Source organism: Cellulophaga algicola DSM 14237 (genome assembly GCF_000186265.1).
Taxonomy (GTDB): Bacteria; Bacteroidota; Bacteroidia; order Flavobacteriales; family Flavobacteriaceae; genus Cellulophaga; species Cellulophaga algicola.
The window spans coordinates 2,363,181-2,593,866 of the sequence record NC_014934.1; the positions used below are offsets into that span (position 1 = coordinate 2,363,181).

Below are 230,686 nucleotides of genomic sequence, written 5' to 3' on the forward strand. Positions count from 1 at the left end.
CTGCTCTTGCAACACAAATTCTACCTCCAACCAAAGTTCCGAGCATGGTAAAAAAACGTTTATTCGGATTCTCTATATTGGAATAGTAAGTGCCATCTTCCTTAATATCACCATACTTATTTAATAAATTTTTTCTAGGAACACTAACCTGATTAAACCATATTTTTCCATTATCAACACCATTTAGCCCAAGTTTATACCCATTATCTTCAATTCTTACTCCTGGAAGTAGTTCGTGGTTTTTGTCCCGAATAGGAACCAAAATTGCATGCACGCCTTCATTTTTACCATTTACAATGAGTTGAGCAAATACAGAAGCCATAGTAGCATCTAAGGCATTACCTATATATTCTTTATTATCATTTTCTCCGGGAGTATGAAGTATGATCAGATCGGTTTCTTTTTGGTAGGTTGCTGTAGTTTTTATACCACGTACATTAGAACCATGTCCTGTTTCGGTCATTGCAAAACACCCTAGTAATTCTGCTTTACCTGCGTTGGCTAAATAGAGATCGTGATGGTATTTGGTCCCTAATTTCTGAATGCTACCGCCAAATAACCCAAATTGGACGCCAAATTTTATCGCTAAGCTACCATCTACATACATGATGTTTTCAAAAATAAAAGCGTAAGCAGGCATATCTTCAATTCCGCCATACGCATTAGGGTAAGCCATTGCGCCATAATTTTCTGCGGCTAGGTGTTTTACTTGGTTTAAAACTGTAGCTCTAAATTTTTCTTTATTTCGTTCTATACTCCAAGTGTAAATGGGATCTTTTAATACCTCATGAAATTTTGTAACAGTAGCTGCAAATTCACCTTTAAGTATAGCATCAAGCTCTTTTGCATTGTAATAATCTGATGTTGCTTCATGCTGTACTTCAACATCAAATAAATGATGGTAATGGTTTGGTTGAATACCTAAGTTTAATTCAATGTGTTGTAATTGTTTATTTTCTGGTGTATCGGAAAAATAATGAGCAACCAATCTTTTAGCTAAACTAGCTAATGGGTATGCATCGTGTTCGACTAATTTTATGGCTGCATTAGAAATTATAGTCCTCCATGATTTTAATTCTTGACTAGAAGGTTTGTTATTTTTATCTAACCAACCCGCTAAAGTTTTTTTATCTGCTGTTGTCAATGATGCATCCTTCTCAAATGCAGTTTTAGTAATGTTAATTTCTGAAGCAGAAAGTAATCCATCAGACCATATCACATAGAAGAAAGGAATATATTGTAAAACGCCGAGAGTGTAAATGTTCTTTTTCATAGTATGAAAATACAATATTCTATCCATAAATAATAAGAATTACAAGCATTAGAAGTATCTTAATTTTGCGCTATCTTTGTTATCTATGAATGAGCATTTAGATCCTACAAATGAAAATTTCACTCCAGAAGAAGTAGATTTTGATAAAGCACTCAGGCCCATAAGTTTTTCTGACTTTACAGGGCAAGAGCAAATTTTGGAAAATTTAAAGGTTTTTGTAGAAGCGGCTAACCTACGTGGCGAGGCGTTAGATCATACACTATTTCATGGTCCTCCAGGTTTAGGGAAAACAACGTTAGCCCATATTTTAGCGAATGAACTTGGTGTAGGTATAAAAATTACGTCTGGTCCTGTATTAGATAAACCTGGAGATTTAGCAGGTTTATTAACCAACCTAGATGAGCGTGATGTGCTTTTTATTGATGAAATTCATCGCTTAAGTCCTATTGTAGAAGAGTATTTATATTCTGCGATGGAAGATTATAAAATAGATATTATGATAGAAACAGGGCCAAATGCGCGTTCTGTTCAGATAAATTTAAATCCGTTTACATTAATTGGGGCTACGACACGTTCGGGGTTATTAACGTCTCCTATGCGTGCACGTTTCGGAATCCAAAGTAGATTACAATATTATTCTTCAGAACTTCTTGCTACAATTGTAACCAGAAGCTCAGAAATTTTAAAAATGCCTATTACTGCAGATGCTGCAATAGAAATTGCAGGAAGAAGTAGAGGAACACCTCGTATTTGTAATGCCTTATTGCGAAGAGTTCGAGATTTTGCTCAGATTAAAGGAAATGGTAAAATTGATTTGGAAATTTCTCGTTTTGCACTAAAAGCATTGAATGTAGATGCCCATGGTTTAGATGAAATGGATAATAAAATTCTCTTAACCTTAATTGATAAGTTTAAAGGTGGTCCTGTGGGGATTACTACTTTGGCAACCGCTGTTTCTGAAAGTGCAGAAACTATTGAAGAAGTTTATGAGCCATTTTTAATTCAAGAAGGGTTTATTATGCGCACGCCTCGGGGGCGTGAGGTTACAGAATTAGCCTATAAACATTTAGGCCGTATAAAAGGGAGTGTTCAAGGAGGCTTATTTTAATGAAACAAACACCTATAATTTCACAGTTTGAAGTGCTTATGAATAGTAAAAGGATTCTTAAGAATCCATTGCCATTTCATCGTGAAAATTTTGAAAAACACGGAGATTTATTTCGGGTGCCAGTTGGTATTAGGAATGAACTTGCATTTACACGTGATCCAAAATTAATAAAACATATTCTTCAAAAACAACATCGAAAATACCAAAAATCAACCTTACAGACTAAAGATTTAGCCAAGTATATAGGGCACGGTATTTTAACTTCCAATGGAGAACATTGGCGCACTCATAGGCGCATGGTGCAGCCTGCTTTTCATAAAAAGAAGTTGCGTAATTTAATGGGAACTATTCGTGAAGCAATTTTATTAGAAATAGACGGCTTATCTACATCCAATACAATAGATGTGTATCCTATCATGAGTAATTTGGCATTTCAAGTGGTGGCTAAATCATTATTTAGTAGTGATGATATTCAGAAAGAAATGTCTGAATTACAATACATCACAGAGACCAATCAAAGAATGCTGATTAAAGAGATGCGGCAACCGTATCTAAATTGGTGGTTTCAATTAAGTGGGAAAATAAAAAAACATTTAAATTTAGCGAAAGACGGGCAAGCTATTCTACATCAATTAATAGAAGAAAGGCGAAATTCAGAAATAGAGAAAGACGATTTATTAGATATGCTTCTTCAAGCTAGATATGAAGATGGCACCGCTATGGCTAAAGAGCAATTGATAGATGAAGTACTTATCTTATTTACGGCTGGGCACGAAACAACTGCAAATGCATTAAGTTTTTTAGTGTTCTTACTTGCAAAACATCCAGATATTCAAGAAAAAGCGTACCAAGAGGTGAAGAATATTTCATTAGAAGGAGATGATGTTTTAACCCAAATATTAGAGTTAAAATATATTCAGCAATGTGTAGAAGAAGCAATGCGTTTGTATCCACCTGCGTATATTATAGATCGTGTCTCTATAGAAGATGATGAGTTTGAGGGGTTACAGATCCCAAAAGATTCCTTGGTTTTAATGAGTATTTATGAATTGCATAGAAATGAAGATTTCTGGGAGAAGCCTAATGAATTTAATCCTGAGCGTTTTGATGCTTCAAGGAAGAAAGAATACCAAGAGTACTATTATCCATTTGGGGCAGGTCCTAGAATGTGTGTAGGGAATAATTTTGCTATGTATGAAATGGTGATTGCCGTAACAGAACTGCTACAAAAATATAAAATGACCACACCATTGAAAGCGGTAACGGTTAATCCATTAATTTCACTTAAGCCCGTAGACGTGCTAATTAATTTTAGGAATAGAAATTAAAAAAGCCACAGTTTCTGTGGCTTTTAAACGAATCTAAATACTAAATTATTTTAAAATTGCATTCTCGTCTGAGAATTTTTTATAGCTGAAGTAAACAGCTGCTACCGCAAAAGCTATAAGGGAAACTAGAATTACAACATATTGTACCATATCAATAGTTCCTGCCATTATTTCTTTGACTCCTAAGCCAATATTTAATACAGGGATTAATACGGTGGTCCAGTTTAATTCTATACCTGGCATCATAGCTAAGACCAAAGGGATTATGATTAACATGATTAAAGGTGATGCCTTACTTTGTGCTTCTTTAAATGAGGTTGCACTAGCGACTAAGGCAATAATGAAACCTGATAAAAACAAGGCAAAGGGGATTAATAATAATAAAATTAAGGATATCGATTGAAAATTGAGCATCTCACTAATCACAGATTTAAAAGAATCTGGAATGCCATTAAAGAGTTTAAGTCCTATAATAAGCCCTATTAGATTTAATAATGCAGGGATAAAACCAAGTAAGGAAGCTACAATAGCTTTTCCGAAAAGCACTTTAAATTTTGAAATAGGTAAGGATAAGGTTGTTTCTATTGTTTTACGTTCTTTTTCTCCAGTAACTAAATCTACAGCAGCTAGTAAACATCCGCCCCACATGGTAAGAATAAATAAATAAGGAATAAAACCCCCTATTTTTTTTCCAATAACCTCTTTCTGTTCGCCAACCTCAATATAGTTCTCTGTAAAAGGTTTCATTTTTTGCGTAGGAATGTTGAGAATAGCAATCCGTTCTTCTTTTAATTTAGCATTGTAGGTTTCAATTAATTTAGACGCTCTTTTGTTTACATTTTCTTTAGATCCATTTCTGAAAATTTGCACTTCACCTGTATTTAAGCTTTCCATTTGTGAATCCCAATCAGCAGGAAAAACAATAGCGGTTGCTATGCTTTCGTCTTCAATTAATGCTTTAAAATCTTCAACCTTATCATAGGTGGTTACCTTATTTAAAGTATCTGCGGCAATTAAGGCAGAAAACTCTGAAGGTGCATTTACAAGGCCTATTTTTACTGTTTTTTCTTGTTGCTGTTTCTCAATGAGTTCCGTCACTTTCATGGCGCCAAAAATTAGAATTGGAACTAATACGGTGGGTAGAACAATAGAATTAATAATTGTTTTCTTATCCCTAAGAAGCTCAGTTAGCTCTTTCTTTATAATTATAAATAAGTCGTTCATCTTAAGCTTCTTTTACGCGATTAATAAATTCTTGAGTTAAGTTGGCTGCTTTCATTTCTCCTTTGAAATTATCAAAAGTATCATTGTAGATAATAGATCCTTTATTAATAATAGCAAGATCATCACACAGTAAGTCTACTTCACTCATAATATGTGAAGAAAAAATTACCGTTTTATTATTTTCTTTTGATTCTCGAATTAGATCAATAATGCTTTCAGCAGTAATTACATCAAGACCGGAGGTAGGTTCATCAAAAATTAAAACTTCAGGATCATGAATTAGGGTACGCGCAATAGAAACTTTTTGTTTCATACCCGTACTCATTTGTCCGATTCTTTTTTTTCTAAATTCGTTGATTCCTAGTTTTTCAAACAAGTATTCTTTGCGTTCCGAAAGTTGTGCCTCTGGGATTTTATAGAGCTTTCCGAAAAATTCAATAGTCTCATCAGGATTTAAACGTTCATACAAACCTGTAGAGCCTGTTAGAAACCCAATTCTCTTTTTTACTTCATCATTTCCTTTAGAGATATCAACACCATCTACTATGGCAGTTCCTGAAGTAGGATTAATAATTCCTGCAATCATACGAAGTGTCGTCGTCTTTCCAGCGCCATTTGCGCCAAGCAGTGAAAATATTCTTCCAGGTTTACAATCCAAAGAAATAGAATTTACCGCATTTACAGTGGTGGACTCTTTTTTAAACCCTTTTTTCGTAGTTACGACAAAAGATTTGGTCAGATTTTCAATATGTATCATCTTAGTTGTTTAATTTGGTACGTTTAGTTAGTAGCTAAAAAGATTATTTGTTACAATAAATCTATAATTTTTAGAAATAAATCGTCAAAGCCAAACTTAAGGGTTTTTTAACAGCTGAATTAGATAGACTTACACTATTTTAAAATAAATGAATACAAAGGAAAAACATAGCGATTTAATAAAAGCCGAAGCCATACGCCTCGGGTTTCTTTCGTGTGGTATTTCTAAAGCTAATTTTTTAGAGGAAGAGGCCCCTCGTTTAGAGAAATGGCTGAAAAATAATATGAATGGCGAAATGCAGTACATGGAAAATCATTTTGACAAGCGTCTAGATCCACGTTTGCTAGTAGATGATGCTAAATCTGTTATTTCCTTAACGTTAAATTATTATCCAGAAGAACAGCAGGCAGATGGTACTTATAAAATATCTAAGTATGCCTATGGCCATGATTATCATCATGTAATCAAAGGAAAACTTAAGCAGTTGCAAGAGTTTATATCAGAAGAAATAGGCGAAGTAGGTGGTAGAGCCTTTGTAGATTCTGCACCTGTTCTCGATAAAGCTTGGGCGGCAAAAAGTGGACTTGGCTGGATAGGGAAACACAGTAATTTACTGACCCAAAAAACAGGCTCTTTTTATTTTATTGCAGAATTGATTGTTGATTTAGATTTGACCTATGATCATCCTGTAACAGATCATTGTGGTACATGTACGGCGTGTATAGATGCATGCCCAACACAAGCAATAGTACAACCTTATGTAGTAGATGGTAGTAAGTGTATCTCTTATTTTACGATTGAATTGAAGAATGAAATTCCGCAAGAATTTCAAGGTAAGTTTGATGATTGGGCATTTGGTTGCGATGTGTGCCAAGATGTATGCCCATGGAATCGGTTTTCAAAACCACATAGTGAACCTTTATTTAATCCGCATCCCGATTTGTTGTCGTTAACAAAAAAAGATTGGGAAGAAATTACTGATGATGTATTCAAGAAAGTCTTCCAGAAATCAGCAGTAAAAAGAACAAAGTACGCTGGTTTAAAGAGGAATATAGATTTTCTAAAATAGTTTGAAGAACACTAAGGCCATTTCGTTTTCAAATTTTTTATTTTTTTGTTACAAAATTTATAATTTAAGGAGTATCGTAATAGACAGTGGTTTTTAGAATTGTTTCAGAAGATTGTCTCGGTATAACGATGGTTGTTTTAAGTAGGATACTTATAATTTAAAGGAAGTTTAAGGCCTATTTTTTAGACCAATTTTCAAATATATTTTAGTGATAGTACTTTAAAATCAATACTTTTGAGTGTATTTTGTTTCTTTTGGTGGCCGTATTTGTGCTCTGGTTAAAAGTCTCAAAAAGCAACAATAGAAAGCTATTAACAAAATATTTTTTTTTAAACGAGCCTATAAGGGCTTTAGTAAATATTGATGCCTTTTTTTATTAAAAATACATGGGTGCTTAAAAAGAATACGTGTAAATTTGTTTTTCAATTAATAGAATATGAGCAAAGAATCTAAACGTAGAGAGGCATTAGTATATCATGCAAAACCTCAACCAGGAAAAATAAAAATTGTTCCAACAAAACCTTATGCTACCCAAAGAGATTTGGCTTTAGCATATTCTCCAGGAGTTGCAGAACCATGTTTAGAGATAGCAAAAGACAAAGAAAATGTTTATAAATATACTTCTAAAGGTAATTTAGTAGCGATAATTTCTAATGGTACGGCTGTATTAGGTTTGGGGAATATTGGTCCAGAAGCTTCTAAGCCCGTAATGGAAGGGAAAGGATTGCTTTTTAAAATATTCGCAGATATCGATGGCATGGATATCGAGATAGATACCGAGGATGTAGAGAAATTTATAGAAACCGTAAAAATGATCGCTCCAACTTTTGGAGGGATTAATTTAGAAGATATTAAAGCTCCTGAAGCTTTTGAAATTGAGCGTAGGTTAAAAGAGGAGTTAGATATTCCAGTGATGCATGATGATCAGCATGGAACTGCAATTATTTCTGCAGCAGCCTTATTAAATGCATTAGAAATTACCGGAAAAAAGATAGACGAAGTGCGTATCGTGATTAGTGGTGCGGGTGCAGCAGCAGTTTCATGTACAAGACTTTATAAAGCCTTTGGTGCTAAAGATGAGAATATCGTCATGTTAGATAGCAAAGGGGTGATCCGAAAAGATCGCGAAAACTTAACTGCTGAAAAACTAGAATTTGCTACCGATAGGAAGATAGATACTTTAGTTGATGCCATGCAAGATGCTAATGTATTTGTTGGTTTGTCTATTGCAAATGTGGTGACTCCTGAAATGTTACTTTCTATGGCTAATGATCCTATTGTATTTGCAATGGCGAATCCTGATCCTGAGATTGAATATGATCTAGCTATCAAAACTAGAAAAGATATTATCATGGCAACAGGTCGTTCTGACCATCCTAATCAAGTAAATAACGTACTTGGTTTTCCATTTATTTTTAGAGGAGCACTAGACGTTAGAGCGACTAAAATTAACGAAGCTATGAAAATGGCAGCGGTAAAAGCTATTGCAGATCTAGCTAAAGAACCTGTGCCAGAGCAAGTGAATATTGCATATGGAGAAACAAAACTTACTTTTGGTAGAGAGTATATTATTCCGAAACCTGTAGATCCACGTTTAATAGGAGAGATTCCTCCTGCGGTTGCTAAAGCGGCAATGGATAGCGGTGTAGCTAAAAACCCTATTGAGGATTGGGATAAGTACAAGGAAGAGTTATTGCAACGATTAGGGAACGATAATAAAGTTGTTCGCTTATTGCACAACAGGGCAAAAATTAACAGTAAAAAAATTGTGTTTGCAGAAGCAGAACATTTAGATGTACTAAAAGCAGCTCAAATAGCTTTAGAAGAAGGGATCGCAACACCAATTTTATTAGGAAATAGAGAGGTTATTCTAGAGCTTAAAAAAGAAATTGAGTTTGATGCAGATGTTCTTATTTTAGATCCTAAGGATAAAGAATCTAATGAAAAAAGAGATCATTATGCAGCACGTTATTTTGAGACTAGAAGAAGAAGCGGAGTAACCCTTTATGGAGCAAAATCTAAGATGCGCGAGCGTAACTATTTTGGTGCAATGATGGTTTTAGAAGGAGATGCAGATGGTATGATTTCTGGATATTCAAGAGCATACCCTACAGTGGTAAAACCAATTTTTGAAGTAATTGGTCGTGCAGCTAATGTTAAAAAAGTAGCAACGGTTAATATTATGATCACAGATCGTGGTCCTTTGTTCTTGGCAGATACCTCTATAAATATAGATCCTTCTGCAGAAGAGATAGCTGAAATAGCAAAAATGACTGCTAACGTAGCCACTACTTTTGGTTTTGAACCTGTAATGGCATTGTTATCATATGCGAACTTTGGTTCGTCAAACCACCCACATGCAACTAAGGTTAGAGAGGCAGCAAGAATATTGCACGAATCTAACCCTGAGTTGGTAGTAGATGGTGAAATTCAAATGGATTTTGCTTTAAATAAAGAATTGAATCAAGGAAAATTCCCATTTTCTAAATTAGCAGGAAAAAAAGTGAACACGCTTATTTTTCCAAATTTAGAATCAGCGAACATCACCTATAAATTGTTGAAAGAATTAAACAAAGCAGATAGTATTGGACCAATCATGTTGGGGCTTAAAAAATCTGTTCATATTCTTCAATTAGGTGCAAGTGTTGATGAAATTGTAAATATGGCGGCTATTGCAGTTATAGATGCACAACAACGTGAGAAACGTAAAAAAGCTAAATAATACACAATAAATCATACTAAAGTCAAAGCGTAATTCTTTGACTTTAGTTTTTTGCTATCAGAATACTATAAACCAATAACCATTAAAAACACCCACTATGATACATCACTTGAAAGGAAAGCTAGTTGAAAAAAATCCTACTCATGTGGTGATAGAATGTGGTGGAGTAGGTTATTTTGTAAATATATCTCTTCATACGTTTTCGAAAATAACAGATGCAGAAAACATTCAGTTATTTACCCATCTTCAAGTAAAAGAAGACAGTCATACTTTATTTGGTTTTTCGGAAAAATCTGAGCGGGAAATTTTCCGTTTATTAGTCTCTGTTTCTGGTATAGGCGCAAGTATTGCACGTACTATGTTGTCTTCTATGTCGCCTATGCAAATTAGAGATGCAATTGCTACGGCTAACGTTTCTGCTATCCAATCGATAAAAGGTATTGGTGCTAAAACGGCACAAAGAGTTATTCTGGATCTTAAAGATAAAATATTAAAAATCTACGATATTGATGAAGTTTCGTCAATTTCAAACAATACAAATAAAGATGAAGCGTTATCTGCTTTAGAAGTTCTTGGTTTTATACGTAAACAATCAGAAAAGATTGTAGACAAAGTTTTAGCTCAAGATGCTTCACTAAGTGTGGAAGACATTATAAAGCTTTCGCTTAAAAATTTGTAAAGAGTTTGAAAAATAGGGCAAAACCAACTCTTAAATCATATAGATTTAAGCTACTAATCGTATTCATTATTTTCTTCGGAGTATCACAGCTAACCAATGCGCAAGATACTAACGAACAAGAGGTAGATTCTGTAAAAACAGGATATGCACTTGGGCGTATTAAAATGGAGAATCCTAAAAGTATTATCTCCAAATACACATACGATCCAAATTTAGATCGTTATATTTATTCTGAAACTGTAGGGGAGTTTGATATTAGTTACCCTATCATCCTTACGCCAAAAGAATTTCAAGAACTTGTTAGAAAAGAGACCATGAAATCTTATTTTAAAGATAAGATGGATGCTTACTCAGGTAAAAAAGAAGGTAGTGAAGAGGCTAGAAAAAACCTCTTACCCAATTTTTATGTAAACAATAGTTTTTTTCAATCTGTTTTTGGAGGAAATACTATTGAAGTAATACCGCAAGGTTCTGTAGCGATGGATTTAGGTGTTATTTGGCAGAAAAATGACAATCCATCTCTTTCACCTAGGAATAGAACAAATTTATCTTTTGATTTTGACCAACGCATCAGTTTAAGTATGCTAGGTAAAATAGGGGAAAGGTTAACTGTAAATGCAAATTACGATACAGAAGCTACATTTGATTTTCAGAACATTGTAAAATTAGATTATACGCCAACAGAGGATGATATTATTCAGAAAATAGAAATTGGTAATGTTAGTATGCCACTGAATAGCTCTTTAATACAAGGAGCTCAAAGTCTATTTGGGGTTAAGACCCAATTACAATTTGGTAAAACTACAGTTACTGCTGTTTTCTCAGATCAACAATCTCAAAACAATACCGTCGTTGCACAAGGTGGTGGTGCTATTAATGATTTTGCTATAACAGCTTTAGATTATGAAGAAGATAAGCACTTTTTCCTTTCTCAATATTTTAGAGATACCTATGATAGATCTTTAGAGAATTATCCTTATAAAAATACATCCGTACAAATTACACGATTAGAAGTTTGGGTTACCAATAGAAGCCAACAAACATTAAATGTTAGAAACGTAGTTGGTATTCAGGATTTAGGAGAAGCAGAATCTGAAAAAACTAGAATTGGTGGTATGAACGGAGCTCCATCGGGCTTTTTTAATACGTCTAGTGCGGGTAGTTTGCCAAGAAACGGCGCTAATGATTTTGATCCTGCACTGATAGGTAATGGAGGGGCTTTGACAGCCTCAGTTAGAGATATTGCAACCGTAGAAGCAGGTTTTAATGTTTCTGGTGGGTATCAAATAAATCAAGGGTTTGATTATGCAATTTTAGAAAATGCTAGAAAATTAACGGAGAGTACGGATTATCAATTTGATCAGCAATTAGGGTATATTTCTTTAAATCAGCGTTTGAGTAATGATGAAGTTTTAGCCGTTGCTTTTCAATACACCTATAAAGGGCAAGTATATCAGGTTGGAGAATTTGCTACGAGTAGTGATGCTACCACGACAACAACTACAGGGGTTACTACAGAAGTGAATAACAATACCTTAGTACTAAAACTTTTAAAGAGTAATATCACAACAGTTAGTGATCCTATTTGGGATTTAATGATGAAGAACATCTATGCTACAGGTGCATACAGTTTAAGTCAGGATGATTTTAAAATGAATATTCTGTATACGGATCCTACGTCACGTAATTATATTACTAAAGTGAATGATATTGGTTGGCCTGCTAATTTAGAAGGTCGTATTCTGTTAGATGTCTTTAATTTTGACCGACTAAACGTATATAACGATGTGCAGTCTGGTGGAGATGGTTTTTTTGATTTTTATGAAGGAATAACTATAAACTCACAAAATGGAAGTATAATTTTTACAAAAGTTGAACCTTTTGGGGAGTATATTTTTGAAACCTTAGGGGGTGGTGTTTATGACGTTGCTAATGATCAAGGGTATACTGATAATCAGAAAAAATATGTATACAGAAATATGTATGCATTAACTAAGGCTGCGGCATTAGAAGATTCAGATAAAAATAAATTCCTATTAAAAGGAGAGTATAAATCTACAGGTAGTAATGGTATTTCTATTGGTGCATTTAATGTGCCTCAAGGATCTGTTACGGTTACGGCTGGTGGGCGTCAACTGCAAGAAGGAATAGATTATACTGTAAATTACCAAGCGGGTACAGTTCAAATTATTGATCCGTCATTACAAGCATCTAATACACCTATAAATATTTCTGTGGAAAATACGGCTGTATTTGGTCAGCAATCAAGAAGGTATACAGGTCTTAATGTAGAGCACCAGGTAAACAAGAATTTTTTAATAGGAGGTACCTTGATAAACCTGAATGAACGTCCGCAAACGCAGAAAGCAAATTACGGATCAGAATCAGTAAACAATACTATCTTCGGTTTAAATACTAATTTCTCAACAGAAGTTCCTTTCTTAACACGTTTGGTAAATAAATTGCCTAACATTGATACAGATGTTCCGTCAAATTTATCGGTACGTGCAGAAGTTGCTATGCTTAAGCCTAGTACGCCTAAAAATGATGATTTTGATGGTGAGTCTACAACATATATTGATGATTTTGAAGGTGCACAATCTTCTATAGATATTAGATCTTCTTTGAGTTGGTCACTAGCGAGCGCTCCTTTGGAGTTTGCAGATGGTGGTCAATTATCAGGAAGTTCGCCTAATGACCCTTTAAATTTAGAGAATGGTTATGGTAGGGCTAAAGTAGCCTGGTACTCTATTGATCCAATTTTTTATACGACTCAAAGACCTGCAGGAGTTTCAGATAGCGATGTGTCTAAAAATTCTACCCGACGTGTTTTTATAGATGAGGTTTTTCCAGAAACAGATCAGGCAGTAGGGCAAACTAGAGTACAGACTACTTTAGATTTGGCGTATTATCCAAATGCAAAAGGACCTTATAATAACAATTCTAATTTTACAACAGATCAGCCTACAGAAAAGTGGGGTGGTATTATGCGAGCTTTGAGTAGTACTAACTTTGAGCAAGCAAATGTAGAATATGTACAGTTTTGGGTGTTAGATCCTTATGTAGATGGCGATGCTACTACCTCGGGTGAATTGGTGTTTAATTTGGGTAATATTTCAGAAGATATACTTAAAGATGGTAGAAAACAGTATGAAAATGGTTTGCCAGGAGTAGGTAGTAATGATTTAGTTGCAGAAACGTCTTGGGGGCAAGTTCCTTCAACACAGTCTCTAGTATATGCTTTTGATGTAAGTGAGGTCAATAGAGGTTTACAAGATGTTGGTTTTGATGGTTTGTCGGATACCGAAGAGGCGTCAGTTTTTACTAATAATACAGGAAATGATCCTGCTTTAGATAATTATCAATATTATTTAAATAGAGATGGTAATGTGTTAGAGCGTTATTTGGATTACAACAATCCAGAAGGAAACTCACCAGTTCAAGTTACAGATACAAATCGTGGTTCTACCACCTTACCAGATGTGGAAGATATAGATCGTGATTTAACAATGAATACGATTAATAGTTACTATGAATATCGTATTCAGATAAAACCAAACACAACAGTTAATGATAAGTATGTAACGGATATTCGTGTTAACGAACTTTCGGGAACTGAAATTCCTGATGGTACTACCGTGAATAGCCGTTGGATTCAGTATAAAATTCCTTTGGCAGATTTTACCGGAGCTGTTGGTGGAATATCAGATTTCAGATCAATCAGTTTCATGAGAATGTATTTAACAGGATTCTCTAGTGATGTGTCTTTACGTTTTGCAACCTTAGATTTGGTACGCGGTGATTGGCGTTCGTATTCAAAATCGTTACAACCAGATGTAGATGATGATCCTACAGATGATAATACAATTGTAGATGTAAATACGGTAAACATACAAGAAAACGAAAATAGAGCTCCTATTCCTTATGTATTGCCACCGGGTGTAATTCGTGAACAATTAAATAATAACAATACGATTATAAATCAGAATGAGCAATCGCTTTCTTTTTATGTCGAAAATTTAGAAGCTGAAGATGCTAGAGGGGTTTATAAAAATATTAATATAGATATCCGTCAGTACGAGCAATTAAAAATGTTCATGCATGCTGAAGAAATATTTGATGCAGATTATTTAGATGGAGAAACTCCATTAGTAGGTTTCTTGAGGTTTGGAACAGATTTTACACAGAATTTTTATCAGATAGAAATTCCATTAGAATTTACGCCACATAATGCTACTTCTGCAGATGAAATTTGGCCAGAAAATAATGAACTAAGTATCGCCTTAAGTGATTTAGGGAAAGTAAAATCATTTGGAATAGCGAATCAGAGTTTAGCAGATGTAAATTATTATGAGGTTGTTAATGGTACTGTTTTTCGAGTAGAAGAATTTGCTGCAAGAACACCAGGAGTAACACGTATTGGTATTAAAGGTAATCCGTCTTTAGGAAGTCTTCGTAGTATGATGGTTGGGGTAAAAAACCAAGATAATCAACCTGCGAGAGGTGAAGTTTGGTTTAATGAATTACGCTTAGCGGGTATAAATAGTGAAGGTGGATGGGCAGCTGTAGGTGCTGTAGATTTAAATATGGCAGATTTTGCTAATGTTTCTGCAACAGGAAGTAAAAGTACTACTGGTTTTGGATCTGTTGATCAAACCACTATAGAAAGATCTTTAGAAGATATAGTTTCTTATGATGTTGTTACTAATGTTAATTTAGGGCAATTGCTTCCAAATAAATGGGGAGTACAATTACCTTTTAATTATGGTATTTCTGAAGAAATAGTTACTCCAGAATATGATCCTGTTTATGACGATTTAAAATTAGATGATCGTATTGATGCGGCAACTACTGCAGAAGAGAAAGATGGTATTCTAGCGCAAGCTGAAGAATATACAAAAAGAACGAGCATTAATTTTATTGGTGTTCGTAAGAATAGAAGTGATGAGGCAGCAGAAAATTTTTATGATATTGAAAATTTCACCTTTAATTATTCTTATAATGAAACAGATCATAGAGATTTTGAAGTTGCAAGTTTAAGAGAGCAAACGGTAAACACTGGTTTTGTATATAATCATAATTTTAAGCCTTTAACGGTTGCGCCTCTTGCGAACAAGGATTCAATTTTTACGGGTGCTTATTGGAAATGGTTAAAAGAATTAAATCTAAATTTATTGCCTACGTCTGTTTCTATAAATTCTAATATTAATAGAGCCTTTAATCAACAACGTTTTAGAGATGTATTAGAGCCTGGAGTAGATGCTTTAGAGTTGCCATTATTGCAACAACGTAATTATTTATTTAACTGGCAATATGCTTTAAATTATACATTAACTAAATCGTTGAGAGTAAATTTACAAGCATCAAATAATAATATTGTTCGTAATTACTTTAATCAGGACGAAAATTCTGCATCGCAAATAAATCAAGATTTAGAATTGTGGGATGGTTTCTGGGACATTGGTGAGCCAAATAGGCATGCGCAGCAAATGACCTTAAATTATGAATTGCCATTCAAGCTAATTCCTGCGTTAGATTTTATTTCTTCTCAATATACGTACACTAGTAATTTTGATTGGCAACGAGGCGGAGATGCGCTTAATGAAGTGGCTGGCGAAAATATTAATACGGTACAGAACTCAGGAACACATTCATTATCTGCAAATATGAACATGCAGAAGCTTTATGATGTAATAGGACTTAAAAAAGTTATCGGTAGTGCAAGAGCAAAAGCTGCTAGCAGTAGAAATGTAAAAACAGGTAAGGAAGAAGATTCGAATAAAACGAGTCCATTATTTAATACGTTTGTAGATGTAGTAACTATGGTAAAACGTTTGAATATTAACTATAGTCAGAACAGTGGTACTTCTCTTCCAGGGTATACCCAATCTATTGGTTTTATTGGTACTACTAGACCATCTCTAGGGTATGTATTTGGTAGCCAACAATCAGATATTCGTTACGAAGCAGCTAGAAATGGTTGGTTAACAACATTCGATGAGTTTAATGATCAATTTGTTCAGAATGTCAATAAGAGATTAAATATTACAGCTACCGCTCAGCCTATAAAAGATTTGACGATTGATCTTTCTGCAGATAGACAATATCAGAATAGATATGAAGAAAATTTTACGGTAAGTAATCTCGGAGATGACCAATATGAATATCAAAATTTATTGGGTAATGATTATGGTAACTTCAGTGTTTCTACAGTAATGATTGGGACTATTTTTGGTAAAACGGATGAATTTACATCAGAAGCATTTGAAACCTTTAAGCTCAATAGAATTACTATTGCCAACAGACTTATTGAAGATAGAGGGCAGACGCCTGGGCCTTTAGATGAAGATGGTTTCCCTGAGCAATATGGAAAATCTAACCAAGAAGTGTTGCTTCCTGCGTTCTTTGCTGCCTATACGGGTCAAGGAGTAGATAGAGTAAATTTAGATGCCTTCAGGGATATTCCAATTCCAAATTGGAACTTAAAATATACTGGGTTAATGAACAGTAAGTGGTTTAAGAAGAAGTTTAAGCGTTTTTCTGTGAGCCATGGGTATAGAGCTTCCTATAGTATCAACTCTTTTCAGACGAATTTGGAGAAGGTACAATTGCAAAATGAAGGCTTACCGGCAGTTAATGCAGAGACGTTAGATATCTTGCCAGACAATATTATTAGTAATGTGGTACTAACTGATGAATTTAATCCTTTAGTTAAGGTAGATTTTGAAATGAGAAATTCTATGAGCGTACTTGCAGAAATTAGAACAAGTCGGGTGTTGTCCTTGAGTTTTGATAATAGCTTGCTTACAGAAATTAATGGAAAAGATTATACCGTAGGTTTGGGGTATCGTTTTAAAGATGTGCAAATGGTTACGAATATAGGTGGTCAGAAAACAAGATTAAAAGGCGATTTAAATATTAAGCTTGATGCTACCATGCGTGATAACATTACTTATATACGGAATTTAGATTTAGATAATAACCAGATCACATCAGGTCAAAACTTATTTTCAATCAAGTTGGGTATCGATTATGCGTTAAGTAAAAATTTGAATGCTTTATTTTTCTACGATCATTCTTTTACAAAATTTGCCGTGTCTACTGCTTTCCCGCAAACAACAATTAATACTGGGTTTACCATTCGTTATAATTTTGGAAATTAAACGTAGTCATCTTTTTCTTGAATACCTTATATTAATATTTTACATTTGTTTTATAGAATTTTATAAATAAATGTTATGAATATACCGTCAGAATTAAAATATACCAAAGATCACGAGTGGATTAAGATCGAAGGTGATGTTGCAACAGTGGGTATTACCGATTTTGCACAAGGAGAATTAGGTGATATTGTTTATGTTGAGGTAGAGACGCTAGATGAAACACTTGATAAAGATGAAATTTTTGGAACAGTAGAAGCTGTGAAAACGGTTTCAGATTTGTTTTTACCTTTAACGGGGGAGATAATTGAGTTTAATGAGGCATTAGAGGATGCGCCAGAGAACGTAAATAGCGATCCTTATGGAAAAGGTTGGATGATTAAAATTAAAATAAGTGACGCCTCTGAGGTAGCATCATTATTAAGTGATGCAGACTATAAGGAGTTGATTGGTGCTTAAAAAGTATAAATTTACAATAGCTTTCGTAGGCTGGGTGATGTGTGTTACATTTCTCAGCTTATTTTCTTTTAAAGAGGTATCAACAGAAGGTCTTAATATTCCACACCTAGATAAAGTAGTACATTTTACATTTTATTTTATGTTCACGGTTTTAGGGAGTTTATCTTATCTAGAGCATAAGGCCATAACTGAAAGTTTTAAAAAAGTTGCTTTGCTTTTTTTTCTTCTAGCAATTGGGTATGGTACAGTTATTGAGGTATTACAATATGTTGCAACAACAACACGGAATGGAGATTTTTTAGACTTTTTAGCGAATTCTTTTGGTGCTTTTTGTGGCTTTATAGCTGTTAAAGCCTACTTTTTTAAAAGAGTTGTTCAAAAATAGAAGAAATATTACCATTTTTATAAATAAATAATTAAATTAGCTCACGATAAATTTTTGAATTATGGAATTAAAGAAGAATCCAAAGGCGGATATTGGTAGAAATAGTGGTCTTTTTTTCGTAGCAGGACTTGCGCTAGTGATGCTTATCACTTGGCAGGCCTTGGAGTACAAAAAATACGATGACGTTACAAATTATGACCTTTCTCAGAATATAGATGATATGTTAGATGAGGAAGTTCCAATGACAGAACAAATTAAAACACCACCACCTCCACCACCACCAGCTGCACCAGAAATTATTCAAGTTGTAGAAGATGAAGCTGATGTTCCAGAAACAGTTATGAAAGATACAGAAGCAAACGAAGAAACTGAAGTTGCTGAAGTTGCTGAAATTGAAGTTGCTGAAGTTGAAGAAGATTTAGATATACCTTTCTCTGTTATTGAAGATGTTCCAATTTTTCCAGGATGTGAAAGTGAAAAAAGTAAAGGAGCAAATGCTTTAAGAGATTGTTTCCAAAAGATGATGTTTAAGCATATCAATAAAAACTTTAGATACCCTGAAATTTCTCAAGAAATGGGTGTTCAAGGAAAAGTGAACGTTATGTTCGTGATTCAAAAAGATGGTAGTATTGGTAGTGTTAGAATGCGTGGTCCAGATAAAAATTTAGAAGCAGAAGCTGCAAGAATTATCGCAAAATTACCAAAAATGACTCCTGGTAAGCAAAGGGGTAGAGCTGTGAGAGTACCTTTTAGTATTCCAATTACATTTAAATTACAGTAAAAAAAATATTTTTTATAAGTAAAAATCCAGAACCTAGGTTCTGGATTTTTTTTTGGTACGTTTCTTGTTTTAACATAATAGTAACAACATAAATATGTACTATTATGAAAAAAAGTAACACAAGTGCTGCAGGTTCTCACGCCAATGAGAATAGCAGTGAAACGTACAAGTCTGCAAACTCCAAAGGCAGTAAGCAAGAAGCAAATCTACGCAAAAACAGTTTTATCTATTTCCAAATTGGATTAATAGGGGCGATGTTTCTCGTTTATTTTGGGTTAGAAACTGCTTTTGATAAGTTTCAGCCGCAAGAAGTGGTACAAGCAGGAGAGATTGTAGAAACCATTGAAATGTATCCAGAATTGAAAGATTTTGAGGTAGAGAAAACAGAAGCAAAGCCAGAATTGGTACACAAGGTAGTAGCACCTCAAACCCTTCAAGTAGTTCCTGACGAATTTAAAGTTCCAGATAGTAAGGAGTTTAAAAGTGAGCCTGTAGCGCAACCTAATCTTAAGCCGAGTGATATTATTGTAGTAAAGCCTATTGTAGAGGAGGTTTTTACATTTGTAACTCTAGAGGATGTTCCGGTGTTTCCTGGGTGTGAGTCGGTTGCTAAATCAGAAAGAAAAACGTGTTTTGAAGAAAGTATGCAAAAGCACATCTTAAAGAATTTTAGATACCCAGAAGTTGCTGTAGAGACGCATACCCAGGGTAAGGTGTATGTAATGTTCACTATTGGTAAAGATGGCAACATAGAAGATGTAAGGTTAAAAGGGCCAGCTAAGATTCTAGAAAAAGAAGCAGCTCGGATTATAGATAAGCTACCGCAAATGAAGCCTGGAATGCAGCGTTTACAACCTGTAAAGGTTTCTTTTAGTATTCCTATTAACTTTCAGCTACAATAATTTAGTTTTGAAACGAAAAAAAAGTGCTTGTGGTGTGTGTAAACACCACAAGCACTTTTTTAATTTTAAGCCGGTGTAGAAGGTAGCTCCTATGCTTTTTGGATTGATGAATCCGCCGCCATAGCTCTTGCATATTTACTTGAAATTGTTATGTCAGCTATATAACGCCTTCAAGAGTTTTCTCATCTTTAATAGCCTTTAAAACACTGTTTTGGGTGTTTTCGAGCATCAATACATTAGTCTCGAGTTCTTTTTTGTTTGAAGAGGTGCCGTGACCAGGGATAATTTTAGTGTGTTCATCAATTAAAAGCAATGCTCTTTTATGAGCTTCTATGTAACCGTGAACGCTAGCGCCGCTTTTTAAATCTATGTAAGGGTAGCGCATCGAAAAATACGTATCGCCCATGTGTAGTACATTGTTTTTCGTGAAATATAGTATCACTATCTGTATCTGCATTGTGTATGTGAAAGGCCAATACGGTTTGTTCTCCGATATGGGGGGGTGATATTTTCAGAGAACGTTATTTCGGGTAACATTTTATTATAAAGTTCGCGATCTATTTCGTTAGCTTCTAGTTTCTTTGAATTAGTTTTACGTAGGCCCTTTCTAACATTGTCTTGAGAGCTAAAGTAATTTCTTTTGAATTGAAATTTGCATTTCCCCTTGTGTGGTCTCCGTGCATAGGTGGGTTGTATACGATTGAAATTGGATTAGGGCTAAGATCGCGAAAGTCTCTTTTAATGGTTTGCTCAAAGGCTTAAACGGATTATCAATCATAAATATGTGATCTTCCCTACTGAAAATACTGATATTACCACCTTGTCCGGTGAGCATAAATAAATTGTCGCTTAGTTTTTCTGGAATAATCTGAACTTCAGTTTCTTGGGCTTTAGTGATTAAAATAGCGGAAAATAAAAGAATTTTAAGTGCGAAAAATTTAAGACATTGCACGTACGGCTATTTTTAATTTAATTATTTGTGAATTAGTCGTATATCATTTATAAATATAACATAAACATATCATTTTCGTTGCACAAATAGCATTCTGGACTTATCTTTGCACTCCAATAAAAATTCCGAATGAAAACGGCAGTAAGCTCGGTAAAAGAAGGGACTCAATCCCATATTTTTGCTGATTTTAAAGAAATTACTAAAGCAAGACTTTCTATAAGTGTTGTTTTTTCTGCTATTGCGGGCTATTTATTAGGTGCTCCAGAAATCCAGTTATATCCAATACTGCTGCTTGCCTTTGGTGGGTATTGTATGGTTGGTGCTTCAAATACATTCAATCAGATTATAGAAAAAGATCTTGATGCACTCATGAATAGGACTAAGGATAGGCCTATTGCAGCAGGAAGATTATCCGTACGCACGGCCTCAGTAATTGCAGTGATATTAACGATTATAGGTATTGCTACATTGTATATATTGAATCCTAAAACTGCGATGTTTGGGGCTATCTCTATCTTTTTATATACAAGTGCCTACACTCCTTTAAAAACAAAAACACCTTTAGCTGTTTTTGTCGGTGCAATTCCAGGTGCAATTCCTTTTATGTTAGGTTGGGTAGCGGCAACAGATGAGTTTGGTATTGAGCCAGGGACATTATTTATGATTCAATTCTTTTGGCAGTTCCCGCATTTTTGGGCCTTGGGGTGGATGCTTGATGAAGATTACAAAAGAGGAGGCTTTAAAATGTTGCCTACTGGGAAAAAAGATAGGAAAACTGTTTTGCAAATTATCATGTATACTATTTGGATGATTGTTGTATCTATTATTCCAGTTTTTGGAATAACAGGTGCTTTGACGCTTTCAATACCTGCCGCAATTATAATTTTTATACTAGGAATGGTGATGTTAGTATATGCTTTTAGATTGTATGAAAGACAAGACAATGCTTCTGCAAAAAAATTAATGCTAGCGAGTGTTAGTTATATTACGCTCATGCAAATAGTGTATGTGGTAGATAAATTTTTATAAGAATTAAATGGATTTAACAGAAGGAACAATAGAACAGAAAACTGGAAGGGCAAAGAAAATGATGCTCTGGTTTGGTATTGTTAGTTTACTAATGACCTTTGCGGGTTGGACCAGTGCTTACATTGTTAGTAGTACTCGTGAAGATTGGTTAACTGATTTTCAATTACCAGGTATTTTCTTTATAAGTACAGGGGTGTTAATCTTAAGTAGTCTAACATTTATCCTGGCAAAGATGGCTATGCGGGGAAATAAATCTTCTTTATGTACCAGTTTTTTGATAACGACTTTGGTTTTAGGGGTGATTTTTATACTCTTACAATTTCGTGGTTTTTCTGAAATTGTAGCGCAGGGATTTTATTTTACAGGAGAATCTAGTAGTGTAACTACTTCTTATATTTTCCTAATTGCAATGGTGCATATCTTACATGTTGTTGCAGGATTAATTTCCTTATTAGTGGTTATTACGAACCAACTTAAGGGTAAATATTCGCCTGAAAATCTGTTAGGTATAGAGTTAGGGGCAACGTTTTGGCACTTCTTAGATTTACTTTGGGTGTATTTAATGCTATTTTTTTACTTTTTTAAGTAATAAAAACACGTATAAACGGTTTAATATTTGGCAATTAGCTAAAAGAATATAAAGAAATATAGATTTTTTGAATTTTTTAAAACCAAAAATTTTGTTTGGTTAAAAAAAATGTAAATTTGTGAAAATTTTATTAACGCGATAATATATTTATGGATACTACGGTAACAACGGGTGAGGAACAAAATGTATGGAGTGGTGGTGGTAATAAACCACTAGGTGCGAGTTATGGAAAAATGATGATGTGGTTTTTCATCATGTCAGATGCTTTAACATTCTCTGGTTTTCTTGCAGCATATGGCTTCTCAAGATTTAAATTTATAGAAACTTGGCCAATTGCTGATGAAGTTTTTACACACGTACCGTTTTTTCATGGGAATTTTCCGATGATTTATGTTGCTTTTATGACCTTTGTATTAATTATGTCTTCTGTAACAATGGTGCTAGCTGTTGATGCAGGTCATAAAATGCAAAAAAATAGAGTTACCTGGTATATGTTCTTAACCATAATAGGAGGTATTATATTCGTTGGTTCCCAAGGTTGGGAATGGGCTACTTTTATTAAAGGAGACCACGGAGCAATCGAAACAAAAGGGGGTAGAATATTACAATTCGTAGATGCTAAAACGGGTGACCGTGTTGGTATTGCAGATTTCTCTAAAGAAATAGCAGGAGAACGAACACAACACGAAAATAAAAGTGGTATTTGGTTTATGAACGAAGGTTCTTTACCATCCTATACTGTTAATGAAGTAGTGGAAGGTTTTAAAGCAAATCCTAATTTATTAGTTCGTACAGAATTAAAAAATGAAGAAGGGCATAAAACAGTATTGTCTAGAGAAGATTCTTTAAAGAATTTATTAGGAGCTTCACAAGTGGTAGAAGGTGCTAATTTAATTCATAATGAATATGGAAGTAGACTGTTCGCAGATTTCTTCTTCTTTATTACTGGTTTTCATGGTTTTCACGTATTCTCGGGAATAGTAATAAATATTATTATTTTCTTTAATGTGATATTAGGTACGTATGAAAAAAGACGTAGTTATGAAATGGTAGAAAAAGTTGGTTTATACTGGCACTTTGTAGATTTAGTTTGGGTATTTGTATTCACATTCTTCTACTTGGTTTAATTTAAATTAATTTTTCATCACCTAAAGGATTTAAAAGAAAAAAATTACAAAATGGCACACGAACATAAATTAGAAATATTCAGAGGATTAGTTAAGTTTAAATCTAATATTAGTAAAATCTGGGGAGTACTTATTTTTTTATCTATAATTACGACCATTGAAGTTGTCTTAGGAATTATCAGGCCTGCTTTTTTAGTAGAGACTTCCTTTTTAGGAATGCACCTATTAAACTGGTTATTTATTATTCTTACTTTAGTAAAAGCCTATTATATTGCTTGGGACTTTATGCACCTTCGAGATGAAAAGGTAGCATTGAGAAGAACAATAGTTTGGACCCCGATATTTTTGGTTTGCTATTTAATTTTTATTTTACTATTTGAAGCAGATTATATTCATGAAGTATATAAAGAGGGATTCATTAAATGGAACTTCTAATTCTTAATACTATTTAACACACAAAAAGACGGTTTAACGACCGTCTTTTTTTATTTTTGCAGAATATTCTACGTTATGAAAAAAGCATTTGTACTTATCGTTCTTTTTGTACTTCCTATCGTTGCTTATTTATTTTTTGCATCAGGAGTTCATAACTTTGGAAAGCTTCCTGTACTTACGGAAACAGTTTTTGATGTTAGTACAGTAGATAGTACGACTACCTTCAAAAATAAAATTACTATTCTAGGTTTTTTAGGGAATGATGTAGATTTTAAAAAGGGGAATGCTTTAAATCTGAATCAAAAAATTTATAAAGATTTTCATAAGTTCAGCGACTTTCAGTTTGTTATGATCATGCCAGAAGGCACGGAAGAAAGTGTGAAAATACTTCAAAAAGAACTTTCAGGACTTGCTGAAATAGATAAGTGGAAATTTGTTTTCGCTAGCCCAGAACAAATTCAATTAATTTTCAATAGCCTTGATACAGATTTAAGTTTGGATGAAAGCTATAGCACACCATATGTTTTTATTGTAGATAAAGATGCTGCACTCCGTGGTCGTAATCAAGATGAAGAACATAAAACTATATATGGTTTTGATGCTACTTCTGTAGCTGAGCTCACCAATAAAATGATAGACGATGTTCGTATTATATTAGCAGAATATAGAATGGCATTGAAAAAGAATAACGCAAATAGAGAAATCTAATGGGAAAAAGTAAATACACATACATTTGGGTTTCATTTATTATCCTAGTTTTCGGTATAATCTTTATTCCTAAAATAATAGATAGAGTATATAAGGGTACTGTTGTTGAAAGCGATCGCATGAGTATTGATATGAATAATGGTAATTTAGCATTTATCGTTATAAACGGAGAGAAGAGAAAAGTTCCAGATTTTGCCTTTGTCAATCAGGACAGTCTGTTAATTACTAATAATGATTATAAAGGCAAAGTTTATGTGGTAGAGTTTTTCTTTACAACCTGTCCATCAATTTGTCCTATTATGAATCAAAACTTGGTTCAAATTCAAAGTGAGTTTAAAGAATTTGATGATTTTGGAGTAGCTTCTTTTACGATTAATCCAACCTATGATACACCCACGGTGTTAAAAGAATATGCAGAGAAGTACGGAGTTACCAACTTAAACTGGAATTTAATGACAGGAGATGCGCAAGGTATTTATGATTTAGCAAATTCAGGTTTTAATATTTTTGCCAGTGAAGTTCCAAGTGCTCCAGGCGGTTTTGAGCATGCGGGTATGTTTGCCTTAGTGGATAGAAACGGGTATATAAGATCAAGAGTAGATGATTTTGGAAATCCAATGATCTATTATCGAGGTACAATCACGGAAGAAGATGGCGTAAATGATCAAGGTGAGCAAGAACAAATAGGAATACTTAAAGAAGATATACAAAAATTACTGGAAGAGAAATGATGAATGAGCTTGAGCAAAAAGAAAAGAAGTTTAATAGGCTAATAACAATTGTATCTATTGTTATTCCTTTGGTAGTGGTTATTTTGTTTGGTGTTAAATTACCTAATGTAGCGCCATTAAGTTTCTTGCCTCCAATTTATGCTTCGGTTAATGGGCTTACCGCAATTTTATTGATAGTAGCTGTAGTTGCTATTAAAAATGGGAATAAAAAACTACATCAGCAAATCATGATGACTTGTATTGGTTTGTCATTGGCATTTTTAGTAATGTATGTAGCTTATCATATGACCTCAGATTCTACTAGTTTTGGAGGAGAAGGTCTTATAAAATATGTATACTTATTTATTCTAATCACCCATATAATTCTTTCGGTGGTAATTATTCCTTTAGTACTCATCACGTTTTCAAAAGCATACTTACAAAAATTTGAAGCTCATAGAAAGTTTGCTAAAATTACATTTCCGATATGGCTTTATGTAGCTATTACCGGAGTGGTGGTATACTTAATGATTTCTCCTTATTATGCGCACTAATATCCAAGGACTTATGAACTATAAAAAATTTGTATTCTTAGTATTACTTTTATTTTTGGCACCTAATTTGGCTGATGCCCAATGTGCAATGTGCCGCGCCGTTTTAGAAAGTGAAGAAGGAATGACTACCGCCAAAGGGATTAACGATGGTATTGTATATCTTATGGCTATTCCATATATCTTAGTGGGAGTGCTTTTTTTCTTCGTTTATAGAAAGATGAAAAGTCCTAAAGTGTAATTTTAACATTACTTTAAGTTTTTTGGTGTAACAAAAGTCATTCATAAGTAGTCTATTGTATTGAGCGGGTAGTTTTGCCAAAGCTCGAACCAACCAAAAGCTACTAAATGTTTGATTTAGAAAGATGGCAAGAGATTTTTGACACCATTCGTAAAAACAAATTACGCACATTTCTTACAGGGCTATCTGTGGCCTCAGGTATTTTTATTCTTGTTATTTTATTGGGTTTTGGACAAGGCATGCAAAATGGTATTGCTAAAGAGTTTGAAAGTGATGCAGCCACTAGCATTTGGATATGGACAGAGACTACACAAAATGCATACAAAGGACTTAATCCTGGTAGAGAAATTCAATTTAGAAATGAAGATTACACTACGCTAGTAGATAAAATGGATTTAAACTTGGAACATAAAACCATGTTCTATTTACCAAGAGATGTCACCACTACGTATAAAAATGACGCGCTAATTTATCAAGTAATGGGCACTACAAAGGATGCTCAATTTTTAGAGAACCAGAATATGGTGCAAGGCCGTTTTCTAAATTGGCAAGACGAATCTCAGGTAACCAAAGTAGCCGTAATAAGTGCTAAAATTAAGAGAGAGGCTTTTGATGCCATAGATAGCCCAATAGGGGAGTATATAAAAATTTCTAACATCCTATTTAAGATTATAGGGGTATATAAGGATAAAGCAGGTGATCGGGAGGAGAACCGTATTTTTATTCCAATCTCAACTTCTCAAAAAGTATTTAACGGTTCAGATAAATTAGACAATCTTGTTTTTTCATCACCACCAGTCGCCAATTTTGAACAGGCGGTACAACAATCTGTGCACTTAAAAGCTGAAATTGACACCTATTTAAGGCAAGCACATTCTATAGCTCCCGATGATGAAGGGGGTATAGGAATAAACAACCAAATGGAGAATGCAAAAAGATTCTATTCATTAACAGGTAATATTAAACTTTTCTTTTGGTTTGTTGGTCTTTGTACCATTATTGCGGGTGTTGTTGGAGTCAGTAATATTATGCTAATTGTAGTAAAAGAAAGAACAAAAGAAATAGGAATTCGTAAAGCTTTGGGGGCAAAACCTTGGTCCATTATTGGGATGATCCTGCACGAGTCTGTTTTTGTTACTGCAATTTCGGGTTTTACAGGTCTTATTTTTAGCATGGGGTTGTTAGAAATTATTGGCCCCAATATAGAGGTAGATTATATTGTAAATCCTTCTGTAGATTTTAATGTGGCTATGGCTACTGTTTTGCTTCTTGTTGTTGCTGGTGCAGTAGCAGGCTTTTTTCCTGCATGGCGCGCAGCAAGTATACATACCATTGATGCATTACGAGACGAATAAATAAAAACTAGATGTTTAATAGAGATCGTTGGAGAGAGATTATAGAAGTGCTGACAAGTAATATGTTCAGGACTATTCTTACCGCATTTGGTGTTTTTTGGGGAATTCTTATTCTAATTATTCTCTTAGCGGCAGGAAAGGGCTTAGAAAACGGTATTAAGAGTGGTTTTGGTGATATTGCTACGAATACTATGTTTATGTGGTCTCAAGCTACTTCAAAAGAATATAAAGGCTTGCCAAAAGGAAGACGTTTTGAATTTAAAATTGAAGATGTTTCTTCATTAAAGGAAAACATTAAAGAGCTTCGTTTTGTTTCTCCACGCAATAGATTAGATGGGTTTCAAGGAGGTAATAATGTTATTCGCGGAATAAAAGTGGGTGCATTTAATGTGTATGGTGATTATCCGGAAATTATCAAGCAAGACCCTATGACCATTACTTCTGGTCGTTTTATAAATCATTCTGATATTATTGAAAAACGTAAAATTGCGATTATAGGACAAGGTGTAAAATCTACCTTATTTGAAAAGGAAGAAGCCGTATTAGGTTCCTTTATAAAAATTCAAGGAGTCAATTTTATGGTGGTTGGTACCTACAAGAAAAAAAATAATGATGGCGATGGAGAAGAAGGACAAAAAGAAATTTATGTACCCTTCTCATCATTCTCACAAGCATTTAATAAAGGTAATGATGTAGGTTGGATGGCAATTACCGCTAAAGACGGAGCGTCAATTACAAGCTTAAAAGACGGAATCATCACCTTAATGAAAAAGAATCGAAAGATACATCCAGACGATAATAGAGCTATTGGTAATTTTGATTTGTATGAACAATACAATCGAGTAGAAAGCTTATTTATTGCGATGCGCTTAATCGCCTATTTTGTAGGGATATTAGTGTTAATTTCTGGAATTATAGGGGTGAGCAATATCATGTTAATTGTGGTTAAAGAACGGACAAAAGAAATTGGAATCCGGCGTGCACTTGGTGAAGATCCTTGGTCTATAAAAGTGCAGATTCTTATGGAATCTATCTTTTTAACCATCATATCCGGAATGGCAGGTATCATTTTTGGAGCCTTATTTATTTTCGGAATAAATTCATTGTTAGATGCGGTAGGGCCTGTAGATATGTTTGTAAACCCTAGCGTTAGTATAGGTGTGGTGCTTATCGCCTTGTTAATATTAATCATATCAGGCTTGTTAGCCGGTTTCATTCCTGCACAAAGTGCAATAAAAGTAAAACCAATCGATGCTCTTAGAGCAGAATAAAACAATAAATCATCAATCAAAAAACGAACACATGAAAAAACGAGTAACCATTATTATTTTAGGTTTAATAGTCGTTTGCTTAGGAGGCGCTATGTATTATTTATATCAAAAAAATGCAGAAAACCCTATCACCTATGAAACGGAAACCCCTACGAAGCAAACCATAATTAAAAAAACGGTGGCTACAGGGAGTATTCTGCCTTTAGAAGAAGTGCTTATAAAACCTAATATTTCAGGAGTTATTGAGGAGATCTATGTAGAAGGAGGAGACTATGTGAAATCTGGAGATTTGTTAGCTAAAATTAAAATAGTTCCTAATTTAAATGCTTTAAATGATGCGCGCAATTCTATTGATGGTGCTAGAATTGGATTAGATGATCAAAAAAGAAATTTAGATCGCCAAAAAACATTATTTGAAAAAGGGGTGATTTCTAAAGTAGATTTAGAACGGGCAGAGGTTTCTTTTGATCAAGCCAGGCAATCTTATGGCGCTGCTAATAAAAGATACGATATTGCAAAAACGGGTACTACCAAAGGTTTTGGTAATGCTGCCAATACGCTTATTAGGGCAACAGTTAGCGGAATGGTGTTAGAAGTTCCTGTAGAAGTTGGTAACCAAGTGATTGAAAGTAATAATTTTAATGAAGGTACTACTATAGCGGCAATTGCAGATGTAGATAAAATGATTTTTGAAGGTAAGATAGATGAGTCAGAAGTAGGCAAGGTAAAAGAGAATTTACCATTAGAAATTACAGTAGGAGCTATTGAAAATACAATTTTTCCAGCAGTATTAGATTATATAGCACCTAAAGGAAAGGCAGAAAATGGTGCTATACAATTTGAAATTAAAGGAACTTTAAAAAAGCAAGATTCTATTTTTATACGTGCAGGACTAAGTGCAAACGCGTCTATTATTTTAGCGAAAGTAGACAGTGTAATTTCTATTAAAGAGGCCTTGGTGCAATATGATGATGCTACCAAAAAGCCTTTTGTAGAAATTAGTACAGGAGAACAAGAATTTGAACGCAAGGATATTGTGCTAGGAATTAGTGATGGTATTAATGTAGAGGTAAAATCAGGTCTAAGTTTAACTGATAAAATAAAAGTGTGGAATAAGATTGAAGAAGAAGAAAATGAGGACTAAATTTATAATATGACCTATTTGAGTTTAATAGTGCGTACTATGATTTTTATACTAAGTAAATTTTAACATAATATTTAGACTTCATTCTGTAACACAAACTAATCAATGATGTCTAACTGACGGAGTAAAAACCCAAACAACTAACAAAACTACCATGATTGAAATTAAAAATCTTCACAAATCATATAAAATGGGAAGTAATTCCTTGCATGTATTAAAGGGAATAAATTTTTCAGTAGAAGAAGGAGAACTAGTTGCTATTATGGGTTCTTCAGGTTCTGGTAAATCTACTTTATTAAATATTTTAGGAATGTTAGATGAGCTAGATGAAGGTTCATATACCTTAGATGGTGTTCCTATTAAAAATCTTAATGAAACAAAAGCGGCACAATACCGTAATAAGTTTTTAGGATTTATTTTTCAATCTTTTAATCTTATCAATTACAAAACTGCAGCAGAGAATGTTGCTTTACCCTTATACTATCAAAAAGTAGGTAGAAAAGAGCGTCACGAAAAAGCTTTAAAGTATTTAGAACGTGTAGGTCTTAAAGAATGGGCTACACATTTACCAAGTGAACTTTCTGGTGGTCAAAAACAGCGTGTGGCAATTGCAAGGGCCATGGCAGCAGAACCAAAAGTATTATTAGCAGATGAACCTACGGGAGCACTAGATAGTAAAACCTCGTATGAGGTGATGGATCTAATTCAGAAAATAAACGACGCAGGAAATACCATTCTTATTGTAACTCATGAACCAGACATTGCAGATATGTGTAAGCGTATTGTGCATTTAAAAGATGGAGTTATTGTAGAAGATAAAAAAATTGAGCAAGTAAGAGCATCGCAATATGTTTAATAGAGACAATTGGCAAGAAATATTTGAAACCATTCAGAAAAATAAACTCCGAACTTTTTTATCTGGGTTTACTGTGGCTATCGGTATATTTATTTTTGTAGTTCTGTTTGGGTTTGGAAATGGACTTACAAATACCTTTAATAAATTTTTTGGTGATGATGCTACCAATGTTTTTTTTGTATTTCCGGGGAGAACTACAGTTCCGTATCAAGGGTACAAAGCCAATAGAAGTATAGAATTTGATAATGGCGATTTAAAAGATATCAAAAAAAATTTCCCAATGTTTTTGGAGTATATAACCCCAAGAATATCTCGGGGAGGTTTGGTTAAATACAATAATGAATCTAATAATTACACAACGCAAGCGGTAGGGCCATCACATCAATTAAACGAAAAAACAATTATAATGTTTGGTCGTTATATCAACGAAAATGATATAGAGAAAAAAACAAAAATTGCTATTATAGGGCGTCTTGTAGCTAAAGATTTATTTAAAAGTAAAAATCCGATAGGAGAGTTTATTGATATTACAGGTAGTTCTTTTAAAGTTGTTGGTGTATTTCAGGATGATGGCGGCGATAATGAAGAAAGAAAAATTTATATACCCTATACAACAAGGCAACTTATTGAAAAGAATACAGATAAAATAGATCAGATTGTTATTGGGTTTAAACCACAGATAGGGTATGCAGGAGCTATGGCTTTTCAAGTAAGTTTGGAAAAATATTTAAGAAGTAAAAAGTTTATAAGTCCTAAAGACCAAAATGGAATATTTGTTCGTAATGTGGCAGATCAACTAAAGCAAAATCAACAGCTAGCAGTGGTCTTACAATGGATTGTTTCCTTGGTTGCTTTTGGGACTATAATTGCAGGTATAATAGGGATAAGTAATATAATGGTTTTTGTGGTAAAGGAAAGAACTAAGGAGCTAGGTATCCGTAAAGCACTGGGAGCCACACCAAAATCTGTCATAGGAACCATTCTTTTAGAATCCGTATTTATTACAACGATCTCTGGTTTTATCGGAATGATGATAGGGATAGGAGTGCTCACTTCTTTAGGGAAATCATTAGATGCATATTTTATAACGGATCCTTATATAGATATGGGAGTTGCCATTTTTGCGACGATTATATTAATTGTATGTGGTGCTATAGCAGGATATGTGCCCGCAAGAAAAGCAGCAAGAATTAAACCAATTGTAGCATTAAGAGACGAGTAATATGAAATTTATTTTTGATAGTAATACTTGGCAAGAGATTTTTGGTTCTATTGGGAAAAATAAAACTAGAACAGCCATTACCATAGTTGGTGTGCTTTGGGGGATATTTATATACATCGCTTTGGCTGGTGCGGCAAAAGGCTTAGACAATGGTTTTGAAAGAGCCTTTGAGAGTGTGGCGATGAACAGCATGTTTGTTTGGGCACAAAGTACAAGTATGCCTTATGAAGGCTACAAAACAGATCGTCAGTTGCAGTTAAAGCTGTCTGATGTGGCAACCTTAAAAAATAGACTTCCGGAAATAGAATATATAGCACCCCGTAATGCTAAAGGTGTTTTTGATGGCGAACCAGCCATTGTAGTCCGTGGAATGAAATCTAGCTCTTCTCCGGTGTATGGCGATTATCCTGTTTATACTAAAATTGCTACTAAAAAGATTTATGATGGCGGTAGATTTATTAATGATAGAGATATAGATCAAGCTCGAAAAGTAGCAGTAATCGGTGAAAGAACCCAACAAGAATTGTTTGAAGAAGAAGAAAATCCGATAGGTTCTTATATACGAGTAGATAATATTTATTTTCAAATAATTGGGGTGCATAAGTTTGTTCCTGGTGGCGGATTTGAGAGTGATACAGATATTTACATTCCTTATACTACATTTAGGAAATTATACAATACTGGCGAAGATGTGAGCTGGTTAACTATTGCTGCGTATGATGATGCAGATGTGGTTAAGGCAGAGGAAGATGTTAAAAGTGTTTTGAAAAGTATTCATAATGTAAACCCTAAGGATGATAGAGCCTTTGGAGCATTTAACTTAGGTGAGATATTTAATAGAATTACAGGTTTTGCAAAGGGGTTAACCTTCTTGTCTCTGATTGTAGGAATAGCGACAATCTTAGCAGGTGTTATTAGTATTGGTAATATATTACTGATCTCCGTTAAAGAGCGAACCAAAGAGCTAGGAGTAAGAAGAGCTCTAGGAGCTACTCCAGCCGAGGTAAGAAATCAGATCATATTAGAGTCTGTTTTCTTAACAGTGGTAGCGGGCGTTTTAGGAATAATATTGGGAGCGGGTGTTTTAAAGATAGTCGATATTTTTACAAAGGATACAGATTTACCGTATACCAACCCTACACTGCCCATACCTTATGTTTTAGGTGCCTTGGCAATAATGATAATTTTAGGAACTTTAATAGGGTTAATACCAGCACAAAGAGCAGTGAGTATTAAACCGATTGATGCATTAAGAGAAGAATAAAGTAAAACCAACATAAAAAGTAAATATATCATCAAATGAAAAAAGTAATAAAATACGTAGTATTAGGTCTATTAGTGTTAGCTGCTTTGTGGGCTGCAATGTTTTTTATTCGAACCAATAAAAAATCATCCATTACCTATGATACCCAAAAACCATTTATTTCTAACGTAGAGAAAAAAACGGTGGCTACTGGTAAAGTAATTCCTGAAGATGAAATCGAAATAAAGCCTCAAATTTCTGGAATTATAGAAGAGGTTTATTTAAAAGAAGGCGCTAAAGTAAAAGCTGGTGATCTTATTGCGAAAATAAAAGTTGTTCCCAATGAGCAATCCATGAATCAAGCAGGAGGAAGAGTTAAAAATGCACAATTAGCCTTAAATAATACTAAAATTGAGTTTGATCGTAATAAAGTGCTTTTTGATAAAGGCGTTATTTCTAGTCAAGATTTTAATACGTTGCAATTACAATACAATCAAGCACAGCAGGAGTTGGGTAATGCCCAGGCAGATTATCAAATTATCAGAAAAGGTTCTGCGGGTGGCTCTTCTACGGCAAATACAAATATTAGGGCTACGGTTTCAGGTACAATTTTAGAAATACCGGTAAAAGAGGGAGATCAAGTCATACAAAGTAATAATTTTAATGATGGTACCACCATTGCAACTATTGCAGATTTGAGTAAAATGATTTTTGAGGGTAAGGTTGATGAAGGAGAGGTAGCAAAATTAAAAGTAGGTTCTCCATTAGAAATAAGCTTGGGAGCTTTAGAGGGTAAAACGTTTAATGCAAAACTTCGCTTTATTGCACCAAAGGGAGTGGAAGAATCTGGGGCTGTTCAGTTTAAAATAGAAGGAGATGTTGCTGTTGAAGATGATATCTTAATTAGAGCCGGGTATAGTGCAAATGCATCCTTAGTTTTGGAGAGTAAGAAGGATGTGTTGGTTATCCCTGAGGCATTATTGCAGTTTGATAAGGATACGGATAAACCTTATGTAGAGGTTTCAGTTGGAGATCAAAAGTTTGAAAGAAAAGATATTGAAATAGGAATATCAGACGGTGTTAATGTAGAAATACTTTCTGGAATTACGGAAGAGGATCAAGTGAAAATTTGGAATAAAACGGAGCCTATAAAAAAGAATGTTGAAGAAGAGGAGTCGAAAGAATAAACCATCATCAATCACGTAACAATCAAAAAATAAATCGCATGAAATTTAATAGTATACTAATAGTATTCTTGTGCACAGTAGGAATCGCGACAGGACAATCTAAAAAATGGACACTTCAAGAATGTGTGGAATATGCTGTAGAGAATAACTTGACTATAGAACAATTTGAGTTGGACTTGCAAAATGTTCAGCTAGAAAAATCGGATGCCTTAGGAGATTTTTTACCTAATTTAAACGCATCAAGTTCTGTTTCCGGGAATACAGGTCTTTCTTTTGATCCTACCACAAACCAAGCAGTAACCACGACTATTTTTACAGCTAGTGGAGGGTTCTCTTCTAACGTAACCTTGTTTGACGGACTCAGGAACTTACACCGGTACAATAGAGCTAAGTTGAATGCTATTTCTAGTCAGTACCGTTTAGATAATTTAAAAGATGATATTCGTTTAAATGTAGCCAATGCTTATTTGCAAGTATTGTCTAACAAAGAATCTTTACATGTATTTAATGCACAGTATGCAGTGACGCAACAAGATTTAAAGCGTACGAAAGAGTTAGTAGATGCTGGTGTTGTAGCTCGTGGAGATTTATTAGAAGTTGAAGCAACAGCAGCAACACAAGAGCAACAAATAGTAAATGCAGAAAATTCAATCATAATCTCTAAAATTAATTTAGCACAGTTGCTACAAATTACCGCATATGAGAATTTTGATATTGTCGATGAATCTTTTGAAATTCCGCCATCAGAAGTATTGACTAATTCTCCAAAAACGATATATGACAAGGCATTGATCTTTAGAAATGATATTAAATTATCAGAGATGAATGTAGCTATAGCAGAAAAAGATTTAAAAATAAGCAAAGGAGCTTTGTTACCTACTTTGGGAGCTTTCTTTAATTATAATACTAGATACTCTAGCCAACAGCAGTTTGATGCCGGTTCTGGTCAGTTTTTTAGAGATAGTTTTAAAGACCAATTATGGATCAATGATGGTATTTCTTATGGAGCACAATTAAATATTCCTATTTTTAATGGCTTTACAGTAAAGAATAATATCAAACGATCAAAAATTGGTATTGACAGAGCAAAGAATCAGTTAGAGCAAGATAAGTTAGCTCTAGAAACCACAATTAATCAAGCATATGTGGATGTAAAAAGTTTTGCTAAGGCCTTTGAAGCGGCAGAAAAAACCGTTGAAGCAAGACGTTTAGCCTTTGAATATTCTAAGGAACGTTTTGATGTAGGTTTAATGAACTCGTTTGATTATAGCCAAGCACAATCTAGGGTAGATGACGCAGAAGCACAATTGATACGAACAAAATATGATTATATTTTTAGACTTAAAGTATTAGAATTTTATTTTGGAATGCCAATTACATTAGATTAGAAGGTAAACGAAACACGATACTATAAGATTCATAATTCATTATGGATCTTTTTTTTTGTTTTAAATTTGGTTGTTGCATGTATCTTTGCAAGTATTATGGCAATATTATTAAACTTAGAAACGGCTACGACAAATTGTTCTGTGAGCATAGCTGAAAATGGAGCGCTTTTAGCAATTAAAGAGTTTGACAGCGCGGCTTATTCTCATGCAGAGCAACTACATATATTTATAGAAGAAGTTTTGCAAATAGCGTCGCTGAATCTAAAAGATTTAGATGCTATAGCGGTAAGTAAGGGTCCTGGTTCTTATACAGGCTTGCGTATAGGTGTTTCTGCAGCAAAAGGATTATGTTTTGCACTTGACCTTCCTTTAATTTCTATACCAACATTGGAAAGTATGGCTTATCAGGCCCATGTTAATGATGTAAGTTTTGTAATACCTGTTTTAGATGCCCGCCGTATGGAAGTGTATTCTTCCGTTTTCAATCATGATTTAGAAGAAATTAGAGAAACCAAAGCAGAGGTAATTGATGAAAATTCATTCCGTGATTACGCGGAAAAAGGTAAGGTGCTAATTTTAGGGAGTGGAGCTCAAAAATGTAAAGAGACTTTAACGCACGCTAATTTTAGTTTTGAAACTACGGTTGTGCCTTCAGCAAAAGAAATGGCAATGCTCTCTAATAAAAAGTTCAAAGAAAACAACCTTGAAAATGTTGCCTACTTTGAACCTTATTATTTAAAAGACTTTATCGTATTAAAGAAGAAAAAGGCTTAGCGTTATTTATTGTATTGTACTACTTGTGGGAATGGAATTTCAATTCCTTCCGCATCAAATCTAAGTTTAGTTTCCTCCATTACATAGAAGTGTGCTTCCCAGAAATCTGAGTTGTTGGCCCAAAAACGCAACGTAAGATTTACAGAGCTTTCTGCCAATTCATCCACATAAACTACTGGAGCTGGATCTTTGAAGATAGTTTCATAATCTGCACAAATTTTTAAAAGGATTTCTTTTGCCTTTTTTAAATCTGAACCATATCCTATTCCAATAGAAATTTTATCTCTACGAGTATCTTGCGCATTGTAATTGGTAATGTTGTTATTAGATAATTGACCGTTAGGAACAATAACAATTTGATTCCCGAATGTGCTTAATTTTGTCGTAAATATTGATATTTCTTTCACGGTACCATCTACTCCTTGAGCAGCGATAAAATCGCCAACCTTAAAAGGTTTAAAAATTAAGATAAGTACGCCTCCAGCAAAATTAGCTAGTGATCCTTGTAATGCTAAACCAATAGCAAGACCAGCAGCACCAATTATAGCCACCAAAGAAGAAGATTGTACGCCTAATTGGGTAATAACAAGTACAAATAAGGTTATTTTTAACCCTATGCTTATAAGGCTTTGTAAGAAGCTTTCTAAGGATGGGTCGTAATCTTGCTTTATAAAGAATTTACGAACCATTTTATTAACCACTTTAATAAGCCATAAACCAACTATAAAGATTAACACAGCAAGAATTAAATTAGGAAGTGCTCCCCAAATCCATTTTATTGCATTGTCAACATGTTCTTGATAATCTGTAAGTTTCTCCATGTAATTTTTTAATTCTATTCTACATTCTTTTCACCGCAAAGGAACTTCATCTAAAACTAATATCCTATCGTATTATTGGATTACGGCAAAAGTTGTATTATTAGCGTCACTTATACGGTTATTCTAATTTTAAAGCATAAAAAAAGCGCATACAATGCGCTTTTAGTACTTTATAGAATAAAACAAATTACTTTATTTCAAAAGTGATTTTTACATTTACTCTAAACTCTTTTACGTCACCGTCTTCCACAGAAGCACTTTGTTCGTTAACATAAACAGAGCGTATGTTTTTAACGCTTTTTGATGCTTGAGATACTGCTTTTCTTGTTGCGTCTTCCCAGCTTTTTTCTGAATTTGCTAATACTTCAATTACTTTTAAAATTGCCATAATGATTTTTAATTTTGTGTTTCTTTAAAAGTAAGAAATTTCAAATCGAATGACGAATATATGTAGGAAAAATATTTAACAGCGTAAGTTTTAGCCGTTAATAGCTACAACATTCTCAACGTGATCTGCCATCATATTTTTAAGCATGCTTTCTATTCCGTTTTTTAAAGTATACGTAGACGAAGGGCAACCGCTACAAGCACCTTGCAAAATAACATTTACAGTTTTAGTCTCTTTATCGTATGATTTAAACATGATGTTACCACCATCACTAGCAACAGCGGGCTTCACATACTCTTCTAAAATATCAATTATTTTTTTAGAAGTATCATCAAGGTTTGCATCTTGAAGTTGTGTTTTTGGGGCTTCAGCTTTTTTCTTTACCACACTTTCGGCAGAAACCACTTCAAGTCCATCGGCTATGAAATTTCTAATTAATTCTCTAATATCAAAGGTCACTTCATTCCAGTCTGCAACTTCATATTTAGTAACAGATGCATAATTCTCATCAAAGAAAACTTCTTTTACAAAAGGAAAATGAAATAATTTCTTTGCTAATTCTGAATCTTTAGCTTCGTCAATATTTTTAAATTCAAAAGCCGTAGGTACAATTGTTTTATTAGAAACAAACTTCATCACAGCAGGATTAGGAGTGCTTTCTGCGTATACTGTTGCAGGTACTTTTTTAGGGTCTTTATCTTCGAAAATAACGGGTTCTCCGCTATTTAAATATTCTACTAATTGCTGAGCAACTTCATCTTTAACATCATCCCATTCTACAATGCTAAAACGCTCTAAGGCAATAAAGTTAGCAGAGATATAAACAGTTTTTACAAAGGGCAAATAAAATAATTGTTGTGCTAGTGGTGAGTTTTTAGCTTCATCAATATCTTTATATTCGTAGTTATTGCTTTTGGTGATAAAGTGGTTCGTATCGAACTTAAGTATGGCCGGATTATTAGTTTCTACAATAGTTATCGTAAACTCTTTCATCTTAATTTTATTTTAGGAGCAAAAATACAAAGTAATTGCCACTATAGCTATATATAATAATGTTGTATTTATATCGTTATACTTTATATTTAGAAAAACTAGAACACACCACTCTTTAAACATTTAAATGAAAAGGATTTATTTTTCAGTACTACTCCTGCTAATTTTTGTAGCCCCAACTAAGGCTCAAGAAGGCATCCCTGTTTATTTTGATTACTTATCGGATAATTATTATTTAGTTCATCCTTCTATGGCCGGTATAGGAGAAGGTGGTAAAGTTAGACTTACAGCTAGAAAACAATGGTTTAGTGTTGATGATGCCCCTAATTTGCAAACTTTAAATGCACATTTTAGAGTAAGTGAAAAAAGTGGCGTAGGCGCTATAATTTTTAATGATGCAAATGGTTATCACTCACAGACGGGTGTTAAATTTACCTACGCGCACCACTTAAAATTTGGTGGTGATGGACGTACTTTAAATCAGCTTTCTTTTGGACTAAGTGGTACTATGTTACAGAGTAGTTTAGATGAAACGGAGTTTAGGTCAGTAACGCCAGATCCTGCAATTGTAGGGTCTAGAATAAGTGCTACTTACTTTAATGCAGATTTAGGAATGTCTTATAATTATTTAGAATTCTATGCACATGCATCCATTTTAAACGTGATGAGTAGTAAGCGTAATTTATATTATAAAGATAGAACGGATAACCCTCAAGTGCCAGAAGTAGATAACCTAAGACGATATTTGTTTTCTGTAGGGTATCTTTTTGGTCGTAGTGATTGGCAACTAGAGCCTTCTGTAATGTTTCAAATGACAGATTTTACCCAAGAAAAATCAATGGATTTTAATGCTAAGGTGTATAAAGACGTAGATTTTGGTAAAGTATGGGGCGGTATTTCTTACCGAAGAAGTTTTGATGGAGCGCAGTATGCTACTACAGACGATTTTGGTGAACAACGTTTACAGTTAATTACACCAATAGTTGGCGTAAACTATAAGAATTTTATGGTGTCTTATAATTATTCTTATCAAATGGGAGATATTCGTTTTGATAATGGTGGTTTTCATCAGATTACCTTAGGGTATGACTTTTTGCAAACAGAAAAAAGATTTGATTGTAAATGTCCTGCAGTTAATTATTAAAATATAATAACAAATAATTTATAGAAAATCCTGTAGTTTTGGCTACAGGATTTTTGCTTTTTACGGGAGCTCTGTTTAGTTATCCCATTTGTAATTTTTCAGTTCAGCTTGTTTTTTTATTGCAGATAACATTGCATTTTCAAGTCCTCCTTGATTTTCACCTATTTGATTTTTTGTAATAAACAACTCACGTTTTTTATTTAATTCTTGAATTTGCAATTGTATAGCAGTACGTTCTTCTTTTTTAATACCAATGTAATTTTCAATTTCTTTATCTGATTTATTTTTTAATTCTACAGGTAACTGTTCTTTTTCTAATTTAGAGGTGTCAAACTCTTCGTCATCTGCTGCATCAACCAAATCCCAAGTGGCATTGTTATATAATCTAGAACTTTTACTCACGGCTCTTTTTACCGCTACAGCTTCTTCTACTTCCATAGCATTATTATCTTGTGCATATTGCTTTTGCAGTTTAGCTTTTCCTAAACTACCATAAGCAATATAGGTATGGTTTAATTTAGAATTTAGCTTTACAATATCTGCATCATATGGGGTATCTATATGTACAATATGTTTGTTATGATCAATAGCCATATAATCGCCACCGGTTAAAATTGCACCGTTTTTCCATTGGCTAGATACGCCTTGTTGGTACTCGCCACAAAAAATAGTATTGATGACTACATCTTTTTCTTTTGCGTTAGTTACCGCATCTTTATAATTTAATTTACCTTGGGTAAAAGGTTCGTTCCCTGCAATGAATATCATTTTTAGGTTATCAGCATTTTTACCCCAATCTAATTGATTTAAGGAGGTTTGTATTACTTGCCCGCAGTATTCTTCGCCACCATTAGTGCTTAAAGAAAATAGTTTTTCTGAAATTTCATCCAAATCTCCGCTAAACCCTAGTACTTGTTGAATGTACCCTTCTTGTGACGCTAAGTAATCATTTCCGTATTGGTAAAGGGCAATCTCTAAATTTGGTCTTATGTAATCGTGGTTTGTATCATTACCGCAACGTGCCTTTACATACGCAAATTTGTTTACGATGTCCCATAATTGTGCTTTAGCTTGGTCAATAAGTCCGTCCATACTATTGCTAGTATCTAATAGTAACGCAATTTTAACCGTATTGTTTATGTGTTTGTGTTCGTTCGTAGTTGCTTGCGCCATAACGGGCGCTGTAACGTCTTTTTTTTCGATCATTTCACAGGCACTCATTGCTGTAACGCTGAGCGCTAGAAAGCTTATCCCGATAATTTTTTTAATATTTTTCATGTTTGCTTAAGTTTATATTGTTTTATTCCGTTCGTAAAACTAGCCGCAAACTTTTTTAGATAAAACAAACAATGAGTAAAGTGGTTGTTTCAATGAGGGAAGTTAGTTGCCAAATTTGTAAAGCCTACTTATCAGGGTTAATTTTATGGGAATCAATAATTTTAGCATTTTTTAATACCATGAAAAACAACTAAGTTTATCCTCTATTTAATGCATAATGAATAAAAGACTGCACCTATTTTTTACGTTTCTCTTGTTTTGTTTTGTAGCTTTTTCTCAAGCGCAAAGCCAAAGGTCTAGTTTTGAGATAAAGGGTTCTGTAAAAGGTGAAGAAAATAGAGAGCCAATATCTGGTGTTACAGTAACTACTAGTAGTGGGAGTTATACGGTGACCAATGGTTTGGGAGAATTTAAAATTAAAGCAATTATTGGAGATGAGTTGATGTTTGAGAGTTTTGCCTTTGAAACGGTAACACATATCGTAAAAAGCTCAGAGGATGTAGATGTTCGCGTAAGAGATTACACCCCTGAAAGTAAAGCGTCTAAGGTAGCATCAAAAAGTAGAAGCTCCACATCTATTCAGCAATTATTAGATTCAGCAAACTATTATAAAAAAACAGATATTGAAAATAGTATTGATTTCGTTACAAAAGCAATCGTACAAATAGGTAGAGAAGGCGACAAGGATTTACTGTCAAAATCATACACTACTTTAGGGGAGATATATCACTATCACAAACAATATGATTTAGCGGTAAATAGCTTTAAAGAAGCCCTATTAGCTTCAGATACTGTTAAGACGGAGTTGTTGCTGGCACAAAGTTATTTGGCTAATAATGAGTATGTAAGTGCGCAATCTATATTTCTAGCCCTAGCTAAAAAATCTTCGCTTACAAGTTATCAAAAAGCACAAGTATATGAGGGCTTGGGAGATGCTAATAAAGGTTTAGGTGCTACAGATAAAGCTATTGAAAATTATTCTTTAGGACTAAACTTGGCCAAAAAGAAATCTATAACGCCTAAAATAACAGATTTAAACTCTAAAATTGCCGATGCCTATGCTGATGATAATCAACTAGAAGAAGCAGAAGTTTATTATGATAATTCACTAGAATTGTCTAAGAATGAAGCGCCACAAAGAGCGGTTCAGGAAAAAGAGAAAGTGGCCGATTTTTACAATAAGAGAAATGAATATGATAAAGAAGTTAGCCTCCGAAAAAAGAGTTTAGAAGATTTAAAAGTGCTGAACTCACCTCAGAAAAAAGTAGCAAAAACCTCAGGGGTAAATACAGGTTCTGATTCTATTTCATCGCAACGTATTAAATATAAAATAGGAAATGCATTATTATCTCAGCAGAAATACGATCAAGCAATACCCTATTTAATAGAGAGTATTGATGAAGCTAGCGTTGATGATGATTTAGTGGTTCAAAAAGACGCTACAAGAAAGCTTTCTGAAGTGTATAAGTATCAAGGAGATTTTAATAAAGCGTTAGAAACGTATCAAGAGTATGTAAGTATTGTAGATACGTTATATGTGCGAAAGGAACAAGAGATTTCTAGGGCAACCCGCTTAAATAGAGAGATAGCAACAAAACAGAATAGAATTTCGGGATTAGAAAAAGAAAGGGAATTGTACCAAAGTAAATATGATTTGGTGTTGACGAGTGAGCAATTAGTAGAACGTCAAAAATGGTTAATCTATTCGCTTGTTTTTGGAATGCTATTATTAGGCTTAACCACATACTTTTTCTACCGCAGTAATAAGCAGCAAAAATTAGCAAACAATTTATTGGCTCTAAAATCTTTGCGATCACAAATGAATCCGCATTTTATTTTTAATGCGCTAAACTCTGTAAATAATTATATTGCTAAAAGCGATGAGAGAAGTGCGAATAGGTATTTAAGTGATTTTTCTACCCTGATGCGTGCTGTTTTAGAAAATTCAGAAGAAGATTTTATTCCATTAACTAAAGAAATAGAATTACTGGAACTTTATACAAAACTAGAACATTCTCGGTTTGCAGATAAATTTGATTATGAAATAAAAATTGATGAAGAGATCGATATTGCTGCTTATCAAATTCCTCCTATGCTATTGCAACCTTATATTGAAAATGCCATTTGGCATGGCCTTCGGTATAAAGATGAAAAAGGTTTTTTAAAGATATCGGTTAAAAATATAACTAAGAATAGCATCGAAATAACAATTATAGATAATGGTATTGGACGTAAAAAATCTACCGAATTAAAAACAAATAATCAGAAAAAACAAAAGTCCAAAGGTATGGGCAATATTAAAAAGAGAATCGATATTCTTAATGATATGTATAAGGATAAAGTAGATGTAGTCATTTCTGATTATAAGGAGGACGGGACAGGCACACAAGTCTCTTTTTCGTTGAATAAAGAACAATAGCAAGAATCAATTTATAAAATAGGAGTATGAAATTGAAAGCAATTCTGGTAGAAGATGAAGCCAATAGTAGAGAAATTTTACGTAATTATTTAGCTAAATATTGCCCAAATGTAACTCTTGTTGGAGAAGCGTCAACGATAAAAGAAGGTTTAGATTTAATCGAAAAAAACCAATTAGATCTGGTTTTTTTAGACGTAGAAATGCCCTTTGGTAATGCCTTTGATTTATTAGAGCAAGTGCCAGAGAGAACATTTGAAACTGTATTTGTTACGGCGTATAATAATTATGCTTTAGATGCGCTAAATAACCATGCGGCATATTATTTAATGAAGCCTATTAGTATCGATGAATTGATTAAAGCGGTAGATTATGTCATGGAAATCCGTCAAAAAGAAAATGCATTAGAAGATAAGATTTTAAAGCCAAAGTTGAATGCGGTGGAGGGCAAAATAACAATTCCGCAACAAGATGGTTTTCAAATTTTAAATGTCTCAGATATTATGTATTGCAAAGCAGATGATAATTATACGGAGATTTATGTAAAGGACAAAAGAATAGTCGTGAGTAAAACTTTAAAATATTTTGAAGAAGCACTGTCAGATTTCTCTTTTGCTAGAATTCATAAATCTTATGTGGTAAATGTAAATGAAATTGTAAAATATGTCAAAGGAAAAGGAGGTAGCGTTGTGCTTTCTAATGGTAAGGAGTTGTTAGTTTCGGCTTCTAAAAAGAAAGATTTATTAGCCTATTTTGAATAGGTATTTATATTTTAATCAGTAATAAATAATTAGTATGATAATAAAAACAATAAACGGAAATACTCCAGTGATAGGCGAAGATTGCTTTATAGCTGAAAATGCTGTAATTGTTGGAGAAGTTTCCATGGGTAGTCAATGTAGTGTTTGGTATAATGCAGTGCTTAGAGGAGATGTACACTATATAAAAATAGGGAATAAGGTTAATATTCAAGATGGTGCAGTAATTCATGCAACCTACAAGAAATCGCCAACTACCATTGGTAATAATGTATCCATTGGTCATAATGCTCTTGTTCACGGATGTACCATACATGATAATGTTCTTATAGGAATGGGGAGTATTGTTATGGATGATTGCATCGTGGAAAGCAATAGTATTATTGCAGCAGGAGCAGTGCTGACCAAAGGAACCCATGTGCCTAGTGGTACTATATTTGCAGGAGTGCCAGCAAAAAAAATAAAAGATATTAGCCCTGAATTAAGTTCAGGAGAAATAGATAGAATAGCAGAAAGTTATGTGATGTACTCTGGTTGGTTTAAAGAATAGAGGCTAGGACATCAAAATAAATATTATCACTATTTTTGTCACATAATTAAAAGAATTAAAACGATGAATGCATATATTTTTCCAGGACAAGGAGCGCAATTTGTAGGAATGGGTTTAGACCTTTATGAAAATTATCCTATTGCTCAACAGCTTTTTGAAAAAGCGAATGACATTTTAGGTTTTAATATTACGGATATTATGTTTGAGGGTACTGCGGAAGCTTTAAAGGAAACTAAGGTAACTCAACCTGCTATTTTTCTTCACTCTGTAATATTGAGTAAAGTAATGGGAGCTACGTTTAAGCCAGATATGGTAGCGGGTCATTCCTTAGGAGAGTTTTCTGCTTTAGTAGCCAATGGCACTTTAAATTTTGAAGACGGTCTTAAGTTAGTGTCTCAAAGAGCATTGGCCATGCAGAAAGCCTGTGAGTTAAAACCGAGCACCATGGCTGCGGTTTTGGCCTTAGCAGACGATGTTGTAGAAAAAATATGTGCAGAAGTTCCTGGAATTGTGGTTGCTGCAAATTATAATTGTCCAGGACAATTAGTTATTTCTGGAGAAGTAGAGGCTGTAACTATTGCTTGCGAAAAAATGAAAGAGGCTGGAGCACGTAGAGCGCTTATGTTACCTGTGGGTGGGGCTTTTCATTCTCCACTAATGGAGCCTGCAAGAGAGGAACTAGCCGCCGCTATTGAAAATACGGTATTTAAAACACCTACTTGCCCTATATATCAAAATGTAAGTACAACAGCAATTAGGGATGCAAATGAAATTAAGAAAAATCTTATTTCTCAATTGACTGCTCCTGTAAAGTGGACACAGAGTGTACAGCATATGATAGAAGATGGGGCTACTCAATTTATTGAAGTAGGACCAGGGAAAGTTTTACAAGGTTTAGTGAAGAAGATTCATCCAGGGGCTGAAGCTAAGTCTGCTGAAATTGTTTAAACTATTTTAGAGTGAATGGTTATACCGATGAAAGTGGTATTTCACCCCTTTTATCGGTTCAATAATCGATATTTTGAGTAATATTGGGGTCTATTTTAAATGCCGCAAAATTTGTATGTAATTTTGTTTTTTAAGAAATAAAATACGATAACCATGAATACCCTATACCAACCAATTTATAAACTTTCTTGTGCGAATTATTTTGCACAAATTTTGCTTGTAGTCGGATTTCTATTTTTGCCAATTTTTATGTCTGGGCAGTCTACTGTTGTAGTTACAGCTACAGATGCGATAGCTACGGAAGGAACACCAGCAGATGATACCGGCGTTTTTTTAATAGATTTAGGTTCTGTAAACACTACAGGAGGAAATGTAGTTGTTAATTTTGTTTTCAGCGGTACAGCAACTTCAGGTACAGATTATGTAGATCTTGGATCCAATATTAGTATCCCTGATGGAGATAGAACTGCTCAATTAATAGTAGTTCCTGTAGATGATACATCATTTGAAGGAAATGAAAGTGTACAAATTAGATTAACAGGAACGGATGACGGAGGCTTTACTGTAGCAGGGAATTCAAGCAGTAATGCTATTATAACTTTAGTAGATAATGATGGCTGTAGTGCTGGAGGTATTGCTCCGCCTTTAGTTAGTAGTATACCAGAAAGATATTGTTCTGGGGTAGAGGTAGATTTATCTAGCTTCGTTACTAGAGCAGCACCATCAGGAACAACCTTACGTTGGAGTACGGATGCAACCCCTGACCCAAACGATGAAGCTTCATTTCTTGATTCGTCTGTTATAATGGATGGAGGAGATTTCTACGGATTTTACTACGGATCAGAAAATGGTAATGCTTGTATTTCACCTGTAGTAAGTTTACCAAGTATTAGTTTTGATACATCACCTTCTTTAGGGGCATTAAGTAATAATAATCAAGTATGTAATCAAGGTTTTTTTGGTATTGGTACTTCTTTAGATTTAGATGATGCACTTAATGGGCAAACCCTTGGTGGAATATGGAATTTAATTGATTCGCCTGCGGGTCAGACAACATCAATTAACTCGGGGAATTCAGTAAGTTATAACGGGCAGCCTACAGGGTCATATATTTATACTTATACGCCTAATTATGCCGGTGCACCTTCTTGTCCTCCAGAAAGCATTGAGGTAAGTATTTTTGTTACAGAATGTACCCCTTGTGGTGCAGGGAATACACCTCCACAATTAAACACAGAAGTGAATACAGATTTTTGTGTTGTAGCAGGCCAATCTATTAGTCAAGATTTGGCAGCATATACGAGCAGCTCGGCTCCTAGTGGTACAAACTTAATTTGGAGTAGAAGTAACGATTATACGCGATCAGATGTATTTTTGACCAATACATTAGTTTCCCAGGAAGGAACTTATTATGCATTCTTTTTAGATGAAGCCGACGATTGTGCGAGTCCGGTATTATCAGTTTCTATAATTATTAATCAAGAACCTGAAATAACAGCAACAGAAAATGCCTTATGTTCTGAAGGGATCATGACGCTAGAAGCAACGGCAACAGATGGGAGTACTATTAATTGGTATGCTACTGAAACGAGTACAACGCCTTTAGAGGAAAATTCACCGAGCTTTACCACACCCAACTTAACGCAAACTACGACATATTATGCGCAAGCTGTTATCGGTAGTTGTCTATCTGATCGTATACCAGTAGTTGCAACAATTAGCAACGAACCTGTCGTGCAGGCAGTAACAACGCCTTTAAATGCGTGTAATGTTTTAGATTCTGACTTTGCGACGGTGATTGATTTAAATACAGGGCTTACCCAAAGTGTTTCTGGTACTTGGGAAGTCACTTCAGATCCCTCCAATGCATTGTCAGTTTCAGGTACTGATACGGTAGATTTTATAAACGCACCAGTAGGTACTTATACCTTTACATTTACAACAGATACCGCAGTAGCACCTTGTTCAGATGTTTTAGTAACCATTACGGTAACAGTGGTAGAATGTGTCTTAGATACAGATATGGATGGATTAACGAATGCTGAGGAAAATACACTTGGTACAAATCCAGATAATGAAGACTCTGATGATGACGGTATACTAGATGGTGTAGAAGTTGGTGATGATGTGGAGAACCCTTTAGATGAAGATAATGACGGAATTATAGATGCTTTAGATTCTAATATTTTAGATAGTGATCTGGATGGTGTCGTAGATCAATTGGATCCCGCTAATTTTAATCCTTGCGTGCCAAATGCTTTTGCGGGTGCTTGTGATAGCGAATGCGGAGTGTTATTCAACCAGTTCTCACCAAATAGTGATGGTATTAATGATTTTTTAACGATTAGTTGTTTAGAGAATTACCCCAACAATAGTATAGAAATTTTTGATAGGTACGGAAATCAAGTATATAAAGCAGTACGTTATCAGAATAATTGGAATGGTACAGGTAAAAACGGAGATCTTCCGAAGGGAACATATTATTATGTTTTGAATTTAGGTGATGGTTCGCCAATAACTAAAGGTTGGATTCAAATTATTAGGTAATATGCAAAGCACTTTTAAAATGAAAAATTTGAATATAAATATATTTAGTATACTACTTTTTCTGATAGGAATAATGCAATTTTCCTATGGGCAGCGAGAGCCTCAGTATACACAGTACATGTATAATATAGGTAGCTTTAACCCTGCATATGTTGGTACTGTAGAAAATACAGAAATAACAGGTTCCTATAGAGCGCAATGGATTTCTGTAGATGGTGCCCCTAAAACAATGCGTTTAGGAGTTAATTTGCCTTTTTCGAATGATAAAAACGGATTAGGATTAAATATCGTTAATGATGAGCTAGGGCCCTCTACACAAACCTATATTGATGTTGCTTATTCTTTTCAAGTTAAAGTTTCCGATAACACAAAGCTATCGTTTGGGGTAGATGCCGGAGGAGCTTTGTTGAATGTAGATTATACGAAAGGTAATTTTGAGGTAATGGGAGAACCTCTCCTTAATTCAGAAACCTCGTTGAATAAGTTTTATCCTACTGTTGGTGCTGGAGTGTTTCTTTATGGAGAAAATTGGTATACTGGTGTCTCCATTCCAAATTTTTTGACAGATATTGTATATAATGATGAGGTCTCTGTGTTTATTGAGGATAAACCTCAATTTAACTTCATTGGAGGTTACGTTTTTAATTTATCAGATGAGCTAAAATTTAAGCCAGCTTTTCTTTTAAACTATTTAGAAGGCTTGCCTTTAAATGCTAATATTTCTACTAATTTTTTACTTAGTGATGTGGTTACTTTAGGAGCTTCGTATAGATTTGATAATGCGGTTAGTGGTATGGCCGGAGTACAGGTTTCTAACAGTATGTTCGTAGGGTATTCTTATGATTATTCAGTCAATGGCTTCTCTAGTTATAATGATGGGTCTCACGAAGTTGTTCTTAAATTTTTCTTTGGTAGAGGTGGAGATAGTAAGAATAAAAAGAACGGAAATAGCAAAGGGAAACCAAAACAGATAGATACACCAAGATTCTTTTAACTATAAAGCATGAAAATGAAACTAAAAGCCATCCTATTATTTTTACTGATGTTTAGTGCATTAAGCTTTGCGCAAAATAAATCTAAAGGAGATAATTTCTTTTTTGAGTATGCGTATAAAGAGGCTATAAAAGAATACAATAAAGAACAAGTTAAAAAGAGTTTAACTAGTCAGCAATTTCTAAACCTTGCAGATTCATATTTAAAGACGGGTAACTATACTAAAGCTGCAGAGCTTTACGAGAAACAATATGAAAAAGATACTACTTTAGGGACTCCTTATATTAACAAGTTACTTTTGTCTGTAAGTAAAACTAAAGATAGAGCAGAGTTTCAGAATTATACTTCAAAATTCTCTAGCTTCTTTTCTAAAGAATTGATAGATAATTCAGAATTCAACTTTGAGATTTTAGAGAATAATACTGCTAAAAATCAAGATTTTCTTATTTTCAACTGTTATTTGAATAGTCCTCAAGCCGATTTTTCTCCTGCATTTTATAAGGATGAATTATTATTTACAAGTGGTCGAACCAAAGTAAAAGGGAAGATTTATGCGCCATCAGGGGAGTCTTATTTAGATATTTATGCTGGAAAAATTCAGGCAGACGGAGATGTTACTGTTCCTAAAGTGTTTAAAAAGGTAGCAAATTCTAACTATCATAAAGCAACGCCTTATTTTTCTGAAGCATTAAATGGCATTATATATATGCTCTCTAATGCAGATGGAGATGATTTGCTGTTTGATAAAAATGGAAAGAATACTTTGGCTATTGGTTTGGTAACCGAAAAAGGGAGTTTTGAATATCTATTGAGAGATTTGAGTACATCATTTTACTATCCGTATTACGATGCTGCAACAAGTAAACTCTATTTCGCTGCAAATTTTGAAGGCGGATTTGGAGGAACAGATATTTATTATGTGCACACCAATAATGGACAAATCATGTCTGCTCCTATAAATTTAGGGCCAAAAATAAATTCTTCAGGAAATGAAATAGCTCCTTATATTTTAGAGGGTAGTTTGTTTTTCTCATCTGATATTTTTTATGGTTTAGGAGGAATGGATATGTATACCTCTAATATGTCTGAAGACGGTTTTAGTACCCCTGTGAATCTAGGTAAGGGTATTAATAGTTCTTATGATGATTTTGGATTTATCATTAAAAAAGATGCTGCTGATGGTAGTTATCTTGGTTACTTTTCATCTAATAGAGAAGGCGGTAAGGGTAATGATGATATTTATGGTTTTAAAGTGGCAGAAAAACCAGGTTTAAAAACAATTGTAATTAAAGGTATAGTAGTTAATCCAGCAAATGATAAAGGTATTGAAGAAGCTAGTATTACTCTTTTTGATGAAAATGGAAATATACTGAAGCAGTCTATAAGTGGTGTTGATGGCGATTATCAATTTGAAATTCCATTTCGTAAAGAATATGCTGTGAAAGCTTTTAAAAAGGGACATGGAAGATTTTATCAAGAATTTCTGCAAGAACAAGGAGCTAAAGCGGTTACCCAGAATTTAAAAATTGGTTTGCCTTTTATTCAAGATGTAGTTGAGGAGAAGGAAAGTAAAACAGTAATTAAGCTTCAGAAATTTTATTTTAGTAAAGGAAAAAGTACGATTACGCCTGCCATTGCTGCAGAACTAGATAAGGTAGCTGCCGTCGTGGTTAATTTTCCAGAGATACAACTCAAAGTAGAATCTCATACCAATAGCCGTGGCAGTGGTGCGTCTAACTTATCACTTTCTCAGGACAGGGCAAGTGCCGTTAGAAAATACTTATTGAGTAAAGGTGTTTCTAGCGAAAATGTAGTTGAATATATTGGGTATGGTGAAAATCTAGTCATCAACCAGTGTAAAAATGGAGTTTATTGTTTGGAGTTTTTGCATAATCAAAATGATAGAACTCTAATAACGGTGCTTAACTATGATGAATTAAATTAGTGTTTATGTACTAGTATTCTGCTGTATTTTAATCCGTGAATGCTTTTTGTGGAGCGTATAAAATGTTTCTAATTATTTTATCTCAATTTTTTCTCCATAAAACTTAGGTTGTTTATTGGTGAGTAAATCTATAAAAACTTTTACGCGAGCAAAATATTCTCTTAGTTGTACTTTAAATCCATTTGTTCCAGTGATGTCTTTTGCGTTAAACCCTATGGCCTTTAAGCCTTTTTTATGTGCTAGGTAGATGGCTCTATCATTGTGAAATTCTTGAGAAATTACCGTAACACTAGTTAGTCCAAAAACATGTTTAGCACGCATCATGGAATCTAGTGTTCTGAATCCGGCATAGTCTAAAAATATTTTATCCTCAGGAATTCCGCCTTTTACCAAATCTTTTTTTATGGCTTTAGGTTCATTGTAATAAATACTTCCGTTATCGCCGCTTACAAGGACAAATTCTATCTTACTTGCCTTATACAAGGCAACAGTAGCTATAATTCTATTCGTGTAGTAGGGATTGGGATGCCCAGATGTAAGTCTCTTTGCCGTTCCTAATATTAGGCCAACTCTATTTGCAGGTATTTTTTCTACTGATGTGTATGTTTGTTCTTCTGTAGACGCATCAATAATGTAATTACAAATAAATAGTAACGCAAAAAATAGCACGGTACATGCGGCAATTACTTTTAGAATTTTTTTAAGCATATTTTATAAACTTAGGAATAAAGATAATTAAAACCTTATTCTGTTAGTCTTTTTCAAGTAAAATAGTAATTTCAAAGTTTAATACTTTATTTGTAAAAGCTTTAGATTTAATAAAATAGATTAGTACAATTATGAAAGAGAAATTATTAGTTTTTTTGTTGTTTTTGTTTATCACATCATGTGTAAGTGTAAAAAAGTATAACAACCAAATTAAGGAGTTACATACGGTACTAGAACTTCGGCAAGACATAGATTTTGCGTATAGTAGATTAACAAGGCTTCATCCTAGGTTATATCAATTTATAACAAAAGAAAAGCTAGACCATAAGTTTGATAGTTTGAAGTTGGCTATAAAAAACCCAATGTCTAGTACCGATTTTTATAGAATGCTGGCTCCGGTAGTATCAGAAATTAGGCAGGGTCATATTACGATTAGCCCTCCATTTTCTAGATTCAAAAAAAAAGAATGGAAACTAAGGAGAAAGAATAAATTTGAGTTTTATGATCTAGCTTTTGAACAGGTTAATGATGCCTTTCTAATTCAAGATAATTATGGGCTAGATAGCACTATCGTTGGTTCGGAAGTTTTAGAAGTTAACGGAGAGCCTATAAAGCAGTTAGTAGCTAATTATCAAAAAGTATTTTCTTCAGATGGGTATAATACTACTTTTAAAGATAGGTTTGTTGCCTTGCGGTTTTCAAATTTTTATTTACGAGATAAGGGTAGATTAGATAGTTTAGAGTTAAAACTAAGGCATAAGGATTCTATTTTTACTAAAATGCTAAGGACTATTCCAAAAGACTCTTCTTCTGTAAAGAAAATAGCTAAAGATTCTACTTCAGAAATGAATGAGGTAAGATTAACAAGGCTTGAGAAAAAAAATAAAAAGAATTTAGAAAAAATTAAAAGGAAAAATAATTATAAGTACGGCTACCAAGAAAGTAAAAAACAATTTACACGTAATTTTAGTTTTCTTAAACAAGATAGTACTATTGCTTACATGAAAATTAGAGGGTTTTCTAATGGAAAGTATTCAGATTTTTATAAAGAATCTTTTGAAAAATTAGATTCGGCTAAAGCAAAAACACTGGTTTTAGATCTCCGTGATAATACGGGAGGTAGATTAGATGAAATAGCCTTATTATATTCTTATTTAACGGATAAGGAATATCAATTTATAAAAAAAGGAGAAAGTATGACGCGCATTCCTTTTCATAAAGCGATACTATCAGGTAAAAATCCTTTTATGCTTAATGTCTTGGGTGTTCTTGTGGCTCCAATTACTATTCCTTTAGAGTATAGTAGAACAAAAAGAAAAGAAGGCATTTTGTATTACAAATTTAGAAGTTCTAAAGAAAACAGAAAACCAAAAGACCTTAATTTTAAGGGAGCTATTTACGTGCTAATTAATGGGAATTCTTTTTCGGCATCATCAATTCTATCAACAGCATTGAAGGGGTCTAAGAGGGCTACTTTTGTCGGTGAAGAAACTGGAGGGCATTTCAATGGAACAGTTGCTGGGATGAGTAAGTCTATTCAATTACCAAATTCTAAAGTAACACTTAGTTTTGGGTTATTACACATACAATCACCTTATGAAAATCTGGAAAAAGGCTATGGTGTTAAGCCAGACGTGGTTATCATTCCAAATAAAGAAAATAGATTACATCATGAGGATCCAGAATTAGAATGGATAATAGAAAAAGTTAAGCAATAATTTTTTTGTTTTTAAGTTTCTTAAATGAGGTAAGATTGATAAGAACTTCTTATATTTAAATAGGGTTAAAGTATTACTAATTGCAAAAATTAGCGGTTACTATAATTTGGTATTTTGTAGATTTGTTCATAATATTTTATTTTTTTTAGCTTATTTATTTGCATTAATTGATGAACTAAAATATGTTTGAATTTTAAAAGAAAGGGTCTAATAGTTGGTATTGCATTTGAAACAATAGGGCTATATAGACAAGGTAGATTTAAAAAATGTAGCTATGGATGTATTAGAAAAAGCATTAGAATTTGAAGGGCGAAAGATGTCAGGGATGACAACTAGCGATAGAGTAGAGGCTTCAAGAGAAGTTAAAAGCTTGATATTGGCACTTAATGAAATATACAAGGAAAGTAAGGATGCTGAGCTAATGGACGTTATGAAGCGTTTAACGGTTATTAAGCGTAAAATTGATAAGCGTCTTAATGGAAAGCTTGTTGTTTAATAAGGTTTAGTATTTTAAATATAAAGGCTCAAGAATTATTTCTTGAGCCTTTATTGTATTTAGGAGTTTTTTTAACTGGAAAAAGTTAATCTAACTTAACTTCGCTTTTAGTGATATGAACAATAGCGTCTCCTTGGTTTACAATAGGAGATTGATTAACACATATTACATGACCAGCAAAGGTTGCTTTTTGTTTTTTCTCAAAATACCCAAAAGGATCAGACAAGCTTCCTAAATTATCACCTATGTTAACATATTGACCCAATTGAACTGTTGGATGGAAAAGCCCTGAAAACTTGGCTCTAATCCATGCAGAGTCTTCTACTAAATAGGTAGTTTCTTTCGTTGACTTCAATGAAGCTATTTCTTTTTGAAAATTACGAATTCCTAATTGTTGCATGACTCTAAGTGCACCCGTTAAGCCAACTTTGGATACTTCGTTGTTTATATTCAATGATTTTCCACCTTCAAATAAAAGTACTTTCTTGTTCAGCTTATTTAAGGTCTCTCTAAATGATTTTTCTCTTTTGGCTGAGGTGATAATAAATCTTGTGCCAAATGTTTTGGCTAACGCTAGGCTTTCTGCATCATTTTTTCCAATTCGGATTTGCGGTGCATTAAAACGACTATCGCCACCTGTATGAAAATCTATACAATAATCAATATTAGGAATAATTTCTTTTACAATGTGATAGGCAAATCTACTGGCTAATGAGCCTCGTAAACTTCCTGGAAATACACGGTTTAAGTCTCTGCCGTCAGGGAATTCTCTAGTCTGACTTAAAAACCCAAATACATTAACTACTGGTATGCATATAACCATACCAGCAACGGGAATGTGATATTGTTCAGATATAATTTTCCGAACTATTTCAACGCCATTAATCTCATTACCATGAATTCCTCCTGTTAGTAACAATGTGGGACCAGCTTCTTTACCTCTAGATACAATAACTGGAACTTCAATGGTAGAGCCTGTATGTAATTTGGCTATATTTAAGGATAATTGATGTGTTTCACCAGGGAGAATAACCTGACCTAATATTTTTATTTTCTTATTCGGCATTTCTTTCAACGTATTTAATAATATGCCCTGCGATATTTTTTCCTGTAGCAGTTTCAATTCCTTCTAATCCAGGAGAAGAATTTACTTCTAAGATTAAAGGGCCACGTGCAGATTGTAACATGTCTACTCCTGCAATTCCTAAACCTAATGATTTGGCAGCTTTAATTGCTGCATTTTCCTCTTCATCGGTAAGTTCAATAATATTCGCCGTACCACCACGGTGTAAGTTAGATCTAAATTCGCCTTCTTTGCCTTGTCTTTTCATTGCGCCTACTACAACCCCATCTACTACAAAAGCTCTAATGTCTGCACCTTTTGCTTCCTTAATAAATTCTTGAACGATAACTCTTGCCTGCAGGCCATTAAATGCCTCTAAAATAGATTCAGCAGAATTGCGGTTGTCGGCTAAAACTACTCCTAATCCTTGTGTGCCTTCTAATAGCTTAATGACTAATGGAGCGCCACCTACTTTATCAATAACGCCACTCACATCTTTAGAGTAATTACTAAAAACTGTTTTGGGTAAACCTAATCCTGCTCTAGAGAGAATTTGTAAACTTCTAAGTTTATCCCTTGATCTTACCAGGGCCTGAGATTCTGTTGCAGAGAAGACTTTCATCATTTCAAACTGTCTAACGACTGCAGTTCCATAAAAAGTAACAGAGGCTCCAATTCTAGGGATTACACCATCTACGTTTGTGATTTCTTCTCCTTTATAAACAATACAAGGTTTCTTTTTCTCAATGACTAAGTCGCATTTAGTATGGTTAACGACAACCATTTCATGCCCCTTTTTTTCACCTGCTTCAATTAGTCTTTTGGTAGAATACAGATTTTGATTTGCGGATAGGATTACAATTTTCATGTTTAATTTGTTAGGTATAGCGTTTAAAATGTACAGGATAGAATCCTCTTTAAACTATTTGTTATTTAGAGTGATTAGATATTTTGATAAGTGGTAATGGGAGCAATTTGATACGGAAAAGTATTTGTTGCTTTTTCTTTATTAACTGATGTTGGTGCTCAATATTTAGTGTTTATGAAGTTTATGAAAGCTATTGTATTCGAGTTAAAAATAACTATCCAGATAAGGTAGCCAAAATAAACTTAAAATAAAATTCTAAGTAGTTTTTTTAGAATTATTTGTCAAACGTAAAATTCACGTATTTTTCTCATGAAGTGACATCACATTCTTTAATGTATTGCGAGGAGGTAATGCCTTAAATAAGATGAGAGCTCTTGAAAACTGGTAGTTTTTTGAGTAGAAAAATGTATAAGCAACTTAATGTAATACCAACAGTTAATCCGGTAATGATATCTAAAGGGTAGTGTACTCCCAAATAAATGCGACTGTAGCTCACCAGGAGTGTCCAAGCTGCTAGTGCGAATAGGAATAGTTTATTTTTTTTGTAAAAAAGTAAACTAAAGAATACTGCTAAGGCAGATGAATTGGCGGCATGCGCAGAAAAGTACCCAAATTTGCCGCCACAATGATTTTTTACATTTCGCATAAGAAGGTTAATTTCATCATCATGACAAGGTCTTAGTCTGGCAACGCTATTTTTTACAATAATGGATAACTGTTCTGTGGTTAAAAGTAATGCTGCTACTGCAATTAGAATATAGATAGTTTTTTTAACTCCAAAACTTCTGTAGGTGTAATATAACAGGAATACATAAATAGGAATAGTAACAAGGCTTAATGTTCTAGAAAGGTACATCCAAAATCCATCCCAAGCAGGAGTTCCAAGTCCGTTTAAGTATAAAAAAATATCTTGATCAATTTTAATAAGCTCTTCTAACATAAAATAGTATAACTAGTAATTGTTAGGATAAACAATTTTATAATTCAATACTATTAAAAGCGACCAACAATTCCAATTTTTCCGGGTCCAAAGTCTAGATTCCAACTAACTTTTTTAGACTGGTCGTTATACTTCTCATCGTATCGACCATCAAGATAACGATCTATAGATTCCACCGTAAAAATGCTAATAGCTACTCCTAGTGCTACATCCGTTAACCAGTGTTGACCTTCCCACATTCTAGAAACACCAGGGATAAGTCCTACGGTGTAAATACCCGCTTTGGTCCATGGATTTTTAAACTGCTTAGCAATAGCATAGGCATTGGTGAAAGCTAACATGGTATGACCAGACGGAAAAGAATGAAAGTTTCTACTTGGATTAAAAGGATCAAAAGTATCTTCTGTTTTTCCGCTCACAGGCCGTGCTCTACCCACAAGAGATTTGGTCAGTTGTTGTAATAGTCCGGCAGAAGTAGCAGATGCGATCAAAAGAACTCCAGTACGTCTTAGTTTTTCGTTTTTTGAGACTAACCCTGTTAAATAGACACCTCCAGTAAACATGTAGTTGTATTGCGGACTTCCAAATTCGCTACCGTAGTCTCTTATAAATTTAGGGATTCCTTCTTTTTGACGTATTGAAAAATTAGAAGTTTCTTCATCAAAAATGTAAAGTACTCCCGTGCCGGCAGTAATGGCTCCAAAAGTAGCCCATTGTTTACCCTGCCAATGCAGTGGTCTTGTATAGGAATAGCCTACACCTCCAAAAACACTACCTAAATCATATTTGAAAGATTGCCATGTAGTTTCTGTAGAATCGGAAAAGGGCTGCGCTTCTAAAGATTGTTGTCCTTGTGAGTAGCTTAAACCAATGAGAAAGAAAACTACGATAGGAAGTATTTTTATTTTCTGATTTGTTTTATGATTTTGCATAGAATTTAATGAGTGCGTTGTATAGCTATAAATTACAAAAATAAAAGTTATGCGCTATTCTTAAAGATTTTTTACTTGAAGTAGATAGCTAAAATTGTTTAAGTGTGGTAAACAATCCGCTTTTTATTACTGTATGTTTTCTAATCTAAAGGTCGTGTAAAATAAAAAACCCTTGAAAATCATAAGATTAACAAGGGTTCTTGTACTCGAGGCGGGACTTGAACCCGCACGGACTAATGTCCATTGGATTTTAAGTCCAACGTGTCTACCAATTCCACCACTCGAGCCTATTTGCCTCTACGGCTAGGATCATTGTTTAAACGTATACAAATATACGATTTAATACAGAGCGAAAAAAGGGATTCGAACCCTCGACCTCCACCTTGGCAAGGTGATGCTCTACCCCTGAGCTACTTTCGCAGTTGATGTTTTATTTTAAAGAACTTCACATTCGTTCCAAATGCGGATGCAAATTTAAGATAATTCTATAAAAACCAAAGAAAAAAAGCAGAAAAGAATTAAAAAAATTAATTAACTGCTTTTGTTCGTTTGCTATGTATTAAAATACAGCTATTTAGCTTTTTTAAATTTTAGTTTAAGCTTTCTCTTTTTTGGTTATTAGGCGCTTAATTTCATTTAATTTCATCAAAGCTTCTACAGGAGTGAGTGTATTTATGTCTAAATGGGTAATTTCTTCTTTGATCTGCTGAAGTAAAGGATCGTCTAAATTAAAGAAGCTTAACTGCATTTCCTCATGGGCGTCTTTTAATTTTCCTGTTAGTTCTTCACTAGAATGTGATTTTTCTAATTTTTTTAGAATCTTATTCGCTTTTGCAATGACTTGTTGTGGCATTCCGGCCATCTTTGCTACATGTATTCCAAAACTATGCTCACTACCTCCTGGTGTAAGCTTACGTAGAAAAAGAACATTGTCCTTGAGTTCCTTTACAGAAACATTGTAATTCTTAATACGCTCAAATGTTGTCGCCATTTCATTAATTTCATGATAATGGGTGGCAAACAGCGTTTTTGCTCGCGCAGGATGTTCGTGCAGGTACTCAGAAATAGCCCAAGCGATGGAAATACCATCATAGGTGCTTGTTCCTCTACCAATTTCATCTAATAAAACTAAACTACGCTCAGAGAGGTTGTTTAGAATAGATGCCGTTTCATTCATTTCTACCATGAATGTAGATTCGCCCATAGAAATATTATCGCTTGCGCCTACCCGCGTAAATATTTTGTCTACAAAACCAATTTTAGCACTTTCTGCGGGTACAAAACTTCCCATTTGTGCCAGTAAAACAATAAGGGCTGTTTGTCTTAATATGGCAGATTTACCACTCATGTTTGGACCCGTAATCATGATGATTTGTTGTTCTTCTCTGTTTAAGACAACATCATTTGCAATATAAATTTCTCCTAAAGGAAGTTGTTTTTCAATGACAGGGTGTCTACCATTTTTAATTTCAATCTCGGTAGTATCATTGATACTTGGTAATACGTAGTTGTTTTCTTTGGCTAATTGTGTAAATCCGCAGAGACAATCTAATTGTGCAATTTGATATGCATTGTTCTGTACAGGGGCTATGTATTCTTGCATCCACATGATAAGTTGCGAGAATAATTCTTGTTCTAAGCTTAGAATTCTTTCTTCTGCTCCTAATATTTTGCCTTCATACTCTTTTAATTCTTCGGTAATATAACGTTCTGCATTTACTAAGGTTTGCTTGCGAATCCATTCTTCAGGAACTTTATCTTTATGTGTATTGCGTACTTCTATATAGTACCCAAAAACATTATTTGAAGCTATTTTTAAAGAGCTGATGCCTGTGCGTTCCGTTTCTCGGGCTAGCATTTTATTAAGGTAATCTTTACCAGAGAAAGCCAATCCTCTTAGTTCGTCTAATTCTTCTGAATACCCCTTAGCAATAGTACTGCCCTTGAGCATATTTACAGGAGCTTCTTCATGAATCATCTCCTTTATTTTAGAGCGCAATAAATCGCAAGCATGCAATTGGTCTCCAATAAATTTAACAGCTTCATTCTTACTCTGTATGCAAAGCTGCTTGATGGGAACAATAGCTTCAAGAGAATTTTTTAATTGAATAACTTCTTTTGGGTTTATCTTTCCTGTAGCAACTTTAGAAATTAACCGCTCTAGATCTCCAATTTGTTTAATGTGATTTTGAAATTTAGCATGTGTAGGTTCGTTAGCTTTTAAATAGGAAACTACTTCATGTCTTCGTTTAATCTTCTCAACATTTTTTAAAGGTAATGCAAGCCAACGCTTTAACATTCTGCCGCCCATCGGAGATATTGTCTTGTCTATAATGTCAAGTAGGGTAATGGCATTGCTGTTATTTGCGTGATATAATTCAAGATTTCGGATCGTAAAACGATCCATCCAAATATGTTCTTCTTCAGCTATACGTTCTAGTTTGCTAATGTGTTGTAATTTTCGATGCTGAGTTTCTGTAAGATAATGCAGGGTTACACCAGCGGCCGTGATTCCAAGGCTTAAGTGGTCTACTCCAAAGCCTTTTAAGCTCTTGGTTTTAAAATGATTGGTAAGTGTCTCTAGCGCATAATCATCTTGAAAAACCCAATCTTCCATAAAAAATGTATGGAATTGTTTACCAAAAGTTTCTTGAAATTCTTTTTTATGGGATTTGGAGACTAATATTTCATTAGGGGCAAAGTTCTGGAGTAATTTATCTACTTGATCATCGGTACCTTCAGAAGTTAAAAATTCTCCAGTAGAGATGTCTAAAAAAGCAACGCCAATACCTTTTCGTCCAAAATGAACAGCCGCAAGAAAGTTATTGCTTTTAGCACTTAAAATATCATCATTAAAGGCAACACCCGGAGTTACTAATTCTGTAACGCCACGTTTAACAATAGTTTTGGTTTGTTTAGGGTCTTCTAGTTGATCGCAAATGGCAACCCGAAGTCCTGCTTTAACTAGTTTAGGTAAATAGGTGTTTACGGAATGGTGCGGAAAGCCAGCCAATTCTGTTTTTTCCCCGCCATTATTCCTGTGGGTTAATGTAATTCCTAATATTTGCGAGGCCCTTATCGCATCATCACCAAATGTTTCGTAAAAATCTCCAACGCGAAACAATAGTAATGCATCAGGATATTTCTTCTTGATCGTATTGTACTGATTCATTAAAGGAGTTACCTTCTTTTTTTCTGTCTTTGCCAAAAGCTATATAATTAACCTATTTTTGCATCAAAATAATGAAAAACGAATGTACTATTTTCTTTAAGGAATATACATGATTGTTGATATTTTGAAATAAGTTTTTGATTTAAGAAACATGCGAAAATTAAAGAATAGCGAACTAGATCGTTTAGATGTTAATGGGTTTAAAGAAGCCAGTAAATCTCCATTGATTATTGTTCTAGATAATATTAGAAGTTTAAATAATATTGGTTCTGTTTTTAGAACGGCAGATGCTTTTTTAATAGAAAAAATATATTTGTGCGGTATAACAGCACAGCCTCCGCATAAAGATATACACAAAACTGCATTAGGAGCAACGGACAGTGTGGTTTGGGAATATGTAGAGAATACGATGGATGTTATTCAATCTTTAAAAGAAAATAAGGTAACCACGATTGCCATTGAACAAGCTGAAAATGCTGTTTTTTTAAATGATTTTAAGGTTTCTAAAGATGAAAAATATGCTTTAATCTTCGGGAATGAAGTAAAAGGTGTTGCTCAAGAAGTTGTTTCTAGTTGTGATACTGTGGTAGAAATTCCGCAATACGGCACAAAACATTCTTTAAATATTTCGGTAAGTGCAGGAGTAGTTGTCTGGGATTTGTGGGCCAAATTGAATGCTTAATGATTGTTCTGATTCATTTACAAGTATAAAAAAAACCCTAGCTTTTCAGTTAGGGTTTTTTTGTATAGTTTGAGTTAGTTAGTTCTAAAACCAGCCATTAAATAAGTTCTAATAGTTGCTTTTATTACATGCAATTAAGGGAAATCATTCTAAGTATGCAAGTATAATGTGAATATTATCTTAATTTTTTATTCCTACACTGTATTCTATAATTTGGTCCACTATGAAATTGTAGTCCTTTTCTTTCTCTACGAAATCTAATTCGCTAATATCAACGATTAACGTATTATGGTCGGGTGCACTTTTAATAAAATCTAAATACCCACGATTAATTTTTTCTAAATAATCTGGAGGAATGTTTTGTTCGTAATCACGATCTCTTTTCTTTATGTTTTCTAAAAGACGCTCTGTATTTTGATATAGATACACATATAGACCTGGTTTTTTAACTTCTTTATGCATGAAGTTAAAAACTTTGCGATACAATTTAAACTCTTCTTCCTGTAAGGTTACTTTAGCAAAAATTAGCGATTTAAAGATGTCATAATCACTGACCATAAAACTCTTAAAAAGATCAAATTGAGAAGTGTCATCTGTAAATTGTTGGTAACGTTCTGCTAGGAAAGACATCTCTAGCGGAAAGGCATAACGCGCTTGGTCTTCGTAAAATTTAGGAAGGAAAGGGTTGTCTGCAAAACGTTCTAAAATTAATTTCGCATTAAAATCATCAGATATTCTGCTGGCTAAGGTAGTTTTTCCTGCTCCAATGTTTCCTTCTATGGCTATGAAATTTAATTTAGATAAGAGTAACTCTCTAGTTTTATAGAGCTTTAAGGTGGTTTTTGTTACCGTGCTTTTATCGCGACACATCTGTATCATATTACGGGTGTCTTTATTAAATATTGGGTGATAAAATTGCGGTGCGATATCACTTAAAGGCTTTAAAACAAACTTCCTGTCCTGTAATGAAGGGTGCGGAAGTGTTAGTGTGCTGGTATTGATAATATCATAATCGTAATAAAGAATATCAATATCAATACTTCTTGCGGCGTAACCGTCGGAAACTTCTCTAACTCGCCCTAATTTTTTTTCAATAGCATGTATTTTCTGAAGTACAAGTTCAGGTTCCATATTTGATTGTATGGTGAGACAGCAATTGAAAAAGTCTTCGGACTCAAAACCCCATGAAGGACTTTCGTACACATGAGATATAGCGGTAACCGCGCTTATATTTTCGGAAATTTTGAAAATTGCGCTTTGTAGATTGTAGAGCTTGTTGCCAAGATTACTGCCTAGCGATAAATATATTATTTTGGGGTTGTTCATAATAGCGGAACAAAATAAATAAAACAATTTAACATTAGTTATCTTTGTGAGGAATTTATAACGAAATTTTAATGAAATTTTTAAGGAATCTATTGGCAGCCATTATTGGTTGCTTAATTGCGTTTGGGGTATTATTTGGAATGTTTCTAATATTTGTAGCGCTTTTGAGTGGCGAAGATGATGAAAAAACAATTAAAAGTGACTCCATTTTAGAAATTCAAATTCAAAATCCTGTACAAGATTACGTAGGTCGTGATGAATCTGACCCTTTTGCAGGTCTGTTTCAACAAGCCCAAGGTTTAGATGAAATTATTCATGCTATTAAAGTAGCAAAAAACGATAATAAAATAAAAGGGATTAGTATAAATAATAATTTTATACTAGCAGGGTTGTCTCAAACGCAAGCTATTCGTAGGGAGTTAGAAGATTTTAAAACCTCTGGTAAATTTGTGTACGCCTATGCAGATTTGTATGTACAAAAAGATTACTACTTAGCATCTGTTGCAGATAGTTTGTTTTTAAACGAAGTGGGATCTTTAGATTTTAAAGGACTTTCTTCTGAAGTACTTTTCTATAAAGATTTACAAGAAAAGGCTGGAGTAAAAATGGAAGTAATTCGTCACGGTAAATATAAAAGTGCGGTTGAGCCTTATTTAGCGAATGAAATGAGTGAGGCAAATAGAACTCAAATAAAAGAACTATTAAGTTCTCTTTGGGGTTCAATGGTCGATGAGATTGCAATAAGTAGGAATATGACTCCTGAAAATTTAAATAGTATAGCAGATACTTTAGGAGGTAGAATGCCGCAATTGGCTAGACAATCTGGTTTGGTTGATGGTGTTTTGTTTTTTGATGAATATGAAAATAAACTTAAGAATGCCCTTAAATTAGCGGTGGATAAAGACCTTAATTATGTTTCTTTAGAAGACTATATCACCACGGCTAATAAAACAAAATTGTATAAAGGCGATGATAAGATTGCTGTAATTTATGCGCAAGGAGAAATTTTGTACGGAGAAGGTGGTCCAGATGTTATAGGTCAAGGAATAATTAATAAATCGCTTAAGGAAGCAAGGGAGGATGATGCTGTAAAAGCAATCGTACTTCGTGTTAATTCTCCAGGCGGTAGTGCGTTAACCTCAGACATTATTTGGCGCGAAATAGAATTAACGAAAGCAATTAAGCCCGTGGTAGTATCTATGGGAGATGTAGCGGCTTCAGGGGGTTATTATATTGCTGTAGGTGCAGATAAAATATTTGCAGAACCAACAACAATTACAGGATCTATTGGTGTTTTTGGGACTATACCCAATGCAACAGAGTTGGCTAAAAATATAGGTATAAATGCCGAACAAGTTGGTACTAATAAAAATTCTGTAGACTATTCGTTATTCGAACCTATGTCAGACGGCTTTAGAAATATGGTTCAAGAAGGAGTAGAGAGTACTTATACTACATTTTTAGAGCGCGTAGCTCAAGGAAGAAAAATTACCGTTGCAGAAGCAGATAGTATGGCGCAAGGTAGGGTTTGGAGTGGTCTTGATGCTAAAAATTTAGGATTAGTTGATGAGTTAGGTAATTTAGATGATGCTATCAAAGGAGCTGCGGAATTAGCTGAAATTAGTGAATTTGGAGTAAAAATATTTCCTAAATATAAATCTGGGTTCGAACGTTTTATGGAAGATTACGGTGGGGCTAGTACTAAAATTAAACAAGATTTTATTCGTGAAGAAATTGGTGTAGAAGCATATACGATCTTGAGAGAAGTGAAAGCAGCAATGAACCAAGAAGGTATACAGGCTAGAATGCCTTTTGTCTTGAGTATTAAATAATTTTTTATTGTTTAAATGACCACAGAAGATAAAAAATTCGCTTTTAAATTATATTTATTTCTAGCTGCATTATTTATCACTTCATTAGTGGTATCTAATTTAATCTTTCAAAAGTTTTTTTATTGGAAACCTTTTGGAGATGTTACTGTTTTTGGAGCGAGTTTATTCGAAGTTTCCGTAGGTATTTTGCCTTATCCTATCACCTTTTTAATTACAGATCTTATATCAGAAATGTATGGTAGGAAAAAAGCGAACCAAGTAGTTACTGCGGGAATTTTTGCTTCTTTCTTTTCTATGGGAATTATTTTGTTAGCTAATTATGTTCCGGCTATTGAAGGTTCTCCTGTTCAAGATGAAACTTTTAGTCATGTCTTCGCATTGTCGCCCATTGCAGTCTTGGCTTCTATGATGGCCTACCTGTTGGCGCAATATATAGATGTAGCTATTTATCATTTCTGGAAAAACTTAACTAAAGGAAAGCATTTGTGGCTCCGTAATAATTTTTCAACTTTCTTATCTCAGTTTATAGACACCTTTGTGGTTGTAGGTCTGCTTTGTATTTTCAAAGTTTTGCCGTGGAGCCTCTTTAAAGGTCTTGTGGTTAGTGGTTTTATTTTTAAGATAATTATAGCATTTCTAGATACTCCTTTCTTATATTTTTGCGTCTATCTATGTAGAAAACGATTCAAGTTGAAGCTTGGTGAAGAAATAGTTTTTGAATATTGAAATAATCTGAGAGGGATTGAGTTATAACAATTAGTAATTCAATTAATTAAGAGGGTAAATTGCCCTTAATTTTGTCCTTCGTTTTTAATGCGTAGGAATTATATAAGAATAAGAATCATAAGATGTTAACTAGATGAAAAAGAAGATATTAAAGATTGTCGGTATTATTTTACTACTATTTGTAATTACTTTAATTGCAGCGCCATTTTTTCTAAAAGGCAAAATAGCAGATATTATTAAAAATAAGGTGAATAATAGTATTACGGCAACTTTCGATTTTGAGGATGCAGATTTAACCTTGTTTTCTTCATTTCCTAATGCAAAGCTTACTATGAATGCTATTTCATTGGTAAATAAAGCACCATTTGTTGGCGATACTTTATTTTCTTCAAATGAGGTGGCTCTAGAAATGTCTATTAAAGAATTATTCAAAGGAGCAGATGAGCCTATTGCAATATCTAGCCTCACAATAGACAATGCTTTAATAAATATAATCGCAAACGAGGATGGTGCTGCGAATTATGATATTGCCGTGCCTTCAACAGAAACTGCTGCTGAAGAAACGGATGCCTCTAGTAATTTTACCTTATCCATGAAATCTTATGCTATTACGAATACAAGAATAAAGTATTTAGACAAAGCTACAGGAATGCGTTTTGAGCTTATAGATATGAACCATTCTGGAACGGGAGATTTATCATTAGAAAAATCTGAATTGGATACTAAAACAAGCGGATTGGTCTCTTTTGAAATGGATAGCACTAATTATCTGAATAAAAATCCTATAAAGCTAGATGCACTTATAGGTGTAGATTTGGCTACAAGTACCTATAGTTTCTTAAAGAACGAAGCTATGGTAAATCAATTACCATTAGTTTTTGATGGTTTTATAAAGTTAAATGATGATAGTCAGGAGATAGATATTAGTTTTAAAACGCCTTCTTCAGACTTTAAAAACTTTCTGGCGGTTATTCCTGAAGAGTATTCTAAGAATATTGAGAATGTAACAACAACAGGAAACTTTAGTATTGCAGGAAGATTCAATGGTATTGTTGATGATACACATATACCAAAGTTTAAAATTGATATTAATTCTGATAATGCTTCATTTAAATATCCTGATTTACCAAAATCTGTACGCAATGTATTTATAGATACAGAAATTACCAATGAAACGGGGATTGTAGCTGATACCTATGTAGATATTAGAAAATTATCTTTTATGATTGATGAAGATAAATTCAACATGGTTGCAAATATTAAAGACTTAATGGGGAATACTAAAGTGGAATCCCATATAAATGGTAGAATGAATTTAGCGAATATAGCTAAAGCTTATCCTATTCCTGTTGATTTGAATCTTGAAGGAATATTAACTGCAGATATTAATGCTGCTTTTGATATGGCATCCATAGAAAGTGAAAAATATGAGAATACCAATATAAATGGGAATCTTACTTTAAAGAATTTTGTGTACAATTCAGATGAGCTTAAGAATCCAGTAAAAATTAATTCTACAGCGGTAACTTTTAATCCTAAGACTGTTTCTTTAAATGAGTTAAGTGGTGTTACGGGTAAGACAGATTTTAGTGCTACGGGAACTATTAATAATCTTTTGGGTTTCATGTTTAATGACGAAAATGTCGAAGGAGATTTTAATTTAAAATCCAACACTTTTGCGGTAGATGACTTTATGGTAGAGGAAACTGTTGCAGAAACTACAGGAGGCGATAAGCCCGTTACAACAGGTTCTGCTGCAGAGGAGCAAATAAAAATTCCATCTTTCTTAGACGCAACAATCAATGCTTCTGCAGGAACGGTACTTTATGATAACCTTAGTCTAAAAGACGTGTCGGGTACTTTAGTTATTAAGGATGAAAAGGCAACTTTAAAAAATATGACGTCTGCAATTTTCGGAGGAAAGTTGGCGTTTAATGGTGATGTTTCTACTAAAAATGATACGCCTACTTTCGATATGAAGTTGGGGATGAATGATTTTGATATCAACGAAACGTTTAAATCACTGGAATTGTTTAAGGTACTTGCTCCTGTAGCAAATGCAATTCAAGGTAAATTAAATTCAGATATTTCCATTTCAGGAATGCTTAATAATGATTTTACGCCAGATTTAGCAACCATATCAGGAAATCTATTGGCTGAAATATTTGGCACAAAAGTAGATCCAAATCAAACTAAAGTATTGTCTGCATTAACAAGTAAGCTTAACTTCTTGTCTTTAGATAAGTTAGATTTAAAAGGATTAAAAACTGCTTTGTCGTTCGATAATGGAACGGTAACGGTAAAACCTTTCACGGTTAATTATCAGGATATTGCTGTTACGGTAAATGGGAGCCATACGTTTGATCAAAAAATGAATTATGCTGCTGTATTAAATGTTCCTTCAAAATATCTAGGGAAAGATATTACAAACTTAATTTCTAAAATAGATGATACCTCTTTAGATAACCTTACGGTTCCAGTTACAGCTTCAATTGGGGGTAATTATACGAGCCCAACAATAACTACGGATTTAACTTCAGGAATTAAAGATCTAACCTCTAAACTTATTGAAATAGAGAAGCAAAAACTAATAGCTAAAGGAAAAGATAAAGCTACAGATTTAATAGGAGGCTTATTGTCGGGTAATAAAGCTAAAAAAGATTCAGCTTCTACTGCCGTGGATACAAAGACACAAGTTAAAGATGTTTTAGGCGGAATTTTATCCAATAAAAAAGAAACAACTACGACAACAAAAACAGATTCTACCGCAGCTGCTACAAAAAACACAGCAGTTAAAGATGCAGCAAAATCAGTTTTAGGAGGATTTTTAAATAAAAAGAAAAAAGATACTACGAATTAATACGCATGGAAATGTAAAGTCCTTCGTTACTGCGAACGTTAAAAACAGTATCGTCTGAAAATAGTAAGTATTGGCCTTTAATCCCAATCAAAGTTCCAGTGTAACTTGGAGTTTTGCTAAGATTGAGGCTTTTTACTTTTTTAGGATAGCGTAATACAGGAAAGTCTAAGTGGGTTTCAGTATTAGCATCTATAAAATAAGGCAATGCTTCTTCTGGAATATATTGTTTTAATTTAGTTCTCCAATCTACAAGATTTTCATCAACTATTTCATTTTTAAGCATGGTTCTCCAATTGGTTTTATCGCCTACATGGTTTTTTAGGGCTACCTCTGTAATTCCTGCTAAATAGCGATTTGGCACCTCTAGAATTTCAATGGCTTCATGTGCTCCCTGATCAATCCAACGGGTAGGAACTTGAGATTTCCTAGTAACGCCAACTTTAACGTTGCTAGAGTTTGCTAAGTAAACTATGTGCGGTTGTAGTTGTACTTTCTTCTCGTAGGCTAAATCACGGTCTTCCTTATCTAAATGAGCGGTGCTTAATTCTGGACGCATAATCCAATCTCCAGCAGATGGAATATCGAAAAAACAACTCTTACAAAATCCTTGGCGATAAATAGGTTTATCGAGTCCGCAATTTAAACATTGGTACTTTATGAAGTTAATGCTTATCTCCTTATTCAAGATTTGATTTACATTTAGAAAATCATTCTCAAAAACCATATAATACTGAATAGGTTGTCCTATTTCAGTCTGCATTTTTCGTAAAACACCTTCGTACTGCATAAAATATTTCTATGTAAATTTTTAATCGAAAACCTTAAAGTATAAAACGATTTCTTAAATTGTTAAACTTAAATAACCGAAACTAAATAAAGCTTAAAGATACCTAAAATGTCAATACCATTATTTAATTCTATTGCTTCTTGGCTGCTAAAAAAGCGGTATCACCAGATAGAACTTTTTTTAAAATACCCAGAAGAAGTTCAGCAAGAGGTGTTAATGCAATTGCTAGCATTTGCAAAAGATACTGAAATAGGTAGAATGCATGAATTTGGTTCCATACTAAGTTATAGAACATTTGCTAGCCGGGTACCTGTTACTTCGTATGAAGAAATGGAGCCTAATATTGAACGTACCAGAAGGGGAGAGCAGAATATTTTCTGGCCTACCAGTATTAAGTGGTTTGCAAAAAGTAGTGGTACTACAAATGCGAAAAGTAAATTTATTCCGGTGAGTACAGAGGCTTTAGAAGATTGTCATTATAAATCTGGTAAAGATTTACTTTGTTTGTATCTAAATAATAATGAAAACTCTCAATTGTTTACAGGTAAAAGTTTGCGTCTAGGTGGGAGTAAAGAGTTGTATGAAGATAATGGGACGTTTTTCGGAGATTTATCTGCTATTTTAATAGATAATATGCCATTCTGGGCAGAGCTTAGTAGTACGCCTAGTAATAAAGTTTCTTTGATGAGCGAGTGGGAGTCTAAATTAAAAGCTATTATTAAGGAAAGCACACAAGAGAATGTGACCTCTCTGGCTGGTGTTCCTTCTTGGATGCTAGTTTTAATGAATAATGTAATTGAGGAAACGGGGAAGGATCACCTTTTTCAAGTTTGGGAAAATTTGGAAGTCTACTTTCATGGGGGTGTTAGTTTTAACCCTTATAAAGAGCAATACAAAAAGTTATTACCACGAAAAAGTTTCAATTATTATGAAATTTATAATGCTTCTGAAGGCTTTTTTGCAATTCAGGATCGGAATAATTCAGATGAACTTCTATTAATGTTAGATTATGGTATTTTCTATGAGTTTATAGCAATGGATACCTATTATGATGAGGTACAAAAAATAGTACCTCTTTGGGAGGTAGAAAAAAATAAAAATTACGCTATAATTATTACTACTAATGCCGGACTTTGGCGTTACAAAATTGGAGATACTATAAAATTCACTTCGATTAGTCCTTATCGAATTAAGGTTACAGGAAGAACTAAACATCATATTAATGTTTTTGGAGAGGAGTTAATTATTGAAAATGCAGAAGAGGCATTGCAAAATACGTGCTTAAAGACGGGTGCAGAAATAAAGGATTATACTGCGGGACCCATTTTTATGGCAGGAACCGAAAAGGGGGGGCATGAATGGATTATTGAGTTTAGAAAGCCGCCTAAAGAACTAGCCTATTTTACTGAGATTTTAGACAACGCTTTAAAATCTCTAAATTCTGATTACGAAGCAAAACGCTATAATAATATTACCTTAAAAATGCCTAAAGTTCATATAGCACGTCATAATTTGTTCTATGATTGGTTAAAGTTGAAGGATAAACTTGGTGGGCAACATAAGATTCCTAGGCTATCTAATAAAAGAGACTATGTTGAAGAATTATTAGGAATGAACCAATAAAATTGTATTTATTCCGTTTAGATTGGTATTTATTAAGAATAGGAATAAAGAATTATAAATAGCGAAACGTATGGTAGAAAGGCTAGTAATTGTATCTGATATGTGGGGAACCAAAAAGGGGCAATGGATAACCTCTTATTTAGGGTATCTACAGCAATATTTTGAAATTGTTTTTTACGATAGTCAAGAATTAGCCAATATCAATTTAACCGTAGAAACGGAAGAAACCTTACATCAGGAATTTGTAAATAGTGGTATAGAGACTGCTGTTGCGCATGTATTAAAAAGAGAATCGATTCCTAGTCATTATTTAGCTTTTAGTACAGGAGGTACTATTATTTATAAAGCGGGATTGCAAGGTTTACCTGTAAAATCACTTTATGCAATCTCACCAACTAGAGTACGTATGGAAAAAGAGAAGCCTATTTTTCCTTTTAAATTATTATTTGGATCTAATGATGCATTTAAGCCTTCAAAAGAATGGAGTGATCGGTTAGGGATTTCGTGGTCTGAAGCATCAGGTTATGGGCATGATTTGTATTCAGATGAAAAAATTATCAAGCAAGTCTGTTCAGAATTGCTTGATAAAGTAATAAAAAAGCAGTTTCAGAATTAAGAAACTGCTTTTAATTTTTTAATGGTATCAAACGATAATTTTTTCTCTGCATAAGCTCTAGATACCTTTAGTTGCTTTTCATCACTACTAGGTAATTCAAACATCGCATCAGTAAAAATAGCTTCGCATAAAGAACGTAAACCACGTGCTCCAAGTTTGTATTCTATAGCTTTTTCAACAATATAATTTAAAGCTTCATCTGTAACAGTAAGTGTAACGTCATCCATTTTAAACAATTTTTCGTATTGTTTGATGATAGCATTCTTAGGTTCTGTTAAGATGGCTCTTAGTGCTTCTGTATCTAAAGGGTTCATATGTGTTAATACCGGAAGTCTACCAATGATTTCAGGGATTAAACCAAATTCTTTTAAATCTCTAGGAATAATATATTGTAGAATATTATTTTCATCTGGTCTGTCTTCATTTTTTGAAGCACTATACCCAATAGATTGCATGTTTAAGCGCTTATTGATAGCGCGTTCAATGCCATCAAAAGCACCACCAGCAATGAAAAGAATATTTTCAGTATTTACTTCAATAAATTTTTGATCTGGGTGTTTACGGCCTCCTTTTGGTGGCACGTTAACTACAGTTCCTTCTAATAATTTAAGTAAACCTTGTTGAACACCTTCTCCAGAAACATCTCTTGTTATGGAAGGGTTATCGCTTTTACGTGCAATTTTATCTATCTCATCAATAAATACTATTCCGCGCTCTGCTTTTTCTAAATTATAATCTGCCGCTTGTAGAAGTCTCGTTAAGATGCTTTCTACATCTTCACCAACATAACCTGCCTCTGTAAGAACCGTAGCATCTACAATAGCTAAGGGAACATTAAGCATTTTAGCTATAGTTTTAGCCATCAATGTTTTACCAGTTCCTGTTTGGCCAACCATGATTATATTACTTTTTTGAATTTCTACTTCGTCTTCTAGTGAAGAGGGTTGTAGAAGGCGCTTATAGTGATTGTAAACTGCTACAGACATTACTTTCTTTGTCCGCTCTTGTCCAATAATATAAGTATCTAAAAAGTCTTTTATTTCAAGAGGCTTTTTTAATACTAATTCTGAAGATAAGTCTTCATTCTTAGTTTGTTTTGACTCTTCTGCAACGATGCCGTGAGCTTGCTCAATGCATCGATCACAAATGTGAGCATCCAAACCAGCAATTAAGAGGTTCGTCTCTGGTTTTTTTCGTCCACAAAAAGAGCATTCTAAACTTTCTTTTGCCATAATTTTAATACCATTAGTAAACTAAAACGCTCAAATAGGTCGTTTTAGTTTACTTATTTTATTTTACTACTGTTTTAAGTAGCTTATTGTTTTGTCGAAATTACTTTGTTTCTCTTACAAGAATCTCATCAATCATTCCGTAAACCTTAGCCTCGTCAGCTTTCATCCAGTAGTCACGATCACTATCGTCACGTACTTTCTCAATGTCATGATTAGAGTGTAAAGCAATGATTTCGTATAATTCATCTTTAAGCTTTAAAATCTCTCTCGCAGTAATTTCTATATCACTTGCTTGTCCTTGAGCTCCGCCCATTGGTTGGTGAATCATAACGCGAGAATGTGTTAATCCACTACGTTTTCCTTTTTCACCAGCACATAAAAGTACAGCACCCATTGATGCTGCCATTCCGGTACAGATTGTTGCTACATCAGGCTTTATATACTGCATAGTGTCATAGATGCCTAAGCCAGCATATACACTTCCTCCAGGAGAGTTAATGTATATTTGAATGTCTTTTGAAGCGTCAGCACTCTCTAAGAATAGTAATTGTGCTTGAACAATATTTGCTACTTGATCATTTATGCCAGTTCCTAAAAAGATGATTCTGTCCATCATTAATCTAGAAAATACGTCCATTGCAATTGCATTTAACTGGCGTTCTTCTATAATGTTGGGAGTCATGTTTGTAGGATACATGCTACTCATGATTTTATCGTAATACATGCTACTAATACCTTGGTCTTTTATAGCATAGTTCTTGAATTCTTTTCCGTAATCCATAGATATTTAGATATGTTTTTAAATAAAAAAAAAGGTGTTGAAAACAAATTTTCAACACCGTAAAGATACTTATTTTATCTTTCAAAAACTACCCGTAAACTTCCTTCACGAAGTTTTCGTAAGTAACTTCTTTAGTTTTTAGATTTGCTTTTTCTTTGTACAGTGTCAATAGCTTTTGACTCATTAACTGCTCTGACAGGCGCTTCACTTCATCTTGGTTAGATAAAACTCTAGCGGCAATGTTGTCTAATTCTTCTTCAGCAGGATTTAATTGGCCAAATTGAGCCATTTGTGTTTTGATGAATCCTTTTGAAAATTCTTTTAATTCATCAAACTGAACTTGAAGATTGTTTTCTGTAATGATCTTACCTTCAATTAATTGATAACGTAAGCCTTTTTCAGATTTTTCGTATTCTGTAGTTGCTTCGTCATCAGTTAAGACTTTTTCGCCAGTTACTTGAATCCATTTTTTTAAGAAATCTGCAGGCAATTCAAATTTAGTTGTATCAATGAAGTTTTCAGTGATATCATTTAATAATTTTTGATCTGCTTGCTGCGTAAATTGTTGCTCAGAATCTTCTTTTATTTTCGTTTTTAACCCGTCTTCTGATGTTACTACATCTTTTCCGAAAAGTTTATCAAATAATTCTTGATCTAATTTTGCAGGCTCTCTTTCGTTGATTTCTTCAATAGTAAAACTTACATCAACAGCAAGTTTTTCCGCTTTATCAGCTTGTATTCCTAATGCAGCTGCTAATTCTTGATCTTCACCAAACAATCCTTTAGTTGAAATAGTGATAACATCACCAACTTTAGCACCTACTAAGGCATCTGTAGCTTTTTTGCTTTTTAACGTGCTTATTTCTAAAGTAGCTTTGTTTTCAATTTCTTCTTCTTCGTTTTTGAAAACGCCAACAACTTCGTCTTTCTTAGTTACTTCAGTTTTATTGGTAAGAGTGCCATATTGCTTCTGGATACGTTCAACTTGTTCGTTGATCATTTTATCATCAGCAACTATCTTGTACTGTGTAATAGCCTTTTTAGATTTTAAATCTACTTCAAAGCTAGGAGCTAGTCCCAATTCGAATTCGAATTCAAAATCTTCAGCATCCCAATTAAAATTATCACGTTGTTTTGGTAAAGGATTACCAAGTACATCTAATTTTTCCTCAGTAAGATACTTATTAAGGTTGTCTTGTATTAATTTATTTACTTCTTCAACTAATACGGCTTTACCGTATTGTTTTTTGATAAGACCCATTGGTACTTGTCCTTTTCTGAATCCAGGAATATCTGCTTTTTTCCTGTAGTCTTTAAGGATAGTTTCTACCTTGTCTTGATAATCATCTTTTGTAACGGCAACCTTTACAACAGCGTTTAATTCGTTAATCTGTTCTTTAGTGATATTCATCTCTATATCTAATTTTACATCAATAAAATGGGCTGCAAAAGTACTACATTTTGTGAATCTTGGCAACTTTTTAAGTGGCTGAATTTCAAAAGTGTAACTTCTTATTGTTTGTCGTCATTTAATAACGAGAAAAATATAGATTGCAAAAAAGATAAGCAAAGACTGAATAGTATTGCCCATAAAACGCCATCAACTCTAAAGCCATCAATTAAATTGCTGGCTAATAATATGATGATTGCATTTATGATTAATAAAAATAAACCTAATGTTAGAATAGTTACTGGCAAGGTTAAAATTACTAAAATTGGCTTTACTATAAAATTAAGTAAACTCAATACGATGGCAACAATTATTGCGGTAAAGTAGGTATCTACATATACATTTGGTAATATCTTGGATAAAATAACGACAGCTATAGCGCTTAAAAGTATTCTTAATAGTAGTTTCATAAGTTTTTTTTTTAGTTAAGATTCTTTGCTTAAAAAGCAAATTAAAGATACGCAAAAGGTTCTGAGTTGCTACGAATTCATGAATTCAAATGAATAGTCAAAAAACTGCTTGGGGTTTTCGGCATGTAACCAGTGACCTGCATTCTCAATATTTTTTATTTGTGCATTTGGGAAATGTCTTTTTATTTCAGCAAAATCTTCTAGAACGATGTATTCTGATTTGTCTCCTCTTAAGAATAGAGTAGGGCCAGAGTAGCTTGCTGTGTTGTTTATATTTTCTCCAACTTCTTCCATTTTTTCACTTAAAACTTTTAAGTTGAACCTGAAGTCTAACACGCCTTTTTCTTTCCAATATAAATTTTTTAATAAAAATTGACGTGTTCCAGAATCTCGGATATACTTTTTCAATGCAATGTCAGCTTCTGTTCTTGAGGTTAATGTGCTCAATTGTATTGCGTTTAAAGCATTTATGATTTCTTGGTGGTGTGGAGGGTAGTATTTAGGAGCAATGTCTGCTATAATTAATTTCTCAACTTTTTCTGGATACGTACATGCAAAAAGCATAGCAGTTTTTCCACCCATAGAGTGGCCTAAAATGAACGCACTTTTAATTTGATGATGATCCATATAAAAATGTAAATCTTCAACCAATAAATCGTAGTTAAAGGCATCACTTTGAAAACTTTTACCATGATTTCTTTGGTCTAAAAGATGTACTTCGAATCCATTTTCTGAATATTGATTACCTAGGCTTTTCCAGTTATCAGACATCCCTAAAAAGCCATGAAGAATAAGTAAAGGCTTGCCACTACCGAGTATTTGAGAGTGTAAAATTTGCATTATTTTAATTTGTGTAAATACATGTTAACTACATTGTCTAATCCAAAATATAAGGCTTCACAGATTAAAGCGTGGCCAATAGATACTTCTAATAAATTTGGGATATTTTCTTTAAAAAATTTAATGTTATCTAAGCTTAAATCGTGTCCGGCATTAATCCCTAAGCCTAATTTTGTTGCAGTTTTTGCTGCATCAATAAAAGGTTGTATTGCTGCATTTTTGTCTTCTAGATTTTTTGCTATTCCATAATTATGGGCAAAGCTTTCTGTATATAATTCAATTCTGTCTGCACCAACTTTTGCAGCGCCTTCTACCATTGCAGTGTCAGGATCTACAAATATTGAGGTTCTTATACCGTTTTCTTTAAAAGTCTTGATGACATCTTTTAAGAAATCATGGTGTTTTATCGTATTCCAGCCTGCGTTAGAGGTAATAGCATCTTCTGCGTCAGGTACAAGTGTTACTTGTGTTGGCTTTACGTCTAAAACTAAGGCTATAAAGTTCTTATTCGGGTTGCCTTCTATGTTGTATTCTGTCATGACAGTGTCCTTTAGTTCACGTGCGTCAGCATACCTAATATGTCGTTCGTCTGGCCTTGGGTGTATCGTAATACCTTGAGCTCCGAAATCTTCTATGTCTTTTGCGACAACTAATAAATTGGGCACATTGCCTCCTCTAGCGTTTCTTAGCGTCGCAATTTTATTTATATTAACACTTAACTTTGTCATATTTCATTTTTCTTGAAAACAAAAATACAAATAAGGCATGCTTTTTGCCATATATAATTAGTAATTTGCAGTAATAAGAAGGATTATGAATATACAATCACATATAATAACTACGCTTCCAGTGTTTAAATTGGAAGGCGCTATGAAAGACGTTGTGAAATTTTTTAAGGAGACCACGTATTCACATATTGCCATCGTGGAGGATGAAAAATTTCTAGGGGTTATTTCTGAGAATGATATGGAGGTTTTTGATGTTTCAAGTAAAATTGAGGAGTATAGGTTTAATCTGGAGTCAGTTTTTGTGACGGTAGATACTTCATGGCTAGATGTATTAGAGTCTTTTGCAAGGAATGATGCTAATATAGTTCCTGTTTTAGATGGAAACTCTCTAGTGGTTGGGTATTATTTATTAACGGATATAGTTACTGTTTTTATAGATACGCCATTCTTTACAGAGCCGGGAGGTATTCTTGTTATTGCAAAAGGGGTAAAAGATTATTCGTTTAGTGAAATTGCTCAGATAGTAGAAAGTAATAATACCAAGTTGATTGGAGGGTTTATAACGGATTCAAGAAATGATGTTATTCAAGTTACTCTTAAAATTGGAGCGTCTAATTTGAATGAAATTATACAGACTTTTAGACGGTATAATTACACCATTTTGTTTGGAAACAATGATGATCAATTTTTAGAAGATTTAAAAGAAAGATCTGATTATTTAAATAAATACTTAAACGTTTAGTGCTTATGAAAGTTGCCATTTATGGACAAACCTATTCTGATAATGCGCTTGATTATGTTGTTGAGTTATTAGATGAGTTGCGTACTATCCCCGCCGAAGTTTATTTTGAAGAAGACTTTTATCAATTACTTAAAAGCTCAAGGACAGTAGAAGAATTTAATGTCTTTACGGCAGAAAGTGGGTTAGATGATTCCTTTAATATGTTTGTGAGTTTTGGAGGAGACGGAACTATACTCCGTGCAATTACCTATGTTCGTGATTTAAATATTCCTATAGTAGGAGTAAATACAGGGCGTCTGGGTTTTTTGTCAACCTTTAAAAAAGAAGATGTTCGTAAAGTGGTTAAAGAATTTATTTCTGGGGCTTATACTATTGTAGAACGTAGTTTGGTAGAAGTGTATACAGATCCTCAGTTGCCAGAGTTTGAGAATTTAAACTTTGCGCTTAATGAAGTTACGGTAAGTAGAAAGGATACAACTTCGATGATTACAGTAGAAACGCATTTAAATAATGAGTATTTAACGTCGTATTGGGCAGATGGTCTTATTGTTGCTACGCCTACAGGTTCAACAGGGTATTCTTTAAGTTGTGGAGGGCCAGTAATAGCTCCTTCTGCGAAATCATTAATATTAACACCAATTGCACCACATAATTTAAATGCTAGACCCTTAGTTATTTCTGATGATACAGAGATTCGACTCAAGGTTTCGGGAAGAGAAGAGAATCATTTAGTTTCATTAGATTCTAGAATAGCTACCGTTGAAAATGGTAGAGAAATAATAATCAAGAAATCTTCTATCACGATTAAAATGATAGAATATACTTCCGAAAGTTTTTTAAAAACACTCCGTAATAAATTATTATGGGGTGAGGATAAGCGTAATTGATTGGTTTTAAAACAATAAATGTTCTGAAATGTTGTTTATCTCTTAGAGAACATCAATCTAATAATTTCAGTTTTATAAACTGGTGAAATTGTTATATTTGCAAACTTTTAAAATACATGAGGACATTTTTGGTGCTAATAATTGTCTTTTCTTTTTTAGAAATGAAAGGACAGACGTTCGAGGTTGGAGTAATGGCTGGTGGAGTAAATAATATAGGAGATGTAGGGCGTACAAATTATATATTGCCATCTGGACCCGCTTTTGGAGGTATTTTTAAATGGAACAAAAGTAAGCGTTATGCGTGGCGTGCAAGTATATTGTATGGTGAGTTTACAGCAGACGACACAAAATCTAATATGACCTCTAGGCAACAAAGAGGTTATGTGGTAGATAATAGTATATTGGAGTTTTCGGCAGGTTTGGAGCTTAATTTTGTAGAGTACAATTTACATCGATTAGGGCCAGCATTTACTCCTTATTTATATACAGGTATAACTTACTTTAGGTATGATTATAATTATATAGACGCTAATCAGGTAATAAACTATGATGATCAAAGGGATGGGTCTTTTGCAATTCCTATGACGATTGGATTTAAATATAGGATTAGTCAGGTTTTAATCTTAGGAGGCGAAATTGGAGCGAGATATACGTTCACAGACAACTTAGATTTTAGTAATCCTGAAGATGAAAATCTTGAATCTCTGGATGTAGAATTTGGAAATATTTTTAGTAACGATTGGTATGTTTTCTCAGGGTTAACGTTAACTTATACCTTTAAGAGAAAACCTTGCTCTGATTGTTTTGATTAAAACATTATGAACAGTATAGAGAATATTGATAAGACAAAACTGCCTAAACATCTCGCTATTATCATGGATGGTAATGGTAGATGGGCAAAACAACACGGTAAATTAAGAGTTTTTGGTCATGAAAATGGTGTAAAAACAGTGCGTGATGTTGTCGAGTCTTGTGTTAAAATGAAAATTCCTTACCTAACTCTTTATACTTTTTCTACGGAAAATTGGAAAAGACCAAAATTTGAAATAGATACCTTAATGAGACTTCTAGTTTCCTCGTTACGTAAAGAGCTGCCTAGCTTTATGGATAATGGTATTAAGCTTAATACTATAGGAAACATAGCCTCTTTGCCTAAAAGAGCGCATAAAGAATTGCTAGATGTAATTCAGAAAACAAGCAGTAATACAGGGATGACTTTAACTTTAGCGCTTAGTTATGGGGCTAGAGAGGAGCTTCAAAACGCTATACGAGAGATAAGTATCAAAGTTAAAAATAATATAATTTCCTCAGAAAATATTGACGAAACCATTATTAATACCCATCTTTACACGCATGATTTACCTGATGTAGACCTGCTTATACGTACAAGTGGAGAGCATAGGATTAGTAATTTTTTACTTTGGCAAATTGCATATGCTGAACTATATTTTACAAATGTCTTATGGCCCGACTTTACAGAGCAACATTTGGTTGAAGCAATTTTAAATTACCAAAATAGAGAACGAAGATTTGGAAAAACTAGCGAACAACTTATCTAGAGGTGTAAAAAAAATCACCTCTCCCCAATTAGCATTTACTTTTATTTTATTTTTAACCGCACTATTTTCTTCCGCACAAGAAGCTTCTTCTTATGAGGAAGGTAAAAAATATATACTAGGTGGTTTAGAAGTAACGGGACTTCAAAGTTACAATGAGCAAACAGTAAAAACCTATACAGGTTTACGGGACGGACAGCCTATTACAATTCCAGGAGAAGAGATTAGTGCCATAATTAATAAGTTGTGGAACTTAGAACTTTTTAGTGATATAAGTTTTTACATTACAAAAGTAGAAGGAGAAAGTATATTTTTAGAATTGAATATTCTAGAAAGACCTACACTTTCTAATGTTACTATATATGGAGTAAAGAAAGGTAAGATAGATGATATTTTAAAAGATACCGATCTTAAAAAAGGTAAAAAAATTACTGAAAACCTTATAGCGAATACTAAAAATTACCTTCAAAATAAATATAAAAAGAAGGGGTTTTTAAATACTAAGGTGGCTATTGCTACTGCTATTGATACTTCTGAAGCCAATGCGCAGAGCATGGTAATTAATATTAAGAAAGGTAAGAAGGTAAAAATTAGCGCTATTAATTTTGAAGGAAACGAGAAATTATCAGATAAGAGACTTAAGAAAGCCTTTAAAAAGACAAAAGAAAAATCCCTTAAAAACATTTTAACACTTAAAAGATCTAAATATATCCCTGAGGATTACGATGCAGATTTGGTTAAATTAGTAGAGACTTACGCTGAAAAGGGGTATAGAGATGCACGTATTATTTCTGATTCTATCTCTAACAATGGGGATGATCTTATAGATATAACTATTAAGGTAGAAGAAGGTGATAAATATTATTTCGGAGAAATAAATTTTGTTGGGAATACGGTTTATACGGATAGACAATTAAGTTCTGTTTTAGGGATTAGAAAAGGAGATACCTATAATGGGGTATTACTTAAGGAAAGAATTGCAGATAATACAAAGCCAGATCCAAATGATATAACTAGTTTATATCAGAATAATGGCTACATGTTTTCTAGTATTAACCCTGTAGAAATGTCTGCAGCGAATGATACTATTAATTTTGAAATACGTATTATAGAAGGTAAAGAAACTTTTCTTAACCATGTTACCATAGATGGTAATGATAAAACAAATGATCATGTAGTGTATCGTGAATTACGTACAAGACCAGGTCAGAAATACAATAAAGCAGATATTATTAGAAGTATCCGTGAACTTGGTGCTTTAGGTTATTTTGATGCTGAGAATGTAAAACCAGATGTTTTAAATCCAGATCCTAACTCGGGTACTGTAGATTTAAATTATAGTTTAGTAGAATCTGGTTCAAGTCAGATAGAACTACAAGGTGGTTATGGTGGTGGTGGTTTCATCGGAACATTAGGTTTGTCTTTTAGTAATTTCTCTATTAAAAACATATTGAATGGAGAATCTTATAAGCCAGTCCCAATGGGAGATGGTCAGACCTTTGCTTTGCGTTTACAAGCGAGCCAGACCTATAGAGTGTATAGCTTAAACTTTTCAGAACCTTGGCTAGGGGGAAGAAAACCAGTTGGTTTTAATATGTCTTTATCTAGAACGCAGCAGTTTAGAGCATCTTATGGTAATAACGGAAGATTTGAGGTTAATAAAGATCAGCAATTTTCTATTACGGGTATTACTTTAGGGATCGCTAAGCGTGTGCAATGGCCAGATGATTTCTTTACCATATCACATTCTGTAGGGTATCAATTGTATGATTTTAAAGATTATAACTTAGGGCTTTTTAATTTTGGAGATGGTAAAGTTAATTCTCTTGCGTATACCTTAGGTATTTCTAGGAGATCTGCAGGAACAAACCCAATTTTCCCTACATCAGGATCTAATTTTGAAATTAAAGCAAAATTCACACCGCCATGGTCTTTATTGAATGGTAAAGATTATAAGCAATTAAATGAAGATGAAGCTGCGGTTTATGCCAGTACTGAGTCTAATGCTGCGAAAACAGAAGAGATAGAGCGTATAGAACGTGAGCGTTTTAAGTGGTTAGAATTCTATAAAGTAAATTTCAAGGGAGATTGGTATACGACCTTAATTGGTAATGTGAGTAATAAATCTTTAGTATTAAGAACAAACGCAGAGTTTGGTTTCTTGGGTAATTATAATAGTAGTGTTGGTGATGTACCTTTCGAACGTTTCTTTGTTGGTGGAGATGGTATGGGTAATTTTACTTTAGATGGGCGTGAAAATGTAGCGCTTAGAGGGTATGAGAATCAATCAATAACCCCTTATGTGACAGACAAGTTTTCGGATGCAACTGAGCAAGCTGGTGGACTTATCTATAATAAGTTCTCTATGGAACTTAGGTATCCTTTAACGCTTAAACCATCTGCTTCTATTTATGGTCTTGTATTTGCTGAAGGTGGAAATGCATTTTCTAGCTTTAAAGAATTTAACCCTTTTGAGATAAAAAGATCAGTAGGTGCTGGTTTGCGTATATTTATGCCTGCCTTTGGTTTATTAGGTATTGATTTTGGATATGGTTTTGATAGCGATTTAAACCCAGGTTCTGTAGGACCAAGCGGTTGGCAGACACACTTTATTATTGGTCAACAATTTTAAACAATGTAAAAATATTAAACACGTATTACTATCAAATTAATTAATAATAGTATTAATTTTGATAGTAATACGTGTTTTCTTTGTTATTGGTTAGATAAAAACTGTTTTTTGCAGTTAAATTGTAGAATTTAATAACATTCTTAAATAATTTAATTATTTTGGCACGGTATTTTCTATTATAGTAAATGTATACGAAATGAAAACAAAAGTTCTTTTAGTTATCAGTGCAATTTTGTGGTCCATAAATGGCTTCTCTCAAACACGTGGTGTGAGAATAGCATATATTGATATGGAGTACATTTTAGAAAATGTAGAAGAGTATAGAGAGGCAAACGAGCAATTGGATAGTAAAGTTCAGAAATGGAAGCTTGAAATAGAACAAGAAAAAAGTGCTGTTGATCAAATGAAAAAGGATTTGATGGCGGAAAAAGTTTTATTAACGGCAGAACTTATTGAAGAGCGCGAAGAAGAAATTAGCCTTCTTGAAAAGGAAATGTTCGATTACCAACAAGATAGATTTGGGCCAGGAGGAGATTTGTTTTTGTCAAAGCAGCGTTTAATACAGCCCATACAAGACCAGGTTTTTACGGAAGTACAGAAAATTGGTCAGAGTAAGAACTATGATATGATTTTTGATAAATCTGCAGATGTGGTTATGTTATATGCAGAGAAAAGATTAGATATTAGTGATTTGGTTTTGAAAGCTATCTCTAGAACACGTAAAGTTAGTGCTGCAAGAGAGAAGATCAATCAGCGCGATTTAGAGCCAGTAGAAAGAGAAATGACTGATGCTTATAAGGAAAGGCTAGAACAATCTAAAGATGCAGAGGAAACAAGAGAGAAACTTGCAACGGACAAGCGAGAAGAGCAGTTGAAATTACGTGAAGACCGTAAAAAAGCGTATGAAGCTAGACGCAAAAAGTTGCTAGAAGAACGTGAGGCAAAGAAAAAAGCGACTCAAGAAGAAGAAAAAGAAAATAATTAAAAATTTTAAACTCAAAAAGCTCCCAGGCGGGAATAAACCATTAATTTAACACTCAAAACAAGTAATTTGAAAATCATGAAACATTTAAAAGGAATAGTAGTAGCAGTAGTATTATTTGTAGGAGCTACAAGTTTTGTTAACGCGCAAAATAAAATGGCTCATATTAACGTAACAGAACTTATGTCTGCAATGCCAGAGATGAAATCTGCTGAAGCTGAACTTAAAAAGTTAGAGCAAACGTATGGTGCAGATATTCAAAGTTCAATGACTTCTTTACAAGGGAAATTTAAGCAGTACGAGAGTGAAGCTCCTAGTAAGTCAGATGAAGAAAATCAGAAAAGAACTGTAGAGCTACAAGAAGCTCAAAAAAATATTCAAAGTGCTCAACAAAAAGCGAGTCAAGAATTACAAACTAAGCAAGTTGCTTTGTTAGGCCCTATTTCTGATAAAGCTAAAGCAGCTATCGAGAAAGTAGCAGCTGCTCAAGGTGTAAACTATGTTTTAGATTCTTCTCAAGGTAGCGGTGTAATCGTAGCTAAAGGAACAGATTTATTACCATTAGTGAAAAAGGAATTAGGATTCTAATTCAATCTTGTATAAATTTAAAAGCCCACTTTATGTGGGCTTTTTTTATTTAAAATTATACATGTTTTTTTTTGAACGTGGTTTTTAATGTAACTTTAAACTATAATTATTCTTTGTTAGTCTTATGAATTTACAACCTATAGGTATTTTTGATTCTGGTGTTGGAGGAACGTCTATTTGGAAAGAAATACATAAATTATTACCTAATGAGGATACTATTTATTTAGCAGATAGTAAGAATGCACCTTATGGTGAAAAATCTGCTGATGAGATTTTAAACCTGAGCATAAAAAACACCGAATTTCTATTAAATCTAGGATGTAAAATTATCGTGATAGCTTGTAATACAGCTACGACAAACGCAATAGCTTACCTTAGAAAAACCTATGATATTCCGTTTATAGGGATTGAGCCTGCTATTAAACCAGCGGCACTTAATTCAAAATCTAAAACTATTGGGGTGTTGGCCACCAAAGGTACTTTGACCAGTGCCCTTTTTAATACAACATCAAAAAATTATTCAGAAGGTATTACTGTTATTGATCAAGATGGTGAAGGCTTAGTTCCGTTAATAGAGTCCGGTAAGGTTAATGGTGTTGAGGTAAGAAATCTTTTACTTAAATACTTAAACCCAATGATACACCAAGGAATAGATTATCTAGTTTTAGGCTGTACACATTACCCTTATTTAATTCCAGTAATTCAAGAAATAGTATCAGACAAGGTTACGATAATAGATTCTGGAGAAGCGGTTGCAAAACACACTAAAAGTATTCTAGAGAAATTTAAGCTTTCTGCAAGTGATCAGCTATCAAAGCATCAGTTTTATAGCAATAAGAATGCTGATGAGTTAAAATATTTTTTAACAGATTATGAGGTTTCTGTAGATTTTTTAGATTTTTAACTGATAGGTTAAATAGGTAAAAGCATACTTATGCTTGTCATCTTTTGGGTGATGCTCTTCTTTTATTAATTCCCATTTATTTTCATCAAATTCAGGAAAAAAAGCATCTGCTTCAAAATTTCCGTGGACTCTAGTGAGTTCTATACATGTTGCTTTTTCAAGACCTAAAGCATATATTTCACCTCCGCCAATAATAAATACTGCGTTGTTTAGTTGATTGCCTACAATAAGGGCTTCTTCTAAAGAATGTACCACCTTGCAATTTTCAAAGACAGTCTTGTAATTTTTGTCTCTAGTGATAATGATATGCGTTCTATTGGGTAGTGGTTTAGGAAAGCTTTCAAAGGTCTTTCTTCCCATGACTATGGGATAACCGGTAGTTAGCGCTTTAAAGCGCTTAAAGTCGTCAGGGAGATGCCAAAGCAGGTCATTATCCTTGCCCAGTGCATTGTTATCAGCTGCAGCTGCTATTAGAGTAACTGTTTTCAATCTTCTTTTTTTTTATTTATTTGAGAAATAGGGAATTCTGTTTCTATTTCTTTTTGAAGCGCTGCTATGCGTGTTTTTTGTTTTTTAACCAACTTCTCTCTCTGACTACGTTCCCAGGCTAGACCCATAAATTTTTGGGTAACAAATACATTTATAAGGTGCATTACAAATAGAAACGACCAGAACGTTATCACCCAAATAAACCAGTCATAGGCTTCGCCATATTTGAGTATTTTATTAATTAAAACTAAAAAGACACTACCTACTAAAAAAATGATGAAATGGGCATAAAGGCGCTTCTTTTGCTTAATACGTATTTGAGCATGTTCTAATAACTCATGCTGCTCTAAATTTATATCCGATTCTTTTTTAGCTTTTAAAAACATCTCAATTAGTATCTTTACTAACAAAGATAGTATAATCCTATTTTAACATATCATCATGCAAAAGATAATTAAAGAGTTTCCAATTTTAGATCAAACCATCTATGCAAATACAGCAGCCTACGGAATTATGTATGACGGCCTTTTAGATTGGCGTCAAGAACATGATTTAGATTATTTAATTGGAGGTAGTGATTTTAAACTTAAGGCGGCAAAGTTAATAACACAGGTGAGAGCCACTGTAGGGGCTTTTTTTAATTGTAAAAATGAGAATGTAGCCTTGGTTCAGAACTTTTCATTAGGAATGAATATGCTGTTAGAGGGCTTAGATGCTTCAAATAAGGTATTGTTATTAGATGATGATTACCCTTCTCTAAAATGGCCGTTTATGAGCCGTGGTTTTGATGTGCACTATGTAGCTATACTTCAAGGAAATTTAGAAGAAAACATTGTAGAAAAAATCAAATCAGAGAAAATTACCATTTTGGCAATTAGTATTGTACAATGGGTAAATGGGATTAAGATCGATTTGGATTTTCTTGCTAAACTTAAAGCGGAATTTCCAGAATTATTAATTATAGCCGATGGAACTCAGTTCTGTGGTACAGAAGATTTTGATTTTGATAATTCGGCAATAGATGTTTTAGGGGCTAGTGGTTATAAGTGGTTGCTTGCGGGCAGTGGTAACGGTTTCATGCTTTTTAAGGAAGAGATTAAGAATCGCTTTACGTTGAAAACCGCCGGTTTTAATTCTGCTAATGGTGTCGTTGATGGATTTGATACGATTAAATTTGTCAAACATTTTGAGCCAGGCCATTTAGATACCTTAAGTTTTGGTAGCTTAAAATGTTCTCTTGATTTTTTATCGGGTATTGGGATGAAGGTTATTGGTGACGCAAATGCCGCTTTGAGTGCTTATGCTTTTCAAGAGTTCTCGAAATTAGAAGTACTGGAAGCTACCGTCTTGGCAAGAGATAAGCATAGTACCATTTTTAATATTACGGGAAATCAAAAAATGTTTGATGCGCTCCTTAATAATGATATTATGTGTTCACAGCGTGGAGAGGGTATTAGACTAAGTTTTCATTTCTATAATACGATTAAAAATGTTGCTAAAGTTATAAATGTCATAAAAAAAACGAAGTAAAGACTTTGTAAATACAAAAAATTCTTACATTTAATTGAGAATTCTGATTTTTTGTAAATGTAAATTTACTAATTTGATAAATCGATGTTAACTAATTGTTTATCAATTATATATTGATTTGATTTGTACTGAATTTAAACGACAACGCTATGGCTATCACAAAACAGTATTTAAAAAGTAAGCCGGTATGTAAAGTGACTTTTACAGTGCCAGCAGAAGAAGCTTCTAAAGTTTATGTAGTAGGAGATTTCAATAATTGGAATCCTAAAAAAGGAACTTTAAGGAAATTAAAGAATGGTACTTTTAAAGGCACTATGGACTTACCTAAGGAGGCATCTTATGAATTTAGATACCTTATAGATGATACTTATGTTAATGAAGCTGAGGCAGATCGTTATCAATGGAATGAATTTGCAGGCACAGAGAATGCAGTTTTAGAGTTATAATTATCATATTAAATTTCATAAAAAAAAGCCGAAACAATTTGTTTCGGCTTTTTTGTGTTTTATTGAAGTCTAAATGTTATTGGGAGAGAGAAGGGGACCTTAACAGGTTTTCCGTCTTCTTCTCCTGGCTCCATTTGAGGTAGTTTAGCGATAATTCTTCTTGCTTCTAATTCCAATACAGGATGAGATCCTCTGGTTTTTATAGCTGTTATATTGCCTTCTTTATCTATCATAAATATAACGTTCACTCTTCCTTGTATTCCCTTTTCTTGTGCAAATTCTGGATAGCGAAAGTTCTTCATGATGTGTTTCATCATTTTTCCTTGAAAGCACTGTTTTCGCTGCTGCTCACTTTCTATTTCACATCCGGGAAATACAGGTACTTTGTCTATGATGTTAAATTCAATAACTTCTGAATTTTCATTTTTCTTGGTTTTAGGTTTTTCAAATCTAGTTTTAATATCAATAATTTTAAATAGTGTCTTTTCTTCGGGAGTAATTTTTAGCTCTAAAATAAAAGTGGTGTTACCTTTAATATTATCTTCTGTAGAAGGTGTCATTTTTGGTAATTGCGCTATGGAACCATCTAGTGGCTCTCTGATTATTTCGTCATCAGAATCATAGAAATCAACCTTGTGTATTTCACCAATAGAATCTACTTTAAAACTAAAATAAACAGATCGTCCGTTGGTATTTGTTTCTGTCTTTTCTTCTTGGTAGTCAAATGAAGCCTCAAAGTTTGTGATCAAAATTTTTCTAAAGCATTCTTCTGCAGCACTACTTGTCGTCGTGTTACAATCTTTAAAAGTTGCAAAATTGTTTTCTAGAAATGGGTTGTAATTTGTGGTTTGTGATAGCGCATTACAAGAGATAAGTACTATGGCTATGCGTATTAAAATGGTTTTCATATTAAAGCTTAAAGGTCAATACAATGAATTTTTACGAACAAAGAATGCTGTTTTAGAGTTGTAATTATCTTATTTGATTTTTTAAAAAAGCCGATACAATTTGTTTTGGCTTTTCTTATTGTAATTTAAATGAGATTGGAATTGTAAAAGCGATAGTTGTTGGTTGGCCATTTAATGTTCCAGGCCTAAATGTTGGTAGCTTAGAAATAATTGATTGAGCTTCTTCAAGTAAACTTGCAGGTCCTTTTGCTCTCATTTTTTCTACCTTACCTTCTTCATTAATTTTAAAATTCACATAAACAACACCTTGTACACCAATTTCTTGCGCTATTTCAGGGTATCTAAAGTGTTTTCGGATATGATTGACTATTTGTGATTGAAAATTTCGTTGATCAGTTTGCTGATCTGTGTATACCTGACCTTCAAATAAGGGTATTCTTGTAATTTCTCCACCTTTATAAATTTCATTTTCGGGAGTGCTAATTGATGTGAATTTATGATTTACTTCTTGGGTGAAATAAAAGTTAAATGAGTGTGAAGAAATATATTTATCTGTTTTTCTATTTTCTACTTTGAATGCAGGGATTTTTGTAATTGACTTTTTAAGTGAATCTCCAATTTTCCGTTTAATAATAGAATCATTGGCAAAAGTACTTATGTTAGCTTCAATAATTTCACCTAGCTTGTTTGTATTAAAATTTACATAAATATTCAAGGTGTCTTTATAGCTTTTGGTAGATTTTTCTATGTTATTTAATGCTAATTCCACTTTCTTTAAAAGAATAGATTCTAAGCATTGATTGGTGTCTTTAGATTTTTTACAGTTTTCATGTATTAATTGTTCTACAGGGAAAAAAGTTATTGCGGTATCTTCCTGACTATAAAGTTGTATAGTACCAGAAATGAGCGCTAATAAGTATATTAAAATGGTTTTCATATTAAAGTTTAAAGGTCAATGGAATGGAGTATAGCGTTCTAACAATTTCACCGCCATGTTGTCCGGGTTCTAGCATATTAGGGATTAACGCTGTAATTCTTTTAGCCTCATTTTCCAATAACTCGTGAGGCCCTCTAACAGTTATGTTGGTTATTTTTCCTGTTCCATCAATTATGAATCTAGAAAAAACTCTCCCTTGTATGTTATTTTTTTTAGCTTCCTCTGGGTAGATAAAATTTGCGCTAATATGGTCGAAAATTTTTTGTTGAAAACAGTCTTTTTTATCTTCAGAGGAATCATTCTCACAACCTGGGAATAGTGGTGCGATATCTAAAACAGAAAATGGAATTTCTGTCATTTCTTCAACGTCTTCAACCTCTCTAATTTCAATTTCTTCAATAATTGTTTCTTGTTGTGCTGTTGCTACATTTTGGAACGCTAGGAATAACAGCGCGAGTACATATATTTTTTTCATGGTATGGTTATATAGCAACCACGCCTTTTATGTGTGGATGCGGATTATAGTCTACTAAGGTAAAGTCTTCAAATTTAAAATCAAAAATATTCTTCACTTCTGGGTTTAAAACCATTTTAGGTAATGGTCTAGGATCTCTGCTTAACTGAAGTTCTACTTGGTCCATATGGTTGTTATAGATGTGAGCATCACCAAAAGTATGTATAAAATCTCCTGCTTCGTAGCCACAAGCTTGCGCCATCATCATAGTAAACAAAGCATAAGATGCAATGTTAAAAGGTACGCCTAAAAAAATATCTGCACTGCGTTGGTATAATTGACACGATAATTTACCATCTGCAACATAGAATTGGAAGAAAGCATGACAAGGCGGTAAAGCAGCTTTTCCGTTGGCAACGTTTTCAGAGAAAGATTTAGAGGTGTCTGGCAACACACTAGGGTTCCATGCAGAAATTAGCATTCTTCTGCTGTTAGGGTTATTCTTTAAAGTCTCTACTGCGTCTTTTATTTGATCTATTTCTTCGCTATTCCAATTACGCCACTGATGACCATAAACAGGACCTAAATCTCCATTTTCATCTGCCCAATCATTCCAGATGCGCACCCCGTTTTCTTTTAGGTAATCAATATTTGTATCTCCTTTTAAAAACCAAAGTAATTCATAGATAATGGACTTCAAATGTAATTTTTTGGTCGTAACCATCGGAAACCCTTTGCTTAAATCAAAGCGCATTTGATATCCAAAAACACTTTTAGTTCCCGTACCCGTACGATCGCCTTTTTGGTTTCCTGTTTCTAATACATGCTGTAATAAATCGTGATATTGTTTCATAATTTTGAAGTAGCTTGTGTTAATGGTATGTGAGTGTAATAGAGAGCAAAAATAAGAAATCAAAATGTATTGAAGTTCTCTTTTTAGTCTCAAAGGCTGGTAAATACATAAAGTACAGCCTTACTAATTGGTGTAGTTAACTACTACCCAAGTATCATTCCTGCAATGGTAGCAGAAAGTAATGAAGCTAAAGAGCCACCTAGTACAGCTTTTAAACCAAATTCAGATAATGTCTTACGTTGTCCTGGCGCTAAAGATCCAATACCTCCAATTTGAATTCCAATAGAAGCAAAATTTGCAAATCCGCAAAGCATATAAGTAGCCATAATTACAGATTTGTTATAGGTGAAATGAATACCATTAGCAGCATCTTTTAAATCTGCTAATTGTATATACCCTATAAATTCACTGGCTGCTAACTTTATGCCTAACAATTGCCCCATAAGCATAACGTCTTCTTTTCCAATACCAATAAGCCACATAAGTGGTGCAAAAATGGTTCCTAATATAGATTCAAGAGATAGTTTTCCGTATGAAGAGTTTTCTGCTATCCATCCATTTAAATGGGTAAAATCTCCAATCTCACTAAAAACAGAGTTGATCATAGCAATAAATGCTACGAATACTAAAAGCATAGCGCCAACATTTACGGCTAATTTTAACCCTTCAGTAGTACCGTTCGCAATAGCGTCTAAAAAGTTAGATCCTATTTTTTCTGTGGATACATGAACGTCTGTATTAATTGGTTCTGTTTGTGGGTATAATATTTTTGATATAACAATAGCTCCAGGAGCGGCCATTACAGATGCTGCTAAAAGGTGTTTTGCGAATTGCAATCTAAGAATTTCGTCATCTCCTCCTAGAAAACCTATGTATGCTGCTAAAACTGCACCAGCAACAGTTGCCATACCGCCTATCATTACTAATAGAATTTCAGACTTATTCATTTTTTCTAAATACGCTTTTATCAAAAGCGGAGCTTCTGTTTGGCCTAAAAAGATATTACCAGCTACACTTAAGCTTTCTGCTCCAGAAATTCCTAATGTTTTAGTGAGTAACCAGGCTAAAACTTTTACTATTTTTTGGATTATTCCTAAATAAAATAGAACAGAGGTTAAAGCAGAAAAGAATATAATGGTAGGAAGTACTTGGAATGCAAATATGAACCCAAAAGTATCCATATCTACCACTAAGCCTTCAAATAAAAACTTACTACCTGCAGTGGTAAATTCTAAAACTTTTACAAAAAGTTTACCGATTTTGTCAAATATGTATTGAATAAAAGGCACTTTTAAAACACCTATAGCTATGATTAATTGTAAGCCTAAACCAACAAATACTGTTCTCCAATTAATAGCTTTTCTGTTAGCACTGAATAAAAAAGACACTAAAATTAAAGAAAACATTCCTAAAATTCCTCTTAGAAAGCTATTAAGCGTAAAACCTTCATTTGGAAGTATTTTGGGTGAAACAAGTTCAAAAGAAGAAAGATCATTTACAGTGCTTGTATCCGCAGAAGATGTAATTGTGTCTAACGGTATAACGTCTTGAGCAAAAACAGGGAGGGCTAGTACAACGAAGATTAGCGTTAACCAAAGGCTTTTTTTCATCAAAATAAAATTAAAATAAAGTAATTATTGGCGTTTGGAAATTTCATCCCTTAATTTGGCAGCTTTCTCGTAATTTTCACTGGTCACTGCAGTGTCTAATTCTTTGTAAAGCTCCTCTATGGAAAGCTCAGAATAGCCGTCAGAGGCAGATCCTGTAATTTCTACAGTCTCTCCTTCTTGTAAAATTTCATTCACCATAATACTATCGTCAGCCGTTTCATTTTCTTTGTCTTTATTTGAAAATTTCAAGAAAATTCCTGCTTTATCTAGAATGGTTTTATAGGTAAAAATCGGAGCATTGAAACGAAGCGCTAAAGCAATAGCATCACTAGTCCTTGCATCAATAATTTCTTCGATTTTGTCGCGTTCACAGATAATACTAGAATAGAAAACTCCATCTACAAGTTTGTGGATAATCACTTGTTTAACCACAATATCAAACCGATCAGCAAAATTCTTAAAAAGATCGTGCGTTAATGGTCTTGGAGGCTTTATTTCTTTTTCTAAGGCAATAGCTATAGACTGGGCTTCAAAAGCGCCAATTACTATAGGTAGCTTTCTGTCACCTTCAACTTCATTCAATATTAGAGCATACGCGCCATTTTGCGTCTGACTATATGATATCCCTTTTATTTTTAATCTAACTAAGCTCATAAATATATGTAAAACACTAAGGGCTGTTTAAATAAAAGGCTGGACCTATGTACTTAAACAGCCCTTTTAAGAGGCACAATTTAACAAAAATTAAGCGTTTTGAGCTTTAAATTCTTTTAATTTTTCGATTAACTGAGGAACGACTTCAAAAGCATCGCCTACAATGCCATAATCTGCTGCCTTAAAAAATGGTGCTTCTGGATCAGAATTGATGACTACTTTTACTTTTGAAGAACTTACTCCTGCTAAATGCTGAATTGCACCAGAGATACCAATTGCAATATATAAGTTACTCGCTACAGGTTTGCCTGTTTGACCAACGTGTTCTCCGTGAGGCCTCCATCCTAAATCTGATACAGGCTTAGAGCATGCTGTTGCCGCACCAAGTACATCTGCTAACTCTTCTATCATTCCCCAGTTCTCAGGGCCTTTCATTCCTCTACCTGCTGATACAACAATATCTGCATCTGCAATAGTAGCTTTACCAACTACTTTATCTATTTCTACAGATTTTGTAGAGAAATCTGCATCACTAACAGTGGCATCAAAATTTTCTACTGTCGCTGTTGTGTTATTTTCGTGTAAGCCAAAAGAGTTATTAGAAACACCTACTATTTTAATTTCAGTGCTTATTTCAGAAAAAGCAAAACCTTTATTACTAAAGGCGGTTCTTTTAACAGTGAATGGTGCAGTACTTTCTGGAGCTGCAACAACATTTGGTACATAACCTGCTTTTAAATGGCCTGCTAATAAAGGCGCTAAGAATTTGGTGTCTGTACTAGAACTTAATATCATAACTTTAGCGCCTTCTTTTTCTGCTGCTTGGCGAATGCTACTGGCGAAAGCCTTAGCATTAAAGGTGGTTAATTTATCATTGCTAATGTTTAGCACTTTAGAAATACCATAGTTTCCTAGGCTTTCATTGTCGTTGGCATTGAAAGAAACAGCTGTGGCTGTAGTTCCCATTTGTTTTGCTACTTCGGCAGCATAAGAAGCAACCTCAAAAGCATTTTTCTTAAACTTTCCGTTTTCAGATTCTGTATAGACTAATACTGACATAATAATTATATTTTTTTATTCCCAATTCAGGGAGACTAGTTAAGACTTGATAAAAAGTTTCGATTAAATTACTTTTGCTTCGTTATGCAATAAGGTAATTAATTCGTCAACAGAAGAAGCTAATTTTACGGCTCCTTTTGCTGCAGGCTTCGTAAATTTAGTGTCTTTAGTAGCATTTATTCCGTCAACAGGCTCTATAACGGTTAATTTTTTCTGACGCGCCATCATGATGCCTCTCATGTTCGGGATTCTTAAATCACTTTCTTCAACAAGTCCTTTTTGACCTCCTATTATTAAAGGTAGGCTGGTTGCTATTTTTTCTTTTCCTCCGTCAATTTCACGAAATGCAGTAGCGTTTGTTCCATCAACATCTAAACTAATACATGTATTTACAAAGTTCATATCTAAAAGACTAGCCATGATTCCTGGAACCATACCTCCGTTGTAATCAATAGATTCTCTTCCTGCAATGACTAAATCATATGCACCTTCTTTCACGATGTTTGCAAGTTGTTGCGCTACGAAAAAACCATCTGTAGGTACTGCATTTACCCGTATTGCTTCGTCAGCACCTATAGCAAGAGCTTTTCTCATTGTAGCTTCAACAGTGGCGTCACCAACAGAAGCTATATGCACCGTAGCACTTTGTTTTTCTTTAAACCACATGGCTCTGGTTAATCCAAATTCATCATTAGGATTAATTACAAATTGAACACCATTCGTGTCAAATTTTGTATCGTTATCCGTAAAGTTTATTTTAGACGTAGTGTCAGGAACGTTACTTATACAAACTAATATTTTCATTATTTATGGAGTTTTATGTTTCTAAAGACTGCTAAGATAACCAATATTTTTCAAATTTACTATGCGTGCATAGTAAATTTTATAACTTTTTTTGCGAATTTCACCGTTTATTATGACAGATAATTTCCTATTTTTGCTATCCTTTTGGGAATAGAATATAAAGAAACGCCGTTTTAATGAAAACAATACAATTTAGAGAAGCTATTTGTGAGGCAATGTCCGAAGAAATGAGAAGAGATGAATCTATCTATTTGATGGGTGAAGAAGTTGCTGAGTATAACGGCGCTTATAAAGCCTCAAAAGGAATGCTTGATGAATTTGGAGCAGACCGAGTGATAGATACTCCTATTTCCGAACTTGGTTTTGCAGGTATCGGAGTTGGTTCTGCTATGAATGGTAACAGGCCTATCATAGAATTTATGACTTTTAATTTCGCATTAGTAGGAATTGATCAGATTATAAATAATGCAGCAAAGATTCGTCAAATGTCTGGTGGGCAATTTAATTGTCCTATTGTTTTTAGAGGTCCTACAGGTTCTGCAGGTCAATTAGGAGCAACACACTCACAGGCTTTTGAAAGTTGGTTTGCAAACTGCCCTGGTTTAAAAGTTGTGGTTCCTTCTAATCCAGCTGACGCTAAAGGGTTACTAAAAGCAGCAATACGTGACAATGATCCAGTTATTTTTATGGAATCGGAACAAATGTATGGCGATAAAGCTGAGGTGCCTGAAGGAGAATATTTAATTCCATTAGGTGTTGCAGATATTAAAAGGGAAGGTACAGATGTTACTATTATCTCTTTTGGTAAAATTATCAAAGAAGCTTATAAAGCTGCGGATGAGTTGCAAAAAGAAGGTATTAGTTGTGAGATTATTGACTTACGGACTGTTAAGCCTTTAGATTATGAAGCAATTCTTAAATCTGTAAAGAAAACAAATAGAGTTGTAATTCTTGAAGAAGCATGGCCTTATGGTAATGTTGCTTCAGAAATTATCTACCATATTCAATCCAACGCATTTGACTTTTTGGATGCTCCAATTGAAAAAATTAATACAGCTGATACTCCAGCACCTTATTCTCCAGTTTTATTAGCAGAATGGTTGCCAAACTATACAGATGTAATTAAATCAGTAAAGAAAGTATTGTATAAATAAAATACATTTTGTAAGATTGAAGTAGCTTTACTGACTAACCTGGTCGGTAAAGCTTTTTTGGTTTTTTTTAGTGTACCATAATGTAATTGTAGCACCCCATCCTTTAATGAAAAAATTACTTCTATTTTTCTTCTCGCTATATTCATTTGCACTTCTAGCTCAAACAAAAGTTAGTGGTGTTGTAATAGATGAAGCAGGCATTCCTGTTGCTTTCGCAAATATAATATTTAAAGGATCTTCCGAAGGAACAATCACCAACGATGATGGTGTTTTTTATATGGAATCTGATAATACTTACGAAACGCTTCAAGTGTCTTTCGTTGGGTATGAAACCAAGGATATATTTTTAGATAAGAAAGTAAACTACGAAATGAAAGTGGTCCTTGCCGAAGGCGGCGAGCAACTAAAAGAGGTCGTAGTTTATTTTGGAAAACAATCAAAGAAAAATAATCCTGCAATTGATATCCTTCGTAAAATATGGGAACGCAAACGCAGTAATGGAGTAAAACATTACAAGCAATATAACTATGATAAATACGAAAAAGTAGAGTTCGATTTAAATACGATTGATAGTGCGCTTATTAAAAGTAAAATTTTTAAAGGCTTAGAGTTTGTTTTTCAGGATCTGGATACCTCAAGAATAACAGGAAAAACGTATTTGCCTATCTTTTTAAATGAAACCTTTTCTAAGGTATATGGCGATAATTTAAAAGGGGAAGAAAAAGAAGAACTTTTAGGAACTAAAAATTCTGGTTTTAGTAACAATCAAGCATTAACTGCATTTGTAGAAGATTTGTATTCTGATTATGACATCTATAATAATTATTTAAAATTTTTTGATAAAAGTTTTACGAGCCCATTATCTAAAACGGGTATAGATGTGTACAATTACGTATTGGCAGATAGTAGTTTTATAGATAACAAATGGTGCTATAATATCATATATTATCCAAGAAGGAAGAATGAGCTGACTTTTAAAGGAAACTTTTGGGTGAATGATTCTACTTATGCCATCAAAAAAATAAATTTAGAAGTCACTAAAAGCGCGAATATAAACTGGGTTAAAGAGATTTATATAGAGCAAGATTTTGAAGTGGTTAATGATTCTGTTTTTCTTTTGAAGAGAGATTACATGTTGAGTGATTTTAGTTTAAATAAAAAAGAAGAATCTAAAGGCGTATACGGAAAACGTACTACGGTTTATAATAATTATGTTTTTGATGAATATAAAGATCCAAAGTTTTATAAAAACCTGTCCAATCAATTTAATTCAGGAATTGTAGAACAGGACTCCATCTTTTGGAAAAATAATAGATTAGAAGCGCTTAATAAAGACGAGTCTGGTGTTTATAAGTTATTAGATACGCTTAGAACAGTGCCTAAATTTAAGAGCATTTATAATATAGCAAGTATATTGGGCTCAGGGTATGTTGAGATTGATAAATGGAATTTAGATTTAGGTAATATTTACAGTGTTTTTGGTTATAATGAAGCGGAAGGTATTAGAACAAGACTAGGAGCACGTACCTATTTTGGGCAAAATGATCCTTGGCGAATTGAGGCGTATACTGCGTATGGCTTTGATGATCATAAATTTAAACATGGCATATCTGGTAAGTTCTTGTTGGATAAAAAATCAAGATTAATTGTATCTGGAGGGAATAGGCGTGATATAGAGCAATTAGGATTAAGTTTAACTGCAACTACAGATGTTTTAGGAAGAAGCGTAGCTTCATCTTCATTGGTTTCTGTAGGTTCTAATGATCGTTTAACAAATATAAATTTATCTACTTTTCAAATAGAAGCCGAGCCGCTGAATAATCTTGTTTTTAAGGTAGGTGGTTCTTTGCGTAGTCTAAGTTCTGCATTACCAGACGCATTTAGTTTAGATTATCTTGATCCAGAATCCCCAACAGGAATTTCTTCGGAGTTAAAGCAGTTTGATTTTAATACCACGCTAATTTATACCCCAGGAAAAAGAACTATAGGTTATGGGGTAGAACGCAGAAATATCAATGATAATTATAGTACCTTATTTTTGTCTTATACAAAAGGGGTGAAAGATTTTCTGGAAAGCGATTTTGACTATGAGAAAATTCAATTTTCTTATACACAACCATGGCAAATTGGAGGGTTTGGTAGGTTGTTAAGTACTGTGGAGTTGGGCAAAACCTTTGGGGAAGTTCCTTTAGGCTTATTAAATGTTATTCCAGGGAATCAAACTTTGTTTTCTATTTATGGTACTTTTCCTAACCTTGATTTTTATGAGTTTGTAACAGATACCTATGCTTCAGTGCACTTAGAACAAAATTTTAACGGCCGTATATTTTCTAGAATTCCAATAATAAAAAAATGGAACTTGAGAGAAATTATAGGATTAAGAGGTGTTTGGGGAGATCTTTCTGATGAGAATATCTTGATAAATAGTCCTACCAATATTCCGTTGCAAGCCCCTAATAGTAAAATGTACTGGGAATATTCTTTCGGCGTAGGTAATATATTTAAGATTCTAAGAATTGATTTTAACTTTAGAGGAAATTATTTAGAAAGTCCAGAAGCTAGGCCTTTTAGTGTAACAGGATCATTTGGATTTAATTTTTAAGCTAAAACTAAAAATTTACTATACCGTTTTCGTAAAAATATACTTAAGGTTACAGGCTAAAACCTTAGATATTTCATTCAATAATCAGGGTAAAATAAATTATTCAAGTATCTTTGTCTACAAATCACAGTATTATTATGAGCGAACAATTAGAAATAACTTTCGATGTTCTAATCGAAATTCCAAAAGGAAGTAGAAATAAATACGAATACGACTTTACATTACACAAAATAAGATTTGATAGAATGCTTTTTTCGTCAATGATGTATCCTGGTGATTATGGATTTATTCCAGAAACACTTGCTTTAGATAGTGACCCGCTAGACGTATTAGTATTAGGTCATGAGCCAACATACCCAATGGTGGTTATGGAAGTTAGGCCTATTGGAGTTTTTCATATGACCGATGAGAAAGGACCAGATGAAAAAATCATTTGTGTGCCAGTTTCTGATCCTATCTGGGGAAATAATCGTGACATCAGTGACCTTAATCCACATAGACTAAAAGAAATCGAGCACTTTTTTAGAGTATATAAAGATCTAGAAAAGAAAAAAGTAGATGTTGGTGGTTGGGGAGACGCAAAAGAAGCCATTGAAATTTATGAACAATGTGTACAACGTTATGATGAAAGTGATCATAAAAAGAAACGCACTTTTACGATATAATATTCAACTTTTTAGTAAATTTAAAAAAGTCATGCCATTAAAAAGCATGACTTTTTTTGTTATGTTTAAAATTTATGCGTTTTTTTGAGAAATAATTAATAGTTAACGGACTACTTTATGAAATCAATGATTATTTACATGCCGATTGCGATGGCACTATTAGGTTTGTTTTATATGCTAGTGAAAAAATCATGGGTATTAAAACAAGACGCTGGAGATGGGAAAATGAAAGAAATTTCAGATCATATTTACGAAGGTGCACTTGCATTTTTAAATGCAGAGTACAAACTTTTGGCAATTTTTGTATTAATTGTTAGTGTGTTGCTTTCTATTGTTTCTTTTATAGTGCCAACCACACATTGGTTAATTGTAATTGCATTTATATTCGGAGCTATATTTTCTGCATTTGCAGGGAACATAGGGATGAAAATTGCAACTAAAACTAATGTAAGAACAACGCAAGCTGCAAGAACGAGTTTGCCAAATGCTTTGAAAATTTCATTTGGTGGCGGTACCGTTATGGGGCTTGGTGTTGCTGGTTTAGCGGTATTGGGTTTAACAACTTTCTTTATAGGATTCTTTCATTTTTTTATGGGAGGTGTTTGGACGAATACAATGGATATGACTATTGTACTTGAAACGTTAGCTGGGTTTTCTTTAGGAGCAGAGTCTATCGCATTATTTGCTCGTGTTGGTGGAGGTATTTATACTAAAGCAGCAGATGTAGGAGCAGATTTAGTAGGTAAGGTTGAAGCAGGAATACCTGAAGATGATCCTCGTAACCCTGCAACAATAGCAGATAACGTAGGAGATAATGTTGGTGATGTAGCTGGTATGGGGGCAGATTTGTTTGGTTCGTATGTCGCAACCGTATTAGCAGCGATGGTGTTAGGTAATTATGTGATAAAGGATATGGGTGGAGCAATTGATGATGGCTTTGGTGGTATCGGACCAATATTATTGCCAATGTCTATAGCCGGTGTGGGTATTATTATTTCTATAATAGGAACCATGCTTGTAAAAATTAAAAATGATGATGCAAAGGAGGCACAAGTTATGGGTGCTTTAAATATAGGTAATTGGACTTCCATAGTTTTGGTTGCAGTTTCTTGTTTCGGTTTAGTTACTTGGATGTTGCCAGAAACCATGAAAATGGAATTTTTTGGAGAAGGTTTACAAGAAATTTCCTCAATGCGTGTATTCTATGCAACCTTGGTAGGTTTAATCGTAGGGGCCGTAATATCATCGGTAACTGAATATTATACGGGCTTAGGTAAAAAACCAATCTTAAAAATTGTACAACAATCAAGTACTGGAGCAGGAACTAATATAATTGCAGGTTTGGCAACAGGAATGATTTCTACATTTCCTTCAGTGTTACTTTTTGCAGCTGCAATTTGGGCATCTTATGCTTTTGCAGGTTTTTACGGGGTGTCATTAGCAGCTTCTGCGATGATGGCTACTACAGCAATGCAGCTAGCAATAGACGCTTTTGGTCCTATCTCTGATAATGCTGGTGGTATTGCAGAAATGAGTGAACAAGAACCAATTGTTAGAGAACGTACAGATATTTTAGATTCCGTAGGGAATACTACAGCAGCAACAGGGAAAGGTTTTGCAATCGCTTCTGCGGCATTAACATCATTAGCGCTTTTTGCAGCCTATGTTACATTTACAGGAATAGACGGAATTAATATCTTTAAAGCACCAGTTTTAGCCATGTTATTTGTTGGAGGAATGGTGCCTGTGGTTTTTTCTGCTTTAGCAATGAATGCGGTAGGTAAAGCTGCTATGGAAATGGTAGAAGAAGTACGTAGACAGTTTAGGGAAATACCAGGTATTATGGAAGGTACAGGAAAACCAGAATATGATAAATGTGTAGCTATTTCTACGAAAGCTTCTTTAAAAGAAATGATGTTGCCAGGAGTATTGACAATAGGTTTTCCTTTAGCAATAGCGTTTGTTCCAATGATTTTTGGAATGAATAATTTAGCAATAGCAGAAATGTTAGGTGGTTATATGGCTGGAGTTACCGTTTCGGGGGTGCTTTGGGCAATATTCCAAAATAATGCAGGTGGTGCATGGGATAATGCAAAAAAATCTTTTGAAGCAGGTGTAGAGATTAATGGAGAAATGACATTTAAGGGGAGTGAGGCTCATAAAGCAGCTGTCACTGGAGATACTGTTGGTGATCCTTTTAAAGATACCTCTGGGCCTTCTATGAATATACTAATTAAACTTACGTGTTTGATTGGTTTAGTGATTGCTCCAATATTAGGTGGGCATGCCCAAAAGGAGGTTTCAGAAATTCAGAAAGAGGTGAAAATAGAACGCAATTCTGATGCTGCAAATTTAGCAAAAGCTACTGTTGCTTATACAACCATAGTAAATGATGTGCTTAAAAATGAAGAAAAAAATTAGAAGGGACGTCTCAAGAAGTTAAAGCGCAATTAGAAGCTTTAGAAAATACTAGCGTTAAATCTAGTGATCCAGAAATAGAAGTTAAGATTGATAAAGTCGATAATTAAAAAATAGATTTTAAATTTTTATTTTTAAACCTGCTAATAACTATTATTAGCAGGTTTTTTTATGGTATTTTAGTATGATGTTATTTAAGAAAGACCCTTTACAAATAATTACATTTGATGCTTATGGTACTGATTCTCATTTCTATTTAAGAGGGAGAGCGCTTGAAGATGAGTCTATTAACCTAGACGATAAAGGGTGGTTTAACTTAATGCTAAACACATGGAAACGCTTAGAAACAGACGAGGTTAAGCATACGAACCTTGACATAACCTTGCCAAATGGCCAAGTGTTGCAGACTTCAACGGATAATCATGGCTATTTTAAAGTGGAAACGGAAATTCATGATTTACAAAAATTAATCAATGAAGAAGGCTGGGTAAATTTTGAAGTATCTTATGCAAATCCAAATATAAAACGAAGAATTACTAACGAAAATAGATTTCCAGGTAAAATATTAATTCCCTCTAAAAAGGCAGCATTTGGTGTTATTACGGATATTGATGATACTATTCTACACACAGGAGTAGTTTCTACTTTAAAATGGAAAGTGTTATTTAATACTGTTTTTAAAACGGTAAAAAAACGTTTACCATTAAAAGGTGCCCCAGATCTTTATAATTTATTACATCGTGGTAAATCGGGAGAAAATTCTAATCCAATATTTTATGTGAGCCATAGTCCTTGGAATTTATATCGGTATTTAGAATTATTTCTTAAGCAGAATGATTTTCCTAAAGGACCTATTTTGTTACGTAGCTTTAATTCTTTTTTTAAAAGAAAAAAAGATGGTCATAAACCACAAAAACAAATAGAAATTTTTGGAATCTTAAAAACATATCCAGAACTGCCAATGATTTTAATTGGTGATAGTGGGGAACGTGATGCGGATATTTATAAAGAAGTTGCAGAGCTTTTTCCAGATAGAATTTTGGCTATTTACCTTAGAAGTGTAAATCATAAAAAAAGAATGATTCGGGTAAAAAGCTTGTTTGATGACTATAAAACAACCCCCATTTTATTTGTGGAGAATAGTGATCAGGCTGTAGCACATGCAAAAAAAATGGGATTCATATAAATTATAAATCCCATTCTTAATGGTGTTATTTTTAAAACAAACCGTTTATTTCAGCGTCAATCTTATTGATGATTTCTCCTAAATCTTCTGGATTGTCTACAAAATCTAGACTGTCTACATCTATAATTAAAAGTTTCCCTTTTTTATAACTCTGACTCCAAGCTTCATAACGTTCATTTAATCTACTTAAATAGTCAATAGAAATTGTGTTTTCATATTCACGCCCACGTTTGTGTATCTGTTTTACCAAATTTGGAATAGAACTACGCAGGTATATTAAGATATCTGGTGGTTGTACCAATTTTTCCATCAACTCAAATAAGCTTGAGTAATTACTAAAATCTCTATTTGTCATCAAACCCATGGCATGAAGATTTGGTGCAAAAATATAAGCATCTTCGTATATGGTACGATCTTGAATGATGTTTTTTCCTGTTTCTCGTATTTCTAAAATCTGACGGAACCTACTATTTAAAAAATAAATTTGAAGGTTAAAACTCCAACGTTCCATTTGATTATAGAAGTCATCGAGATAAGGGTTGTCTTCAACATCCTCAAAATGAGGTTCCCAATTATAATGTTTGGAGAGTAATTTGGTTAAGGTTGTTTTTCCGGCACCAATATTTCCAGCAACAGCAACATGCATATCTTGTCTTCTTAATTATTTTATTTCTTTGTTTTCTAGCGCCTAGATCATTTCTAATTTAATTCTAAGTATTTGGCTTTAGAATGTTGGTAATGGAAATTTAGCTAAGTTCTATCTCTATACTTTGTATTTTCTACAAGGGGCACACAATATACAACGATTCTTGGGTAGTAGAAAAAATAGTTGCTGAAATGCATAAATGTTTTTTACGTATAATTTTTGAAGAAAATTAAGCTGTGATTTTTTTTGGCACATCGCTTTTAAACCTTTTTCTTTTTTTTTAGTCACATAGGAACAACAACCTAAATAATCATGAAAAAAATTTTACTATTTATCGTTACCTGTCTTCTTCATTTTTCAAGTACACAGGCTCAAGACTTTCAAGGAAAGGCAATTTACCTTTCTAAAACATCTGTGGGCGACTTTAATTTTGGGGGTCGTGAAATTTCTGAAGAACAAAAGAAAAGATTCATGGCACGCATGAAAGAACAGTCTGAAAAAACATTTATACTGACGTTTGATAAAACTGCTGCAATTTATGAGGAAGAAGAAAAGCTAGAAACTCCAGGAAGAGATAATGGAGGAAGAGGTGGGTTTAGATTTGGAGATTTTTCTGGAGGCAAATTATATAAGAATATTAAAGACCAAAATTATGCTAAAGAATCAGAAATGTTTGGTAAAGTATTCTTAATCAAAGATGACCTGAAGCAATTAAATTGGACGATGGGTTCTGAAACTAAGAAAATTGGTAATTATACCTGTTATAAAGCAACCGCTATACAAGCGATTGATTCTACGGGTTTTGATAGCTTACGAAAAAGAAGAGATAGCGAACGTAAAAAGGAGGAGAAAGAGGATGTTGTAACAAAGGATTCTACTAAGAGTAAAGTCAGCATGTTTAAAGAGAGAGAAGAACCAAAAGAAATTGAAATCACAGCTTGGTTTACTCCTGAGATTCCTGTAAGTCAAGGACCAGGAGAATACTGGGGCTTACCCGGTTTAATATTAGAAGTTAATGCGGGTAACACGGTACTACTTTGCACTAAGATTGTTTTGAATACTGATGAAAAGATAGCAATAGAAGCACCAACAAAAGGAAAGGTTATATCGCAGCAAGAATATAATGAAACACTTTTGCTTAAGATGGAAGAAATGTCAGAACGCTTTAGGGGTGGTAATAGAGGTTCGGGTGGTAACTCAAATAGAGGAAGAAACTAATGAGAAATCTATTTATAAAAAAGCACGTACTAGTGCTTATCGCTTTAATTGCTTTGATAAATGTCGCTATTGCTCAGAAAATCACCATTACGGGAGTATTAAAAGATTCACTAGGAAGCCCCTTAGAAATGGCCAATGTGGTTGCTGTAAATCAAGAAACAAAGAGTCTGGATGGTTTCGGAATTACAGATCCTAATGGAAAATATAAGGTTAGCGTGAATCAAAACAGTTCGTATAGCTTAAAATTCAGCTATATCGGTTTTCAACCAAAAGAACTATTGATTAAAACCCTAGAAGAAGACCTACAACGCGATATAATATTGGCAGAACAAGCACAGAGCTTAGATGAGGTTGAAGTAGTTTATGAGATGCCTGTGGTAGTGAAAGGAGATACCATTGTGTATAATACAGACTCTTTTGTTACTGGAACAGAAAAAAAACTGGAAGATGTACTCAGCAAACTTCCGGGGGTAGAAATAAATGATGATGGTGAAATACAAGTAGAAGGAAAGACCGTTACTAAAGTGATGGTCAATGGCAAGGATTTTTTTGATGGTGATTCTAAACTGGCTGCAAAAAATATTCCGGCAAATGCCCTTGATAAAATAGAAGTGCTGAGAAATTATAGTGAGGTATCGCAATTAAAAGGGGTCACAAACAATCAAGATAACGTAGCTTTAAATATTAGATTAAAAACAGGAAAAGAAAAATTTTGGTTCGGAGAAATTACAGCGGGTTTAGGGTTAGATAATAGGTATTTGGCACATCCTAAACTATTTTTTTACAGTCCTAAATATAGTGTCAACATTTTAACAGACCTTAATAATATTGGGCAATTGCCTTTTACATCAAGAGATTATAGAAATTTTACCGGTGGCTTTAGAAGCAGAACAGGAAATACGGGAACTAGTTTTAACGTTGGCGATGGTGGTCTGGGTTTGTCTCAGCTTCAAAACAACCGTGCTAAAGAAATAGAAACAAGATTTGGAGCGGTTAATTTTAGTTATGCTCCAACAGAAAAATTAGATTTAAGTGGGTTCGCAATTTATTCCTACGCCAATACAGATTTACAGACGGTGGCTACACGAACGTATATTAGTAGTAATCAGCAAGAGGTAACGACAACAGGTACTGAACAAACATCTAATTTAGGATTGCTAAAATTAAGTGCGGCATACACGCCAAATACAAACATGCAGGTGGAGTATGATGCGCTTGCAAAGTTTTCTGATGAGCATGAGGATGTAGGAATATTGTCTGTAGCAGATGTCACAGATCAAATTTTTGAAAACAAACAGCAAACTCCCTCTAGTTTTAATCAGAATGCAAATGTTTATTATACCGTAAATGAGAAGAATATATTGGCTGTTGAAGCACAATATTTAATTCAAAATGAAGATCCGTTTTATAATGCAATCAGAGAAATACAACCTTTTGAAAGTATTCTCCCTTTGAATGAAGATCAAGCGAATTATAATATCAATCAAGATCGAAAAATAAAAACGAATAAGTTTGATTTTAAAACCGATTACTATTTTATTACAGGGCCAAAAAGTAATATTAATTTTACGTTAGGAACCACTCAAAGTAGTCAGAAATTTAATTCAAATATTTTTCAAATTTTAGATAACGAATCAACTTTAGCGTTTACAGATGACGATTTAGTTAATGATGTGGAATATAAGTTCTCTGATATTTTTTTCGGATTTCATTATAAATTAATTGTCGGGAAATTGACATTTAATCCAGGATTCAAAGTTCATGATTATACAGCGAAAAACACGCAATTAGGAGCATCGGTTACAGATGATTTGTTCAATATTGTTCCAGATCTTTTTATAAATCTTCAATTAAAGCAATCAGAAAGTATTCGGTTTAATTATGGCGTTAACCGACAGTTTTCAGATATAGATAAATTTTCAAGGGCCTATATTTTTAGCAATTACAACTCCATGTATCAAGGTAATCGTGATTTAGAAAGTGCTTTATTCCATAATTTATCACTTAATTTTTTCAGCTTTAGTATGTTTAATATGCAAAATATCTTTGCAAATATTAACTATAGTAAGCGTGTAGATGCATTTAAAAACAATAGTTCAATTGTCGGAATTAATCAGGTAAGTTCTACTATTAATTCTAATTTAGAGGATGAAGTGTTATCTGGTTCTGCTAATTTTCAAAGAACATTTGGAAAAATTAAAGTGAGTTCTAAGGGTTCGCTTTCCTATTCTAATTTAAATAATATTGTTAACGGTAGCCCTAGTACCTCAGAGTCTTTAACTCAAAGTTATAGAGCTTCATTGGCTACGAGTTTTAGGGATGCACCAAATGTTGAGTTTGGGTATACTTATGCAGTTAATAATTATGATAACGGTGGGAACTCATCTACATATTATACAGATACGCCTTTTCTTAAAGTTGATGCTGCCTTTCTGAAACGTTTTATTTTTCTAGCAGATTTAGAGTATTACCATTACAGGGATAAAGCAAACTCTATTAATAATGAATACGGAAATTTAGATACCAGTATATCGTATCAAAAAGAAGATAGTAAATGGGCATATAGTGTAGAAGTGACTAATTTACTGAACAATACAGAGCTAAATCAAGATAGCTTTAATGAGTTATTTTATAGGACCTCATCGTATGTGGTGCAACCACGATATGTGATGTTAAAAATTAAGTATGATTTGTAAAATTGCAATTTGTTGTTAAACCATTTTTCAGATCCCATCTTTTATTTTACTTTTGTGCTATTATTAATTGAGGACGGATTTGACTGATTGCAACCTCGTAAAAAATGCTAAAGCAGTTGTGACTGAAATTTCTTTTCGGTTCATAAACTTCTTTTAACCTTTCTGTCAAGTCTATTCTAGAAAATAAAACCATTTATGGCTTATTTATTCACATCAGAATCTGTTAGTGAAGGACACCCAGATAAAGTAGCAGACCAAATAAGTGATGCGCTTTTAGATAATTTTTTGGCATTTGATCCAGAAAGTAAAGTAGCATGCGAAACATTAGTAACTACAGGTCAAGTAGTGTTGGCAGGTGAAGTTAAGAGTGATACCTATTTAGATGTTCAACAAATAGCAAGAGATGTTATCAATAAAATTGGATATACGAAAGGAGAATATCAATTTAGTGGAGACTCTTGTGGTGTTATTTCTTTAATACATGAGCAGTCTAAAGATATTAGTCAAGGTGTAGATCGCGGTTCTAAAGAAGAGCAAGGTGCAGGAGATCAAGGAATGATGTTTGGCTACGCTACGAAAGAAACAGAAAACTACATGCCTTTGGCTTTAGATATTTCGCATAAAATATTACAGATCTTAGCAGATTTAAGAAGAGAAGGTAAAGAAATTTCTTATTTAAGACCAGATGCTAAAGCGCAGGTAACCATAGAATATAGTGATGAAAATGTACCTCAACGTATAGATACTATTGTAGTTTCTACTCAGCATGATGCTTTTGATGCAGATGATGAAAAAATGTTGGCGAAAATTAAATCGGATATCATTTCTATCCTAATTCCTAAAGTAAAGGAACAATTGCCAGCACATATACAGACCTTGTTTGACGATGCTATTACCTATCATATTAACCCAACAGGGAAATTTGTAATTGGTGGTCCTCATGGAGATACGGGGTTAACAGGTCGTAAGATTATTGTAGATACGTACGGTGGTAAAGGCGCTCACGGTGGTGGTGCATTTAGTGGTAAAGATCCTAGTAAAGTAGATAGAAGTGCTGCATATGCTGCACGTCATGCCGCTAAGAACTTAGTTGCAGCAGGAGTTGCCGATGAGATTTTAGTACAAGTAAGTTATGCTATTGGAGTGGTAGAACCAACCTCTATCTACGTAGATACATACGGTACTGCTAAGGTGAATTTAAACGATGGGCAGATTGCAAGAAAAGTAGCCGAATTGTTTGACATGCGTCCGTTTGCAATTGAAGAACGCTTAAAATTACGTAATCCAATTTATTTAGAGACTGCAGCATACGGTCATATGGGAAAAGAACCTATAACAGTAACAAAAACTTTTGAATCTCCTTACAATGGTAGAGTAGAGAAAGAGGTAGAATTGTTTACTTGGGAAAAACTAGATATGCTGGATCAAGTGAAAGCAACATTTGGAATATAAATTTTTGAGAGATTCTAGCAGTTTTTTCAAATTAATTAAGATTGCTAGAATCTTAACAAAACAATATCATTTTATAATTATTGGTGAATAATTAGGAATTTAAAAAGTTCCAACGTTATATTTGCACCGCACAAGTTCAAACACGTATTGAATAGTTATCAAGAAAGGTGGAGGGAATAGACCCTTTGAAACCTTAGCAACCCTTTGTTCTTATTTTGAACAATGAAGGTGCTAAATTCTACCAAAAATTGCAGTAATGCATTGGCGGCAGATAACGAAAAGATTAATTGCTATTCCTAGCAATTGAATATTTCTTCTTAATAACTTTTTGATTTTTATCTAACTCAGGCGTATAGGTCTGTTACTAGAGTTTGGCTTTTTATTTTATAATTAATTTAAAAAACAAGAAGATCATGAGTAATCAAAAATTAGCAACAAACGCTTTACATGCAGGGCATGACACTACGCAAACAGCAGGAACAAGAGCGGTTCCAATCTATCAAACATCATCTTATGTTTTTAGAGATACAGACCATGCTGCAAAATTATTCTCTTTAGGGGAATTAGGATTTATTTACACCCGTTTAAATAATCCTACAAATCAAATTTTACAAGATAGGTTAGCCGCCGTAGAAGGTGGGGTAGGAGCAGTAGTTTTTGCTTCAGGTACCGCAGCAATTGCTACCGGTTTATTAACCTTGCTAAGAGCAGGCGATCATATCGTTGCTTCGAGTAGTTTATATGGGGGCACTTTTAATTTATTGAATGTAACCTTACCTAGATTAGGAATTACAACCACATTTGTAGATGCTTCTGATCCTGATAATTTTGGTAAAGCAGTACAAGATAATACAAGAGCCTTTTTCGTAGAATCTTTAGGAAATCCAAAATTGGATGTTCTAGATTTAAAAGCGATTTCAAAACATGCAAAAGTAGCACAAGTACCTTTTATTGTAGATAATACGGTAGCTTCTCCTGTGTTATTAAACCCTATTGAACACGGTGCTAATCTTGTTATTCATTCCTTGACAAAATATATTGGAGGTCATGGAACTTCTTTAGGAGGTGCTATTGTAGATGCAGGTACTTTTGATTGGACAAACGGAAAATTTCCGGAATTTACAGAACCTTCTGCCGGGTATCATGGATTAGTGTATAGCGAAGCTTTAGGGGCAGCAGCATTTACGTTTAAATTAATTTTAGAAGGGTTGCGTGATTTTGGTGGTGCTTTGAGTCCGTTTAATGCTTTTCAGATTATTCAGGGATTAGAAACCTTACCGGTACGTATAAAGCAACATAGCGCAAATGCATTAGCATTAGCAACGTGGTTAGAAAGTAGAGAAGAAGTTGCTTGGGTAAACTATCCTGGTTTAAAGAGCAGTACATACTATGATTTGGCTAAAGAATATTTACCAAAAGGACAAAGCGGCCTGGTGACCTTCGGAATTAAAGGTGGTTTTGAAGCGGCTCAAAAAGTAACAGATGCTACTAAAATATTCTCATTGTTAGCTAATATTGGTGATACAAAATCACTAATTATTCATCCTGCAAGTACTACCCACCAACAATTAACAGCAGCACAACAAGAAGCAGCAGGAGTGCCGCAAGATTTGGTGCGTTTGTCTGTTGGTTTGGAAGATATTGAAGACTTAAAAGCAGATTTAATACAGGCTTTTGAAACACTTTAATGTACGCAAAGCTTAACTTTTATTACACCTTTTATTTTGCCTATTTAGGCTCAATTGATTAAACATATACTATGCTACAGCATTTAACGATACCTAATTATACCAACCACGGCGGTACCACACAAGACATTAATTTGTCATACCAACTATTTGGACCTGAGCTACACACTGCGCCAATTGTGTTAGTAAACCATGCTTTAACGGGTAGCTCTGAGGTGGCAGGCGAAAATGGTTGGTGGTCTGCATTAATCGGGGATGGAAAATGTATAGATACCCAGAAGTACACCATTTTAGTATTTAATGTGCCAGGGAATGGTCATGATGGTTTTGTCGTTGAAAATTATAAAGATTTTGTAGCCCAAGATATCGCAAAGCTATTTTTGATAGGATTGAAACAACTAGAAGTGAAGCGCCTTTTTGCGCTTATTGGAGGTTCTATGGGTGGTGGTATAGCTTGGGAGATGATTGCTTTAGAGCCTAATCTAACGGAGAATTTAATTCCTGTAGCATCCGATTGGAAATCTACTGATTGGCTAATTGCTAATTGTCAAATTCAAGAACAATTTTTATTAAATTCTAGTCAGCCTGTTCACGATGCGCGTATGCATGCTATGTTATGTTATAGAACACCAGAATCTTTTAAAGAGCGCTTTAAACGTAGCACCAACGAAGAATTACATGTGTTTAATGTAGAAAGTTGGTTAACGCACCATGGTGCAAAACTACAAGAGCGTTTTCAATTGTCTGCTTATAAGTTAATGAATCAGCTATTGAAATCTATCGATATTACTAGAGATAATAAAGATGCCTTTTCAACGATAGAGAAAAGTGCAACGAACATTCATATTATCGGTGTCGATTCGGATTTGTTTTTTACAGCACAAGAGAATAAAGATACCTTTAAACAATTAGCACAAGTAAATAGTAATGTTACCTATGGTGAGATACGATCATTACATGGCCATGATGCTTTTTTAATTGAGTTTCAGCAAATGGAGCAACTGTTAAAGGGAATATTTGATCAGAACGGAAAAAATAAGCGAATCAAGATATTAAAATTTGGAGGTAGGTCATTGGCGAATGGTGATGGTCTAAACCGTGTTTTAGAGATTGTAGCCACTAAAGTAAATAAGGGCGAAAATATTGGTGTTGTTTTGTCAGCACGAGGTAAAGCTACAGATCACTTAGAAAGTATTTTAAAAAGAGCCGCTAAAGGCAAAGAATATTCAAAAGATTTTGAAGCTTTTAAAGTGTATCAGCAATCAGATTTTAATGTAGCGCTATCCAAAGAATTTTCAGATTTAGAAAAATTGTTTGAAGGGGTTTCTTTATTAGGAGATTACAGTGCTAAAATAAAAGATCAAGTATTGTCTTTTGGAGAGTTAATTTCTGGGAAAGTAATTACGCAACTATTAAAGGCTAATGGCGTAAAAGCTAAATTTATTGATTCTCGCGAATTGATAAAAACAGATAGCAATTTTGGGGATGCGCAAGTTTATGAAGCTTTATCAAAAGAAAACGTATTAGAAGTTATTTCTAAATTAGATGCAAATGTAGTACCAGTTATAACTGGATTTATAGCATCGAATAAAGGTGGTGAAACAACCACTTTAGGGAGGAATGGGAGTAACTATTCCGCAGCATTAATAGCTAATTTTTTAGATGCTGCAGAATTGCAAAATTATACCCATGTAGATGGGATTTATACTGCAAATCCTGATTATGTAGCAGATGCAAAGCGTATAGCAGAACTATCTTATGGGGAAGCAAATGAGCTGGCAAATTTTGGAGCGACCATACTACATGCTAAAACAATTATTCCTTTAATAGAAAAGAATATTCCATTGCGAATATTAAATACATTTAATGGGGATAATGAAGGGACTTTAATTAGCGCTAAGACAAGCAAGGAAGGTATAAAATCACTATCTGTAATTGAAAATGTAGCCTTAGTAAATTTTGAAGGACGTGGGTTGTTGGGAAAAGTCGGAGTAGATGCACGTGTATTTAAAACTTTAGGTGCAAATAATATAAGTGTGAACATCATATCGCAAGGATCTTCAGAACGTGGTCTTGGTTTTGTGGTTGATGCAGATAAAGCTGAAAAAGCGAAAGAGGTGTTGATTGATGAATTTAGTTCGGATTTTCAGACCAAAGATGTGAACATGATTACGGTAACCAAAGATGTATCGGTAATTTCAATCGTTGGGCAAGATTTAAGTTCGTTTCATAAGCCTTTTAATGAACTGATTAAAAACCAAATTGTACCCTTGTTATTTAACAATACAGTAACGGGTAAAAATGTTAGTTTGGTCGTGAGGCGTAAAGACCTTTACAAGGCCTTGAACGTAATGCACGGTCAGGTTTTTGGAATCAGTAAAAAAGTGAACCTTGCTATATTTGGACATGGGAATGTTGGAGGAACGTTGATCGATCAAATTTTAAAATCGGCTCAAAATATAGAAGAACGAAAAGGAATTCAATTAAAGGTTTTTGCAGTGGCAAACTCTAAAAAAGTATTGCTTAATAAAAACGGAATTTCAGAAAATTGGAAAACAGATTTGGATGATCAAGGTGTAGCTTTTGATCTGAATTCAATTTTTGACTTTGCAAAGTCACATCATTTAGAAAATTTAATAGCAGTAGATAATACGGCTAGTAAAACCTTTGTAGCTTCCTATTTAAATATGATTGAAAATGGTTTTGACTTGGTATCTTCAAACAAAATAGCAAATACCTTAAGTTTTGACTTTTATCAAAACTTAAGGACAGAATTAGAAAAGAGTCAGAAACAATATTTGTATGAAACCAATGTAGGCGCAGGCCTTCCACTGATAGATACTATTAAGTTGTTGCATTTGTCTGGGGAGAATATTACACGTATTAAAGGAGTTTTTTCAGGATCTTTGAGTTATATATTTAATACTTTTTCAGAGGTTGATAGGCCTTTTTCATCCATCCTAAAAGAAGCGATGGAAAAAGGATTTACAGAGCCAGATGCTCGGGAAGATCTTTCTGGTAATGATGTAGGAAGAAAACTTTTGATATTAGCTAGAGAATTAGATTTGAGTAATGAATTTGCGGATATTAGTATTCAGAATTTAATTCCGGAGTCATTACATAATGTTACGGTTGATGAATTTAAAAGTAAGTTGAGTTCCTTAGATGCCATTTTTGAAAAGATTAAAAAAGAGCAAAAGCCAAATCATGTGCTGCGTTATGTCGGTGATTTGTCTGGAGATTTACAAAAGGAAAAAGGGAATTTAGAAGTGAAATTAGTTTCAGTTCCTAAAGAAAGTGCTTTAGGACAAGTGAAAGGATCAGATTCTATCATAGAAATATATACGGAGTCTTATGGAGAAAATCCGTTAGTGATCCAAGGCGCGGGAGCAGGTGCAGCAGTAACAGCACGTGGTGTTTTTGGAGATATATTGAGGATTATAGAAAAAGGTAAATAGATACGAAGAATCAGAAGAGGAATCTCTGATTAACATGATGATTATGAAAAACAAATTCGAAACAGAAGCTATAAGAACGCAAACAGAGCGCTCACAATTTCTAGAGCATTCTACGCCAATGTATGTAACCTCGAGCTTCGTATTTGAGGATGCTGAAGATATGCGCGCTTCATTTAGTGAGGAGAAAGAACGTAATATTTATTCTAGGTACTCTAACCCAAATACCAATGAATTTATAGAGAAAGTATGTAAAATGGAAGGGGCAGAAGCTGGTTTTGCTTTTGCATCTGGTATGGCTGCCGTGTTTTCTACTTTTGCATCGCTATTGGATAGTGGAGACCATGTGGTTTCTGCTCGTAATATCTTTGGTTCTACGCATAGTTTATTCATGAACTTTTTACCCAAATGGAATATCACTTCAGATTATTTTGAAATAGATGATTTAGAGGGTATTGATAAATTAATAAAACCGACTACAAAATTTATCTATGCAGAGTCTCCTACTAATCCGGGAGTAGATGTGTTAGACTTAGAAGAGTTGGGTAAAATCGCAAAAAAACATAATATACTTTTGATTATCGATAATTGTTTTGCAACCCCTTACTTGCAGCAACCTATTAAGTTTGGTGCAGATTTAGTAATACATTCAGGGACAAAATTAATGGATGGTCAAGGTCGTGTATTGGCAGGGATAACGGTAGGGAGTGCAGAATTAATAGATAAAGTCTATCGTTTTTCTCGTATAACAGGGCCTGCGCTATCGCCTTTTAATGCTTGGGTAATTTCTAAAAGTTTAGAGACTCTTGCTGTTCGCGTAGATCGTCATTGCGAAAATGCATTAAAATTGGCAGAGTTTCTTGAAAATCACCCAAAAGTAAATTGGGTAAAATACCCTTTTTTAAAGTCACACCCCATGTATGAAGTGGCTAAAAAGCAAATGAAAGCTGGTGGTAGTATTGTTGCTTTTGAAGTTAAAGGCGGATTAGAAGCTGGAAGGAATTTTTTTGATGCTATTAAACTATTATCACTTTCTGCTAATTTAGGAGATGCAAGGAGTATAGTAACACACCCAGCATCTACAACACACAGTAAATTGACCACTGAAGAACGTGAGGCTGTAAATATAACAGATGGTACCGTGCGTGTTTCAGTTGGTTTAGAACATATTGATGATATAATAGCCGATATTAAACAGGCTTTAGAGCCTTAAAAAAGGATTACAAAAAAGCTTCTATAATTTTAATTATAGAAGCTTTTTAATAGTGTTTCTAGATTTATAAACCCAAAGCTAGTACTGCAGAGTCATCAATTGCGTAAGCATAGGCTCTCCAAACAGTCGTGTAATCTGTATTTTGCCATAACACTTCGCCACTAGCTGTTACTTCCCAAATAGTACCATCTCTCCCTTCGGCGATTAAAGTGTTTCCATTACTCATGCGTACGCCACTACCAAGGCCTGAACTATATAATTCAGCATCCGTAAAACTCCATACAACCTCAGGTTCGTTATCTTCTCCAGCAACAAGTTCATAAGGAGGATTCAATTCATATTCTACCACTTCAGACTGGTTATCATATATATCATTAGCATACACAATCATATTTCCAGTTTCTATTAAATTAGGGTAGTGTACATTTTTTAAAGTTACCTCTCCCACATTGTCATATGCAAGAGGGTTGCCAAAACGATAGACTAAATCTCCGCCTAAATTATAATTTCCGCCAGTACTAGTGCTAGCTTCTTCTGTAGTTGTGCTATGATCTAAAACCCAAACTTCACTATAATTATTTACAGTAATGTATAGGATATCATTAGTTTCATCTAGTGTAAGACCATTAAAATGCATTAGATCTCCATTTGCCTGACTGCTATTATAATTAATGTCTACTTTATTAGGATGGTCTACTACAACGCCAAAATTTTCTTTTGAGGCATCGTGGTTTTGAACCAAATGATCTGTAACATGCCATTCCCAGATAATTTCTTCGGTCAATGGATTCATTTCTACAATAGCATCAGGGAAAATATCGTTATTTTCAGAAAAGCCTAACTCAGCGGCTTCACTCGCGGTTACTTTTTCCCATACAGGAAAAATGATATTCCCATTAGATAGGTATTCCACATCATGATGAGCCATATACTCATCACCAGAAGTATAGGAAACTTCCCAGTCAATAGATTGGTACGCATTTATTTTTCTAAACATACCGCCATATCCCCCAAAAGTTATTCCGGCATTATCGGCTTTAAGGCAAACAACTAAACTACCGTCGTCTAAAAGATTTACGTCATTACCTAAACTCCTATCAAATTCCCAGCTAAATAATTGGTCTCCGTCATGGTTTATTAAATAAGCACCATTGCTATTTGTGTCGGCTACCAAAATATAAGAATTGGTATCAATAGATTCTTCTTCAGAAGTATTTTCATCTGTAGCGGAAGAGCTGGTTTCACTATCGCTGCTACAAGCGCTAAAAGTTATCAAAGCAGTAATTAATAAGGCTTGCAGTAAAATCTTTAAGTGGGTTCTTTTTTTCATCATCTCCGTATGTATTAATGTTCGTTTAAAATCTAACTCAAAAGTGGATATTAAATTTTGTCGTTTCTGTTCTATTCAGTGAATGACCGTTTTCTCTCAGTGAATTTTTATTTTTTAGAGGAATCAATGTGAGGAAGGTTTAATTAAGGAGCTTATAAATAGAAACACAACATTCTTTAATTTTATTTATCTTAGCAGCCATGCTATCAAAAAAGACAAAATACGGATTAAAGGCGCTTACCTTCTTAGCGCAACAAGTAGATAGGCAACCGGTACAAATTTCTGAAATAGCAAATGCTGAAAACATCTCTCAAAAGTTTTTAGAAACCATCTTATTATCGCTACGAAAAACTGGTTTTTTAGGAAGTAAAAAAGGTAAAGGTGGAGGGTATTATTTAATAAAAGATCCTGCGGAAATACAAATGGCTTCAGTGATGCGCGTTTTAGAAGGACCTATTTCTATGGTGCCTTGCGTAAGTCTTAATTTCTATGAGAAATGTGATGATTGCCCGGATGAAGCTGCTTGTGGGGTTCATAAATTAATGCTTCAAGTACGTGATAGCAACCTAGAAATATATAGAAATACAAGCTTAGCAGATTTAATAGCTTAATTTTAGTACTACTCCATTTTCATTATCAAATTGATAATAATTCTCTTCTTTTTTTAAAAATCTACTAAAACTATAGGGTAAAGGTAATTTTAACGTTCTTTTGTCGACTTACTTAGGGAAATATTTTTATTTTTGCTTACTCTATTAAATCGATAGGGTAATAGAAAAATTAATCTCATGATTGCAGATCAATTGATTTTAGATAAAGAAAATACAAAGACGACGTATAAGGAAGATAGCAAATCTGAAGATCCTAGAAGGAGCATCGTTAAGTCTATTAGTTGGAGAATTATTGGTACGATAGATACTGTGATTATTTCTTGGCTTGTGACAGGAACTTTAAAATTAGCTTTTTCAATAGGAGTTGTGGAGCTTTTTACAAAAATGATATTATATTTTTTCCATGAAAGAATGTGGAATAAGATTAAATGGGGCAAATAATTAAGAGTATGGCTTTTACAGAAAACGATATACAAAAATGGAATACGGATTTTGCTTCGGCAAGTCCAGCAGAAATTATAGCATTTGCACTAACGCAAAATTCAAATGCCTTAGTGACTACTAATTTCAGACCTTACGAAGTGAATATTTTACATGCAGTTACGGCAGTAGATAATACGATTAAAGTTATTTGGTGCGATACAGGATATAATACGCCAAATACGTATAAGCATGCAGAAGATTTAATTAAGCGTTTATCTCTTAATGTAAAATTATACGTGCCAAAGCAGACCTCATCACATAGAGATGCGGTTATGGGAATTCCTGGTATAGAAGATCCTAATCATGCAATTTTCACAGAACAGGTTAAGTTAGAACCTTTTGGTAGAGCAATGGCGGAGCATAAGCCAGAAGTTTGGTTTACAAACCTTAGAAAAGGACAAACTGCCCTGCGTAATTCTTTAGATATTTTTAGTGTAAGTAAAGATGGTGTTTTAAAGGTGAGTCCTTTTTACCACTGGACAGATGCGCAATTAGATGCATATCTAGAGGAAAATAAGCTGCCTAACGAGCATAAATATTTTGATCCAACCAAGGTGTTAGAAAACCGGGAGTGTGGATTACATACTTAGAAACTAATTTTACTAAGTATAGCTATAAAATTAATAGTAAATACAAGATATTGAATCTTGTTGAAATTAAAAAAGATATTGAATACGGTCATTGAGCGTAATCGAAATGAAGTTAACATGAAAGACACATCAGGCATAAATCCATTAGAAAACGAAGCAATTTACATCATTAGAGAGGTGGCTGCTCAATTTGAAAAGCCAGTTTTATTATTCTCTGGAGGTAAAGATTCTATAACACTAGTACGTTTGGCGCAAAAAGCATTTTGGCCGGCAAAAATTCCTTTCCCTTTAATGCATATTGATACAGGGCATAACTTCCCTGAAACTATTGAGTTTAGAGATAGATTGGTTAAAGAACTTGGTTTAGAGCTTATTGTTCGTAATGTGCAAGATTCTATTGATGAAGGTAAAGTAAAAGAAGAATCTGGTAGGTATGCTAGTAGAAACTCTTTGCAGACGACTACTTTATTAGATGCTATAGAAGAATTTAAATTTGATGCTTGTATCGGTGGTGCACGTAGAGATGAAGAGAAAGCAAGAGCAAAAGAGCGTATTTTTTCTGTTCGTGATGATTTTGGTCAGTGGGATGAAAAAAGCCAACGTCCTGAATTGTTCGATATGTTAAATGGTCAAATAGAATTAGGTCAGAACGTTCGTTGTTTTCCTATTTCTAACTGGACAGAATTAGATGTTTGGTCTTATATACAAAAAGAAGAAATTGAAATTCCTTCTATATATTTTGCACACCAACGTAAGACTTTTATAAGAGACGGAATGATTTGGTCTGCTGAAGATGATATTGTTTTCCGTGATGAAGACGAGGTTGTTCAAGAACGTTTAGTGCGTTTCCGTACAGTAGGTGATATGTCTTGTACCGCAGCAGTACTTTCCGATGCGGTTAGCATTGATAAAGTAGTTAGTGAAATTAGAGATTCTAGTATCTCTGAGCGTGGAGCACGTATTGATGATAAGCGTTCTGAGGCAGCGATGGAAAAAAGAAAACAACAAGGATATTTCTAGAGTCCCTTTAATCCCCAGAGGGGAAATGTTAGCGGTAATAGAATATACAAATTAAATAAAATTCCTTCCTTTTGGGAAGGTATAGCATAGGATGGAAGTACTAAAAATAGCAACAGCAGGTAGTGTAGATGACGGAAAGAGTACCTTAATCGGTAGAATTCTGTACGATACAAAATCACTCACAAGTGATAAGTTAGAGGCTATCGAAAAAACAAGTAAGCAAAAAGGATATGATTATTTAGATTTTTCTTTAGCAACAGACGGATTGGTAGCAGAGCGTGAGCAAGGGATTACTATTGATGTTGCGCATATCTATTTTTCAACAGCAAAGAAAAGTTATATTATAGCAGATACTCCAGGTCATGTTGAATATACGAGAAACATGGTTACTGGGGCTTCTACATCACAAGCCGCTATTATTTTAATAGATGCACGTAAGGGAGTGATTGAACAAACAAATCGTCACTTTTTCATCAATAATTTATTGCGTGTAAAAGATGTTATTGTCGCAGTTAATAAAATGGATTTGGTTGATTTTTCTGAAGAAAGATACAATGAAATCAAAGCAGATTTTTCTGAATTAATGGCAAAGAGAGATTACCAAGATCAGAACATCACATTTATTCCTGTTAGTGCTTTAAAGGGTGATAATGTAGTGAATAAATCAGAACATACTCCTTGGTATACAGGTCAGACTTTATTAGAGCATTTAGAAAACTTAGATAGTAAAGATGTTTTCAACGTAGGGACACCTCGTTTTCCAGTGCAATATGTAATCCGTCCTAAGACTGAAGACTTTCATGACTTTAGAGGATTTGCTGGTAAAGTTTATGGAGGGGAGTTAAGTGTTGGTGATGAGGTTGTTGCCTTGCCATCACAGACAAAATCAAAAATAAAAGAAATTTACGCCTACGATAAAAAATATCAAACTGCTTCAAGACGCTCATCAGTGACGATCACTTTAGAAGACGAGATTAACGTTAGTCGCGGAGACATGATTGTAAAGGTGGGAGATTTACCGCAAATTGATAAACAGTTTACGGCTAATATTTCTTGGATGGATTCTGATCAATTAAAAACAGGAGGTAAATATGTTATTCAACATGGTGTGAATAAAGTATTAGCTAAAGTAGATAAGATTCATCATAAAATTAATCCTGACTACTCAGGAATAGAAGAGAATGTTGATGGTCTGGGTATGAATGATATTGCGAGGGTTACCTTTAAATTAAACAAGCCTATTTTCTTTGATGCCTTTAAAGATCATAGAACAAACGGCTCGTTTATCATTATAGATACAAAAACAAATAGTACCGTAGGGGCTGGGTTTATCCAATAAATCTTTCTAGCCGCCAGAAGAGGTGCAAGCAAGTAGGTAGAAAAAAATTAATAACAATATTCTTATTTTAACCGAGTAAGAATTCCTTCCCCTTGGGAAGGTTAGGAGGGGAAGATATATGCAAAGTTTTAGAACAGAAATAGAAAATCCGGTTGTAGAAAAAGATATTATCGATTTAGCAAACAAAATCGATATGTTTCATAATGGTAAACTAGACGAAGAAAAGTTTCGTAGTCTGCGTTTAGCACGTGGTGTTTACGGTCAGCGCCAAGAAGGTGTGCAAATGATTCGTATTAAATTGCCGTATGGTAAAGTTTCTTCTGAGCAATTAAGAACAATTTCTAATGTTTCTGAAGAATATTCTAAAGGTCGTTTACATATTACTACACGTCAAGATATTCAAATTCACTATGTAGATTTAGACAGAACTCCGGAGTTGTGGGCAGAACTAGAAAAGTCAGACATTACCTTACGTGAAGCTTGTGGTAATACCGTGCGTAATGTAACGGCTAGTGAAACTGCGGGTATAGATGTAGATGAGCCTTTTGATGTATCTCCTTATGCACATGCCTTGTTTCAGTATTTTTTAAGAAATCCTATAAGTCAAGAACTTGGACGTAAGTTTAAAGTATCTTTCTCTTCTAGTGATGCAGATACGGGTCTTTCGTACATGCATGATCTAGGTTTTATAGCCAAAATTGAAAATGGCGAAAGAGGATTTAAAGTGATGCTTGGTGGTGGTTTAGGGTCTCAACCGCGTCATGCAGAGTTATTATATGATTTTTTACCGACAGATAAAATAATTCCTTTAATGGAAGGTGTTGTTCGTGTTTTTGATAGGTATGGAGAACGTAAAAGTAGAGCAAAAGCCCGTTTAAAATTCTTGATGAAAGATTTAGGACTAGACGGTTTTAAAGCCTTATTAAAAGAAGAGCAAACAGCTGTTCCTATAAAGTCTTTTCCTATTGATGCGGAAGCCTACCCAAAACCTCAAATTGCAGAAGTAGCTATTCCAAATGTAGTAATCGAAGATCAAAAAGCTTTTGATGCTTGGAAGGCAACCAATATAATTCCTCAAAAACAGGAGGGTTATGTAGCTATAGGTATAAAAGTTTTATTGGGAGATTTTTATCTTAAAGAAGCGCGTGCCTTAGCAGATTTAGTAGAAAAATATGCAGCAGACGAAATTCGTCTAAGCTTGCGTCAGAATATTGTTGTTCCTTTTGTAAAAGAAGAATTGATTCCTTTCTTTTATACTGAATTAAAGAAATTAGGCTTTACAGAAGCTGGCTATAATAGAGCTATAGATATTACGGCTTGTCCTGGAACAGATACTTGTAATTTAGGTATTGCAAGTAGTACTGGTATTGCAGAAGAGTTAGAGCGCATCATGAAAGAAGAATATCCTGATTATATTAATAACCCAGATGTGGTTATTAAAATTAGTGGATGTATGAATGCATGTGGACAGCATAACATGGCAAATATTGGTTTTCAAGGGATGTCTGTGCGTACCAAATCTAAATTAGTAGCTCCAGCATTACAAGTGCTTTTAGGGGGTGGTAATATGGGTAATGGGGAAGGTAGGTTTGCAGATAAAGTAGTAAAAATACCAAGTAAAAGAGGTCCGGAAGCTTTGCGTTTAATCTTAAATGATTTTGATGCCAATGGTAACGGATTATCATTCCCAGAGTACTATGCAGAAAAAGAGCAAATGTACTTCTATGATTTCTTGAAAGATTTAACAGATGTTGAAAATTTAACGCCTGATGATTTTATCGATTGGGGTAATTCTGAAGAATATATTCAGGCTATTGGAGTAGGGGAATGTGCTGGTGTAGTGATAGATTTGATTGCCACATTATTATTTGAGAGCGAAGAGAAAATACAAACAGCAGCAACTACTTTTAATGAAGGAAAATGGGCAGCGAGTATCTATCATTCATACTCTTCAATGGTAAATACAGCGAAAGCAATCCTTACTTCAGAAAATCAGAAAACAAATACGCATGCGGGTATCATTAAAGATTTTGATGAGAAATTCGTTGCGAATGGTAGAATCGCTTTAGATAAAGGTTTTGAAGAGTTTATTCTTCAAATTAATAAAAATGAACCTACAGAAGTATTTGCTAAGAACTACTTAAATGATACGAAAGTATTTTTAGGAAAAGTTCAAGAGTTTAGAAATGCTGAATTAGCAAAAGCGAACTAATCATGACTAAGAATACAAAACATACGAATGCTAGCAACTTAGGTTTGCTTACGGTAATTGGTGCGGGTCCTGGTGATCCAGACCTAATTACGTTAAAAGCGATAAAAGCACTGCAGGCAGCAGATGTTGTTTTGTATGATGCTTTGGTAAATCCTGAATTGTTAGGGTATGCAGAACATGCAGAACTCATCTTTGTAGGGAAGCGCAAAGGGTGCTATGCGTATCAGCAAGAGCAAATTAATGAACTTATCGTGCAGCGTGGAAAATCGCAACATGTAATTCGTTTAAAAGGGGGTGATCCTTTTATTTTTGGTCGAGGTGCAGAAGAGATGGAATATGCAGCAAAGCATGGTTTACATGTGGCTATGGTTCCAGGGATATCCTCATCTGTCGCGGTACCGGCATCTCAAAATATACCAGTGACTAAAAGAGGAGCTGCAGAAAGTTTTTGGGTCATTACAGGAACCACAAAAGAACACAAGCTTTCTTCAGATGTGGCTCTTGCAGCCAAATCAAATGCTACGGTAGTAATCTTAATGGGAATGTCAAAATTACCAGCAATAGTAGCTTTGTTTGAGAAAGAAGGAAAAGCAGAAACGCCAATCGCTATCATCCAGAATGGCACAAGAGAAAATGAAAAGATAGGAATAGCAACTATTTCGACTATTCAATCAGAAGTAGAAAAGCAAAACTTAACCAACCCCGCAATTATAATAATCGGCGAGGTGGTTAATCATAGAAAAGCACTGGCAAGTGCAATAGAGTCGTATAAACAAGTAGACGAAGTACGCGATTAATTTATTTTACTGTTGTAAATTTGCAGTAGTATTTTAGGTGTTATTTCAAACAAGAATTTTTTCAATTAGTAGAGATGATAAAAACAGATATCTTAATTATCGGAGCGGGACCAACAGGGTTATTTACCGTTTTTGAAGCAGGATTATTAAAATTAAAATGCCATTTAATTGATGCATTACCACAAACAGGTGGTCAGTGTTCAGAGATATATCCAAAGAAACCAATTTACGATATTCCAGCTTTTCCAGAAATTTTAGCAGGAACATTGGTAGATAATCTTATGGAGCAAATTAAGCCTTTTGAAGCGGGTTATACCTTAGGAGAGCGTGCAGAGACATTAGATAAGCAAGAAGATGGTTCATTTATCGTGACTACAAATAAAGGTACACAACACCATGCGCCAGTAGTGGTTATAGCAGGTGGTTTGGGTTCTTTTGAGCCAAGAAAGCCTTTGATACCAAATATTATAGATTTCGAAGATAAAGGAGTAAATTACTTTATTAAAGACCCAGAAGTATACCGTGGTAAAAAAGTAGTTATAGCTGGTGGAGGCGATTCTGCTTTAGATTGGGCTATTTTCTTAGCAGATGTTGCTTCAGAAGTTTCTCTAGTTCATAGAAGAAATGAATTTAGAGGTGCATTAGATTCTGTAGAGAAAGCATCAGAATTAGCAAAGCTTGGTAAAATTAAATTGTTTACTGAAGCTGAGGTTATTGGTGTTGCAGGAGATGGTAAGATTGAATCTGTAGTGATCAAACATAACGATAAGGAAAAAGAAGATACTATTTTAGAGGTAAATAACTTTATTCCTTTATTTGGTCTTTCTCCAAAATTAGGTCCAATCGGCGATTGGGGATTAGAGATTCATAAAAATGCAATTAAAGTAAATAACGCTAAAGATTACCAGACAAACATCCCAGGTGTTTTTGCTATTGGTGATGTAAATACGTACGAAGGTAAATTGAAATTAATTCTTTCAGGGTTCCATGAGGCGGCTGTTATGTGTCAATTCGCATATCAAATCGTTAATCCAGGAAAACGTTATGTCATGAAGTATACTACTGTTGGTGGTGTAGAAGGATTTGACGGAACTAAAAAAGAAGCTAAAAAGGAAGTGGTACAAAGTATCTCTTAAATTTAAAATTTTTTCATCTATAAAAGCCTTCTTACTTTAGTGTTAGAAGGCTTTTATTGTTTAGTTTATTTGGTTTTAATTATGCTGTGGTGTTTCTTTGCAGTCAATTCAAACAGTTCATTGCAACATTGAAAAATAGTTATCAAGAAAGGTGGAGGGACTAGACCCTGTGAAGCCTTGGCAACCCTTTTAGAAGTAGGTTTACTCCAAAAGAAGGTGCTAAGTTCTATTCAAAATTAGATTCATTTTTGAAATAGATAACAAAAGCGAAACATTTCGTCTTAGTTTTTACTTTACTTGATATTTTAATATTAGAGCATTTCATTTGCACAACAGCAAATGAGCGTGCTATCCGCTATATCTTTTTTACTTGATTAAGTAAAAAAGGATGTCGCTGCTATCACTAATGCAGAGCAGTTTTTTAGAAAAGAGAAATGAAGAACATAAAAGAGATACTTAAAGAGAGAATCTTAGTGCTAGATGGAGCTATGGGAACTATGCTTCAACGCCATAAATTTACCGAAGAAGATTTTAGAGGAGAGCGTTTTAAAGATTGGGAACACCCTTTACAGGGTAATAATGATTTGTTGTCATTAACACAGCCAGCAGCAATAGCGGATGTGCACCGTAAATATTTTGCAGCAGGAGCAGATATTGTGGAAACCAATACATTCTCGAGCACTACAATTGCCATGGCAGATTATTACATGGAAGACCTGGTATATGAACTAAACTATGAATCTGCAAAAATAGCAAAGCAGGTAGCAGATGAATTTACGGCAAAAGAGCCACACAAGCCCCGCTTTGTAGTTGGTAGTATTGGCCCGACGAACAAAACGGCAAGTATGTCTCCAGATGTAAACGACCCAGGATATAGAGCAGTATCCTTTGATGAATTAAGAATAGCATATAAGCAGCAGGTGGAAGCCTTGATTGATGGTGGTTCAGATTTGCTAATGGTAGAAACCATTTTTGATACGTTAAATGCTAAAGCAGCATTGTTTGCGATTGAAGAAGTAAAAGATGAGCGCGGTATTGATATTCCAATTATGGTAAGTGGTACGATAACAGATGCTTCTGGAAGAACTTTATCAGGGCAAACAGCAGAAGCTTTTTTGATTTCTATATCACATATTCCAATTTTATCGGTAGGTTTTAACTGTGCTTTAGGAGCAAGTCAATTAGTACCCCATTTAGAAGTTTTGTCCGCTAAAACTGGTTTTGCAGTATCAGCGCATCCAAATGCAGGTTTGCCAAATGCCTTTGGTGAATATGATGAAACGCCAGATGAAATGGCAGCTCAAATAAAAGAATACGTAGAAAAAAACTTAGTGAATATAGTAGGGGGTTGTTGTGGTACTACACCAGAGCATATTTCTGCTATTGCTAACGTAGTGAAAGATATAAAACCTAGAATAGTTGCGGGTTAATCGTAAATCGTTGATTGTTTTGACGAAAATTTTTCCTAAAGAGGAACAATATGGGCAGACATCGCGAATAAGAAGGTGCGTGGTTTCCGTGTCTTCGAATATAGCAGTGGGCTGTGGAAGAAGAACTTCAAATGAAACTGTGCATTTTTTGCATATTAGTCGAGGTTCTTTATATGAATTAGAAACTCAATTAATTTGACAAAAGATTTAGATTTTTATAATGTCAGAGATTAATATAATTTCAAAGGAAGTAGAAAGAGTTAAAAAATTGTTGAACGGTTTTATTAACTACCAGAAGAAAATATGACGAACAACGAACAACGAATAACGAGTAACGAAAGAAAGTATCTGAAACTTTCAGGCTTGGAGCCTTTAGTGCTTTCGGAAAATACAAACTTTGTAAATGTTGGTGAACGTACAAATGTAGCAGGTTCAAAAAAATTCCTTCGTCTAATAAAAGAAGAAAAGTTTGAGGAGGCTTTAAGTGTAGCTCGTGATCAGGTAGATGGGGGTGCACAGATTATAGATATTAATATGGATGACGGACTTATCGATGGCAAAGAAGCCATGGTTAAGTTTTTGAATTTAGTGATTGCAGAACCAGATATTTCTAGAGTGCCTATCATGATTGATAGCTCTAAATGGGAGATTATTGAGGCAGGTTTACAAGTAGTACAGGGTAAATGTGTGGTGAATTCTATTAGCCTTAAAGAAGGCGAAGAGCAATTTAAACACCATGCAAAATTAATTAAGCGTTACGGTGCTGCTGTTATTGTTATGGCTTTTGACGAAACTGGCCAAGCAGATAATTATGAACGTAGATTAGAGATTTCAAAACGCTCTTATGATATTCTGGTAAATGAAGTAAACTTTGCGCCAGAAGATATTATTTTCGATTTAAATATATTTCCTGTGGCTACAGGAATGGATGAGCATAAATTAAATGCCATTGATTTTATTGAAGCAACGAGATGGGTGCGAGAAAATCTGCCTCATTGTAGTGTGAGTGGTGGGGTTAGTAATGTGTCTTTTAGTTTTAGGGGTAATGATCCCGTTCGTGAAGCAATGCACTCTGTATTTTTATACCACGCAATACAAGCAGGAATGAACATGGGGATTGTAAACCCTAGTTTATTGGGTGTTTATGATGATATTCCTAAAGATTTATTAGAGCGTGTAGAAGATGTTATTCTAAATAAAAGAGACGATGCTACAGAGCGCCTTTTAGATTTTGCAGAAACGGTTGTAGGTACTGCAAAAGAAAGTAAGATAGATTTATCTTGGAGAGAAGAACCTTTGCAAAATAGAATAACCCGTGCCTTAGTGAAAGGTATTGATCAATATATTCTTGAAGATATAGAAGAAGCCCGTGTAGCAGCAGATAAGCCAATTGAGGTTATTGAAGGGAATTTAATGACGGGTATGAACGTTGTTGGAGATTTATTCGGTAGCGGAAAAATGTTTTTACCACAAGTGGTGAAATCTGCCCGAGTAATGAAAAAAGCGGTAGCCTACTTACTGCCGTATATTGAAGAAGAAAAGTTAAGGAATCCGCAAGAAGGAGACGATAAAGGTGCCGGAAAAATATTAATGGCAACCGTTAAAGGAGATGTTCATGATATTGGAAAAAATATTGTGAGTGTAGTTCTGGCTTGTAATAATTATGAGATTGTTGATCTTGGAGTAATGGTTCCGCCAGAAAAAATTATCAATGCAGCTATAGAACACGATGTAGATATTATTGGCTTAAGCGGATTGATAACACCATCATTAGATGAGATGGTATTTTTGGCGAAAGAAATGGAACGCCAGAACTTTAAAGTTCCTTTGTTAATAGGTGGGGCAACGACGAGTAAGGCGCATACTGCTGTAAAAATAGATACCCAATACAGCCAAGCGGTGGTACATGTGAATGATGCCTCCAGGGCGGTAACTGTTGTTGGTGATTTATTAAAGAAAGAGACGGCTACTAATTACAAACAAGATATTAAACTTGATTATGAATCTTTTAGAGATAAGTTTTTAAGTAGAACAAAAAAGAAAGAATATAAAACCATAGCTCAAGCTCGTGAGAATAAGCTTCAAATTGCATGGGAGGATTCTAAAATCACCAAACCTAATCAATTAGGAATTCAAACTTTTGAAGAGGTAGACTTAGAGAAATTAGAGCCTTTTATAGATTGGTCTCCTTTTTTTAGAGGATGGGAATTGCATGGTAAATACCCAGATATTTTAACAGATGATGTGGTAGGTGAGCAAGCGGTAGAGTTGTTTGCTGATGCTCAGAAGATGTTGAAAAAGATATTTTCAGAAAAAAGATTAACGGCTAAAGGGATTTTTGGATTATTTCCTGCTAACGCAATTAATGATGATGATATTGAAGTTGTTGCTTCTGTTTCGGAAGAGTTTCCCGAAGGGCAGAAGAGGGTTTTTAGAACCCTTCGTCAGCAATTAAAACGAAGAGAAGGTGTGCCTGATTATGCTTTGGCAGATTTTATAGCTCCTAAAGCTTCAGGGAAGCAAGATTATATAGGTTGTTTTTGTGTCAGTACTGGTTTTGGAGCCGATGAAATGGCAGATGCGTACAAGGATAATTTAGACGATTATAATTCCATTTTAGTAAAAGCATTAGCGGATCGTTTGGCAGAAGCATATGCGGAATACCTGCATAAAGAGGTGCGAATAAAACATTGGGGCTATGCCTCAGATGAAACCTTGAGTAATGAAGATTTAATTAATGAAACCTATAAAGGGATTCGTCCTGCTCCTGGGTATCCTGCTTGCCCCGATCACTTAGAGAAATTAACGATTTGGGAATTACTTGATGTGGAGCATAAAATTGGAGTAAAACTAACAGAGAGTTTAGCTATGTGGCCAGCTTCAAGCGTTAGTGGGTATTATTTTGCTAACCCTGAAGCACGTTATTTTGGGCTAGGAAAAATAAAAGAAGACCAAGTAGCAGATTTTGCGAATAGAAAAGGAATTTCTTTAGAAGATGCTTCGCGTTGGTTAGCTACAAATATAGCAGACGATTAGTATGAAGGATTTTATAGAACTTAGTTTAGGTAGTTTTATGATTAGTCATGGTTATGATGAACATAACAAAGAGATAGAAGAACATATAAAAGTTAATGGTTTTGCTAAAAAGCTGGTAGCGGTAAACAGAATAAAATCATTAAGCGAGAGATATATCTTGACAGATTATGTAGATGGCCGATGGATCTATTGGGAGTATGAAGAAGCGTATACTGCGGTAAAAGAAAAGTTAGAAAGCCTGTAAAATGGTTGCGTTAAGGATAGTAGCGGCATCCTTTTTTGCTTGAAAAAGCATAAAAGATATAGCGAATAGCCTGTTAAAACGCCAAAAATAAAAATAGGATTGTAATTAGAATACGGAAATGAAAGTAACAGACCACATAAAAAATGCCAATGGAAACACTTTGTTTTCGTTCGAAATTGTTCCACCAGTAAAGGGGAATAGTATTCAAGAATTGTATGCTAATATAGAGCCTTTGATGGAGTTTAATCCGCCATTTATTGATGTGACGACCTCAAGGGAAGAATATATTTATGTGGATAAAGCGGGACTTTATGATAAAAAAATTACGCGTATGCGTCCTGGTACAGTTGGCATTTGCGCATCTATAAAGCATAAGTTTGATGTAGATACGATTCCGCATGTAATTTGCGGTGGTTTTACAAAAGCAGAGACAGAATATATGTTGATTGACTGTCATTATTTGGGTATTGATAATGTAATGGCTTTACGTGGTGATGCTATGAAAGAAGAGAAGTACTTTAAGCCTACTGAAGATGGTAACTGCTTTGCTTCAGAATTGGTAAGTCAGATTCAAAATTTAAATCAAGGAAGGTATCTTCATGATGATGTGCAAGGAGAAGATAGATCTAATTTTTGTATAGGTGTTGCGGGGTATCCAGAGAAGCATCTAGAGGCACCATCTTTTAAGTCTGATTTAATTAGATTAAAACAAAAGGTAGATGCCGGGGCAGATTATGTGGTGACACAAATGTTTTTTGATAATCAAAAATATTTTCAATTTGTAGAAGCGGCAAAAGAGATTGGAATTAATGTACCTATTATTCCAGGAATTAAACCAATAGCAGTTAAACGTCATTTGCAATTATTACCGCAAATATTCAGTTTAGATTTGCCACATGATTTGGTAGAGGCTGTTGAGGCTTGTAAGAATAATGCTGAGGTTAGGCAAGTAGGTGTAGAGTGGGCTATTCAGCAATCAAAAGAATTAAAAGCTGCTGGGATTCCTGTATTGCATTATTATTCTATGGGGAAATCTAATAATATAAAGGCAATCGCGAAAGAAATTTTTTAATTAACTAGATAAGTTAGTTCCGATTTTAAAGTGAATTCTTACATTTGGCACCATTAAATTAACCAATGAAATTTAAATTTTCTATTTATTTTATCTTTCTGGCGCTAGGCTGCTATGCTCAAAAAAGCGAAGAAGATAAGAGGTATACGCTTGATGCAAGTCAGTTTTATGGTTCTATTTTACGCCATAATCCAGACATTACGCATCTTATAGATTCGCATCCTGGTGGGATTATACTAAGTCTAAACCGTAAAACATACGGGGAAGAATATTGGCAACAACGTTATAATTATCCAGATTTAGGGTTTTCATTTATTTATCAGGATTATAACAATGAAACCTTGGGTGAGAGTTATGCTGCATATGCTCATTATAATTTCTATTTTTTAAATCGCTATTTGCAATTTAGAATAGGGCAGGGATTGGCATATATGACCAACCCATACGATAAAGAAACCAATTTTAGAAACAATGCTTTTGGTTCTCAGATTTTGAGTACTACGTATTTAATGCTTAATTTTCATAAGGAGAATATTGTAAAAGGTATTGGTTTTAAAGCAGGATTTTCGGTAATGCATTATTCTAATGCGAATGTAAAAGCACCTAATACATCTACCAATACTTTTGCTTTAAATGTAGGTGTTACCTATGATTTAGATGGAGGAAAGGAGCTTACTTATTTGAAAACCGAAAAGAAAAAGATAATAGAACCCGTAAAATATAATCTAGCTTTTAGAACAGGAATTAATGAGAGTGATGTAATTAATTCAGGTCAGTTTCCGTTTTATATTTTATCAGGGTATGCAGATAAGCGCGTTTCGGACTTGAGTGCTATTCAAGTAGGAGGAGATGTATATTTTTCTAAATTCTTAAAAGAACTCATCAAATACCAATCTATTGCATTTCCTGAAAATAATGTCAGTGCCGATGATGATTATAAACGAGTAGGTGTTTTTATTGGTCACGAGTTATTTATCAATAAAATGTCTGTTATCAGTCAGTTAGGCTATTATGTATATTATCCCTTTGATTTTGAGGGAAGGGTTTATAATAGAATAGGTTTAAAACGTTATTTCGGTGATAAAGTGTATGGTGCTTTAACATTAAAATCTCACGGTGCAAAAGCAGAGGCGGTAGAATTTGGTATTGGTATCCGATTATAAAAATTAAATGATAAAAAAGTATAGTATATTGTTTTTGATTTTTTCATTATTAGTAGGGTGTGATAGTGAAAATTCCTCAGATTGTCTTCAAAAATCAGGAGACTTAATTCAGGAAGAATTGGTTTTAGAATCATTTTCTAAAATAACAATTTTTGATGGAGTCAAGTTAGTGCTTAAGCAAGCTGAGGAACAAAAAATTGTTTTAGAAACAGGAGAGAATTTACGGAATGATATTCGTGTAGAAATAATTGATAATAGATTGGTAGCTTATAATGATAATAGTTGTAATCTAGTGCGTGATTATGGACTAACGACATTGTATGTTTCTTCGCCAAATATTTCGGAAATAAGAAGTAGTACGGGCTTCTTAATTAAGAGCGATGGTGTTTTGAATTATCCTTCTCTATCTCTATTGTCTGAAAGCTATGGTGAGCCAGAAGCAGAAACTACAGATGGCGAATTTTATATTGAAGTAAATAATACGAGCGTTAATATTGTCTCTAACGGAATTGCATTTTTTAATGTTTCAGGAATAACAGAAAATTTAAATGTTGTTTTTGCTGCTGGAGATTCTAGATTGCATGCAGAAAGTCTTTTTGCAAAAAAAATCACTATAAATCATAGAGGAACTAATGACATGTTGGTAAATCCACAAGAGTCATTAACAGGAAAAATAGTAGGCACAGGTGATGTTATAAGTTATAATACACCAGTAAATGTTGAAGTTGAACAGTTGTACAAAGGAAAACTTATCTATAGAAACTAACCTTGAAAAAACCATTGCTATCTTATTTTAAAGATTTTTTTGCTTTTAAACGCGTGGTTGGAGAAGATGTTCAATTACAAGGTTTAGCAAAAGCAGATGATTTGTTAGCTCATTTAATTGCGACTAAAAAAATTCCAGGTTTAGCCATTTCAGTTTTAAAGAACGGAGAATCTTATTTTCAAAAAGGATACGGATTTGCAGATCTTGAAAAAAGTATAGCGATACACCCTGAAACATCGGTTTTTAGAATTGCTAGTGTTTCTAAGCCTATAGCAGCTACTGCGCTTGCACACATGGTTGCAGAAGGAATTATAGATTTAGATGCTTCATTCTATACCTATGTACCTTATTATCCAAAAAAGGAGTGGGACTTTACTATCCGTCAGCTTGCGAGCCATACGGCGGGTATTAGAGGGTATTTGGGTAAAGAATATGCCTTAAACAACCCCTATAGCATAAAAGAAAGTATTGCTGTTTTTAAAGATTCAGATTTACTTTTTGAACCAGGAACAGGGTACCATTACAATAGCTATGATTGGGTCTTAATCTCCTTAGCGATGCAGGAAGCTAGTGGTGTACTTTTCGAAGAGTATGTGTCAGAAAAAGTACTGCAACCACTTGGGCTTAAGAGTACTTTTCCATCAGATATTTCTGGAATAGATACTATTGAGAATCAAGAATTACAACTCACGACCTTTTATTCTAAATGTGCTATAGGTTTTAAAGCTGCAATAGCGGCTAATAATCATTATAAATTAGCGGGTGGGGGCTATTTAGCTACAGCAACAGATATTACAAAAATAGGTCAGGCTTATCTTGATCATAAGATTTTAGATTTTAGTGTTCTAAAACAATTTTTAACCAGTGAAATGCTAAATCAGAACCCTACTTACTATGGTTTAGGATGGCAAGTGAGTGAGGATGCTAAAGGTAGACCTTATTATGGGCATATAGGTAATGGAGTAGGTGGTTACGCTAATTTTTTTGTGTATCCAGAACAAAAAATGGTTTTTTCTATCCTTGTAAATTGTACAAACCCTACTATTCAAAAAGTTTTAGATAGGGTTGTTGACGCTATTCTTGATAGTTAAAACAATAGTTACTACTTGGTAATAGCTAGAAAAATAGTTCTTAATTATTTTTTTTTGATCCAGAGTCTCCTTTAGTGATAAACTATTCGCATCAAAAGACATATAATCTCACAGTATCGGTACTTATTGTTTTAAAAAATAAAAGATTAAAAAAAAGATCTTAGTATATTTTGATTTTTGAATATAAGTATTACTTTAGCCAAAGTTTATTACAATTATGACAAAACTATATTTCTGGAACGGTTTCTTTTTTTACTTCTTTTTTAAGAGAGGTGCGGGACTGTTGTAGTATATTTCAAAATATATATTTCAAAAAAGTCCCGTATATAACGGGGCTTTTTTTTTGATTTTTTTTGAGATGTCAATAGTAATTGTAGTATTTAAATAATAGGAGTTTAGGTATGAAATTAAAAATAGCCATACAAGGAGTAAAAGGTTCTAACCACCATCAAGTGGCGAAAGATTACTTTGGAGAAAACATTGAACTGGTAGAATGCATGTCTTTTGACGAGCTAGTTTGTCAAACTTTATCAGGAAGAGCAGACCAAGCTGTTATGGCTATAGAGAATTCTATTGCAGGTTCTATAATTCCAAACTATGCATTGATTCATCATAATAATTTGCATGTTATTGGAGAGCATTTTTTAAATATCCATCATAATTTAATGGTTCTTCCAGGTCAGAAAATTGAAGATATTAAAGAAGTACATTCACATCCTATGGCGTTGTTGCAGTGTAAAGATTTTTTAAAATCGTATGCACATATTAAATTGGTAGAAGCGGTAGATACTGCTGAAACAGCGCAACAAATTCAAGAAAAGCAATTAATGAATATTGCGGCAATTGCACCTAAAGCTGCGGCAGAATTATATGGTTTAGAGATTATTGCCAATGAGATACAGACCATCAGCAATAATTCAACTCGTTTCTTAATCATCAATAAAGAAAATAAAGCGTTGCCGCCAGAAGAAATCAATAAAGCTTCTATACGTTTTATTGCAGATCACAAACGAGGTAGTTTGGCAGCATTGCTAAATGTAATGAGTGATTGTAATTTAAATTTAACTAAAATACAATCGTTACCCGTTATTGAGCGCCCATGGAAGTATGCATTTTTTGTTGATGTTACTTTTGATGCGTATCAGGATTTCACAAAAGCAAAATCGCTTTTAGAAATTATGACGGAAGAATTTAAAATATTAGGAGAATATAAAAACGCTAGAGTATGATCATAACTGCAGATCGGCTAAATACCGTAGAAGAATACTACTTTTCAAAAAAACTAAGAGAAGTTCGCGGATTAATGGCTGAAGGAAAACCAATCATTAATATGGGTATTGGTAGTCCAGACTTAGCACCTTCAGAGGATGTGATAAAAGCAGTACAGGAAGCTGTAACGGATGCTGGTGCACATCAATACCAAAGTTACCAAGGTTTACCAGAATTTAGAGAGGCTATTGTTAATTTTTATAGTAACTACTATGATGTTCTTGTTAATCCGTTAACGGAGGTTCTTCCTTTAATGGGCTCTAAAGAGGGAATCATGCATATTAGCATGGCATTTTTGAACCCTGGAGATGAGGCACTAATACCTAACCCTGGCTACCCTACCTATACATCGGTAACTAAGCTAGTAGGAGCGGCGCCAAAATATTACGATCTAACGGCAGCTTCTAAATGGTTTCCAGATTTAGAAGTTTTAGAGGAACAAGATGTATCTAAAGTAAAAGTAATGTGGGTTTCGTATCCGCATATGCCTACAGGGGCTTCAGCTACCAAAGATCAATTTAAAGCATTAATTGCTTTTGCTAAGCGAAATGATATTTTATTGATTAATGATAATCCTTATAGTTTTGTGCTGAATGCCACTCCAGAAAGTATTTTAAGTATTGATGGGGCTAAAGATGTTGCTTTAGAACTTAATTCTTTAAGTAAAACATTTAACATGGCTGGTTGGCGTGTAGGAATGGTTTTAGGTAGTGAGGCGCATATTAGTGCTATTTTAAAAGTTAAAAGTAATATGGATTCAGGTATGTTTTACGGCATACAGAAAGGAGCTATTGCAGCATTGAAAAGTAGCCAAGATTGGTTTGATGGATTGAATGAAATCTATGAAAAGCGTAAAGCCTTAATGTTGCAATTAGCAGATAAACTAGGTTGTTCGTATGATGAAAATGCGGTAGGCATGTTTGTTTGGGCAAAATTACCAGAAGGAGCAGTATCTGCAGAGGAATTTATTGATGACATACTTTATACGAAAAATATTTTCATCACTCCAGGAACTATTTTCGGAAGTAATGGAGAAGGGTATATTCGTTTTTCACTTTGTGTAACTGAGGATAAAATTAAAGAAGCGATTAGTCGGTTTTAAGCAAAATTGTTGGTTACTGCGTACAACATGTAAAGAATTTTTTAAAAAAAACTATTCACTGAGCGTAGTTATTGTGAGTTGGTTGCATCGTAAGTTTAGGATAAGAAATAATATCTGTTCGAGCGCTTTTATATGAAGTAAGTCGTTTTAAGAACAGGTTTCGGAAATTAAGAATTAAGAAAAAAGAATGCAGAATACAGAAAAATGATAGCGTAAGACTTGATTTTTCTTTTTCGAAACTTTTCTCTTTTATCAAAATAAAAATGAACGTATTTATTGTAGGTGTCGGATTAATAGGAGGATCAATGGCTAAGGATATAAAAGTTAATAATCCTAATGCAGTGATTTATGGTATCGATACCAACGAAAAACATATCGAAGAAGCTTTATCAATTAAATTAATTGATAAAAAAGCTAGTTATGATGATTTGTCAATAGCGGATATCGTAATCATCTCAGTGCCTGTAGATGTTATGGTTTTTGAGCTTCCTAAAGTGTTGGATGTCGTAAATGATGATGCTGTTGTGTTGGATGCAGGCTCTACAAAAGCTTTAATTTGTAACGCTGTAGCTTCACATCCTAAAAGAAGAAATTTTTTAGCATGTCATCCTATAGCAGGAACAGAGTTTTCTGGCCCATCGGCAGCAATTAATGATTTGTTTCGAGGCAAAACAAATATTATTTGTGAGGTCGAAAAAACAGCCTTCAAATTGCAAGAAAGAGCACTGACTGTTTTTCAGAAATTAGGGATGCGAATTCGGTATATGAATCCGGAAGCGCATGATAAACATATTGCTTATGTATCACATTTGTCGCATATCAGTTCCTTTATGCTGGGAAAAACGGTAATTGAGAAAGAGAAAAACGAGCGAGATATCTTTGATATGGCGGGCAGTGGATTTGAAAGTACGGTTCGTTTGGCAAAAAGTTCACCAGCAATGTGGACCCCGATTTTTAAACAGAACAAAGCTAATGTTGTAGAGACTTTAGATGAATACATACAAAACCTGAAAGCTTTTAAACAAATGCTTTTAGAAGATGATTTTGAAGGTATTTACAATGAAATGAATAGTACCAATAGAATAAAAGAAATATTAAACGGAATACCACTTAATAAAAAATAGAACAAGAAGAGATGGAGAATTCAAAACAAATGAGAACATGGTTGGATGATATGAAACTAGATCATCCTCTAGTAATAGCAGGGCCATGTAGTGCGGAAACGGAAGAGCAAGTACTAAAAATTGCACATCAATTAAAAGATACTGATGTAAATTATTACCGCGCTGGTATTTGGAAACCAAGAACTCGTCCTGGAATGTTTGAGGGGGTAGGAGCTTTAGGTTTAAAGTGGTTACAAAAAGTTAAGGCAGAAACAGGTATGAAAACTTGTACAGAAGTTGCTAATGCAGCTCATGTAAAGTTAGCTTTAGAGCATGATATTGATTTGTTATGGATTGGTGCGCGTTCTACGGTGAGCCCTTTTATTATGCAAGAAATTGCAGATGCTTTAGGAGAAACAGATAAAATTGTATTGGTTAAAAATCCTGTAAACCCAGATTTAGCACTTTGGTTAGGTGGTATTGAAAGATTAAAAACAGCTGGTGTTAAAAATTTAGGAGCAATTCATAGAGGTTTCTCTACATATGAGAAAACAAAATATAGAAATATTCCAGAATGGCAGATAGCGATTGAGTTTCAGAATAAATTTCCAGATTTACCTTTAATCAACGATCCATCTCATATTACAGGAAATAGAGAAATGATTTTTGATGTATGTCAGACAGCATTAGATCTTAATTTTGATGGCTTAATGGTAGAAACACATTTTGATCCTGAAAATGCTTGGAGTGATGCAGCACAGCAAGTGACTCCAGAAAAATTAATTCAGATCATGCGTGATTTGAAAATTAGAAAAGAATCTGATCCTGAAGCTGAATATAATAGCGAATTGAGTAATTTAAGAGCTCAGATAGATGTTGTAGATGCTCAATTAATTGAGATGCTAGGGAAGAGAATGAAAATTTCTGATGGTATTGGAGGTTTAAAAAAGCAAAAAAATGTTGCTGTTCTTCAATCAAACAGATGGAATCAAATTTTGGGTGCAATGATCTTAGAAGGAGAATCTAAAGGACTGAGCGAAGAGTTTGTTTTAAAAATGTTTAAAGCAATTCATCAAGAATCCATAAACCACCAAGAGAAAGTTATAAACTCTTAAGTTCTATTCTCGTCATATAATTAAAACCCGCTTTTTTAAGTGGGTTTTTTTATTTTTAAAGTGTAACATTTGTAAAAAGTCTTTGTCTTTATAAAAATTTAAATAAATACAATATGAAAAATTTACTACTCGCATCCTTTTTTCTGATAACTCTTAGTGCTTTCTCGCAACGGATTGTAGATAGAGATATGGGCAACTTTCATGAGGTAAAAGTTTTTGATCTTATTGAGGTGAATCTTATAAAATCTGAAGAGAATAAAGTTCTGATCAAAGGGAAAAATGTAGACGACATTAGTCTGGTAAACAAAAATGGGGTCTTAAAAATTAGAATGATTTTAGATAAAATATTTCATGGGGAAGATACTTTTGTAGAGGTGTATTATAAAGAGCTAAGTTTAATTGATGGAAATGAAGGGGCTAAAATAACTTCAAATGCGACTATTGAGCAAAATATGATTGAGCTTAAAACTCAAGAAGGCGCACAGATAAAAGTAGGGTTAGATGTAGATTATCTTAAGGTGCGCGCTGTTACGGGGGGTATTGTTGAAGCTTCAGGAATGGCAAAAAATCAAGAGGTAGTTTTAAATACAGGAGGTATCTTTGAAGGTAGAGAATTAAGAACAGAAATGGCAACGGTAAAAATTACAGCAGCAGGAGAAGCGGAAGTTTATGCTTCTAAAAAAATTGATATTAAAATTAAAGCTGGAGGTGACGTTAATGTTTATGGAAACCCAAAACAAGTAAATAAAAATATTTTTGCAGGGGGTAGAGTTCGGATTATGGAGTAAGAGTGCAGCTTATAAATAGCTTGGTTACATCAGGTAAGAGTAAAAGCAACTTCGTTTCTTGTGCTTTATTAAGCATAAAAGTTGTTATTTTGTGTTTCAAAATCGAAAAAGAAGTAAATGCAAGGAGTCGTATATAAATCTACTGGTAGTTGGTACACTGTAAAAACCCAAGAAGGTAGCTTTTACGAATGCAGAATTAAAGGAAAATTCAGGATTAAAGGAATTAAAAGTACCAATCCCGTTTCTGTCGGAGATAATGTAACTTTTGAGGTGGAAACTATTGGTGATGAAACTGTCGGAATTATTAACGATATAGCCATTCGTAGAAACTACATCATCCGTAAGTCAGTAAACTTATCAAAACAGACGCATATTATCGCTGCTAATTTGGATCAAGTTTTTCTTATGATTACGCTTAATAATCCGCCTACTTCTACAAGTTTTATAGATCGTTTTTTAGTAACAGCAGAGGCTTATCATATTCCGGCTATCTTATTGTTTAATAAGATAGATACCTATAATGACGAGGAGCTAGATGAAATTAAATATTTAGCGGCACTCTACCGTAGTGTTGGTTATACCTGTATGGGTATCTCTTCTACCACAGGAAAGAATATAGAAAAGGTAAAAGAGTTTATGGTGGGTAAAACCAGTATGTTTTCAGGGCATTCTGGGGTAGGAAAATCTACATTGGTAAATGCTGTAGAGCCCAAACTAGACTTAAAAACAAAAAAGATATCTGTACAGCATGCGCAAGGGCAGCATACGACAACATTTGCTGAAATGTACGATCTAGATTTTGGTGCTAGAATTATAGACACACCTGGGATTAAAGGTTTTGGTATTGTTGATATGGAAAAGGAAGAAATAGGAAATTATTTTCCCGAATTCTTCGCATTAAAACAAAAATGTAAATTTAATAATTGTTTGCATATAGAAGAACCTAAATGCGCTGTTAAAGATGCATTAGATAATGATGAGGTAGCATGGAGCAGGTACCGTAGCTATGTGCAAATGGTTAAGGGTGAAGAAGAAAATTACAGAACAGATATTTACGGAGAGAAAAAGTGAGAGCAGTAGTACAAAGAGTAACAAAAGCTAGTGTAAGCGTCAATGGGGTGTTAATCAGTAAGATTAATGCGGGATTACTTATTCTTTTAGGTATTGAAGACGCAGATAATACGGATGATATTGAATGGCTTTCTAAGAAAATAGCGAATCTTCGTATTTTTAATGATGAAAATGAGGTAATGAATAAATCACTTTTAGACACTGAAGGTGATGCTATTGTTGTGAGTCAGTTTACATTACACGCAGCTATAAAAAAAGGAAATCGCCCATCTTATATTAAAGCAGCAAGACCAGAAGTTGCTATACCACTTTACGAGCAGTTTGTTTTAAAGCTAGAGCAAGATTTAAGTAGGAAAGTAGGAACGGGAGTTTTTGGAGCCGATATGAAAGTAGAACTTTTAAATGACGGTCCGGTTACTATTTGTATTGATACAAAAAATAAAGAATAAAACGATACTATCATGAATATTTTAGATTCACAAAAAGCCGTAGATACTTGGATAAAAGAACACGGTGTTCGTTATTTCAATGAACTTACTAATATGGCCCAATTAACCGAAGAGGTAGGAGAGGTAGCACGTATTATTGCGCGTAGATATGGAGAGCAAAGCGAAAAAGAATCTGATAAAAATAAAGACCTTGGTGAAGAATTGGCAGATGTTGTCTTTGTAGTTTTATGTTTAGCAAACCAAACAGGAATAGATTTGCAACAAGCTTTTGATAAAAAGTTAGATTTGAAAACAAAGCGTGATCACGATAGACATCATGACAATAAAAAATTGAAATAGTAGTATCTTTACGGCTTAATTTTTCTAGTCTAGAAAATTTCTAAATCATACGATATTGAAAGTACATTTAACACCACCCGAGAGTAATCATATACTAGCAAACATTAAAGTTACAGGCTCTAAGAGCGAGTCTAATCGTATTTTGTTGTTGCAAGCTTTATATTCAAATATTAAGATAGAAAACGTATCTAATTCTGATGATGCCCAAGTAATGGCAAAAGGGTTAGCTATGGTAGACGGGGTGGTAGATATACATCATGCCGGTACAGCAATGCGTTTTTTAACTGCTTACTTTGCAACTCAAGAAGGGAAAGATGTTGTCCTAACTGGATCACAGCGTATGACAGAACGCCCAATTAAAGTTTTGGTAGCGGCTTTAAAAGAATTAGGTGCGGAAATTAGTTATGTAAAAAATGAAGGATATCCTCCTATAAAAATTACAGGAAAAAAAATTACTAAAAACAAAGTTTCTCTTCCTGCAAATATTAGTAGTCAGTATATTTCTGCATTGTTATTAACTGCGCCAAGTTTAGAAAACGGAATAGCTTTAGAATTAATAGGTAAAATTACTTCTGTTCCTTATATAAAAATGACATTGGCTCTTTTGACTCAATTGGGAATAGAAAATTCTTTCGAAGGAAATAGCATTAAAGTATCTCCAAAAAAAGCAGTTGAAAATCAAACCTTAATAGTAGAATCAGATTGGAGCTCTGCGTCCTATTTTTATAGTATCGCTGCCTTATCAGAAATAGGTTCTAAAATTGGTTTATCATCCTATAAACATGATAGTCTTCAAGGAGATAGTGTTTTAGCGGAAGTTTATAAGGAGTTTGGCGTGGATACAGTTTTTATAAATAATAAAATTGAACTTCATAAAGTAAAAGAACCACAAATTAAAACCTTAGAGTGGGACTTAGCAAATGCTCCCGATATTGCTCAAACAATTGCAGTGACCTGTTTTGGTTTGCAAATGTCTTGTCATTTAACGGGTTTACACACTTTAAAAATTAAAGAAACAGATAGATTAGAAGCCTTAGATGTAGAGCTGTCTAAATTAGGCGCTTCAATTTCTGTTACAGACAAAACCTTGACCTTAAATGCTGCAACGTCAATTAATGCAGATGTAGCAATAGCTACCTATAATGATCACCGAATGGCGATGGCTTTTGCTCCTTTGGCCTTAAAAACTACTATTTATATTAATGATGCAGAAGTAGTTTCTAAATCATTTCCTGATTTTTGGACAGACATGGCTACCTTAGGAATTGGCGTACACGAACAATAAGAAGCTTTCCTTTTTAAAAATGATTGAATTTTATGTGCTTTTGCTAGTAAATCACTAGTAAAGAGACTTTAATAATCGTTATTTGAAAATATAAAAGACGTTTTACTTGACAACGCCCTATTCAGGATTGTATCTTTGCAGCCGCATTAACAATAACAAAAAATCGATATATGAAATTATCCGGATTTAATTTTGAATTACCAGAGGAGCTATTAGCAGAATACCCTGCAGAAAATAGAGACGAATCCAAATTGATGGTAATTCATAGAGAAACAGGTAAAATTGAGCATAAAATGTTCAAGGATATGATTAATTACTTCGATGAAGGTGATGTCATGGTGTTAAATAATACCAAAGTTTTTCCTGCTAGACTTTACGGAAATAAAGAGAAAACGGGTGCGCGTATTGAAGTATTTTTATTAAGAGAATTAAACGAAGAACAACGTCTTTGGGATGTTTTAGTAGATCCAGCACGTAAAATTCGTATCGGTAATAAATTGTATTTTGGTGATGATGATACTTTAGTAGCAGAAGTTATTGATAATACAACCTCAAGAGGTAGAACACTTCGTTTTTTATATGATGGTTCTTATACTGATTTTAGAAGAAAATTAAAAGAGCTAGGAGATACTCCACTACCAAAATATATCAAAAGAGAAACAGAAGCAGAAGATGCTGAGCGTTACCAAACTATTTATGCAAAGCATGAAGGTGCAGTAGCGGCACCAACAGCGGGCTTACACTTTTCTAAACATTTATTAAAGCGTTTAGAGATTAAAGGTATAGATTTTGCAGAATTAACGCTACATGTTGGTTTAGGTACTTTTAACCCAGTGGAGGTTGAAGATTTATCGAAACATAAAATGGATAGTGAAGAATTAATTATTGACGAGAAAACTACGGAAATAGTTAATAACGCTAAGAAAAATAAAAAACGTATTTGTGCTATAGGTACTACAGCAATGAGAGGTTTAGAGAGTGGTGTTTCTTCACAACATACCTTGAATACGTTTGAAGGTTGGACCAATAAATTTATTTTCCCTCCTTATGATTTTAGTATTGCAAACTGTATGGTAACCAATTTTCATTTACCAAAATCTACTTTATTGATGATGGTATCTGCATTTATGGGTCATGATTTAATGAAAAAAGCATACAAAGAAGCTATTTTAGAGGGGTATAAATTCTACTCTTATGGTGATGCAATGTTGATCATATAACGATCCTTTATTTGTTAAAAGAATCCCGCTTGAGCTAATTAGTCTAGGCGGGATTTATTTTTAAATGCAATTTTAAAAACAATTATCTTTAATACGTGGATACAATTAAAAAGAAAGACATACGCGCCTTAACCAAAGAACAATTGCGAGAGTTCTTCGTTACCAATGGTGATAAAGCCTTTAGGGGTAATCAGGTCTATGAATGGCTTTGGCAAAAAGGAGCACATTCTTTTGAAGCAATGACCAATGTTTCTAAAGAAACTAGAGATATGTTAGAGCAGAATTTTGTCATCAACCACATAAAGGTAGATGTCATGCAACGCAGTAATGATGGTACCATAAAAAATGCCGTTCGTTTACATGATGACTTAATTGTGGAGTCTGTTTTAATTCCCACAAAAACAAGATCAACGGCCTGTGTATCTAGTCAGGTGGGGTGTAGTTTGGATTGTAAATTCTGTGCTACATCACGCTTAAAGCGTATGCGGAACTTAAATCCTGATGAGATTTATGATCAAGTAGTGGCTATTGATAATGAAAGTAGATTGTATTTCAATCGTCCATTGAGCAATATTGTTTTTATGGGTATGGGAGAGCCTTTAATGAATTATAACAATGTGCTAAAGGCAATTGATATGATTACATCTCCAGAGGGTTTAGGGATGTCTCCTAAGCGTATTGTAGTTTCTACTTCGGGCGTGCCAAAAATGATTCGTAAAATGGCAGATGATGAGGTTAAATTTAAATTAGCTGTTTCATTACATTCTGCAATTGATGAAATTAGAACTTCAATCATGCCGTTTAATGCTAATTTTACCCTTACCGATTTAAGGCAATCACTACAGTATTGGTATGCAAAAACTAGAAGTAGAATTACCTATGAATATGTAATTTGGAAAGGTATTAATGACAGTCAGAAAGATGTAGATGCCTTGGTAGACTTTTGTAAGTTTGCTCCGTCTAAAGTAAATTTAATAGAATATAACCCTATTGATGATGGGGAGTTTCAGCAAGCTTCAAATGCCGCTATAGATATGTATGTGAATACTTTAGAGCAGCATAATATTGCTGTTACCGTACGTAGGTCTCGTGGAAAAGATATTGATGCGGCATGTGGTCAATTAGCAAATAAATCATAATAAAAAAAAGGGTTGTTTTTTACAAACAACCCTTTTTAATACTAAACATTATTAACTAAACTATTTAAAATTACTCTGCTGCAATCTTAGCATTTAATTCCTCAATTGTTTTAGCCATTACTACTCCTGGTAATTTTATAGGAGCAGCAACTTCAGCCATAAATGTTCCTTTTACTTCACCTGTTTTGTAGGTAGTAAAACCAACTCTATATAATCCAGCAGTAATTGCTTTTGTAGGACTTCCTAATTCACTTTTGTATCTTAATAATGAATTGTAGCTGCTACCACTTGGTTGTTTAGGCATTTCAGAACTATCATCATTACGTTCTAAAGTAACCCAATTAGCACCTTTTGCACTGCTATCTGTAAGTCCATCACTAGAAATAATATCAGAACGCTCTAAAGTAATATACGTATCAAAGTAATCTTTAGAACTAGCGTTTTCAGTATATTCTTTAGATACTATAGCACCTTTAGTTTTACCGTCAGTAGGAGAAACCATACGTACGCCTAATTCAGGAGCAGCTAAAGGAACCCATACATAGATGTAGTAAAACTTCTTATTGTCTTTAACTTCATCTTCATTGCCAGATTCAGCATATCCTAAATAAGAAATTACATCCGTATAAGGAACTTTAATAGTTTTTGGTCCTATTTTTTTCTCTACAGAACTACCAAATTTTTTCAATTTTTGAGCCTGTGTAGCGCTTAACCCTCCAACTAATAAAATAGCTAACGATACAATAAATTTTTTCTTCATTTTTAAATATTTAATTGTTATTTCCTTCGACAAATATAGAATATAATACTCCTTATACAACCCCTAGTGTTGGTGAAATTGATATCCCTGATTTCAGGGGTGATGTTCTAAAATCCATTTTCTGCCTATTTCTATCTAAATTAAAGCCGTACGGATTAGCCTACTTGCATTTTTTAGCTAATTTTACAAAGAACTAACCGATAGCATAACTACAGGATTATTATTTGTGAAAGTTGTAGACCAAATAAAAGAACCCATTATAGAGGAAATGGAACTTTTTGAAAAGAAGTTCTATGAATCTATGACTTCTAAAGTGGCACTTCTAAATAGAATTACCCACTACATTGTGAATAGAAAAGGAAAGCAAATGCGACCAATGTTCGTTTTTCTTACCTCTAAACTAATTAATAATGGTGAAGTAAATGAAAGAACCTATCGCGGAGCTTCTGTGATTGAACTAATCCATACCGCCACCTTGGTACATGATGATGTGGTGGATGAAAGTAATAAACGTCGTGGCTTTTTCTCAATCAATGCACTTTGGAAGAATAAAATTGCAGTTTTGGTTGGGGATTACCTTTTGTCTAAAGGGTTGTTGCTCTCTATTGATAATGGCGATTTTGATTTACTTAAAATCATCTCTGTAGCGGTTCGGGAAATGAGCGAAGGAGAATTACTTCAAATAGAAAAGGCAAGACGTTTAGATATTACGGAAGCTATTTATTATGAAATTATCCGGCAGAAGACAGCCACTTTAATTGCAGCATGCTGTAGTTTGGGTGCGTGCTCTGTAAAACCCGATTCTGAAGAAGTAGAAGTTTTTAGAAAGTTTGGTGAATATTGTGGAATGGCTTTTCAAATAAAAGATGATTTGTTTGATTATGGTGATGCCGCTATTGGTAAACCTACGGGCATTGATATAAAAGAACAGAAGATGACACTACCTTTAATCTACGTGCTCAATAACTGTTCTAAAAAGGAAAAGAAGTGGGTCATCAACTCCATAAAGAACCACAACAAAGATAAAAAACGCGTAAAAGAGGTGATCAATTTTGTAAAAGATAACGGTGGCCTTGAGTATGCAGTAACAAAAATGCTGGAGTTTAAAGATCAAGCATTAACGATATTGGAAACTTATCCAGATTCTGATTATAAAAATTCACTGCAGCTCATGGTGAATTATGTGGTAGATAGGAAAATATAATATTTTTATTTATCTGTAAGTCAGTAGTTTAAAACTTTTTTTCATTTTTTTTTAATTCTTAGGCAACCTTTTTGAAAGTGGTCTCGTCTATCTTTATAGAAACAAAAACTATAACACGTTGAAGATTATTTCTTTTTATACTAACGAAAAACTTCTGATTAAAAAAGCTGTTGCAGGTAATGCACAAGCTCAGAAGCATATTTATGAAAAGAATGCACCTAAAATGCTTAGCGTTTGTCGGCAATATATAAAAGATACAGCCTTTGCTGAGGACGTTATGGTAACGGGTTTTGTAAAAGTTTTTAAGTATTTAGACACGTTTAAATTTGAAGGTAGTTTTGAAGGGTGGATTCGTAGAATAATGATTAGAGAATCAATATCCTATTTACGTAAAAAACAATTTGTAGTTTTTGATGATGATGTTTTTGAACGGAATTCAGCCTCTCAAATTTCGTTCTCCTCAGAAGTAGATGCAGAGCAAATACAATTATTGATTGATAAGCTTCCGGAAGGATATAAAATGGTTTTTATACTTTATGCAGTAGAAGGGTATAAACACAGTGAAATTGCGGATATGCTGAATATTTCTGAAAGCACCTCAAAATCACAATTATTTAAAGCAAGAAGAACGCTCCAAGAGCAAATGAAGGAACAAAAAATAGTAAGTTATGGCACCAATTAAATTTGAAGAACATATAAAAGAGAAGCTAGATGAGCGCACGATTACGCCATCTGCAAATGCTTGGGATAAAATTTCAGGACAGATAGCATCTACTCCAGCAAAGAAATCAAAAGGGTTTGTGTGGTATGCTGTTGCGGCTTGCCTTATTGGGTTGTTAATAGCCTCCTTTGTATTTTATATAGGGGCAGAAAATACTATAGTTCTTCCTGAAAATAGTATTGTAAATGAAAATAATGAGAAAAGAAAAGAGTTGGAAGCGCCTATAGAGCAATTTGTTTTACCGCCTGTAGTTAACAAAAGCACGGACAGTTCTTTAAATGCCATTGCTTTAGAAGATAAAAAAGAGGCAGAGGTATTGAAAAATGAAGTACATAATTCAAAGAATGCTATGGCTACTTCTAATCTTGAAATTACAGAAACGGTACTGAAAGAAGATACGATTATTGGTACGGTTAATGAAAATGTTTTTAATAAAGATGACATCATTAATTCAAAAATAAAAGATCTTATCGCTCAAGTAGATGCGCTAGAGTCTAATAATACTGTAGTTTCCGATGCAGAGATAGAGACACTATTGAGAAAAGCAGAACGCGAAATATTAGCAGATAAAATTTTTAAGTCAACATCAAATAAGGTAGATGCAATGGCACTATTAGATGAAGCTGAAAATGAATTGAATACATCCTTTAGAGATCATTTATTTGATACCTTAAAAGATGGCTTTTTTAAAGTGAGAACTGCAGTCGCAGATCGGAATAACTAAAATCAATACCTATTTATAATACCATTTTTCTTTTCTGATATCAGCTGTATTTAGAAAAGGAGCAGGGTGGAGTTTGTTCATTAATTACTAATCAAATAAATAATCATCACATGAAAATTACTATACTATATATCGCAATATTATACTTTGGTCTTTTGGCGCAAAGCATGTTGGGGCAAGAAGACTATAAAAGTAAAGTTGTTACTTTAAATCAGTTAAAATCAGAAATAACAGTACAGGAAAAACATGCTCTTAAGGTAGAAATTGCTTCGATTATGAAGCAGTTAGATGCTAAAGAAATTACAGAAGTAGAGGCCCAAGTCTTAAAAGAAGAAGCCGCAAAGAAACGCGCTTTGAATATTGAAAATAGATTAAGTATTATAGACAATGAAATTGCGCTATTAGAACGTAATAGCGGTCAAGTTTTGGCTTTAGACTCCTTGGGAACCAGTGGTTCTATGGTAGAAATTAATTGGGGTTCAAAAGATGATGGTGAAGATCGGTTATTTGGCATCAACATAGATACGGATAAGAAAAAGTTAGATTTAAAATATGACAGACGTACCTATTCAGATTTTGTTATCGCCGTAGGTCTTAATAATGCTATTATTGAGGATCAATCTTTAGATGATTCTCCCTATAAAATAGGAGGTAGTCGTTTTTTTGAAATGGGTTGGCAGTGGAGAACCCGCGTTTTTAAGAACAGCAATTTTATGCGATTTAATTATGGATTCTCTTTCCAGTTTAATGGATTGAAAGCTAAGAATAATCAATATTTTGTGGTTAATGATGGGCAAACAACGTTGGAGGATTTTCAATATGATTTAGATAAGGCAAAACTACGTATGGATAATTTAGTATTCCCTGTTCATTTTGAGTTTGGTCCGTCTAAATTGACAAAGACCGATAAAACGATTAGATATGATGTGTACAGGAAATTTCGTTTTGGTATTGGAGGATATGGCGGTTTTAATTTGGGGACACGACAAAAATTGAAATATGAAGTGGATGGAGAGAAGGTGAAGGATAAACTAAAAAGAGATTATAATACCAGTAATTTAATTTATGGACTTAGTGCTTATGCAGGTTTTGGAAATACGCAGTTATATTTAAAGTATGATTTAAATCCTATTTTTAAAGATGCACTTGTAGATCAGCATAATATTTCTTTGGGACTTCGGTTTGATTTAGATTAAAACAAAAAAGCCAAGACAGCGTCTTGGCTTTTTAATTTAAATTTATTTCTTGCTTTATTTTAAGGTATACCTTATTCTCTAAACTAACTTATAAAGCAAGTATATTCATGTTTTGGTTTTTTAAAATAAGAAGAGCCTTACGTAAGTTTCCTAAAAACAATACTTGTTATTCTACGCAAGGCCTTCTCTACAAACAACCAACTAAAGGTTTATAGCAATTCAAAAGAAACTGAAATTTGGTAGTCTCTTTTTGAGAATTCAGCACCATAATAAAGTGATTCTGACATTTTATTGGGGTTATTATCGTGAATATATATTGCTTTACCCACTTTACGATCTATTTTCTTTGCGATAGCCTCTGCCTTTGCTTTAGCATTGTAATATGCTTCTTTTGCATACGTTGCTACCTCATCATCAGTTAAGCTATACTCAAAGTTAGAATCAGATTGTGATACACCTAATGCTTTTATAGAAATAAACTTCTCAAGCGTTTCTATAGAAGTGGTTTTAAACTCAAAGTAAGTACCTTCCTTTTCATAGCGTAAGAGTTCATAAGCAAACTTATCTTCTTTCAATGCCTTAAGATCAATCCCCTGCTTTTTTAAAGTAGCTAAGTAACTTTCTTTTAATTCAGGAAAAGTCATCCCAGGAGCGTCGTAATACACGTTGTTTAAGCTAAGAATCATTCTAGCATTAAATATCGGCTTAATGGTGTGTGTCGTTGATCCTTCAACACTTATGTTTGGTGAAGCCGTTTGAGCCATTGCAGTCATAGTAGATAGTAAAATAAAGGTTTGAATAATATATTTTTTCATGCTTCTATTTTTTACAGCGCAATAAAGTGTTATTAAATTGCAAAAATAAAAGAAGCAACAATCATCCAAGCACCTACGATAAGACCTATAACCCCTAATTTTCCTTGTTTTGGAGCAATTTTAGCACGTAAAGCATCTGCTTTTTCTTTTGCATTTTCATTTTTAGATAGGACATATTTGTTTATCAATCCAAATCCTAACATGAAGCCTAGTATTGCAGAAACTATGTTTCCTGCTAAGAAGGTAATCCACCATATTGGCGCTACAGTTAACCAACCAATATTTAATACAGCACTTATAATTCCCCAAATTCCCCAAAAGCAAAACAGCATTCCGATCCATGCTTGATAAGGTTCTATTTTTTCTAATAATTCTTTAGCGTTTGGTTTTTTTGATAAGATTAAAGAAGGTACTGCAATGATGCTTAATAATACAAGTGTAATTCCCCAGATCATAATTTTAGTTTTTAAGGATTAATTATTTATTTGTTATTTATTTCTGATACAAAGTTGCGGCTATTAAGAAGTTTTTTAAACCCTTTAGATAGCCAAAAAGTTACCCCTGAAAACAGTGATATGTTTATTATCTTTGTGTTTTAACCAGTGTATAAATGCACTGAAATAAACCCTACTGCAAATTGATATCAAAATCTACTATTGATAAAGTGTATGAAACTGCTCGTTTAGAGGAGGTTATTGGCGACTATGTACAATTAAAAAAATCGGGTTCTAACTTTAAAGGTTTAAGTCCGTTTACCGATGAAAGGTCGCCTAGTTTTATGGTAAGTCCGGTAAAGCAAATTTGGAAAGATTTTAGTAGTGGTAAAGGAGGTAATGTCGTAGCCTTTTTAATGGAACATGAACATTTTACCTATCCTGAAGCAATCAAACACTTAGCAAAGAAGTATAATATAGAGATAGAAGAAACGGAACAGAATGATGAGCAGAAAGAACAAGCCAATGAACGTGAAAGTATGTACTTGGTTTCAGAATATGCTCAAAAGTATTTTTCAGATATTCTTTGGAATACAGAATTAGGTAAAGCAATAGGTCTCTCGTATTTTAAAGAGCGTGGCTTTACAGAGGAGACTATTAAAAAATTCGCTTTAGGGTATTGTTTAGATAATTGGGATTCCTTCACCAATGCAGCATTAGAGAAAGGGTATCAAATAAAATATTTATCAGATACGGGGCTAACTATTGTTAAGGAGGATGCTGCCAATCCTGCAAACTCTAAAAAGTTTGACCGCTTTAAAGCGCGTGTCATGTTTCCTATTCAATCTTTAAGCGGCCGTGTGCTAGGTTTTGGTGGGCGTATATTAACGAATGATAAGAAGGCTGCTAAATATTTAAATTCACCAGAGAGTGATATTTACCATAAGAGTAAAGTGTTGTACGGTATTTACCATGCAAAGCAAGCTATAGCAAAAGAAGATAATTGCTATTTGGTAGAAGGGTATACCGATGTAATTCAGTTTCATCAGCGTGGTATTGAGAATGTAGTAGCGTCAAGTGGTACCGCATTAACTCCTGAGCAAATACGTTTGGTAAATAGGCTCACTAAGAATATTACCGTTTTGTTTGATGGGGATGCAGCTGGCCTTAGGGCGTCTTTACGTGGAATTGATTTAATTCTGGAGCAAGGAATGAATGTAAAAATTTGTTCGTTCCCAGAAGGAGAAGACCCGGATAGCTTTGCTAGGGCTAATAACCTTGAGGAGGTCTTAGAATATTTGAAGACTAATTCTAAAGATTTTATACAGTTTAAGGCTTCTTTATTGATAAAAGAAGCAGAGAGTGATCCTGTAAAAAGGGCAGATACCGTTCGTGATATCGTTAATAGTATTTCTAAAATCCCTGACCGCATTCAAAAAGAAATCTATATTCAAGAATGTGCTCAGATTATGAACATATCAGAATCTGTACTTTTTAACACATTAGCTCAGATAGATAAAAAAGAGGTTTCCGATACACATAAGAAGGTAAAAGAAGAGCAAAAAGCACAAGTATTTAATGTCGTTAAAAATGAAGAGGTTGGACAAAAAGTTGATGTTCAATTTGAATTAGAACGAAAAATTATTGAAATATTACTACTTTATGGAAACTCACCTCAAGAGTTCGAAGATCTTATTTTAAAAGAAAATGAAAAAGGAGATTTAGAATTAGAGCCAGAAAAAATTGAAGCAAAAGTTTACGAAAAAATATTTCTAGATCTTCAAGATGATGAAATTGAGTTAGGTAATGAGAACTTTAGGAATATCTATAGTAAGTTAATTCAGGAACTTAATGAAAATGAAAACTTCAGTATTAATACCTTTATTGCTCCGTTAGATCAGGAAATGGTATCAGAGATATCCTCCATTTTAATGGAGGAAGAAAAATACATGTTGCATGATTGGGCTCGTAAAGAAATCTATCCTAAGAAGAAAGAAGTTACTATAGCGCAGTTAACAAATGAAACTATTTTAACCTTACGTTGTTTTTTAATTAAACGTAGAATTAATGCTTTACAAAACGAAACAACAAAGTTAGAGAATGATAATAGAGAGATCTTGGAGGAAATCATGAATTACATTCATTTAAATACATTATTGAATAAGAAATTAAATAGAGTTTTGTCTTAAAAATTAATTATTTAGAACTAAAAAAGCCTAGCATTGCTAGGCTTTTTTAGTATGTAATATATTTTAGAATTAATATAATTCTAAGGCTTTTGCTTGTTGTAATAAATCTACTAAGTTGTCTACATTAAGCTTGCGCATTAAACGTGCTTTATATGTACTTACTGTTTTTTCGTTTAAGTTTAAACCAATAGCAACATCTTTGTTACGTTTACCGCTAGCTAACATTTTTAAAACTTCAACTTCTCTAGTAGATAGTTTTCTGAAAAATCTTCTTGGTTTTTTAGTGCCTTCATCAAAAGCAAGTCTTTGAGCAAGCTCATTGGTAATAAACATATCACCTTTACTTACTTTTCTTACCGCAGAAATAATATAATCTAAATCAGCAGCTTTAGATAGGTAGCCATAAGCACCTGCTCTAATGGTACTAAGTGCATAAACATCTTCAGATTGACCACTGTAGATAAGTACCTTTATATCGGGATACTCGGCTTTAATTCTTCTTAAAGTAGCAATTCCGTTAATTTCAGGGATATCCATCTCTAACATCACTACATCTGGGCTTATCGTTTCTAATTTTTCAAACAGTTCGGTTGTCGTTGCGACATCTGCAATAACCTCAAAATCCGACGCTGTATCTAATACAAACTTAATTCCCGCTCTTACAACTGGATGGTTATCAGCAATTAATACTTTAATCATTTTCGTTTTTTTTCTTGATATTCAACTTATTACACGTAAAAGCCAATAATTTCTGACATGCAATGTAAAGTTTATTTATCTGATTTCTAGTGTAAATTTGATATTTTTTTATGAAACTACGTTGTTTTTCATCATTTTTTCGTTTTATTCACTTGATTTTAAGATGAATGGTTATTTTAATGCATTCGGGATCACACAAACGGGTATAGGAAGCATCTTATGTTTGTTTGCAGTATTGAGTTTCGTATAAATAGTAAGAACCTCTTTTTTTCTTCCTGTGAAATCGGCTGCAGTTTTGCCTTTTTCAATCATTTCCATAGCCCATTCTAACTCAGGATAGGATGCTCCAATTTGGTCTTCATCGGTGCGATCATCGCCCCATAGGCCGTCAGTAGGGGCTGCGCTAATTATTTCTTCATTTACGCCCAGTGTTTTAGCTATTTCCCAAACCTCAGTTTTGAGTAAATCAGCTATCGGACTCAAATCTACTCCGCCATCTCCATACTTGGTGTAAAATCCTACACCAAAGTCTTCAACTTTATTTCCTGTGCCTGCAACTAAATACGCTTCTAAGGCAGCAAAATAGTATAAACTAGTCATTCTAAGTCTAGCTCGGGTGTTTGCTAAAGACATAAAACGTTCTTCTTCATTTTCTACCGTAGGCATTGCTGCTACTAAACTATCAAATACAGGAGTAAGATTAATTTCTAGTCTTTTTACGTTGCTAAAGTTTTCCTGTAGCCATGCTATATGGCGTGATGCTCTTCCTATTTGGTTTTCTTCTTGGTGAATAGGCATCTCTAAACAAAGAAGGTCTAGTCCTGTTTTAGCACATAAAGTAGAGGTTATAGCAGAATCTATTCCGCCAGATATTCCTATGACAAATCCTTTCATATGAGCATTTGTTGCATAATCTTTTAACCAATCTACGATGTGACTTATTACTTTTTCCGTTTGCATTGCGCTATTTTTTTAAGTTGAAATCAATTAACTTTGCTTCGTAAAAATAAAACCTAAGTACTAATAAATAAAACTTAATAGAAATTACTTTATATGAAGAAGTTAATTTTTGCTCTTTTGATAGTTTCATCATTCTTTTTTTACAATTGTGAGGAAGAAGATAAGGTACCTCAAGAGATTGATAAAATAACTGTTGATGTTCAAGTAGATCGTTTTGATCAAGAGTTTGCGCAAACCACAGCAGAAAACCTAAATGCTACTAAAGCTAAATATCCTTATTTGTTTCCACAACAATATGCGGATAGTGTTTGGCTTTTGAAATTAAAGGATACCATTCAGATAGAATTAAATACGGAGGTAGGGAAAGCCTTTCCGAATTTTGATGCGGAAACAGAAGATTTAAAACGATTGTTTCAACATATAAAATATTATTTCCCAAAATTTCCAATTCCAAGAGTGGTTACCTTAACTTCTGATGTTGAGTATACCAGTAGAGTAATCTTAGCAGACACCTTATTGTTAATTGGTTTGGATAATTATTTAGGAAAAAATCATAAATTCTATAAAGGATTTCAGAACTATATTTCAAGTGGTTTAGATAAGGAGTATATTGTTAGTGATGTTGCTTCAGAATTCTGTGCTACCGTAATGCCTTATCAGAAAGGAAGAACTTTTTTAGATCAATTGGTTTATTATGGTAAGGAATTGTACTTAAAAGATAAGTTATTGCCTTTTAAATCTGAAGCACAGCGCATTGGCTATTCGCAAGAACAACTAGAATGGGCAGAAGCTAACGAAAATCAGATTTGGCGTTATTTTGTAGAACGAGAACTCTTGTATAGTACAGAAAAGCAATTACAGCCAAGGTTTATAGATCCGGCGCCATTTTCAAAATTTCAATTGGAATTAGATAATGAGTCTCCTGGAAGGATTGGGCAATATGTGGGGTGGCAAATAGTGCGTGCCTTCATGGAAAATAATGAAGTTACTTTACAACAATTACTAACCATACCTACCGAAGAACTTTTTAATAAATCAAATTACAAACCTAAAAAATAATGGCAAAATTACATACCTCAGAAATAACATTACGTGTAGGTTTAGATGAAAACAGAGTACCTGAAGAGCTTAATTGGTCTGCAGATGACGGCGGTATAGATAATCAAGAAGTAAAGGCTATGTTATTATCTGTTTGGGATAGTAAAAATAACGAGTCACTTAAAATAGATTTATGGACGAAAGATATGCCTGTAGATGAAATGAAAATATTTTTTCATCAAACCTTAGTTTCCTTATCTGATACTTTTATGAAAGCAACACAAGACGAGAAAATGACAGCTACGATGAAAGATTTTTGTGATTATTTCGCTGAAAAATTAGAGCTAAAAAAATAATTTTAGCTAAAATAGATTAACAGTATAGGCTAGTAATTCTAAAGTACCATAATTTACGTAATTAGGAATTACTAGCTTTAGTTATATTTAATTTTTTGAATAGTTTAGCTTCATCTGTTTGTGTTGGCCTCTCCTATATATTATGATTTCGTTGTTTTTACATTTTTACCATATACCTAAAAATAGTACTTCATTATACATGTAGCTCGCCATATGTCAATTTTGAATTGTACAATTCCCTAACTTTAGCTTATTTTTTTCCTTCTATTAGATCAATAATTTTGTTGTTAGTATTAGAAGGTATATTTCTCTAAATATTAGTTTTGAGGTTGGAGGTATGTTTCTGTGCTTTTCTTAAACTATAAGTTATTTTTAACGTTTAAGAACTGTAAGAAGTAGTGTGCCTTTGAGACTTACTTGTTGTAATAGCTATTGTGAAAATTATAAGTAGTCCATTTTTTTCATAATAAAAACAAGTAGTCGGATTAAAAGTAAGAAGGTGTTGAGGTATGGAAAAGGTAAATGTAGAAAAGTTAATTTTTATTTATAATGCAAATTCAGGTGCGCATAATGCGGTATTAGATACTGCTCATAAAATATTTAGTCCAAGCACGTATGAGTGTAGCTTGTGTGACATCACCTTTGGTATTTTTACAGAAAACAAAGTTTGGAGAAAATTTAGAGCACAATCAACAACACCAATGGAGTTTCTTCATAAAGATGAATTTTTAAAAACCTACAGTTCTAAATTTGGGAAGAAATATACGTTTCCAATCGTTCTTGCAGAAACAAATGAGGATTTTGAAGTAGTGGTCACCACAGAGAAAATGAATTCTCTTGATAATGTAGAGAGTTTAATGAGGGAAGTGTTAGTTACTTTAAATTAATGGAGATTTAGATAAAATCTGCCCAATTATCTTTTTTAAAATTCTCATTCATAAGATCTATGTAATCTAGAACTTCATCTTGTCCAATATTTTTTGAGGCAGAAGTTATAAAGTAATTTGGCGCTTCTTGCCACATACTTTCGAGCAAGTGATCAATATACGTTTGTACATTTCTCTCAATTACGTTTGGTTTTAATTTATCGGCCTTAGTAAAGACAATGGAAAATGGAATCTGATTTTCACCCATCCATTCCAAAAATTCTAAATCGACTTTTTGTGGTTCATGACGAATGTCTACAAGAACAAAAGCAGAGACTAATTGCTTGCGTTCTCTAAAATAATCAGTAATATATCTCTGGAATGTTTTTTTATCTCTTTTAGATACTCTTGCGTACCCGTATCCAGGTAAATCTACTAAATACCAACTATCATTTATTTTAAAATGATTGATTAGCTGTGTTTTTCCTGGCCTACCTGAAGTTTTTGCTAAACTTTTTTTATCGGTAAGCATATTGATCAATGAAGATTTTCCTACATTAGACCTCCCTATAAAAGCGTATTCGGGAATAGCTTCTTTAGGGCAGTTGGTCACATTAGAGTTGCTCATTACAAACTCGGCTGACTTTACTTTCATGGAGTATTTTTTTTGTCTTAGAATTTTCGGGCTATGAACCAAGCTTCTAATATCGTATTAAATTCATCTGGATGTTCCATCATTGCTGCATGGCCACATTTGTCAATCCAAAATAAATCGGAATCTGGTAATAATTTATGAAAATCATCAGCAACATCTGGTGGTGTAACATGGTCGTTTTTACCCCAAATGATACACGTTGGCGTGGTCATTTTTGGTAGGTCCTTTGCCATGTTATGGCGTATGGCACTTTTTGCAATAGCTAATGTCTTTACAAGCTTTATTCTGTCATTAACAGTAGCGAAAACTTCATCTACTATTTCAGGTGTGGCAACAGCAGGATCATAAAAAACATCCTGTGCTTTCTTCTTTATAAATTCGTAATCACCTCTTCGGGGATAGCCATCTCCCATTGCACTTTCATACAATCCAGAACTTCCTGTTATTATTAAAGCTTTTACAAATTTTGGATATAACTTTGTGTGTAATAAACCAATATGTCCGCCCAAAGAGTTTCCTAAAAGTATAACCTCATTTAAGCCTTTGTGTTTTATAAAATCATTCACAAATTTAGCGAAGCTTTTAACTGTAGTTTTTAAAAGGGGCTTATCATATATAGGTAATTCAGGAACTAAAATTTTATACCCTTTATTAGGGAAATAATTCATAACACCTTCAAAATTACTTAAACCACCCATTAATCCATGTAAAACAATTACTGGAGTGCCTTCTCCTACTTCAATGTACTTGTATTTGCCTTCCGTTATTAACTCTTCTTTCATTGATGTAGGTTGTATTCTGTAAAGGCAAATATAGACATTTCCTAATAATACAACCCTACTTGTTTTAATGTGATTTGTGTAGATGGCTTTTAAGCATGAATTTGAAGTTTTTCTAAATTTTAACAGCCTAATTTGAGTTGTTTTTCGGGTTTTACAGGTGTCTCAGATATCAGAATTTATTAACAATGTGGTAAATAGTGGTAAATTGTGGTAATAAAATCAATATATTTGAGTTATAATTTGAAACAAGGACAATAAAGTGATCAATTTCATAGGAACATATGACTGTAAAGCGGACGCTAAAGGTAGGGTAATGCTGCCTGTTGCGCTTAAAAATCAGATGTCTCCCGTGTTAACAGAAGGTTTCGTAATTAAGCGTTCTGTCTTTCAACCTTGTCTAGAATTATATCCAATGAAAGAGTGGAATCTCTTAATGGAGAAAATGAATATGAAGAATCGCTTTGTCAAAAAGAATAATGATTTTATACGTCGTTTTTCTGCGGGTGTCAAGGTAGTAGAAATTGATGCAACAGGGAGGTTATTAATTCCTAAGAATTTAATTGATGTTGCAAATATAGCAAAAGAGGTGGTATTGAGTTCTGCTATAAATATTATTGAAATTTGGGATAAAGACAGCTATGAAAAAGTTTTAGAGGATACCACTCTTGACTTTGCAGCGCTGGCAGAAGAAGTAATGGGAGGAGACGAAGATGAGTTATCATAATCCAGTTTTATTAAAAGAGTCTATAGATGGACTAAATATTAAAAGTGACGGCATTTACGTTGATGTCACTTTTGGTGGTGGTGGGCATTCAACAGAAATTTTGAGCCGTTTGGGTGCTAAAGGAAAGTTATATGCTTTTGATCAAGATGAAGATGCCCTCAAGAATGCTATTGATGATGAGCGCTTTGTATTGATTCATGAGAATTTTAGGTTTATCAGTCAGTTTTTAAAATTCTATGGTATAAAGAAGGTAGACGGAATCTTAGGAGATTTTGGAGTATCGTCTCATCAATTTGATGTTGCGGAACGTGGATTTTCTACCCGTTTTGATGCTGATTTAGATATGCGTATGAGTAAGCGAAATGCTGTGTCTGCTTATGATGTGGTAAATACATATGCTTATGACGATTTACGCAGAGTCTTATTTCAATATGGAGACCTTAGAAATGCAAATGCCATAGCAACTGCTATTATAGCAAATAGGGAAGAAACGCCAATAAAAACTACAGACCAGTTAAAATCTGGTTTAAAACAGTTTTTGCCAGCACGTGTTGAACACAAGATATTAGCTCAAATTTATCAAGCGATTCGTATAGAAGTGAATCAGGAGATTGAGGTAATTAAAGAGTTTTTGTTGCAAGTTCCAGATTTGTTAAACGAAGAGGGTAGGTTAAGTGTTATTAGCTATCATTCTTTAGAAGATAGATTGGTGAAAAATTTTTTTAGATCAGGAAAATTTGAAGGCGAACCTGATAAGGACTTTTATGGGAATATGAGTCTTCCGCTTAAAAAAGTAGGGGGATTAACGGTTCCTTCAAAAAAAGAGATTGCGGGTAATAATAGAGCACGTAGTGCAAAATTAAGAATAGCAGAAAAAGCAAAAAGCAAAAAATAGTCATGCGAAAAGGCTTATTAGATATATTAAAAGGAAAGTTTTTAGTGAGCGGAGATGCTCCTAAGAATTGGATTTTTATCATTTTCACTTCTTTTTTAGCGGCAGTAATGATTGCAAGTTCTCATGGTGCAGATAGTAAAGTGCATCAGATAGCGGCTTTAAATGAAGAAGTAAAAGAATTACGAAGTGAGTTTATAGATGGGCAAACAGATGTTCAAAAATTAAAGCTTGAATCGGAAATATTAAAAACAGTACGTGAAGATGGTTTGTTGCCTTCGGAAACACCACCACATAAAATAAGAGTTAAATCGGCTGAATAATGGCGGTTACAGATAAAAAAATATTAACGAGACTATATATAGTAGCAGTATTTCTGCTACTGTTCGCTGTTGCGGTGGTTGTAAAGCTTTTTAGTATTCAGATGGTAGACGGGGATAAATACCGTCAATTAGCTGAAGATCGTACGGAGAGGGTTTTTACGATTACACCTAACCGTGGAAATCTATATTCTGCTGATGGTAGTTTATTGGCGACCTCAGTTTCTCGTTTTAATATTCGTTTTGATGCAGTTACCGTAAAGGATAAAGATTTTAAAGAAAATATTAAACCACTTTGCCAGTCTTTGTCAAAATTATTGGGAAAGCCGGTATCGCATTACGAACAAATTTTTCGTAAAGCCAAAGCAAATAAAAATAGGTATGCATTAATTGCTAGAAACCTCGATTATTCAGACTATATACAGGTTAAGAAATTTCCATTGTTTGAGAAAGGCCCTAACCGCGGTGGTATTGTTGTAGAGCAAAATACAGTTCGGGAACATCCCTTAGGTAAGATTGCGGAGCGTAGTGTAGGGTATGAGCGTTTTGATGAAAACGGGTATGCTACGCGTGTTGGTTTAGAAGGTGCTTTTACAGAGTATTTGAGTGGAATTAAAGGAAGCAGGTTAAAGCAGAAAATTTCTAAAAATCAATGGAAGCCTATAGGTATGGATAATATTGTAGAGCCTAAAGATGGCTATGATGTTTATTCTACTATTGATGTCAATATTCAAGATATTGCCCATCATGCTTTATTAGCTCAATTAGAAAAATATAAAGCAGACCATGGTTGTGTGATTGTTATGGAAACCAAAACAGGTGAGATAAAAGCAATTTCAAACTTAGGAAAAACAGAAGGAGATAAATATTACGAGCGTTTAAATTATGCTATAGGAGAATCTCATGAGCCAGGTTCTACATTTAAGCTAATGTCAATGGTAGTAGCACTTGAAGATAAAGTGATAGATACAAATACAGTTATTGATACCGAAAAGGGTTTGTTTAAAGTGTATAACAAAACAGTGAGAGATTCTAAATGGGGTGGCTACGGAAAAATTTCTGCAGCTAAAGCTTTTGAGGTTTCTTCAAATACAGCTTTCGCTAAGATTATTTATAATAATTATAAGGATAATCCAGAAAAGTATGTTAATCGCCTAATGAACATGGGGTTAAATAGAAAGCTTGATTTACCTATTAAAGGAGAAGGCGATCCTGTTATTCGGTATCCTGGAGATAAAGGTTGGTCAGGTATCTCATTAGCATGGATGTCTCACGGGTATGAGGTTTCGCTTACTCCTTTGCAAACGCTTACATTTTATAATGCGATTGCGAATGATGGCGAAATGGTAAAACCTCGCCTTTTAAAAGAAGTTAAGGAGTGGGATAAAACTATTTTTAAGTTTGATAAAAAAGTGATAAACCCATCTATTTGTTCACAGGAAACAATAGGCAAGGTAAAAGAGATGTTGAAGAATGTGGTAGAGAAAAAATATGGAACAGGCCACAGTTTGTATTCGCCAAATTTCTCTATGGCAGGTAAGACGGGAACAGCACAAAAAAATTATGTAGCTAAGGATCCTGATAAATTACAATACATATCTTCTTTTGCAGGTTATTTTCCTGCAGATAACCCCAAATATTCCTGTATCGTGGTTATTCATGAGCCAGATAGAAAAGTAGGTATTTATGGAGCAGATGTTGCTGGTCCTGTATTTAAATCAGTAGCTCAGAAAATATACGCCACTTCTCCTTTAGTTGACGAGGTAGATGGTTTGGAAATTAGTGACCCTAGTTTAGAGAAGAAGTATGAGCAGTATTATGCTGAAGCATCAAAAAAATACAGCAAAGTGCCTAATGTAGTAGGTATGAGTGGTATGGATGCTATTGCGATTCTAGAAAATTTAGGATTAAAAGTTAGAGTTACCGGATACGGTAGCGTAAAAAAACAGTCTGCTAAAGGCATAGATATAAGCGCAGCAGGAGTAATAGTATTAGAATTATCATGAGAGCACTTAAAGACATATTGTTTGGGGTAAGTATTACTGCGGTTAGCGGTTCTACCTCTGTTATGGTAAATTCTATTTGCTTTGATTCGCGTATTGTGACCATGGGTGATGTTTTTGTTGCTATAAAAGGAACCATTACAGATGGGCATGAATATATAGAAAAAGCTATAGCACTTGGAGCAAAGACCATAATTTGTGAGACAATGCCAGTAACAATTGTTGACGATGTTACTTATGTTGAAGTTGATAATGGAAACAAGGCTTTGGCGATTATGGCATCTAATTTTTATGACAATCCGTCTAAAAATTTAAAACTTGTTGGGGTTACAGGAACAAATGGTAAAACAACCATAAGTAGCTTGTTGTATCAGTTATTTAAGAAAGCAGGTTTTAAAGTGGGGCTTATTTCTACGATAAAAATCATGGTAGATGATACGGAATATAAAACAAGCCATACTACGCCAGATGCTTTAACTATAAATCATCATTTAAAATTGATGAATGATGTAGGGGTTGAGTTTTGTTTTATGGAAGTGAGTTCTCATGGAATCCATCAAAAAAGAACAGAAGGTTTGGCTTTTGAGGGGGCTATTTTCACGAATTTATCTCATGACCATTTAGATTATCATAAAACCTTTGCGGAGTATAGGGATACTAAAAAATTACTTTTTGATAACCTTCCTAAGAAGGCTTTTGTACTTACTAATGTTGATGATAAAAACGGCTTGGTAATGTTGCAGAATACAAAGGCAAGAAAATACACCTATGCGCTAAAAACGTATGCCGATTATAAAGCTCAAATATTAGAGAATCAATTTAATGGACAGTTATTAAAAATTGACGGTAGTGAGGTTTGGTCAAAATTAATAGGAGATTTTAATGCCTATAATATGTTAGCAATTTATGGTACTGCACAATTATTAGGTTTAGAGAAGTTAGAAATATTAAGACTATTAAGTGAGCTAGAAAATGTTGATGGTAGATTTCAATATTTTATATCTAAAGAAAGAATTACGGCAATTGTAGATTATGCGCATACGCCAGATGCACTTAAGAATGTGCTTGATACAATAAATAAATTACGAACGGGAAATGAAAACGTAATAACCGTTGTGGGTTGTGGCGGGGATAGAGATAGGTCTAAACGTCCGGTTATGGGGCATATTGCATCAGAAATGAGTACTACGACAATCTTTACTTCAGATAATCCAAGAACCGAGAATCCAGATGAAATACTCAAAGAGATTGAAGCAGGTGTAGAGGTTCAAAATGTAAGAAAAACACTGACAATCGAGAGTAGGGAGCAAGCAATAAAAACAGCTTGCCAGTTAGCGAATTCTAATGATATTATTTTAATAGCAGGAAAAGGGCATGAAACCTATCAAGAAATAAATGGGGTAAGGGCACATTTTGACGACTATGAAATGGTTCAGAATCTATTGAAGGCATTAAATAAATAAAACAACTAAAATTGCTGTTATGGCGATTATAAACCAAAAGACACGAATTAAAGTATGTTATACTATTTGTTTGAATTTTTAGAAAATAATTATCAGATACCGGGTGCGGGACTTTTTCAGTTTATCACTTTTAGGGCAGCATTAGCGGTTTTAACATCGCTTTTGATTGCTACGGTGTATGGTAAAAAAATAATTCTTTTTCTTCAAAAAAAACAAATAGGAGAGACTGTTCGTGATTTAGGATTAGACGGTCAAAAACAAAAAGCTGGTACGCCTACTATGGGTGGTTTAATTATCATTTTAGCCACTTTAATTCCAGTATTGTTATTTGCTAAATTAGATAATATCTATGTTATTCTTTTAATCGTGACCACCATTTGGATGGGAATTATTGGTTTTATAGATGACTATATTAAAATATTTAAAAAAGATAAAGAGGGGTTACAAGGGAAGTTTAAAATTTTGGGACAAGTAGTTCTGGGGTTAATTGTTGGAACTACGTTGTACTTCCACCCAGAAGTGACTATGAAAGAGCGTAGTCAAAGTGTGATTACTACCGAGTATACTTTAGAAAAAGTAGCAGGAGCAGAGGTTAAATCTGTTAGAACTACAGTTCCTTTCTTTAAGAATAACGAACTTGACTATACCTCATTCATTGGTTGGATGGGAGATGGAGCTAAAGAATACGCGTGGTTAATATTTATTCCAGTAGTAATCATTATTGTAACGGCTGTATCTAACGGTGCTAATTTAACAGATGGTATAGATGGTTTAGCGGCTGGGTCCTCGGCAATAATTGTCCTCACCCTTGGTATTTTTACATGGATTTCAGGGAATATTATATTCTCTAATTATCTCGATATTATGTTTATTCCTAGGGCAGGAGAACTTGTGGTATTTGTTGCTGCATTCGTGGGTGCTTTAGTTGGGTTTTTGTGGTACAATGCATTCCCTGCTCAAGTATTTATGGGAGATACGGGTAGCCTTACAATAGGAGGGGTAATAGCAGTAATTGCAATTATCATCCGTAAAGAATTATTGATCCCTGTGTTATGTGGAATCTTCTTCGCAGAATCTATTTCTGTGATGTTGCAAGTAGGATATTTTAAATATACCAAGAAGAAGTATGGAGAAGGAAAACGTGTTTTTCTAATGGCTCCATTGCACCACCATTATCAAAAGAAAGGCTACCATGAAAGTAAAATCGTGACGCGCTTTTGGATTGTTGGAATTTTACTAGCAGTAATTACTGTTGTAACCTTAAAAGTGCGATAAGATGCAAAGGTTAGTAATTCTTGGAGGAGGAGAAAGTGGCGTAGGGACCGCTATTTTAGCAAAGAAAAAAGGCTATGAAGTTTTTGTTTCTGATAAAGGAATAATTAAAGATAAGTATAGAAAAGTTCTTGAGCATTTTGAAATTGAATGGGAAGACCAACAGCATACAGAAGAAAAAATTCTGAATGCAGATGTGGTGATGAAAAGTCCTGGTATTCCAGATAAAATAGCCTTGATTCAGAAATTGAAGGAAAAGAAAATTCCAGTAATCTCGGAAATAGAATTTGCATCAAAATATACCGATGCAAAAATCATAGGAATTACAGGAAGTAACGGGAAGACCACCACAACAATGTTAGTCAATCATATTTTAAAAAGTGAGGGCTTACATGTGGGAATGGCGGGTAACATTGGAGATAGCTATGCTAAAATGGTAGCAGAGAATGATTTTGAATATTACGTGTTGGAAATTAGCAGTTTTCAATTAGATGGTATTGTAGATTTCAAACCGCATATAGCAATCCTTACCAATATATCGCCAGATCATTTAGATCGGTATGACTATAAGTATGAAAACTATATCGCATCAAAATTTAGAATTGCAGAGAACCAGACAGAAGATGATTATTTCATTTACGATGCTGATGATAAAGACTTAACAGACTGGCTAAAAAAACATCCTGTTAAAGCAAAATTAATGCCCTATTCAATTGAGAGAACAATAGAAGAAGGCGCATTTAGTACAAACAAAGACATAACGATTACAACTAACAACGACACACTGAAAATGAAAACAGATTCTTTATCCTTAGAAGGAAAACACAATCTTAAAAACACAATGGCAGCTTCTACAGCGTCAAAACTTATTGGTATTAGAAAAGAAACTATTCGGAACAGTGTAGCTAATTTTCAAGGTGCTGAGCATCGTTTAGAAAAAGTATTGAAGATTCATCATGTAGAATACATAAATGATTCTAAAGCTACTAATGTAAATGCAACCTATTATGCTTTGGATAGTGTGAGAACTCCAACGGTTTGGATTGTTGGTGGTGTGGATAAGGGTAATGATTACAAATCATTGATGCCTTTGGTGCGTGAAAAAGTAAAAGCAATTATCTGTCTTGGAAAAGATAACACAAAAATAATTGAGGCTTTTGGTAATGTGGTAGATCTAATTGTAGAGGCTTATGACATGTCAGAAACCGTGAAAATTGCCTATAAAATGGCAGAAAGAGGAGATACTGTTTTGTTATCTCCTGCATGTGCAAGTTTTGATCTTTTTGATAATTACGAAGATCGCGGAAATCAGTTTAAAGCAGCAGTACAAAACTTATAATAAAAGATGGAATTTTTCAACAAAATAGGTGGAGATAAAGCAATTTGGGCTATAGTAGCCCTACTTGCCTTATTTTCTTTTTTACCAGTTTACAGCGCAAGCAGTAATCTGGTATACGTTGTTGGAAATGGTACAGGTACAACCTTAAGTTTTTTGTTTAAACATGGTCTTTTATTAGCATTAGGTTTCGGAATTATCTACGGGGTACATAAGATTCCGACACACTTTTTTAAAGGACTGTCATTGATAGCGATGCCTATTGTTTTATTGTTGTTGGTATATACCTTGGCGCAAGGAACTACAATTGGAGGGGCCAATGCAAGTAGGTGGATTCGCTTGCCTTTGGTTGGTTTTACGTTTCAGACCTCAAACCTAGCAGCCGTAGTTTTAATGGCATATGTGGCGCGTTATTTAACAAAAATAAAAGATAACGCAATTACTTTTAAAGAAAGTATTTTGCCCTTGTGGATACCTGTATTCTTGGTGTTAATTTTGATATTACCGGCTAACTTTTCAACCGCAGCAATTATCTTTTTTATGGTAATGGTGTTGTGTTTTTTAGGCGGCTATCCTATTAAGTATTTATTGGGGATTATAGGGAGTGGTATTTTAGTGTTGACCCTTTTTATTTTGGTCGCTAAAGCAGCTCCAGATTTATTTCCTAATCGTGTAAACACATGGCAGAATAGAATTGAGAATTTTGCGACTGAAGGAGATAGTGATGCAGATTACCAGATAGAGAAAGCAAAAATAGCAATCGCTACAGGTGGTATTATTGGTAAAGGTGCAGGTAAGAGTATACAAAAGAATTTTTTACCACAAAGTTCTTCAGATTTTATTTTTGCGATTATCGTAGAAGAATATGGTCTTGTTGGCGGATTGGTTTTAGTTTTCTTTTACCTCTTATTGTTATTTAGAATTGTAGTAGTAGCAAATGGGAATACAACCATTTTCGGGAAATTATTAGTAGTAGGTGTTGGTTTACCTATAGTTTTTCAGGCGTTTATTAATATGGCTGTTGCGGTAGAATTATTCCCTGTAACGGGGCAGACCTTGCCATTAATTAGTAGTGGAGGAACTTCTACTTGGATGACTTGTTTGGCAATTGGTATTATTTTAAGTGCCAGTAATAAGGAAACCAGTGAAGAGCCTAGTGGTGCAGAAATAGATGATACGAACCCTTTAGAAGTGTTGAGTGGGCAATTATAAATTTATACTATCAGGAGGAGGCACAGGCGGACATATTTATCCGGCAGTCGCAATCGCAAATGAATTGAAGCGCAGGCACCCTAGTGCTGAGTTTTTGTTTGTGGGTGCAAAAGATAGAATGGAAATGGAAAAAGTACCTAATGCAGGGTACAAAATAGAAGGATTGTGGATTTCTGGGTTGCAACGAAAATTGACCCTTAAAAATTTAATGTTTCCTTTTAAATTAATTAGTAGTTTGATAAAGGCAGGTGGTATCGTGAAAAGATTTAAGCCAGATGTTGTTATTGGTACAGGTGGTTTTGCTAGCGGTCCGCTTTTAAAACGCGCTTCTGGTATGGGAGTACCTTGTGTGTTACAAGAGCAAAATTCTTTTGCAGGAATAACAAATAAGTTATTGGCGGGAAAGTCTAAGAAAATATGTGTTGCTTATGATGGTATGGAGCATTTTTTTCCTTTAGATAAGATTGTAAAAACAGGAAACCCAGTTCGTGAAGATTTGGTTACAATGGCCGCGACTCAGGTAGAAGCTTTAAGCTTTTTTGAACTAGATACAATAAAACCAACCTTAGTTGTTTTAGGAGGGAGTTTGGGAGCAAGAAGAATCAATCAGCTTATTGAAAAGGAGTTGCGTTTCTTTAAAGAATTAGGAATACAATTGGTATGGCAATGCGGTAAGCTGTATTATGAAGAATATAAGAAGTACCAATCAAATGATGTAAAAGTATTTGATTTTCTAAATAGAATGGATTTTGCGTATGCGGCTGCAAACTTTGTAATTAGTAGAGCAGGGGCAGGTTCGGTGTCAGAATTGTGTATTGTTGGAAAACCAGTAATCTATATTCCATCGCCAAATGTAGCAGAAGATCATCAAACTAAAAATGCCATGGCTTTAGTAGAAAAAGAGGCGGCATTAATGGTAAAAGAAAGCGATTTAGCTTCGCAATTTGAAAGTGTTTTTTCAGCGCTTTTTAAAGACGAAGAGAAGCAAAAAGAATTGAGAGTTAATAGCAAGAAAATGGCGATGCCAAATGCTACAAGTGATATTGTAGATGAAATTGAGAAATTATTAAAAAAATAAAAAGAGCCTGAAGATAATTTAGGGTGATGATTATGAACATGAATCAGATACATAGCGTATATTTTTTAGGTATTGGCGGCATAGGAATGTCAGCCTTAGCTAGGTATTTTGTGTATTTAGGTAAGCATGTCGGGGGTTATGATAAAACAGCTTCACCGCTTACTTTAGAATTAGAAGAGGCGGGCATGGCTATTCATTATGAAGATGACTTGGCGCAAATAGATGCTAAATTTTTAGATAAGGAAACTTGTCTTGTAGTGTATACTCCTGCGGTTCCTCAGGATCATTCAGAATTAAATTATTTTTTTGATCATAAATTTGAGATTAAAAAACGTTCAGAAGTACTTGGTTTAGTTACTAATGAAACTTTTTGTTTGGCGGTTGCAGGAACGCATGGGAAGACCACAACATCTAGTATTTTAGCACATATTTTAAAAGAAGCACAACTGCCTATGACGGCGTTTTTAGGTGGCATCTCTGAAGATTTTGGAAGTAATTTTTATTTTCAAGGATCAGAATTTTCGGTGGTAGAGGCAGATGAATTTGATCGTTCGTTTTTACGGTTGTCTCCAGATATAGCTTGTATTACCTCTATGGATGCAGACCATTTAGATATTTATGGTACAGGAGAAGAGTTGCATAAATCATTTAGAGCGTTTGCCGCTCGGTTAAAAGTGGGTGGTAAATTGTTTGTTAGAAACGGATTGCCTATTGAGGGTATTACATATGGTATTGAGGATGACTCTGATTATTGTGCAAAAAATATTGAAATTATAAAAGGTGTTTATGTTTTTGAACTTCAAACACCTACAGTTTTATACAAAGGGATACGTTTTAAGAAGCCGGGAAGACACAATTTATTAAATGCGATTGTAGCTTTAGGGATGGCATTAGAAGCAAATGCAAAGCCAGAGAAGTTATTTTCAGCCTTAGAAAGTTTTAAAGGGGTACAACGTCGTTTTTCTTATAGAATTAAGAATGATGATTTTGTGTTTATTGATGATTATGCGCATCATCCAACAGAGATAAATGCTGTCTTTGAGGCAATTACAGAAATGCATCCAAATAAAAAAGTATTAGCGGTTTTTCAACCACATTTATTTTCAAGAACAAGGGATTTTGCTGAGGATTTTGCTGAAAGTTTGTCGAAATTTGCAAATGTTTTGTTGTTAGATATTTATCCGGCTAGAGAAAAACCAATGGAGGGTATTACATCGGAATGGTTGTTGCAAAAGATAAATAGTCAGAATAAAAAATTAGTACAGAAATCAGAATTAATTACAGAGATACAAAAACAAGCTCCAGAAGTATTAATAGTTATGGGTGCTGGTGATATAGGTTTAGAAGTTGTAAAAATTCAAAAAGCTATAGCAAATGAAAATTAATTGGAACATTGTAAAAGCAATAATTTTATTGCTTACGGTAACGGGGCTTTTTGCATTTTCTAATATTAGGAATAGTAAAAAACCAATTTCAGAGCTCGATGTAACCTTTACAGATGATAATAATTTATACATGACTACGGGTATGGTTAATAAATTGTTAATACAAAGTTTTCAAGGGTTTGATATTGTACCTAAAGAAAATTTAGTTTTGAATACTATGGAAAAGGCCATTGAGGCCAACGAAATGGTTAAAAAAGCTCAAGTCTACCTCACGGTAAATGGTAAGTTGACGACGAAAATCGCGCAACGTAACCCCATTGGTCGTGTGGAAAGTAGTACAATATATTATCTTGATGATGAAGGAAAGCATATGCCGCTGTCTAGAAATCATTCCGCAAGGGTTCCTGTTATAACAGGAAATATAACGGAGGATAGCTTGGGAGAAGTATATTATATATTGAACTATGTAAACGGAGAGGATTTTTTGCGTAAAAACGTAATTGGTGTACAGGTATTAAAAAACCAAAAATATCAGTTAAAATTTAGAACAGAAAGTTTTGTCGTAAACCTAGGAAAAGCAGAAGAGTTAAGTCAGAAGTTTAACAAGTTCAGAGCTTTTTATAAAAAAGGGCAAAAAGATAATTCGCTTGCGCAATATAGTTTAGTGAGCTTAGAGTATAATAATCAAGTAGTGTGCACCAAAATTTAAGATATGGAACAAGGTAAATATTCAGTTGGTTTAGATATTGGGACTACCAAAATAGTTGCCATAATCGGTAAGGAGAATGAGTATGGGAAGATTGAGATTTTAGGGATTGGAAAATCTAAAAGTCTTGGGGTGCATAGAGGTGTTGTGAATAACATCACACAAACCATACAATCAATTCAACAAGCTGTAGAACAAGCGGAATCTAATTCAGGATTAAAAATTGGTTCGGTAGTAGTAGGTATAGCAGGGCAGCACATCCGTAGTTTGCAACACAGTGATTACATTACAAGAGATGATTCTGAACAGGTAATCAATGAGGACGATGTAGATAAGTTATGTAATCAAGTATATAAATTAATTATGCTTCCTGGTGAGGAAATTATTCATGTTTTACCTCAAGAATATAAAATTGATGGTCAGGCAGAGATTAAGGAACCAATGGGAATGTACGGCGCTCGTTTAGAAGCTAATTTTCATGTAGTTGTAGGTCAAGTATCTTCTATTAAAAATGTAGGACGTTGTATTAAAAGTGCAGGCTTAGATTTAGGCAGTATTACGTTGGAACCATTGGCATCTGCAAATGCGGTATTAAGTCAAGAAGAAAAAGAAGCAGGTGTTGCTTTGATTGATATAGGTGGTGGTACTACAGATTTAGCAATTTTCAAGGATGGCATTATTCGCCATACAGCGGTAATTCCATTTGGTGGAAATGTAATTACGGAAGATATCAAAGAAGGTTGTTCTATCATTGAAAAGCAAGCAGAGTTGCTTAAGATTAAGTTTGGTTCTGCATGGCCAGGAGAGAATAAAGAAAACGAAATAGTATCTATTCCAGGATTACGAGGAAGAGAGCCTAAGGAAATAACGCTAAAGAATTTGTCTAAAATTATCCATGCAAGAGTTGTGGAAATTGTAGAACAAGTATATGTCGAGATCAAGAATTATGGTCATGACGAACAAAAGAAAAAATTAATTGCAGGGATTGTATTAACGGGTGGTGGCAGCCAGTTGAAACATTTAAAACAATTGGTAGAATATATTACAGGTATGGATACCCGAATTGGTTATCCAAACGAACATTTAGCAGGAGATTCTGATGAGGAAATTGCGAGTCCGTTATATGCAACAGCAGTAGGGCTTTTAATGAACGCATTGAAAACTAAAGCTAAGAGTGAGGCAATTGAGGCTGAGGAAGAAGAACTGCAGACTCAATTGCCAGAAAATGAAATGAATGATGAAGCTACTGAAGCAGAAACTACAGTAGTAAAACCGGAAGTCCAAAGAGAACGTAAATCTATATTTGACAAATGGTCAGATAAGTTGAAAGATTTTTTGGATAACGCAGAATAAAAAAAGCACGAGAACACAGTATAACCAGTAATACAGAACGTATGAGTAACGATAACGAATTTGGAAGTATTTCCTTTGATTTGCCCAAAAATCAAAGTAATGTAATAAAAGTCATCGGGGTAGGTGGTGGCGGAAGCAATGCAATTAACCACATGTATTTGGCGGGAATAAATGGCGTTGATTTCATTATCTGTAATACAGATTCCCAAGCGCTTGATAATAGTACAGTACCGAATAAAATTCAATTAGGGGTTTCCTTAACTGAAGGTCTTGGTGCTGGCGCAAACCCAGAAGTGGGAGAGCAGTCTGCTATTGAGAGTATGGAAGAAATAAAAAATATGTTGGGTACCAACACTAAAATGGTTTTCATTACTGCAGGAATGGGCGGTGGTACTGGAACAGGTGCGGCACCAATGATAGCAAAACAAGCTAGGGAACTGGATATCCTTACGGTTGGTATTGTTACAATTCCTTTTCAGTTTGAAGGTCAAATGAGAACCAAGCAAGCGCAAGCAGGGATTGAAAAATTACGTAATAATGTAGATTCTCTTATCGTTATAAATAATAATAAATTAAGAGAGGTTTACGGAAACTTAGGCTTCAAGGCAGGTTTCTCTAAAGCAGATGAAGTTTTAGCTACAGCTGCTAGAGGTATTGCAGAGGTTATAACACATCACTATACGCAAAATATTGATTTACGTGATGCTAAAACTGTACTTTCTAATAGTGGTACAGCAATCATGGGGTCTTCAACTTCATCAGGTTCAAATAGAGCAAATGAAGCTATAATGAGTGCCTTAGATTCACCATTGTTAAATGATAATAAAATCTCTGGAGCTAAGAATGTATTATTATTAATTGTTTCCGGTACTAAAGAAATCACTATTGACGAAATAGGAGAGATCAACGATCATATACAAAATGAAGCGGGTCATAGCGCAAACATCATTATGGGTGTTGGTGAAGACGAAACACTGGGGGAAGCAATTGCTGTAACCGTGATCGCTACGGGTTTTAATATAGACCAACAGGATACTATTGTAAATACAGAATCTAAAAAAATAATCCATACACTTGAAGATAGTCAAAAGGCAGAACAATTGTTAATGGGTTCAGAGAATGTAGTTTTTCAGTTGGTCGAAGAAGAAGAGGAAAAAGTAAAAGAAGAGCCTAAAGTAGTAAAGCATGTTTTAAAAGAAGATAAGCCAGAGATGGATTTGATTCCGACTTCAAGCTATATTAAGAATTTTAATGTATTCTATGATGAAGTAATTGCTGAAAATGTAGGTGATGATTTTATTATAGTAGATTCAAAAGCTAAGATTGATGATTTTGAGGTTATTGCTCCAATTACTGTTTCTTCAACAAAAATAGAAGATGATCAATTTCTATTTAGTTTTGATGGCTCTGAGGTAGAAAAAACTAAAGAAAAGAAGAGAGAGAACGTTGTTCTGTTTTCTTTGGATGATGAAGTTAAAGATATGGATGTAAAAGATCCTATTGAAGTCATTCCGGTAGTAGAATATAATAAAGAAGGTGAAAAACGCTATAGTCTTGATGATTATATGGAGCTAGAGGGGAAACTTAATGAAGCTAAGTCTAAAGCAGAAAAAGTAGCACCTAAGGTTATAGAAGAAGAAATGCGTTTTGAGCAAAAAACAGTTGAAAAGGAAACTAAGCATGTAGAAGAAGCTGCTCATGTAGATCCTATGGATATGCCTTTAGAAGAGCTTCTTAGAAGTAGGTCTGAAGAAAGAAAGCGTAAATTAAAAGACTTCAATTATAAATTTCAAAACAATAATGCTAAGCATATTGATGAAATAGAAAAGCACCCAGCGTACAAACGTCAGGGAGTTCATTTAAATGAAGTGAATAGAGAAAACAAAATATCTAGAACATCATTAAGTGAAGATAGTAATGATGATATTCAAATAAGAACAAACAATTCTTTTTTACATGATAATGTAGATTAACTTTTGTTTTTTAAGAATTGTATAAACCCAGAAATACACAGTATTTTTGGGTTTATTTTTTTTATCTTCGTGCCGCTAAAATAAAATGTTATGAGCTTACAGGATCAGGTAATGACCGAGATTAAAACAGCGATGAAAGCTAAAGATAAAGTAGCTTTAGAATCGTTAAGAGCAATTAAATCTGCGTTATTATTGATGCAAACAGAAATTGGTTCGGGAGAAGCTATTTCAGAAGATGCAGAAATTCAGTTAGTTCAGAAATTAGTAAAGCAACGTAGGGATAGTGCTGCTATTTTCAATGAACAAGGAAGAGAAGATTTGGCTGCCCCAGAATTGGCTCAAGTAGCTATTATAGAAAAGTTCTTACCAGAGCAGTTAACTGAAGAAGAGATAGAAAAAGTAGTATTACAGACTATTGAAGCTACTGGTGCAGAGGGTATGAAAGATATGGGTAAAGTTATGGGTATGGTTTCCAAAGCGCTTGCAGGTCAAGCAGACGGTAAAACTATTTCTATGATCGTAAAAAAGAAATTAGCATAGTAAGAAAATAATAACGGCTGCGTAGTTCAACTGGATACCTGCCTGCCGGCAGGCAGGGAATATCAAGTGTAGGTATGAAGTACTATGTTTATGTGTTAGAAAGTGAGAAAGATCAAAGATGGTATAAAGGACATACTGTAGATATAGATAAGCGAATTAAAGAACATAATTCAGGAAAAACTAAATCAACCAAAGGGTTTATTCCTTGGAGATTGGTTTGTTTTGAAGTATTTGAAACAAGGGAAGAGGCTATACTAAGAGAAAAATATTTCAAAACTGGAAGCGGTAGAGAATTTTTAAAGAAAATAATAACGGCTGCGTAGTTCAACTGGATACCCGCCTACCGGCAGGCAGGGAATACCAAGTATAGGTATGAAGTACTATGTATATGTTAAAAAGTGGTAAAGAATAAAATATTTCAAAACCGGAAATGGCAGAGAATTTTTAAAAAAAAATAATAACGGCTGCGTAGTTCAACTGGATACCTGCCTGCCGGCAGGCAGGGAATATCAAGTGTAGGTATGAAGTACTATGTTTATGTGTTAGAAAGTAAGAAAGATCAAAGATGGTATAAAGGACATACTGTAGATATAGATAAGCGAATTAAAGAACATAATTCAGGAAAAACTAAATCAACCAAAGGGTTTATTCCTTGGAGATTGGTTTATTTTGAAGTATTTGAAACAAGGGAAGAGGCTATACTAAGAGAAAAATATTTCAAAACTGGAAGCGGTAGAGAATTTTTAAAGAAAATAATAACGGCTGCGTAGTTCAACTGGATACCCGCCTACCGGCAGGCAGGGAATACCAAGTATAGGTATGAAGTACTATGTATATGTTAAAAAGTGGTAAAGAATAAAATATTTCAAAACCGGAAATGGCAGAGAATTTTTAAAAAAAAATAATAACGGCTGCGTAGTTCAACTGGATAGAATATCAGATTTCGGCTCTGAGGGTTGGGGGTTCGAATCCCTTCGCGGTCACGAATAAATAAAAAGTCTCACAAAATATACAAGCTTGCTTGCCTATATTTTGTGAGACTTTTTATTTTCAAAGCGGAGCTTTAAGGGATCAACGCAGTTCATCCCTTATTCGTGAAAATGTTGAATATAGTTTTAATGCTTGCTTGGGTATATTTTGTGAGACTTTTTATTTTCAAAGCGGAGCTTTAAGGGAGCAACGCAGTTCATCCCTAATTCGTTTTTCTTGAATTATCGATTTTTGTTTTGCGTATATATTTACGGAACTCGCTATTTTCAAAGCGGAGTTTAAGGGATTAACGGAGTTCAATCTTAAAAGACCTTTTTTGGGGTAAGATAAATATTAGTATCTTGAATTCTTTAAAATGAAAACACGAAATAAAATATATGATTAAACGAGCATATTTTTTCAAGGGTATTATAAAACGTTTTGTTATACTTTTAGTTTTCTTTTATTCTGGATTTGTTGCTTCTCAAGAAATAACTCATTTAGAGACGCTACTACATCAGCTAGATTTAGATTTGTCTGTATGTAAAACGGATCTAGTGGTAGCTAAAGTACAGCCTAATAATCCGGAAGAAACGATTGTTGTTATTCCAGAAATTGTCCAAGAAGAGGAAGGTTATTTTGAGCTTAATAGCCATATTCTAATTATAGAAACTAATACAGGGAAAATAAAATCCAGATATTTTGAAGGTTCATTAACGAACGAGTGGTATTCAGATGCCGTTAGATTGGCGGAAATAAAGATTGATACGGCTCCTTATGATATTTCAGATACCCGAAACGCTTTTGGTATTCGGGTTTATTATTACAATAACTCACATCCGAATCCGTATAGTCATGAAACAATTTCGTTATTTTTTGATGAAAATAATACCCTAAAACAGGTTTTGAAAAATTTTGAAATGATGAGCTATGGGGGCGAAGTGGACTCAGAATGCGAAGCAGACCTAAGTGGCGTTGAAAAAGTGTTAATCCTTAAGGAAACAAAAACAAATGGCTATTTTGATATTTTAGTAAAAAGCACTGTGAGAACAACAACTAGAAAAGAAGCTGCAAACGGTGATTGCGTTGAAGAAGAAAAGATTACAAATCAAGATCAAGTATTGACGTTTGAAAACGGTAAATACCAATAAATATAAATTATGCTTTTAAAAACTGAATCAAGTACGCAATCAAAATACTTATCATAAGCCCTATATTCACTTTTGCTAAATCTTTGATGATAAGAGTATAGGTTGTTTTTAGTTGTTTTTTCTCTAAAAGATATTTTATGGCAATCTCTCTACCTGCTAAAATACCTACGAATGTCCAAGTGGTGCTCATAGGAACATCATTTAAAATGGTAAATAGGTAAAGTAATACTCCGTAGCAAGCATCTATAATCGTTGCAGAGCGAATATGCTGTGTGTTAGATTTCTGATTTACAATCTTCTGTATGTTTCCTCCTTTTACATTAAAGATGTATCCCATGATGCTTAAAATAACAATAAGGGATACTCCTAATTCATAAATGCTTAATTGGCGTGGTAAAAAGACAAAAATATTGGCGAAGTCCTGAATTAACCATTGTGACCATAAAAAGCCTGTAGAAAACCACTGTGCAACTAGCCAATAGGGTTTCTGCTTCTTTTTATCCATTAAACGGATCGCGGCTTTGGATTCTAATTTCTTAGCAATAATCAGGTATAGTAGTAATGCTGCTACAAAGGCAAGAACATAGCCAAAGATAGATTTAAAAATCATTTTCTCAATTAATTGTCCAGAAGAGAATACACTCAAAATCATAAATGTGGTACTCACAGGAATGCCAAATTTAGTAATGATTAATAAACTTAATGGCGCAAGAAGATACCACCAAGGTAAAGGGTTCGGCAGAGGTATTAGAGATAAGCGGCCAAAAGAAACATCGCCATGGTTAGTATACCATCCAAAAAATAAGGTTAGTGTTAATATGGTGCCTGCAAAAGCCCATAGATACCACCATTTTGTTTTACTATTTGATGAAATAAAAGTTCCCAGTGTTTGTATAACATCATTTGCAATAACAGAATAGGCAGCAATAAAAAAACCCAAACAAATTATAAGTTCATTCATTTAATATAGGAATTAAAATAATATCTTTTCTAAAAAAATCGCGTAAATGTAGGAGAATAATTGTTTCGTTAAAGGAATTATAAAAAAGATTGTAGATTAAATATTAGTGTACCTTTGTATTTTTATAAGTACATTAAATTTATCTTTTTAGATGAGCAAGATGTTGTGGTTTAAGAGTTTATTATTTATACTGTTATGTAGCAGTTTTCAAGGGTCGTATGCGGCTGTTGAATTCCAAGCGAAGCATGACAATTTAGATGTAGCTATTATTCTTGACCAAACTGCACTACAAGATAGAGTTACGATCAATGTAGATGCACTTAATGTTCTTTGGGAAAATACGACTTCTTCCAATCCGGACATTACCGTAAATTTAGTTTTTGGATCTTCTTTAAATCCATTAGAAAATTTATGTATTTGCAAAAATCAAATCGCTTTATTATATATTTCTTCTAGCGGTTTTATAGATCTTAAATTTGATACACATCAGATTGCCTATCAATTTCATTCCTTTCCTTAGTTTTTAAATGATTTTTATGGACTAGCACCACAAGAGTTGTTGCTGGTATTTTATGGAGTGCATTAAATCAAGCTGTATTAAAAATTGGATACAAAGATTTAAGAGCTCTTTTCTATCATCATTTTAAAAACAAAATATAACATGGATACTTCAGTTATAACCATATGTCTAGTTTTAGTAGGCATAATTTTTATTCCCTTCTTTTTATTTAACATGTCAGGGAAGTCTACTTCTAAAAAAGTTGAAGAAGCAGCAAAAGCATTAAACACAAAAAATCAATTAACAATCTCTCAGAGTGAGCTTTGGGGAAATGCATACATCGGAATCGATGAAAATAAACAAAAATTAGTGTTCTTGAAATTCTCAGAAAAAGAAACCTATGAGCGCGTGGTAGCCATTTCTTCTGTAAAAGATTGCATGATTTTAGAGCAAAGAAAATTCTTCAAAGTAAAAAATAAAAAAGATTCACATTTAGAAAAACTGGATCTGAAAATAACCTTGAAGTCAGGTCAGTATTTTGAACTTAATTTTTATGATGAAACACTTAACTATTCAGAAGATTTTGAGGTTAAAAGAATCGAGAAGTGGAAAATGCTGATTAATCAGCTAATTACTTTAGAAAGTAATGTTAAGCAAGTGGCTTAATTTTAGTTTGTTATTCCTTAAAAACCATTGTTGAGAAACAATGGTTTTTTGTTTTAAATGCTATTGGTTAATCATTTTTTGTATATTCCGTACATATTTTAATGGTCGTAAGCAGATGAACAATAGTATTTTAGACTATTGGTATGCAGGTGATTAAAAAAAGTTATTTTTGCGCGCTCAATTTTTTTAGTGTAGCGACTAACAAAGCCTATGGAAAAAATTATAAACTTGAAAAACACAATAGTTACTAAAGCTAAAACAGTATTCAAGTTTCTCCGAAAACACCCTTTTAAAAGTTTCTTTTATTTAATAGGTATTGGCTTTTTGTTTTCTGCTTTTTTTTTAATTCTTATTTACTTTGGAGCTTTTGGTAAACTACCAACAAAAGAATATCTCTTGCAGTTAGAAAACCCAGTTACCTCTACTATTTATGCATCAAATAACGAACCGATAGGGTATTATTTTCTTCAAAATAGATCTAATGCAGATAGTACTCAAATTTCAAAATATTTAAAAGATGCTTTAGTAGCTACAGAGGATAGCCGTTTTTATACCCACGGAGGGATAGACTATAAAAGTTATGGTCGGGTGTTTATAAAATCTATTCTGTTAGGTCAAAACGCTGGTGGTGGTAGTACCGTAACACAACAAGTTGCAAAGAATATTTTTGGGAGACAGAAGCGATTTTTTCTTTCAACTCCTATAAATAAAATCAGGGAGTTATTTATTGCTAAACGTTTAGAAAGTATCTATAGTAAAGATGAGATACTGTTGTTGTATTTTAATACCGTTTCTTTCGGAGAAAATATTTATGGTATAGAAAAAGCAGCCTATCGTTTTTTTAACAAGCCCCCCGAAAAACTATCCTTAGAAGAGTGTGCCACTTTGGTAGGAGTATTAAAGGCGCCGTCTTACTACAATCCTAGAATAAATCCTGAAAGAGCAACCAATCGTAGAAATGTTGTATTAAGCCAAATGGCAAAATATGGCTATATAACAGAGGCCGAAAAAGAAGCGGCTAAAAAACCTTTGGTTTTAGACTATCAATTGCCTAAAAAGACCTCTTCTTTTTCTTCTTACTTTAAAGATTTAGTGGCAGAAGAATTTGCTGCGTGGGCCGCAGAAAATCCTGCAGAAGATGGTCATATTTATGATTTGGAGGCAGATGGTCTAAGTGTGTATACTACTTTAAATACATCAATTCAAGAATATGCAGAAAAAGCATTGAATCGTCAGATTGAAAATTTACAAAAATTGATGGATCAATATTGGGATGCAGCTACGACAGAAGGAGGTAAAGAAGCATTACTTAAGATATTAACAGATCAAACAAAAGAGGTTAAAAAGTTAAAAGCGGAAGGTAAAAGTGATGAGGAACTTGCTTTGTTTGTGAAAGAAAAGAAAAAAAGAAACTATTGGGAAGTTGGTAAAGGCTATGAGCTTAAGTTAATGTCTTTAGAAGATTCTATAGCAAAAAGTATCAATAGATTGCATGCAAGTTTATTCGTAATGAGCAGTACTTCTGGGAGAATAATGGGGTATGTTGGCGGAATTGATTATGGTTTTAGTCAAACAGATAATATACGTACACCACGTCAGGTAGGATCTACATTTAAGCCTATAACTTATTTAGCTGCTCTAGAAGCGGGGCAAGACGTGTGTAGTTATTATAATAATAATTTGGTTACTTATGCAGAATATGAAGATTGGCAGCCTAGGAATGCTGCTGGTGGGTATGGTGGTAGTTACAGTATGCATGGCGCACTAGCAAATTCAGTCAATACTGTTTCTGTAAACATACAGTTAAAAGTTGGGGTAGAACGTGTTTTAGCTCAGGCGAAAAAAATGGGTGTAGAAGCACAGCTTCCAGAGGTTCCTTCTATTGTTTTAGGGACGGCAGATATTAGTCTCTTAGAAATGGCGACAGCTTATGCTAGTATTTCTAACGGAGGTAATAAGATAAAGCCTTTTACGATAGAGCGAATAATAAACGAAGACGGTGCTGTTGTATTTGAAGCTAAACCAGAATACCAAGGGCGCGTTGCAGGGTACACTCATGTAAAACAACTCCAAAAAATGATGGAGGGTGTCGTTACAAATGGAACAGCACAACGATTAATGGGCTATGGGATTCCGTATAATTTAATTGGAAAAACAGGTACCACACAAAATAACGGAGATGGATGGTTTATTGGAGCATCGCCAGAACTGGTTGTTGGAGCTTGGGTAGGTACTTATGATAAACGAGTACAATTTTCAACCACAAGAATGGGGTCAGGTTCAAATACGGCTTTGCCTATGGTAGGCTCCGTGTTTCATGATTTAAGCACTTGGAAGAGACCTATTTTGACTAATTTTAAATACGACTTTGATCATTTTCCTTGTCCGCCATACTTAGAAATGAATGCTAAAGAAGCTTTTGAATTTGCGAAAACAGACACGCTCTATATCCAAAACTTAAGAATTCAAGATTCACTAAAAATATGGTCACAATTACCGGTGCCAATAGATTCGCTACAAGGGATTGTCCCGGCAACGATTAAAACAGATTCAACTGTTTTAGATAGTGTGCCTGCTATTTTAAGTGCTATTTTAAAGTAGTCTATATTAGTTTCTGTTGATGTCAAAAATTTTGCCACTACTATACATAGCTGTAATTTCTTTTTTTGAAAACCCATAGACTACATCAGGATAATTTTCTGGGGAGTCTATTTTGTAAATTCGGGATGCTTCACTAATTTCAAAATCATTTAGTGCAATAAAAAGGCTATCACTATCTACTTGGATTACTTTCATAGTAGAAAACTGCTTATTGGCAACTCTATATTCATATACGTCACCAGCCATTGGCTGATTCAAATATTCTTGTTCTAATTTTTTATTATTCTGACTTGTGAATCCCGCAAAGATTAAAAAGAAAAATGCGATGAATACACCAGAAAATTGCCAAATTGGACCTTTGGTTTCTTTTTTAATTATTTGATATTCTTTCTTTAAAGGTTCAGGCATTTCATTAGAACGTAATGCTTGTTTGCAATTTTTGCAATGCGATGCACCAGACTTTCCTAAAGGGAAAATTGGAACCCAGAAAATATGTGCATGTTTTCTATAAACACTAATCAATAAAGTTCCTTTTTCTTCGCAATTAGGGCAAACAGGGGTTGTTTTTTGTACTGAATGTAAATGTGCTGAGCGCGTACCGTAAATGATCATAACGACTAAAATTAAAGGTTAATTACTGGACTTGATTGCTAGCAATTTCTTTTTGCTTGAAATATTTTAGGTATTCGTTTGTTGTAAACAAAGTAGAAACAGTTTCTCTAATTTGCGCATCTTTTAAGGCAGAATTTGCAGTTCTATATTCTGGGTTTAATAATCGTGTAGTAGCTAGCGTGTCACAAAGTAATTCTTCTCCTTTATCATTGGTTACTTTTAAAGTAGCAGTACTTTGTAAAAGAGATTTTCCGTTTATTAGGATGGTTAGCGTATCTGTGTTGTTTTGACCAGAGAATGATTTTACAGCGCTATTCGTTAATAGTAAATCGGATTTAATAATAGCAGTTTGCTTAGATGTTTCTGAAGTTTTCTTGTCATTAGAGCAAGAAAAGAATAAGGTAGTAAGTGCTATTAAAATAAGTTTGTTCATCATCATTGTATTGTTGTTTGTTCAATACAAAGATCAAGCGATTGCTCTATTTTTTTTACACCTTAAAAAGTGAAATTGATACTCCCTGTTTTCAGGGATAGGTAATTAATAATAGAAAGATGTTTATTTCCTAATTCGATTTTATTCGTCTAGAAGTCCCATTTTTAAAGCATGCTTAGTTAAACCTGCTAGGTTTTTTACGTTTAGTTTTGAAATTAGATTTTTTCTATAACTTTCTATAGTATGCTTGCTTAAAAATAATTTATCAGCAATTTCTTGAGTCGTATTTTCTTCGGCAATCAGTTTTAAAACTTCTTTTTCTCTATCGGTTAAAGAAATTTCTTCCATTTTCTTATTCTCGAACATCGCATCCGTATAGGCTTTCTTTATTTCTGGAGAAAAATATTTCTCTCCTTTTATAATACTGCGTATAGCGGTTAGCAATTCTTCTTTTTCAGCATTTTTTGGTACATAACCGTCCACATTGTTTTTGATGAGTTTGTCAATCATCATTCCATCAATATGCATGCTAACCACAAGCGTTTTTAAAGAAGGATATTTGCTTTTTACAATTTTGTTTAATTCAATACCTCCCATTTCAGGCATCGTTAAATCCGTTATTAGTAAATGAATATTATCGGCACTATTGATGCTTAAATATTTTTCGACTTGAGCTCCGTTTTTAGCGGTAAGAATCACAGAAAATTCAGGAGCTTCATTTAGAATACTGATTAAACCATCAATAAACATTTTATGATCGTCAGCAATAATTAGATTATAGTTCATGTACTGTTTTTTTTAAATCGGGAATCTCTATGGCAATTACAGTTCCTCTATTTTCAGAAGAATCAATATGTAGGGTTCCTTTTAATTTTTTTATTCTACTGGTAATATTCTTTAGACCAATACCCGTTTCCTTTTCTAACGTATTAAATCCTTTTCCATTATCTTCAAAGAGTAAAGATAGTTCGTCACCGATAAGATTTAGATGAATATCTACATTTTTTGCTTTCGCATGCTTTTGTGTATTTGTCATTAATTCTTGAAGAATTTTAAAAAGCTCTACCTGAATTTTTTCATCAATTTTATTGATATTTTCTTTTGGATGTGGGTGAAAAGCTACTTGAATGGTATTGGTTCTTGAGATAGAATTTGCAAATTCTTGTACCAAATCAGTAAATGCATTTTGTTTGAACTTTTTAGGAATTAGCGTATGCGATATATCGCGAACCAATTGGTAAGTTTCGTCTATTTGAGTATTGATTGTTTTTAAAGCATCAGAATCTTTTGCCAAACTAGAGAGCTGCAGTTTTATACCTGCGAGGTTACCACCAATGCTATCATGTAGTTCTTGAGCAATACGTTTTCGTTCTTCATCTTGCCCCTCTACAGCTGCCTTGATTAAATTTAATTCTTGCTCTTGGATTAGAGATTTTACTTTTTGCGTATTTATTTCTTCCTGTTTTTTAGAAAGTTCGCTCTGGGTTTGTAATTTTTGGTAATACACGAAAAGTAAGGCGATAATCGGAATTAGAATAACTAAAAAGCCGATTAAAAAAGCATTTTTAATTGTTTTTTGACGACTTAATTCTGCTTCTTTTAGAAGCTTATCTTCTTCTAGTGTATTTATCTCTTTTTCTTTTTCTAAAGTTTCATATTGCACTTCCAATTCTTTGATAATGGCTTTTTGTTGCCTTTCGTTAATCTCACCGATAACTCTAAAAAGTTGTGTCATGGAAGCATAAGCATTTTCATAATCATTTTGTTCTTGAAAGCAGCGCGATTGTATAATTAAAGACTCTCTTTGGAACTGGAGATTATCGCTGTCTATAGCGTTAATATATGCCGTAGATAAACCCAATACTGCTATGTCATAAAAGCCTTGTTTGTAAAAAAGTCGCGCAATTAAAAGAGAGCCTTCAAAGTAAATAGCATCAAAACCCTTTTCTTTAGCTTCATTTCTCGTGGTTTCATATTCGGGAAATGCTCCTTTAAAATCATTTTGCGCTTCTTTTAGTTTGGCAATTTCTAAACGAATAGTAAGTAATGTTTCTTCATCATCAAGAGTATTAGATACTTTAGATGCTTTGTCGTAATAGTTCTGAGCTTGAATGTAGTCGTTATTAAACCTATAGGCTTTTCCTAGTAAAATGTAATTCTGCGTTTTTAAAGAAGGGAATTCGGGTGTAAATTCTGAAAGAGATTTTTCTAGTAAGCCAATTGCCTTATCTATATTGCCTTGCGAGATATAACTTTGCGCTAGTCCAAGCTTGTGCTTGTACTTAAACTCTGTATAATTAGTTTCCTCGGCTTCTTGTAATCCTTGTAGAAACCATTTCACAGCATTGTCATACAAGCCATTCATTATATTACCTTTTCCTAAATAATAATTGGCTTTAGAGGAAAATCTTTCTTTTATTTTTGGAGTCTGACTCCAGTTGTTAACCTCTTTTAAATATAAGTTAGCATAATGTACAACAGAATCTGTATTTGTTTTTCTAATATGAAAGTCTAATAGTTGATCTATAATTGAAAATCGTTGTACACCATATTCAGCCGTTTTTAATTCCTTATAATAGGGTTCAAGTGATTTTGGAGTTGTTCTCTGCGCCCATCCAAAATAGATCATTGGTGCTATATTGGAGGTGTCTTTCTCTTTCTCTTTTTCTATCTCTTTCCCCTGAGATAAACCTATCGCAGTATTTAAAAATAATAAACTAAAAAATAATAAAAGAGATTGGTTAGAGAAACTGCGATAATTTAAATGCATAATTTAGGATTACTATTAAAAATTGAAATCTATACATTCAATTTTTAAAGACTATAAAACTACTAACTTTCTTTAAGGATGTACTCCCTGAATTCCGTGATTTGTAATGAGTTACTAGTTTTTATTTTTTCAAAATAGAATCCATAATCATTTTGGCATGAACTCTAGAGTTTTCTATAAACCACTTGTGAGTCTCCATTCCGCCACAAATAACACCAGCTAAGTATAAGTTAGGAACGTTAGTTTCCATGGTCTCTTGATCGTAATTTGGTAATCTTTTGTTATCGTCGGATAAGGCAACACCAAGATTTTCAAGAAATTCAAAATTGGGTTTGTATCCCGTAAGTGCTAGAACAAAATCGTTTTCAATAGTCTTAACGCCTTCAGGGGTAGTAACTAATATTTTATCATGCTCAATTTCTTTTAATGTAGCATTATAAAATACGGAAATGCTACCTTCTTCAAGGCGATTGATGATATCTGGACGAACCCAATACTTTACACGTTGGCCAACTTCAGTACCTCTAATAATTAAAGTTACTTCAGCACCTTTTCTATAGCATTCTAAAGCAGCATCTATGGCAGAATTACTAGCGCCGATTACCGCAACTTTTTGTTGTGCGTAATAGTGCGGATTGTCATAATAATGCTTAACCTTTTCTAACTGCTCTCCAGGAATGTTTAAGGTATTTGGTAAGTCATAAAAACCTGTTGCAATCACAACGTTTGTAGCAGTATAACTTTTCTTATTTGTAGTGATTTCAAAAGAGGTATCAGTTTTTACTACATTTTTAACTTTTTCGAAAAGATGAATGTTAAGCATGTTGCTGGTTACAATTCTACGGTAATATTCTAGCGCTTCATCTCTTTTTGGCTTTGGCTCTTTGCTGATAAAAGGAATTTGATCTATCTCTAATTTTTCTGATGAAGAGAAAAATTGCATGTTACTAGGGTAGTGAAAAATGGAATTTACTATGGGTCCTTTTTCAATAATTAAATAACTAAGTCCTTTTTTTTTAGCTTCTAATCCACAAGCTATTCCTATGGGGCCTCCGCCAACAATAACAACATCAAAATTTTTCATTATCCTGCAATATCTTTTAATTCTTGAATTGTTTTTACGGGGTCTTTGCTGTTAAATATAAAACTACCAGCCACTAATACATCTGCTCCAGCATCTTTTAAAGCTTTTGCGTTTTTATCGGTTACGCCACCATCAATCTCAATAAGGGTTTTTGCTCCTTTGCGCTCTATTAGAGCTTTTAATGCTCTGATTTTATCATAGGTATTTTCAATAAAAGACTGTCCTCCAAAACCTGGGTTTACACTCATCATACAAACTACATCAATATCTTTAATAGTATCTTCAAGAAGCATGATGTTGGTATGTGGATTTAATGCTACGCCCGCTTTCATACCTTCTGCTTTTATCGCTTGTAAAGTGCGGTGCAAGTGTGTACATGCTTCATAATGTACAGATAGGTTCGTAGCACCGAGTTCCGCAAAGGTTTTAATGTACCGATCGGGATCTACAATCATCAAATGTACATCAAGCGGTTTTGTCGCATATTTTGCAATAGCTTTTACCACAGGAATTCCGTAAGAGATATTAGGAACAAAAACACCATCCATAATATCTATATGATGCCAATCTGCGTTGCTATTGTTGATCATTTCTACATCGCGCTGTAAGTTTCCAAAGTCTGCTGCCAAAAGTGACGGTGCAATCATTATATTTCCCATTTGAAATCTGTCCTTTTCTGTTTCTACAAAAATAGTGAATTTGATGGGGAACTATAAAATCAAACCTGTTTATAAACGATATGAGTTCATAGGTTTTATAATTGTAACAAGTTTACAGGCTAAGCTGTCTAAGTCCTTCATAAACAACAATGCTTACGGCATTTGCAAGGTTAAGACTTCTAACATGATCACTGTGCAAAGGTATTTTGTACAAACTGTTACTGTTCTGTGCTGTTATTTCTTCGGGTAACCCTTTAGATTCTTTCCCGAAAATTAGAAATAAATTGTCTTTAAAATCAATATCCCAATGAGTTTTATCTCCATGGCTAGAAAAGTATACGAATTCTTTATCCGAATTTTTTAGGTAGAAATCTTCAATACTATCATATATGGTTAAAGAGATATGTTGCCAGTAATCTAATCCAGCTCTTTTTACCCGTTTGTCACTTAGTTCAAATCCAAACGGTTTTACTAAATGCAGGTGACTACCAGAAGCTAAACTCAAGCGCCCAATATTTCCGGTATTATTAGGAATTTCAGGTTCGAATAATACAATATGTAAAGGCATTATTTTTTAATCGAATTTAAGTATAAATGTTCTACTTTTTCTCTAGCCCAAGGTGTTTTTCTTAAGAAATTTAAGCTAGACTTTATGGTCTGATTACTTTTAAAGCAATTGATATTTATTTGCAAAGACATTTCTTTCCAGCCATATTTTTCCACTAAAAACTCAAGGATGTCTTTAAGTTTTACGCCGTGTAGCGGATTGTTGGGTTGTTCTTGTTTGTTTTCAGTTTGCATTAAGAAATTGAATATCAGTTAAGTGAAAAAATCTTTAAAATTAAAAACTCCGGTAATCAGCCGGAGTTTATTCATCAATCAAAAAACGAACAGTCATGATAACTGTTGTTATAGTTCACAAATTACAATTTTTGTACCAAATTTCCAATTTAGAAAAGTTTTACAGTAATTTATGCTTGGAGGTATTAGCCAAGATATGTTTTTAATATTTTACTTCTAGACGTATGCTTTAATCTACGAATCGCTTTTTCTTTAATTTGACGTACACGTTCTCTTGTAAGGTCAAAAGTTTCGCCAATTTCTTCAAGTGTCATAGAATGTTGACCTGCAAGTCCAAAATACAACCGAATAACATCAGCTTCTCTTGGTGTTAAGGTCTCTAAAGCTCTTTCTATTTCAGTTCGTAAAGATTCATGCAATAACTCTCTGTCAGGATTAGGAGACTCACCACTACGTAATACATCATAAAGGTTAGAATCTTCTCCATCAATTAAAGGGGCATCCATGGAGACGTGACGACCAGAGTTTTTCAATGATTGTTTCACATCTTCAACAGTCATATCTAATTCTTTTGCAATTTCTTCTGGTGAAGGTTGGCGTTCATGCGCTTGCTCCAAGAAGGCAAAAGTTTTATTAATCTTGTTTATAGATCCAATTTTGTTTAATGGTAAACGAACAATACGAGACTGTTCTGCTAATGCTTGTAAGATAGATTGACGAATCCACCAAACAGCGTAAGAGATAAATTTAAAACCACGCGTTTCATCAAAACGTTGTGCGGCTTTAATAAGACCAAGGTTACCCTCATTAATTAAATCAGGAAGTGTAAGCCCTTGATTTTGGTATTGTTTTGCAACAGATACCACGAATCTTAAGTTCGCTTTGGTTAATTTTTCCAAAGCTGCTTGATCACCTTTTTTTATTCGTTGTGCCAATTCTACTTCTTCATCGGCGGTAATTAAATCTACCTTACCAATTTCTTGTAAATATTTGTCTAACGAAGCGGTCTCCCTGTTGGTTACCTGTTTTGTAATCTTTAGCTGTCTCATCTAAATATTCCTTTCTAATATTATATTGTTATGCATTAGCTGCATTAGATTATACGTTGAAAAATAAAAAATGTTACAAACATGATGGATTATTTTGATTTTTTTGGATAAAATACCTGTTTTGAGGTTGTATTATTCAAAATCCAAGAGTTGAGTGGCCTTTATTAAGTTTTTTAAAGCATCAATTTTTTCGTAAAGTTTATTAAAAAAAATGTTCCGTTCCTTTTCTCCTGTACTGTTTAATAGTTTTGACATTTGTAGCTGTCGCATCATAAATGCTTCTGCTTGATCACAAGTATGTCTGTCATTTGTCTTATAATAAGAGAGTAGTGTAAATGGTACGTAGAGTGATTTTAAGTTAGGAGCAGTTACTAAAATAGTGTTATTCATTAAATGAAGTTCATTGTAATAGAACATGAAATTAGTAGTCGTAGAATTAATTTTTTCTGCAATTTTTTGAATTAATTTTTTAAGTTGTTCGCATAAAATTAAGCCACTTTCTGTAGTTATAATACCCGCTTTGTGATAATAATGTATTTGTTTTAAAGTACTGTTTATGGTTGTAATGTCCCATATTTCTGTAATATTTAAGTCGTTGTACAAACTGCCTAATTTAGTGCCGGCTTGTATTAATGAAAGCGTTGGGCTAAATTCTTCAAATGCTTTATTGTTAAATGTTTTGTCTAAAAGCTTTAACCAAACAAATAGTTTGAAGTGGCTTAATTCATCATTAGAAAGGTTATAAAAAATAGGAATATCTTTCGCAGAATATAAGATTCTACAATCTTTTTTCTTTAACAGGGGGATTAAGGAAGTATAAGAATCTTCAAAGTACTGTTGTAATTCTTCTTCTTTATTAATTCCATTTGTTTTTTCTACGACTACAAAATTTGATGTACCACTACCAAATAATCTATCTAGCGACAGATTAAAGTATTTTGCTAAAATAATTGTTTCGTCTAAAGAAAATTTACTTTTTAAACTAGTGCGTCTGTGGGCGGCATCATAACTAATTTCTAATGCTGTCGCAATACTTTCTATTAAAGATTCATTCGGAGGTAAGATCTCCTGAACATGATTAAGTAGTTCTTTTTGAAACATAAAATTGTGATTATCGCAAATAATATATTGTACTTATGTGAATATACCTATTTAATTTGTGTTATATGCAATAATTTTGGATCGTAACTAACATTTAAAATTATGAAATATATTCTAATAGTTTTTGTTTTTTGGGTAAGTGGTCAAGTTCAAGCTCAAAATGAGCTGCAAAATAGAAAATTTAGAGCTCCATTATGGACAACGCATGATACTGATGTAGATATTGCAGGTGTTTCATTTGGGTTTGTGCCAAGAGATTTGACTAATGATACTTCTTTGGTGAGAACCTATGGAGTAAGGGTAGAGGCTTTTCCGTTGTCTTTCTTTTACTTTATGGCTCCTAAAAGCCCTTTGTCTACGTATAATGAAGAATATTATAAAACTTTATAGAGGTCAGTAGTTAATTACTTATTAATTCAGCTTGATTGATTTTATCATTATTGACCATTTTAACAATAAGATTATTGAATATTGTAGCTTTACTTTGAGATCTGTTTATTCTAAAACAAAATTCATTGAAATATCTATTTAAATTATTGTCACTAACCCAAGAATAAGTTGTTCTTATCCAAGATTTAACCTGATGTATCATTGTATGAAGCGCTTTAAAATTTAACCCTCCATTACTTTCTATTTGTGTGATGTCGTAAGCCTTTGCAATAGGACTATAGCCTCTCCATTTATCTGTAGTAATCTTTGCGTTTCGGCTGATATGGTTGACAAAAATATATTGTAAGGATTGTGCTGAAAAATCATCTATTTTCATAGCATACATTCTTTTTACCTTTCCATCTTCTGTAAGCTGAACAGCTGTAACCGCCTTCTTTTTCTTAGCATTGTAGCTTCTGCCAACTTTTGTTTCTTCTCTGCCCCCTAAAACAAATTCATCTACATGAACAACTCCGTCCATAGGATTATTCCCACTCGAAGACATAGCTTCTCTGACCTTAAGCATAAAAAGTCTAGCTGTTTTTTCTGTTACTCCGTAACGTACTCCCATATAACTTGCAGATAAGCTTTTCGTGCTTGTAGCCATCTCAAAACAAATAAAAAATGCTTTGCGAACACCAAACTTTACCTTGTGAAATAATGTATCTGCTGTTGCGGATTCTGTATGTCTACAAATATTACATTGCCTAGAGAAATCAGCACGTGTTTGACAGGCTATATGATTGCATCTAGAACATTTAAAAGGGGTTTTAGACTTAATATTTGCTAAATATTCTTTGCAATCATTGTCCGTTTTGAAGCAATCAGAGAACTCTAGAAGATTTTGACCCTTGAAAATATCCATAATTTAATATATTTACTGAGTATCAAGATACGAAGTTAGCTACTGACCTCTAAAACTTTAAAAGGGAATGCTTCTCAGCAGATTAACGGACTTAATATTGCAACTGGCTCTTTTGAGGAGATAGATGTTAATGGAATTTCTACGACACTTTTTTTACATTACAGTAGAAAGCATAATGGGGTAGCGGTTGCAGGAGTAACAAATACTATTGAGCGTGGCAATGGATTAATGATTGCTTACGGTGGTAATGATGTATATCACGGAAATGGAATTATGGTAGGAACTCTCTTCGGAAATTCTACCAACTCATTTAATGGCTTACAAATAAGTGCAGCTAATTTTATTTCTGAAAAAGGAACTGGATTACAGATTGGTATTTTTAATTCTGCTACTAATTTCAGAGGTCTTCAATTAGGTTTATGGAATAAGAATTCTAAACGGTCATTGCCGTTTATTAATTGGCAATTTAAAACCTAGTTAGTTTTTAAAACTAAAAAAGCCCAATAAACTTAATTATTGGGCTTTTATTATTTTGAGAAAGATTGAAAATTAATCTTCTTTTTTATCTCCTCTTGGTTTTCTATCGTCTTGACGGTTGTCACGTCCGCGATTATCTCTACCTCTATTGTCACGACCACGATCGTTGCTCTCTCTTGGTGGTCTTGCTACATAACCTTCAGGTTTTGGTAATAAAGCTTTACGAGATACTTTCTCTTTACGAGTTTTAGGATCTACACCGAAATACTTCACTTCAAATACATCTCCCATATTAACAACGTCAGAAACATTTTCTGTACGTTCCCAAGCTAGTTCAGATACATGTAATAAAACTTCATTTCCTGGAGCTTCTGCATATTCTACTACTGCACCAAAATCTAACATTTTTATTACTTTCACTTCGTAAGATTTACCAAGTTCAGGCTTGAATAAGATAGAATCTATTTTTGCTAAAACAGCATCAATACCTTCTTGTCCTACACCTAAAATTTCAACAATACCTTCTTCAGTTACTGGATCTTCGTTTATAACAATAGTAGTTCCAGTTTCTTTTTGCATTTCCTGAATAACTTTTCCACCTGGGCCAATTAAAGCACCAATGAATTCGTTAGGAATACGTCTCGTAACCATTTTTGGAGCATGTGGTTTCACATCTTCAGCTGGAGTAGAAATAGTATCTGTAATCTTGCCTAAAATATGTAAACGACCATCACGAGCTTGTTTTAATGCATTCACTAAAATTTCGTAGGATAAGCCTTTAATTTTAATATCCATTTGGCAAGCAGTAATCCCTTCAGAAGTACCAGTTACTTTAAAGTCCATATCTCCTAAGTGATCTTCATCTCCTAAAATATCAGACAATACGGCGTAACGATCACCATCAGAAATTAATCCCATTGCTATACCAGAAACAGGACGTTTCATTTTAACACCAGCATCCATTAAAGCCATTGTACCAGCACAAACCGTTGCCATAGAAGAAGAACCGTTAGATTCTAACACTTCAGAAACAACACGTACCGTATAAGGACAATCACTAGGAATCATTCCTTTTAAACCACGTTGCGCTAAGTTACCATGACCAACTTCTCTTCTAGAAGTTCCTCTTAGGGGTCTAGCTTCACCAGTACAAAAAGGAGGGAAGTTATAATGTAAATAGAAATTTTCTTCACCTTCAAAAGAGGGCATATCTATTTTGTTAGCATCTCTAGAAGTACCTAAAGTTACGGTTGCTAAAGCTTGAGTTTCCCCACGTGTAAATATAGCAGAACCGTGTGTAGACGGTAAGTAATCTATCTCACACCAGATTGGTCTAATTTCGTCAGTCTTACGACCGTCTAAACGTAAACCTTCACTTAAGGTTAATTCACGAACTGCTTCTTTTTCAGCTTTTCTATAGTAACCTCCTACAAGGTGACCAAATTCTGCCATTTCTTCTTCGGTAAAAGATGCTTTTACTTCTTCTTTTACTTCAGCGAATGCATTCGTACGCTCTGCTTTAGAAGTTCCCTTCTTAGCAATAGCATAACATTTATCGTAAGCTAAATCGTGTATTCTTTTTTCTAGTTCTTCGTTTACTTCTGCAGTAGCGTATTCGCGAGTTTCTTTTTTACCAAAAGCTTCAGCTAAACGTAATTGAGCAGCAATTTGAACTTTAATAGCTTCATGAGCAAACTTGATAGCATCTGCCATCACTTCCTCAGAAATCTCATCCATTTCACCTTCAACCATCATTACAGAATCAGCAGAAGCACCAATCATCATTTCTAAATCAGATTCTGCTAATTGAGCACGGGTTGGGTTAATTACAAATTCTCCATTTACACGAGCAACTCTAGCTTCAGAGATAGCACATTCAAAAGGGAAATCTGATAATTGGATTGCAGCAGAAGCAGCTAAACCAGCCATAGCTTCAGGCATAACATTTTCATCATGAGACATTAACTGAATCATCACTTGTGTCTCTGCGTGGTAATCTTTTGGGAATAAAGGACGTAAAACACGGTCTACTAAACGCATTGTTAATACCTCACCATCACTTGGTCTTGCTTCTCTTTTGAAGAAACCACCAGGGTAACGACCTGCAGCTGCAAATTTCTCTCTGTAGTCTACAGTAAGTGGAAGAAAGTCCACATCGCTTTGTTTGTAATTAGAAACTACAGTACATAATAACATACAGTTTCCAGATTGAACAACAACAGAACCATGTGCCTGTTTTGCTAATTTTCCAGTTTCGATAGAAATTTCTCTACCGTCCCCAAGGTCAATAACCTCTTTAAATACTTTTGGAATCATAAAATTGATTTGCAACTTGTCTTAACAAGTTAGTTAAACTTTGATCTTTTTTGTCTTTAATTAAGACGGACAGTTGTTGTGCTGTTGTAGTGGTGTGACCAATGAAAAACTATATGCAAGCTTTTTGTCTGCTGCCTTAAATTATTATTTAAGGACTTCTTGTAAAGATACATCAAAAACTAATTTAATGTATTAAAAAAGGGGGAAGCTAAGCTTTCCCCCTTCGAAAATTATTTTCTAATACCTAATTCTTTAATTATTTCACGATATCTTACAATATCTTTCTTAATTAAATAATCTAATAAGCTTCTTCTTTTACCTACTAACATTACTAGAGAACGTTCCGTGTTGTAATCTTTACGGTTAGTTCTTAAGTGTTGACTTAAGTGCTCAATACGGTGCGTAAACAATGCAATTTGCCCTTCAGCAGATCCAGTGTTTTTTTCTTCGCCACCGTGTTTTTTGAAAAGCTCAGCTTTTCCTTCTTTAGTTAAATACATTCCAATATTATGTTTAAATGATTTTTATGTATATGATTGAATTTTTCAACCAGTTTGCAAAGATATAATTATTTTATGATAATCTTATTCTATAAAAGAGAAATTTTAAATCTTCCTCTTTTTCTAAATTGATCAGTATCATGTAGCTAACCTATTTTTAAGCCGATTTCATTTCTTCTTTACGAACAGGAATATTTTGAATTAAATCAATATACAGATTAATCTTCTTTTTTAAGTTTTTTCTGTGTACGATAAAATCTAAGAAACCATGTTCCATTACAAATTCGGCAGTTTGAAAACCTTCAGGTAATTCTTTACCTGTAGCTTCCTTTACAACTCTTGGTCCTGCAAAACCTATTAATGCACCTGGCTCAGAAATATTAATATCGCCAAGCATTGCATACGAAGCAGTAGTTCCTCCAGTTGTTGGGTCTGTACATAGTGAAATATACGGTAAACCTGCGTCTGCTAACTGTGCTAGTTTTGCAGATGTTTTAGCTAATTGCATTAATGAAAGAGCAGCTTCCATCATACGTGCGCCACCAGACTTTGAAATCATTACAAATGGTAATTTCTTTTTGATTGCATAATCAATACCACGCGCAATTTTTTCTCCGACAACACTTCCCATAGAGCCTCCGATAAAAGCAAAATCCATACAGCAAACTACAATATCCTTACCGTAAGATTTGCCTATAGCAGTTCTTACAGCATCAGTTAGACCTGTTTTTGCTTGTGCAGCTTTTAAGCGGTCTGCGTATTTTTTAGTGTCTTCAAATTTTAAAGGATCTTTAGATGTTAGTTTAGCATCAATCTCTTTAAATTTATTGTCATCAAATAAAATTTCGAAATACTCTTTACTTCCGATACGAACATGGTAATCGTCTTCTGGACTTACATAAAAGTTTTTAGCTAATTCATCAGCTTCAACAATTTTACCTGTAGGCGATTTGTACCACAACCCTTTTGGGGTGTCTTTTTTTTCCTCCGTTGCAGTTTGTATTCCTTTTTCTTTTCTTTTAAACCAAGACGACATACATTGAATGTTTAGTTAAACGGCTATTTTATTGAGTTAGTTAGGCTGTAAATTACAGCGTATCTACGTTGTTTAAATCAGCAAAAGCTTTTTTCAAACGTGTAACAAATGTTTTTTCACCTTCACGTAGCCATACTCTTGGATCGTAAAATTTCTTGTTAGGCTCATCGGCACCATTTGGGTTTCCTATTTGACCTTGTAAGAACTCTTTTTTGTCTTGGATGTAGTTACGAATACCTTCTAAAAATGCATATTGTAAATCAGTATCAATATTCATTTTTATAACTCCGTAGCTAATTCCTTCTCTAATTTCTTCTACTGTAGAACCAGATCCGCCATGAAAAACAAAATCAATATGGTTGTGTTCTACGTTATATTTTTCAGTGATGTATTCCTGAGAATTTTTTAAAATTTTCGGAGTTAATTTAACATTACCTGGCTTGTAAACTCCATGAACATTACCAAATGCAGCGGCAATTGTAAATCTAGGACTTACTTTTGATAGTTCTTCATAAGCATAAGCCACCTCTTCTGGTTGTGTGTATAATTTAGAATCGTCAACATCAGAATTATCAACACCATCTTCTTCACCACCAGTAATACCTAATTCAATCTCTAAAGTCATCTCCATTTTTGCCATTCTAGTAAGGTACTCTTTACAGATTGCAATATTTTCTTCAAGAGGCTCTTCAGATAAATCAATCATATGAGAGCTGAAAAGAGATTTTCCAGTTTCTTTATAATGTTGTTCACTAGCATCTAAAAGTCCATCTATCCAAGGTAATAATTTCTTAGCACAGTGGTCTGTATGCAAGATTACACTAACACCATATGCTTCTGCTAATTGGTGAATGTGTTTAGCTCCTGCGATAGCACCTTGTATAGCTGCTTTCTGACCTTCATTAGATAAGCTTTTTCCTGCATTAAATTGAGCGCCACCGTTAGAAAACTGAATGATAACTGGTGCGTTTAATTCTGCTGCTGTTTCAAGAACTGCATTAATGGTGTCAGAACCAATAACATTTACTGCTGGTAAAGCAAATCCTTTTTCTTTTGCGTAGTTGAAAATTTCTTGTACTTGGTCTCCAGTTGCAACTCCTGGTTTAATATTATGAGCCATAATTTTTATTTCTTGAATTAGTAAATGAAAAAATGAATAACAAAAGTAATAAAATATTTAAGAGAGTGTCTTCTTTTTATCTGCAAACAGCGACCTGAGGCTCTTATTTTCTTGCGATAACGTTTTAGTTGTTATACCTGTATTTTAAAAAGGATAATTAATACCGATTTGTAACACAGAGTTTGCGAAATTATAATCTCTAAACCATCTTTTTGATATTTCTTCTGCTGGATTGTAGGTTTTAAAACCTAAATCTACTCTAAATACAAAGTAAGTAAAATCATATCGTACTCCAAAACCTGTTCCTAATGCAATGTCCTGTAAGGAGCTAAACCCATTAAATGTAGCGTCTGTATTTTCTACATTGTCAAATACATTCCAAATGTTACCAGCATCTGCAAAAAGCCCTCCTTTTATGTTTCCAGCAATTGGGAAACGGTATTCAAGGTTAAAGGCTAATTTAAGGTTTGCCTCGTTAAAATCATTTAAATTATCTGTTTTCCCGGGTCCTAACGTGTAAGGGCTCCAGGCACGGTTGTCATAGGATCCACCTGCAAAATAACTACGAGAAAACGGAATGCTATTAGAATTACCATAAGGAATGGCGATACCCATAAAGCTTCTAAAAGCTAAAACTTTAGATTCTGATAAATCCCAATGCTTAATATAATCAAATTCTGTTTTTAAATATTGCGAGTAAGGAACGCTAAACACCAATTTATTTCCGTCTTCATCTTCATTAAAAGGAACAGCGGTAGCCGCAAGAGATAGTAGATTGCCAGCGCCTTCTATTTTAAATTTAAATTGATGAAAACTATTGTCAGTTAAACTAGTTTGGTTATTTTTTGAAAAGGTATAGTTAGTAGCAAATATTAAGTTGTTTTGTGTAAGTCTTTGGCGTCTTTCTTCGATACTACGTACTTCCTCAAAATCATCGCTTGATGAGGTTACTTCGCTGTCTAAAATAGCTTTAGTGAAACCAGTAGTTCCCTGAGGAATGGTCAGTCTAAAATCTCCGCCCTCTCCTGCAGGTTCATAGTTTTGCGATAAATTGGCATCTGTTTCGTAAATATCTTGATCTGCAATAGCGTTTAACCTAGCGAATGAATTTTGATATACATAAAAGTACCGATCAATATTTACATTTTTTACATATTGAATGTTTAGTAATTCAATATTGTGTTTTAATTGCGTATTGGGAGCCCAGCTATATCCTAAGATGCTATTTAGGGTTTGTTTGTCTAAACCAATATTTTGCTGAAAACTAGTTCCTATAGAGATTCTGGTTTTTGGCAACATATAATAAGGTATAATTTTTTTGGTATTAAAAAAAGGAAACCAAATTCGGGGAAAATTTAAAGCAATATCACCACCAAAGTCTTGCACATTAAAAAACTGGCGATCCGTTACGTTAGCGTCACTTGAGGCTCCAATATTAGCAGTTGCAGATATACTTAAGTTTTCTGCTCCTCTAAAAATATTTCTAATGTTTAGTGCAGGTGTAAAGGATAGTCCAAAAAATTGAATGTTAGATCTACTAACATCAGTATCAAAACTTAGGGAGTATTTGTCACGAGCAGTTAAGTAGATGTTAGCTGCTAAAGAAGCCTGGCTGCTGTCTGCTATTATTTCAATATTAGGATACTTAAAATTATTTAAGTTATTTATTTGACGATAGGTGCGCAACCTGTTTATATCTCTATAGATACTATCTTTTTCCATAAAAATAGCATCCGTAAGTGCTTTGGGCTTGTAATTTAATTTGTCTTTGTAATATATGGTAAAACCTTTGAAATTTACAGAATCTAATTCTTTGGGATTATTGGCAAATAAGTGGTCTGCAAAAATATTTACTTTACTAAATTTATAAACCTTGTAGGCAGTTTTAGTAGAGTCTCCTCTTGTTTTTAAGTTGTCAATATTTAATTCAACAATCATTTCTTGATCGTCTTTGGCGGCTAGCGTGTCGGTAATAATGTTGTAACTAATAGAGCTTTCTTGAAAATTGTAGACTCCCTTGTTTCTAAATAATTCGGTTAAACGTTCTCTTTCTTGCGTAAAATTGGAAAGGTCAAATTGGGTTTTATTTTTTACTGCTGATGTTGTTTTATTCAATTGATAGATATAATCTAAAGCGGGTGATGCAATTACACTATAAGTAGAGTCAACCGTAAATGGTTTTCCTAAGTTTAAAGAATAGGTTATTCCTGCTTTTTGTTTTCTTTTGATGCTGTCTATAAGGTACTTTCCGGTGGCGTTAAAATAACCTCTATTGCCATAGTAAGCCTTTATTCTTTTTAGAGATTTGCTTGTTTTAGCAGTGTCTATGATGATAGGTACTTCTCCTATTTTTTTAAGCCATTCGCTATAGCCTTTAACCATGAAAGATTCTCCAAGGCTATCTAATTGTTTTTTCGAAATAAGTTTACGGAGCCTTTCTTCTCGTTTATCTTTCTTGTGTAGCCAAGCTTGATAGGAAGAATCGGGGTTTTGCTTTGCTAGATTATAGAGGTTTAAACGTAAGGGGTATCCTGCTAAAGAGCTATTAGGTTTTTGAATAACAAGACTTTTTATATTTTCGTCTTTTATTTTTTCACCGTCAGCTCGTATTGTGTTGTTAATCAGTAAAAGTTCGTCATCTTCTACTCTTTTCAGCGCATTACAAGACACGATGATTAAACCTAAAAATAATAAGACTATTTTTACACTGTTATTTTTCAAACTCAATTCAGATTCTAAGAAAATCAAAAATACGTTATTTGTATGGTTGGTAAAAGCCAAATAAAACTTATAAAAAGCCTTCAGCTTAAAAAAAATAGAAATCTGCATCAATTGTTTGTGGTAGAAGGTTTGAAAACAATACAGGAACTCTTAAAGTCTTCTTTTGAAGTCTATAGTGTATTTAGTACCGATGATCATTTTGTTGAGGAAAATAGTGCGTTTTCAGCGTTGATTTCTTCTGTAGATCTAAAGAAAATGAGTTCGCTTAATACACCTAACGGATATTTAGGGGTTTTTAAGATGTCTCAAAAGAAAGCGATACATGATAATGCATGGGTCGTTGCGGTAGATACGATTCAGGATCCTGGAAATTTAGGCACGATAATTCGTTTGTGCGATTGGTTTGGAATAAAAGATTTAGTGTGTAGTTCTGATACGGTAGATTGTTACAACCCAAAAGTAATACAAGCCACTATGGGTTCTATTACAAGAGTGAATGTGACGTACTTAAATTTGATAGATTTTTTAGAAGAGACGGGGTTGCCAATCTATGGTGCTTTTATGGATGGCGAAACGGTGTATACATCACAAATGCCTGTTAAAGGTATTCTTGTAATGGGAAATGAGGCCAATGGTGTTTCGGCTGAGGTTGAGAAGTTGGTTCAAAAAAGAATAGCAATACCGCAATTTGGAGCTCAAACTGCAGAAAGTTTAAATGTAGCGACTGCTACTGCTATTTTATTGAATGAAATAAGAAGAGGTTAGCTTATTTTTTATTCAAAAGTGAAATTCACAAAAACACCTCTTGTTCTAATTCCTGAAAGATTTCCTGTCCAAGGACTATCTGGGTCGTTGTCAGGTACCAGCTCATTATTTATGGCGAAAACGCCTCTGATAGAAGGAGAGAATTTAAAGTACTCAGTATAGAAATCTATCCCAAAACCAACTTCCCAATTGTAATTGTTTTTCGTCATTCTAAATGTTCCACTACTGTTGTCGTCTAAACTATCTTCATTACTTCCTAAATTTAAAGAGTACGAAAGACCGCCAACAATATAGGGTTTCCAGTTTCCTATTCTTTTTGTACTCGCTTTTAATAAAAGCGGAAAATTAATATAAGTAGACTTTACATCTCTTATCGCCTCATTTTCTGTGGTGAACCCTCTAAAGCCAATTGTTCTTTGGGTGTAAAATAAACCAGGTTCAAATCTAAGGTCAAAAAACTGATTCAGTCGTAATTCACTGATCAGACCTACATTAAATCCTGTACTTGTAGATACTAAATGATCTCCATCTCTAGGAACGTCAACGTAATCAAACTTAAAATCGAATGAATTGAACCCTAAAAAATAACCCCAATTTAATGGTGCTTCGTCTTCGTTTTGAAGATTGAGAATAGGTCTTTCATTAAACTGAGCTTGTGTGTTTAGGCATATAAATAGACCTAAAAACAGAAAAAAAATGTTTTTCATACCTTACTTTGTAGCTACATATATAGATGCGACCCCAAGTGTTTGGGGTTTGTCCTCTATATCTATAAACCCAATTTTCTGTAAAATATTGTTGAACTTCTTACCATAAGGGAAAACTGCTGCAGATTCTGATAAATATTCATAGGCAGAATTGTCTTTAGAGAACAATTTTCCAATCTTAGGCATAATCTGCTTTGTGTAAAATTTATACCCTTGTTTAAAGGGAGTTTTTGTGGGTACAGATGTTTCAAGAATAGCTAAAGTGCCTCCTTTTTTTAATACTCTATAGATTTCTGAAAGACCTAGTTCTAAGTTTTCAAAATTTCTTACCCCAAAAGCAACCGTTACAGCATCAAAAGTGTTTTCATCAAAAGGGAGGTTCTCACTATCGCCAACAATCATTTCAATAGTTTTGTCTAACTGTTTCTGTGTTACCTTTTTTTTACCAACAGCTAGCATTCCAGGAGAAATGTCTAAACCTACTATTTTACTAGCGCCGGTTTCAATAAGATTTATAGCTAAATCTCCTGTTCCTGTGGCAATATCTAATATGGAGGTTGGATTCTTCTTTTTAAGAATGGCAACAACTCTTTTTCGCCATTTTATGTCTATTCCAAAGGAGATTACTCTATTTAAACCATCGTAATTAGTGGAAATAGTGTCGAACATTTGGGTGACTTGTTCTTTTTTACCTAGATCAGAATCTTTGTAAGGAGTAACTTTTTTACTCATGGCTGCAATTTTATTGCAAATATACAATTTCGATTTTGCTTTATCATAGCTTAATTATACAATAAACTTGGTGTTATTCAGTTTTTTACTTACTAGATTTTAAGTGCGGCAAAATTAAATTATGTAATTTTGCAGCTCAAAATTTTGCAAACTTTTCAAAGCATGATCCGTAAGAGCAATAGTGCCTTTGCGGTATATTCCAATAGAAACAAACCTAGTCGCAGGTGTGATTTAGGTTGAATTAATGGAAAACAATTTTTTTAATTCATGAAAATTATTATTGCAGGGGCTGGTGAAGTAGGATTTCATTTGGCAAAATTATTATCTTATGAATCTCAAGATATCACCCTAATAGATTCTGTAAAAGAGAGTTTGTCTTATGCGGATACGCATTTAGATATTCGTGTTCTGAAAGGCGATGCTACTTCTATTTCTGTATTACAGGATGCGCAAGTAGGTAAATCAGACCTAGTTATTGGGGTAACGTCATCAGAAACTACAAATATTACCCTATGTTTAATGGCTAAGCAAATGGGTTGTAAACGTACTATTGCTAGAATTTCAAATACAGAGTTTAAAAAATTTAAAGACGTTGTCGATTTTAAGAAACTAGGAATAGATGAATTAATCTCTCCAGAAGAACTTGCAGCACAAGAGATACAGTTATTACTGAATAAATCTGCTTTTAACGATACATACGAGTTTGAGAATGGAGCCTTAATTATGGTGGGTGTTTCGTTGCCAAAAGCAGCTCCTTTTGTAGGTAAATCTGTAAAAGATGCGGCTCAGATATTTCCAGAACTTCATTTTATGCCTATAGCATTACAGCGAACAGGCACGCAATACACCCTTATACCAAGGGGAGACACAGTTTTTAAGGAAGGCGATCAAGTATATTTTATAACCTGTAAAGATGGTGTGGATGAGCTTTATAAGCTTACGGGTATGGTAAAACGCGACATTAAAAATGTAATGATTCTTGGTGGGAGTAAGGTTGGGTATAAAACAGCTAGAGATCTCTGTGGTAAAAAATTCAATGTAAAACTTATTGAAAAAAATAAAGAGAAAGCTTTTGATCTTGCGGATGAATTACCAGATGCATTAATAATTAATGGCGATGGCCGTAATGTAGAGTTGCTAGAGGAAGAAAGTCTAGAATCTATGGATGCTTTCATTGCGGTAACAGGAAATTCTGAGACTAATATTATGTCTTGCTTGGTGGCAAAATCAAAAAATATAAAAAAGACGATTGCTTTGGTTGAGAATATGGATTATTTTCAATTGTCACACTCTATTGGAATAGATACCCTTATTAATAAAAAATTACTAGCAGCAAATAATATATTTAGACATATTAGAAAAGGTGAAGTTGTTGCTTTAACACGTTTGAATAATTTAAATGCAGAAATATTAGAGTTTATTGTTAAGCCGGGATCTGCCGTTAACGGAAAAATCATTAAAGAATTAGACTTTCCTAGAGAGGCTACCATTGGTGGCGTTATTAAAAATGGCGAAGGTATTATTGCTTTAGGAGATTTTAAAATTAAACAGGGGGATAGGGTTGTTGTATGTTGTCTGCCAAGTTCTATTCCAAAAATTGAAAAAATGTTTCTTTAATGAGTCTTAACTACAGAATTATTTTTCATCTAATGGGGCTTCTATTGCTATGTAATGGAGGTTTTATGATTATAGCTGCGATTTTTAGCGGTATTTATAATGATGGAGCTACTTTAGATATTACATTGGCGGCTATTGTTACTATGATTATAGGAACCTTATCTATGTTCTTAACTCGAGGTCATAAAAAAGAAGTTAAAAAGAAAGAAGGGTATATTATTGTAACAGGAGGTTGGTTGGTTATGTCACTTTCTGGGGTATTACCTTATTTGTTTTCTGGTGCTATACCAGATTTTACAAACGCTTTTTTTGAAACTATTTCTGGGTATACGACTACGGGAGCTTCTATTCTTGATGATATTGAAGCTTTGCCAGAGGGAATTCTTTTTTGGAGGAGTTTAACGCATTGGATTGGTGGTATGGGGATAATAGTTTTAGCTATTGCTATCCTGCCTCTCTTAGGGATAGGGGGAATGCAATTGTTTGCTGCAGAAGCCCCAGGACCTAGTAGTGATAAGTTGCACCCTCGAATAACAGACACGGCTAAAAGACTGTGGTTAATCTATTTTGGATATACGGTAGCAGAAACAATTCTATTAAAATTAGCAGGAATGTCTTTTTTTGATGCTATAAATCATTCTTTGGCAACCTTATCTACAGGTGGCTTTTCTACTAAAAATCTGAGCACAGCGTACTGGAATGATCAACCGTTAATTCAATACATCATTATATTATTTATGTTCCTTGCAGGGAGTAATTTCGTATTAAGTTATTATGCCTTCAAAGGAAAAGTGCAAAAAATTCTATTTGATGAAGAATTTAAATTCTATACCATATTTGTAGTTGGGTTTACTATTGTTTCTGCACTGGTGGTTTATTTTAAAGCTAATGTAGCTGTTTCAGAATACCATCCAATGATTTGGGGAGAAGCAGAAAGTGCTTTTAGGCATTCGTTGTTTCAGGTATTATCTGTTATTACAACTACTGGATTTGTTACTGCAGATTTTACAAATTGGACGCACTTTTTAACTATCTTTTATTTTGGATTATTCTTTCTTGGTGGGTGTGCGGGCTCTACGTCTGGTGGTATAAAAGTAATGCGTCATTTATTGATTATAAAAAATGGATTGCTAGAGTTTAAACGAACATTACATAGTAATGCAGTGATTCCTGTGCGCTATAATAATAAGACTGTACGGGAGCATATTGTATATAATATTATTGCATTTTTTGTGCTTTATATGCTCATGTTTATCATAGGATCATTAGTATTAGGTGCCTTGGGATTAGATTTTGAATCAGCAATTGGTGGTGCGGCTTCTTCCTTGGGCAATGTAGGTCCAGGTTTAGGTAGTTTAAATCCATTAAGCAATTTTAATGGCTTGCCTGCTCTAGGAAAATGGTGGTGCGGGTTTTTAATGCTTTTAGGAAGATTAGAGCTTTTTACTGTTTTAATCCTGTTTACTCCATATTTCTGGAAGAAAATATAATACTTAAAGAGTTTTTTTTAACGTTATAGTGCCAACAAGGCTTATTCTTGAATAGTTTTGTAGATGTAGTTTGGGTAAGTACTTTTGGTATGAGATAGTTGTAGTGTCATCTTTAATAAAAGAACATAAAAAAAGCGCCTCAATAATATATTGAGGCGCTTTAGTTTTAAATAAAGGGTATTATTAAGAAACAGCTTTTTTAATTCTAGCCATTGCTTCTGTAATTTGTGCTTCACTTGCAGCGTATGAAATACGAATGCAATTATTGTTTCCGAAGGAGTCTCCTGCAACAGTTGCTACATTTGCAGTTTCTAATAAATACATAGATAGGTCAGACGAATTGTTAATTTTTATTCCATTTAATGTTTTTCCAAAATAAGCAGATACATCAGGAAAAACATAAAAAGCACCTTCTGGCTCGTTACTTTTAAATCCAGGAATATCTTGTAATAAACCTAAAATTAATTTCCTGCGTTCTTTAAACTTATCTACCATGTATTGAATGCGGCTAACAGGTTCTAATAATGCTGTAATAACAGCGCGCTGTGCAATACAATTAGCGCCACTAGTTACTTGACCTTGAAGTTTATTGCATGCTCTAGCTATATATGCTGGAGCTCCAATGTATCCTATTCTCCATCCTGTCATAGCAAATGCTTTTGCTACACCGTTTACAGTTACTGTACGGTCAAACATGTCTGGGAACTCTGCCATAGAAGCATGTGCAGTTACGCCATAGTTTATGTGTTCGTAAATTTCATCACTAACAACTACTATTTGAGGGTGTTTTTGTAAAACATCTGCTAGTGCTCTTAGTTCTGCTTTGCTGTATATAGATCCTGTTGGATTACACGGAGAACTGTACCATAACATTTTAGTTTTTGGTGTAATCGCTGCCTCTAATTGCTCAGGAGTCATTTTAAAATTAGTGTCCATTGAAGTTTCCACTTCCACAGGAACACCTTCTGCTAATTTTACGATGTCACTATAGCTTACCCAGTAAGGACAAGGTAAAATAACTTCATCACCTTTGTTTAAACAAGCCTGTGCTACGTTGTATAGCGATTGTTTTGCACCTGTAGAAACTACAATTTGTGGTAAGGTGTAAGTAAGCTTGTTATCTCTTTTAAACTTTGTTATAATAGCCTCTTTCAGGTCTACATATCCATCTACTGGAGAGTATGAGTTGTAATTGTCGTTTACAGCCTGTATCGCAGCTTCTTTAATGTAATCAGGGGTGTTAAAGTCTGGTTCGCCTAAACTAAGGCCAATAATGTCTTTCCCTGCGGCTTTAAGTTCTCTTGCTTTTGCAGCCATTTCTAAAGTGGCTGATATCGCTAAATTGTTAACTCTTTCAGATAATTGGTTGCTCATTATATTATATAGTTTTCTAATACTGTACAGCAGGCTTTTTGCCTAGTTCTTTTAAATGACTAAAATGCGAAATTATAGCTTTTCTTGTTGTCTTGTATTCGTTGTATGGTAAATTAAACTCTTTTGCGGTCTCTTTCACAATTTTAGCAATTTTTGTGTAATGAACATGGCTGATGTTAGGAAAAATATGATGTTCTACTTGGTGGTTTAATCCTCCAGTGAACCAATTTACTATCTTGTTTTTAGTACCAAAATTTACTGTGGTAAACAACTGGTGTATAGCCCATGTATTTTTCATATTACCATTTTCGTCTGGCAAAGGTGTTTCTGCTTGATCCACAACATGCGCTAATTGAAAAGTAACACTTAAGATTACTCCTGCTACATAATGCATGATAAAGAAACCTATTAGAATTTTCCACCAAGCAATGCTCAAAATAAGCATTGGTAAAACAATCCAAATAGTAAGATAAATAATTTTTGTAATCACTAATTTACTCCAGTTTACAAACGGATTTGGTAATTCGCCATAAGATAACTTACGTTTTGTATAGCGATACATTTGTTGAAAATCTGTAGTTATTGCCCAATTAAATGTTAGTAAGCCATATAGAAATACAGAATAGAAATGTTGAAATTTATGGTGTTTTCTCCATTCCGCATGCTTTGAGAATCTAAGAATTCTCCCAGCTTCTAAATCTTCATCATGTTCATGAATATTGGTGTAGGTGTGGTGTAATACATTATGTTGTACTTGCCAGTTAAAAACGTTTCCAGCAAGAATATAGATACTGCCGCCCATTATTTTATTCACCCATTTTTTGTTGGAATAAGAGCCGTGATTACCATCATGCATTACATTCATGCCAACTCCTGCCATTCCTATGCCAATAAGTATAGTGAGTAGCAAATTAGCCCAGTTAGGTAAATTTAAGGTTAGTATAAGGAAGTATGGTGCTAAAAATAAAGCAAACATTACAGCTGTTTTTAAGTGTAATCTCCAGTCCCCTGTTTTTTTTATTTTATTCTCTTTAAAGTAATCGTTTACCCTTTTGTTTAAAGTTTTAAAGAATTGGGTAGAATCCTTTCTGGAAAATCGAACGGTTTCTGTATTCATGATATTGTTTTTAACAAAGATAAGTTAATTCGTTTTTAGTAATTCAAAATACCTATTTAAAAAGGAAATATTTATGATTTTTAAAGTGTTATTTTTGCATTAAAATTACTTTGTTTATGGATGTTAGTATGTTGTTTCTTCATTTTCCTGATTTAACTGAGGAGCAAAAAAGACAGTTTACACTTTTGGCCGATTTGTATAAGGATTGGAATATGAAGATTAATGTGGTGTCTAGGAAAGATATTGATGAATTGTATTTAAGACATGTATTACATTCTTTAGCAATTGCTAAAGTGCATCAATTTTTACCAGGGTCATCTGTAATTGATGTGGGTACTGGAGGTGGGTTTCCTGGAGTGCCTTTGGCTATATTGTTTCCTGAAACACATTTTACTTTAGTAGATGCTATTGGTAAAAAAATAAAAGTTGTAGATGGAGTTGTAGCTGGTTTAGGTTTAAAAAATGTTACGACTATAAATGATCGCGTAGAGACTGTTAAAGGTAAGTTTGATTTTATTGTGAGTAGAGCAGTTGCCGCTATGCCAACCTTTGTACATTGGACTAAGGGGATCATAAAGAAAGAGTCTCTTCATGAACGAAAAAACGGAATCTTATATCTAAAAGGGGGGGATTTATCAGAAGAGCTTCAAGGCTATAGAACCGTAGAACTTTTTAATGTGTCAGATTATTTTGATTACGAATTCTTTGAAACTAAAAAAATAGTATATCTGCCCTTAAAATATAGAGGTTAACTAAAAAAGGTCGATTCATGAATCGACCTTTTTTAGCTAAAATTGAAATTTCAATTTTAAATACTCAATAAACTTAAATAAGATTGTCTGCAAGTTTTAGCATAATTTTTGACATATGATGTCATACTTTGAATGCTAAATGTTTGTGTTTTTTCCTGAGTTTTTGAAGTTCTTTCTTTCATGATCCGCCGTTTTAATAAAGGCAAAGTTACTTCTTATGCCTTTTGTTTACAATTAATTAACGTTAAATTTACATTAATAGTATGTTTGAGTGTTATTTTTTTGGCTGATTTTTAATTTTTTATACTTGTTGGAGTGTTATTTAATTAAAAAGCTTAAGTTTTGGTATAAAAAAAGTCGCTAACGTTTTAGAGTAGCGACTAATTATATAAAGAGATAAAACGCTTAATTTAAGCTCCAAGGCGGAGTTACGTTGTTAGATCTAGCATAAGCAATTAACTGACCTTTGTGCTCACCATTATGTTCCATTATAGCGAGAAGTCCTGCTAGCGTACTCATTTTAGCGAACTCAAAATCCACTTCTTCAGTAAGCTTATCATCTTCTACCAACAATATAGATTTCAAGACAAACTCATTAGAAGCTTTTAATGCGGTAATGATATTTTCTTTTCCTGTAATTTTAGATAAGCCCATAACATCTACGTTTTCAGGTGGAGCAAAGCCCATTTTTGATGCTAAAAAATAGTTTCCGCCAGCTACATGCAATAAAGCTTCACGAACAGAATTTACTCCGTCTATAGGTCTCCAGTCATATTGATCCTCAGAAAAAGCTTCCGCTAATTGAATAATTTGTTTTTGATTGCCAATTAAAACATCATGAATTGTTATTTGTGCTAAATTTTCATTTGGGTTATCTGTTTTTTGGACTTTTAAAACTTCCTGAGCATGAGAGAATGTCATTAAGAAAAAAATACTGATGAGAGATGCTAATTTTAGTTTCATATTTTTAGTGTTTAAAGTGTTGGTATTTAGAATATTAATTGTAAAAATAATGTTTTTTTTATTTAAAGTTGACTCCGTGTTTTAGTCGCTCTGTCTTGTGGAGCTAACGATATTAAATCCTTTTTCTTTTGGCTTTAATTTGGAGAGATTCTACTAGCGAGGATTTTTTACAAAAAAAATCCCGAAAAGTATTTATTTTCGGGATTGTATTATTTGTTATGGAACGTTATTATCCTAAAAAAGGATATCTATAATCTACTGGAGTTACAAAAGTTTCCTTAATTAATCTAGGAGATACCCAGCGTAATAAGTTTTGTGCTGATCCAGCTTTGTCGTTAGTCCCAGAAGCTCTTGCTCCACCAAATGGCTGTTGTCCAACAACTGCGCCTGTTGGTTTGTCGTTGATATAGAAGTTACCTGCGCAATTTTGTAATGCTTTAGTTGCTTCTTCAATTACATAACGGTCTCTAGCTAAAACGGCTCCAGTTAATGCGTATTCAGAAGTGCTATCTACTAGTTTTAAAGTTTCAGCCCAGTTTTCGTCTTCATATACATAAATAGTAACCACAGGTCCGAATAATTCCGTTTCCATAGTGGTGTATTTTGGATCAGTAGTTAGGATAACTGTAGGTTCTATGAAATAACCTTTAGATTTGTCGTAATTACCACCCGCAATAACTTCGGCATTATCATCTTTCTTAGCTTGGTCAATATACTTCGCTAATTTATCAAAAGAAGCTTCATGAATAACAGCGGTAACATAGTTAGACATGTCTTCTGGAGAACCTGGTTTGTTGATTGTTTTTAAATCAGCTTTTACGTTTTCTAATACTTCACTAGCGATAGATTTTGGTAAATACACTCTAGAAGCGGCACTACATTTCTGTCCTTGAAACTCAAAAGATCCTCTTACAATTGCAGTAGAAACTTGACTAGGATTTGCTGTTTTGTGAGCTAAGATAAAATCTTTACCTCCTGTTTCTCCAACAATTTTTGGATATGTTTTGTAGGTGTGAATATTAGTTCCAATCTGCTTCCATAACTCTTTGAATACATGTGTAGAACCTGTAAAGTGAATTCCTGCGAAATCTGGACTCGCTAAAACTGTTTCAGTAATCATTACTGGATCACCATAAATAACGTTAATTACGCCATCAGGTAAGCCTGCTTCTTTGAAAACATCTACAATAACTTTAGCAGAGAATATTTGGCTATCACTTGGTTTCCATACAACAACATTACCCATCATTGCGGCACTTGCTGGTAAATTCCCAGCAATGGCTGTAAAGTTAAATGGAGTAATCGCATATATGAACCCTTCTAATGGTCTAAATTCTACACGGTTCCAAATGCCTGGAGCAGATGCTGGTTGCTCTTGGTAAATTTCAGTCATGTATTGTACATTGAAACGTAAAAAATCAATGAACTCACAAGCTGCATCAATTTCAGCTTGATGTATAGTCTTAGATTGTGCAATCATTGTGGCTGCGTTAATCTTAGCTCTATAAGGTCCTGCAAGTAATTCTGCCGCTTTTAAAAATATAGCTGCTCGTTGTTCCCAAGGAAGATTAGCCCAAGCAGTTCTAGACGCTAAAGTATTATCTATGGCTTGTGTAACGTGTTTTTTTTCTGCTAAATGGTAAGTTCCTACGACATGTTTATGGTCGTGCGGAGGAGACATCGTTCTTGTGTTACCTGTTTTTATTTCTTCGCTACCAATATATAGTGGAACGTCAACGGTACCGTTAAAATAAGTTTTATATTGTTTCAGTACTTCTTCACGCTCAGGAGATCCTGGTACGTATTCTTTGATAGGTTCGTTTATAGCTGTCGGAACTTTAAAAAATCCTTTACCCATTTTATTTTATTTTAAATTAAAAAGTCTTGGTAAAGGTACTAAAAGTAAATAGCTATAAAAAGTAAAAAAGATTAGTTCAATGTAAACGGAGTACTGAATTTAAAAGTGGGAATGTATACTCTAAACTTTTCATTGGTTGTGAAATTGACCATATTATAATGACCTTTCATTGCACCAATGGTAGAGGTTAGTAGACATCCAGAACTATAGGTGTGAGATTCTCCTGGAAGGATAACAGGTTTCTTTCCTATTACGCCTTCACCATCTAATACCTCTAATTCATTGAGGGAGTCGTATATTTTCCAATGACGGGAGGTAAGTTGTACAGAGTCCTTGCTTTGGTTTTCTATAGTAATAGTATATCCAAAGGCGTAGTGCGTTTTATAATTTTTAAAAAACGTACCTTCAAAACTGGTGCTTACAGAAATTTTTATCCCTTTTGTTATCTGAGTTGTCATTGCTTTCAAATGCTAAATTTTACGAATAGGATTACTGGTTTACTTAGTCTTAAAATAAGAAATAACTAACATGTAAATTCAATTTTAACGAATTGTTCGTATAAGTAAAACGACAAAATTCACTCAAAATTACATATTAGCTCTTAATATTGAGCAATATATTAAAGTTTTTGCTCACTTACTTGTGTTGCTTACGAAGTTCGTTGTAATAAGCTTTTTAAGGGTGTAATAGGGAGTGTTAGTTACTAACGTTAATAGAATTTGCAGAACCTATGCCGATTATGCTGTCGTATAAATCTCCAAAATTTCGGTAATAAACTAATACTAAATAGTGATTTTCAGTGTTGTGAAAATTTCCAGATATTTTATTTAATTCAATTTCTTCTCCGTGTTTGGTAACGTATTTATAGTTGTAAAACCCTTGTTTTATTAATATGTTAGCTTCAAGAAGTCCATTTTCAGAATTATAAGTCATCTTATTTTCTTCAGTTATCGCATAATTATTAAACTTTCCAAATACATAAACATCATCTAAACCAAGTTCTTCTTTATAAGGAAGGCTAAAGTGTACGTCGGTGTATTCTGCTTCTCGGGAAGAATCGTCTCCTTGTAAAGTACGAACTACAAAGTCGCCATCAATATCAGGAAAATAGGTGTAGGGTCTGTTATTCCTATATATGTCAGTGAATAAATAGTGGTTGTAAATGTCTGTTAGTTCTATATGGGAAATTGCTGCGGTTGCAGATCTCAAATCCTTGGTGTCAAAATTTAAGAATTCATTGCCTGCGTAAAAGCTAGTTTCGCTATCGTATTTGTAAACCAATTCGCTGCCTAAGGTAAATTGTGGTTTAACACTGTAAATTGCGGTAGGCCAATAGTAATTTTGGATTATAGCTATTTTCACCTCCTTTTTGGGGTTGACAACGTTGAAGTTGCTATAATTAATGTTGATTTGGGTTATTTGCTTTTCATTAATAAATTCAAAATCTCGTGTTCTTTTAGGGGTGATACCGGCGGTAACTAAATTCTGATATACTACAAAACGTCTTGAAAATACCAACTCGTAGTTGCTATCATAGACTTCTAGCATGTAATTGCCACTTATTTTTAGCTTAACATTATCGTTAGGTATGGTGAGTTTGTAATTGGAGTAGGGTTGCAATGTGTTATAACTGTTGCTGTAGTCTGTGATTCTTTGGTCGTCAATTCCGTTTAGGTATTGTGATTTCAGTAAATCAGACGGAGTCCAATCATAATTACAATGTGTTAACTTGTAATAATAGTCATATTCCCCTGCAGTGATATCGTCAAAAACTAAATAGATAGGGTCTCCTAGTTGTACAATAGGGAATTGATCTTCTGTTTCGCCTTTAAAAACGATAGTTTTAATGTTATTGGGAGGGTTTATTTCTTCTTGAACTTGAGCGGTAGTGTTTAAAAAACTAACGAGTAATAGGGGTAAAAAAAGGTATTTTTTCATTATAAGCGGTTGTTTGGCAAAGATACACAAAAGTTGTGCCTAAAAAACTAATGAGCGTTTTAGCTTGACTATTATTTAGAATAAATATAAATAATATATTCTTGCTTATTTTAGTAGCGAAATGTACTCTTAAAATTTTAAATTTGCATCAAATTTTGTTAACCTAAGGTCTACATTAATATGTCTAAAGACATCAGAATTAAAAAGGGCTTAAATATTAATTTGGTAGGTAAGGCTGATACAACAACAGTTAAGGCTCCAAATAGTAATGTTTATGTTATAAACTTACAGGATTTTCATGGGATTTCCCCGAAAATGATTGTAAAAGAAGGCGCGAAAGTAAAAGCAGGTGAAGCGCTCTTCTACAACAAAAATCATGAATCAATGCTTTTTGTTTCTCCTGTGAGTGGTGAATTAGTTGAAATTAAAAGAGGAGAGAGAAGAAAAATTCTTTCACTTAAGATTTCGGCTGATAAAACTCAAGAATCCATAGAACATCAAGTTCCAAATCTAAGTGGGGCATCAGCTTCAGATATTAAAGCATTATTGCTTAAGTCTGGTAGCTGGCCGTTTATTAAGCAACGCCCATATGATGTAATAGCAAATCCGGAAAACACGCCAAAAGCAATTTTTGTGTCAGGGTATGTTACTGCGCCGTTAGCGGCAGATTTGAACTATACGTTGAAAGGTAAAGAAAATGAATTGCAAGCGGCTGTTTCTGCAATTTCAAAATTGACGCCTGGCAAAGTACATGTTTCTTATGGAGACTCAAGTTCCCCGTTAGCAGGACTGAAAGATGCAGAAATGCATCAGGTTTCTGGTCCGCATCCAGCTGGACTTGTAGGTACGCAAATCAATAAACTTGATCCTATTAATAAGGGAGAAGTAGTTTGGGTTGTTACTCCTCAAGATTTAGTGATCATTGGAGAATTATTACTTACAGGCAAATTCAATCCTGAACGTATCCTTGCTTTAGCAGGTTCTTCCGTTAAGAAACCTCAATATTATACCACTAAAATTGGATCTGAAATTGCAACATTCCTTTATGCGAGTGGTGTGAATGGAGAAAAGTTTAGAGTGATAAATGGTGATGTTTTGACGGGTGTGAAATCAAGTCAAGATGGGTATTTAGGCTTTTATAATAATACGGTAACGGCTATTCCTGAGGGAGATGATTATGAATTGTTTGGTTGGAATAAACCAGTTTTTAATAAGATTTCTACCACAAGAGCGTTAACGTTTTCTTGGTTAAGTCCTAAGAAAAAATATGACCTTACTACAAATACGAATGGCGAGCATAGAGCATTCGTAGTTACGGGTCAATATGAAGAAGTTTTTCCTTTAGATATTTTTCCAATGCAGTTGTTAAAAGCTTGTATGGTAAAAGATTTAGATGAAATGGAACAATTAGGGATGTATGAAGTTGCTCCAGAAGATTTTTCATTAACAGAATTTATCTGTATTTCTAAGCAGCCTCATCAGCAAATTATTCGTGAAGGATTAGATTTATTACAAAAAGAAATAGGATAACTATGAGCCTAAAAAATAAATTACACAATTTAAAAGAGCAGTATAAAGGCAAAAAAATGGCACCAGCCTTTAATGCTTTGCATACTTTTCTTTATGCTCCAAATGAAACTACACATTCTGGTAGTCATATAAGAGGAGCAGATGATTTAAAGCGTACCATGAATACGGTAATAATGGCGCTTATTCCAGTTTTGTTATTCTCGATGTTTAATGCAGGGTATCAGCATTTTGCTGCAATTGATGCTGCAAACGGTGTGATTCGTGAAGTTTCTGTAATGGGTAACTTTTTGACTTGGGAAAATTTCTGGATCGGAATTATTAAAGTATTGCCGCTAGTTATTGTTTCTTACGGAGTAGGACTTTTAGTAGAATTTATCTTTGCAGTTATAAAAGGACACGAGGTAGAAGAAGGTTATTTGGTAACAGGGATGTTAGTGCCCCTTATTGTACCTATTGATACGCCGCTTTGGATGTTATCTATCGCTGTGGTTTTTGGTGTAGTTATCGGTAAAGAAGTATTTGGTGGTACAGGGATGAATATCTTGAATCCAGCTTTAACAATTAGAGCATTCTTATTTTTTGCATATCCTACATGGATGAGTGGTGATAAGGTTTGGGTATACGATGCCGTAAAGTTAGCGGGTACTCCAGATGCTATTTCAGGAGAAACAATTTTAGGGTTTTTAGCACAGAATAAAGGTGCAGAAATGACCTATTCAATTTCAGATATGTTCTTTGGGTTTATTCCAGGATCTGTTGGAGAAACTTCAACTTTTTTAATTCTTCTAGGAGGATTATTTTTGATTTTCAGTAAAATAGCGAGCTGGAGAATTATGTTAAGTGCCGTTCTTGGTGCTTTGGTAATGGGCTTAATGTTTAATGGTGTAGTAAGTGCCGGCTGGATAACAGATACAAGTAAGTTTTACGGATTGATGAGCTTTACATTCTGGCAGCATTTAATTGTTGGGGGACTAGCATTTGGTATTGTCTATATGGCTACGGATCCTGTAACAGGTTCACAAACAAATAAAGGTAAATGGTTCTATGGTTTTTTTATTGGATTTATTTCAGTAATGATTCGTGTATTTAACCCAGCATATCCAGAAGGAGTTTTCTTAGCTATATTATTAATGAATGTATTTGCACCTACTATAGATCATTATGTGATTCGTGGTAACATTAATAAACGTTTGAAAAGATTAAAGAACGCTACAGTTTTAACAAGCGACAGCGGTAATAAATCAGAAAAATTAAAAGCCGAAACAGTTTAATTATGGCAGTTGACACAGATAAAAACCTATATACCGTAGTTTTTGCGGCTATAATGGTAGTAGTAGTAGGTTCCGTTTTAGCCCTTACAGCTTCTGGCTTAAGTGATAAGATTAAGGAAAACGAACGATTTGAGAAGCAGCAGAATATTCTTTACGCTATGGGCGTAAATGAAAATGTTGATGAGGGAAGCGTTAATTTTATTCCTGCAGACAAAGTAGAAGCAGAATTTACGAAGTATATTAAAGAGCAATTAGTTATTGAAGACGGTAAAGTGTCAGATGACAAAAATGCGTATTTAATTGATGTGAAAAAACAAATTGCTTTAGCTAAAAAAGGAGAGAAAGCAAAACTTCCATTATTCGTAGGTGAGAAAGATGGCAAAAAGTTTTACATTATTCCTATGTATGGTAAAGGACTTTGGGATGCTATCTGGGGGTTTATTGCTTTAGATGATAAAATGGTTGTGCAAGGAGTGTATTTTGATCACAAAGGAGAAACTCCTGGATTAGGTGCAAACATTAAACAACGTTATTTTATGGATGATTTTACTGGAGAAAGCATTATGTCAGGGACTAGATATTCTGGTGTAAATGTGGCAAAAGGAAATAATGATCCTATCAATGCAAGAAAAGATGACAATAAGGTAGATGCTCTTGCAGGTGCAACAATTACAGGTAACGGTGTTTCCGCTATGATTGCAGAGACAATGAAGCTTTATGAAGATTATTTAAAAACGATTAGAGTTAATTAAATTATGGGATTACTTTCAAAAAAAGATAGTGGACTGATTTTAGATCCTCTAGCAGATAATAACCCAATTACAATTCAGGTACTTGGTATCTGTTCTGCATTGGCAATTACAGCAGAATTAAAGGCGTCTATTGTAATGGCGGTTTCAGTAATGTTTGTATTAGGAATGGGTAACGTAGTTATTTCATTGATGCGTAACATTATCCCTTCTAAAATTAGAATTATTGTACAACTAGTGGTTGTAGCAGCTTTGGTAATTATAGTGGATCAAGTGTTAAAAGCATTTGCTTATGAATTGAGTAAGACGCTTTCGGTATTCGTGGGGCTTATTATTACAAACTGTATTATCATGGGGCGTTTTGAAGCTTTTGCTTTAGCAAACGGGCCATGGAGATCATTTTTAGATGGTATAGGTAACTCTTTAGGCTATGGTTTAATTTTGATTATAATAGGTTTCTTTAGAGAGTTGTTAGGGTCAGGAACTTTATTAGGCTTTAAAGTTTTAGGGGATCCAATAACTAAAACGGGTTTATATGCTTTCGGATATGAAAACAATGGTTTTATGTTGCTTTCACCAATGGCGTTAATCGTTGTGGGTATCATTATTTGGGTGCAACGTTCAAGAAACCCAGCTTTAGTAGAAGAAAATTAAGTAGTCATTCCAAGAAATTAGTATTATGTTAGAACATGTAGAGTTATTCTTTAAATCCATATTTATTGATAATATGGTATTTGCCACATTCTTGGGGATGTGTTCTTATCTAGCGGTGTCAAAAAAGGTTGCCACTGCGGTAGGATTAGGTGCTGCTGTAATTTTTGTATTAGCTGTTACTGTTCCGTTAAACTGGTTATTGGATCAGTATATATTAAGAGACGGTGCTTTAGCTTGGTTAGGTCCAGAATATGCAGATTATAACTTAAGCTTTTTATCCTTCATCTTATTCATTGCAACCATTGCAACGATGGTACAATTAGTAGAAATTGTCGTGGAGAAATTCTCTCCATCATTATATAACTCGCTAGGTATATTTTTACCACTAATTGCAGTAAACTGTGCAATTTTAGGGGGTTCTTTATTTATGCAATCTAGAGATATTCAAACTTTAGGACTAGCCTTTAATTATGGGTTGTCTTCTGGAATTGGATGGTTCTTAGCAATTTTAGCAATTGCTGCTATTAGAGAGAAAATTAGATATTCAAATGTTCCAGCACCTTTGAGAGGTTTAGGAATTACTTTTATTATCACGGGTTTAATGGCAATTGGTTTTATGAGTTTTGGTGGTATGCTAACGGGTGGTGATGATGCTGCTCCTGAAGTAACTACGGAAACAGCCGTTAAAGAGGAAAAGAAAATAAATAAGGAAATTTCAGAAAAAGAAGTTTCTTATAACGAAGTTTTAAATAAATAAGAATGATTTTAGCTACAAGTACAGGTGGAACAATTGCAATTACGGTGATTGCCTTTATGATTCTTTTATTAGTATTAGTTGCATTACTTTTATTTACGAAAGAAAAATTATCACCTTCAGGTCCTGTTACCATAACAATTAATGGAGAAAAGAAGATTGAGGTTAACTCTGGTGGGTCTTTGTTATCTACTTTAGGGAATCAAAAAATATTCTTACCATCTGCATGTGGTGGTGGTGGTACATGCATTCAATGTGAGTGTCATGTATTATCTGGTGGAGGAGAAGCTTTGCCAACAGAAACCCCTCATTTTTCGAGAAAAGAATTGCTACATGGAGCACGTTTATCTTGTCAGGTAAAAGTGAAACAAGACATGGAAATTACAATTCCTGAAGAAGTTTTCGGAATAAAAAAATGGCCAGGTAAAGTGGTTCGTAATTATAACGTAGCATCTTTTATTAAGGAATTTGTTGTGGAGATTCCAGAAGATATGAATTACAAAGCAGGAGGGTATATTCAAATTGAAATCCCTGAATGTGAAGTAAAATATGCTGATATTGATATTACGGCTCACCCAGAAGAGCATGAAACTCCAGATAAGTTTCAAGCAGAATGGGATAAGTTTAACTTATGGCCTTTAGTGATGAAAAATCCTGAAACAGTAGAAAGAGCTTATTCAATGGCTTCTTACCCTGCAGAAGGAAGAGAGATTATGTTGAACGTACGTATTGCTACCCCACCATGGGATAGAGCTAAAAATGGTTGGATGGATGTAAATCCAGGTGTAGCTTCTTCTTATATCTTTAATTTAAAACCAGGTGATGACGTTGTAATTTCAGGCCCTTATGGTGAATTCTTCATCAACGAGTCAGATTCTGAAATGCTTTATGTTGGTGGTGGTGCAGGTATGGCTCCAATGAGGTCTCATTTATACCATCTTTTCAGAACCTTAAAGACGGGTAGAAAAGTTTCGTATTGGTATGGTGGTCGTTCTAAGAGAGAATTATTCTATCTAGATCATTTCTATAAATTAGAGAAAGACTTTCCTAACTTCAAATTCTATTTAGCACTTTCTGAGCCAGCACCAGAAGATAACTGGAAGGTTAAAGAGAATATTGATGCTCCAGGCGATGGTTTCGTTGGTTTTATTCATAACTGTGTTATTGATAATTACTTAAGCTTACATGAGTCTCCCGAGGATATAGAGTTGTACTTCTGTGGTCCTCCATTGATGAACAAAGCTGTTCAGAAAATGGGTGAAGACTTTGGTATCCCAGATGAGCATATTAGATTCGATGATTTCGGAGGATAATAGCGCATAAAAATAAAAATAACATTTTACGTATAAGAAAAACCGATATATTTATATCGGTTTTTCTATTTTATAACTTTCGTATGACAGCACTTTCTGAACAAGAATTACATAACTTAGCTATGAATATTGTAGGTAAACATTTAGAGGCAGATGGTTTCGAATTTTTGTCAGTAAACAGTACGCTTAAAAAGAATCCCCAGTTTGTGTGTATCAAGGAAAAAGTACTTCATTTTGTGGTGGTCAAATGTATAAGTTACCCCAATGATCCAAAAGATTTAGATCATGCTAAATTATTAAAAATGAAAGATCATGCAGAAAAGTTTGAGGCGCTAACGTATTATGCAGGTGTTGGTCTAGTCAATGCAAAAGAATATAGTTTACCTGTTTATTTAAATGAAGATTACATAGTTGATTATGATGGACTTATTAAAATTTAGAGTATTTAAGTTAATAGTAATAATAGTATTAGGAGGCCTATTTAATTCTTGCGAAGAGGTTTTTGTTGAAAATAGACAAACGGGGTCTGCATTGGGAACAACTTATTCTATTCTATTTTATGATACACAAGCTAGAAATTTTGAAACAGAAATAGATTCTGTTTTTACGGCTATTAATCACTCCATGTCTACCTATATTCCCGATTCAGATATTTCTAAAATAAATGCAGGTGATAGTTCGGTAGTTGTCGACGTTATGTTCCAAGAGGTTTTTAATTTATCGAAAGATATCAATGCACGTACAGAAGGTTATTTTGATCCCACGGTTGGGGTTTTAGTGAACTCTTGGGGTTTTGGTCCTGGAAAGCAAATAGAACTAGACAGTACGCGTGTAGATAGTTTGTTGCATTTTGTTGGTTTTGGTAAAGTAAGGTTGAATGAGGATGCTACGATATCAAAAATGAATCCTAATATAGTATTCGATTTTAATGCTATAGCAAAAGGTTACGCGGTAGATCGTTTAGGAGCTTTGTTAAAAGCAAAAGGAATATCAAATTATTTGGTAGAAGTAGGAGGAGAGTTGGTTGCTAAAGGAAAAAACTTGGTAAAAAATAAAGATTTTGTGGTGGGTATAGATGATCCACAGGCCAATGACAGGTCAACGCCAATTGCAAAAATAAACTTACGAAACAAAGGGCTTGCTTCTTCGGGAAATTACAGACATTTTAGAGCGGATCCAATTTCTGGAGTTAAATATGTACACACTGTAGACCCTATAACGGGGTATACGAAAAATTCAAATGTTTTGGGAGTAACCATCTTGGGGAGTACCTGTGCAGAGGCAGATGCGTACGCTACTGCTTTTATGGCTATGGACTTAGAGAAATCTACGAGTCTAATTTTAGATAAGAAAGATTTAGAAGCTTTAATTGTTTACATCGATGGTAATGGAGCTGTTAAACAATTTAGAACTAAGGGTTTTGATAACGTAATGGTTAAATAAACTTACGAACAAGTGGCAGTATTTCTCCAGTAGCTAAACGATACTTGTCAATTTCTGTTGGAGTTAATGTAGCGGTATAGTCTACTTCATCTACGTGGAATCCTATTTCCCTAAGTTTAGTAAAGTAGTCTCTTCCGTAAATTCTAACATGATCGTATTGTCCAAATATCTTTGCACGCTCTTTACGGTCCGTTATGGTATCATCCTCAAAAGTAACTGCTCTCTTTAAGTCTTGAGGTATTTGTAAAATAGCCCATCCATTAGGTTTTAAAATACGATAGAGTTCTTGCATGGCTTTAGTGTCATCTGGAATGTGCTCTAATACGTGATTGCAAAATATAATATCGAAACTATTATCTGCAAAAGGAAGATCGCATATATCAGCTTTTATATCCGCAAGTGGTGAATCTAAATCTGTTGTTGTATAATTTAAATTTTCTAGCGCTTTAAAACGTTTGAAAAATGCCTGTTCAGGGGCAAAATGTAAAAGCTTAGACTTCTTAGTAAAGAAATCCGTTTCCTCTTTTAAATACAGCCATAGAAGTCTGTGACGTTCTAAGGATAGGGTAGAGGGAGATAATACATTCTCTCTAGGGCTTTCGTATCCATAAGGCAAAAATCGTTTAAAACTTTTGCCGTCAATAGGATCTGTATACGTGTCACCCTGCATGGAGAAAGCCAATACAGGTCGCGCCAAATAACTTAATTTAATAAGTATTGGTCTAGGTATGGTATTTAAAATATACTTGAAAATTTTTGACACTAATTTATGGGGTTTTCGCTAGTGAAAATGTAGGTGACGCTGCTATTTTTTAATGCGTTTAGATTTTTAATTGTCTAAACTCATCTTCTTCGTTGCTTTCAATACCTAAAGCCTCGTAAATATATTTGAAGGTAGATAAAAGTTCAGGCTTTCCGTTTACTAAGGCAATATCATGCTCAAAATGGGCACTTGGTTTTCCATCAGCCGTTAAAATAGTCCAACCATCTTTAAGTTGTTTTATTCTATGCGTTCCTAGATTTGTCATTGGTTCTATAGCAACCACCATGCCTTCAATAAATTTCTTTCCTCGTCCTCTTTTGCCGTAATTGGGCATTTCAGGATCTTCATGCATTTTACGACCTAAGCCGTGCCCTACCAATTCACGTACCACACCATAGCCGTGATCTTCCGTAAATTTTTGAATCGCATAGCCAACATCGCCAACACGATTGCCAGATTTAAATTCTCGGATGCCAACATACAGTGATGCTTTGGTAACGTCTAATAATTTTTTGGTTTCTGGAGCTACTTCACCTACTTCAAAGGTGTACGCATGGTCTCCGTGAAAATCATTTTTAAAAGCTCCACAGTCAATGGATATAATGTCTCCTTCTACTAGTGGGGTATTGTTAGGAATTCCGTGTACTATTTGAGCATTAGGACTCATGCAAAGTGAGTTTGGGAAATCATACAAGCCTAAAAAGCCAGGAACAGCTCCGTGGTCACGAATAAAAGCTTCTGCCAAAGCATCTAATTGTAAGGTAGTAACGCCTGGTTTTACTTCGCTAGCAAGCATTCCTAAAGTCTTTGAAACGATTAATGCGCTTTCGCGCATTAATTCTATTTCTTCTGTAGTTTTTACTATAATCATAGAGTGCAAATATACGTTTTTTGGTACATTTTATACCAATGGTTTCTGGGTCATTAATGCAGGTTGTGCAACGCCCATAAGTTTTAAAATTGTAGGAGCAATATCTCCTAAAACACCATCATTGATTTTAAGGTGATCTTCATCTACTAAAATTAATGGTACAGGATTAGTGGTGTGTGCTGTATTTGGACTGCCATCAGGATTAATCATTGTTTCACAATTTCCATGATCTGCAATAACGATACTAGAATACCCATTTTTTAAACCGGCAGTAACTACTGCCTCTGCGCAACTATCTACAACTTCGCAAGCCTTAATAGCTGCTGCCATAACTCCAGTATGACCTACCATATCAGGATTGGCAAAATTTAAACAAATAAAATCAGCATCTCCCTTTTCCAATTCAGGAATAATAGCATCTCTAATCTCATAAGCACTCATTTCTGGCTGAAGATCATAAGTGGCTACCTTAGGAGAGGGGCAAAGTAATCTTTCTTCGCCATCAAAAGGTGCTTCACGACCTCCATTAAAGAAAAAAGTTACATGAGGATACTTTTCTGTTTCGGCAATTCTAATTTGCTTTTTACCAGCTTCAGATAAAACCTGTCCTAAAGTTTTATCAATATTATCTTTATCATAAACTACATGGATGTTTTTATAAGCATCATTGTAATTCGTCATTGTTACATAATATAAATCTAGTTTATGCATGTTTTCTTCATGCATATCTACTTGACTTAATACTTCTGTAAGTTCACGACCACGGTCCGTTCTAAAGTTGAAGAAAATTAAAACATCGCCATTTTCAATTTTTGCGATAGGGGTGTTGTCTGGGTTAGTTGCTACGATTGGTTTAATAAACTCATCCGTAATATCAGCGTCATAGTTTTTTTGTAATTCTGCCGCTATATCATTGGTTTTAGTTCCTAAATTATTTACTAAAAGATCGTAGGCTAGTTTAATACGTTCCCAACGCTTATCTCTATCCATTGCATAATAACGACCAATGACAGTTGCTATTTTTGCTTTTTTATCTGCACAAAAATTGTTAATATCGGTAATATACCCTTTTCCACTTTTCGGGTCTACATCTCTACCATCTGTAAAACCATGAATAAAAACCTTATCAAGATTATAAGATTCACTAGCTTTTATCAATCCTTTTAAATGGGAGGTATGGCTATGAACACCACCATCACTTAATAAGCCCACAAAGTGAACAGGTTTGTTATGTTCTTTTGCGTATAAAAAAGCTTCTTTTAATACTTTTTCATCTTTTAGCGTATCTTCTTTTACTGCTTTATTTATTTTGGCTAAATCTTGGTATACAATTCTACCTGCGCCTAAATTCATATGACCAACTTCACTATTGCCCATTTGTCCTTCAGGAAGACCAACATTCATACCGTCAGTTAGTAAATTCGCATTGGAATATTCTTTCTGAATTCGGTCTATAAAAGGAGTGTTTGCATTATCTACAGCTGAGACTTTTGGGTTAGGAGATTTACCCCAACCATCCAAAATCATCAATATTACTTTTTTATTCATCGGACTAATTATTTGTTACCTCAAAAATAAGATGAAAAGCCAGTATATGCTAGAAAATAAAGCTTCTTTTTACAATGTTAAAATTGTCTAAAAGGAGGAGGTTTAAAAATGACTAAATGTTAAAAAAATGTTATTTAGGCTTTTAAGGTGAAACAATTTCTCCTCAACGTCGTCTCTACAGTATAATCAAAATATATATTCATCAACATCAAAAAATCAACATCATGAAAAAATCATTCGTAATTGCAGTTCTAGGTCTTACATTAATTAGTACAAGTGTAAAAGCAGAAACTAGTTTTAATTCTTCTCCCGAGACAACTATCAACATTAAAAAAATCACAGGATTAAGTTCCTTTTGTAATGCTATTTTAAAGGGAGATATTCAAACCGTAAAAAGCATGATCTCTTTAGGGGAAGATGTAAACGAAAAATCATTAGGGATGACACCCGCTATTTTTGCGGCTCGTTATAATCGTGCTGATATATTAGAACTACTTATTGAGAATGGAGCAGATATTAAAGCTAAATGTGATAAAGGAAGAGGGATTAAAAGACATGCTGAACTATCTGGTGCAGTTGATGCATTAGCCGTAATTGAAGCACATTGGAAGAAAAAATAATTTTAGACTAAATGTCTAGAAATTAAAAAGCCATCTAAATTTTAGATGGCTTTTTTTAAGTTTACTTCTTCTAGTGTTCAAGTAAAAGAGCTGCTTTGTTAAAATCTAAATCCGTTTATAGCTCTAAATGCAAATGCATAAATTGCCATAGAAATCATTAGTACAGAGAATAATGAATAGATTTTAAGTAGTACTACAATAAATGCAGGTCTACAATTTTCAAAAGCTTCTAAGTAAACATTTCTGAAATGTGTGAGTGTACCCATCTAGTTTCATTTAAATGTTTATAAATCAAAGCTATAAGGATTAAGTGCTGTGTAAAAATTCGGGGTTGTACAAAGCTAATAATTTATTGTACAAAATCGATGTTATAATAATATATTAGTTGAAATGCACTATTCTTCTTTTAGGTGTTTTTCAATAGTGGCTTTTATCTTCTCAATTCTGTTTACAAGATCTAGATGTGTATTCTGAAAATTCAGGTAAACGATTAGAACCATCCGCAGCTTTTAGAATTTCCAATACTTTTATCATTCCATAGGGATTATATCCTGATTTAATCATAAAAAGAGCACCAAGATCATCACTTTCTAATTCGTTATTGCGCTCGTTTTGGGTACTATATTTTGATCCATACTATTAACGATCCTTTCCAAGTCTCCTGCACCAACGGTTGTTGTTTGTTAAGTAGGTGAATCTGCTATACGTTCTGCAGAATATCTTCTAATTGTGTGGTCAATTTCATGATCCATTACGCCTGTGAGCAGTACTTTATTGGTCTCAAAAATAGTTAAAACTATGCACTTTAGTGCATTTCGCTTTAGCTTCTAAAAAGACCTACCTTTGATTTATGGCTGAACAAAGGACTAATGGACATAGCGTTTCGAGGTTGACTGCTCACTTAGTTTGGAGTACAAAATATCGTTATTCTGTTTTGGAAGGCGATATTCAGATTCGTTGTCGAACAATCTTATTACAAATATGTGATTCTGAAGATGTTCAGATATTGAAGGGAGTTGTTTCAAAAGACCACGTTCACATGCATATTGAATATCGACCATCAATGAGTCTAAGCTATTTGATGAAGAAGTTAAAGGGTAGAAGTTCTCGAAAGCTTCAACAAGAATTTCCTGCATTAAAGTCAAAATATTGGGGTCGTCACTTTTGGGGAATAGGTTATGGTTGTTGGAGTACAGGTAATATAACTGATCAAATGGTTAATGAGTATTTGGAGCATCATAGAAAGCCAGATGATGGAGAAAACACAAATTTCATATTGGAACGATGACTTTTGGGTGACTTTAAGTCACCAGCCAGAAACTATGGACTTTAAGTCCATAGTGGTTCATTTAATTGTGAAAATAGTGTATAGGTAATAAAACAGTGTCCGCCTAGTAATGTAAAGGCTTTAATACTTTGGTCATCTGCGCACCAATGGTAATTTCTTAATCAACTGTTATGGTACTATGCTACTCGCGATCTGTATACAGATTTTCTGCTGTAATGCTGTATTTTTTAATAAATGCAAAAGCGATAATAGCTAGGCCTATACATATTCTAATTTTCCAATTACCTCTTTTCATGGTTAGTGTTTTAGGAGTATTTGTTACAAGAAAAAAATTAAAGAAGTTTAGGGTTAATATCTAAAATATTATCAGTGATGTAGGTTCTTAAGAATCCAGAAGTAAAATGCTCGCTTCCAATAAAATCTTCATCTTTATAAATCTGTAATAGGTTTTTACCGCGTAAGGTTTCTAACATGGGTATAGAAATAGGAGCATAGCTGTAGTGCCATGGCTCATATTTAAAACCTCTTCTTTTTTTATCATCAGTATAAACTAAATAAAAACCAAATTTCTCAGCGTTTTCATCCATCCACTTTTTGAAATCTGCAAAAGGTTGACCTTCACCATACTTTGAAGGGACAAGTACATCTCCACTTACTTTTTGGTAGCCATCAATTACATCAATGTCTGTACCCCAATGGTGTCTGCTTGTTCCTGGAATTGTTGAATATTCTATGATTTTTGAGATTGCGGCAAGCGGCGCCATCCCTGCATCCGTATATTTTATAAACTTATTTTCGAAAATTACTTGCTGGCGATCAAAACTACGGTAGCTAGAAACAATTTTTAAATCGATACCGCCAGTATATGCAGCTCTTTTCATTTCTATAAATGCATCGTGTGCTTCTTTTCTTAAGTTTATCCCTTTTCCAAACAACTCAATTCTGGTTTTTCCCATCAATTCTAAAATAGAATATTCTACATCTTTATCTTGAGCAAGCGTTATGGAAGGTACTAATGCTAAAGCGATTCCTGATACTGTTGTTTTTTTTATAAATGATCTTCTCTGCATTTCTATATTTTTTTAAACATGACGTAATGTTCCCCTACTAAGGGTATTTCAAATATCGGACCAACTTTATGATATCCTAAGTTAGTGTAAAATCCAACGGCCGAAACCCTCGCATTCATCCAAAGGGTAATTTTTTCTTTTTTCTTTACTAATTCTTCTCCAGATAGGACTAACTGCTTGCCAAAACCATGACCGTGGTATTCGTCTAAAACCGCCATTCCTCTTAGTTGAGCTGCCTTAATAAAATTGTGATCTGCGTGGTTTGCATTGTAAAATGATGCAACAGCTACCAGCTTATCTTTTAAAAATCCGCCTACATGAAAGGTATCTGGCAACTCATCACCAGCAAACCTACACGTCGTAATAGGCCTCCCTTTTCTTAAAACAGGATGGCGTACCGGATAGGTTTCTTCTGCTGATATCAATTTAGATACTAAAGTAGTAACGGTATTTTTGTCCATTATTGTCTTTTAGGAATGCTAAATTAAAGATACATGTTCTTATTTCAATACGCTAGAATTAATTATTTAAGTAAAGATATCCTTGGTGGGTCACTTCAATATCAAATAATTTTACAACATAGAAGTAAATACCATCAGGGAGTCCTTTGTCTTTACTGATTGTAAATTTGTTATTAGCAGTACCGTCAAATAAGTTTTTGTAATTTTCTACGGTATATACAATACGCCCCCATCGGTTATAAATTTCTATTTTGTTATTTGGTGAAAGAGCAACGGCATCAATCACCAAGTAGTCATTTATACCATCATTATTAGGCGTAAGAATATAGTTGTCTAAGGTGATGCTTGCTGTACTTAAACTTTCTCCAAACGTGATAATTTCATAAGCGTTCGGTAAAAATGTAGTAGAGGTAATGCTCCCTGAGGTAAAATCTCCTGAAAAGTTAGTATTCCCTAAATCTACCCAAATACCCTCCGTTTTGTCCCAGCCAACAACACGCAAGTCTTCAATGCGGTCTACGATATTGGCAATGTTACTATCTGCATCCCAGGTTAGTATAACGGTTGAAAGTATATCTCCATCTAAGTCCCAATATTCATAGGTGCTAATACGTAATAAAATATCACTTTTTTGGTCGGTACTAAAATTTGTAGGGAAGGTAGACGGTACATTTGGGTCCTCATAGAAATAGGCAGCTTTTGCTAACGCATTTACGCTACTAGATCTTAATTCTATGGGGCGTAATTTGTCTATAATTCCTGTGGGAAATAGAAAACTTTGCTTATTTGTTAATGCTGCATAACCATCTACTTTAGTCCTATTGGTTTCCCCAGTGTAAAAAGCATCATTAATATAATCTAAGGTAATGGCTAATTGATTTCTGGGCGTCACAACGTTACCAATAATAAAATTGCTATTGTTGGTGATACCGACACCTACCTCTAGGTTTAAGTGATTCGTAACTATAATTTCGGCATCTTGAAAAATAGGTCTAAAAGCTCCAGAAATTGTAAGATCATCTGTGTTGTAAAAACCGACCAGACCCGTATTTTCATCAAAAGACCCGTTGTTAATTAGGTTGTCGTGAAATCCTAAACGACCCCCTTCATGTATTTTTAAGGCACCAAAATTTTGTGCTTGTTCTTGAGCGCTACTAGGTGTTATGCATAATAACAATCCACCTAAAAAAACGACTATGTTTTGTGTACTATTCATGGTGTTGTTATTAGAGGTCTAAAATGGTAAACATAAACTCAGAATCAAATCTTGCTCTATCTGTTCCACCATTATCATTATCACCCATAATAACTTCAAAAGTAGTTGTAGTTTGATTGGTGTAGGCAATTCCTGGATCATCATTGCCGACTCCTCCGCGTCCTGGTTGCGATATTTGTATGATGTAATTAGAGTCTGAAGTTGTTCCGGCAGGAAGATTTACTTGGTAATGTCCTACTCCGGTAAGTTTTGTTATGGTAATCCCTGCGGTTGCTTTTAAAATAGCACCATTAGCTGCTATTTTACCAAAAGCTTTAATAGGACTTTCATAAAATAGGCCAGAATCTGTCCCTAAAGACACACTGTTATTGGCATCGGTACTTACTGTTGCAGCAGGAGCAGGGTCTATCCAATCTGTTCCTGTTGTTGTAGTACTTAATACTTGACCTGCAGTTCCTGCATCGCCATCTTTATCTTCAAAAGACCCATTTAAACGCATGTTATTCCCAATATGTAAACTTTCGTCTGGAGTTGCTATTCCGATACCTACATTTTGAGAAGCATCAATTTTAATAGCTTCTGTTCCTCCGGTAGAAAAGCCTAACTGATCTGCAGCTACTCTATACATTCCTGTATTACCGTCATCATTAAAGCGGTATGATGGGGAATTAGCAGTTCCGTTAGCATTGGCAAATGAAGTAGCTCTTACTTGTCCGCTTACCTGTAATTTATGTGTGGGAGAACTTGTTCCAATCCCTAACCTATTGTTGGTGGTATCCCAAAAAAGTTGGCCATTGTCTTCTGTTGGTGCGCCAGATGCTCCAGCGAAGAATATAGATCCTGCGGTTCCTGTATGGTTTAATTCATCCGTATCTACCCAAGAAACGGAACCTGTATTATCGGTAATAAGGGATTGGTTATTGCTCCCCGGGGCAATTTTTGTTGTGGTAACATTGGCATCACTAATTTTAATCGTAGTAACAGCATTTGTTGCTAAATCATCTGTGGTTACTTCCCCATTTGCAATTTTTGCTGTAGTAATCGCATTGTCTGCAATAGCTAGGCTTACATTGGTAAAGGTAGCATTTGTACCACCAGTTATATCTATATCTGTAGACGTAATAGAACCACTAGATAAACCATCTACATAATTCTTGGTTGCAGCATCTTGAGCATTTGTAGGATCATTTAAATTGGTGATATTAAAATTACCCATCGCTAAGGGGCCTACCATAGCATCGCCGTTGGCATTTACATAACGTGCATCGTTGGTAGATAAATCGGTAGAAACTTCTTGCCAGCCTGTCATATCATCAAAAATAAAAGCGACACCATTCCGGTCTGCATTAGGAGCTACTTCACCTGAAACAATGTAGATGTCAGAATCTACGGCTGTAACAGGGATGTCTGCTTCTAAGCCTGTACTCGTGCTTGATAAAATAACGGCTACATTTCCGTTAGATGCAGGTGCAACGCCATTCACGGTTCTTACTATACTGGCGATATCATTAAATCCTCCAGTTTCGTTGGTAAAACGTAGAATACTATCGTCTCCAGGAGCAACACTTAATGAAGTTACGGTTTCATCAATTTCAACACTAGTACCATTGGTCTCTGTAATTGTAGCAATTCTATTTCCTGCAATTACATTGGTCACAGTTAAAGCATCAACTTCTAAAGCTCCAGTAGTTGCGTTTTGGGATAATCCCGTTCCTGCTACATCTGCATTTATTTTTGCTGCGGTAATTGCATCGTCTTCAATCGTTAAAATACCTGTGTTACTAAGGGTAGCATCACCACTTACAAGTACGGCTTGGGCTGTGTTTGACCCATCGCCCATAAAAATGTTGCCATTGTTTAACGTATTTGCTGTAGTAATTTGATTGTCTACATACGTTTTTACGGCAAGTTCTGTTGGGAATAATACATTAGTAGCATCAGCCAAGGTAATATCGGTTGATTTGTTTACTGTATTTTCTTTGTCATTTTGTAAGTCTGTAATAGCAGTTGTATTTGCAGTTTCCGCTGCGGTAGCTCTTGTTTCTTCTGCGGTTATGGCATCTTCATTTGTAGTTTCTGCTGCAGTAGCTCGTGTTTCTTCGTTAGTAATTGCAGTAGTATTTGCTGTAATAGCTGCGGATTCTTCTAAAGCGGCTAAATTAACAGTAACGGCAGAAGTTCCTTCAAAGATGGTTAATTGACTGGAACTATTCAGTACAGCAGAGGTAATATCATCATCTTGTCTAATTAAATTGAATTGATCGTCTACATAGGTTTTTACGGCCAGTTCTGTTGGGAACAATACGTTAGTAGCATCAGCTAAAGTGATGTCGGTAGATTTGTTAGCCGTGTCCTCTTTATCGTTTTGTAAATCTGTAATATCATCTGCATTAGCCGTTTCTGCTAAGATCGCTCTTGCTTCTTCATCGCTAATGGCTGTTGCATTTGCAGTTTCTGCATTCGTTGCTCTAGTAACTTCGTTAGTTATGAGTGTTGTGTTTGCGGTAATGTCTGCCGA

General features: G+C 34.0%; 210 protein-coding genes, 3 tRNA genes and 2 riboswitches (2 of these 215 only partly in view). Of the genes, 136 read left to right on the plus strand and 77 right to left on the minus strand.

Translation table 11 applies throughout. The annotated features are described in order from the left end of the window. Positions 1-1,273, minus strand: partial view of an acyl-CoA dehydrogenase family protein gene (locus tag CELAL_RS10255; RefSeq protein ID WP_041557690.1) — the 5' portion only. Its footprint begins 992 nt before the window's first position; the window shows 1,273 of its 2,265 coding nt (coding positions 1-1,273); the start codon lies at positions 1,271-1,273; the stop codon falls past the left edge of the window. 85 nt (positions 1,274-1,358) lie between these two features. Between CELAL_RS10255 and ruvB the strand changes: the two genes are divergently transcribed. After that, positions 1,359-2,381: a Holliday junction branch migration DNA helicase RuvB gene (ruvB, locus tag CELAL_RS10260; RefSeq protein WP_013550840.1), complete on the plus strand. Its 1,023-nt coding sequence runs from the start codon at positions 1,359-1,361 to the stop codon at positions 2,379-2,381. 38 nt (positions 2,382-2,419) lie between these two features. Then, positions 2,420-3,709: a cytochrome P450 gene (locus CELAL_RS10265; protein WP_245529689.1), complete on the plus strand. Its 1,290-nt coding sequence runs from the start codon at positions 2,420-2,422 to the stop codon at positions 3,707-3,709. Positions 3,710-3,754: 45 nt separating this feature from the next. Here CELAL_RS10265 and CELAL_RS10270 read toward each other — a convergent pair whose 3' ends face one another. Both CELAL_RS10270 and CELAL_RS10275 read right to left on the minus strand, forming a co-directional pair. Beyond that, positions 3,755-4,933 carry an ABC transporter permease gene (locus tag CELAL_RS10270; RefSeq protein WP_013550842.1) on the minus strand — a complete coding sequence of 393 codons (1,179 nt, stop codon included), beginning with the start codon at positions 4,931-4,933 and terminating at the stop codon, positions 3,755-3,757. A 1-nt stretch (position 4,934) separates the two neighbouring features. Further along, entirely contained in the window at positions 4,935-5,690 is a 756-nt protein-coding gene (locus CELAL_RS10275; protein WP_013550843.1) for an ABC transporter ATP-binding protein, read from the minus strand. Positions 5,691-5,838: 148 nt separating this feature from the next. Between CELAL_RS10275 and queG the strand changes: the two genes are divergently transcribed. The 8 genes from queG (at position 5,839) to CELAL_RS10315 (ending at position 19,847) form a co-directional block, all read left to right on the plus strand. Continuing rightward, positions 5,839-6,759, plus strand: coding sequence for a tRNA epoxyqueuosine(34) reductase QueG (gene queG, locus CELAL_RS10280; protein WP_013550844.1), 921 nt, complete (start codon positions 5,839-5,841; stop codon positions 6,757-6,759). A gap of 436 nt (positions 6,760-7,195) precedes the next feature. Next, complete coding sequence (locus CELAL_RS10285) at positions 7,196-9,481, plus strand: NADP-dependent malic enzyme (protein ID WP_013550845.1); 2,286 nt, start codon at positions 7,196-7,198, stop codon at positions 9,479-9,481. 97 nt (positions 9,482-9,578) lie between these two features. Then, the gene (gene ruvA, locus CELAL_RS10290) at positions 9,579-10,160 is read left to right on the plus strand and encodes a Holliday junction branch migration protein RuvA (protein ID WP_013550846.1); all 582 of its coding nucleotides are present in this window, start codon (positions 9,579-9,581) and stop codon (positions 10,158-10,160) included. Between the two features lie 5 nt (positions 10,161-10,165). After that, positions 10,166-17,323, plus strand: a complete 7,158-nt coding sequence (gene sov / locus CELAL_RS10295; protein ID WP_013550847.1) for a T9SS outer membrane translocon Sov/SprA — start codon at positions 10,166-10,168, stop codon at positions 17,321-17,323. A 75-nt stretch (positions 17,324-17,398) separates the two neighbouring features. Then, positions 17,399-17,779, plus strand: a complete 381-nt coding sequence (gene gcvH, locus CELAL_RS10300; protein WP_013550848.1) for a glycine cleavage system protein GcvH — start codon at positions 17,399-17,401, stop codon at positions 17,777-17,779. Positions 17,780-17,816: 37 nt separating this feature from the next. Beyond that, positions 17,817-18,164, plus strand: a complete 348-nt coding sequence (locus CELAL_RS10305) for a VanZ family protein (protein WP_052303991.1) — start codon at positions 17,817-17,819, stop codon at positions 18,162-18,164. Between the two features lie 61 nt (positions 18,165-18,225). Beyond that, positions 18,226-18,945 (plus strand): energy transducer TonB, encoded by a 720-nt coding sequence (locus CELAL_RS10310; protein WP_013550850.1) that lies wholly within the window; start codon positions 18,226-18,228, stop codon positions 18,943-18,945. Between the two features lie 104 nt (positions 18,946-19,049). Continuing rightward, complete coding sequence (locus tag CELAL_RS10315) at positions 19,050-19,847, plus strand: energy transducer TonB (protein WP_013550851.1); 798 nt, start codon at positions 19,050-19,052, stop codon at positions 19,845-19,847. A 157-nt stretch (positions 19,848-20,004) separates the two neighbouring features. Here CELAL_RS10315 and CELAL_RS21495 read toward each other — a convergent pair whose 3' ends face one another. Both CELAL_RS21495 and CELAL_RS21500 read right to left on the minus strand, forming a co-directional pair. Next, a complete protein-coding gene (locus tag CELAL_RS21495; RefSeq protein ID WP_148229669.1) occupies positions 20,005-20,304 on the minus strand; it encodes an MBL fold metallo-hydrolase in 300 nt (99 codons plus the stop codon). Between the two features lie 168 nt (positions 20,305-20,472). Further along, complete coding sequence (locus tag CELAL_RS21500; RefSeq protein ID WP_052303993.1) at positions 20,473-20,799, minus strand: hypothetical protein; 327 nt, start codon at positions 20,797-20,799, stop codon at positions 20,473-20,475. 129 nt (positions 20,800-20,928) lie between these two features. Between CELAL_RS21500 and cyoE the strand changes: the two genes are divergently transcribed. From cyoE to tsaB, 17 genes are all read left to right on the plus strand, one after another. Beyond that, the gene (gene cyoE, locus CELAL_RS10325) at positions 20,929-21,828 is read left to right on the plus strand and encodes a heme o synthase (protein WP_013550852.1); all 900 of its coding nucleotides are present in this window, start codon (positions 20,929-20,931) and stop codon (positions 21,826-21,828) included. Between the two features lie 7 nt (positions 21,829-21,835). Continuing rightward, a complete protein-coding gene (locus tag CELAL_RS10330; protein ID WP_013550853.1) occupies positions 21,836-22,417 on the plus strand; it encodes a cytochrome c oxidase subunit 3 in 582 nt (193 codons plus the stop codon). Between the two features lie 149 nt (positions 22,418-22,566). Then, complete coding sequence (locus CELAL_RS10335) at positions 22,567-23,544, plus strand: cytochrome c oxidase subunit 3 (protein WP_013550854.1); 978 nt, start codon at positions 22,567-22,569, stop codon at positions 23,542-23,544. A gap of 51 nt (positions 23,545-23,595) precedes the next feature. Next, on the plus strand, positions 23,596-23,979 hold the full coding sequence (locus CELAL_RS10340) for a cytochrome C oxidase subunit IV family protein (protein ID WP_013550855.1): 384 nt from the start codon (positions 23,596-23,598) through the stop codon (positions 23,977-23,979). Between the two features lie 75 nt (positions 23,980-24,054). Then, positions 24,055-24,687 carry a hypothetical protein gene (locus CELAL_RS10345; RefSeq protein WP_013550856.1) on the plus strand — a complete coding sequence of 211 codons (633 nt, stop codon included), beginning with the start codon at positions 24,055-24,057 and terminating at the stop codon, positions 24,685-24,687. Continuing rightward, positions 24,687-25,418, plus strand: a complete 732-nt coding sequence (locus CELAL_RS10350; protein ID WP_013550857.1) for an SCO family protein — start codon at positions 24,687-24,689, stop codon at positions 25,416-25,418. The genes CELAL_RS10345 and CELAL_RS10350 overlap by 1 nt, the downstream gene beginning before the upstream one ends. Continuing rightward, the gene (locus tag CELAL_RS10355) at positions 25,418-25,951 is read left to right on the plus strand and encodes a DUF420 domain-containing protein (protein ID WP_041557691.1); all 534 of its coding nucleotides are present in this window, start codon (positions 25,418-25,420) and stop codon (positions 25,949-25,951) included. The genes CELAL_RS10350 and CELAL_RS10355 overlap by 1 nt, the downstream gene beginning before the upstream one ends. Beyond that, positions 25,941-26,189, plus strand: a complete 249-nt coding sequence (locus CELAL_RS10360) for a hypothetical protein (protein ID WP_013550859.1) — start codon at positions 25,941-25,943, stop codon at positions 26,187-26,189. The genes CELAL_RS10355 and CELAL_RS10360 overlap by 11 nt, the downstream gene beginning before the upstream one ends. 107 nt (positions 26,190-26,296) lie before the next feature. Further along, on the plus strand, positions 26,297-27,544 hold the full coding sequence (locus CELAL_RS10365) for an ABC transporter permease (protein ID WP_013550860.1): 1,248 nt from the start codon (positions 26,297-26,299) through the stop codon (positions 27,542-27,544). 11 nt (positions 27,545-27,555) lie between these two features. Then, a complete protein-coding gene (locus tag CELAL_RS10370; RefSeq protein ID WP_013550861.1) occupies positions 27,556-28,815 on the plus strand; it encodes an ABC transporter permease in 1,260 nt (419 codons plus the stop codon). Positions 28,816-28,846: 31 nt separating this feature from the next. Further along, a complete protein-coding gene (locus tag CELAL_RS10375; protein ID WP_041558088.1) occupies positions 28,847-29,959 on the plus strand; it encodes an efflux RND transporter periplasmic adaptor subunit in 1,113 nt (370 codons plus the stop codon). A gap of 154 nt (positions 29,960-30,113) precedes the next feature. Beyond that, the gene (locus CELAL_RS10380) at positions 30,114-30,815 is read left to right on the plus strand and encodes an ABC transporter ATP-binding protein (RefSeq protein ID WP_013550863.1); all 702 of its coding nucleotides are present in this window, start codon (positions 30,114-30,116) and stop codon (positions 30,813-30,815) included. Then, positions 30,808-32,037: an ABC transporter permease gene (locus tag CELAL_RS10385; RefSeq protein WP_013550864.1), complete on the plus strand. Its 1,230-nt coding sequence runs from the start codon at positions 30,808-30,810 to the stop codon at positions 32,035-32,037. The genes CELAL_RS10380 and CELAL_RS10385 overlap by 8 nt, the downstream gene beginning before the upstream one ends. Position 32,038: 1 nt before the next feature. Further along, positions 32,039-33,301: an ABC transporter permease gene (locus CELAL_RS10390; protein ID WP_013550865.1), complete on the plus strand. Its 1,263-nt coding sequence runs from the start codon at positions 32,039-32,041 to the stop codon at positions 33,299-33,301. Between the two features lie 35 nt (positions 33,302-33,336). After that, on the plus strand, positions 33,337-34,467 hold the full coding sequence (locus CELAL_RS10395; protein WP_013550866.1) for an efflux RND transporter periplasmic adaptor subunit: 1,131 nt from the start codon (positions 33,337-33,339) through the stop codon (positions 34,465-34,467). Positions 34,468-34,505: 38 nt separating this feature from the next. Then, a complete protein-coding gene (locus CELAL_RS10400; RefSeq protein WP_013550867.1) occupies positions 34,506-35,855 on the plus strand; it encodes a TolC family protein in 1,350 nt (449 codons plus the stop codon). Between the two features lie 96 nt (positions 35,856-35,951). Beyond that, positions 35,952-36,629, plus strand: a complete 678-nt coding sequence (gene tsaB / locus CELAL_RS10405) for a tRNA (adenosine(37)-N6)-threonylcarbamoyltransferase complex dimerization subunit type 1 TsaB (RefSeq protein ID WP_013550868.1) — start codon at positions 35,952-35,954, stop codon at positions 36,627-36,629. Positions 36,630-36,631: 2 nt separating this feature from the next. Here tsaB and CELAL_RS10410 read toward each other — a convergent pair whose 3' ends face one another. From CELAL_RS10410 to CELAL_RS10420, 3 genes are all read right to left on the minus strand, one after another. Next, entirely contained in the window at positions 36,632-37,450 is an 819-nt protein-coding gene (locus tag CELAL_RS10410) for a mechanosensitive ion channel family protein (RefSeq protein ID WP_013550869.1), read from the minus strand. A gap of 187 nt (positions 37,451-37,637) precedes the next feature. Further along, entirely contained in the window at positions 37,638-37,838 is a 201-nt protein-coding gene (locus CELAL_RS10415; RefSeq protein ID WP_013550870.1) for a dodecin family protein, read from the minus strand. Between the two features lie 90 nt (positions 37,839-37,928). Beyond that, the gene (locus tag CELAL_RS10420) at positions 37,929-38,831 is read right to left on the minus strand and encodes a NifU family protein (protein WP_013550871.1); all 903 of its coding nucleotides are present in this window, start codon (positions 38,829-38,831) and stop codon (positions 37,929-37,931) included. Positions 38,832-38,958: 127 nt separating this feature from the next. Here CELAL_RS10420 and CELAL_RS10425 point away from each other — a divergent pair, with 127 nt between their 5' ends. Continuing rightward, a complete protein-coding gene (locus CELAL_RS10425; RefSeq protein ID WP_013550872.1) occupies positions 38,959-39,975 on the plus strand; it encodes a PorP/SprF family type IX secretion system membrane protein in 1,017 nt (338 codons plus the stop codon). A gap of 75 nt (positions 39,976-40,050) precedes the next feature. Here CELAL_RS10425 and CELAL_RS10430 read toward each other — a convergent pair whose 3' ends face one another. Further along, positions 40,051-41,253, minus strand: coding sequence for a VWA domain-containing protein (locus CELAL_RS10430; protein WP_013550873.1), 1,203 nt, complete (start codon positions 41,251-41,253; stop codon positions 40,051-40,053). A 217-nt stretch (positions 41,254-41,470) separates the two neighbouring features. Between CELAL_RS10430 and CELAL_RS10435 the strand changes: the two genes are divergently transcribed. The 7 genes from CELAL_RS10435 to CELAL_RS10465 all read left to right on the plus strand — a co-directional run bounded on the left by CELAL_RS10435 (position 41,471) and on the right by CELAL_RS10465 (position 51,410). After that, positions 41,471-43,672: a histidine kinase gene (locus tag CELAL_RS10435; RefSeq protein ID WP_013550874.1), complete on the plus strand. Its 2,202-nt coding sequence runs from the start codon at positions 41,471-41,473 to the stop codon at positions 43,670-43,672. 26 nt (positions 43,673-43,698) lie between these two features. Further along, entirely contained in the window at positions 43,699-44,430 is a 732-nt protein-coding gene (locus CELAL_RS10440; RefSeq protein WP_013550875.1) for a LytR/AlgR family response regulator transcription factor, read from the plus strand. A gap of 34 nt (positions 44,431-44,464) precedes the next feature. After that, entirely contained in the window at positions 44,465-44,977 is a 513-nt protein-coding gene (locus CELAL_RS10445; protein ID WP_013550876.1) for a gamma carbonic anhydrase family protein, read from the plus strand. Between the two features lie 63 nt (positions 44,978-45,040). Further along, positions 45,041-45,925, plus strand: a complete 885-nt coding sequence (gene fabD, locus CELAL_RS10450) for an ACP S-malonyltransferase (RefSeq protein WP_013550877.1) — start codon at positions 45,041-45,043, stop codon at positions 45,923-45,925. A 153-nt stretch (positions 45,926-46,078) separates the two neighbouring features. Next, positions 46,079-48,472, plus strand: coding sequence for a T9SS type B sorting domain-containing protein (locus tag CELAL_RS10455; protein WP_013550878.1), 2,394 nt, complete (start codon positions 46,079-46,081; stop codon positions 48,470-48,472). Between the two features lie 19 nt (positions 48,473-48,491). Beyond that, complete coding sequence (locus tag CELAL_RS10460; RefSeq protein ID WP_041558090.1) at positions 48,492-49,466, plus strand: PorP/SprF family type IX secretion system membrane protein; 975 nt, start codon at positions 48,492-48,494, stop codon at positions 49,464-49,466. Between the two features lie 9 nt (positions 49,467-49,475). Continuing rightward, positions 49,476-51,410 carry an OmpA family protein gene (locus CELAL_RS10465; protein ID WP_245529690.1) on the plus strand — a complete coding sequence of 645 codons (1,935 nt, stop codon included), beginning with the start codon at positions 49,476-49,478 and terminating at the stop codon, positions 51,408-51,410. A 72-nt stretch (positions 51,411-51,482) separates the two neighbouring features. On the opposite strand, the gene CELAL_RS10470 is transcribed toward CELAL_RS10465, so the two are convergent. Beyond that, a complete protein-coding gene (locus tag CELAL_RS10470; RefSeq protein ID WP_013550881.1) occupies positions 51,483-52,118 on the minus strand; it encodes a SanA/YdcF family protein in 636 nt (211 codons plus the stop codon). 131 nt (positions 52,119-52,249) lie between these two features. On the opposite strand from CELAL_RS10470, the gene CELAL_RS10475 reads away from it, so the two are divergent. Together CELAL_RS10475 and CELAL_RS10480 are read left to right on the plus strand one after the other, a co-directional pair. After that, the gene (locus CELAL_RS10475) at positions 52,250-53,836 is read left to right on the plus strand and encodes a S41 family peptidase (RefSeq protein ID WP_013550882.1); all 1,587 of its coding nucleotides are present in this window, start codon (positions 52,250-52,252) and stop codon (positions 53,834-53,836) included. Between the two features lie 274 nt (positions 53,837-54,110). Continuing rightward, entirely contained in the window at positions 54,111-54,332 is a 222-nt protein-coding gene (locus CELAL_RS10480) for a hypothetical protein (RefSeq protein WP_013550883.1), read from the plus strand. A gap of 85 nt (positions 54,333-54,417) precedes the next feature. Here the strand turns inward: CELAL_RS10480 and CELAL_RS10485 are convergent, their stop codons facing one another. The 7 genes from CELAL_RS10485 to mutS form a co-directional block, all read right to left on the minus strand. Beyond that, the gene (locus CELAL_RS10485) at positions 54,418-55,398 is read right to left on the minus strand and encodes a succinylglutamate desuccinylase/aspartoacylase family protein (protein ID WP_013550884.1); all 981 of its coding nucleotides are present in this window, start codon (positions 55,396-55,398) and stop codon (positions 54,418-54,420) included. Continuing rightward, complete coding sequence (gene rimK / locus CELAL_RS10490; protein ID WP_013550885.1) at positions 55,388-56,263, minus strand: 30S ribosomal protein S6--L-glutamate ligase; 876 nt, start codon at positions 56,261-56,263, stop codon at positions 55,388-55,390. Before rimK ends, CELAL_RS10485 begins: the two co-directional genes overlap by 11 nt. Positions 56,264-56,618: 355 nt before the next feature. Then, positions 56,619-57,203, minus strand: coding sequence for a phosphatase PAP2 family protein (locus tag CELAL_RS10495; RefSeq protein ID WP_013550886.1), 585 nt, complete (start codon positions 57,201-57,203; stop codon positions 56,619-56,621). 53 nt (positions 57,204-57,256) lie between these two features. After that, positions 57,257-58,135 carry a phosphatase PAP2 family protein gene (locus tag CELAL_RS10500; protein WP_013550887.1) on the minus strand — a complete coding sequence of 293 codons (879 nt, stop codon included), beginning with the start codon at positions 58,133-58,135 and terminating at the stop codon, positions 57,257-57,259. 203 nt (positions 58,136-58,338) lie between these two features. Beyond that, positions 58,339-58,422 (minus strand) — tRNA-Leu (locus CELAL_RS10505). Positions 58,423-58,483: 61 nt separating this feature from the next. Continuing rightward, positions 58,484-58,555, minus strand: a tRNA-Gly gene (locus CELAL_RS10510). A gap of 175 nt (positions 58,556-58,730) precedes the next feature. Continuing rightward, the gene (gene mutS, locus CELAL_RS10515; protein WP_085951524.1) at positions 58,731-61,307 is read right to left on the minus strand and encodes a DNA mismatch repair protein MutS; all 2,577 of its coding nucleotides are present in this window, start codon (positions 61,305-61,307) and stop codon (positions 58,731-58,733) included. 151 nt (positions 61,308-61,458) lie between these two features. On the opposite strand from mutS, the gene CELAL_RS10520 reads away from it, so the two are divergent. Beyond that, positions 61,459-61,989 carry an RNA methyltransferase gene (locus CELAL_RS10520; protein ID WP_013550889.1) on the plus strand — a complete coding sequence of 177 codons (531 nt, stop codon included), beginning with the start codon at positions 61,459-61,461 and terminating at the stop codon, positions 61,987-61,989. 180 nt (positions 61,990-62,169) lie between these two features. Here CELAL_RS10520 and folK read toward each other — a convergent pair whose 3' ends face one another. Further along, positions 62,170-63,315 (minus strand): 2-amino-4-hydroxy-6-hydroxymethyldihydropteridine diphosphokinase, encoded by a 1,146-nt coding sequence (folK, locus tag CELAL_RS10525; RefSeq protein WP_013550890.1) that lies wholly within the window; start codon positions 63,313-63,315, stop codon positions 62,170-62,172. Positions 63,316-63,386: 71 nt separating this feature from the next. Here folK and sppA point away from each other — a divergent pair, with 71 nt between their 5' ends. The 3 genes from sppA (at position 63,387) to CELAL_RS10540 (ending at position 68,733) form a co-directional block, all read left to right on the plus strand. Beyond that, a complete protein-coding gene (gene sppA / locus CELAL_RS10530) occupies positions 63,387-65,147 on the plus strand; it encodes a signal peptide peptidase SppA (RefSeq protein ID WP_013550891.1) in 1,761 nt (586 codons plus the stop codon). A 15-nt stretch (positions 65,148-65,162) separates the two neighbouring features. Continuing rightward, positions 65,163-65,873 (plus strand): queuosine precursor transporter, encoded by a 711-nt coding sequence (locus tag CELAL_RS10535; RefSeq protein WP_013550892.1) that lies wholly within the window; start codon positions 65,163-65,165, stop codon positions 65,871-65,873. A gap of 133 nt (positions 65,874-66,006) precedes the next feature. Further along, positions 66,007-68,733: an AsmA-like C-terminal region-containing protein gene (locus CELAL_RS10540; RefSeq protein WP_013550893.1), complete on the plus strand. Its 2,727-nt coding sequence runs from the start codon at positions 66,007-66,009 to the stop codon at positions 68,731-68,733. On the opposite strand, the gene CELAL_RS10545 is transcribed toward CELAL_RS10540, so the two are convergent. Next, positions 68,723-69,520, minus strand: a complete 798-nt coding sequence (locus tag CELAL_RS10545; RefSeq protein ID WP_013550894.1) for a DUF2797 domain-containing protein — start codon at positions 69,518-69,520, stop codon at positions 68,723-68,725. The genes CELAL_RS10540 and CELAL_RS10545 overlap by 11 nt on opposite strands. 108 nt (positions 69,521-69,628) lie before the next feature. Between CELAL_RS10545 and CELAL_RS10550 the strand changes: the two genes are divergently transcribed. Together CELAL_RS10550 and CELAL_RS10555 are read left to right on the plus strand one after the other, a co-directional pair. Next, complete coding sequence (locus tag CELAL_RS10550) at positions 69,629-71,143, plus strand: GH3 auxin-responsive promoter family protein (RefSeq protein ID WP_013550895.1); 1,515 nt, start codon at positions 69,629-69,631, stop codon at positions 71,141-71,143. Between the two features lie 70 nt (positions 71,144-71,213). After that, a complete protein-coding gene (locus CELAL_RS10555; RefSeq protein ID WP_013550896.1) occupies positions 71,214-71,759 on the plus strand; it encodes a hypothetical protein in 546 nt (181 codons plus the stop codon). On the opposite strand, the gene clpX is transcribed toward CELAL_RS10555, so the two are convergent. The 6 genes from clpX to CELAL_RS10585 all read right to left on the minus strand — a co-directional run bounded on the left by clpX (position 71,756) and on the right by CELAL_RS10585 (position 77,200). Next, complete coding sequence (gene clpX, locus CELAL_RS10560) at positions 71,756-72,991, minus strand: ATP-dependent Clp protease ATP-binding subunit ClpX (RefSeq protein WP_013550897.1); 1,236 nt, start codon at positions 72,989-72,991, stop codon at positions 71,756-71,758. The genes CELAL_RS10555 and clpX overlap by 4 nt on opposite strands. 100 nt (positions 72,992-73,091) lie before the next feature. Beyond that, positions 73,092-73,772, minus strand: a complete 681-nt coding sequence (clpP, locus tag CELAL_RS10565; RefSeq protein ID WP_013550898.1) for an ATP-dependent Clp endopeptidase proteolytic subunit ClpP — start codon at positions 73,770-73,772, stop codon at positions 73,092-73,094. An 88-nt stretch (positions 73,773-73,860) separates the two neighbouring features. Then, positions 73,861-75,183, minus strand: a complete 1,323-nt coding sequence (gene tig / locus CELAL_RS10570; RefSeq protein WP_041557692.1) for a trigger factor — start codon at positions 75,181-75,183, stop codon at positions 73,861-73,863. A 101-nt stretch (positions 75,184-75,284) separates the two neighbouring features. Next, entirely contained in the window at positions 75,285-75,632 is a 348-nt protein-coding gene (locus CELAL_RS21865; RefSeq protein WP_013550900.1) for a phage holin family protein, read from the minus strand. 69 nt (positions 75,633-75,701) lie between these two features. Next, positions 75,702-76,472: an alpha/beta fold hydrolase gene (locus tag CELAL_RS10580; RefSeq protein ID WP_013550901.1), complete on the minus strand. Its 771-nt coding sequence runs from the start codon at positions 76,470-76,472 to the stop codon at positions 75,702-75,704. Further along, the gene (locus tag CELAL_RS10585) at positions 76,472-77,200 is read right to left on the minus strand and encodes a pyridoxine 5'-phosphate synthase (protein ID WP_013550902.1); all 729 of its coding nucleotides are present in this window, start codon (positions 77,198-77,200) and stop codon (positions 76,472-76,474) included. The genes CELAL_RS10580 and CELAL_RS10585 overlap by 1 nt, the downstream gene beginning before the upstream one ends. A gap of 85 nt (positions 77,201-77,285) precedes the next feature. On the opposite strand from CELAL_RS10585, the gene CELAL_RS10590 reads away from it, so the two are divergent. The 8 genes from CELAL_RS10590 (at position 77,286) to murI (ending at position 85,491) form a co-directional block, all read left to right on the plus strand. Continuing rightward, entirely contained in the window at positions 77,286-77,942 is a 657-nt protein-coding gene (locus CELAL_RS10590; RefSeq protein WP_013550903.1) for a CBS domain-containing protein, read from the plus strand. Between the two features lie 5 nt (positions 77,943-77,947). After that, positions 77,948-78,829 (plus strand): NAD kinase, encoded by an 882-nt coding sequence (locus CELAL_RS10595; protein ID WP_013550904.1) that lies wholly within the window; start codon positions 77,948-77,950, stop codon positions 78,827-78,829. A gap of 116 nt (positions 78,830-78,945) precedes the next feature. Next, positions 78,946-79,641: a type IX secretion system protein PorG gene (gene porG, locus CELAL_RS10600; RefSeq protein WP_013550905.1), complete on the plus strand. Its 696-nt coding sequence runs from the start codon at positions 78,946-78,948 to the stop codon at positions 79,639-79,641. Between the two features lie 6 nt (positions 79,642-79,647). Then, positions 79,648-80,388: an isoprenyl transferase gene (locus CELAL_RS10605; RefSeq protein WP_013550906.1), complete on the plus strand. Its 741-nt coding sequence runs from the start codon at positions 79,648-79,650 to the stop codon at positions 80,386-80,388. Then, positions 80,360-83,017 carry a BamA/OMP85 family outer membrane protein gene (locus CELAL_RS10610; protein ID WP_013550907.1) on the plus strand — a complete coding sequence of 886 codons (2,658 nt, stop codon included), beginning with the start codon at positions 80,360-80,362 and terminating at the stop codon, positions 83,015-83,017. The genes CELAL_RS10605 and CELAL_RS10610 overlap by 29 nt, the downstream gene beginning before the upstream one ends. Positions 83,018-83,213: 196 nt before the next feature. Further along, positions 83,214-84,002 carry an OmpH family outer membrane protein gene (locus CELAL_RS10615; RefSeq protein ID WP_013550908.1) on the plus strand — a complete coding sequence of 263 codons (789 nt, stop codon included), beginning with the start codon at positions 83,214-83,216 and terminating at the stop codon, positions 84,000-84,002. Positions 84,003-84,077: 75 nt separating this feature from the next. Beyond that, positions 84,078-84,587 carry an OmpH family outer membrane protein gene (locus tag CELAL_RS10620; protein ID WP_013550909.1) on the plus strand — a complete coding sequence of 170 codons (510 nt, stop codon included), beginning with the start codon at positions 84,078-84,080 and terminating at the stop codon, positions 84,585-84,587. A 124-nt stretch (positions 84,588-84,711) separates the two neighbouring features. After that, positions 84,712-85,491, plus strand: a complete 780-nt coding sequence (gene murI, locus CELAL_RS10625; RefSeq protein WP_013550910.1) for a glutamate racemase — start codon at positions 84,712-84,714, stop codon at positions 85,489-85,491. Here murI and CELAL_RS10630 read toward each other — a convergent pair. Both CELAL_RS10630 and CELAL_RS10635 read right to left on the minus strand, forming a co-directional pair. Next, positions 85,480-85,980: a dihydrofolate reductase gene (locus tag CELAL_RS10630; protein ID WP_013550911.1), complete on the minus strand. Its 501-nt coding sequence runs from the start codon at positions 85,978-85,980 to the stop codon at positions 85,480-85,482. The two genes, murI and CELAL_RS10630, sit on opposite strands and share 12 nt — an antisense overlap. Further along, a complete protein-coding gene (locus CELAL_RS10635) occupies positions 85,977-86,366 on the minus strand; it encodes a 2TM domain-containing protein (protein WP_013550912.1) in 390 nt (129 codons plus the stop codon). The genes CELAL_RS10630 and CELAL_RS10635 overlap by 4 nt, the downstream gene beginning before the upstream one ends. A gap of 55 nt (positions 86,367-86,421) precedes the next feature. Here CELAL_RS10635 and CELAL_RS10640 point away from each other — a divergent pair, with 55 nt between their 5' ends. Together CELAL_RS10640 and CELAL_RS10645 are read left to right on the plus strand one after the other, a co-directional pair. Further along, complete coding sequence (locus CELAL_RS10640) at positions 86,422-87,510, plus strand: aminotransferase class V-fold PLP-dependent enzyme (protein ID WP_013550913.1); 1,089 nt, start codon at positions 86,422-86,424, stop codon at positions 87,508-87,510. Between the two features lie 149 nt (positions 87,511-87,659). Beyond that, entirely contained in the window at positions 87,660-87,956 is a 297-nt protein-coding gene (locus tag CELAL_RS10645; protein ID WP_013550914.1) for an isoamylase early set domain-containing protein, read from the plus strand. A gap of 59 nt (positions 87,957-88,015) precedes the next feature. Here CELAL_RS10645 and CELAL_RS22600 read toward each other — a convergent pair whose 3' ends face one another. The 8 genes from CELAL_RS22600 to CELAL_RS10685 all read right to left on the minus strand — a co-directional run bounded on the left by CELAL_RS22600 (position 88,016) and on the right by CELAL_RS10685 (position 95,235). Next, complete coding sequence (locus tag CELAL_RS22600) at positions 88,016-88,864, minus strand: energy transducer TonB (RefSeq protein WP_013550915.1); 849 nt, start codon at positions 88,862-88,864, stop codon at positions 88,016-88,018. A 115-nt stretch (positions 88,865-88,979) separates the two neighbouring features. Continuing rightward, positions 88,980-89,801 (minus strand): energy transducer TonB, encoded by an 822-nt coding sequence (locus tag CELAL_RS21510; protein ID WP_013550916.1) that lies wholly within the window; start codon positions 89,799-89,801, stop codon positions 88,980-88,982. Position 89,802: 1 nt separating this feature from the next. Further along, positions 89,803-90,276 carry an energy transducer TonB gene (locus CELAL_RS10660; protein ID WP_148229670.1) on the minus strand — a complete coding sequence of 158 codons (474 nt, stop codon included), beginning with the start codon at positions 90,274-90,276 and terminating at the stop codon, positions 89,803-89,805. Positions 90,277-90,283: 7 nt separating this feature from the next. Next, on the minus strand, positions 90,284-91,108 hold the full coding sequence (locus tag CELAL_RS10665; protein ID WP_013550918.1) for a thymidylate synthase: 825 nt from the start codon (positions 91,106-91,108) through the stop codon (positions 90,284-90,286). Between the two features lie 143 nt (positions 91,109-91,251). Further along, entirely contained in the window at positions 91,252-92,718 is a 1,467-nt protein-coding gene (locus CELAL_RS10670; RefSeq protein WP_013550919.1) for a NupC/NupG family nucleoside CNT transporter, read from the minus strand. Between the two features lie 24 nt (positions 92,719-92,742). Beyond that, positions 92,743-93,372: a bifunctional nuclease family protein gene (locus CELAL_RS10675; RefSeq protein ID WP_013550920.1), complete on the minus strand. Its 630-nt coding sequence runs from the start codon at positions 93,370-93,372 to the stop codon at positions 92,743-92,745. Positions 93,373-93,462: 90 nt separating this feature from the next. After that, positions 93,463-94,431 (minus strand): electron transfer flavoprotein subunit alpha/FixB family protein, encoded by a 969-nt coding sequence (locus tag CELAL_RS10680; RefSeq protein ID WP_013550921.1) that lies wholly within the window; start codon positions 94,429-94,431, stop codon positions 93,463-93,465. Between the two features lie 63 nt (positions 94,432-94,494). Then, positions 94,495-95,235: an electron transfer flavoprotein subunit beta/FixA family protein gene (locus tag CELAL_RS10685; RefSeq protein ID WP_013550922.1), complete on the minus strand. Its 741-nt coding sequence runs from the start codon at positions 95,233-95,235 to the stop codon at positions 94,495-94,497. A 176-nt stretch (positions 95,236-95,411) separates the two neighbouring features. Here CELAL_RS10685 and CELAL_RS10690 point away from each other — a divergent pair, with 176 nt between their 5' ends. The 5 genes from CELAL_RS10690 (at position 95,412) to CELAL_RS10715 (ending at position 103,260) form a co-directional block, all read left to right on the plus strand. Then, positions 95,412-96,389, plus strand: a complete 978-nt coding sequence (locus tag CELAL_RS10690; protein ID WP_013550923.1) for a pyruvate dehydrogenase complex E1 component subunit beta — start codon at positions 95,412-95,414, stop codon at positions 96,387-96,389. Between the two features lie 106 nt (positions 96,390-96,495). Continuing rightward, complete coding sequence (locus CELAL_RS10700; RefSeq protein ID WP_013550924.1) at positions 96,496-98,991, plus strand: DUF5686 family protein; 2,496 nt, start codon at positions 96,496-96,498, stop codon at positions 98,989-98,991. 137 nt (positions 98,992-99,128) lie between these two features. Further along, positions 99,129-99,656, plus strand: coding sequence for an inorganic diphosphatase (locus CELAL_RS10705; protein WP_041557695.1), 528 nt, complete (start codon positions 99,129-99,131; stop codon positions 99,654-99,656). Between the two features lie 117 nt (positions 99,657-99,773). Then, the gene (locus CELAL_RS10710; protein ID WP_013550926.1) at positions 99,774-102,077 is read left to right on the plus strand and encodes a sodium-translocating pyrophosphatase; all 2,304 of its coding nucleotides are present in this window, start codon (positions 99,774-99,776) and stop codon (positions 102,075-102,077) included. 181 nt (positions 102,078-102,258) lie between these two features. Beyond that, positions 102,259-103,260 (plus strand): App1 family protein, encoded by a 1,002-nt coding sequence (locus CELAL_RS10715; RefSeq protein ID WP_041557696.1) that lies wholly within the window; start codon positions 102,259-102,261, stop codon positions 103,258-103,260. Between the two features lie 31 nt (positions 103,261-103,291). Here the strand turns inward: CELAL_RS10715 and CELAL_RS10720 are convergent, their stop codons facing one another. After that, entirely contained in the window at positions 103,292-103,906 is a 615-nt protein-coding gene (locus CELAL_RS10720) for a deoxynucleoside kinase (RefSeq protein ID WP_013550928.1), read from the minus strand. A 312-nt stretch (positions 103,907-104,218) separates the two neighbouring features. On the opposite strand from CELAL_RS10720, the gene CELAL_RS10725 reads away from it, so the two are divergent. The 6 genes from CELAL_RS10725 (at position 104,219) to CELAL_RS10750 (ending at position 115,628) form a co-directional block, all read left to right on the plus strand. Then, the gene (locus tag CELAL_RS10725; protein ID WP_013550929.1) at positions 104,219-105,124 is read left to right on the plus strand and encodes a GLPGLI family protein; all 906 of its coding nucleotides are present in this window, start codon (positions 104,219-104,221) and stop codon (positions 105,122-105,124) included. Next, the gene (locus CELAL_RS10730; RefSeq protein WP_013550930.1) at positions 105,124-107,820 is read left to right on the plus strand and encodes a carboxypeptidase-like regulatory domain-containing protein; all 2,697 of its coding nucleotides are present in this window, start codon (positions 105,124-105,126) and stop codon (positions 107,818-107,820) included. Before CELAL_RS10725 ends, CELAL_RS10730 begins: the two co-directional genes overlap by 1 nt. Before the next feature lie 195 nt (positions 107,821-108,015). Then, positions 108,016-109,272 (plus strand): methionine adenosyltransferase, encoded by a 1,257-nt coding sequence (gene metK, locus CELAL_RS10735; RefSeq protein WP_013550931.1) that lies wholly within the window; start codon positions 108,016-108,018, stop codon positions 109,270-109,272. A 152-nt stretch (positions 109,273-109,424) separates the two neighbouring features. Beyond that, positions 109,425-109,550, plus strand: a riboswitch (SAM riboswitch). 135 nt (positions 109,551-109,685) lie between these two features. Then, positions 109,686-110,960: an O-acetylhomoserine aminocarboxypropyltransferase/cysteine synthase family protein gene (locus CELAL_RS10740; RefSeq protein ID WP_013550932.1), complete on the plus strand. Its 1,275-nt coding sequence runs from the start codon at positions 109,686-109,688 to the stop codon at positions 110,958-110,960. Between the two features lie 71 nt (positions 110,961-111,031). Beyond that, positions 111,032-114,418 carry a bifunctional aspartate kinase/homoserine dehydrogenase I gene (thrA, locus tag CELAL_RS10745; protein WP_013550933.1) on the plus strand — a complete coding sequence of 1,129 codons (3,387 nt, stop codon included), beginning with the start codon at positions 111,032-111,034 and terminating at the stop codon, positions 114,416-114,418. Positions 114,419-114,461: 43 nt separating this feature from the next. Next, positions 114,462-115,628 carry a trans-sulfuration enzyme family protein gene (locus CELAL_RS10750; protein ID WP_148229671.1) on the plus strand — a complete coding sequence of 389 codons (1,167 nt, stop codon included), beginning with the start codon at positions 114,462-114,464 and terminating at the stop codon, positions 115,626-115,628. Positions 115,629-115,692: 64 nt separating this feature from the next. Here CELAL_RS10750 and CELAL_RS10755 read toward each other — a convergent pair whose 3' ends face one another. Beyond that, on the minus strand, positions 115,693-116,961 hold the full coding sequence (locus CELAL_RS10755) for an arylsulfotransferase family protein (RefSeq protein ID WP_013550935.1): 1,269 nt from the start codon (positions 116,959-116,961) through the stop codon (positions 115,693-115,695). A gap of 197 nt (positions 116,962-117,158) precedes the next feature. Here CELAL_RS10755 and CELAL_RS10760 point away from each other — a divergent pair, with 197 nt between their 5' ends. The 27 genes from CELAL_RS10760 to rlmN all read left to right on the plus strand — a co-directional run bounded on the left by CELAL_RS10760 (position 117,159) and on the right by rlmN (position 144,828). Further along, the gene (locus CELAL_RS10760) at positions 117,159-117,569 is read left to right on the plus strand and encodes an RrF2 family transcriptional regulator (RefSeq protein WP_013550936.1); all 411 of its coding nucleotides are present in this window, start codon (positions 117,159-117,161) and stop codon (positions 117,567-117,569) included. Between the two features lie 177 nt (positions 117,570-117,746). Next, a complete protein-coding gene (locus CELAL_RS10765) occupies positions 117,747-118,010 on the plus strand; it encodes a DUF2061 domain-containing protein (protein ID WP_013550937.1) in 264 nt (87 codons plus the stop codon). A gap of 8 nt (positions 118,011-118,018) precedes the next feature. After that, complete coding sequence (locus CELAL_RS10770; protein ID WP_041558097.1) at positions 118,019-118,642, plus strand: phosphoadenosine phosphosulfate reductase domain-containing protein; 624 nt, start codon at positions 118,019-118,021, stop codon at positions 118,640-118,642. Positions 118,643-118,732: 90 nt separating this feature from the next. Further along, complete coding sequence (gene cysD, locus CELAL_RS10775) at positions 118,733-119,662, plus strand: sulfate adenylyltransferase subunit CysD (RefSeq protein WP_262481884.1); 930 nt, start codon at positions 118,733-118,735, stop codon at positions 119,660-119,662. A 91-nt stretch (positions 119,663-119,753) separates the two neighbouring features. Next, positions 119,754-121,001, plus strand: a complete 1,248-nt coding sequence (locus CELAL_RS10780) for a sulfate adenylyltransferase subunit 1 (RefSeq protein WP_013550940.1) — start codon at positions 119,754-119,756, stop codon at positions 120,999-121,001. A 118-nt stretch (positions 121,002-121,119) separates the two neighbouring features. Next, positions 121,120-123,213, plus strand: a complete 2,094-nt coding sequence (locus tag CELAL_RS10785) for a HEPN domain-containing protein (RefSeq protein WP_013550941.1) — start codon at positions 121,120-121,122, stop codon at positions 123,211-123,213. A 2-nt stretch (positions 123,214-123,215) separates the two neighbouring features. Continuing rightward, a complete protein-coding gene (gene cobA / locus CELAL_RS10790; RefSeq protein ID WP_013550942.1) occupies positions 123,216-124,010 on the plus strand; it encodes a uroporphyrinogen-III C-methyltransferase in 795 nt (264 codons plus the stop codon). 74 nt (positions 124,011-124,084) lie between these two features. Then, entirely contained in the window at positions 124,085-125,146 is a 1,062-nt protein-coding gene (locus CELAL_RS10795) for an NAD(P)/FAD-dependent oxidoreductase (protein WP_013550943.1), read from the plus strand. A 136-nt stretch (positions 125,147-125,282) separates the two neighbouring features. After that, positions 125,283-125,410, plus strand: a riboswitch (SAM riboswitch). A gap of 170 nt (positions 125,411-125,580) precedes the next feature. Further along, on the plus strand, positions 125,581-126,576 hold the full coding sequence (locus CELAL_RS10800) for a homocysteine S-methyltransferase family protein (protein WP_013550944.1): 996 nt from the start codon (positions 125,581-125,583) through the stop codon (positions 126,574-126,576). A gap of 19 nt (positions 126,577-126,595) precedes the next feature. After that, the gene (locus tag CELAL_RS22605; RefSeq protein WP_245529613.1) at positions 126,596-126,775 is read left to right on the plus strand and encodes a four helix bundle protein; all 180 of its coding nucleotides are present in this window, start codon (positions 126,596-126,598) and stop codon (positions 126,773-126,775) included. Positions 126,776-126,879: 104 nt separating this feature from the next. Then, complete coding sequence (metH, locus tag CELAL_RS10805) at positions 126,880-129,612, plus strand: methionine synthase (RefSeq protein ID WP_013550945.1); 2,733 nt, start codon at positions 126,880-126,882, stop codon at positions 129,610-129,612. Between the two features lies 1 nt (position 129,613). Beyond that, positions 129,614-129,856 (plus strand): hypothetical protein, encoded by a 243-nt coding sequence (locus tag CELAL_RS10810; RefSeq protein ID WP_013550946.1) that lies wholly within the window; start codon positions 129,614-129,616, stop codon positions 129,854-129,856. A gap of 118 nt (positions 129,857-129,974) precedes the next feature. Then, positions 129,975-130,928, plus strand: a complete 954-nt coding sequence (metF, locus tag CELAL_RS10815) for a methylenetetrahydrofolate reductase [NAD(P)H] (protein WP_013550947.1) — start codon at positions 129,975-129,977, stop codon at positions 130,926-130,928. Between the two features lie 65 nt (positions 130,929-130,993). After that, entirely contained in the window at positions 130,994-132,091 is a 1,098-nt protein-coding gene (locus CELAL_RS10820) for an acyloxyacyl hydrolase (protein WP_013550948.1), read from the plus strand. A gap of 7 nt (positions 132,092-132,098) precedes the next feature. Further along, on the plus strand, positions 132,099-132,857 hold the full coding sequence (locus CELAL_RS10825; RefSeq protein ID WP_013550949.1) for a head GIN domain-containing protein: 759 nt from the start codon (positions 132,099-132,101) through the stop codon (positions 132,855-132,857). Positions 132,858-132,859: 2 nt separating this feature from the next. Beyond that, a complete protein-coding gene (locus tag CELAL_RS10830; protein ID WP_245529615.1) occupies positions 132,860-133,948 on the plus strand; it encodes a serine hydrolase domain-containing protein in 1,089 nt (362 codons plus the stop codon). A 401-nt stretch (positions 133,949-134,349) separates the two neighbouring features. Beyond that, positions 134,350-135,177 carry a prephenate dehydratase gene (locus tag CELAL_RS10835; protein WP_013550951.1) on the plus strand — a complete coding sequence of 276 codons (828 nt, stop codon included), beginning with the start codon at positions 134,350-134,352 and terminating at the stop codon, positions 135,175-135,177. Continuing rightward, positions 135,174-136,319: a pyridoxal phosphate-dependent aminotransferase gene (locus CELAL_RS10840; RefSeq protein WP_013550952.1), complete on the plus strand. Its 1,146-nt coding sequence runs from the start codon at positions 135,174-135,176 to the stop codon at positions 136,317-136,319. The genes CELAL_RS10835 and CELAL_RS10840 overlap by 4 nt, the downstream gene beginning before the upstream one ends. A 263-nt stretch (positions 136,320-136,582) precedes the next feature. Next, positions 136,583-137,443 carry a prephenate dehydrogenase gene (locus tag CELAL_RS10845; RefSeq protein ID WP_013550953.1) on the plus strand — a complete coding sequence of 287 codons (861 nt, stop codon included), beginning with the start codon at positions 136,583-136,585 and terminating at the stop codon, positions 137,441-137,443. Positions 137,444-137,454: 11 nt separating this feature from the next. After that, positions 137,455-138,537 (plus strand): bifunctional 3-deoxy-7-phosphoheptulonate synthase/chorismate mutase type II, encoded by a 1,083-nt coding sequence (locus CELAL_RS10850; RefSeq protein ID WP_013550954.1) that lies wholly within the window; start codon positions 137,455-137,457, stop codon positions 138,535-138,537. A gap of 113 nt (positions 138,538-138,650) precedes the next feature. Beyond that, positions 138,651-139,325 (plus strand): head GIN domain-containing protein, encoded by a 675-nt coding sequence (locus CELAL_RS10855; RefSeq protein WP_013550955.1) that lies wholly within the window; start codon positions 138,651-138,653, stop codon positions 139,323-139,325. A 117-nt stretch (positions 139,326-139,442) separates the two neighbouring features. Beyond that, positions 139,443-140,396: a ribosome small subunit-dependent GTPase A gene (gene rsgA, locus CELAL_RS10860; protein ID WP_013550956.1), complete on the plus strand. Its 954-nt coding sequence runs from the start codon at positions 139,443-139,445 to the stop codon at positions 140,394-140,396. Beyond that, positions 140,393-140,845: a D-aminoacyl-tRNA deacylase gene (dtd, locus tag CELAL_RS10865; RefSeq protein ID WP_013550957.1), complete on the plus strand. Its 453-nt coding sequence runs from the start codon at positions 140,393-140,395 to the stop codon at positions 140,843-140,845. The genes rsgA and dtd overlap by 4 nt, the downstream gene beginning before the upstream one ends. 12 nt (positions 140,846-140,857) lie before the next feature. Continuing rightward, on the plus strand, positions 140,858-141,184 hold the full coding sequence (locus CELAL_RS10870) for a nucleotide pyrophosphohydrolase (RefSeq protein WP_013550958.1): 327 nt from the start codon (positions 140,858-140,860) through the stop codon (positions 141,182-141,184). A gap of 55 nt (positions 141,185-141,239) precedes the next feature. Further along, complete coding sequence (gene aroA, locus CELAL_RS10875; RefSeq protein WP_013550959.1) at positions 141,240-142,469, plus strand: 3-phosphoshikimate 1-carboxyvinyltransferase; 1,230 nt, start codon at positions 141,240-141,242, stop codon at positions 142,467-142,469. Positions 142,470-142,639: 170 nt separating this feature from the next. Continuing rightward, a complete protein-coding gene (queA, locus tag CELAL_RS10880) occupies positions 142,640-143,689 on the plus strand; it encodes a tRNA preQ1(34) S-adenosylmethionine ribosyltransferase-isomerase QueA (RefSeq protein ID WP_013550960.1) in 1,050 nt (349 codons plus the stop codon). A gap of 95 nt (positions 143,690-143,784) precedes the next feature. Then, positions 143,785-144,828, plus strand: a complete 1,044-nt coding sequence (rlmN, locus tag CELAL_RS10885) for a 23S rRNA (adenine(2503)-C(2))-methyltransferase RlmN (protein WP_013550961.1) — start codon at positions 143,785-143,787, stop codon at positions 144,826-144,828. A gap of 70 nt (positions 144,829-144,898) precedes the next feature. Here rlmN and CELAL_RS10890 read toward each other — a convergent pair whose 3' ends face one another. Continuing rightward, on the minus strand, positions 144,899-145,588 hold the full coding sequence (locus CELAL_RS10890) for a Lipl32 family lipoprotein (RefSeq protein WP_013550962.1): 690 nt from the start codon (positions 145,586-145,588) through the stop codon (positions 144,899-144,901). Positions 145,589-145,814: 226 nt separating this feature from the next. On the opposite strand from CELAL_RS10890, the gene CELAL_RS10895 reads away from it, so the two are divergent. The 4 genes from CELAL_RS10895 (at position 145,815) to CELAL_RS10910 (ending at position 149,433) form a co-directional block, all read left to right on the plus strand. Next, a complete protein-coding gene (locus CELAL_RS10895) occupies positions 145,815-146,792 on the plus strand; it encodes a polyprenyl synthetase family protein (protein WP_013550963.1) in 978 nt (325 codons plus the stop codon). A gap of 118 nt (positions 146,793-146,910) precedes the next feature. Beyond that, entirely contained in the window at positions 146,911-147,474 is a 564-nt protein-coding gene (locus CELAL_RS10900) for an RNA polymerase sigma factor (RefSeq protein WP_013550964.1), read from the plus strand. Further along, positions 147,461-148,237: a hypothetical protein gene (locus CELAL_RS10905; RefSeq protein WP_013550965.1), complete on the plus strand. Its 777-nt coding sequence runs from the start codon at positions 147,461-147,463 to the stop codon at positions 148,235-148,237. Before CELAL_RS10900 ends, CELAL_RS10905 begins: the two co-directional genes overlap by 14 nt. A gap of 110 nt (positions 148,238-148,347) precedes the next feature. Beyond that, positions 148,348-149,433 (plus strand): hypothetical protein, encoded by a 1,086-nt coding sequence (locus CELAL_RS10910; RefSeq protein ID WP_013550966.1) that lies wholly within the window; start codon positions 148,348-148,350, stop codon positions 149,431-149,433. 209 nt (positions 149,434-149,642) lie between these two features. Here the strand turns inward: CELAL_RS10910 and CELAL_RS10915 are convergent, their stop codons facing one another. Together CELAL_RS10915 and CELAL_RS10920 are read right to left on the minus strand one after the other, a co-directional pair. Then, a complete protein-coding gene (locus tag CELAL_RS10915) occupies positions 149,643-150,248 on the minus strand; it encodes an SIMPL domain-containing protein (protein WP_013550967.1) in 606 nt (201 codons plus the stop codon). A gap of 32 nt (positions 150,249-150,280) precedes the next feature. Next, positions 150,281-150,703: a hypothetical protein gene (locus CELAL_RS10920; RefSeq protein WP_013550968.1), complete on the minus strand. Its 423-nt coding sequence runs from the start codon at positions 150,701-150,703 to the stop codon at positions 150,281-150,283. A gap of 182 nt (positions 150,704-150,885) precedes the next feature. On the opposite strand from CELAL_RS10920, the gene dnaG reads away from it, so the two are divergent. After that, complete coding sequence (gene dnaG, locus CELAL_RS10925) at positions 150,886-152,871, plus strand: DNA primase (RefSeq protein WP_013550969.1); 1,986 nt, start codon at positions 150,886-150,888, stop codon at positions 152,869-152,871. A gap of 69 nt (positions 152,872-152,940) precedes the next feature. On the opposite strand, the gene CELAL_RS10930 is transcribed toward dnaG, so the two are convergent. Together CELAL_RS10930 and nadE are read right to left on the minus strand one after the other, a co-directional pair. Beyond that, the gene (locus CELAL_RS10930; protein WP_013550970.1) at positions 152,941-153,570 is read right to left on the minus strand and encodes a response regulator; all 630 of its coding nucleotides are present in this window, start codon (positions 153,568-153,570) and stop codon (positions 152,941-152,943) included. A 171-nt stretch (positions 153,571-153,741) separates the two neighbouring features. Then, on the minus strand, positions 153,742-154,530 hold the full coding sequence (gene nadE, locus CELAL_RS10935; RefSeq protein ID WP_013550971.1) for an NAD(+) synthase: 789 nt from the start codon (positions 154,528-154,530) through the stop codon (positions 153,742-153,744). A 93-nt stretch (positions 154,531-154,623) separates the two neighbouring features. Between nadE and gldB the strand changes: the two genes are divergently transcribed. From gldB to CELAL_RS10950, 3 genes are all read left to right on the plus strand, one after another. Beyond that, positions 154,624-155,589, plus strand: a complete 966-nt coding sequence (gene gldB / locus CELAL_RS10940) for a gliding motility lipoprotein GldB (protein ID WP_013550972.1) — start codon at positions 154,624-154,626, stop codon at positions 155,587-155,589. Then, positions 155,589-155,924 carry a gliding motility protein GldC gene (gene gldC / locus CELAL_RS10945; RefSeq protein ID WP_013550973.1) on the plus strand — a complete coding sequence of 112 codons (336 nt, stop codon included), beginning with the start codon at positions 155,589-155,591 and terminating at the stop codon, positions 155,922-155,924. The genes gldB and gldC overlap by 1 nt, the downstream gene beginning before the upstream one ends. Before the next feature lie 509 nt (positions 155,925-156,433). Continuing rightward, on the plus strand, positions 156,434-156,811 hold the full coding sequence (locus CELAL_RS10950; RefSeq protein WP_013550974.1) for a hypothetical protein: 378 nt from the start codon (positions 156,434-156,436) through the stop codon (positions 156,809-156,811). A 7-nt stretch (positions 156,812-156,818) separates the two neighbouring features. Here CELAL_RS10950 and yihA read toward each other — a convergent pair whose 3' ends face one another. Both yihA and CELAL_RS10960 read right to left on the minus strand, forming a co-directional pair. Continuing rightward, positions 156,819-157,445, minus strand: coding sequence for a ribosome biogenesis GTP-binding protein YihA/YsxC (yihA, locus tag CELAL_RS10955; protein WP_013550975.1), 627 nt, complete (start codon positions 157,443-157,445; stop codon positions 156,819-156,821). Positions 157,446-157,462: 17 nt separating this feature from the next. Continuing rightward, positions 157,463-158,227, minus strand: coding sequence for an alpha/beta fold hydrolase (locus CELAL_RS10960; protein WP_013550976.1), 765 nt, complete (start codon positions 158,225-158,227; stop codon positions 157,463-157,465). 259 nt (positions 158,228-158,486) lie between these two features. Between CELAL_RS10960 and mraZ the strand changes: the two genes are divergently transcribed. From mraZ to CELAL_RS11050, 18 genes are all read left to right on the plus strand, one after another. After that, positions 158,487-158,951 (plus strand): division/cell wall cluster transcriptional repressor MraZ, encoded by a 465-nt coding sequence (gene mraZ / locus CELAL_RS10965; RefSeq protein ID WP_041557699.1) that lies wholly within the window; start codon positions 158,487-158,489, stop codon positions 158,949-158,951. Beyond that, positions 158,938-159,846 (plus strand): 16S rRNA (cytosine(1402)-N(4))-methyltransferase RsmH, encoded by a 909-nt coding sequence (gene rsmH, locus CELAL_RS10970; protein ID WP_013550978.1) that lies wholly within the window; start codon positions 158,938-158,940, stop codon positions 159,844-159,846. The genes mraZ and rsmH overlap by 14 nt, the downstream gene beginning before the upstream one ends. Positions 159,847-159,848: 2 nt before the next feature. Next, positions 159,849-160,166, plus strand: coding sequence for an FtsL-like putative cell division protein (locus CELAL_RS10975; protein WP_013550979.1), 318 nt, complete (start codon positions 159,849-159,851; stop codon positions 160,164-160,166). After that, on the plus strand, positions 160,166-162,169 hold the full coding sequence (locus CELAL_RS10980; protein ID WP_013550980.1) for a penicillin-binding protein: 2,004 nt from the start codon (positions 160,166-160,168) through the stop codon (positions 162,167-162,169). Before CELAL_RS10975 ends, CELAL_RS10980 begins: the two co-directional genes overlap by 1 nt. Continuing rightward, positions 162,166-163,629: a UDP-N-acetylmuramoyl-L-alanyl-D-glutamate--2,6-diaminopimelate ligase gene (locus CELAL_RS10985; protein ID WP_013550981.1), complete on the plus strand. Its 1,464-nt coding sequence runs from the start codon at positions 162,166-162,168 to the stop codon at positions 163,627-163,629. Before CELAL_RS10980 ends, CELAL_RS10985 begins: the two co-directional genes overlap by 4 nt. Positions 163,630-163,683: 54 nt before the next feature. Further along, complete coding sequence (mraY, locus tag CELAL_RS10990) at positions 163,684-164,904, plus strand: phospho-N-acetylmuramoyl-pentapeptide-transferase (protein ID WP_013550982.1); 1,221 nt, start codon at positions 163,684-163,686, stop codon at positions 164,902-164,904. Between the two features lies 1 nt (position 164,905). Further along, complete coding sequence (gene murD / locus CELAL_RS10995; RefSeq protein WP_013550983.1) at positions 164,906-166,240, plus strand: UDP-N-acetylmuramoyl-L-alanine--D-glutamate ligase; 1,335 nt, start codon at positions 164,906-164,908, stop codon at positions 166,238-166,240. Between the two features lie 6 nt (positions 166,241-166,246). Continuing rightward, positions 166,247-167,449 carry an FtsW/RodA/SpoVE family cell cycle protein gene (locus CELAL_RS11000; RefSeq protein ID WP_013550984.1) on the plus strand — a complete coding sequence of 401 codons (1,203 nt, stop codon included), beginning with the start codon at positions 166,247-166,249 and terminating at the stop codon, positions 167,447-167,449. Continuing rightward, positions 167,436-168,527, plus strand: coding sequence for an undecaprenyldiphospho-muramoylpentapeptide beta-N-acetylglucosaminyltransferase (murG, locus tag CELAL_RS11005; RefSeq protein WP_013550985.1), 1,092 nt, complete (start codon positions 167,436-167,438; stop codon positions 168,525-168,527). The genes CELAL_RS11000 and murG overlap by 14 nt, the downstream gene beginning before the upstream one ends. Positions 168,528-168,559: 32 nt before the next feature. Next, the gene (gene murC / locus CELAL_RS11010; RefSeq protein ID WP_041557700.1) at positions 168,560-169,912 is read left to right on the plus strand and encodes a UDP-N-acetylmuramate--L-alanine ligase; all 1,353 of its coding nucleotides are present in this window, start codon (positions 168,560-168,562) and stop codon (positions 169,910-169,912) included. Further along, complete coding sequence (locus CELAL_RS11015; RefSeq protein WP_013550987.1) at positions 169,902-170,621, plus strand: cell division protein FtsQ/DivIB; 720 nt, start codon at positions 169,902-169,904, stop codon at positions 170,619-170,621. The genes murC and CELAL_RS11015 overlap by 11 nt, the downstream gene beginning before the upstream one ends. A gap of 3 nt (positions 170,622-170,624) precedes the next feature. After that, positions 170,625-171,971 carry a cell division protein FtsA gene (ftsA, locus tag CELAL_RS11020; protein WP_013550988.1) on the plus strand — a complete coding sequence of 449 codons (1,347 nt, stop codon included), beginning with the start codon at positions 170,625-170,627 and terminating at the stop codon, positions 171,969-171,971. A gap of 41 nt (positions 171,972-172,012) precedes the next feature. Further along, entirely contained in the window at positions 172,013-173,944 is a 1,932-nt protein-coding gene (gene ftsZ, locus CELAL_RS11025; protein ID WP_013550989.1) for a cell division protein FtsZ, read from the plus strand. A gap of 90 nt (positions 173,945-174,034) precedes the next feature. Next, complete coding sequence (locus tag CELAL_RS11030; protein WP_013550990.1) at positions 174,035-174,484, plus strand: GatB/YqeY domain-containing protein; 450 nt, start codon at positions 174,035-174,037, stop codon at positions 174,482-174,484. Positions 174,485-174,558: 74 nt separating this feature from the next. Further along, entirely contained in the window at positions 174,559-174,807 is a 249-nt protein-coding gene (locus CELAL_RS11035; RefSeq protein WP_013550991.1) for a GIY-YIG nuclease family protein, read from the plus strand. A 198-nt stretch (positions 174,808-175,005) separates the two neighbouring features. Next, positions 175,006-175,254, plus strand: a complete 249-nt coding sequence (locus CELAL_RS11040; RefSeq protein WP_013550992.1) for a GIY-YIG nuclease family protein — start codon at positions 175,006-175,008, stop codon at positions 175,252-175,254. Between the two features lie 139 nt (positions 175,255-175,393). Further along, positions 175,394-175,467, plus strand: a tRNA-Arg gene (locus CELAL_RS11045). A gap of 384 nt (positions 175,468-175,851) precedes the next feature. Continuing rightward, positions 175,852-176,604, plus strand: a complete 753-nt coding sequence (locus CELAL_RS11050; protein WP_013550993.1) for a PA3715 family protein — start codon at positions 175,852-175,854, stop codon at positions 176,602-176,604. Positions 176,605-176,611: 7 nt separating this feature from the next. Here CELAL_RS11050 and CELAL_RS11055 read toward each other — a convergent pair whose 3' ends face one another. Next, positions 176,612-177,565, minus strand: a complete 954-nt coding sequence (locus CELAL_RS11055; protein WP_013550994.1) for a hypothetical protein — start codon at positions 177,563-177,565, stop codon at positions 176,612-176,614. Positions 177,566-177,716: 151 nt separating this feature from the next. Between CELAL_RS11055 and CELAL_RS11060 the strand changes: the two genes are divergently transcribed. From CELAL_RS11060 to CELAL_RS11070, 3 genes are all read left to right on the plus strand, one after another. Next, the gene (locus tag CELAL_RS11060) at positions 177,717-178,085 is read left to right on the plus strand and encodes a hypothetical protein (RefSeq protein WP_013550995.1); all 369 of its coding nucleotides are present in this window, start codon (positions 177,717-177,719) and stop codon (positions 178,083-178,085) included. 141 nt (positions 178,086-178,226) lie between these two features. Then, positions 178,227-178,730, plus strand: a complete 504-nt coding sequence (locus CELAL_RS11065) for a hypothetical protein (RefSeq protein ID WP_013550996.1) — start codon at positions 178,227-178,229, stop codon at positions 178,728-178,730. A 228-nt stretch (positions 178,731-178,958) separates the two neighbouring features. Continuing rightward, positions 178,959-181,331 (plus strand): transglycosylase domain-containing protein, encoded by a 2,373-nt coding sequence (locus tag CELAL_RS11070; RefSeq protein WP_245529617.1) that lies wholly within the window; start codon positions 178,959-178,961, stop codon positions 181,329-181,331. A gap of 6 nt (positions 181,332-181,337) precedes the next feature. Here the strand turns inward: CELAL_RS11070 and CELAL_RS11075 are convergent, their stop codons facing one another. From CELAL_RS11075 to CELAL_RS11120, 10 genes are all read right to left on the minus strand, one after another. Then, entirely contained in the window at positions 181,338-181,943 is a 606-nt protein-coding gene (locus CELAL_RS11075) for a zinc ribbon domain-containing protein (RefSeq protein WP_013550998.1), read from the minus strand. Positions 181,944-181,965: 22 nt separating this feature from the next. Beyond that, positions 181,966-182,382 (minus strand): hypothetical protein, encoded by a 417-nt coding sequence (locus CELAL_RS11080; protein ID WP_013550999.1) that lies wholly within the window; start codon positions 182,380-182,382, stop codon positions 181,966-181,968. 135 nt (positions 182,383-182,517) lie between these two features. After that, complete coding sequence (locus CELAL_RS11085; RefSeq protein WP_013551000.1) at positions 182,518-183,162, minus strand: response regulator; 645 nt, start codon at positions 183,160-183,162, stop codon at positions 182,518-182,520. Continuing rightward, positions 183,152-185,146, minus strand: coding sequence for a tetratricopeptide repeat-containing sensor histidine kinase (locus CELAL_RS11090; RefSeq protein ID WP_013551001.1), 1,995 nt, complete (start codon positions 185,144-185,146; stop codon positions 183,152-183,154). Before CELAL_RS11090 ends, CELAL_RS11085 begins: the two co-directional genes overlap by 11 nt. A 121-nt stretch (positions 185,147-185,267) precedes the next feature. Further along, entirely contained in the window at positions 185,268-186,230 is a 963-nt protein-coding gene (locus tag CELAL_RS11095) for a YpdA family putative bacillithiol disulfide reductase (protein WP_013551002.1), read from the minus strand. After that, the gene (gene rpe / locus CELAL_RS11100) at positions 186,230-186,889 is read right to left on the minus strand and encodes a ribulose-phosphate 3-epimerase (protein ID WP_041557703.1); all 660 of its coding nucleotides are present in this window, start codon (positions 186,887-186,889) and stop codon (positions 186,230-186,232) included. Before rpe ends, CELAL_RS11095 begins: the two co-directional genes overlap by 1 nt. Positions 186,890-187,001: 112 nt before the next feature. Beyond that, entirely contained in the window at positions 187,002-187,457 is a 456-nt protein-coding gene (locus CELAL_RS11105) for a tRNA (cytidine(34)-2'-O)-methyltransferase (protein WP_013551004.1), read from the minus strand. Beyond that, positions 187,457-187,690, minus strand: a complete 234-nt coding sequence (locus tag CELAL_RS11110; protein WP_013551005.1) for a VF530 family protein — start codon at positions 187,688-187,690, stop codon at positions 187,457-187,459. The genes CELAL_RS11105 and CELAL_RS11110 overlap by 1 nt, the downstream gene beginning before the upstream one ends. 185 nt (positions 187,691-187,875) lie before the next feature. After that, positions 187,876-188,739 carry a sigma-70 family RNA polymerase sigma factor gene (locus tag CELAL_RS11115; RefSeq protein WP_013551006.1) on the minus strand — a complete coding sequence of 288 codons (864 nt, stop codon included), beginning with the start codon at positions 188,737-188,739 and terminating at the stop codon, positions 187,876-187,878. A 132-nt stretch (positions 188,740-188,871) separates the two neighbouring features. Beyond that, complete coding sequence (locus CELAL_RS11120) at positions 188,872-189,840, minus strand: hypothetical protein (RefSeq protein WP_013551007.1); 969 nt, start codon at positions 189,838-189,840, stop codon at positions 188,872-188,874. A 102-nt stretch (positions 189,841-189,942) separates the two neighbouring features. Between CELAL_RS11120 and CELAL_RS11125 the strand changes: the two genes are divergently transcribed. Further along, positions 189,943-190,230: a hypothetical protein gene (locus CELAL_RS11125; protein ID WP_013551008.1), complete on the plus strand. Its 288-nt coding sequence runs from the start codon at positions 189,943-189,945 to the stop codon at positions 190,228-190,230. A 10-nt stretch (positions 190,231-190,240) separates the two neighbouring features. On the opposite strand, the gene CELAL_RS11130 is transcribed toward CELAL_RS11125, so the two are convergent. After that, positions 190,241-191,134, minus strand: a complete 894-nt coding sequence (locus CELAL_RS11130) for an IS1595-like element ISCal1 family transposase (protein WP_013548995.1) — start codon at positions 191,132-191,134, stop codon at positions 190,241-190,243. A 228-nt stretch (positions 191,135-191,362) separates the two neighbouring features. On the opposite strand from CELAL_RS11130, the gene CELAL_RS11135 reads away from it, so the two are divergent. Beyond that, entirely contained in the window at positions 191,363-191,611 is a 249-nt protein-coding gene (locus CELAL_RS11135; RefSeq protein ID WP_041557704.1) for an LA_2272 family surface repeat-containing protein, read from the plus strand. 72 nt (positions 191,612-191,683) lie between these two features. Here CELAL_RS11135 and CELAL_RS11140 read toward each other — a convergent pair whose 3' ends face one another. The 5 genes from CELAL_RS11140 to tamL form a co-directional block, all read right to left on the minus strand. Further along, positions 191,684-193,927, minus strand: a complete 2,244-nt coding sequence (locus tag CELAL_RS11140) for a polyribonucleotide nucleotidyltransferase (protein ID WP_013551009.1) — start codon at positions 193,925-193,927, stop codon at positions 191,684-191,686. Between the two features lie 230 nt (positions 193,928-194,157). Continuing rightward, the gene (gene rpsO / locus CELAL_RS11145) at positions 194,158-194,427 is read right to left on the minus strand and encodes a 30S ribosomal protein S15 (protein WP_013551010.1); all 270 of its coding nucleotides are present in this window, start codon (positions 194,425-194,427) and stop codon (positions 194,158-194,160) included. 157 nt (positions 194,428-194,584) lie between these two features. Further along, on the minus strand, positions 194,585-195,463 hold the full coding sequence (accD, locus tag CELAL_RS11150; RefSeq protein WP_013551011.1) for an acetyl-CoA carboxylase, carboxyltransferase subunit beta: 879 nt from the start codon (positions 195,461-195,463) through the stop codon (positions 194,585-194,587). A gap of 52 nt (positions 195,464-195,515) precedes the next feature. Beyond that, entirely contained in the window at positions 195,516-196,583 is a 1,068-nt protein-coding gene (gene fbaA, locus CELAL_RS11155; RefSeq protein ID WP_013551012.1) for a class II fructose-bisphosphate aldolase, read from the minus strand. 144 nt (positions 196,584-196,727) lie between these two features. Continuing rightward, positions 196,728-199,331: a translocation and assembly module lipoprotein TamL gene (gene tamL, locus CELAL_RS11160; RefSeq protein ID WP_013551013.1), complete on the minus strand. Its 2,604-nt coding sequence runs from the start codon at positions 199,329-199,331 to the stop codon at positions 196,728-196,730. A 15-nt stretch (positions 199,332-199,346) separates the two neighbouring features. Here tamL and CELAL_RS11165 point away from each other — a divergent pair, with 15 nt between their 5' ends. After that, on the plus strand, positions 199,347-200,069 hold the full coding sequence (locus tag CELAL_RS11165) for a TrmH family RNA methyltransferase (protein WP_013551014.1): 723 nt from the start codon (positions 199,347-199,349) through the stop codon (positions 200,067-200,069). An 8-nt stretch (positions 200,070-200,077) separates the two neighbouring features. On the opposite strand, the gene porT is transcribed toward CELAL_RS11165, so the two are convergent. Together porT and ubiE are read right to left on the minus strand one after the other, a co-directional pair. Next, the gene (gene porT / locus CELAL_RS11170) at positions 200,078-200,776 is read right to left on the minus strand and encodes a type IX secretion/gliding motility protein PorT/SprT (protein ID WP_013551015.1); all 699 of its coding nucleotides are present in this window, start codon (positions 200,774-200,776) and stop codon (positions 200,078-200,080) included. 3 nt (positions 200,777-200,779) lie between these two features. Next, entirely contained in the window at positions 200,780-201,508 is a 729-nt protein-coding gene (ubiE, locus tag CELAL_RS11175) for a bifunctional demethylmenaquinone methyltransferase/2-methoxy-6-polyprenyl-1,4-benzoquinol methylase UbiE (RefSeq protein WP_013551016.1), read from the minus strand. A 267-nt stretch (positions 201,509-201,775) separates the two neighbouring features. Between ubiE and trkA the strand changes: the two genes are divergently transcribed. Together trkA and CELAL_RS11185 are read left to right on the plus strand one after the other, a co-directional pair. Beyond that, positions 201,776-203,125: a Trk system potassium transporter TrkA gene (gene trkA, locus CELAL_RS11180; protein WP_013551017.1), complete on the plus strand. Its 1,350-nt coding sequence runs from the start codon at positions 201,776-201,778 to the stop codon at positions 203,123-203,125. Further along, entirely contained in the window at positions 203,125-204,615 is a 1,491-nt protein-coding gene (locus CELAL_RS11185) for a TrkH family potassium uptake protein (protein WP_013551018.1), read from the plus strand. The genes trkA and CELAL_RS11185 overlap by 1 nt, the downstream gene beginning before the upstream one ends. A gap of 183 nt (positions 204,616-204,798) precedes the next feature. Here the strand turns inward: CELAL_RS11185 and CELAL_RS11190 are convergent, their stop codons facing one another. Continuing rightward, complete coding sequence (locus CELAL_RS11190) at positions 204,799-205,989, minus strand: pyridoxal phosphate-dependent aminotransferase (protein ID WP_013551019.1); 1,191 nt, start codon at positions 205,987-205,989, stop codon at positions 204,799-204,801. 16 nt (positions 205,990-206,005) lie between these two features. Then, positions 206,006-207,106, minus strand: a complete 1,101-nt coding sequence (locus tag CELAL_RS11195; protein WP_013551020.1) for a fatty acid desaturase family protein — start codon at positions 207,104-207,106, stop codon at positions 206,006-206,008. A 116-nt stretch (positions 207,107-207,222) separates the two neighbouring features. On the opposite strand from CELAL_RS11195, the gene rsmG reads away from it, so the two are divergent. Beyond that, positions 207,223-207,858, plus strand: coding sequence for a 16S rRNA (guanine(527)-N(7))-methyltransferase RsmG (gene rsmG / locus CELAL_RS11200; protein WP_013551021.1), 636 nt, complete (start codon positions 207,223-207,225; stop codon positions 207,856-207,858). A gap of 405 nt (positions 207,859-208,263) precedes the next feature. Here the strand turns inward: rsmG and CELAL_RS11205 are convergent, their stop codons facing one another. From CELAL_RS11205 to CELAL_RS11220, 4 genes are all read right to left on the minus strand, one after another. Continuing rightward, the gene (locus tag CELAL_RS11205; protein ID WP_013551023.1) at positions 208,264-208,821 is read right to left on the minus strand and encodes a DinB family protein; all 558 of its coding nucleotides are present in this window, start codon (positions 208,819-208,821) and stop codon (positions 208,264-208,266) included. A 229-nt stretch (positions 208,822-209,050) separates the two neighbouring features. After that, positions 209,051-210,679, minus strand: a complete 1,629-nt coding sequence (gene pruA, locus CELAL_RS11210; protein WP_013551024.1) for an L-glutamate gamma-semialdehyde dehydrogenase — start codon at positions 210,677-210,679, stop codon at positions 209,051-209,053. Positions 210,680-210,750: 71 nt separating this feature from the next. After that, on the minus strand, positions 210,751-211,137 hold the full coding sequence (gene apaG, locus CELAL_RS11215) for a Co2+/Mg2+ efflux protein ApaG (protein ID WP_041557705.1): 387 nt from the start codon (positions 211,135-211,137) through the stop codon (positions 210,751-210,753). Between the two features lie 238 nt (positions 211,138-211,375). Then, positions 211,376-212,617: a type IX secretion system plug protein gene (locus CELAL_RS11220; RefSeq protein ID WP_013551026.1), complete on the minus strand. Its 1,242-nt coding sequence runs from the start codon at positions 212,615-212,617 to the stop codon at positions 211,376-211,378. Positions 212,618-212,797: 180 nt separating this feature from the next. On the opposite strand from CELAL_RS11220, the gene CELAL_RS11225 reads away from it, so the two are divergent. The 8 genes from CELAL_RS11225 (at position 212,798) to CELAL_RS11260 (ending at position 220,331) form a co-directional block, all read left to right on the plus strand. Further along, positions 212,798-214,147, plus strand: coding sequence for a Na(+)-translocating NADH-quinone reductase subunit A (locus CELAL_RS11225; RefSeq protein ID WP_013551027.1), 1,350 nt, complete (start codon positions 212,798-212,800; stop codon positions 214,145-214,147). Positions 214,148-214,149: 2 nt separating this feature from the next. Then, positions 214,150-215,418 carry an NADH:ubiquinone reductase (Na(+)-transporting) subunit B gene (locus tag CELAL_RS11230; RefSeq protein WP_013551028.1) on the plus strand — a complete coding sequence of 423 codons (1,269 nt, stop codon included), beginning with the start codon at positions 214,150-214,152 and terminating at the stop codon, positions 215,416-215,418. Positions 215,419-215,420: 2 nt separating this feature from the next. After that, entirely contained in the window at positions 215,421-216,170 is a 750-nt protein-coding gene (locus CELAL_RS11235; protein WP_013551029.1) for a Na(+)-translocating NADH-quinone reductase subunit C, read from the plus strand. A 3-nt stretch (positions 216,171-216,173) separates the two neighbouring features. Then, a complete protein-coding gene (locus CELAL_RS11240) occupies positions 216,174-216,821 on the plus strand; it encodes an NADH:ubiquinone reductase (Na(+)-transporting) subunit D (RefSeq protein ID WP_013551030.1) in 648 nt (215 codons plus the stop codon). Positions 216,822-216,846: 25 nt separating this feature from the next. Beyond that, positions 216,847-217,578 carry an NADH:ubiquinone reductase (Na(+)-transporting) subunit E gene (gene nqrE / locus CELAL_RS11245; RefSeq protein ID WP_013551031.1) on the plus strand — a complete coding sequence of 244 codons (732 nt, stop codon included), beginning with the start codon at positions 216,847-216,849 and terminating at the stop codon, positions 217,576-217,578. 2 nt (positions 217,579-217,580) lie between these two features. Next, the gene (nqrF, locus tag CELAL_RS11250) at positions 217,581-218,888 is read left to right on the plus strand and encodes an NADH:ubiquinone reductase (Na(+)-transporting) subunit F (RefSeq protein WP_013551032.1); all 1,308 of its coding nucleotides are present in this window, start codon (positions 217,581-217,583) and stop codon (positions 218,886-218,888) included. Positions 218,889-218,971: 83 nt separating this feature from the next. Then, positions 218,972-219,328, plus strand: coding sequence for a hypothetical protein (locus CELAL_RS11255; RefSeq protein WP_013551033.1), 357 nt, complete (start codon positions 218,972-218,974; stop codon positions 219,326-219,328). Continuing rightward, complete coding sequence (locus tag CELAL_RS11260; RefSeq protein ID WP_013551034.1) at positions 219,306-220,331, plus strand: FAD:protein FMN transferase; 1,026 nt, start codon at positions 219,306-219,308, stop codon at positions 220,329-220,331. Before CELAL_RS11255 ends, CELAL_RS11260 begins: the two co-directional genes overlap by 23 nt. Here the strand turns inward: CELAL_RS11260 and CELAL_RS11265 are convergent. From CELAL_RS11265 to gpmI, 3 genes are read right to left on the minus strand one after another with little or no spacing between them, the layout of a single operon-like run. Beyond that, on the minus strand, positions 220,324-221,094 hold the full coding sequence (locus CELAL_RS11265; protein WP_013551035.1) for a class I SAM-dependent methyltransferase: 771 nt from the start codon (positions 221,092-221,094) through the stop codon (positions 220,324-220,326). The two genes, CELAL_RS11260 and CELAL_RS11265, sit on opposite strands and share 8 nt — an antisense overlap. A 58-nt stretch (positions 221,095-221,152) precedes the next feature. Beyond that, the gene (gene map, locus CELAL_RS11270) at positions 221,153-221,965 is read right to left on the minus strand and encodes a type I methionyl aminopeptidase (protein ID WP_013551036.1); all 813 of its coding nucleotides are present in this window, start codon (positions 221,963-221,965) and stop codon (positions 221,153-221,155) included. 30 nt (positions 221,966-221,995) lie between these two features. Then, entirely contained in the window at positions 221,996-223,513 is a 1,518-nt protein-coding gene (gene gpmI / locus CELAL_RS11275) for a 2,3-bisphosphoglycerate-independent phosphoglycerate mutase (RefSeq protein WP_013551037.1), read from the minus strand. Positions 223,514-223,737: 224 nt separating this feature from the next. Here gpmI and CELAL_RS11280 point away from each other — a divergent pair, with 224 nt between their 5' ends. Beyond that, positions 223,738-224,133 carry an ankyrin repeat domain-containing protein gene (locus CELAL_RS11280; protein ID WP_013551038.1) on the plus strand — a complete coding sequence of 132 codons (396 nt, stop codon included), beginning with the start codon at positions 223,738-223,740 and terminating at the stop codon, positions 224,131-224,133. A gap of 98 nt (positions 224,134-224,231) precedes the next feature. Here CELAL_RS11280 and CELAL_RS22375 read toward each other — a convergent pair whose 3' ends face one another. Continuing rightward, positions 224,232-224,399: a DUF6747 family protein gene (locus CELAL_RS22375; protein ID WP_013551039.1), complete on the minus strand. Its 168-nt coding sequence runs from the start codon at positions 224,397-224,399 to the stop codon at positions 224,232-224,234. A gap of 584 nt (positions 224,400-224,983) precedes the next feature. Here CELAL_RS22375 and tnpA point away from each other — a divergent pair. Beyond that, on the plus strand, positions 224,984-225,421 hold the full coding sequence (gene tnpA, locus CELAL_RS11290; protein ID WP_013549065.1) for an IS200/IS605 family transposase: 438 nt from the start codon (positions 224,984-224,986) through the stop codon (positions 225,419-225,421). A 332-nt stretch (positions 225,422-225,753) separates the two neighbouring features. Here tnpA and CELAL_RS11295 read toward each other — a convergent pair whose 3' ends face one another. The 4 genes in view from CELAL_RS11295 to CELAL_RS11310 are tightly spaced (at most 58 nt apart) and all read right to left on the minus strand, a layout consistent with a single transcriptional unit that may run on beyond the window. Next, entirely contained in the window at positions 225,754-226,491 is a 738-nt protein-coding gene (locus CELAL_RS11295; RefSeq protein WP_013551041.1) for a M15 family metallopeptidase, read from the minus strand. 2 nt (positions 226,492-226,493) lie between these two features. Then, positions 226,494-226,952 (minus strand): GNAT family N-acetyltransferase, encoded by a 459-nt coding sequence (locus tag CELAL_RS11300; RefSeq protein ID WP_013551042.1) that lies wholly within the window; start codon positions 226,950-226,952, stop codon positions 226,494-226,496. A gap of 58 nt (positions 226,953-227,010) precedes the next feature. Beyond that, on the minus strand, positions 227,011-228,168 hold the full coding sequence (locus CELAL_RS11305) for a gliding motility-associated C-terminal domain-containing protein (protein WP_013551043.1): 1,158 nt from the start codon (positions 228,166-228,168) through the stop codon (positions 227,011-227,013). Positions 228,169-228,178: 10 nt separating this feature from the next. Continuing rightward, positions 228,179-230,686, minus strand: partial view of a beta strand repeat-containing protein gene (locus tag CELAL_RS11310; protein ID WP_041557706.1) — the 3' portion only. 4,248 nt of this gene lie beyond the right edge of the window; only the last 2,508 of its 6,756 coding nucleotides appear in the window; its start codon lies beyond the right edge, outside the window — the gene reads right to left on this strand; the stop codon is at positions 228,179-228,181.

What these genes read in the sequence shown, in the direction of transcription:
- gldC (WP_013550973.1), top strand. Translation starts at nt 155,589, where the DNA reads ATGGCAAAATTACATACCTCAGAAATAACATTACGTGTAGGTTTAGAT.
- CELAL_RS11065 (WP_013550996.1), top strand. Translation starts at nt 178,227, where the DNA reads ATGGATACTTCAGTTATAACCATATGTCTAGTTTTAGTAGGCATAATT.
- CELAL_RS10685 (WP_013550922.1), bottom strand. Translation starts at nt 95,235, where the DNA reads ATGAAAATATTAGTTTGTATAAGTAACGTTCCTGACACTACGTCTAAA.
- CELAL_RS10265 (WP_245529689.1), top strand. Translation starts at nt 2,420, where the DNA reads ATGAATAGTAAAAGGATTCTTAAGAATCCATTGCCATTTCATCGTGAA.
- CELAL_RS10635 (WP_013550912.1), bottom strand. Translation starts at nt 86,366, where the DNA reads ATGTTTTTAAAAGCTAAAAAAGAATCGGATATAAATTTAGAGCAGCAT.
- CELAL_RS10485 (WP_013550884.1), bottom strand. Translation starts at nt 55,398, where the DNA reads ATGCCGAATAAGAAAATAAAAATATTAGGTCAGGTTATTCTCCCTGGT.
- CELAL_RS11080 (WP_013550999.1), bottom strand. Translation starts at nt 182,382, where the DNA reads ATGATGATGAACAAACTTATTTTAATAGCACTTACTACCTTATTCTTT.
- CELAL_RS10715 (WP_041557696.1), top strand. Translation starts at nt 102,259, where the DNA reads ATGATGTTATTTAAGAAAGACCCTTTACAAATAATTACATTTGATGCT.
- CELAL_RS21495 (WP_148229669.1), bottom strand. Translation starts at nt 20,304, where the DNA reads ATGCAGATACAGATAGTGATACTATATTTCACGAAAAACAATGTACTA.
- CELAL_RS10470 (WP_013550881.1), bottom strand. Translation starts at nt 52,118, where the DNA reads ATGCTTAAAAAAATTCTAAAAGTAATTGCCGCATGTACCGTGCTATTT.
- CELAL_RS10355 (WP_041557691.1), top strand. Translation starts at nt 25,418, where the DNA reads ATGAATGAGCTTGAGCAAAAAGAAAAGAAGTTTAATAGGCTAATAACA.
- CELAL_RS10845 (WP_013550953.1), top strand. Translation starts at nt 136,583, where the DNA reads ATGAACGTATTTATTGTAGGTGTCGGATTAATAGGAGGATCAATGGCT.
- rpsO (WP_013551010.1), bottom strand. Translation starts at nt 194,427, where the DNA reads ATGTATTTAACTAAAGAAGGAAAAGCTGAGCTTTTCAAAAAACACGGT.
- CELAL_RS10540 (WP_013550893.1), top strand. Translation starts at nt 66,007, where the DNA reads ATGAAAAAGAAGATATTAAAGATTGTCGGTATTATTTTACTACTATTT.
- CELAL_RS22600 (WP_013550915.1), bottom strand. Translation starts at nt 88,864, where the DNA reads ATGAAAACCATTTTAATACGCATAGCCATAGTACTTATCTCTTGTAAT.
- CELAL_RS11195 (WP_013551020.1), bottom strand. Translation starts at nt 207,106, where the DNA reads ATGAATACAGAAACCGTTCGATTTTCCAGAAAGGATTCTACCCAATTC.
- CELAL_RS11220 (WP_013551026.1), bottom strand. Translation starts at nt 212,617, where the DNA reads ATGAAAAAATACCTTTTTTTACCCCTATTACTCGTTAGTTTTTTAAAC.
- ftsA (WP_013550988.1), top strand. Translation starts at nt 170,625, where the DNA reads ATGGAACAAGGTAAATATTCAGTTGGTTTAGATATTGGGACTACCAAA.
- CELAL_RS11255 (WP_013551033.1), top strand. Translation starts at nt 218,972, where the DNA reads ATGACAGCACTTTCTGAACAAGAATTACATAACTTAGCTATGAATATT.
- CELAL_RS11130 (WP_013548995.1), bottom strand. Translation starts at nt 191,134, where the DNA reads ATGGATATTTTCAAGGGTCAAAATCTTCTAGAGTTCTCTGATTGCTTC.
- CELAL_RS10690 (WP_013550923.1), top strand. Translation starts at nt 95,412, where the DNA reads ATGAAAACAATACAATTTAGAGAAGCTATTTGTGAGGCAATGTCCGAA.
- CELAL_RS10335 (WP_013550854.1), top strand. Translation starts at nt 22,567, where the DNA reads ATGGATACTACGGTAACAACGGGTGAGGAACAAAATGTATGGAGTGGT.
- CELAL_RS10750 (WP_148229671.1), top strand. Translation starts at nt 114,462, where the DNA reads ATGAAAAACAAATTCGAAACAGAAGCTATAAGAACGCAAACAGAGCGC.
- CELAL_RS10415 (WP_013550870.1), bottom strand. Translation starts at nt 37,838, where the DNA reads ATGGCAATTTTAAAAGTAATTGAAGTATTAGCAAATTCAGAAAAAAGC.
- CELAL_RS11295 (WP_013551041.1), bottom strand. Translation starts at nt 226,491, where the DNA reads ATGCAGAGAAGATCATTTATAAAAAAAACAACAGTATCAGGAATCGCT.
- thrA (WP_013550933.1), top strand. Translation starts at nt 111,032, where the DNA reads ATGCTACAGCATTTAACGATACCTAATTATACCAACCACGGCGGTACC.
- CELAL_RS10670 (WP_013550919.1), bottom strand. Translation starts at nt 92,718, where the DNA reads ATGAAAAAAAGCCTTTGGTTAACGCTAATCTTCGTTGTACTAGCCCTC.
- metH (WP_013550945.1), top strand. Translation starts at nt 126,880, where the DNA reads ATGACGAACAACGAACAACGAATAACGAGTAACGAAAGAAAGTATCTG.
- CELAL_RS10800 (WP_013550944.1), top strand. Translation starts at nt 125,581, where the DNA reads ATGAAGAACATAAAAGAGATACTTAAAGAGAGAATCTTAGTGCTAGAT.
- cobA (WP_013550942.1), top strand. Translation starts at nt 123,216, where the DNA reads ATGACTAAGAATACAAAACATACGAATGCTAGCAACTTAGGTTTGCTT.
- CELAL_RS10285 (WP_013550845.1), top strand. Translation starts at nt 7,196, where the DNA reads ATGAGCAAAGAATCTAAACGTAGAGAGGCATTAGTATATCATGCAAAA.
- CELAL_RS10725 (WP_013550929.1), top strand. Translation starts at nt 104,219, where the DNA reads ATGAAAAAAATTTTACTATTTATCGTTACCTGTCTTCTTCATTTTTCA.
- CELAL_RS11140 (WP_013551009.1), bottom strand. Translation starts at nt 193,927, where the DNA reads ATGATTCCAAAAGTATTTAAAGAGGTTATTGACCTTGGGGACGGTAGA.
- CELAL_RS10620 (WP_013550909.1), top strand. Translation starts at nt 84,078, where the DNA reads ATGAAACATTTAAAAGGAATAGTAGTAGCAGTAGTATTATTTGTAGGA.
- clpP (WP_013550898.1), bottom strand. Translation starts at nt 73,772, where the DNA reads ATGGATTACGGAAAAGAATTCAAGAACTATGCTATAAAAGACCAAGGT.
- CELAL_RS10475 (WP_013550882.1), top strand. Translation starts at nt 52,250, where the DNA reads ATGAAAGAGAAATTATTAGTTTTTTTGTTGTTTTTGTTTATCACATCA.
- CELAL_RS10375 (WP_041558088.1), top strand. Translation starts at nt 28,847, where the DNA reads ATGAAAAAACGAGTAACCATTATTATTTTAGGTTTAATAGTCGTTTGC.
- CELAL_RS10850 (WP_013550954.1), top strand. Translation starts at nt 137,455, where the DNA reads ATGGAGAATTCAAAACAAATGAGAACATGGTTGGATGATATGAAACTA.
- CELAL_RS10645 (WP_013550914.1), top strand. Translation starts at nt 87,660, where the DNA reads ATGGCTATCACAAAACAGTATTTAAAAAGTAAGCCGGTATGTAAAGTG.
- CELAL_RS10440 (WP_013550875.1), top strand. Translation starts at nt 43,699, where the DNA reads ATGAAATTGAAAGCAATTCTGGTAGAAGATGAAGCCAATAGTAGAGAA.
- map (WP_013551036.1), bottom strand. Translation starts at nt 221,965, where the DNA reads ATGATTATAGTAAAAACTACAGAAGAAATAGAATTAATGCGCGAAAGC.
- CELAL_RS10890 (WP_013550962.1), bottom strand. Translation starts at nt 145,588, where the DNA reads ATGAAGAAAAAATTTATTGTATCGTTAGCTATTTTATTAGTTGGAGGG.
- pruA (WP_013551024.1), bottom strand. Translation starts at nt 210,679, where the DNA reads ATGGGTAAAGGATTTTTTAAAGTTCCGACAGCTATAAACGAACCTATC.
- CELAL_RS10700 (WP_013550924.1), top strand. Translation starts at nt 96,496, where the DNA reads ATGAAAAAATTACTTCTATTTTTCTTCTCGCTATATTCATTTGCACTT.
- CELAL_RS10740 (WP_013550932.1), top strand. Translation starts at nt 109,686, where the DNA reads ATGAGTAATCAAAAATTAGCAACAAACGCTTTACATGCAGGGCATGAC.
- gpmI (WP_013551037.1), bottom strand. Translation starts at nt 223,513, where the DNA reads ATGAATAAAAAAGTAATATTGATGATTTTGGATGGTTGGGGTAAATCT.
- CELAL_RS10755 (WP_013550935.1), bottom strand. Translation starts at nt 116,961, where the DNA reads ATGATGAAAAAAAGAACCCACTTAAAGATTTTACTGCAAGCCTTATTA.
- CELAL_RS11305 (WP_013551043.1), bottom strand. Translation starts at nt 228,168, where the DNA reads ATGAATAGTACACAAAACATAGTCGTTTTTTTAGGTGGATTGTTATTA.
- CELAL_RS10455 (WP_013550878.1), top strand. Translation starts at nt 46,079, where the DNA reads ATGAATACCCTATACCAACCAATTTATAAACTTTCTTGTGCGAATTAT.
- CELAL_RS10920 (WP_013550968.1), bottom strand. Translation starts at nt 150,703, where the DNA reads ATGATCTGGGGAATTACACTTGTATTATTAAGCATCATTGCAGTACCT.
- porG (WP_013550905.1), top strand. Translation starts at nt 78,946, where the DNA reads ATGAGGACATTTTTGGTGCTAATAATTGTCTTTTCTTTTTTAGAAATG.
- CELAL_RS10370 (WP_013550861.1), top strand. Translation starts at nt 27,556, where the DNA reads ATGTTTAATAGAGATCGTTGGAGAGAGATTATAGAAGTGCTGACAAGT.
- CELAL_RS10340 (WP_013550855.1), top strand. Translation starts at nt 23,596, where the DNA reads ATGGCACACGAACATAAATTAGAAATATTCAGAGGATTAGTTAAGTTT.
- CELAL_RS10660 (WP_148229670.1), bottom strand. Translation starts at nt 90,276, where the DNA reads ATGAAAAAAATATATGTACTCGCGCTGTTATTCCTAGCGTTCCAAAAT.
- CELAL_RS11035 (WP_013550991.1), top strand. Translation starts at nt 174,559, where the DNA reads ATGAAGTACTATGTTTATGTGTTAGAAAGTGAGAAAGATCAAAGATGG.
- ubiE (WP_013551016.1), bottom strand. Translation starts at nt 201,508, where the DNA reads ATGAGTAAAAAAGTTACTCCTTACAAAGATTCTGATCTAGGTAAAAAA.
- sppA (WP_013550891.1), top strand. Translation starts at nt 63,387, where the DNA reads ATGAAATTTTTAAGGAATCTATTGGCAGCCATTATTGGTTGCTTAATT.
- CELAL_RS11260 (WP_013551034.1), top strand. Translation starts at nt 219,306, where the DNA reads ATGATGGACTTATTAAAATTTAGAGTATTTAAGTTAATAGTAATAATA.
- CELAL_RS10770 (WP_041558097.1), top strand. Translation starts at nt 118,019, where the DNA reads ATGGCTTTTACAGAAAACGATATACAAAAATGGAATACGGATTTTGCT.
- CELAL_RS11300 (WP_013551042.1), bottom strand. Translation starts at nt 226,952, where the DNA reads ATGGACAAAAATACCGTTACTACTTTAGTATCTAAATTGATATCAGCA.
- CELAL_RS10580 (WP_013550901.1), bottom strand. Translation starts at nt 76,472, where the DNA reads ATGCAAATTTTACACTCTCAAATACTCGGTAGTGGCAAGCCTTTACTT.
- CELAL_RS11075 (WP_013550998.1), bottom strand. Translation starts at nt 181,943, where the DNA reads ATGATCATTTACGGTACGCGCTCAGCACATTTACATTCAGTACAAAAA.
- gldB (WP_013550972.1), top strand. Translation starts at nt 154,624, where the DNA reads ATGAAGAAGTTAATTTTTGCTCTTTTGATAGTTTCATCATTCTTTTTT.
- tnpA (WP_013549065.1), top strand. Translation starts at nt 224,984, where the DNA reads ATGGCTGAACAAAGGACTAATGGACATAGCGTTTCGAGGTTGACTGCT.
- CELAL_RS11120 (WP_013551007.1), bottom strand. Translation starts at nt 189,840, where the DNA reads ATGTTTCAAAAAGAACTACTTAATCATGTTCAGGAGATCTTACCTCCG.
- CELAL_RS10535 (WP_013550892.1), top strand. Translation starts at nt 65,163, where the DNA reads ATGACCACAGAAGATAAAAAATTCGCTTTTAAATTATATTTATTTCTA.
- CELAL_RS10915 (WP_013550967.1), bottom strand. Translation starts at nt 150,248, where the DNA reads ATGAAAAAATATATTATTCAAACCTTTATTTTACTATCTACTATGACT.
- CELAL_RS10930 (WP_013550970.1), bottom strand. Translation starts at nt 153,570, where the DNA reads ATGATTAAAGTATTAATTGCTGATAACCATCCAGTTGTAAGAGCGGGA.
- CELAL_RS10555 (WP_013550896.1), top strand. Translation starts at nt 71,214, where the DNA reads ATGGTAGAAAGGCTAGTAATTGTATCTGATATGTGGGGAACCAAAAAG.
- CELAL_RS11280 (WP_013551038.1), top strand. Translation starts at nt 223,738, where the DNA reads ATGAAAAAATCATTCGTAATTGCAGTTCTAGGTCTTACATTAATTAGT.
- CELAL_RS10380 (WP_013550863.1), top strand. Translation starts at nt 30,114, where the DNA reads ATGATTGAAATTAAAAATCTTCACAAATCATATAAAATGGGAAGTAAT.
- CELAL_RS10910 (WP_013550966.1), top strand. Translation starts at nt 148,348, where the DNA reads ATGAAAATTACTATACTATATATCGCAATATTATACTTTGGTCTTTTG.
- CELAL_RS10500 (WP_013550887.1), bottom strand. Translation starts at nt 58,135, where the DNA reads ATGCAAAATCATAAAACAAATCAGAAAATAAAAATACTTCCTATCGTA.
- CELAL_RS10420 (WP_013550871.1), bottom strand. Translation starts at nt 38,831, where the DNA reads ATGAAAGAGTTTACGATAACTATTGTAGAAACTAATAATCCGGCCATA.
- CELAL_RS10360 (WP_013550859.1), top strand. Translation starts at nt 25,941, where the DNA reads ATGCGCACTAATATCCAAGGACTTATGAACTATAAAAAATTTGTATTC.
- metK (WP_013550931.1), top strand. Translation starts at nt 108,016, where the DNA reads ATGGCTTATTTATTCACATCAGAATCTGTTAGTGAAGGACACCCAGAT.
- CELAL_RS11165 (WP_013551014.1), top strand. Translation starts at nt 199,347, where the DNA reads ATGGTTGGTAAAAGCCAAATAAAACTTATAAAAAGCCTTCAGCTTAAA.
- CELAL_RS10430 (WP_013550873.1), bottom strand. Translation starts at nt 41,253, where the DNA reads ATGAAAAATATTAAAAAAATTATCGGGATAAGCTTTCTAGCGCTCAGC.
- CELAL_RS10820 (WP_013550948.1), top strand. Translation starts at nt 130,994, where the DNA reads ATGAAATTTAAATTTTCTATTTATTTTATCTTTCTGGCGCTAGGCTGC.
- CELAL_RS10550 (WP_013550895.1), top strand. Translation starts at nt 69,629, where the DNA reads ATGTCAATACCATTATTTAATTCTATTGCTTCTTGGCTGCTAAAAAAG.
- CELAL_RS10495 (WP_013550886.1), bottom strand. Translation starts at nt 57,203, where the DNA reads ATGTTAGAAGAGCTTATTAAAATTGATCAAGATATTTTTTTATACTTA.
- accD (WP_013551011.1), bottom strand. Translation starts at nt 195,463, where the DNA reads ATGTCGTCTTGGTTTAAAAGAAAAGAAAAAGGAATACAAACTGCAACG.
- nqrE (WP_013551031.1), top strand. Translation starts at nt 216,847, where the DNA reads ATGTTAGAACATGTAGAGTTATTCTTTAAATCCATATTTATTGATAAT.
- rsmG (WP_013551021.1), top strand. Translation starts at nt 207,223, where the DNA reads ATGGATGTTAGTATGTTGTTTCTTCATTTTCCTGATTTAACTGAGGAG.
- murI (WP_013550910.1), top strand. Translation starts at nt 84,712, where the DNA reads ATGAATTTACAACCTATAGGTATTTTTGATTCTGGTGTTGGAGGAACG.
- folK (WP_013550890.1), bottom strand. Translation starts at nt 63,315, where the DNA reads ATGAACAACCCCAAAATAATATATTTATCGCTAGGCAGTAATCTTGGC.
- CELAL_RS10350 (WP_013550857.1), top strand. Translation starts at nt 24,687, where the DNA reads ATGGGAAAAAGTAAATACACATACATTTGGGTTTCATTTATTATCCTA.
- CELAL_RS10345 (WP_013550856.1), top strand. Translation starts at nt 24,055, where the DNA reads ATGAAAAAAGCATTTGTACTTATCGTTCTTTTTGTACTTCCTATCGTT.
- tsaB (WP_013550868.1), top strand. Translation starts at nt 35,952, where the DNA reads ATGGCAATATTATTAAACTTAGAAACGGCTACGACAAATTGTTCTGTG.
- CELAL_RS10950 (WP_013550974.1), top strand. Translation starts at nt 156,434, where the DNA reads ATGGAAAAGGTAAATGTAGAAAAGTTAATTTTTATTTATAATGCAAAT.
- CELAL_RS10615 (WP_013550908.1), top strand. Translation starts at nt 83,214, where the DNA reads ATGAAAACAAAAGTTCTTTTAGTTATCAGTGCAATTTTGTGGTCCATA.
- CELAL_RS10385 (WP_013550864.1), top strand. Translation starts at nt 30,808, where the DNA reads ATGTTTAATAGAGACAATTGGCAAGAAATATTTGAAACCATTCAGAAA.
- CELAL_RS10785 (WP_013550941.1), top strand. Translation starts at nt 121,120, where the DNA reads ATGCAAAGTTTTAGAACAGAAATAGAAAATCCGGTTGTAGAAAAAGAT.
- cyoE (WP_013550852.1), top strand. Translation starts at nt 20,929, where the DNA reads ATGAAAACGGCAGTAAGCTCGGTAAAAGAAGGGACTCAATCCCATATT.
- mraY (WP_013550982.1), top strand. Translation starts at nt 163,684, where the DNA reads ATGTTATACTATTTGTTTGAATTTTTAGAAAATAATTATCAGATACCG.
- rsmH (WP_013550978.1), top strand. Translation starts at nt 158,938, where the DNA reads ATGAGTTATCATAATCCAGTTTTATTAAAAGAGTCTATAGATGGACTA.
- rimK (WP_013550885.1), bottom strand. Translation starts at nt 56,263, where the DNA reads ATGAAAATTGTAATCCTATCCGCAAATCAAAATCTGTATTCTACCAAA.
- CELAL_RS10960 (WP_013550976.1), bottom strand. Translation starts at nt 158,227, where the DNA reads ATGAAAGAAGAGTTAATAACGGAAGGCAAATACAAGTACATTGAAGTA.
- CELAL_RS11235 (WP_013551029.1), top strand. Translation starts at nt 215,421, where the DNA reads ATGGCAGTTGACACAGATAAAAACCTATATACCGTAGTTTTTGCGGCT.
- CELAL_RS10425 (WP_013550872.1), top strand. Translation starts at nt 38,959, where the DNA reads ATGAAAAGGATTTATTTTTCAGTACTACTCCTGCTAATTTTTGTAGCC.
- CELAL_RS11125 (WP_013551008.1), top strand. Translation starts at nt 189,943, where the DNA reads ATGAAATATATTCTAATAGTTTTTGTTTTTTGGGTAAGTGGTCAAGTT.
- ruvB (WP_013550840.1), top strand. Translation starts at nt 1,359, where the DNA reads ATGAATGAGCATTTAGATCCTACAAATGAAAATTTCACTCCAGAAGAA.
- CELAL_RS11240 (WP_013551030.1), top strand. Translation starts at nt 216,174, where the DNA reads ATGGGATTACTTTCAAAAAAAGATAGTGGACTGATTTTAGATCCTCTA.
- CELAL_RS21865 (WP_013550900.1), bottom strand. Translation starts at nt 75,632, where the DNA reads ATGAAACTACTATTAAGAATACTTTTAAGCGCTATAGCTGTCGTTATT.
- CELAL_RS10545 (WP_013550894.1), bottom strand. Translation starts at nt 69,520, where the DNA reads ATGCAGTACGAAGGTGTTTTACGAAAAATGCAGACTGAAATAGGACAA.
- clpX (WP_013550897.1), bottom strand. Translation starts at nt 72,991, where the DNA reads ATGGCAAAAGAAAGTTTAGAATGCTCTTTTTGTGGACGAAAAAAACCA.
- CELAL_RS10835 (WP_013550951.1), top strand. Translation starts at nt 134,350, where the DNA reads ATGAAATTAAAAATAGCCATACAAGGAGTAAAAGGTTCTAACCACCAT.
- CELAL_RS10435 (WP_013550874.1), top strand. Translation starts at nt 41,471, where the DNA reads ATGAATAAAAGACTGCACCTATTTTTTACGTTTCTCTTGTTTTGTTTT.
- CELAL_RS10605 (WP_013550906.1), top strand. Translation starts at nt 79,648, where the DNA reads ATGAACAGTATAGAGAATATTGATAAGACAAAACTGCCTAAACATCTC.
- CELAL_RS11110 (WP_013551005.1), bottom strand. Translation starts at nt 187,690, where the DNA reads ATGCAAACTGAAAACAAACAAGAACAACCCAACAATCCGCTACACGGC.
- CELAL_RS10665 (WP_013550918.1), bottom strand. Translation starts at nt 91,108, where the DNA reads ATGAAACAATATCACGATTTATTACAGCATGTATTAGAAACAGGAAAC.
- CELAL_RS10365 (WP_013550860.1), top strand. Translation starts at nt 26,297, where the DNA reads ATGTTTGATTTAGAAAGATGGCAAGAGATTTTTGACACCATTCGTAAA.
- CELAL_RS11050 (WP_013550993.1), top strand. Translation starts at nt 175,852, where the DNA reads ATGATTAAACGAGCATATTTTTTCAAGGGTATTATAAAACGTTTTGTT.
- CELAL_RS10305 (WP_052303991.1), top strand. Translation starts at nt 17,817, where the DNA reads ATGTGTGTTACATTTCTCAGCTTATTTTCTTTTAAAGAGGTATCAACA.
- CELAL_RS10270 (WP_013550842.1), bottom strand. Translation starts at nt 4,933, where the DNA reads ATGAACGACTTATTTATAATTATAAAGAAAGAGCTAACTGAGCTTCTT.
- CELAL_RS10855 (WP_013550955.1), top strand. Translation starts at nt 138,651, where the DNA reads ATGAAAAATTTACTACTCGCATCCTTTTTTCTGATAACTCTTAGTGCT.
- CELAL_RS11190 (WP_013551019.1), bottom strand. Translation starts at nt 205,989, where the DNA reads ATGAGCAACCAATTATCTGAAAGAGTTAACAATTTAGCGATATCAGCC.
- fabD (WP_013550877.1), top strand. Translation starts at nt 45,041, where the DNA reads ATGAATGCATATATTTTTCCAGGACAAGGAGCGCAATTTGTAGGAATG.
- trkA (WP_013551017.1), top strand. Translation starts at nt 201,776, where the DNA reads ATGAAAATTATTATTGCAGGGGCTGGTGAAGTAGGATTTCATTTGGCA.
- CELAL_RS10795 (WP_013550943.1), top strand. Translation starts at nt 124,085, where the DNA reads ATGATAAAAACAGATATCTTAATTATCGGAGCGGGACCAACAGGGTTA.
- nadE (WP_013550971.1), bottom strand. Translation starts at nt 154,530, where the DNA reads ATGCAAACGGAAAAAGTAATAAGTCACATCGTAGATTGGTTAAAAGAT.
- CELAL_RS10410 (WP_013550869.1), bottom strand. Translation starts at nt 37,450, where the DNA reads ATGGAGAAACTTACAGATTATCAAGAACATGTTGACAATGCAATAAAA.
- CELAL_RS11105 (WP_013551004.1), bottom strand. Translation starts at nt 187,457, where the DNA reads ATGCCTTTACATATTGTATTATTCGAACCTGAAATTCCTAATAATACC.
- CELAL_RS11230 (WP_013551028.1), top strand. Translation starts at nt 214,150, where the DNA reads ATGAGCCTAAAAAATAAATTACACAATTTAAAAGAGCAGTATAAAGGC.
- CELAL_RS10675 (WP_013550920.1), bottom strand. Translation starts at nt 93,372, where the DNA reads ATGAGCTTAGTTAGATTAAAAATAAAAGGGATATCATATAGTCAGACG.
- CELAL_RS11085 (WP_013551000.1), bottom strand. Translation starts at nt 183,162, where the DNA reads ATGAACTATAATCTAATTATTGCTGACGATCATAAAATGTTTATTGAT.
- CELAL_RS11115 (WP_013551006.1), bottom strand. Translation starts at nt 188,739, where the DNA reads ATGAGACAGCTAAAGATTACAAAACAGGTAACCAACAGGGAGACCGCT.
- tig (WP_041557692.1), bottom strand. Translation starts at nt 75,183, where the DNA reads ATGAATATCACTAAAGAACAGATTAACGAATTAAACGCTGTTGTAAAG.
- CELAL_RS10590 (WP_013550903.1), top strand. Translation starts at nt 77,286, where the DNA reads ATGAATATACAATCACATATAATAACTACGCTTCCAGTGTTTAAATTG.
- CELAL_RS10395 (WP_013550866.1), top strand. Translation starts at nt 33,337, where the DNA reads ATGAAAAAAGTAATAAAATACGTAGTATTAGGTCTATTAGTGTTAGCT.
- CELAL_RS10980 (WP_013550980.1), top strand. Translation starts at nt 160,166, where the DNA reads ATGGCGGTTACAGATAAAAAAATATTAACGAGACTATATATAGTAGCA.
- CELAL_RS10810 (WP_013550946.1), top strand. Translation starts at nt 129,614, where the DNA reads ATGAAGGATTTTATAGAACTTAGTTTAGGTAGTTTTATGATTAGTCAT.
- fbaA (WP_013551012.1), bottom strand. Translation starts at nt 196,583, where the DNA reads ATGGCTCATAATATTAAACCAGGAGTTGCAACTGGAGACCAAGTACAA.
- murC (WP_041557700.1), top strand. Translation starts at nt 168,560, where the DNA reads ATGAACATGAATCAGATACATAGCGTATATTTTTTAGGTATTGGCGGC.
- CELAL_RS10905 (WP_013550965.1), top strand. Translation starts at nt 147,461, where the DNA reads ATGGCACCAATTAAATTTGAAGAACATATAAAAGAGAAGCTAGATGAG.
- CELAL_RS10680 (WP_013550921.1), bottom strand. Translation starts at nt 94,431, where the DNA reads ATGTCAGTATTAGTCTATACAGAATCTGAAAACGGAAAGTTTAAGAAA.
- CELAL_RS10705 (WP_041557695.1), top strand. Translation starts at nt 99,129, where the DNA reads ATGAGCGAACAATTAGAAATAACTTTCGATGTTCTAATCGAAATTCCA.
- CELAL_RS10585 (WP_013550902.1), bottom strand. Translation starts at nt 77,200, where the DNA reads ATGACAAAGTTAAGTGTTAATATAAATAAAATTGCGACGCTAAGAAAC.
- CELAL_RS11090 (WP_013551001.1), bottom strand. Translation starts at nt 185,146, where the DNA reads ATGCATTTAAATTATCGCAGTTTCTCTAACCAATCTCTTTTATTATTT.
- CELAL_RS10275 (WP_013550843.1), bottom strand. Translation starts at nt 5,690, where the DNA reads ATGATACATATTGAAAATCTGACCAAATCTTTTGTCGTAACTACGAAA.
- CELAL_RS10760 (WP_013550936.1), top strand. Translation starts at nt 117,159, where the DNA reads ATGCTATCAAAAAAGACAAAATACGGATTAAAGGCGCTTACCTTCTTA.
- CELAL_RS10310 (WP_013550850.1), top strand. Translation starts at nt 18,226, where the DNA reads ATGGAATTAAAGAAGAATCCAAAGGCGGATATTGGTAGAAATAGTGGT.
- CELAL_RS11015 (WP_013550987.1), top strand. Translation starts at nt 169,902, where the DNA reads ATGAAAATTAATTGGAACATTGTAAAAGCAATAATTTTATTGCTTACG.
- CELAL_RS10315 (WP_013550851.1), top strand. Translation starts at nt 19,050, where the DNA reads ATGAAAAAAAGTAACACAAGTGCTGCAGGTTCTCACGCCAATGAGAAT.
- CELAL_RS11185 (WP_013551018.1), top strand. Translation starts at nt 203,125, where the DNA reads ATGAGTCTTAACTACAGAATTATTTTTCATCTAATGGGGCTTCTATTG.
- CELAL_RS10840 (WP_013550952.1), top strand. Translation starts at nt 135,174, where the DNA reads ATGATCATAACTGCAGATCGGCTAAATACCGTAGAAGAATACTACTTT.
- CELAL_RS10825 (WP_013550949.1), top strand. Translation starts at nt 132,099, where the DNA reads ATGATAAAAAAGTATAGTATATTGTTTTTGATTTTTTCATTATTAGTA.
- ftsZ (WP_013550989.1), top strand. Translation starts at nt 172,013, where the DNA reads ATGAGTAACGATAACGAATTTGGAAGTATTTCCTTTGATTTGCCCAAA.
- CELAL_RS10330 (WP_013550853.1), top strand. Translation starts at nt 21,836, where the DNA reads ATGGATTTAACAGAAGGAACAATAGAACAGAAAACTGGAAGGGCAAAG.
- CELAL_RS10480 (WP_013550883.1), top strand. Translation starts at nt 54,111, where the DNA reads ATGGATGTATTAGAAAAAGCATTAGAATTTGAAGGGCGAAAGATGTCA.
- metF (WP_013550947.1), top strand. Translation starts at nt 129,975, where the DNA reads ATGAAAGTAACAGACCACATAAAAAATGCCAATGGAAACACTTTGTTT.
- rpe (WP_041557703.1), bottom strand. Translation starts at nt 186,889, where the DNA reads ATGGGAAATATAATGATTGCACCGTCACTTTTGGCAGCAGACTTTGGA.
- CELAL_RS10975 (WP_013550979.1), top strand. Translation starts at nt 159,849, where the DNA reads ATGCGAAAAGGCTTATTAGATATATTAAAAGGAAAGTTTTTAGTGAGC.
- CELAL_RS10520 (WP_013550889.1), top strand. Translation starts at nt 61,459, where the DNA reads ATGCGAAAATTAAAGAATAGCGAACTAGATCGTTTAGATGTTAATGGG.
- murD (WP_013550983.1), top strand. Translation starts at nt 164,906, where the DNA reads ATGCAAAGGTTAGTAATTCTTGGAGGAGGAGAAAGTGGCGTAGGGACC.
- CELAL_RS10780 (WP_013550940.1), top strand. Translation starts at nt 119,754, where the DNA reads ATGGAAGTACTAAAAATAGCAACAGCAGGTAGTGTAGATGACGGAAAG.
- porT (WP_013551015.1), bottom strand. Translation starts at nt 200,776, where the DNA reads ATGAAAAACATTTTTTTTCTGTTTTTAGGTCTATTTATATGCCTAAAC.
- CELAL_RS11060 (WP_013550995.1), top strand. Translation starts at nt 177,717, where the DNA reads ATGAGCAAGATGTTGTGGTTTAAGAGTTTATTATTTATACTGTTATGT.
- CELAL_RS11030 (WP_013550990.1), top strand. Translation starts at nt 174,035, where the DNA reads ATGAGCTTACAGGATCAGGTAATGACCGAGATTAAAACAGCGATGAAA.
- nqrF (WP_013551032.1), top strand. Translation starts at nt 217,581, where the DNA reads ATGATTTTAGCTACAAGTACAGGTGGAACAATTGCAATTACGGTGATT.
- CELAL_RS11055 (WP_013550994.1), bottom strand. Translation starts at nt 177,565, where the DNA reads ATGAATGAACTTATAATTTGTTTGGGTTTTTTTATTGCTGCCTATTCT.
- CELAL_RS11225 (WP_013551027.1), top strand. Translation starts at nt 212,798, where the DNA reads ATGTCTAAAGACATCAGAATTAAAAAGGGCTTAAATATTAATTTGGTA.
- CELAL_RS10710 (WP_013550926.1), top strand. Translation starts at nt 99,774, where the DNA reads ATGAAATCAATGATTATTTACATGCCGATTGCGATGGCACTATTAGGT.
- CELAL_RS11205 (WP_013551023.1), bottom strand. Translation starts at nt 208,821, where the DNA reads ATGAAACTAAAATTAGCATCTCTCATCAGTATTTTTTTCTTAATGACA.
- CELAL_RS10985 (WP_013550981.1), top strand. Translation starts at nt 162,166, where the DNA reads ATGAGAGCACTTAAAGACATATTGTTTGGGGTAAGTATTACTGCGGTT.
- CELAL_RS11040 (WP_013550992.1), top strand. Translation starts at nt 175,006, where the DNA reads ATGAAGTACTATGTTTATGTGTTAGAAAGTAAGAAAGATCAAAGATGG.
- CELAL_RS10870 (WP_013550958.1), top strand. Translation starts at nt 140,858, where the DNA reads ATGAATATTTTAGATTCACAAAAAGCCGTAGATACTTGGATAAAAGAA.
- CELAL_RS10390 (WP_013550865.1), top strand. Translation starts at nt 32,039, where the DNA reads ATGAAATTTATTTTTGATAGTAATACTTGGCAAGAGATTTTTGGTTCT.
- CELAL_RS10730 (WP_013550930.1), top strand. Translation starts at nt 105,124, where the DNA reads ATGAGAAATCTATTTATAAAAAAGCACGTACTAGTGCTTATCGCTTTA.
- CELAL_RS10765 (WP_013550937.1), top strand. Translation starts at nt 117,747, where the DNA reads ATGATTGCAGATCAATTGATTTTAGATAAAGAAAATACAAAGACGACG.
- apaG (WP_041557705.1), bottom strand. Translation starts at nt 211,137, where the DNA reads ATGACAACTCAGATAACAAAAGGGATAAAAATTTCTGTAAGCACCAGT.
- yihA (WP_013550975.1), bottom strand. Translation starts at nt 157,445, where the DNA reads ATGAAAGTAAAGTCAGCCGAGTTTGTAATGAGCAACTCTAATGTGACC.
- queG (WP_013550844.1), top strand. Translation starts at nt 5,839, where the DNA reads ATGAATACAAAGGAAAAACATAGCGATTTAATAAAAGCCGAAGCCATA.
- CELAL_RS11095 (WP_013551002.1), bottom strand. Translation starts at nt 186,230, where the DNA reads ATGAAAAATTTTGATGTTGTTATTGTTGGCGGAGGCCCCATAGGAATA.
- CELAL_RS11135 (WP_041557704.1), top strand. Translation starts at nt 191,363, where the DNA reads ATGATTGCTTACGGTGGTAATGATGTATATCACGGAAATGGAATTATG.
- CELAL_RS21510 (WP_013550916.1), bottom strand. Translation starts at nt 89,801, where the DNA reads ATGAAAACCATTTTAATATACTTATTAGCGCTCATTTCTGGTACTATA.
- CELAL_RS10460 (WP_041558090.1), top strand. Translation starts at nt 48,492, where the DNA reads ATGAAAAATTTGAATATAAATATATTTAGTATACTACTTTTTCTGATA.
- CELAL_RS10640 (WP_013550913.1), top strand. Translation starts at nt 86,422, where the DNA reads ATGCAAAAGATAATTAAAGAGTTTCCAATTTTAGATCAAACCATCTAT.
- CELAL_RS10445 (WP_013550876.1), top strand. Translation starts at nt 44,465, where the DNA reads ATGATAATAAAAACAATAAACGGAAATACTCCAGTGATAGGCGAAGAT.
- rsgA (WP_013550956.1), top strand. Translation starts at nt 139,443, where the DNA reads ATGCAAGGAGTCGTATATAAATCTACTGGTAGTTGGTACACTGTAAAA.
- CELAL_RS10465 (WP_245529690.1), top strand. Translation starts at nt 49,476, where the DNA reads ATGAAAATGAAACTAAAAGCCATCCTATTATTTTTACTGATGTTTAGT.
- CELAL_RS10400 (WP_013550867.1), top strand. Translation starts at nt 34,506, where the DNA reads ATGAAATTTAATAGTATACTAATAGTATTCTTGTGCACAGTAGGAATC.
- CELAL_RS22375 (WP_013551039.1), bottom strand. Translation starts at nt 224,399, where the DNA reads ATGGGTACACTCACACATTTCAGAAATGTTTACTTAGAAGCTTTTGAA.
- CELAL_RS10595 (WP_013550904.1), top strand. Translation starts at nt 77,948, where the DNA reads ATGAAAGTTGCCATTTATGGACAAACCTATTCTGATAATGCGCTTGAT.
- CELAL_RS10720 (WP_013550928.1), bottom strand. Translation starts at nt 103,906, where the DNA reads ATGCATGTTGCTGTTGCTGGAAATATTGGTGCCGGAAAAACAACCTTA.
- queA (WP_013550960.1), top strand. Translation starts at nt 142,640, where the DNA reads ATGAAATTATCCGGATTTAATTTTGAATTACCAGAGGAGCTATTAGCA.
- CELAL_RS11000 (WP_013550984.1), top strand. Translation starts at nt 166,247, where the DNA reads ATGGAATTTTTCAACAAAATAGGTGGAGATAAAGCAATTTGGGCTATA.
- ruvA (WP_013550846.1), top strand. Translation starts at nt 9,579, where the DNA reads ATGATACATCACTTGAAAGGAAAGCTAGTTGAAAAAAATCCTACTCAT.
- mutS (WP_085951524.1), bottom strand. Translation starts at nt 61,307, where the DNA reads ATGAATCAGTACAATACGATCAAGAAGAAATATCCTGATGCATTACTA.
- gcvH (WP_013550848.1), top strand. Translation starts at nt 17,399, where the DNA reads ATGAATATACCGTCAGAATTAAAATATACCAAAGATCACGAGTGGATT.